Annotated in this window: 191 protein-coding genes and 3 tRNA genes (1 of these 194 cut by a window edge); 87 read left to right on the forward strand and 107 right to left on the reverse strand. The window is 41.4% G+C overall.

Going from position 1 to position 230,686, the window contains the following annotated elements; all coding sequences use genetic code 11:
• Window positions 1-197 precede the first annotated feature (197 nt).
• Window positions 198-458 carry a hypothetical protein gene (locus B9Y69_RS05485; protein ID WP_085472029.1) on the reverse strand — a complete coding sequence of 87 codons (261 nt, stop codon included), beginning with the start codon at window positions 456-458 and terminating at the stop codon, window positions 198-200.
• A gap of 140 nt (window positions 459-598) precedes the next feature.
• On the opposite strand from B9Y69_RS05485, the gene B9Y69_RS05490 reads away from it, so the two are divergent.
• Window positions 599-1,132, forward strand: a complete 534-nt coding sequence (locus tag B9Y69_RS05490; protein ID WP_144036514.1) for a hypothetical protein — start codon at window positions 599-601, stop codon at window positions 1,130-1,132.
• Here the strand turns inward: B9Y69_RS05490 and tamL are convergent.
• Window positions 1,129-3,480, reverse strand: a complete 2,352-nt coding sequence (tamL, locus tag B9Y69_RS05495) for a translocation and assembly module lipoprotein TamL (protein WP_085472031.1) — start codon at window positions 3,478-3,480, stop codon at window positions 1,129-1,131. The two genes, B9Y69_RS05490 and tamL, sit on opposite strands and share 4 nt — an antisense overlap.
• 8 nt (window positions 3,481-3,488) lie before the next feature.
• Here tamL and B9Y69_RS05500 point away from each other — a divergent pair, with 8 nt between their 5' ends.
• From B9Y69_RS05500 to B9Y69_RS05510, 3 genes are read left to right on the forward strand one after another with little or no spacing between them, the layout of a single operon-like run.
• On the forward strand, window positions 3,489-4,244 hold the full coding sequence (locus tag B9Y69_RS05500) for a TrmH family RNA methyltransferase (protein WP_085472032.1): 756 nt from the start codon (window positions 3,489-3,491) through the stop codon (window positions 4,242-4,244).
• Complete coding sequence (locus B9Y69_RS05505; protein ID WP_085472033.1) at window positions 4,244-5,419, forward strand: MFS transporter; 1,176 nt, start codon at window positions 4,244-4,246, stop codon at window positions 5,417-5,419. The genes B9Y69_RS05500 and B9Y69_RS05505 overlap by 1 nt, the downstream gene beginning before the upstream one ends.
• 30 nt (window positions 5,420-5,449) lie before the next feature.
• Window positions 5,450-6,742 carry an AI-2E family transporter gene (locus tag B9Y69_RS05510; RefSeq protein WP_085472034.1) on the forward strand — a complete coding sequence of 431 codons (1,293 nt, stop codon included), beginning with the start codon at window positions 5,450-5,452 and terminating at the stop codon, window positions 6,740-6,742.
• 7 nt (window positions 6,743-6,749) lie between these two features.
• Here B9Y69_RS05510 and B9Y69_RS05515 read toward each other — a convergent pair whose 3' ends face one another.
• Window positions 6,750-7,319 (reverse strand): hypothetical protein, encoded by a 570-nt coding sequence (locus B9Y69_RS05515; protein WP_085472035.1) that lies wholly within the window; start codon window positions 7,317-7,319, stop codon window positions 6,750-6,752.
• Complete coding sequence (gene holA / locus B9Y69_RS05520) at window positions 7,319-8,329, reverse strand: DNA polymerase III subunit delta (RefSeq protein WP_085472036.1); 1,011 nt, start codon at window positions 8,327-8,329, stop codon at window positions 7,319-7,321. The genes B9Y69_RS05515 and holA overlap by 1 nt, the downstream gene beginning before the upstream one ends.
• Before the next feature lie 126 nt (window positions 8,330-8,455).
• Between holA and B9Y69_RS05525 the strand changes: the two genes are divergently transcribed.
• From B9Y69_RS05525 to B9Y69_RS05550, 6 genes are all read left to right on the forward strand, one after another.
• The gene (locus tag B9Y69_RS05525) at window positions 8,456-8,965 is read left to right on the forward strand and encodes a CCDC90 family protein (protein ID WP_085472037.1); all 510 of its coding nucleotides are present in this window, start codon (window positions 8,456-8,458) and stop codon (window positions 8,963-8,965) included.
• A 115-nt stretch (window positions 8,966-9,080) separates the two neighbouring features.
• On the forward strand, window positions 9,081-9,545 hold the full coding sequence (locus B9Y69_RS05530) for a type I restriction enzyme HsdR N-terminal domain-containing protein (protein WP_085472038.1): 465 nt from the start codon (window positions 9,081-9,083) through the stop codon (window positions 9,543-9,545).
• 72 nt (window positions 9,546-9,617) lie between these two features.
• Window positions 9,618-10,316 carry an ATP-dependent Clp endopeptidase proteolytic subunit ClpP gene (gene clpP / locus B9Y69_RS05535; RefSeq protein WP_085472039.1) on the forward strand — a complete coding sequence of 233 codons (699 nt, stop codon included), beginning with the start codon at window positions 9,618-9,620 and terminating at the stop codon, window positions 10,314-10,316.
• 3 nt (window positions 10,317-10,319) lie between these two features.
• On the forward strand, window positions 10,320-11,570 hold the full coding sequence (gene clpX / locus B9Y69_RS05540; RefSeq protein WP_085472040.1) for an ATP-dependent Clp protease ATP-binding subunit ClpX: 1,251 nt from the start codon (window positions 10,320-10,322) through the stop codon (window positions 11,568-11,570).
• Between the two features lie 59 nt (window positions 11,571-11,629).
• On the forward strand, window positions 11,630-12,445 hold the full coding sequence (locus B9Y69_RS05545) for an AMP nucleosidase (RefSeq protein WP_085472041.1): 816 nt from the start codon (window positions 11,630-11,632) through the stop codon (window positions 12,443-12,445).
• Between the two features lie 66 nt (window positions 12,446-12,511).
• Window positions 12,512-13,876, forward strand: a complete 1,365-nt coding sequence (locus B9Y69_RS05550; protein WP_085472042.1) for a pyridoxal-phosphate dependent enzyme — start codon at window positions 12,512-12,514, stop codon at window positions 13,874-13,876.
• A gap of 48 nt (window positions 13,877-13,924) precedes the next feature.
• On the opposite strand, the gene B9Y69_RS05555 is transcribed toward B9Y69_RS05550, so the two are convergent.
• The 3 genes from B9Y69_RS05555 to carA form a co-directional block, all read right to left on the reverse strand.
• Window positions 13,925-14,227: an FtsB family cell division protein gene (locus tag B9Y69_RS05555; RefSeq protein ID WP_085472043.1), complete on the reverse strand. Its 303-nt coding sequence runs from the start codon at window positions 14,225-14,227 to the stop codon at window positions 13,925-13,927.
• A 106-nt stretch (window positions 14,228-14,333) separates the two neighbouring features.
• Window positions 14,334-15,629, reverse strand: a complete 1,296-nt coding sequence (eno, locus tag B9Y69_RS05560) for a phosphopyruvate hydratase (protein WP_085472044.1) — start codon at window positions 15,627-15,629, stop codon at window positions 14,334-14,336.
• Between the two features lie 127 nt (window positions 15,630-15,756).
• Window positions 15,757-16,857: a glutamine-hydrolyzing carbamoyl-phosphate synthase small subunit gene (gene carA / locus B9Y69_RS05565; RefSeq protein ID WP_085472045.1), complete on the reverse strand. Its 1,101-nt coding sequence runs from the start codon at window positions 16,855-16,857 to the stop codon at window positions 15,757-15,759.
• 482 nt (window positions 16,858-17,339) lie between these two features.
• On the opposite strand from carA, the gene B9Y69_RS05570 reads away from it, so the two are divergent.
• Together B9Y69_RS05570 and B9Y69_RS05575 are read left to right on the forward strand one after the other, a co-directional pair.
• Window positions 17,340-18,257 (forward strand): hypothetical protein, encoded by a 918-nt coding sequence (locus B9Y69_RS05570; protein WP_085472046.1) that lies wholly within the window; start codon window positions 17,340-17,342, stop codon window positions 18,255-18,257.
• A gap of 4 nt (window positions 18,258-18,261) precedes the next feature.
• Window positions 18,262-22,338, forward strand: coding sequence for a hypothetical protein (locus B9Y69_RS05575; RefSeq protein ID WP_085472047.1), 4,077 nt, complete (start codon window positions 18,262-18,264; stop codon window positions 22,336-22,338).
• A 201-nt stretch (window positions 22,339-22,539) separates the two neighbouring features.
• Here the strand turns inward: B9Y69_RS05575 and B9Y69_RS05580 are convergent, their stop codons facing one another.
• A complete protein-coding gene (locus B9Y69_RS05580) occupies window positions 22,540-22,983 on the reverse strand; it encodes a VOC family protein (RefSeq protein WP_085472048.1) in 444 nt (147 codons plus the stop codon).
• A 353-nt stretch (window positions 22,984-23,336) separates the two neighbouring features.
• On the opposite strand from B9Y69_RS05580, the gene B9Y69_RS05585 reads away from it, so the two are divergent.
• A tRNA-Pro gene (locus B9Y69_RS05585) sits at window positions 23,337-23,410 on the forward strand.
• 192 nt (window positions 23,411-23,602) lie between these two features.
• Here B9Y69_RS05585 and B9Y69_RS05590 read toward each other — a convergent pair.
• Together B9Y69_RS05590 and B9Y69_RS05595 are read right to left on the reverse strand one after the other, a co-directional pair.
• Complete coding sequence (locus tag B9Y69_RS05590) at window positions 23,603-23,767, reverse strand: PTS sugar transporter subunit IIBC (RefSeq protein ID WP_085472049.1); 165 nt, start codon at window positions 23,765-23,767, stop codon at window positions 23,603-23,605.
• Window positions 23,768-23,772: 5 nt separating this feature from the next.
• Complete coding sequence (locus B9Y69_RS05595) at window positions 23,773-25,242, reverse strand: recombinase family protein (RefSeq protein WP_200811757.1); 1,470 nt, start codon at window positions 25,240-25,242, stop codon at window positions 23,773-23,775.
• Between the two features lie 273 nt (window positions 25,243-25,515).
• Between B9Y69_RS05595 and B9Y69_RS05600 the strand changes: the two genes are divergently transcribed.
• Complete coding sequence (locus B9Y69_RS05600; protein WP_159451820.1) at window positions 25,516-27,282, forward strand: hypothetical protein; 1,767 nt, start codon at window positions 25,516-25,518, stop codon at window positions 27,280-27,282.
• Between the two features lie 27 nt (window positions 27,283-27,309).
• On the opposite strand, the gene B9Y69_RS05605 is transcribed toward B9Y69_RS05600, so the two are convergent.
• Both B9Y69_RS05605 and B9Y69_RS05610 read right to left on the reverse strand, forming a co-directional pair.
• The gene (locus tag B9Y69_RS05605) at window positions 27,310-28,959 is read right to left on the reverse strand and encodes a DUF4209 domain-containing protein (RefSeq protein ID WP_085472051.1); all 1,650 of its coding nucleotides are present in this window, start codon (window positions 28,957-28,959) and stop codon (window positions 27,310-27,312) included.
• Window positions 28,960-28,966: 7 nt separating this feature from the next.
• A complete protein-coding gene (locus B9Y69_RS05610) occupies window positions 28,967-29,296 on the reverse strand; it encodes a hypothetical protein (RefSeq protein ID WP_085472052.1) in 330 nt (109 codons plus the stop codon).
• A 457-nt stretch (window positions 29,297-29,753) separates the two neighbouring features.
• Here B9Y69_RS05610 and B9Y69_RS05615 point away from each other — a divergent pair, with 457 nt between their 5' ends.
• The 4 genes from B9Y69_RS05615 (at window position 29,754) to B9Y69_RS05630 (ending at window position 37,413) form a co-directional block, all read left to right on the forward strand.
• Entirely contained in the window at window positions 29,754-32,978 is a 3,225-nt protein-coding gene (locus tag B9Y69_RS05615; RefSeq protein WP_085472053.1) for a hypothetical protein, read from the forward strand.
• Between the two features lie 69 nt (window positions 32,979-33,047).
• On the forward strand, window positions 33,048-34,967 hold the full coding sequence (locus B9Y69_RS05620; RefSeq protein ID WP_085472054.1) for an AAA family ATPase: 1,920 nt from the start codon (window positions 33,048-33,050) through the stop codon (window positions 34,965-34,967).
• A complete protein-coding gene (locus B9Y69_RS05625; protein ID WP_085472055.1) occupies window positions 34,964-36,145 on the forward strand; it encodes an HNH endonuclease in 1,182 nt (393 codons plus the stop codon). Before B9Y69_RS05620 ends, B9Y69_RS05625 begins: the two co-directional genes overlap by 4 nt.
• Window positions 36,146-36,444: 299 nt before the next feature.
• Window positions 36,445-37,413 (forward strand): TraB/GumN family protein, encoded by a 969-nt coding sequence (locus B9Y69_RS05630; protein ID WP_234991113.1) that lies wholly within the window; start codon window positions 36,445-36,447, stop codon window positions 37,411-37,413.
• 81 nt (window positions 37,414-37,494) lie between these two features.
• Here B9Y69_RS05630 and pdxR read toward each other — a convergent pair whose 3' ends face one another.
• The 7 genes from pdxR to glyA form a co-directional block, all read right to left on the reverse strand.
• Complete coding sequence (gene pdxR, locus B9Y69_RS05635) at window positions 37,495-38,922, reverse strand: MocR-like pyridoxine biosynthesis transcription factor PdxR (protein ID WP_085472056.1); 1,428 nt, start codon at window positions 38,920-38,922, stop codon at window positions 37,495-37,497.
• Window positions 38,923-39,026: 104 nt separating this feature from the next.
• Window positions 39,027-39,872 (reverse strand): Cof-type HAD-IIB family hydrolase, encoded by an 846-nt coding sequence (locus B9Y69_RS05640; RefSeq protein WP_144036515.1) that lies wholly within the window; start codon window positions 39,870-39,872, stop codon window positions 39,027-39,029.
• A 13-nt stretch (window positions 39,873-39,885) separates the two neighbouring features.
• Window positions 39,886-41,172 (reverse strand): glutamate-1-semialdehyde 2,1-aminomutase, encoded by a 1,287-nt coding sequence (gene hemL, locus B9Y69_RS05645; protein ID WP_085472058.1) that lies wholly within the window; start codon window positions 41,170-41,172, stop codon window positions 39,886-39,888.
• A 2-nt stretch (window positions 41,173-41,174) separates the two neighbouring features.
• Window positions 41,175-41,603, reverse strand: coding sequence for a nucleoside triphosphate pyrophosphohydrolase family protein (locus tag B9Y69_RS05650; RefSeq protein ID WP_134430856.1), 429 nt, complete (start codon window positions 41,601-41,603; stop codon window positions 41,175-41,177).
• A 1-nt stretch (window position 41,604) separates the two neighbouring features.
• Window positions 41,605-42,705: a 3-phosphoserine/phosphohydroxythreonine transaminase gene (gene serC / locus B9Y69_RS05655; RefSeq protein ID WP_085472060.1), complete on the reverse strand. Its 1,101-nt coding sequence runs from the start codon at window positions 42,703-42,705 to the stop codon at window positions 41,605-41,607.
• Window positions 42,695-43,966 (reverse strand): benzoate/H(+) symporter BenE family transporter, encoded by a 1,272-nt coding sequence (locus B9Y69_RS05660; RefSeq protein ID WP_085472061.1) that lies wholly within the window; start codon window positions 43,964-43,966, stop codon window positions 42,695-42,697. The genes serC and B9Y69_RS05660 overlap by 11 nt, the downstream gene beginning before the upstream one ends.
• Window positions 43,967-44,004: 38 nt before the next feature.
• On the reverse strand, window positions 44,005-45,285 hold the full coding sequence (gene glyA, locus B9Y69_RS05665; RefSeq protein WP_085472062.1) for a serine hydroxymethyltransferase: 1,281 nt from the start codon (window positions 45,283-45,285) through the stop codon (window positions 44,005-44,007).
• 258 nt (window positions 45,286-45,543) lie between these two features.
• Here glyA and B9Y69_RS05670 point away from each other — a divergent pair, with 258 nt between their 5' ends.
• From B9Y69_RS05670 to B9Y69_RS05720, 10 genes are all read left to right on the forward strand, one after another.
• Entirely contained in the window at window positions 45,544-46,524 is a 981-nt protein-coding gene (locus tag B9Y69_RS05670; protein ID WP_085472063.1) for a deoxyhypusine synthase family protein, read from the forward strand.
• A 21-nt stretch (window positions 46,525-46,545) separates the two neighbouring features.
• Window positions 46,546-48,696 carry a cbb3-type cytochrome c oxidase subunit I gene (locus tag B9Y69_RS05675; RefSeq protein WP_085472064.1) on the forward strand — a complete coding sequence of 717 codons (2,151 nt, stop codon included), beginning with the start codon at window positions 46,546-46,548 and terminating at the stop codon, window positions 48,694-48,696.
• A gap of 12 nt (window positions 48,697-48,708) precedes the next feature.
• Complete coding sequence (locus B9Y69_RS05680; RefSeq protein ID WP_085472065.1) at window positions 48,709-49,713, forward strand: cytochrome c; 1,005 nt, start codon at window positions 48,709-48,711, stop codon at window positions 49,711-49,713.
• A complete protein-coding gene (locus B9Y69_RS05685; protein ID WP_085472066.1) occupies window positions 49,710-49,979 on the forward strand; it encodes a hypothetical protein in 270 nt (89 codons plus the stop codon). Before B9Y69_RS05680 ends, B9Y69_RS05685 begins: the two co-directional genes overlap by 4 nt.
• On the forward strand, window positions 49,972-50,376 hold the full coding sequence (locus B9Y69_RS05690) for a cytochrome C (RefSeq protein WP_085472067.1): 405 nt from the start codon (window positions 49,972-49,974) through the stop codon (window positions 50,374-50,376). The genes B9Y69_RS05685 and B9Y69_RS05690 overlap by 8 nt, the downstream gene beginning before the upstream one ends.
• A 74-nt stretch (window positions 50,377-50,450) precedes the next feature.
• Window positions 50,451-51,188 carry a type 1 glutamine amidotransferase gene (locus B9Y69_RS05695; RefSeq protein WP_085472068.1) on the forward strand — a complete coding sequence of 246 codons (738 nt, stop codon included), beginning with the start codon at window positions 50,451-50,453 and terminating at the stop codon, window positions 51,186-51,188.
• Window positions 51,189-51,198: 10 nt separating this feature from the next.
• On the forward strand, window positions 51,199-52,335 hold the full coding sequence (locus tag B9Y69_RS05700) for an aspartate aminotransferase family protein (RefSeq protein WP_085472069.1): 1,137 nt from the start codon (window positions 51,199-51,201) through the stop codon (window positions 52,333-52,335).
• A gap of 494 nt (window positions 52,336-52,829) precedes the next feature.
• Window positions 52,830-53,447: a MarR family winged helix-turn-helix transcriptional regulator gene (locus B9Y69_RS05710; RefSeq protein ID WP_085472488.1), complete on the forward strand. Its 618-nt coding sequence runs from the start codon at window positions 52,830-52,832 to the stop codon at window positions 53,445-53,447.
• A gap of 152 nt (window positions 53,448-53,599) precedes the next feature.
• Window positions 53,600-53,670, forward strand: a tRNA-Cys gene (locus tag B9Y69_RS05715).
• A gap of 83 nt (window positions 53,671-53,753) precedes the next feature.
• Window positions 53,754-54,413 (forward strand): phosphatidylserine decarboxylase family protein, encoded by a 660-nt coding sequence (locus tag B9Y69_RS05720; protein ID WP_085472071.1) that lies wholly within the window; start codon window positions 53,754-53,756, stop codon window positions 54,411-54,413.
• Between the two features lie 313 nt (window positions 54,414-54,726).
• On the opposite strand, the gene B9Y69_RS05725 is transcribed toward B9Y69_RS05720, so the two are convergent.
• Genes B9Y69_RS05725 through B9Y69_RS05735 form a run of 3 tightly spaced genes read right to left on the reverse strand, consistent with a single transcriptional unit; the run spans window position 54,727 to window position 58,164 of the window.
• Complete coding sequence (locus B9Y69_RS05725) at window positions 54,727-55,761, reverse strand: DUF6630 family protein (RefSeq protein ID WP_085472072.1); 1,035 nt, start codon at window positions 55,759-55,761, stop codon at window positions 54,727-54,729.
• A 46-nt stretch (window positions 55,762-55,807) separates the two neighbouring features.
• Window positions 55,808-57,253 carry an FAD-dependent oxidoreductase gene (locus B9Y69_RS05730; protein WP_085472073.1) on the reverse strand — a complete coding sequence of 482 codons (1,446 nt, stop codon included), beginning with the start codon at window positions 57,251-57,253 and terminating at the stop codon, window positions 55,808-55,810.
• Between the two features lie 47 nt (window positions 57,254-57,300).
• On the reverse strand, window positions 57,301-58,164 hold the full coding sequence (locus B9Y69_RS05735; RefSeq protein ID WP_085472074.1) for a hypothetical protein: 864 nt from the start codon (window positions 58,162-58,164) through the stop codon (window positions 57,301-57,303).
• 213 nt (window positions 58,165-58,377) lie between these two features.
• Between B9Y69_RS05735 and rplS the strand changes: the two genes are divergently transcribed.
• The 15 genes from rplS (at window position 58,378) to B9Y69_RS05810 (ending at window position 73,296) form a co-directional block, all read left to right on the forward strand.
• Window positions 58,378-58,725 carry a 50S ribosomal protein L19 gene (gene rplS / locus B9Y69_RS05740; protein ID WP_085472075.1) on the forward strand — a complete coding sequence of 116 codons (348 nt, stop codon included), beginning with the start codon at window positions 58,378-58,380 and terminating at the stop codon, window positions 58,723-58,725.
• A gap of 138 nt (window positions 58,726-58,863) precedes the next feature.
• Window positions 58,864-59,961 carry a carbohydrate-binding family 9-like protein gene (locus B9Y69_RS05745; RefSeq protein WP_085472076.1) on the forward strand — a complete coding sequence of 366 codons (1,098 nt, stop codon included), beginning with the start codon at window positions 58,864-58,866 and terminating at the stop codon, window positions 59,959-59,961.
• Complete coding sequence (locus tag B9Y69_RS05750) at window positions 59,951-61,033, forward strand: family 10 glycosylhydrolase (protein WP_085472077.1); 1,083 nt, start codon at window positions 59,951-59,953, stop codon at window positions 61,031-61,033. The genes B9Y69_RS05745 and B9Y69_RS05750 overlap by 11 nt, the downstream gene beginning before the upstream one ends.
• 223 nt (window positions 61,034-61,256) lie before the next feature.
• Window positions 61,257-62,867, forward strand: coding sequence for a CTP synthase (locus B9Y69_RS05755; RefSeq protein WP_085472078.1), 1,611 nt, complete (start codon window positions 61,257-61,259; stop codon window positions 62,865-62,867).
• 36 nt (window positions 62,868-62,903) lie between these two features.
• Window positions 62,904-64,727: a membrane protein insertase YidC gene (gene yidC / locus B9Y69_RS05760; RefSeq protein ID WP_085472079.1), complete on the forward strand. Its 1,824-nt coding sequence runs from the start codon at window positions 62,904-62,906 to the stop codon at window positions 64,725-64,727.
• Between the two features lie 328 nt (window positions 64,728-65,055).
• Window positions 65,056-65,277 (forward strand): hypothetical protein, encoded by a 222-nt coding sequence (locus B9Y69_RS05765; protein WP_085472080.1) that lies wholly within the window; start codon window positions 65,056-65,058, stop codon window positions 65,275-65,277.
• A 123-nt stretch (window positions 65,278-65,400) separates the two neighbouring features.
• Window positions 65,401-66,750, forward strand: coding sequence for an adenylosuccinate lyase (gene purB, locus B9Y69_RS05770; RefSeq protein ID WP_085472081.1), 1,350 nt, complete (start codon window positions 65,401-65,403; stop codon window positions 66,748-66,750).
• 146 nt (window positions 66,751-66,896) lie between these two features.
• The gene (locus B9Y69_RS05775; RefSeq protein WP_085472082.1) at window positions 66,897-67,451 is read left to right on the forward strand and encodes a NifU family protein; all 555 of its coding nucleotides are present in this window, start codon (window positions 66,897-66,899) and stop codon (window positions 67,449-67,451) included.
• Between the two features lie 136 nt (window positions 67,452-67,587).
• Entirely contained in the window at window positions 67,588-68,436 is an 849-nt protein-coding gene (locus tag B9Y69_RS05780) for a transketolase (RefSeq protein ID WP_085472083.1), read from the forward strand.
• Between the two features lie 21 nt (window positions 68,437-68,457).
• Window positions 68,458-69,411, forward strand: a complete 954-nt coding sequence (locus tag B9Y69_RS05785) for a transketolase family protein (RefSeq protein WP_085472084.1) — start codon at window positions 68,458-68,460, stop codon at window positions 69,409-69,411.
• 14 nt (window positions 69,412-69,425) lie between these two features.
• The gene (locus B9Y69_RS05790) at window positions 69,426-69,971 is read left to right on the forward strand and encodes an RNA polymerase sigma factor (protein ID WP_085472085.1); all 546 of its coding nucleotides are present in this window, start codon (window positions 69,426-69,428) and stop codon (window positions 69,969-69,971) included.
• Between the two features lie 35 nt (window positions 69,972-70,006).
• Window positions 70,007-70,828, forward strand: a complete 822-nt coding sequence (locus B9Y69_RS05795; protein ID WP_085472086.1) for a hypothetical protein — start codon at window positions 70,007-70,009, stop codon at window positions 70,826-70,828.
• A complete protein-coding gene (locus B9Y69_RS05800; protein WP_085472087.1) occupies window positions 70,828-71,253 on the forward strand; it encodes a hypothetical protein in 426 nt (141 codons plus the stop codon). Before B9Y69_RS05795 ends, B9Y69_RS05800 begins: the two co-directional genes overlap by 1 nt.
• A gap of 67 nt (window positions 71,254-71,320) precedes the next feature.
• Window positions 71,321-72,508: an aspartate aminotransferase family protein gene (locus B9Y69_RS05805; RefSeq protein WP_085472088.1), complete on the forward strand. Its 1,188-nt coding sequence runs from the start codon at window positions 71,321-71,323 to the stop codon at window positions 72,506-72,508.
• Between the two features lie 38 nt (window positions 72,509-72,546).
• Window positions 72,547-73,296, forward strand: coding sequence for an SGNH/GDSL hydrolase family protein (locus tag B9Y69_RS05810; RefSeq protein WP_085472089.1), 750 nt, complete (start codon window positions 72,547-72,549; stop codon window positions 73,294-73,296).
• Window positions 73,297-73,438: 142 nt separating this feature from the next.
• Here B9Y69_RS05810 and B9Y69_RS05815 read toward each other — a convergent pair whose 3' ends face one another.
• Both B9Y69_RS05815 and B9Y69_RS05820 read right to left on the reverse strand, forming a co-directional pair.
• Complete coding sequence (locus B9Y69_RS05815; protein ID WP_085472090.1) at window positions 73,439-74,623, reverse strand: class I SAM-dependent rRNA methyltransferase; 1,185 nt, start codon at window positions 74,621-74,623, stop codon at window positions 73,439-73,441.
• 241 nt (window positions 74,624-74,864) lie between these two features.
• Window positions 74,865-74,946, reverse strand: a tRNA-Leu gene (locus tag B9Y69_RS05820).
• A gap of 245 nt (window positions 74,947-75,191) precedes the next feature.
• Here B9Y69_RS05820 and B9Y69_RS05825 point away from each other — a divergent pair.
• Window positions 75,192-75,407, forward strand: coding sequence for a hypothetical protein (locus B9Y69_RS05825; protein WP_134430804.1), 216 nt, complete (start codon window positions 75,192-75,194; stop codon window positions 75,405-75,407).
• Window positions 75,401-75,781: a type II toxin-antitoxin system VapC family toxin gene (locus B9Y69_RS05830; RefSeq protein WP_085472092.1), complete on the forward strand. Its 381-nt coding sequence runs from the start codon at window positions 75,401-75,403 to the stop codon at window positions 75,779-75,781. Before B9Y69_RS05825 ends, B9Y69_RS05830 begins: the two co-directional genes overlap by 7 nt.
• A 22-nt stretch (window positions 75,782-75,803) precedes the next feature.
• Here B9Y69_RS05830 and map read toward each other — a convergent pair whose 3' ends face one another.
• Complete coding sequence (gene map / locus B9Y69_RS05835) at window positions 75,804-76,565, reverse strand: type I methionyl aminopeptidase (protein ID WP_085472093.1); 762 nt, start codon at window positions 76,563-76,565, stop codon at window positions 75,804-75,806.
• Window positions 76,566-76,675: 110 nt separating this feature from the next.
• Here map and B9Y69_RS05840 point away from each other — a divergent pair, with 110 nt between their 5' ends.
• Window positions 76,676-77,500, forward strand: a complete 825-nt coding sequence (locus B9Y69_RS05840) for an AraC family transcriptional regulator (RefSeq protein ID WP_085472094.1) — start codon at window positions 76,676-76,678, stop codon at window positions 77,498-77,500.
• 85 nt (window positions 77,501-77,585) lie between these two features.
• On the opposite strand, the gene B9Y69_RS05845 is transcribed toward B9Y69_RS05840, so the two are convergent.
• From B9Y69_RS05845 to alaS, 4 genes are all read right to left on the reverse strand, one after another.
• Complete coding sequence (locus B9Y69_RS05845; protein WP_085472095.1) at window positions 77,586-79,625, reverse strand: heavy metal translocating P-type ATPase; 2,040 nt, start codon at window positions 79,623-79,625, stop codon at window positions 77,586-77,588.
• A gap of 217 nt (window positions 79,626-79,842) precedes the next feature.
• A complete protein-coding gene (locus B9Y69_RS05850) occupies window positions 79,843-80,532 on the reverse strand; it encodes a response regulator transcription factor (RefSeq protein WP_085472096.1) in 690 nt (229 codons plus the stop codon).
• Between the two features lie 95 nt (window positions 80,533-80,627).
• Window positions 80,628-81,725 (reverse strand): TlpA disulfide reductase family protein, encoded by a 1,098-nt coding sequence (locus tag B9Y69_RS05855; protein ID WP_085472097.1) that lies wholly within the window; start codon window positions 81,723-81,725, stop codon window positions 80,628-80,630.
• A gap of 13 nt (window positions 81,726-81,738) precedes the next feature.
• Window positions 81,739-84,351 (reverse strand): alanine--tRNA ligase, encoded by a 2,613-nt coding sequence (alaS, locus tag B9Y69_RS05860; RefSeq protein WP_085472098.1) that lies wholly within the window; start codon window positions 84,349-84,351, stop codon window positions 81,739-81,741.
• Between the two features lie 225 nt (window positions 84,352-84,576).
• On the opposite strand from alaS, the gene B9Y69_RS05865 reads away from it, so the two are divergent.
• The 4 genes from B9Y69_RS05865 to B9Y69_RS05880 all read left to right on the forward strand — a co-directional run bounded on the left by B9Y69_RS05865 (window position 84,577) and on the right by B9Y69_RS05880 (window position 89,791).
• A complete protein-coding gene (locus tag B9Y69_RS05865) occupies window positions 84,577-85,422 on the forward strand; it encodes a universal stress protein (RefSeq protein ID WP_085472099.1) in 846 nt (281 codons plus the stop codon).
• A gap of 14 nt (window positions 85,423-85,436) precedes the next feature.
• Window positions 85,437-86,303, forward strand: coding sequence for a universal stress protein (locus B9Y69_RS05870; RefSeq protein ID WP_085472100.1), 867 nt, complete (start codon window positions 85,437-85,439; stop codon window positions 86,301-86,303).
• A gap of 152 nt (window positions 86,304-86,455) precedes the next feature.
• Window positions 86,456-87,772, forward strand: coding sequence for an OmpA family protein (locus B9Y69_RS05875; RefSeq protein ID WP_085472101.1), 1,317 nt, complete (start codon window positions 86,456-86,458; stop codon window positions 87,770-87,772).
• 198 nt (window positions 87,773-87,970) lie between these two features.
• Window positions 87,971-89,791 carry a DEAD/DEAH box helicase gene (locus tag B9Y69_RS05880; RefSeq protein WP_085472102.1) on the forward strand — a complete coding sequence of 607 codons (1,821 nt, stop codon included), beginning with the start codon at window positions 87,971-87,973 and terminating at the stop codon, window positions 89,789-89,791.
• Between the two features lie 54 nt (window positions 89,792-89,845).
• On the opposite strand, the gene B9Y69_RS05885 is transcribed toward B9Y69_RS05880, so the two are convergent.
• The 6 genes from B9Y69_RS05885 to B9Y69_RS05910 all read right to left on the reverse strand — a co-directional run bounded on the left by B9Y69_RS05885 (window position 89,846) and on the right by B9Y69_RS05910 (window position 98,164).
• Complete coding sequence (locus tag B9Y69_RS05885; protein ID WP_085472103.1) at window positions 89,846-90,445, reverse strand: HPP family protein; 600 nt, start codon at window positions 90,443-90,445, stop codon at window positions 89,846-89,848.
• Between the two features lie 4 nt (window positions 90,446-90,449).
• Window positions 90,450-91,223, reverse strand: a complete 774-nt coding sequence (gene rlmB, locus B9Y69_RS05890) for a 23S rRNA (guanosine(2251)-2'-O)-methyltransferase RlmB (protein ID WP_085472104.1) — start codon at window positions 91,221-91,223, stop codon at window positions 90,450-90,452.
• Between the two features lie 198 nt (window positions 91,224-91,421).
• The gene (locus B9Y69_RS05895) at window positions 91,422-93,209 is read right to left on the reverse strand and encodes a DNA polymerase III subunit gamma/tau (RefSeq protein WP_085472105.1); all 1,788 of its coding nucleotides are present in this window, start codon (window positions 93,207-93,209) and stop codon (window positions 91,422-91,424) included.
• Between the two features lie 100 nt (window positions 93,210-93,309).
• Window positions 93,310-94,032 (reverse strand): MIP family channel protein, encoded by a 723-nt coding sequence (locus tag B9Y69_RS05900; RefSeq protein WP_085472106.1) that lies wholly within the window; start codon window positions 94,030-94,032, stop codon window positions 93,310-93,312.
• Between the two features lie 141 nt (window positions 94,033-94,173).
• Window positions 94,174-95,340, reverse strand: coding sequence for a hypothetical protein (locus B9Y69_RS05905; protein WP_085472107.1), 1,167 nt, complete (start codon window positions 95,338-95,340; stop codon window positions 94,174-94,176).
• Between the two features lie 97 nt (window positions 95,341-95,437).
• The gene (locus tag B9Y69_RS05910; RefSeq protein ID WP_085472108.1) at window positions 95,438-98,164 is read right to left on the reverse strand and encodes a TonB-dependent receptor; all 2,727 of its coding nucleotides are present in this window, start codon (window positions 98,162-98,164) and stop codon (window positions 95,438-95,440) included.
• 221 nt (window positions 98,165-98,385) lie between these two features.
• On the opposite strand from B9Y69_RS05910, the gene B9Y69_RS05915 reads away from it, so the two are divergent.
• The 3 genes from B9Y69_RS05915 to B9Y69_RS05930 are packed head-to-tail and all read left to right on the forward strand — an operon-like array spanning window position 98,386 to window position 101,086.
• A complete protein-coding gene (locus B9Y69_RS05915; protein ID WP_144036516.1) occupies window positions 98,386-99,024 on the forward strand; it encodes an ABC transporter ATP-binding protein in 639 nt (212 codons plus the stop codon).
• Between the two features lie 3 nt (window positions 99,025-99,027).
• Window positions 99,028-100,581, forward strand: coding sequence for an ABC transporter permease (locus B9Y69_RS19305; RefSeq protein ID WP_234991114.1), 1,554 nt, complete (start codon window positions 99,028-99,030; stop codon window positions 100,579-100,581).
• Window positions 100,582-100,603: 22 nt separating this feature from the next.
• Window positions 100,604-101,086, forward strand: coding sequence for a hypothetical protein (locus B9Y69_RS05930; protein ID WP_085472109.1), 483 nt, complete (start codon window positions 100,604-100,606; stop codon window positions 101,084-101,086).
• Window position 101,087: 1 nt separating this feature from the next.
• On the opposite strand, the gene B9Y69_RS05935 is transcribed toward B9Y69_RS05930, so the two are convergent.
• From B9Y69_RS05935 to B9Y69_RS05990, 12 genes are all read right to left on the reverse strand, one after another.
• The gene (locus B9Y69_RS05935) at window positions 101,088-101,858 is read right to left on the reverse strand and encodes a DUF3050 domain-containing protein (RefSeq protein ID WP_085472110.1); all 771 of its coding nucleotides are present in this window, start codon (window positions 101,856-101,858) and stop codon (window positions 101,088-101,090) included.
• Window positions 101,859-101,907: 49 nt separating this feature from the next.
• Complete coding sequence (locus B9Y69_RS05940; protein ID WP_134430782.1) at window positions 101,908-102,651, reverse strand: LytR/AlgR family response regulator transcription factor; 744 nt, start codon at window positions 102,649-102,651, stop codon at window positions 101,908-101,910.
• A 203-nt stretch (window positions 102,652-102,854) separates the two neighbouring features.
• Window positions 102,855-103,334, reverse strand: a complete 480-nt coding sequence (locus B9Y69_RS05945) for a hypothetical protein (RefSeq protein WP_085472112.1) — start codon at window positions 103,332-103,334, stop codon at window positions 102,855-102,857.
• 114 nt (window positions 103,335-103,448) lie between these two features.
• Complete coding sequence (locus tag B9Y69_RS05950; protein WP_085472113.1) at window positions 103,449-104,165, reverse strand: 16S rRNA (uracil(1498)-N(3))-methyltransferase; 717 nt, start codon at window positions 104,163-104,165, stop codon at window positions 103,449-103,451.
• Window positions 104,166-104,179: 14 nt separating this feature from the next.
• Entirely contained in the window at window positions 104,180-105,490 is a 1,311-nt protein-coding gene (locus B9Y69_RS05955) for a hemolysin family protein (protein WP_085472114.1), read from the reverse strand.
• 10 nt (window positions 105,491-105,500) lie between these two features.
• The gene (locus B9Y69_RS05960; RefSeq protein WP_085472115.1) at window positions 105,501-106,043 is read right to left on the reverse strand and encodes an inorganic diphosphatase; all 543 of its coding nucleotides are present in this window, start codon (window positions 106,041-106,043) and stop codon (window positions 105,501-105,503) included.
• The gene (locus B9Y69_RS05965; RefSeq protein WP_085472116.1) at window positions 106,036-106,695 is read right to left on the reverse strand and encodes a DedA family protein; all 660 of its coding nucleotides are present in this window, start codon (window positions 106,693-106,695) and stop codon (window positions 106,036-106,038) included. Before B9Y69_RS05965 ends, B9Y69_RS05960 begins: the two co-directional genes overlap by 8 nt.
• A gap of 63 nt (window positions 106,696-106,758) precedes the next feature.
• Entirely contained in the window at window positions 106,759-107,178 is a 420-nt protein-coding gene (locus tag B9Y69_RS05970) for an HIT family protein (protein WP_085472117.1), read from the reverse strand.
• 184 nt (window positions 107,179-107,362) lie between these two features.
• Window positions 107,363-107,836 (reverse strand): transcription elongation factor GreA, encoded by a 474-nt coding sequence (greA, locus tag B9Y69_RS05975; RefSeq protein WP_085472118.1) that lies wholly within the window; start codon window positions 107,834-107,836, stop codon window positions 107,363-107,365.
• A gap of 197 nt (window positions 107,837-108,033) precedes the next feature.
• Window positions 108,034-108,729, reverse strand: coding sequence for a response regulator transcription factor (locus tag B9Y69_RS05980; RefSeq protein ID WP_085472119.1), 696 nt, complete (start codon window positions 108,727-108,729; stop codon window positions 108,034-108,036).
• 5 nt (window positions 108,730-108,734) lie between these two features.
• A complete protein-coding gene (locus B9Y69_RS05985; protein WP_134430770.1) occupies window positions 108,735-110,408 on the reverse strand; it encodes a sensor histidine kinase in 1,674 nt (557 codons plus the stop codon).
• Between the two features lie 2 nt (window positions 110,409-110,410).
• On the reverse strand, window positions 110,411-112,264 hold the full coding sequence (locus tag B9Y69_RS05990; protein ID WP_234991115.1) for a S9 family peptidase: 1,854 nt from the start codon (window positions 112,262-112,264) through the stop codon (window positions 110,411-110,413).
• A gap of 316 nt (window positions 112,265-112,580) precedes the next feature.
• Here B9Y69_RS05990 and B9Y69_RS05995 point away from each other — a divergent pair, with 316 nt between their 5' ends.
• A complete protein-coding gene (locus B9Y69_RS05995; RefSeq protein ID WP_085472122.1) occupies window positions 112,581-112,871 on the forward strand; it encodes a DUF4286 family protein in 291 nt (96 codons plus the stop codon).
• Here B9Y69_RS05995 and B9Y69_RS06000 read toward each other — a convergent pair.
• From B9Y69_RS06000 to B9Y69_RS06030, 7 genes are all read right to left on the reverse strand, one after another.
• Entirely contained in the window at window positions 112,868-113,269 is a 402-nt protein-coding gene (locus B9Y69_RS06000; RefSeq protein WP_085472123.1) for a DUF983 domain-containing protein, read from the reverse strand. The genes B9Y69_RS05995 and B9Y69_RS06000 overlap by 4 nt on opposite strands.
• A 5-nt stretch (window positions 113,270-113,274) precedes the next feature.
• The gene (locus B9Y69_RS06005) at window positions 113,275-113,547 is read right to left on the reverse strand and encodes a hypothetical protein (protein WP_085472124.1); all 273 of its coding nucleotides are present in this window, start codon (window positions 113,545-113,547) and stop codon (window positions 113,275-113,277) included.
• 35 nt (window positions 113,548-113,582) lie between these two features.
• Window positions 113,583-114,269 carry an RluA family pseudouridine synthase gene (locus tag B9Y69_RS06010; protein ID WP_085472125.1) on the reverse strand — a complete coding sequence of 229 codons (687 nt, stop codon included), beginning with the start codon at window positions 114,267-114,269 and terminating at the stop codon, window positions 113,583-113,585.
• A 12-nt stretch (window positions 114,270-114,281) separates the two neighbouring features.
• Window positions 114,282-115,271, reverse strand: coding sequence for an MlaD family protein (locus B9Y69_RS06015; protein ID WP_085472126.1), 990 nt, complete (start codon window positions 115,269-115,271; stop codon window positions 114,282-114,284).
• A 6-nt stretch (window positions 115,272-115,277) separates the two neighbouring features.
• Window positions 115,278-116,051, reverse strand: a complete 774-nt coding sequence (locus B9Y69_RS06020) for an ABC transporter ATP-binding protein (protein WP_085472127.1) — start codon at window positions 116,049-116,051, stop codon at window positions 115,278-115,280.
• A 6-nt stretch (window positions 116,052-116,057) separates the two neighbouring features.
• Window positions 116,058-116,816 (reverse strand): MlaE family ABC transporter permease, encoded by a 759-nt coding sequence (locus B9Y69_RS06025; RefSeq protein ID WP_085472128.1) that lies wholly within the window; start codon window positions 116,814-116,816, stop codon window positions 116,058-116,060.
• 203 nt (window positions 116,817-117,019) lie between these two features.
• Window positions 117,020-118,030: a D-alanine--D-alanine ligase gene (locus B9Y69_RS06030; protein WP_085472129.1), complete on the reverse strand. Its 1,011-nt coding sequence runs from the start codon at window positions 118,028-118,030 to the stop codon at window positions 117,020-117,022.
• Window positions 118,031-118,235: 205 nt separating this feature from the next.
• Between B9Y69_RS06030 and B9Y69_RS06035 the strand changes: the two genes are divergently transcribed.
• The 7 genes from B9Y69_RS06035 to B9Y69_RS06065 all read left to right on the forward strand — a co-directional run bounded on the left by B9Y69_RS06035 (window position 118,236) and on the right by B9Y69_RS06065 (window position 125,081).
• A complete protein-coding gene (locus B9Y69_RS06035) occupies window positions 118,236-118,991 on the forward strand; it encodes a PASTA domain-containing protein (RefSeq protein ID WP_085472130.1) in 756 nt (251 codons plus the stop codon).
• Between the two features lie 16 nt (window positions 118,992-119,007).
• Window positions 119,008-120,051, forward strand: coding sequence for an endolytic transglycosylase MltG (mltG, locus tag B9Y69_RS06040; RefSeq protein WP_085472131.1), 1,044 nt, complete (start codon window positions 119,008-119,010; stop codon window positions 120,049-120,051).
• 66 nt (window positions 120,052-120,117) lie between these two features.
• Window positions 120,118-120,525 (forward strand): acyl-CoA thioesterase, encoded by a 408-nt coding sequence (locus tag B9Y69_RS06045; protein WP_085472132.1) that lies wholly within the window; start codon window positions 120,118-120,120, stop codon window positions 120,523-120,525.
• A gap of 3 nt (window positions 120,526-120,528) precedes the next feature.
• Window positions 120,529-121,512: a YihY/virulence factor BrkB family protein gene (locus tag B9Y69_RS06050; protein ID WP_085472133.1), complete on the forward strand. Its 984-nt coding sequence runs from the start codon at window positions 120,529-120,531 to the stop codon at window positions 121,510-121,512.
• A gap of 94 nt (window positions 121,513-121,606) precedes the next feature.
• Window positions 121,607-123,541 carry a 30S ribosomal protein S1 gene (gene rpsA, locus B9Y69_RS06055; protein ID WP_085472134.1) on the forward strand — a complete coding sequence of 645 codons (1,935 nt, stop codon included), beginning with the start codon at window positions 121,607-121,609 and terminating at the stop codon, window positions 123,539-123,541.
• A 152-nt stretch (window positions 123,542-123,693) separates the two neighbouring features.
• Window positions 123,694-124,509 (forward strand): metallophosphoesterase family protein, encoded by an 816-nt coding sequence (locus B9Y69_RS06060; RefSeq protein WP_159451821.1) that lies wholly within the window; start codon window positions 123,694-123,696, stop codon window positions 124,507-124,509.
• The gene (locus tag B9Y69_RS06065; RefSeq protein WP_085472136.1) at window positions 124,509-125,081 is read left to right on the forward strand and encodes a hypothetical protein; all 573 of its coding nucleotides are present in this window, start codon (window positions 124,509-124,511) and stop codon (window positions 125,079-125,081) included. Before B9Y69_RS06060 ends, B9Y69_RS06065 begins: the two co-directional genes overlap by 1 nt.
• Window positions 125,082-125,097: 16 nt before the next feature.
• Here B9Y69_RS06065 and B9Y69_RS06070 read toward each other — a convergent pair whose 3' ends face one another.
• Window positions 125,098-125,979, reverse strand: a complete 882-nt coding sequence (locus tag B9Y69_RS06070; protein ID WP_085472137.1) for a pirin family protein — start codon at window positions 125,977-125,979, stop codon at window positions 125,098-125,100.
• Window positions 125,980-126,069: 90 nt separating this feature from the next.
• Window positions 126,070-128,028 (reverse strand): DNA topoisomerase (ATP-hydrolyzing) subunit B, encoded by a 1,959-nt coding sequence (gene gyrB / locus B9Y69_RS06075; protein WP_085472491.1) that lies wholly within the window; start codon window positions 128,026-128,028, stop codon window positions 126,070-126,072.
• A 198-nt stretch (window positions 128,029-128,226) separates the two neighbouring features.
• On the opposite strand from gyrB, the gene B9Y69_RS06080 reads away from it, so the two are divergent.
• Both B9Y69_RS06080 and B9Y69_RS06085 read left to right on the forward strand, forming a co-directional pair.
• On the forward strand, window positions 128,227-128,850 hold the full coding sequence (locus B9Y69_RS06080) for an OmpH/Skp family outer membrane protein (protein ID WP_085472492.1): 624 nt from the start codon (window positions 128,227-128,229) through the stop codon (window positions 128,848-128,850).
• A 346-nt stretch (window positions 128,851-129,196) separates the two neighbouring features.
• A complete protein-coding gene (locus B9Y69_RS06085) occupies window positions 129,197-130,099 on the forward strand; it encodes a CorA family divalent cation transporter (protein ID WP_085472138.1) in 903 nt (300 codons plus the stop codon).
• 10 nt (window positions 130,100-130,109) lie between these two features.
• Here the strand turns inward: B9Y69_RS06085 and tsaB are convergent, their stop codons facing one another.
• From tsaB to mscL, 5 genes are all read right to left on the reverse strand, one after another.
• Window positions 130,110-130,799, reverse strand: coding sequence for a tRNA (adenosine(37)-N6)-threonylcarbamoyltransferase complex dimerization subunit type 1 TsaB (gene tsaB, locus B9Y69_RS06090; RefSeq protein ID WP_085472139.1), 690 nt, complete (start codon window positions 130,797-130,799; stop codon window positions 130,110-130,112).
• A 9-nt stretch (window positions 130,800-130,808) separates the two neighbouring features.
• Window positions 130,809-131,063: a membrane protein insertion efficiency factor YidD gene (yidD, locus tag B9Y69_RS06095; RefSeq protein WP_085472140.1), complete on the reverse strand. Its 255-nt coding sequence runs from the start codon at window positions 131,061-131,063 to the stop codon at window positions 130,809-130,811.
• Complete coding sequence (locus B9Y69_RS06100) at window positions 131,026-131,433, reverse strand: ribonuclease P protein component (protein WP_085472141.1); 408 nt, start codon at window positions 131,431-131,433, stop codon at window positions 131,026-131,028. Before B9Y69_RS06100 ends, yidD begins: the two co-directional genes overlap by 38 nt.
• 52 nt (window positions 131,434-131,485) lie before the next feature.
• A complete protein-coding gene (rpmH, locus tag B9Y69_RS06105) occupies window positions 131,486-131,644 on the reverse strand; it encodes a 50S ribosomal protein L34 (RefSeq protein ID WP_075991291.1) in 159 nt (52 codons plus the stop codon).
• A gap of 119 nt (window positions 131,645-131,763) precedes the next feature.
• Entirely contained in the window at window positions 131,764-132,171 is a 408-nt protein-coding gene (gene mscL / locus B9Y69_RS06110) for a large-conductance mechanosensitive channel protein MscL (protein WP_085472142.1), read from the reverse strand.
• A 205-nt stretch (window positions 132,172-132,376) separates the two neighbouring features.
• Here mscL and B9Y69_RS06115 point away from each other — a divergent pair, with 205 nt between their 5' ends.
• The gene (locus B9Y69_RS06115; RefSeq protein WP_085472143.1) at window positions 132,377-133,024 is read left to right on the forward strand and encodes a response regulator transcription factor; all 648 of its coding nucleotides are present in this window, start codon (window positions 132,377-132,379) and stop codon (window positions 133,022-133,024) included.
• A 31-nt stretch (window positions 133,025-133,055) separates the two neighbouring features.
• Here the strand turns inward: B9Y69_RS06115 and B9Y69_RS06120 are convergent, their stop codons facing one another.
• The 14 genes from B9Y69_RS06120 to mraZ all read right to left on the reverse strand — a co-directional run bounded on the left by B9Y69_RS06120 (window position 133,056) and on the right by mraZ (window position 150,071).
• On the reverse strand, window positions 133,056-134,195 hold the full coding sequence (locus tag B9Y69_RS06120; protein WP_085472144.1) for a sugar phosphate isomerase/epimerase family protein: 1,140 nt from the start codon (window positions 134,193-134,195) through the stop codon (window positions 133,056-133,058).
• Window positions 134,196-134,310: 115 nt separating this feature from the next.
• Window positions 134,311-136,017: a cell division protein FtsZ gene (ftsZ, locus tag B9Y69_RS06125; protein WP_085472145.1), complete on the reverse strand. Its 1,707-nt coding sequence runs from the start codon at window positions 136,015-136,017 to the stop codon at window positions 134,311-134,313.
• Between the two features lie 138 nt (window positions 136,018-136,155).
• Window positions 136,156-137,523, reverse strand: a complete 1,368-nt coding sequence (gene ftsA / locus B9Y69_RS06130) for a cell division protein FtsA (RefSeq protein ID WP_085472146.1) — start codon at window positions 137,521-137,523, stop codon at window positions 136,156-136,158.
• A 40-nt stretch (window positions 137,524-137,563) separates the two neighbouring features.
• The gene (locus tag B9Y69_RS06135) at window positions 137,564-138,385 is read right to left on the reverse strand and encodes a cell division protein FtsQ/DivIB (RefSeq protein ID WP_085472147.1); all 822 of its coding nucleotides are present in this window, start codon (window positions 138,383-138,385) and stop codon (window positions 137,564-137,566) included.
• A complete protein-coding gene (gene murC / locus B9Y69_RS06140) occupies window positions 138,378-139,736 on the reverse strand; it encodes a UDP-N-acetylmuramate--L-alanine ligase (protein WP_085472493.1) in 1,359 nt (452 codons plus the stop codon). The genes B9Y69_RS06135 and murC overlap by 8 nt, the downstream gene beginning before the upstream one ends.
• 2 nt (window positions 139,737-139,738) lie before the next feature.
• Window positions 139,739-140,836 carry an undecaprenyldiphospho-muramoylpentapeptide beta-N-acetylglucosaminyltransferase gene (gene murG / locus B9Y69_RS06145; RefSeq protein ID WP_085472148.1) on the reverse strand — a complete coding sequence of 366 codons (1,098 nt, stop codon included), beginning with the start codon at window positions 140,834-140,836 and terminating at the stop codon, window positions 139,739-139,741.
• 1 nt (window position 140,837) lies between these two features.
• Window positions 140,838-142,034, reverse strand: coding sequence for an FtsW/RodA/SpoVE family cell cycle protein (locus tag B9Y69_RS06150; protein ID WP_200811758.1), 1,197 nt, complete (start codon window positions 142,032-142,034; stop codon window positions 140,838-140,840).
• 14 nt (window positions 142,035-142,048) lie between these two features.
• Window positions 142,049-143,425 (reverse strand): UDP-N-acetylmuramoyl-L-alanine--D-glutamate ligase, encoded by a 1,377-nt coding sequence (gene murD / locus B9Y69_RS06155; protein ID WP_085472149.1) that lies wholly within the window; start codon window positions 143,423-143,425, stop codon window positions 142,049-142,051.
• 1 nt (window position 143,426) lies between these two features.
• A complete protein-coding gene (mraY, locus tag B9Y69_RS06160; RefSeq protein ID WP_085472150.1) occupies window positions 143,427-144,671 on the reverse strand; it encodes a phospho-N-acetylmuramoyl-pentapeptide-transferase in 1,245 nt (414 codons plus the stop codon).
• Between the two features lie 7 nt (window positions 144,672-144,678).
• Entirely contained in the window at window positions 144,679-146,133 is a 1,455-nt protein-coding gene (locus B9Y69_RS06165) for a UDP-N-acetylmuramoyl-L-alanyl-D-glutamate--2,6-diaminopimelate ligase (protein WP_085472151.1), read from the reverse strand.
• 4 nt (window positions 146,134-146,137) lie between these two features.
• The gene (locus B9Y69_RS06170; protein ID WP_085472152.1) at window positions 146,138-148,258 is read right to left on the reverse strand and encodes a penicillin-binding protein; all 2,121 of its coding nucleotides are present in this window, start codon (window positions 148,256-148,258) and stop codon (window positions 146,138-146,140) included.
• 12 nt (window positions 148,259-148,270) lie between these two features.
• Entirely contained in the window at window positions 148,271-148,678 is a 408-nt protein-coding gene (locus B9Y69_RS06175; protein ID WP_085472153.1) for an FtsL-like putative cell division protein, read from the reverse strand.
• 12 nt (window positions 148,679-148,690) lie between these two features.
• Entirely contained in the window at window positions 148,691-149,605 is a 915-nt protein-coding gene (gene rsmH / locus B9Y69_RS06180) for a 16S rRNA (cytosine(1402)-N(4))-methyltransferase RsmH (RefSeq protein WP_085472154.1), read from the reverse strand.
• Window positions 149,598-150,071 (reverse strand): division/cell wall cluster transcriptional repressor MraZ, encoded by a 474-nt coding sequence (gene mraZ, locus B9Y69_RS06185; protein WP_085472155.1) that lies wholly within the window; start codon window positions 150,069-150,071, stop codon window positions 149,598-149,600. Before mraZ ends, rsmH begins: the two co-directional genes overlap by 8 nt.
• A 343-nt stretch (window positions 150,072-150,414) precedes the next feature.
• On the opposite strand from mraZ, the gene B9Y69_RS06190 reads away from it, so the two are divergent.
• The 5 genes from B9Y69_RS06190 to B9Y69_RS06210 all read left to right on the forward strand — a co-directional run bounded on the left by B9Y69_RS06190 (window position 150,415) and on the right by B9Y69_RS06210 (window position 156,150).
• The gene (locus B9Y69_RS06190; protein WP_159451822.1) at window positions 150,415-150,909 is read left to right on the forward strand and encodes a SixA phosphatase family protein; all 495 of its coding nucleotides are present in this window, start codon (window positions 150,415-150,417) and stop codon (window positions 150,907-150,909) included.
• A 39-nt stretch (window positions 150,910-150,948) separates the two neighbouring features.
• The gene (locus B9Y69_RS06195; RefSeq protein ID WP_085472157.1) at window positions 150,949-152,976 is read left to right on the forward strand and encodes a thioredoxin domain-containing protein; all 2,028 of its coding nucleotides are present in this window, start codon (window positions 150,949-150,951) and stop codon (window positions 152,974-152,976) included.
• A 5-nt stretch (window positions 152,977-152,981) separates the two neighbouring features.
• Window positions 152,982-153,482 carry an FKBP-type peptidyl-prolyl cis-trans isomerase gene (locus B9Y69_RS06200; protein WP_085472158.1) on the forward strand — a complete coding sequence of 167 codons (501 nt, stop codon included), beginning with the start codon at window positions 152,982-152,984 and terminating at the stop codon, window positions 153,480-153,482.
• Window positions 153,483-153,841: 359 nt separating this feature from the next.
• Entirely contained in the window at window positions 153,842-154,840 is a 999-nt protein-coding gene (locus B9Y69_RS06205; protein WP_085472159.1) for a beta-ketoacyl-ACP synthase III, read from the forward strand.
• 413 nt (window positions 154,841-155,253) lie between these two features.
• The gene (locus tag B9Y69_RS06210) at window positions 155,254-156,150 is read left to right on the forward strand and encodes a serine hydrolase (RefSeq protein WP_085472160.1); all 897 of its coding nucleotides are present in this window, start codon (window positions 155,254-155,256) and stop codon (window positions 156,148-156,150) included.
• A gap of 8 nt (window positions 156,151-156,158) precedes the next feature.
• On the opposite strand, the gene B9Y69_RS06215 is transcribed toward B9Y69_RS06210, so the two are convergent.
• From B9Y69_RS06215 to B9Y69_RS06245, 7 genes are all read right to left on the reverse strand, one after another.
• Window positions 156,159-156,785, reverse strand: a complete 627-nt coding sequence (locus tag B9Y69_RS06215) for a Crp/Fnr family transcriptional regulator (protein ID WP_085472161.1) — start codon at window positions 156,783-156,785, stop codon at window positions 156,159-156,161.
• Between the two features lie 6 nt (window positions 156,786-156,791).
• The gene (locus B9Y69_RS06220; RefSeq protein ID WP_085472162.1) at window positions 156,792-158,174 is read right to left on the reverse strand and encodes an MBL fold metallo-hydrolase; all 1,383 of its coding nucleotides are present in this window, start codon (window positions 158,172-158,174) and stop codon (window positions 156,792-156,794) included.
• Window positions 158,175-158,235: 61 nt separating this feature from the next.
• Entirely contained in the window at window positions 158,236-159,021 is a 786-nt protein-coding gene (locus tag B9Y69_RS06225) for a sulfite exporter TauE/SafE family protein (RefSeq protein WP_085472163.1), read from the reverse strand.
• A gap of 74 nt (window positions 159,022-159,095) precedes the next feature.
• The gene (locus tag B9Y69_RS06230; protein ID WP_085472164.1) at window positions 159,096-159,509 is read right to left on the reverse strand and encodes a DUF6691 family protein; all 414 of its coding nucleotides are present in this window, start codon (window positions 159,507-159,509) and stop codon (window positions 159,096-159,098) included.
• A gap of 4 nt (window positions 159,510-159,513) precedes the next feature.
• Complete coding sequence (locus tag B9Y69_RS06235) at window positions 159,514-160,062, reverse strand: YeeE/YedE family protein (protein ID WP_085472165.1); 549 nt, start codon at window positions 160,060-160,062, stop codon at window positions 159,514-159,516.
• 116 nt (window positions 160,063-160,178) lie between these two features.
• Window positions 160,179-160,808: a response regulator gene (locus tag B9Y69_RS06240; protein WP_085472166.1), complete on the reverse strand. Its 630-nt coding sequence runs from the start codon at window positions 160,806-160,808 to the stop codon at window positions 160,179-160,181.
• Window positions 160,801-162,789 (reverse strand): tetratricopeptide repeat-containing sensor histidine kinase, encoded by a 1,989-nt coding sequence (locus tag B9Y69_RS06245; RefSeq protein WP_085472495.1) that lies wholly within the window; start codon window positions 162,787-162,789, stop codon window positions 160,801-160,803. Before B9Y69_RS06245 ends, B9Y69_RS06240 begins: the two co-directional genes overlap by 8 nt.
• A 172-nt stretch (window positions 162,790-162,961) precedes the next feature.
• On the opposite strand from B9Y69_RS06245, the gene B9Y69_RS06250 reads away from it, so the two are divergent.
• From B9Y69_RS06250 to B9Y69_RS06295, 10 genes are all read left to right on the forward strand, one after another.
• Entirely contained in the window at window positions 162,962-163,417 is a 456-nt protein-coding gene (locus tag B9Y69_RS06250; RefSeq protein ID WP_085472167.1) for a hypothetical protein, read from the forward strand.
• 467 nt (window positions 163,418-163,884) lie between these two features.
• Window positions 163,885-164,772, forward strand: coding sequence for an alkaline phosphatase family protein (locus tag B9Y69_RS06255; protein WP_085472168.1), 888 nt, complete (start codon window positions 163,885-163,887; stop codon window positions 164,770-164,772).
• Window positions 164,773-164,892: 120 nt separating this feature from the next.
• Window positions 164,893-166,284, forward strand: coding sequence for a DUF5690 family protein (locus tag B9Y69_RS06260; protein WP_234991117.1), 1,392 nt, complete (start codon window positions 164,893-164,895; stop codon window positions 166,282-166,284).
• A gap of 2 nt (window positions 166,285-166,286) precedes the next feature.
• On the forward strand, window positions 166,287-167,441 hold the full coding sequence (locus B9Y69_RS06265; RefSeq protein WP_085472170.1) for a TIGR03364 family FAD-dependent oxidoreductase: 1,155 nt from the start codon (window positions 166,287-166,289) through the stop codon (window positions 167,439-167,441).
• A gap of 186 nt (window positions 167,442-167,627) precedes the next feature.
• The gene (locus B9Y69_RS06270; protein WP_085472496.1) at window positions 167,628-168,173 is read left to right on the forward strand and encodes an RNA polymerase sigma factor; all 546 of its coding nucleotides are present in this window, start codon (window positions 167,628-167,630) and stop codon (window positions 168,171-168,173) included.
• Window positions 168,174-168,241: 68 nt separating this feature from the next.
• Window positions 168,242-169,357, forward strand: a complete 1,116-nt coding sequence (locus B9Y69_RS06275) for a FecR family protein (RefSeq protein WP_085472171.1) — start codon at window positions 168,242-168,244, stop codon at window positions 169,355-169,357.
• 166 nt (window positions 169,358-169,523) lie between these two features.
• Window positions 169,524-172,967, forward strand: a complete 3,444-nt coding sequence (locus tag B9Y69_RS06280; protein WP_085472172.1) for a TonB-dependent receptor — start codon at window positions 169,524-169,526, stop codon at window positions 172,965-172,967.
• Window positions 172,968-172,978: 11 nt separating this feature from the next.
• Window positions 172,979-174,796 carry a RagB/SusD family nutrient uptake outer membrane protein gene (locus B9Y69_RS06285; protein WP_085472173.1) on the forward strand — a complete coding sequence of 606 codons (1,818 nt, stop codon included), beginning with the start codon at window positions 172,979-172,981 and terminating at the stop codon, window positions 174,794-174,796.
• A gap of 126 nt (window positions 174,797-174,922) precedes the next feature.
• Window positions 174,923-177,277, forward strand: coding sequence for an outer membrane protein assembly factor BamB family protein (locus tag B9Y69_RS06290; RefSeq protein WP_085472174.1), 2,355 nt, complete (start codon window positions 174,923-174,925; stop codon window positions 177,275-177,277).
• Between the two features lie 59 nt (window positions 177,278-177,336).
• Window positions 177,337-178,332 (forward strand): metallophosphoesterase family protein, encoded by a 996-nt coding sequence (locus tag B9Y69_RS06295; RefSeq protein WP_085472175.1) that lies wholly within the window; start codon window positions 177,337-177,339, stop codon window positions 178,330-178,332.
• Between the two features lie 103 nt (window positions 178,333-178,435).
• Here B9Y69_RS06295 and B9Y69_RS06300 read toward each other — a convergent pair whose 3' ends face one another.
• The 4 genes from B9Y69_RS06300 to B9Y69_RS06315 all read right to left on the reverse strand — a co-directional run bounded on the left by B9Y69_RS06300 (window position 178,436) and on the right by B9Y69_RS06315 (window position 186,063).
• Window positions 178,436-179,926: an arylsulfatase gene (locus B9Y69_RS06300; RefSeq protein ID WP_085472176.1), complete on the reverse strand. Its 1,491-nt coding sequence runs from the start codon at window positions 179,924-179,926 to the stop codon at window positions 178,436-178,438.
• A gap of 65 nt (window positions 179,927-179,991) precedes the next feature.
• Complete coding sequence (locus tag B9Y69_RS06305) at window positions 179,992-181,773, reverse strand: RagB/SusD family nutrient uptake outer membrane protein (protein WP_085472177.1); 1,782 nt, start codon at window positions 181,771-181,773, stop codon at window positions 179,992-179,994.
• A 21-nt stretch (window positions 181,774-181,794) separates the two neighbouring features.
• Window positions 181,795-185,034, reverse strand: coding sequence for a SusC/RagA family TonB-linked outer membrane protein (locus B9Y69_RS06310; protein ID WP_085472178.1), 3,240 nt, complete (start codon window positions 185,032-185,034; stop codon window positions 181,795-181,797).
• 195 nt (window positions 185,035-185,229) lie between these two features.
• Window positions 185,230-186,063, reverse strand: a complete 834-nt coding sequence (locus tag B9Y69_RS06315; protein ID WP_085472179.1) for a glycoside hydrolase family 16 protein — start codon at window positions 186,061-186,063, stop codon at window positions 185,230-185,232.
• Window positions 186,064-186,354: 291 nt separating this feature from the next.
• Here B9Y69_RS06315 and B9Y69_RS06320 point away from each other — a divergent pair, with 291 nt between their 5' ends.
• Window positions 186,355-187,515, forward strand: coding sequence for an aspartyl protease family protein (locus B9Y69_RS06320; protein WP_085472180.1), 1,161 nt, complete (start codon window positions 186,355-186,357; stop codon window positions 187,513-187,515).
• Window positions 187,516-187,531: 16 nt separating this feature from the next.
• On the opposite strand, the gene B9Y69_RS06325 is transcribed toward B9Y69_RS06320, so the two are convergent.
• The 8 genes from B9Y69_RS06325 to B9Y69_RS06360 form a co-directional block, all read right to left on the reverse strand.
• Entirely contained in the window at window positions 187,532-188,371 is an 840-nt protein-coding gene (locus B9Y69_RS06325) for a hypothetical protein (protein WP_144036518.1), read from the reverse strand.
• Between the two features lie 69 nt (window positions 188,372-188,440).
• Window positions 188,441-189,442 carry a DUF4302 domain-containing protein gene (locus tag B9Y69_RS06330; protein WP_144036519.1) on the reverse strand — a complete coding sequence of 334 codons (1,002 nt, stop codon included), beginning with the start codon at window positions 189,440-189,442 and terminating at the stop codon, window positions 188,441-188,443.
• Between the two features lie 11 nt (window positions 189,443-189,453).
• Complete coding sequence (locus B9Y69_RS06335; protein ID WP_085472183.1) at window positions 189,454-190,338, reverse strand: putative zinc-binding metallopeptidase; 885 nt, start codon at window positions 190,336-190,338, stop codon at window positions 189,454-189,456.
• Window positions 190,339-190,341: 3 nt separating this feature from the next.
• Window positions 190,342-191,796 (reverse strand): RagB/SusD family nutrient uptake outer membrane protein, encoded by a 1,455-nt coding sequence (locus B9Y69_RS06340; protein WP_085472184.1) that lies wholly within the window; start codon window positions 191,794-191,796, stop codon window positions 190,342-190,344.
• An 11-nt stretch (window positions 191,797-191,807) separates the two neighbouring features.
• The gene (locus tag B9Y69_RS06345; RefSeq protein WP_234991118.1) at window positions 191,808-195,356 is read right to left on the reverse strand and encodes a SusC/RagA family TonB-linked outer membrane protein; all 3,549 of its coding nucleotides are present in this window, start codon (window positions 195,354-195,356) and stop codon (window positions 191,808-191,810) included.
• A gap of 258 nt (window positions 195,357-195,614) precedes the next feature.
• A complete protein-coding gene (locus tag B9Y69_RS06350; protein WP_085472186.1) occupies window positions 195,615-196,793 on the reverse strand; it encodes a FecR family protein in 1,179 nt (392 codons plus the stop codon).
• Window positions 196,794-196,884: 91 nt separating this feature from the next.
• Window positions 196,885-197,478, reverse strand: a complete 594-nt coding sequence (locus tag B9Y69_RS06355) for an RNA polymerase sigma factor (protein ID WP_159451823.1) — start codon at window positions 197,476-197,478, stop codon at window positions 196,885-196,887.
• Between the two features lie 120 nt (window positions 197,479-197,598).
• A complete protein-coding gene (locus B9Y69_RS06360; protein ID WP_085472188.1) occupies window positions 197,599-198,003 on the reverse strand; it encodes a DUF1801 domain-containing protein in 405 nt (134 codons plus the stop codon).
• 97 nt (window positions 198,004-198,100) lie between these two features.
• Here B9Y69_RS06360 and B9Y69_RS06365 point away from each other — a divergent pair, with 97 nt between their 5' ends.
• Window positions 198,101-198,694: a pentapeptide repeat-containing protein gene (locus tag B9Y69_RS06365; protein ID WP_085472189.1), complete on the forward strand. Its 594-nt coding sequence runs from the start codon at window positions 198,101-198,103 to the stop codon at window positions 198,692-198,694.
• 24 nt (window positions 198,695-198,718) lie between these two features.
• On the opposite strand, the gene B9Y69_RS06370 is transcribed toward B9Y69_RS06365, so the two are convergent.
• The gene (locus B9Y69_RS06370; protein WP_085472190.1) at window positions 198,719-199,858 is read right to left on the reverse strand and encodes a cytochrome-c peroxidase; all 1,140 of its coding nucleotides are present in this window, start codon (window positions 199,856-199,858) and stop codon (window positions 198,719-198,721) included.
• 136 nt (window positions 199,859-199,994) lie between these two features.
• Here B9Y69_RS06370 and B9Y69_RS06375 point away from each other — a divergent pair, with 136 nt between their 5' ends.
• The 3 genes from B9Y69_RS06375 to B9Y69_RS06385 are packed head-to-tail and all read left to right on the forward strand — an operon-like array spanning window position 199,995 to window position 205,638.
• The gene (locus B9Y69_RS06375; RefSeq protein ID WP_085472191.1) at window positions 199,995-202,712 is read left to right on the forward strand and encodes a TonB-dependent receptor; all 2,718 of its coding nucleotides are present in this window, start codon (window positions 199,995-199,997) and stop codon (window positions 202,710-202,712) included.
• A 5-nt stretch (window positions 202,713-202,717) separates the two neighbouring features.
• Window positions 202,718-204,085, forward strand: coding sequence for a DUF4876 domain-containing protein (locus tag B9Y69_RS06380; protein WP_085472192.1), 1,368 nt, complete (start codon window positions 202,718-202,720; stop codon window positions 204,083-204,085).
• Window positions 204,085-205,638 carry a DUF6850 family outer membrane beta-barrel protein gene (locus tag B9Y69_RS06385; RefSeq protein WP_085472193.1) on the forward strand — a complete coding sequence of 518 codons (1,554 nt, stop codon included), beginning with the start codon at window positions 204,085-204,087 and terminating at the stop codon, window positions 205,636-205,638. The genes B9Y69_RS06380 and B9Y69_RS06385 overlap by 1 nt, the downstream gene beginning before the upstream one ends.
• Before the next feature lie 44 nt (window positions 205,639-205,682).
• Here the strand turns inward: B9Y69_RS06385 and B9Y69_RS06390 are convergent, their stop codons facing one another.
• On the reverse strand, window positions 205,683-206,807 hold the full coding sequence (locus B9Y69_RS06390; RefSeq protein ID WP_085472194.1) for a lipid II:glycine glycyltransferase FemX: 1,125 nt from the start codon (window positions 206,805-206,807) through the stop codon (window positions 205,683-205,685).
• Window positions 206,808-207,006: 199 nt separating this feature from the next.
• Here B9Y69_RS06390 and B9Y69_RS06395 point away from each other — a divergent pair, with 199 nt between their 5' ends.
• On the forward strand, window positions 207,007-207,966 hold the full coding sequence (locus B9Y69_RS06395) for a glycoside hydrolase family 43 protein (protein WP_085472195.1): 960 nt from the start codon (window positions 207,007-207,009) through the stop codon (window positions 207,964-207,966).
• Window positions 207,967-208,081: 115 nt separating this feature from the next.
• Here the strand turns inward: B9Y69_RS06395 and B9Y69_RS06400 are convergent, their stop codons facing one another.
• The 11 genes from B9Y69_RS06400 to B9Y69_RS06450 form a co-directional block, all read right to left on the reverse strand.
• Window positions 208,082-208,783 (reverse strand): basic secretory family protein, encoded by a 702-nt coding sequence (locus B9Y69_RS06400; RefSeq protein ID WP_234991119.1) that lies wholly within the window; start codon window positions 208,781-208,783, stop codon window positions 208,082-208,084.
• Between the two features lie 8 nt (window positions 208,784-208,791).
• The gene (locus B9Y69_RS06405) at window positions 208,792-211,131 is read right to left on the reverse strand and encodes a GH92 family glycosyl hydrolase (protein ID WP_394365779.1); all 2,340 of its coding nucleotides are present in this window, start codon (window positions 211,129-211,131) and stop codon (window positions 208,792-208,794) included.
• A 96-nt stretch (window positions 211,132-211,227) separates the two neighbouring features.
• Window positions 211,228-213,036: a RagB/SusD family nutrient uptake outer membrane protein gene (locus B9Y69_RS06410; RefSeq protein ID WP_085472196.1), complete on the reverse strand. Its 1,809-nt coding sequence runs from the start codon at window positions 213,034-213,036 to the stop codon at window positions 211,228-211,230.
• 27 nt (window positions 213,037-213,063) lie between these two features.
• Entirely contained in the window at window positions 213,064-216,153 is a 3,090-nt protein-coding gene (locus B9Y69_RS06415; protein ID WP_085472197.1) for a SusC/RagA family TonB-linked outer membrane protein, read from the reverse strand.
• A gap of 16 nt (window positions 216,154-216,169) precedes the next feature.
• Complete coding sequence (locus B9Y69_RS06420) at window positions 216,170-216,736, reverse strand: ATP/GTP-binding protein (protein WP_234991120.1); 567 nt, start codon at window positions 216,734-216,736, stop codon at window positions 216,170-216,172.
• Window positions 216,737-216,833: 97 nt separating this feature from the next.
• Entirely contained in the window at window positions 216,834-217,520 is a 687-nt protein-coding gene (locus tag B9Y69_RS06425) for a response regulator transcription factor (protein WP_085472198.1), read from the reverse strand.
• A 16-nt stretch (window positions 217,521-217,536) separates the two neighbouring features.
• A complete protein-coding gene (locus tag B9Y69_RS06430; RefSeq protein ID WP_085472199.1) occupies window positions 217,537-218,949 on the reverse strand; it encodes a sensor histidine kinase in 1,413 nt (470 codons plus the stop codon).
• A 79-nt stretch (window positions 218,950-219,028) separates the two neighbouring features.
• Entirely contained in the window at window positions 219,029-220,681 is a 1,653-nt protein-coding gene (locus tag B9Y69_RS06435; RefSeq protein ID WP_085472200.1) for a DUF6377 domain-containing protein, read from the reverse strand.
• Window positions 220,682-220,821: 140 nt separating this feature from the next.
• Window positions 220,822-222,858 (reverse strand): glycoside hydrolase family 16, encoded by a 2,037-nt coding sequence (locus tag B9Y69_RS06440; protein WP_085472201.1) that lies wholly within the window; start codon window positions 222,856-222,858, stop codon window positions 220,822-220,824.
• Window positions 222,859-222,888: 30 nt separating this feature from the next.
• Window positions 222,889-224,091, reverse strand: coding sequence for an alginate lyase family protein (locus B9Y69_RS06445; protein WP_085472202.1), 1,203 nt, complete (start codon window positions 224,089-224,091; stop codon window positions 222,889-222,891).
• Window positions 224,092-224,107: 16 nt separating this feature from the next.
• Complete coding sequence (locus B9Y69_RS06450; RefSeq protein ID WP_085472203.1) at window positions 224,108-225,613, reverse strand: glycoside hydrolase family 30 protein; 1,506 nt, start codon at window positions 225,611-225,613, stop codon at window positions 224,108-224,110.
• Window positions 225,614-226,341: 728 nt separating this feature from the next.
• On the opposite strand from B9Y69_RS06450, the gene B9Y69_RS06455 reads away from it, so the two are divergent.
• Together B9Y69_RS06455 and B9Y69_RS06460 are read left to right on the forward strand one after the other, a co-directional pair.
• Entirely contained in the window at window positions 226,342-229,566 is a 3,225-nt protein-coding gene (locus B9Y69_RS06455; RefSeq protein ID WP_085472204.1) for a SusC/RagA family TonB-linked outer membrane protein, read from the forward strand.
• Between the two features lie 13 nt (window positions 229,567-229,579).
• Window positions 229,580-230,686, forward strand: partial view of a RagB/SusD family nutrient uptake outer membrane protein gene (locus B9Y69_RS06460; protein ID WP_085472205.1) — the 5' portion only. It continues 945 nt past the right edge of the window; 1,107 of the gene's 2,052 nt are visible here — the first part of the coding sequence; the start codon lies at window positions 229,580-229,582; its stop codon lies off the right edge, out of view.

Here is a 230,686-nt window from a genome sequence, read left to right on the forward strand (position 1 = left end):
TACTATCACACCACGTCATTCCGAACGAGGTACGAGGAGGAATCTATGAATAATACCTTTTATACTTGACATGGGGTAAATAAAAGTAAAGTCTTCAGATGTCTCCTAACGTCGACATGACGGCCTGAAAGAAAAATGTCACAAAAAAAGCCTTAAGAAAACTCTTAAGGCTTTTACATATTTTTAAAGACGTATGATTAGTCTCTGTTTTTTCCAAAACCTAAAATTCCGAAAACCACTTTAAATGCAATAACTGATGCTACGATCATCAAAACATTTGCAATTAAAGAGAACAAGAATGTCATCTGATTCAATGCAGGAATCACATCAGGTACAAATCTGATAAAAACACCTACCAAACCAATAACGATAGCAACAGTCAATGTTTGATAATACTCCGTACGATTCGCGTTGTTATCTGTCTTTTTTGCGGGTCTTTGCGACGCTGTATTTGTCATATCCGTTTTTTCTTTAATTTACTGACTACAAATCTACAAAACATTACCCAATAGTCAGAAATAAATTTATTATTTAAGGCTGCCTCTCGCCCAAGCAAGAAAACTATTTTTAGTATACTTGCAGGAGAATAACGCATATTGTGAAAAAAATATTTTCTTCTTTATTGATTATACTGACAACCTTGTGCCTGGCACAGGCCAAACCGCAGTATATCACAAATTTTACGGTTAAAGAAAACCTAACGCAGAATGGTAAACTGGCAATCATTGCAGTAGACAGCCTGGACAAACCCATGGAAAATATCAATGGCACTTTTGTGTTCAACCTAAACGGATTTCAACAAGAACTCGCTTTTCATGATGGGGTTGCCGTCGTGAAGCATCCCTTGGAATCGTCGACTTTTGTTTTCTTTAAACACAAAAACCAGGAAAAATCGGTTGGCAAACTCTATTACATCTACAAATCTGACACCGGCCTAAAACCGGTAAAGATTTATGGTATGCTTCTCCTATTGATACCCGCTATTATCTTATTGATCGCCTATAGCTTTAAACGTTTTCTATCGACATTCGTGATCTTAGCCATCTTATATTTCTATTTCAGTTATTCAAAAGGGCTCGATCTTTCGAAAATATTAGAAAGCACCTTTATGACGATAAAAAACCTGATCTAAAACGGCAGTCCCACACTAAAGTTATATTGCACAAAGCTGTAGCGATCGGGTTTATGGGTTTCATTAAAGGCGCGTTTAAATGCCTTTGCATCAAATATCTCTGTAATCACCCATTGCTTGCTTCCCTGAAACTGGGGATCTTTCAACTTCAGACCGGTATCAAGACGAATAACAAAATAGTCCATATCGAGGCGAAGTCCGATTCCTGTCCCTAATGCAATTTGTGACAAGAACTTATCCGCTCTAAACTCACCGCCTTTAACCGATTCATTCTCCTTTAATCGCCAAATATTACCGGCGTCAATAAAAGTGGCTCCGTTCAGTTTGGCACCTAAGAAGTTGTTCACCAAACGGAAGCGATATTCTGCATTAGCTTCAAGTTTAAGCTCCCCTAATTGATCCAGATTTCTCAGATTTAATCGTAAATTTTCAGGTACATCCTCTCGATTATAATTTCCAGGTCCCAACGTACGTGCCTGCCAAGCACGAATACCATTAATCCCACCTGCGAAAAAGCTCTTTTCAAAAATCAACAAACTGGAGTTGTTTCCATAAGGCACAGCAATTCCAGAATTAAACCGCAACACCAATTGTCTGTTTCCTCCAAAATATTTGTACCATCGATAATCGACTTCCGTCTTTGCATATTGTAAATAGGGCACATTAAAAAGTAAACGCTCCCCGTCGTCATTCCTGGAGAAATTAAAAAGATTACTCGCAACATTCAACAGATTTCCACTCGTCTCGATACTTCCTCTAAAGTAATTGAAATCCTCTTTCTTTAGTAATTTAGCTGCATTCCGGGTATACACATACTGCGCACCTAAACCAAAATAGGCTCTATTATTACTTTGTACATACAGAAGGTACCCCTCTTCTTTTAATTTCTCCGCAAAATCATCATTTAGACGCCCTAACCGATACTCTAAAGAGATCGGTGTCAAGCTGTGCTGCGACTTGGCCGAACTATGCCAGATATAATTCAGGTTATTGACTAAATAACGATTGGAGTAGGTTTGATCTTGTTGAAAAATCTGTAAGTTGGTCGAATAAGTGGTCCGTGGTAAACCATAAGTTCCCACGCTAGATGTTTCGAAAGGCGTCATCAGGCGCGGCACAACCAGGTTAACCCCGACCTGAAAATCCGTATTAAAAATTTTATCCTTTAGGCTCCCGCCCAATCGTGGGTCGAACAAGAGACCATAACGCATCTTCACCTCCAATTGTTCCGCTCCCCCAAAAACATTACGATGCGAGAATGTATTCCCGACATTAAACCCACTCATTCCCGAACTAAAAGTAAACTCCCCCTCCACTTGATTCGCCATCACCGGTCGCGGGGTCAAACTATACTGTACATTAAGCTTATTCGAGTCCACCTTCTCATAGGTTATCTTTACATTCCTAAACCCATTCATTTCATATAGGCGATCATAGGACATGTTCTCTTTCGTCATATTGTAACGATCCCCAGGTCGAAGGTATACATAGCGAGAGATAGGCTTCAGCTTAAATCGACCTGTCTGATCCTCAAAGGTTAGTTGCAGCTTCTCATCCTCATATTTTTTAGGCTTACGGTTACTCATAGATTCCGCCGGTTGCAGAACCCGAACTGCTACTTTATTAATATAGTAAACTTTATGGTCCACAGAATCACTGGGGCTTTGCACTTCAAAAAGCAAATTCGCACGCTGCGCCTGCACCAATGTATCCACTCCCACCCGCATATACTGCCGCAAGTAATCAAAATAACCATTTTCCTTCAGCCTATCGTAGAGCTGCTCTCTTTCATCCAACAGATCGGATACATCAAAACGTTTCCCTGACTTCACTTTAGAAAAAGGTCGCACCTTATCGACATAAATGGCTTCAATCTCTGTATTAGGCACCTGATGTTTCACATCTTGCACAAAAAAAGGAGGCCCTAGAGTTACCATGAAATGTACTTTTGCTTTCTTTCCCTGAAGTTTAACAGAGGGGTCGACCTGTGCATTAAAGTATCCCTTTGTTTGCAGATAACGCATCATCTGTTTGGCAGAAAAATCCACAAGAGATGAATCCAAAATATGAGGAGCCTCCCCTACATTACGGATCTTGTCCTTTTTATACTTTCCTTTTTTGGTATTAAAAAAATTGTACACCCATAGGTTTAAGCGGGAATTGGGTTTTATTTCGTTCGAAATATAAGCGCCGACTTGTTCATTGAATTCGGCAGGAACGCCCTCCATATCAACAGCCGTGACCAACGCTTGATCTTCTTCCAAATATTTTGCAGACCTACAGGATGCAAAAAATACAGACAAAAGCGTTATACTTGCATAAACAAAAAAACTATATTTCTTAATCATTGAGTGCAATGTTATCAAAAGCGCAAATCAGTTTAATAACGTCTTTGCAGCATAAAAAATTTCGCAAACAACATGGTTTATTCATTGTAGAGGGAATCAAATCTGTTCAGGAGTTTATTACCTCATCCTATCAAGTACAAACGATCTATGCTACTGCGGAAGCCTTAACAAAAATGGGCAATTTACCGCAAAATCTCAAATGTATCGACGTTTCGGAGCGCGATTTCAGTAAGATAACAGGTTTAACATCCCCGCAAGGCGTATTGGCTTTGGTACAAATACCGGACAACAACCAGATCGATGAAGCCTCCCTAAAGAAGCAACACTGTCTTGTTTTGGATGATGTCCAAGATCCAGGAAACCTCGGCACCATAATCCGTACCGCAGAATGGTTTGGCATCAGTGAAATCATCTGCTCCATCGGCACAGTCGATGCCTACAACCCCAAAGTCGTTCAAGCCACCATGGGGTCTTTATCTCGAGTACGCATATATTACACCGAGCTGATTCCTTTTGTCGAACGTATGGAGATGCCTACCTTTGGCGCCCTCTTGGATGGTTCATCGATCTATGATACCGACTTTGGTCAGGCAGGGTTAATTATTATGGGGAACGAAGGTAATGGTATCAGCCAGGCCTTACAGGCCAAAATAGACAGCGCCGTTACCATTCCACGTTTGGGGCATGCCGAATCGTTGAACGTCGCGGTAGCAACCACTGTATTCTGTGCTGAACTTGCCCGAAGAAAGCTTATTTTGAAATAATGATCGAAGAAAACAAATCCATATATACGGTTCCTTTTGCTTTACTCTGTTTAAGCTCGCTTCTTTTTTCGGCGAGTTTCAACATGATCATTCCGGAACTTCCCAACTACTTAAGCAAATTGGGAGGAGCGGAACATAAAGGGTTGATCATTGCGTTATTCACGCTGACCGCAGGTATCTCCCGTCCTTTCAGCGGAAAACTAACAGATAGATGGGGGCGCGTGCCCGTAATGGCCGTAGGCTCCATCGTATGTTTTATATGCGGTTTTCTATATCCTGTCATAAGCTCGGTTGCGGGCTTTTTTTTATTGCGTTTGATACACGGATTTTCTACTGGTTTTAAACCGACGGCCACCTCTGCATACGTGGCAGACATCATCCCACAGAACCGCTGGGGCGAAGCGCTCGGCATGCACGGGTTATGCTTCAGTATTGGTGGAGCGGTCGGTCCGGCGGTCGGTAGTTTTATCGCCAATAATTATGGTATCGATCCGATGTTTTATTGCTCTTCGATTTTTGCGCTACTCTCCATTGTCATTGTGATGAACATGAAGGAAACCTTAAAGAACAAAGAACGATTCAACCTCGGAATGCTCCGCATCCAACGTAATGAGATTATTGAATGGCGTGTAATTCCTGCCGGCATCGTGACCCTACTCTCTTATTCGGCATATGGCGTGATCCTCACACTGATCCCAGATTGGAGTGAACATCTTGGGATAAGCAATAAAGGGCTTTTCTTTACGGCTTATACCTTATCATCCATTGGTATCCGCTTTGTTTCAGGAAAAGTTGCTGACCGCTACGGCCGTATTCGGGTCATGTTGGTGGGTGTCGCTATTTTATCGATATCCGCTTTCCTTCTCGGTTACAACCACTCCGTGGAAGGCATGATCATCGGTGCCATTGTCTATGGTATCGGAGGTGGTATCCTATCGCCAGCAGTCAACGCATGGACCATCGACTTAAGTCTTCCTCAACATCGGGGAAAAGCGATGGCGACCATGTATATTGCACTCGAAGTAGGGATCGGTGGCGGCGCATTAATTGCCGGTTATCTTTATCGCGATGAAATCAGCCGTATCCCGAATTTGTTTATCGCCAATAGCATCATTATTTTACTTGCTTTTTTTTATATCTTGTACTGGCAGTCAAAAAACAAAAAAACAGTTTAAACGTTATTCAATAAAAACCTAAAAAGTTTTATGAGCGAAAACAACAAGAGATTCCCGTATTCTTTAGACTTAGCTTCGAGCTTAACCGCTATGGCATTGATCATAGGCTTTATGTATGTTACACAAAGTCTATTGCTCCCCTTGCTATTCTCCATTCTTATATCAATCTCGCTCTTTCCCTTAGCTCAATTCTTTGAACGACTTCGATTAGGAAAAGCATTTGCATCTATTCTCGCGGTTATTGTGGCTATTGCGGTCATCTCTTCCATTGGTTGGTTTATCGTACATCAAAGTATTATTATCGGCCAAGATGCTTCGTCGATAACAGAAAAAGTATTATCCGTATTAGAGCGGGCACAGGTCTGGATTGAAGAAACATTCGGCATCCAGCGCAGTCAGGTAGCCGAACACTTGCGCGAGCAGGGAAACAAACTGTTGGCCAATGCCGGGAGCATGGCAACAGCCACCTTCGGTTCTATTGGCAATATCCTAGCGGGAGCGATCCTCGTACCGCTGTTCAGCTTTTTTCTACTTTACTACCGCGACTTCTTTCGCGAGTTTTTTTTCAAAGCTTTTAAAAGTGTACCGCAAGCAAAAGTTGATGATACACTGAATAAGATATACCAAGTTGTACAAAGTTATCTTTTAGGACTGGTAATGGTCATGGGAATTGTGGCCGTTCTAAATACGATCGGATTGATGATGATGGGAATAGATTACGCGTGGTTCTTTGGCTCTCTTGCGGCCTTGCTGATGCTTCTGCCTTATATCGGAATTGCGATCGGCTCCATCCTTCCCGCTTTATTTGCACTGGCCGTAAAAGATAATGCGCTTTATGCCGTTGGGGTTATTGCCTGGTTTCAGGTCGTCCAGTTTTTAGAAGGAAACGTGATCACGCCCAACATTGTAGGCAGTAAAGTTAGCATAAACCCACTCATGGCCATGATTGCTATGCTTCTAGGTGGTATGCTTTTCGGGATCGCCGGGTTGGTTATCGCCTTGCCTTTAACAGCTACAATCAAAGTTATCTTTGATGCGGTCCCATCCATGCAGGCCTTTGGTTTTCTGATTGGAGAACCCGAGAAGGAACATCTGAAGCGGAACTCGACACAAGAACTAATGATGAAATGGGGGATTGTGCGTAAGCCGAAAACAACGTCAAAAATAGAAATTGACGTCAATATCGATACAACCATTGCGCCCGAAACAATTCATGTAAATTATAAAGAAATTAACGAATCCGAAGAGAATCCCTATACAAATATTACACCAGCAGATAAACCGCAAGAAGATCAAACGACCGGCGAGAATAATGCAAAATAGATGCGGGTTATTTTAGCATAATACCAACCGAAAGAGCGATATGTTGGTGTTGAAAATCTTTTTGATAGAAATTTTTAGTCAACTGTTGATAACCATACATCAGCGATGCGGTAAAATCAACCCCACGTGGATTATCCCACAGGTAGAAAAAGCCTCCTTTAAAGAGAAAACCTTTGTCATACCGCTGGCCGATCGCTGGAGCATACCCTGCATTGGCTAATACACCAATTTTAGAATCTCCTTGCCCAACTTCACCAAAGGGCAAACGACCGTCTACAAAAATAGGGAACACACTGTAATCGTACTTCATGGTCAGTTGATCAGCCGCATGGGGATCATTTGTGCGATAATCTCCTTTAAAGATTTCATTGCCTATACCCAATCCAAGATAGGCTCGTTCCTGAAAGTTTTTACCAAAGATAAAGTGCCCAGTAAAGCCACTAAAAGCGCCTTTATACCCCTCATTGGCAAAGCCGAGATTACCACCAACCTGTAATACACTATATGAAATCTGTGCTTTCGAAGCATTCAAAAAAAATAAACTGAAAGCGATAAATAGGCTAATTCGTGCTGACATTAATTCAAAATTTTAAATATTAGTTCCCGTAAGAGGTCTCCATTATCTGTAAACGGCCCAACGAGGTAACCTTTAGATTTTAGATCATACTCACTCAAAAATCGGATAATATCAAATGTTTTACGGCGATTGAAATTCCGGGCCGCCAACTCGTACTCCTTCACAAAAAAAGAATGAACCCCCAGCTCCTTGGAAGCCCCTTGTGGAGATTTATCAGGCAGATAGTGATACTTTAATACTTTCGTAAAGTAGGTGCCTAAATTCCCCAGCACAAGCGGTAGCGGATTAGACTTCGGGTTCGCAGCAAAATAATCGACAATCTGGATGGCCTTCGTCGCATTGCGTTTAGCTAAAGCCGACTGCAATTCAAAAACATTGAAATCTTTACTGATACCTATATTTTGCGCCACATGTGTGGTCTGGATCTCTTGTTCTTTACTCACATTGAGCACTAACTTTTCAATCTCATTCGCAATTTTCGAAAGGTCTGTCCCTAAATAATCAGCCATCATCGCCGCGGCCTGCGGGTGTATCGTTCGTCCTAAATCACGAAACTGATCTAGCACCCACTCGCCCACCTTATTCTCATACAACTTGGCCGACTCCACCACAGTACCAACCTTCTCAATTGCTTTGTACAGCTTCTTACGTTTATCAAACTTGCCGTATTTATACGCTAATACCAAGATGGTCGTCGGTGTCAAATGCTCCACGTATTTGAGCAAAAGTTCCTCTTCCGTCTTCCACTTTAGATCTTGCGCTTCTTTGATCACGATGACTTGGTAGTCGCTCATCATAGGGTAACGCTTAGCAGCATTTACCACATTTACGAGCGTGGTATCTTTTCCGTAAAGCACGGTTTGGTCAAAACCCTTCTGGGCATCTGTGAGCACCGTATGCTCCAACTGATCGCTTACCAAATCAATATAATAAGACTCCTCTCCATGTAGAAGATAGATCGGGCTAAACTTTCTTTTTTTGATGTCGGAAATTATCGCGTTGACTTGCATACCCTGCGAAAATACACATTTTTTTGCTTTGGCTTACCATTGATTTTCTAGTTTACAAAAACCGGATTTAACAAAATAAAATTACGGTACAACTTATTTTTACAAAATTTTTAGTAAATTGACAGAATGAAAAAGAGCACTTTATCAGCGATCGAGGCTTTTCAACGTACCATGTCCAAAGACGATACACATTGTGTTGTAAACTATATTGAGGAGGTTAATGAATCGGAAGTAACACGCGTCGTAGAACGTAAAATTAAGCATTTAGCAACCAAGGAGAATCTAGCGCAGTACAGCGCGCAAACAAAAGATGACCTGATGCGTTTGGAGTTAAGTACCCAAAAAGGTATGGTTAGCCTGAAATCCGAGTTAAGCGAAGAAATGAAAGAGCTGCGAGCAGAACTGAAGGATGATATGCAGATGTTAAGAGCAGAGTTAAAAGATGACATAAACCTTTTAAGGGCAGAGCAAAACGACAACGTCAATAAGCAAAGTATAGATCTGAAAGAAGAAATCAGCAATCTCCGGGTAGATATCTACAAACAATCCGTTATGATGCTCAAGTGGTCACTTGTCTTTTGGGCTTCCCAGCTGGCATTCATTTATGCTTTTTTATACTTTTTCTTGAATAGATAGCTCAATTCAAGTCACCCTTTTTCTTCACAAGTTTCGAAAAATAAACGCATTCCCCCTATCCCATCGTCCCAGGACAGACATTTTGGAAAAAGAACAAAAAAGCGTATTTTTGTTTATGTTTGAGCCTATCCCGTTGAACTTACCCCCGTATCCTTCGAAAATAACCAAGAAACAAGACAAACTTTATATTTTCGATGCTTTACGCAAAAAGGAGCTGGTTCTTACACCGGAAGAATGGGTTCGTCAACATTGGATAAACTATCTCCACATACATAAGAAATATCCTAAAGCACTGATGCAATCCGAGGGCGGGTTAGTTTTAAACACGTTACAAAAGCGGAGTGATTTATTGATTTTCAACACTAGCGGAGAAAAGATCCTTTTGGCAGAGTTTAAGGCTCCGACTGTCAAAATAACAGAAAAAGTCTTTCAACAGGTTGCAAATTACAACAGTATCCACAAAATTCCGTTACTTTTGGTAAGTAATGGAATTGAGCACCATTATTGTAAGATAGATTTTAGCACCAACAGTTTCGAATTTTTGGCGGAATTACCAGATTATGAAATTGTAAACGGTTAAAGTTTCTTTTGCAGCAGAGAAATATAATTTTATATTAGTATATCGAAACAACTAAATAGAAAAACAAAGAATATGAACATAGATAAAAACGAATTTAGAAAGTATGCTATTCAGCATCATCGAATAGGTAGTCAACATGTTGACAGCTTTATTGGACGTGTTCAGAAAAATATGCCAACAAACTTAACGCCTTACATTATCGAAGAGCGTCAGATGAATGTTGCGCAGATGGATGTGTTTTCACGTTTGATGATGGATCGTATTATTTTCCTAGGCGATGGCATCAACGATCAAGTGGCAAACATTGTTCAAGCACAGTTATTATTTTTGCAATCGACGGATGCACAGCGTGATATCCAGATTTATATCAACTCTCCAGGTGGTAGCGTTTATGCCGGATTGGGGATTTACGATACCATGCAGTATATATCACCAGATGTAGCGACAATCTGTACCGGTATGGCGGCCTCCATGGGTGCTGTATTATTGGTTGCCGGAGCAAAAGGAAAAAGAGCGGCATTGAAACATTCACGTGTAATGATTCATCAACCATCAGGTGGTGCGCAAGGCGTAGCAGCCGATATGGAGATCAACCTTCGTGAGATGCTTAAATTGAAAGAAGAGTTATACACCATCATCGCCGAGCATTCAGGCCAGAGCTACGAATGGGTAGAAAAGTCATCTGACCGTGACTACTGGATGAAAGCTGCCGAAGCAAAAGAATTTGGCATGATCGACGAGGTCTTGGTGGCCAAAAAAGAAACAAAATAATCGATGAGTAAAACGAATAATAGAGATATCCGTTGTTCATTCTGTGGCATTAGCAAGAATGACGCCCAAATGCTTATTGCGGGCGACGGAGCTCACATCTGTGATCGTTGTGTTACGCAGGCTGGAGAAATCCTGACTGAGGAGCTGAAGCAGCGCAAAAACAAGACGTTACAAACTACGCTCGAACTGATTCGTCCAATGGAAATTAAAGAACATTTGGATCAATACGTTATTGGGCAAGATGATGCGAAGAAGGTGATTGCCGTATCGGTATATAACCATTACAAAAGACTAAATCAAAAGGTCGATAAAGACGATATCGAAATCGAAAAATCGAACCTTATTGTCGTTGGAGAAACAGGAACGGGGAAAACATTGCTCGCTAAAACAGTAGCGAAAATATTGAACGTTCCTTTCTGTATAGTAGATGCTACCGTACTTACCGAAGCGGGATATGTAGGTGAAGATGTGGAAAGCATCTTGACACGTCTTTTGCAGGCTGCGGATTACGACGTAGCATCGGCAGAACGTGGTATTATCTATATTGATGAAATCGATAAAATCGCCCGTAAGAGCGACAACCCATCGATCACTAGAGATGTGTCCGGAGAAGGTGTACAACAAGCCTTACTGAAAATCCTTGAGGGTACAAATGTGAACGTTCCACCACAGGGAGGACGTAAACATCCAGATCAAAAAATGATCTCTGTAAACACGAGTAACATCTTGTTTATCTGTGGAGGAGCTTTTGATGGTATCCAAAAGAAGATTTCCAACCGTCTACGCACACAAACTGTAGGGTATAAAATGAAAGAGGAAGAGGAAGACATCGATCTAACGAACCTCTATAAATACATTACGCCGCAAGATTTAAAGAACTTCGGATTAATCCCCGAATTGATTGGTCGTTTGCCGGTGTTGACGTACCTTAACCCGTTGGATAAAGAAACATTATTGAGTATCTTGACAGAGCCTAAAAATGCGTTGATCAAGCAATACCATAAGCTGTTTCAATACGAAGGTATTGAGCTTGTTTTCGAACCAGCAGTGTACGATTTCATTGTAGACAAGGCGTGGGAATTTAAACTTGGTGCACGCGGATTGCGTAGTATCTGTGAAGCGATTATGCTGGATGCTATGTTTGAAACGCCGAGCACCAAAGAAAAAGACAATCAGAAGACGTTGCATATAACCTTGGAATATGCCAAGCAAAAAATTGCAAAATCTGATATTAAAAAATTGAAAGTCGCTTAATTTAAAATCCCTCACCAAAATGAGGGATTTTTTATAGGCACCAACTTAAAACAAAGCATATGAGAAAAAAGCAGATCGAAGATAGCCCGATTACTCCGGGCTTGAAATCAAAGAAAGACATTGTAAACAACTGGTTGCCAAGATACACAGGCTGTCCGCTTGAAGAATTTGAGCCTTATATCTTGCTTACCAATTTCTCCAAGTATGTAAAAATGTTCTCGGAGATGCATAACAATGCACACATCTATGGCGAGGACAAAGCCATGCAGGCTTGCTCCGCTGGCGGCATCACGATTATCAACTTTGGTATCGGAAGCCCGATGGCGGCAACCATTATGGATCTCTTATCCGCCATCAACCCAAAGGCGGTTTTATTTTTGGGAAAAACCGGCGGACTCAAAAAGAAAATCCCTGTTGGTGAGTTGATCTTACCCATTGCCGCTATTCGCGGAGAGGGAACTTCCAACGACTACTTCCCGCCTGAGGTACCCTCCCTACCGGCCTTTGCCTTGCAAAAAGCGATATCCACCACCATACGCGACTATCAGCGTGATTATTGGACCGGAACCGTGTACACCACCAACAGACGGGTTTGGGAACACGATAAAGCCTTTAAGAAATACTTGAAAACTATTCGTGCGATGGCTGTCGATATGGAAACAGCAACCATCTTTAGTGTGGGCTTTGCGAACAAAATTCCAACCGGCGCCCTATTGTTGGTTTCTGATCAACCGATGGTGCCCGAAGGTGTAAAAACAGCAGAAAGCGACCTTACCGTAACCGCCAAGTATGTAGAAACACACCTAAACATTGGTATTGATGCCTTGAAGCAACTTATTAACAACGGACTTACCGTAAAACACTTGAAATTTTAAAGCAACTGTGTAATAGTGACACAATAATTTTAAAATACTATTTTTGTAGAAACAAACAAAAACAGCATGTGGTATAATAATATCTTGGAAACCATAGGAAACACACCTTTGGTCAAGCTAAATGCGGTCACCAAAGGCCTTAAAGGCACTGTTCTAGCAAAAATAGAAACCACCAACCCCGGAAACTCAATTAAGGATCGTATGGCGATCCAAATGATTGAAGATGCGGAGACGGCGGGACTGCTAAAACCTGGCGGCACCATTATCGAAGGTACATCAGGAAATACAGGAATGGGGCTTGCTATGGCCGCTGTCGTTAAAGGCTACAAGTGTATTTTTACCACAACGGATAAGCAATCGAAAGAAAAAGTCGATGCACTTCGTGCTTTTGGTGCGGAAGTAATTGTGTGTCCTACAAACGTGGAACCTGAAGATCCACGCTCGTATTACTCAGTATCTAGTAGACTTCAAAAGGAAGTGCCCAATGCATGGAAAGCAAATCAATACGACAACCCATCCAATGCCAAGGCACACTATCAACAGACAGGGCCTGAAATCTGGGAACAGACGGACGGAAAAATCACCCACCTGGTGGTTGGTGTAGGTACAGGAGGTACCATATCTGGAACTGCAAAATATCTACGCGAAAAGAACCCAAACATCAAGGTCTGGGGAATTGACACGTATGGTTCTGTTTTTAAAAAATATAAAGAAACCGGCATCTTTGATAAGAATGAGATCTACCCCTACATCACGGAAGGGATAGGTGAAGATTTCTTACCCGAGAATGTGGATTTTAATGTGATTGATCTCTTTGAAAAAGTCACGGATAAAGATGCCGCTTTAATGACACGAGATCTAGCGCGTAAGGAAGGAATCTTTGCGGGAAATTCGGCGGGAGCAGCTGTTGCCGGGTTGATGCAATTGGGCGAATCCCTTCAACCTGATGACGTTGTTGTCGTGATTTTCCATGACCATGGCTCCCGTTACATGGGTAAAATGTACAACGAAGACTGGTTGCGCGAACGTGGTTTCTTAGAGGATGAGAAGCTAACCGCAAAGACAATCTTGAAGAAACGTGGCAATCAAGAAATTGTTACCGCCGATGTGAACCAAACGGTCCTGGAGACGTTCAACATGATGAAGACCTTGAATATCTCTCAGATTCCTGTAACCCAACAAGGGATGGTAATCGGTAAACTGACAGAATCGGATATCTTAACTGCGTTGTTAGAAAATCCTTCACTTAAGTCGTCAACGGTAGAGTCCATTGCTACAAAATCTTTCCCTTTTGTAGATATCAATACCTCAATCGATAAAATATCATCGTTGATAAATAAAGACTCACAAGCTGTTTTAGTAGAAGATAGCTACGGACGTATAAATATAATTACACAGTACGATATTATCAATGCGATATCAGAAGCATAAAAAAGAGCGGTATTTTTACAAATACCGCTCTTTTTAATTCCTTACATCTTATTCCTCTGTCGGTTCAATTTCTTTTACGACAAATATATCTTCATTATCCTTTTTCATTTTGTACCGCTCCCGCGCTATCCGTTGAATCTCACTCGGATTATGCTGCGCATCTTTGATTGATTTCTCCATCCGTTCAATCTCCGATTCATAAAAGGTTTTCTCATTTTCCAACTTCCCTTTCTCCTGTTGGTATGCATACTGCGTACCGAAATCATAGCGATCAAAGAAACACATCCATACCAAAAAAGCCAAACCGGCTAAAAAATACTTGTTACGGATAACTGTTAGAAACCTTTCCATGCACCAAACTTAGACAAATTTATATAGATATGCAAAAATGAAAACATACAAAAAAGGAGCTGATCGTACAATCAGCTCCCTTCATATAAAGAATCAAAAGATCTTCTTACTTAATAGCAAACTTAAAGTTCTTGCCGATAAAGCGCGCATTGCTTCCCAACTCTTCTTCGATACGAAGTAATTGGTTGTATTTAGCCATACGATCTGAACGAGAAGCCGAACCAGTTTTGATTTGACCACAGTTCAACGCTACAGCAAGATCCGCAATGGTAGCATCTTCTGTTTCACCTGAACGGTGAGACATCACGGATGTATAACCCGAGTTCTGCGCCAATGTCACTGCATTGATTGTTTCTGTTAATGAACCGATTTGGTTTACTTTAACAAGAATTGAATTTGCAGTGTCCGTATCGATACCTTGTTGCAAACGCTTTGTGTTTGTAACAAATAAATCATCCCCTACAAGTTGTACACGGTCACCAACTTTCTCCGTTAATGTTTTCCATCCTGCCCAGTCGTCTTCACCCATACCATCTTCGATAGAGATAATAGGATATTTCACGCTCAATTCAGCGAGGTAAGAAGCTTGCTCTTCACTTGTACGAACAGCGCCTTTATCGCCTTCAAATTTCGCGTAGTTGTATTTTCCGTCTTTGTAGAATTCTGATGCCGCACAGTCTAACGCCAAACAAATATCAGAACCCGGTTTGTAACCTGCTGTTTCAATAGCTTTAAGAACCGTCTCGATTGCATCTTCGGTACCATCGAATGTAGGCGCAAAACCACCTTCATCACCTACGGCTGTAGATAAACCACGGTCGTGCAAAATTTTCTTTAATGTATGGAATACTTCTGTTCCCCAACGCAATGCTTCAGAGAATGAAGGCGCACCAACAGGCATAATCATAAACTCTTGGAATGCAATAGGCGCATCAGAGTGAGATCCACCGTTGATGATATTCATCATTGGAATAGGTAATGTATTTGCATTTACACCACCAATGTAACGGTATAATGGTTGATGAGATTCTTGCGCAGCCGCTTTCGCAACCGCCAAGGAAACACCAAGAATAGCATTCGCGCCTAAAGCACCTTTATTCTCTGTTCCATCAAGATCGATCATAATTTTGTCAATCGTGTTTTGTTCAAAAACATCAACACCACGCAACGCCTCAGCAATCTTAGTATTTACATTTTCAACCGCTTTCAAAACGCCTTTACCCAAGTATTTTGTTTTATCGCCATCGCGTAACTCTACAGCCTCATGAACACCTGTAGAAGCACCAGAAGGTACAGCAGCACGACCAACAAAACCATTTTGTGTAGTAACATCTACTTCAATTGTAGGGTTACCGCGCGAATCAAGGATCTGACGCGCATGAACATCAATTATTAAACTCATCTTTATATTATTGTCTTTATAAATTTCGGCTTAGTGTATTACGAACACTAAGATACTGATTTATGTTAGTAAAATCAAACTTAACAAAAAAAAGCTAAACCCTACAGTTTAGCCTTTTCTAAATTTTTTATTGCTTTATCATGGCAACGAAATCATCAAACAAATAGCGTGAATCGTGCGGTCCTGGAGAAGACTCTGGGTGATACTGTACCGAAAATGCTTTCTGTCCTTTTACGCGAATACCTTCGATCGACTGATCGTTCAAGTTCACGTGTGTGATTTCCACTTTGTCCGACTTTTCGATATCTTCCGCAACCACACCAAAACCATGGTTTTGTGATGTAATCTCGCAACGGTTAGCAATAATGTTTTTTACCGGGTGATTAATTCCACGGTGACCATTATGCATCTTCTGTGTACGGATATCATTTGCTAACGCTAAAATCTGATGCCCTAAACAGATACCGAACATAGGTTTTTCTGCGGCTAAAATTTCTTTTACTGTGGTGATTGCATATTCCATTGCTGAAGGATCGCCAGGCCCGTTTGAGATGAAATATCCATCCGGATTCCACGCTTCCATCTCTTGGAACGTTGTTTTTGCCGGGAATACCTTAGCATATACCTGACGCGCATCAAAATTACGCAAGATGTTCTTTTTGATACCCAAATCAAGAACCGCAATACGCGTAGGCGCTGATTCTTCCCCATAATAATAAGGCTCTTTTGTCGATACAAAAGAAGAAAGCTCCAACCCATCCATCGAAGGCACTTCCGCTAATTTCGCTTTCAAAGACGCTACATCAAGGTTCTCTGAAGAAATAATAGCGTTCATGGCTCCTTTACTGCGGATATGGCGAACCAAAGAACGGGTATCAATATCTGAAATACCAACTAAGTTCTCTTCTTCAAAATACGACTGAATAGACGTATCGGCCATTTGGCGACTATAATTGATATTATAGTTCTTACATACTAGGCCAGCAATCTGAATCGATGCTGATTCCGTATCATCCTCATCAATACCATAGTTACCGATGTGCGCATTGGTGGTTACCATAATTTGCCCATAGTAAGAAGGATCAGTAAAGATTTCCTGATAACCTGTCGTACCTGTATTGAAACAGATCTCACCTGTCGTCGTTCCAATTTTCCCTGCCGCTTTACCGTGGTAAACTGTTCCGTCTTCAAGCACCAAAATAGCTGGTAATTTACTGTAGTTGGTCATTCTTTTTATAACTATATTTATTACAATTCGTTTTTCAATGAGATACAAAAAAAGCCCAAACGGGCTAAACATCAATTAAATATAAGTCTGTCCAATGAAACCATTGGTTTTTTTCGACGATGCGATGAGATATGTGACCTCATTTTTCACTGGGGGACAAAGATAAGTAAATATTTAACATTTGAAAAGAGAAAAACACTTTTTTAACAAATATAACGAAAGCCTTCCATTGCCTCGCCTTGGTTTTCTACCATCTACCGGAGAAATGCCTTTCGATCTCTTCTAACCGCATCGCAGATCGACTATCTCCCACGAGTTTGCCCCCTTGCATGAATACTGTAAATCCGACTTAAGCCTACATTTCGTCCCCCATCGGATCACATTGTCTTTTTGTGTTAACAATCAGGCTTTTTCTGGCGCACTTGACCGCATAATAATCATTCCTTTGCGCTCAATTTTTAAACTATTAACGCACTAGAACCATGACTAAATCTTACTCCCTCAGTATTTTACTGTACTTTCTCACGTTAGGCGTAGCGTCCGCACAGGTCAAAATCGATGACAATATATCGACCATCGAACGTATACCCAATAGCAATGCTCTCCTTGATTTAAGCAGCGTTCGACGCGGATTATTATTTCCTCGTTTATCATTAACCAGCACGACCAATCCCGCCCCGCTCAGTCAACACGAACGTGGCATGGTGGTCTATAACTTAGCCAACCAGGGAGACATCACCCCAGGCATATATTACAACAATGGAATCAATTGGCTCAAAGTACCAGAGCGAAACGGAAATGACATCACGTACAATGAAGAAACAAATATTCTCCGTTTCATCACCGAGGACAATGAAGCGGTGTCGGTGGACCTAAAAGCGATAAATGCGTTCACAACGAGCAATGGCGTAAAGAAAAACAAGAATGATATTCAACTTGGCGGCCCGCTAACAGGCCCTACAAGCATCACGACATCCGCTTCGAACACCTTTGCCCTGGAAGGCTTGATAAAAGATTATCATGCAACCCAAGAAAGTATTGTTGTTATGAACGAATCTAACGTCTTGAAAAAAGCCAGCGCTGTAGCCCCCTTGTTTTTCTATTGTCCCTCGGTTGTCTTGCCACTAAGTGGCAACCTCAACGGTAACGGTCAACTTGAGGTTAATCTTTACGAAATTTACAAAAGTCAGTTCGGTTCGCCATTAGTCAGTAGCAATCCTAGCGAGTCCCTTCCTAGTTATCTTGCCCAAGAATTGGCTTATTTCATCACCTATTATGACACGTCTTTATTCGAGAACGTAAGCATTACACCATCAGGCATACTTGCCTATACTATTAAAACAGGCGCTTCGGTTACCGAGGATAGCTACATGAATATTGTATTTAAAGTTATAAAATAAGGACATGAAGAAACTACAGCATATCCTATTCTATGCCATTGGCCTATTCCTTCTATTCCTCAGCACGAATGCCATAGCACAACAAACTATGTATTGGGTAGGCGGGACTGGAAACTGGGATGATCTACGCCACTGGTCTTACCAATCAGGAAGCCAAGGGGCGATCCAGCCATCCTCGATTCCTAATGCAAATACCCATGTTATCATTGATGCCAACTCAGGCTTTAATGGTGCGACAAACAAATCCATCAACACGAAAGCGGCGGTACATATTAAATCGTTAACCTTCAAGCCGGATCTAAACAGCAACAACTCACCGTATATCTATGGACAGAACAATATCACGGTGTACGGCAATGTGACGTTGCAACCCTATGTTACACTTCGATCGGAGATTTTAAATATCTTTTTACAGATTAATCCCTCCAATACAGAGGTTGCGACATTAACAAGCAACGGCGCCGTACTGGAAATGGAATTTGCAAAGATCGGTGCTGGAAAACTAATCGTAGCCGACAACTTCAACAATCAAAATGAACGTTTTTTCCGCACAATGTTACAGGAAGGTCATTTTGAGTACCACGGCGACACACTTAAAACAGACGTCCTCTATATCGAAGGACAGACGAAGGTCGATATGCCAGTACTAACCACCCTACTTTTAAACAGCCGCTACCTGAATGAAGGAGCCTCAAATTATAGCTCTTTTGTCCTCAAGGGAACTCCAACACTTTCTTTCCCTCAACTAGAAACGATTCATAGTAATACCACAAACGGTTACCTTGATTTTAGGAACGATGCGGTCCTCAACCTAAACCTACCCGCACTAAAATATATGAGAATCGGTGGTATCCTCGGAAACTTTACGGGGCCCTACACCTTAACCGTTCCTGATAACTCAACCATACATCTAACCCACGAGGGTTGGCAATTTCACGGCGTTGTTGCCCCCAGTAAATTCACGTTGAATTTAAGTCATCCCTCAAAGACCAGCGGAGAGCAAACACTTTTAAATTGTTCAAATACACAGACAAGATTTCACAATATTAATATTGAAACACAAGGATTTACAGCAGGAATCAGTGCATATCTCCTGACTATTGACAGCCTTAATTTTATCAAAACAAATGGAAACTTACTCACCAACACAACCATAGGAAGTCTTTCATTAGCACCAAGAAGAACCTTTACGATATCCAACAATTCTAATGGCTCCTCTTTCTATATGCTATACTTTTCAGGACTAGGTGACTGGACCTTATCTGACGACCTAAAAACTATAATAAATGGATCCATTTATTTTTTAGGCGGAACGCTCAACAGCAACAAAAAAGACATATATATTGGTGCAAATTTCTACAGTATTGCACCCTATAACTCTCCCGTTAATGCGATGGGGAAATGGGACTTGAACATCACCGATTCTAAAATAAGTATTTATCAGACCTGGGAATACAGCACCAAAGGTGCCCTGCAGGCGGCAAGATCCACATTAGAATTTCGCCTCACAGGTAGCATTACCTCTTCCCCAAACCACAGCTACCATGATGTCATTCTTGTACCCAGCACCTATTCCAGTCCGTCGCTCAGTATCAGTGGCGGGGCCAACACAAGCTTCTCCGATATTCTTGTATACGGAAACGACGTGAGTATAATCGCCAACATTAACGCAAAAAGTCTACGGTTGATTAGTGAGAAGAAAGGTGCAACGATTTCATTTAGAAATAACGTCGATATAGGCATTTTAGAAGTCCCCGCAAATGGTATTCTCCGCATGCAAGTCAATCTGCAGCTGCTAATCCGCGATCAACTGATTACGCATACAGCAGATTGCAGTGGTAGTATGGAGATGTACGCGACACAGGCAAACAGTACCATCGTTTCACCAGAAGGTACGTTTTTCAAATTCCGCGCACTAAAAGATATCTTTGTCCCCAATGTAATCATGACAGGTGTACAGGCCGATATATCCACGGGAGTATCCTACAACGCAACTGGCACAATCGTGAGAGACGTAAAAAACTGGCAATTTATTGACAAAGAGCCTAAGGACTTATACTGGATCGGCGCGGCAGACAATCAATGGTTCAATCCAAATAATTGGACGACAAACAGCGATGGAACTCCTTCTGGCGGTTGCTTGCCTACTCGTACCGACAATGTCCGATTTAATAGCTTTTCCAACCGTTATTTACCCATTGTCACTGAAGGTGCAATAGCCTCCATCAATAATCCTATTGCGGATGAAGATTGTCCCGAAAATTTAGAAATTCAACATAAGAGTGGAACATCGCTGTACATTTATGGAGATCGAATAGAAATGGGTCGAGGTATGTTTATCCAAAGCGTAGCTCTAAATAGCGCAACCAGTGCGGCCATAATCATCAACCGTAGTTCAGCCAAACAAACATCTGGTGTTGGCGCCTTAAATATAAACACGCCAACAACGACATGGATCTTCCGCGGCAATATGCGTATACAGAGCAACTATGCACAAAGTTCGGCAAAAGAAGTAATCTTCGATATGGATACTTTTACAGGGAGCAGCTGGTTTACAATCTACGCAGGAACGTTAAACATAAGCAACCTTAAATTTGCTGCGAGTAGCTTTAATTTTTACGGAGGTAACGTTATCGCTTCCAATTCGAAGGTGACACTTGCTACAGACTTTAACAGTGCGAATGCTATAAAAAATCTGAACATAGAAAATAGTGAATGGAATGTTGGTCATTGGAATTATTTGACTGGAACCAGCCTAAAAGCCGAAGGAAGTCGTATTTTTTGTCGCGGAAATTTTTTTGGCACGAGCGGCCATCAATACTACTACGTCGAAACAACCGCCGGTGTTCTAAGCAATGATCTTCAAATTCAAGGCGATCTTTCTTTTCATGAAATTCGACTGAATCATAGCCGTCGATTCACCGGTAATGTGACAACAGGCACCTTATTTCTGGCTCCCCGCGCATTAACCCTGACCTTACAAGAAAACACAACGTTAACCGTTACCGAGGATCTTTCACTCAGTGAAACTCCCTGTAACCTCAATATTATTACCTCTCGCCTATCCAGTACGGGGTCAACGATAAAATATGCGAATCCAAATGGTCACAATCGATTTGACTTTGTCAGTATTGGCGGAATACAGGCCAGTGAAGCGCCTCTCTTATTTCAGGTCAATTCGGGAGATGCCGGGAACAACAATCAAAATGTAATCTTTCTAGCGGGGACACCTGGCCTTATCGGATTAGGAGAAGATCTTCCTTGCGCCGTAATAAACCCGCAGGTAAGTAGCTCCTACCTCCTATCGGCTGAACAATTCTTCGGCGGAAATCTTTCCCAATATAAATGGTACAAAAAAAACAATAAAGGTGTTTTCGTATTGCTGAACACAGCCCCTAGCGCTGTCGCGATCGACGCACGCGCATACGGCCTAGATGGCGAATACAAAGTGGAGATTATTTATGATGCAACAGTTCCTGCCAATCAACAATGTACGGCGGAAGATTTTATCACCGTTTCCTACACCCCTGAATTAGTACACTTGCCTGGAGGAATAGTAGACCTTTCTTTCTGTAGTACGAACAGTCCTACAGTCTCGGACCTCCGTGTCGATCAGCAAACTTTGGATTATATTACTGCGACCGGGGCCACACTTTCCTGGCACAGCAGTATCAATGGCCAGGAGTCGTTAAACGTAAATACCCCCTTGGAAACAGGTACGTACTACGCAGCATTGACCTCCCTCAACAAGTGTGAGAGCGCGGAACGAACTAAAGTAACGGTCACATTTTACGAGATGCCAGTTGCCATAGCTGGTCCAAGCCAACGCAAGTATAAACAGAAGACCTTCTTGATGGCTGCAACCGCAGCTGTTGCAGGCACAGCTTACTGGGAAGTGATCAGCGGAGAGGTCGAAATGAATAACACCACGCAGCATAATGCAACAGTTACCCTAACAAACGGAGGCAAAGCAGCTTTGCGTTGGGTAATTGATAACGGAGGTTGTATATCCAGCGATATCGTCTATTTGGAATCATATGAAAATGCACCACGGGTAAACCCCAATATACGCGCTCGATAATCCACAAATAAGTGGACACTTAATTAAGGGGATGCAAAAAATATTTTTGCATCCCTTACTATTTGCGGATCACACCTTATAATATTTCTTGAATAGATTTTTAGGATATCCAACAAATACATTACCCTATGAAATGGGGAATCTACTGTTTGTTATCTTCCATAAATCAACTTTCATCTAATTTCTCGCTTATTACAACGACTATCGCGCAATCCACTCCGCATAGGAAACCACGCCTCGCTCGGGTTGTGGGTTACCATCTAAGATGGAAATAAATTCAAGTTGGTTTCCGTCGGGGTCATTAAAATAAATTGCTAAAGCTGGCATCCATGCAAAAACCATAGGCTTCGAGGTGCCATCTTTCAGGAAGTTATACGGTTTCAGCGCACGCTGTGTTAGATACTGTTCCGAAAAATTAAGAATATTTTCTTTGGTGCTTCGAAAAGCAAAATGTCTCGGTTGCAGATTTTCTTTATTTTCCCACAACCCCAACATATAGTCTTTCCCTTCACCTACCCACAAAAATACAATAGGCCTGGTCTCATCGCGATGTGCAAACCGCAAGCCCAGCACTTCGGTATAAAACTTCGTTGCTGCTTCTAAATCACTTACCTGAATATGTGTCTCATAAAGTCCTTCTATCATTCCGTCTTACTTTATTTTTTCAATGTCTAGCACGATCCTGTCCCAAGAAATTCGCTAATGGAAACAAAATAAGGGTTACTCTGTAAAATTTAGTCGCTCTTTTGTCAATTAATACCAAAATTTTCAAATCTGAATAACTCCCATCTCCACGTTAAAAAACAAATAAACCTTCTGCAATCGGAACTAAAGCGGCAATACGACTCATAATATGGGTCTACCTTTCATCAGATAAATCTTTCTGAAAAATATATTTCACATATAACGAGCTCATTACCTCAAATAAGTAAAAAAAGTATTGACAACGATAAAAAATGCTTTATATTTGCATCACACAAAAACAAAGGATACCTTTTCGGGGTGTAGCGTAGCCCGGTATCGCGCCACATTTGGGATGTGGAGGTCGTAGGTTCGAATCCTGCCACCCCGACTTAAGGAGAAAGTAGTTAACTACTTTCTCCTTTTTTTATGGCAATAAAAATCTGTGACACAGACTGTTGCGACCCTGTCATTTATAGTTCGAATTTTAGATTCAAAATTTGCGTGAACTTTAGCCTTGAATCTTCTGAAAAACTGTCGCTGCCTTCTGTTTAGAGTGTTTTTCAAGCAGTTCGATATCCTCTTAAGGTTCTGATGTTTCCACTTTCTTTGGCTCTTTGTGATTCTTTGATATTAGATAGAGAAAGTCTAATATTAAAGTAGCTTGGTCTTCGTCAACATGGATACCATTTTGTGTCAATATATCAATTGCCTGTTTGATAGAAACCCTTTTGTCTATAAAGTTCATCTTTATTATTTTAATATCTGTTTTTTTGTTAATAATATTTTTGATAATGCGCTGTTTAGTCCCAGTGTCATGTTGCCTGTTTTGAAATCGACCTTGAGCGGCGGGATCAGATTGACAAGATGCTTTTTGTCGGATAAATCCAAGCTTGAAAAACCTTGGAAAATATTTAAAAATGATTTTGGTCCTATTTGGCTTTGTCGGTCAATGCTTTCTAATTTTCTATTAATATCCATCAATTCCCTTCGCAGGCATTTGGCATTAGCTTCAAACTCCCTTTTTAAATTACTGTAATCATCAGGTTTCAGAGCGCCGACTACGAACAGCTTCCGGGCTTGAGACATAATTGATTCCTGTTCGTTTAGTTTTCTTACCGCAAGATTTCTGTGCTGTACATGTACCGTTTTGCGGGTATTCGTATTCCAATCTTCTAAGATGAGACCAAAAAGATCAGATACTTTATCTGAAAGTATTAACCGCTGAAGTTCGTGTTGGTAACAATCATTGAGTAAGGTAGCATTAATCCTCGTTTTGCATCTTCCATGACAATGATAGTACGGATATCTCTTCGTTGAACCTCTGGAAAAGCTTCCGCTGAGCTTTCTTTTACAATAGGGACATTCCAGGACTCCTCGCAAAAAGAATGTGGTTTTTAGCAATTCGTCTTTGGCATTAACTTTCCTCTTTGTTGTGATAATGCGCTGAACCTCGTAAAATAGTGCTTCGGATATTATCGGGTCATGTGTTCCCTTTACAAGATCACATTCTCCGGAATTGAGTTTTACGGGAATGAGGCCACAGTAAATGGGACTGCGTATAAGCCTAAAGAAATATGACCTTGAACATATCAATCCCTTATCATGAGCCATATTCCGAACTTCCTCAATTTTATGGATGTTCTTGGCAAGTTGTTGGAAGACCCATCTTAAAATATTTGCTTCTGGTTGCTTCAGGGCGATAATTTTCTTTCCTTCTATTGTTGTTACATTGATATAGCCTAAAGGTGCCTTGTTTGGATACCTGCCCATCAATTTTGCCCGGCGGATACCGGCTGCCGTATTCAAAGCTCTTCTGCTGTTTTCGGCTTCCGGTACGGATAGGTAAACGGCAAGCATGACCGTACTTTCAGGTACCGAAAGATCCAAAGGCTGATCAATGGCCATTGCTGTTGTCCTGTATTTCCGAAGTAGACCAAGCATCTCATAAGCATATTCAATGTTCCGGCTAAATCGATCCCATTTAATGAAAAGTATATGTCTGTCTTCTTTTGATGACTTGTTTTTGATGACTGTCATCAACTTTTTCCATTCAGGCCGATTGAAGGTCTTGGCCGAGAAATCTTCACGATAAATACCTTTGACTTTGATATTGTTGTACTCACAATATTTCAATAAGCGATCCTCTTGTTCTGGCAAGGAGTACCCTTTTCTTTTTTGCTCATCCGTACTTACACGGATATATAGATAAGCTGTTTTCATATAAATAATGTATTTGTTGATTTTCAGTTTTTTAACAAAGATTGTTGGGACATTAATAAAGAAACGCCGTTGTTAAGCTTACACATTTTTAATCCTTTTCTCTATCGAAAATTCATATAGTTCAGAATCGCAAAAAAATGAAGTTTACTTACTCGAAAAGATTTAATAAATCTATTAGCTTATAGTCAAAAATCTCTAAGCTATTAAGTAAATAGGTGTTAATAAAATGAGAGCTTGCACTAGATTGATATGCCTAACTTTGTAATAATGAATATGAAAGAACTAACAAAAGACAGAGCAACAGCGATTGCGAATGAGCTCAAATCCATTATAAGAAAATATGATCACCGGAGTTTCACAGCTCATATTGCTTATCTGGCCAATCATCACGTTCGACAAGCTACGGGGCAGATTAACCTCCGCTCACCCGTTCGTCAGCTGATGTATCTTGTTAGTCTTTATCATGCCACCGAAATTGGGGGAAAAGAGCTTTATGCAGCAGGAACTAAAGATCACAGAACTATCATTCGTTTGTTGAACGAAATAGAAAAAGGATATGGCTATGAATCTGAGCGTCTAAAAAAAGGTGGGATGTCTCAGGAAGAAATTAACCGTATGCTCATTACAAAGGGAACATTTCTTAATTATTACCTTAACGCCACTCTGTCATATGTAGAGCAGGATATAGAAAGGATCAAACGAACCTTTCAACACCATCAAGAACATATTCTGTCAGAAACAGCACTTTCTCTAAACGATTATATCAATTTTTATATTTTGCTTACTACTATGGAAATCGAACGGTCAAAGCGCTATCAGGCAGATGATGATTCTGTGCTAAGGTCATTAAAGTCTGGAAAAAGCTTCACCTCACTTTCTGAACATCAGAAAATGCATCTTCTGGACCTTACAGATAAGAAGGTGTTTGATATGGCCATTCCTATGGCTGAACTTTACAAAGTTGCGGATACGGAGAAGGCTAAGCTTTTCATGGCCTACTTTACATTGTTGAGGAACGAGAATGTAGACTATCTATATTACACCGATGAATGCCCATATCTGCGCAGGCCTATCTTAGTCATGGATGGTGAAAGCATATTGATGATCTATTCTAAGCAATTGATTAATGCCATCTACGAGTTCCTTTATGATATATGCAATCATGCCAATGCCCCAGGAAGAAAGATTTCCGAGAGGCGAGATCTGTATCTGGAAGAAAAGACAACAGAGGTCTTTCGGGATTTTTTTGGTCCAGATGCAGAATTCAACCGCTCCTATTATGTAAATAATAATGAAAAGGACCTATTGATATTACATAATAGGACTGCTTATGTTATCGAATGCAAGGCACACAGACAACGAACGCCGCTTCGAGATCCGGTAAGAGCTTATGATCGTATCAAGGATGATTTTCAAAAATCAATAGGGAGTGGTTATTCGCAGGCGAGTGAAGTTGAAACACTATTTCTTAGCAATGATTTATTCACATTGAAAAACAAATCAAAAAAAATCATAGCAACGATTGATGCTGCAGACTTTGATGAGGTCTTCACCATTGTAGTCACTCAGGAGCGCCTTGGGCAAATACAATGTGATCTGGGGCTTTTGTTGCAATTGCCACAGGATCGTCCGTATCCCTGGGCAGTATGCATAAATGATTTGGAAAGCTTTTTAATAACCCTTAAGCGAAAAGATAATCATATTCAAGGCTTTACCGAATTCCTGCTCTCTAGGGAACTACTGCATGAACGGTTAATTTGCTATGACGAGTTGGAGCTTTGTGCCTATTTTTTATTTGATAATGAAGAGTTTACTAGGAACTGCTCAAAGGAAGGTGTCTTTTTTTCCCAGCCTGACATGAACAATTTTTTTGATTTGTTCTACTATAAAGGTTTTGGCTTCAAGGATGAACTCAATCTTTCCGAAAAGTTGAAACGACATAATATTTATGAGGAGTCCGTCACAACTTTTCACAAACTCCGTCCAGCAGATCGAATCAGAGAATATATACAGGCTAGAGCAGAAGGAGGAAATGAATGAGGGGATCTGCGAAGTTTTTTCAAAAAGCTATTGTTTTATTCCTGGAAAAATCAACTTGGTTTGTAAGATCATTTTTAAACAGAGCCACCAGGTATATTGCCCATACTTATGAACGAGGGTAGTTTCCATTAATCCATGCAGTAATTCATTCCGAAAATTAGCATTATTATTATCAACAAGAAAACTGTTCAGTTCCTCGATGATATCCTCAGTAGCCAGAGGACGGATTTTTGTGATTAAACCTCCCAAAAGATTTTCCAAGTGAAACCTTTTGTCGTAAGTAGTGACAATGATATCGTTTGTAACCGCTAAATGCCTGAGGCTGTTTTCCAATTGAGGAATAAGCAAGTGGGCAGCGGTAACAAAATCGTTCTGAAAACCTGCTGTAAGTCCTAAACAATAGTCATGCATCCTGTCTTCAGGAACAAAAGGACTTTTTGTGTCAATTAAAAGTTGCATCACCATTGCTTTATTCATATCAATATATCCGTCCAGTGTACCTTTGATGAAATAAATATAGGCCATCAGTTTTTCCCGCATATAAGTCCGGGCATTACCGGCATAACTATCGGTAATATCCTGAGCAGCCACCTGTGCACCTTTTTTTGTGACTTTAACCTGTTCAGAAAGAAAGCGTTCCAGCCCCATTGAGGATTCCTTATCACGTTGCGCAATTTCCTCAACAGCAACTTTTGAAATCAGCGGAAGATTTACCAGAGTATGGTAAGCCAGATTGGAGCTTTGCAGATTCAAATTCAGGACGTTTTTATGAATGGCATCTATATCAATTTCTGGTATCATTCGCACACCGCTTGCCTGCAATGTCCGAAAAATCTCCAGTTGAAACCTTACAACTTTTCTTTCAAGCCTATCTTTTAATTTCTGGCATCCACCTGCAGATGCGATTAATTTGAACCCCTTTAAATAGACCGCAGATATTGTAGGGTAGAAAGTATTGGGCTGCATTTCTGATACGTCTTGATCTCCTTCTGCTTCGTAATTTTCTGCCATTCTTATATTGCACTGATTTTTGTCTAACATACCAATGAGCTGCAATGACCTTATGCAAAATCTTGCAGACCGAAAATCTTTGGTTGAAAGGAAGTGCTTTATTTTTTCTTCAAGGAATTGACTAAACTCGGTTTGGCATCTGTTCTCTCCATAAACGAAGATTAATTCTATTAAAATAAGCTGTTGAAAGTAGGCTGAAGTACAGGTAAATAGTTGCTCTTTTACCTGATCTAATATTTCTTCGAGTTGATCTTTGAAAAATGCCTTTGCGTATTTGACCAGCGCAATGGCACGGACTAGGTAATTTACCTCTTTGGTCGCTGAATAGACATGCATATAGGCTTCATGGGCGGAATTGATATAAGCTTTGATGTTCTTTTTATTCAGGGTTAACATCACGTCAAACCATCTGGCTAAAACTTCTTTATTTTCAACACCTCGAATGAGAGCTGCATCATTAAACAGCTGAACTTCATTTTCAGTAAAATATGCTTTCAACTCCTTCTCTTCACAATGTAATAAATCAACTTTGAGAAGTTTCAAAATGATCTTTAATATTTCCTGATGTTCGGGCTGATCATATTGTTGTTTCCAAAGCAATTGCCTTAAATCAAAACCATAGATGTTATCCTCAACTAATAATCTAGAATCAGCAAAATTTCCCATGTAGTGCTTATTTTTGATTATTTAGGAACATCTCAACACGGAATAACTCGTCTTGTACATCTTGCTTAAAGTTGCGGATGTAATCCGAGTATTCAGAGGGTGCACCTTTTACGGGCCTTCTCCGTCTGGCAACCCTGTAACTTTCGGCCTGTTTCCAGCCGGTTTGCTCTAAATTGTGCCGATAATTCCCCATTACATATTCAGCAGTTTTACCGCCTTCCAGATGGTATTCCTCTTTCCTCAATGTCTCTAGCTCGCTGAAATACCTTTCATCTCTACTGTAGCTTTCAATCTTTGCCAGCGTTTTTTTAAGTCTTTCTAATTTTTCTTCTGTCATTATAGTTGCGTTTAATTTATATAAAGATATGAATTCGCGACGATAGTATTTGAAAGAGGAGCTGGCTTTGAATAAGCCCAGATCATTAATTGTCAAGGTTTTTCTGAATTCATCAAATTATATTCAAGGAAATAGGATTCTTTGAAAATTAATGTCAGTACGTTATTGAGCAATGCATAGTTAGAGCATGTTATCTTGGAGAGTAGAAAGGCAAACAGAACACTTTGCTGTGGTTGATACAGTACCATAATATGGAAATAGAAATTCTGTACCCTAAACTTCTTTAGAGAGGACGGAAAGCCCGAGATGCGAGGAGAGTTCCTAAAATAATCTTATGCTTAATCCAACGTTGAGCGGCAAATGTTTTTGGTTAGACCGCAAAATCATAATGCCGGTTAAGTAAGTCTTTTTATGTATTTTTATGACAATAAAAATATTGATTAAAGTAGCTTGATTAATGGATAAAAATAGTTTTCCAACACCTTCTCAATTCTATCGAAAGCAACGACCAGAATACTTTTCAGATTCTAAAACTATAGCTAAAGTTGTACTTCCAAAGGAGCAGTTAGATTTCATTCTTTCGCAAATTTCAACAAATCAAAAACATGATAATTTTGAAACGCTCTGTACCAAACTTGCTGAAAAATTGATTATTCCCAACTTAATTCCTCAAGTAGGGCCAACGGGCGGAGGAGATGGAAAGACAGATTCAGAGACTTATCCAGTATCAAGTTTTATTTCGGATCGCTGGTTTGTCGGTGAAAACAAATGGAACGAGAATGAGAACTGGGCTTTCGCAATTAGTGCCAAATCAGAATGGAAATCAAAAGTTAAATCCGATGTAAAGAAGATTATTGACACTAAGCGTGGTTATACTAAAATATTCTTTTTTTCCAATCAGAAAATATCAAGTAAAAATAAAAAGGATGTTCAAGACGGGGTCAAGAGGGATTACGGAATCGAATTAGTCATTTTGGATGCCGAATGGATATTGGAAAAGGTATATGGCGACAACCTGTTGAATATAGTCATCGAAACTTTAAATCTATCAATTGAATATTTACAAGAAGTTGTCTTAGGTCCATGGGATATCGAACGTAAAGCACAAATCAATGCGCTTGAAGAACGGATAAACAGTGCTGACCGACTAATGGAAGTGGATTTTGAATTGATAGAAGGTTGTTTGGAGAGCGCTATTCTCTCCAGAATGCTGGAACGGCCTAAAACTGAAGTTTTAGGTAGGTTCTCTCGAGCTTTAAAATTTTGTGAAAAGGTAAAGAATAAACCACAGGAAATTAGAGTTCGCTACCAATTGGCTTGGACACTCATAAATTGGTATGATGAATATAGTGATTTTTACAAAGAATATATTCAGATCAAACAGTTGGTTGCTGAAGAACCAAATCTATTGAGTATCGAACATTATTTTACCTTATCAAATATCCTAAGGACAATTTCTACACTTGAAGATATTGATGAGATGGTAAAAATAGATTATGAACTCGAGGAGCGTAATTTGAAATCCGTTTTACAGGCATGTGCTTCTGATTCAAGAAAGCCTGCAACCGGATTGCTTTCAAAATTTTACTTGTCTTTTATAGAGATTTTTAATTCAGAAATGAATGAAGAAGAGGTATCCCCAAACCTTGTTCGATTAAAAGAATATGTTGAGGTGAGTAGCGCCTACATTGATTTGCCTTTTTCCCAAATAAGGGAAACAATTCAAATGTTCGGAGAGATGTTGCCCGATGATTCAGACTATGATAGATTAATTGATTCTTTGGCAGAAGTCGAAGCTATAAGGGTTTCTGAGCTATCTTCCGGGCAGATGTACCTAAAAAGGGGAGTAACAAAGCTTGAGAACAATAATGCCCGTGAAAGCTTAATTTATTTTGGAAAGGCTTTTCGGAAGCTTGCTAAACCAGAATCCCAAGACGAGTTTTATTTCTGTTTAATGTTATTGAGCGAAGCATATACCAAATTAGATTTGCATTGGGCTTCGTATAATTCCCTTATTGCAGCGCTGAGCATATACACTAAAATATGGTATAATACAGGCAATTTAAATCCGAGATTTATTACTTGTGTTGAAGAGCTGTTGAAGAACCAAATTATTATCGGGCGTATTCCGATCATAATGTGTTGGTACGAACTTTATAACGTCGTTAAGGGATATTCACAAAATATTGATGGGACGACAGATGAACTTTCCGCTGGAAATCTGACCGATGCATGTCTATCCGTGAGATTATTGAATTTACCTTTTGATTTATTGGACCGATATACAACACTTCCAAGTGTTTTGGAAAGAAACCAGCTTTGGCTAAGTAATGATGCCTTATTATATATGCTGGGGCATGAAGATGCTATTGAACTAGACCCATCTAAAGTTCCATTGGTCAGGGAAGGTTTTCCTCACTATTTTAATAAATGGGCAAATCAACCTTTCAAACAGCAGATTGCTTATAATACGGATTTGATGTCTGAAAGCGTTACGAACTTGAAAACACATTTACTTGGAACCATTATCTCAGTTTTTGTGCCATCAGATACTTCTTTCTTAAAATTGGGGGAAACTATACTAGCCTACTTTGAATCCTATTTAGCGACGGCTTTTAATGATGTTTTTCCATTTACAGAATGTATTACGATTAACATATCCAGCTCAGAAGAGCTTACTGACTCGTTTGAGGTTTCAGGAACATCTAGTATAATTAAAGTAGTTATCAAAGTATCTTCTTTCTTTCCCAATAGAAAATTTGAAGATTTGATAAGAATTCTTTCTCCGGAAGTAATCGGTAAAAATTTTGCTATTCAGGATTATAAGGAGTTTTTTCAGAAGTTATATGAGAAGGATGAAGTAAATGAAAGACTATCCACTATTTTTCAGCATGATATCTTTTTGGATAATATATTGACAAATAGCCCTAAATTTTTTCAGAAAGATTGGATTTCAGAACGTACCAAGGAATATCCGAAGGTCAGGACGGTAAATCCCATCATCATAGATGAGGAAGTGAATACAGAGCATGATGATGAGGAAAGGGAAAATAAATTTGACAACGCCACTCACAGAACTATCAAGGCAGAAACTGTTATAAATTCGACTCTATGGGATAAGGCTACTTGGAGGGGGGTTGGCTTTTTCGCATTAGACATTCTACCACTTGGAATCTTCTTGGGATTTGAAAATGTAGAAGCTGCCAAGGAAATTTTTGAAGAGTGGATTACCATATTTGGCAAAGAGGATAAAAGTGATACTATTATGGTGTCAGTTATCAAAGGTATTGATAAGAACAACCCTTATTGGTATAAGGTCTTAATTTCAAAAAAAATGGATGAAGAACTTATGAAAAAAGGTCATCTTCTTTCCATTTCTTCACGCTTTCGTGTAATGGAAGCTGAAAATGATATAAATTTGAGGAATTTAACAGAAACATATAAAAAACACGGAAAATACCTTTTAGTGCCAGCGTTCTTAGACGATAGTTATCAACCCAAACCTTTTTTTAATCTAGGAATTTTAAAATCAGAATTAAAAATTATAAATGCTTGGGAGGTGGGACTTCATGATATTGAGAGAACAGCTATTACTGATGACGATGATCCAATCATACCCTCAGACCAACCCAACGCACCAATATTAGAAGTTCTTAAATTTAAGAGAAACAGACGTAAATAGTATTTTTTTAAATGATCAAATTTGACTCATCAGTTTGCACTACTTAAATATTAAATTAAAGTATTGAAAATGGAAATAAGATATATTTGGATAGCTGAATACCGCTCTATTATTGAAAATTTAAATGTGAATTTTCACCATAAGGGTGAACATTCCTTTAATTATTCTAATGGGACATTAGAATTAGTTAATAATATCCCAAGTGCTCTATCTTTTGGTGATAAGATAAAGGGCATTACAGCCATTGCTGGTAAAAACGGTAGTGGGAAAAGCAGTATTTGTGAAGTAATTCTAAACGCTGCCGCTACATATGTGAATGGCGGCTGGGGCTGGAATCACAAGTTTGAAGGAATTGTTTGTTACGGTAAAAGGATTTTTTATTCCAATGGAATTCAATTAAACAACGAGGATCAGCTAAAGCAAAATGGTTATGAACTAAAAGCGTTTGATGAGTCACCATTTGAAAAATTACCTGTAGATTGGCGACATGAATTCCACAAAGGAAGCTTTATTTATTATAGTAACGTCTTAGACTGGCGAAGTGATATTGACCTGACCAACTTAATAAATATTTCTACGCAGTATCTGCTTGGCAATGACTACAGGACTGGTACCTCAAAAGTGCCGAATTTTAGAAGACGTGATAATGTGCCGGATGTTTTGAATTCTTACTATAATGGACAAGGATATCGTAATACGAAGTTTTATCTTCAATTTTCTGAAATAATTCCTGGTGGTGCACCAACTGTTTTAATGCTGAAAAGCAACTATTCTGAACTCAATAAGTTTTTAAATTTCAGATCAATTGGAGAATATGAACAGTATAAATCCTTTGATAGTTTGGAACGTGACATAATAGCAGGGATTCAAAATTTTGACGGACCAATAAAACCTGGTCAAAATAGTATTGAAACAAACGTTGCTATGGCTAAAGAAGGTATGATGAACCTTTATCGGTTTAATCTTTTAATGGTCCAAGCGATAAATCAACAGCAATTTCCAGATATTGACCGGGCTACTAATTTTGCTTTAGGCATTACCGATGATTTTGACCTTTTTGCTAATCCGGAGGATGCAAAGTTGCTAATAGAAACACATCAGCAATTAGTTGCCAATGGTAATATTGCAGAAGTTTTCTCTCCATATTATTTACATGATCAATATCCTGATTTTAACTGGAAGTTTTTTATCATTGAGCATTTATGGATAGATAATACCGATGAAAATCGATCTTTATTAAAGCTATTTATGTCTCTGGAAGATAGTATATTACGTTATGATCAACCATACGTTAAACGTATTTCCGACTATTCACTTCATCCATGGACAAGCACAGGGGAAAGTTCGTACTATCTGTTTTTTTCAAGATTATATGATACCATAACTAGACTGGACATTGGTCATGACGACAGAACTGATCTTGTATTATTTATCGATGAAGGAGAGGTTGGATTTCACCCAGCATGGAAAAAGAAATACCTGAAATGGGTTATTGACTTTTTGAACGGACCTTATAACAAATATAACTTCCAAATTATTTTAACTACTCACAGTCCTTATATTTTGTCTGATTTATCGTCTGATCATACCATTTTGCTAAAGAGAGATGATGGGAATAAAACGGAGATTGTTCCATCAAAAGATTATAGAACATTTGGTGCTAATATAAATGAATTACTGGCAGATGCGTTCTTTTTAACAGACGGACAAATTGGTGAGTTTGCCAAGCATGAGATACAGAAAGTAATTAATAATCTAAACCAATGGCGTCAAATAAAAGATCAACTTCCTGCCGGACAAAATTTAGTAATAGAAGCCGGCCAAAAAGATAAATGCAGAGGAATTATTGATTTAATCGGAGATGTAATCGTTAGAAATAAGTTGGTTGAAATGTATATGGAGTTATTTGAGGAAGAAGGGATTGTTGATAACGAGATCTCTTTTTTGGAGTCCCGCTTAAAGCAATTAAAGGAAAGGAAACAAAGATGATATCATTGAAAGAGTCTAATCCGGATATTATAAATATTTCTAAAAAGCATTTCACTTATGTTAAGCCATATGTAAATAGTATGATCCTGTTCTACCTAGATCTTTTTAAACTCTTACCTACATTTTATGGCAAAAAAATAACAGATAAAAAAGTAATAGAGCAAATCCTGGCTATTAAACGAAAATATAGTATGGGACATTACAAGCGTTTGTTAAAATATCTATTGAAAGCAAAGACCCCATTGAAAAACGATGGTCATTTAAAATCATTTAAATTTACTAAAGACTTAAAGATAGCTGCTACGAAAAACGCCGATATAATTAAGGCTTTGAGTAGTTTATTGATACACTACGAAGAAATACTAAGTTTTGAAATTAATGGTAATGAGCCGCTAAAAGTTACGAAGTATCAATTATGGAAAAAGGAATACGAACCGATCCAATTTCTGTTAAACGGAATTTTTGATTATGAGGACTGGTTTCTAAATTTGGACACCTCAGAAATATGGGGACCTTATCAGCTGGCAAATACCTTAAATATTAGATCTTGTCCTTATTGTAATAGATCATATACACTTTCATTAACCGATTCTGAAGGTGTTAAAAAAGGACGGCCAGATTTTGATCACTTTCTCCCAAAAAGTTTGCACCCACTTTTGGCTTTATCTTTTTTCAATTTAGTTCCATCATGTAAAATGTGTAATGGCCCCAGTATAAAGTCTGGCAAACCTGTTGACTATGACACTCATTTAAACCCCTATGAGGATAATAAAAAACATGCGCTTATGAGGTTCACTTACTATCCTAATACTTATGAAGCATCAATAGGAATGACTGAAGATGTTGAGGTCGAATTAAAGTATGCAGGCGATGTAAATGACAAAGAATTAAAGAAAAAGGTAGAGGGTAATATATCTCTTTTTTATTTGGCGGAAACCTATCAACAGCACAGAGATATTGTTCAAGAAATTATTCGAAAAAGAACTATTTCAAATGATCGTTACATAGAGGAGTTGCAAAATACATATAGCCATTTTAATTTAACAATAGATGAAGCATATCGTTATGCTTTTGGCAATTATTACAAGGAAGAGGAGTTCCATAAGCGACCAACTGCCAAACTTACAAAAGATATAGCAATTGAAATGGGAGCGCTTATTAAAATTGAAAAATCTTAGACCTACTCTTTATTATAATAGCAAAATAGTTGGGAGTGCTATTCAATGTCAGTCTATGTTATTACTTTATCTGATAGAAAGTCATAACATAGACTGACTTTTCATTCGTTAACATCTATTTTAATCTTTAATGCGATTTTTTTATTTAACAAATCTGTTTTAAAAACGGAAAATGTCATCGTCTTCGGAGACCAATTTCCTTAGATCTTCTAAAAAATGGTTCGAAAATTGTCCCGACAAGACGACAAAAAAGCTCTAACGAAAGTTAGGGCTTTTTTCGTTTAAGGGGTTGGCAAGCGATGAGAACCGAGGTTCGATCCAAAGGAGGCTCAGGTCCTAGCGCGGGACGTGGGCGGCTGAGCCAATCCTGCCACCCCGACGAAAAAGCGGTAACGAAAGTTAGGGCTTTGCCTTTCACCTCTCATGCGCGATCACTATATTCGCTTATTATGAAGACACTCTCCGCCATCCTATTTGTATTGCTTTTTCAGACGACTTTTACTTTTAGTCAACAGAAAACCGAAATATACATCATTGGCAATATCCACGATAGCGTACCAAACTATCATCCGCAAATCCTGTTTAATATTCTAGACAAGGTGAAACCAGATATAATCCTACATGAGGTCGATAGCAAAGGAATGGAGGAATACATAAAAGAGGCAAACCCAAAGGGGAATGAGATCAAAGCGAGTAATCAGTATGTTCAGAAATACCCAAACACCAAACGACTACCTTTTGATTTTGAAGGCAGAAACCAGTACAGAAAGGATCTAGGTATGGTGCCCACAGATAATTTAACATTCCGACTAATCGACAAACTGTACAAGGAAGAGAAATTAAGCCCTACGGAGTCTAAAATTTATGAAGAATTCTCTCAGCTAACTAATCGGCTGATGAAAATTGCAGAAGGCCCCCCTGAACAATTCAACAACAGTAAAACAGATAAAATTGCAAAGGAAAGGCAAACCGCTCAATATCACCGTGGCTTATTGAAAATCGTTAACCAACGAACAGAGTTCAAAGAAAATTATGTAACAAAGCCCAATCAAGAAACAATCAGCTACCAAGATGGCTATGCCCTGATGTGCGATTTTTGGGACACACGAAACAAAACCATGGCGAAGAACATATTCGATATCGCCAATACACATAAAGGACAAACAATCGTGGTGCTCACAGGATTTCTCCATCGCTATTACCTGATCGAACAGCTAAAGAAATTGAACAAGGGCAGTTATACGATTAAAGAGTTTTACCAATTGTAACCACCCTCCTTTTGGCAGACCTAATTTTAAGTAAAACGCTATCAATCCACTGCCCCCCCTTTCTATAATACTAAAACAACATTAAGAAAGACAATTCGCTAAAACCTTAATACCAAACCTAAGTTCATCACGTGTCAGCGCGCCAAAGCCAATTCGTATACCGCCCGACTCATTATAAATCCCATAGCGAGCCGGTGTAAAAAGTTTCACGCTATTCGTTTCAAGCTTATGGCTCAACTCCTCCCAATTTACCACTCCTGAAGGCACCAACCAAAAAGCAAGTCCTCCACTTGGCGTTGCATACGTCACCTTTTCCCGCAGATATTCCTCAATAAGATCTTCCACAAAATCCCGTTTATCACGATAATAAGAAGACACTTTCCTAAGATGTCTTTTTATAGTACCATCATTAATCAACTGTAAAACGGCCTGTTCCATAATACCATCCCCCTGCACGTCAATCAGTTTACGAAGAGCTCCTATTTTCTTCACTAAATCATTATCGTTAGCAGCTAAATATCCGATACGCAATGCGGGAGCCACCACTTTACTCATCGTACCGATATACACATACTTACGAAGCTCAGCCAAACTAGATAATGGCAATAAGGGACGAGAATCATAATGAAACTCATTGTCATAATCATCTTCAATAATCGTAAAACCATAAACATTGGATAGCCGAACTAACTCAACTCTTCGCTTAAGCGTCATTGTTACGGTCGTTGGATACTGGTGATGTGGTGTCGTATAGAGCGCTTTAATCTGCACGCCATTTTCTAAATGATTCCGCAACTCATCCACAACAAGACCGTCAGAATCTACCGGAATGTGCAACAGTGCGGCACCAGCATTCTCAAACACCCGCCAAGCATCAGTATAACCGGGGTATTCAACCGCGACAAGATCCCCTTTATCAAGCAGGCATTGACTAACTAAGTACATCGCCATTTGGCTACCTCTAGTAATACAAATCATATGTCTATTCACCTGCATTCCACGCACGTGATTTAACTTCTGAACAATCGCCCGAATAAAGTCGGGATGTCCGAACTCACTCGCATACCCCATAAGATGCCAGCGTGCTTCTCGATTAAAAATTTCACGGTAAGCACGTGCCAGCTCGACCACTGGTGCTATTTTTGTATCCGGATAACCATCATCAAAATTTGTCCGATATTTTTTTGGAGCATCCTTATTTTCTGCAACATCTTCCAATACTTTCGTAGAAGATCTAGAGAATCTAGGCAAGGAATAAGAAACGAATGTACCTATCCGTTCTTTAGAAACGATCCACTCCTCGTTCACTAAAACAACGAGAGCTTCCACAATGGTATTGCGGTTGACCTTAAACATCCGCGCTAAAGTCCGACTACCAGGCAATGCATCACCTGCTTGCAAGCGGCCGGCATAGATTTCGGCAATGATCACATCTGCGATTTGAAGATACACAGCCTTTTTTTCAGCTGAATAATCAAAATGAATTTCAATATTCCACGGTCTCAACATCTCACCTATTACTTTGAATACACACAATATTAGCTTGGTAATTTATTATGACAACACAAACATAACAGCTCATAACACACTGTCTGTATTACAGTTAATTAAATTCAACCTAGTCCAGAAAACTCATCCGCTATAATTTTTGGAGAAATTAAACCAAACTGAATCAAGGCGTTTAAAACACCATCTTCATCAACAGAACCCGTTACATATTTAGTTTGATCTTTAATCCATTGTGCCGCATTCCCCATAGCAACACCATACTCAACAAACAATAACATCTTCAAATCATTCCCTCCATCACCAAATGCAACCGTTTTTTGTCGGTCGATACCATAATAGTCCAGCATTACTTGAACACCCGAGGCTTTGTTGAATTCCATATTATTTACATCCGCAAATAACTCATGCCACCTTGTAAATTCACAGTTTGGCATGACTTGCTCAGCAAGTTCCTTCTCTTCTTCAGCATCAATGTACAACGTAATCTGAAGGACATCTTCATCTAAAATTTCCTCCAGCGGCACTTCTATTGGAAATGCAACATTTGTATGCACAAAGTGAAACTTAACTTTATCATTTAAATTATACGCAAACATTCCCGCCTCCGTCGTGTAGGCAAAAGCAAATGGGCCATTCCCCGCCTTCAAATAATCAACAAGCTGTTGAATGTCTCTTTTAGGTACCATACCATGTGACAACACTATCCCATTCGCATCCATACAACATGCACCATTCGAACTGATAAACCCATCAAAAGGAAAATCTACCACCTCCCTGATCTGATTTATCGAGCGCCCGCTGGCAGCAAAGACGAATACGCCATTTTTCCGTAGTTCATATAACGCGTTAATTACTAAAGGTGAAATAGTATGCGTCTTGAAACTCAATAATGTTCCATCTATATCAAAAAAAGCAGCTTTAATCATTTCATTCGTATATAATAAATCCAATAATTATCAACGTTTAAAACTGACGAATCGTCAAATCAACGGCCTCCAACGTGCGGTCGAGATCATTAAAAGACAAAGCATCAGAGAGAAACCATGTTTCATAAGAAGATGGAGGTAGATAAATACCGTTTTTCAACATTCCGTTAAAAAAACGCGTGAACATATCATTTGCTGCAGCATGAGCGGTTTCAAAATTCGTAATCTTACCTCTGCAAAAGAAAATAGAGCACATCGACCCCGCTCTATTGATCGTAAAATCAATATTATACTTTCTAAACAAGGCGGTCATTCCATCTTCAAGATATTGACCTTTCCTCTCCAATCTTTCGTAAACAGTCCCATCTTCCGTTATTGCCCGCAACATTTCATACCCCGCAGCCATGGCTAATGGATTACCAGACAGCGTGCCAGCTTGATAAACCGCCCCTACGGGAGCCAGTTCATTCATTATGTCACTTTTAGCAGCAAATGCGCCAACAGGCAAGCCTCCCCCTACAATCTTCCCAAACACCACGATATCCGCTAACACTTTAAAATACTCTTGCGCTCCTCCCTTAGCCAATCGAAACCCAGTCATCACTTCATCAAAAATGAGCAAAGCCTCATAATGCGTACAAATATTCCTCAACCCCTTAAGAAATCCGTTATCAGGCGGAACACATCCCATATTTCCAGCCACAGGTTCTACTATAACCGCTGCTATTTCGCCTTTAAATTTCCGAAAGAGCGAACGCACGCTCTCCAAATCGTTATAGGAAGCCAATAGCGTGTCGACAGTTGCGCTTTCCGTAACGCCAGCACTTGACGCGATACCTAAAGTCGAAAGCCCACTTCCTCCAGCAATTAAGAATCCGTCGGCATGACCGTGGTAGCATCCCGCAAATTTTATGATTTTACGCTTTCCAACGTATCCCCTGGCCAATCTCACGGCACTCATGGCAGCTTCTGTGCCAGAATTCACAAAGCGTATCTTCTCAATACCGGGAACCATGGATACCGCTAACTGAGCAATTTGGCTTTCCATAGTCGTCGGTGCGCCAAAAGAGGTGCCCAGTTTAGCTTTATCGATTATTGCCTGAATCACCGGAGGGAATGCATGTCCATATAACATCGGTCCCCATGAGTTCACATAATCAATATATTCATTTCCATCTTCATCATATAGATATGCTCCTTTCCCCCGTTTGATAAAAACAGGAACCCCATCGACATTTTTAAACGCCCTTACCGGCGAATTTACTCCACCTGGAATATAACACTGGGCATGACGAAATAACTCAGAACTTCTTGTATAGTGCATGTTTAGTATAATTTACCGTGTAACCTAGGACGACCTCTGTTGTACATGAGCTTCGTCCATATATGTTGTTCAATATCAATCTCCATTGCACCAGCAAGATCAAACAAGCGAATCATGGCATCCGTTATTTCATCCTCAAAAGTATCTTTTACGAGATCTAAAAAGATTTGAGAAACTAAACGATAATGGTGGTCCACACCAAATTCTTCCAAACAATATCCCGCTCGTTCCAAAGCCTGCTCAAATTCTTCAAATTTTACATGTCTTCCTTTTCGATCCGCCTCCAACGCTTCGCCGAGTTCGCTGGTAATCAACATAAGGGCCTCCCCGATATTCAGCTCTTTATCCCAAAAACCCTTTTTTTGGTTATCTTCAAATATTCTTCGAGCTAATTGATTTAACCCAGGTATGACTATTTCTTTATTTTCCATCTTATCCTCCATGCATTGCTGAATAACGAATTTCGTGCTCCTTTTGCGTGCTAAACTCCCGCATCGCGGAGACCAACACTTCAACATCCTGTAAGGTAACGGCATTGTAAAGAGACACCCTAAAACCACCAGTACTACGATGCCCTTCAATTCCGATTATGTAACGGTCACGCGAAAAATTTAAAAACTCTTGCTCCAAACCAGCCGTAACCATTGTGAAAGTAACATTCATCCGAGATCGATCTTCCGTCCTAGCAGTTCCTACAAAAAGAGGATTATCATCAATCTCTCGGTATAAAAGCGCAGCCTTAGCGTTATTCTCCAATTCGATTGCTGCCACCCCTCCCTTCCTTGTCAACCAACGAAAATTAAGCATAGCGACATAAATAGCATACACAGCTGGTGTATTGTACATAGACTTGTTCTCAATATGCAGCCTATAATCAAAAATGAACGGGATAACACGCTTTACATGTCCGAGTATTCCTTTCTTAATTATTACGATTGTAAGCCCTGCCGGACCCGCATTTTTCTGCGCACCTGCATAAATCAAGTTATATTTTGAAACATCAATCCGACGACTGAAGATATCTGAAGACATATCACAAACCAATGGAACGGTAACCTCAGGGGTAAAAGAAAAAGCGGTTCCGTAAATTGTGTTGTTCGAGGTATAGTGGAAATAGGCAACATTCGAAGACACCTTAAAATCCCGAGGAAGAAAATTATAGTTGGCATTGATCGAGCTTCCGACCACGACCACCTCCCCAAACCTCTTTGCTTCTTGGATTGCCTTGTTGGCCCACACGCCTGTATCTAAATAAGCCGCAAAACCATCCGGCGGAAGCAAGTTCATAGGCACCATCGCAAATTGCGTGCTAGCTCCTCCTTGTAGAAAAATTATATCATGTGTTTCAGGTACCTCCAAAAGGTCTCTCACCAATGATTCCGCTTCGTCGACTACATCCATAAAGTACTGACTTCTATGTGATATTTCCAGAATAGAAAGTCCTGTATTATTAAAATTCGTAATCGCTTTAGAGGCCTCTTCAAGAACCTCTTTTGCAAGTTTGCCTGGTCCAGCACCAAAGTTATACTTCATCTTTTTTTCTTAAATATTTAACATTATTTTTTAGGGAAATCGACTTTGTAGCAACTAGAGGTTGTTCCTGATGGACCGTTTTAATCCGAAATTTCACATGGATAATGGTGTAGGTCAATAAACCAGCCACCAAGCCCCAGAAAGCACCTCCAATCCCGAACAAACTGACATTTGCAGCAGATACGAGAAACGTTATCAATGCCGCCTCCCGAGTAGATGCATCCTCCATCGCATTAGAAATACTGCCCGCAATAGTTCCTAATAGAGCTAAACCCGCCAAAAGGGCAATAAATGAGGAAGGAAATGCCATAAAGAGCGCAACAAAAGTTACACCGAAAATGCCCACCAAGGTATAAAGAACGCCACATATAATTCCGGCTACAAATCTTTTTTTTGGGTTTTCATGCGTATCCTTACCCGTCGCTATTGCCGCTGTTATCGCTGCGACATTAAAGGGTGAAGATCCAAAAAAACCGAAAATCAAAGACCCCAAACCGGTGGCTGTAAGAATCGGATTTGCACTGATATTATATCCGTCATTTCGCAAAACCAGCATGCCTGGCATATATTGACCCGTTAGGGTAACGATAAACAAAGGTAGTGCAACGCTTAACAAAGAGTTTAGTGAGAAAGAAGGACTCGTATAGACAGGAACTGCCAAGCTCCATTCAATTGCGCTAAAAGAGATCTTATCACTCACAATCAAAAAACCGAGACCAATAACCAACACCCCTAATATCGCATATCGGGAAGTAAACCTTTTTAGGAAAATGAAGGAGCCAAATAGCAAACAGACCAACACGGGATCCACTTGTATCTCCTTAAAAGCATTGATACCAAATGGGAAAAGTATCCCTGCCAACAGACCGGCAGCAACGCCTTTGGGAATAAGTTTAATCAAGCGATTAAACATACCTGATAAACCAAGCAACAGAAATGCAGCTCCCGAAATCAGATAAGCACCAATCGCATCGCTATAGGGTATACCATCCAGCGCCGTAATCAGAAAAGCCGCACCGGGAGTCGACCAAGCGGTAATAATGGGCATCTTATATTTTATACTCAACCATAGTCCACTTAGTCCCGTACCGACAGAAACAGCCCATACCCATGAGGTCGTTAGCTCCGGACTAAGTCCCGCTACTTTTGCTGCTTGAAAGACTAAGATAAAAGTCCCCCCATAATTAACAATAACGGATACAAAGCCTGCAATCAACAGACTGGGAAAGTCACTACTTTTAAGTTTATTATCTTGATTCATTAGGCAATAGATTAGATTTTCTCAATAGATAACGGTTATTAAAGCACAAACAACGGACGATCCATCATCATTTCAGCGACTTCCTTTTTCACCTTTGCGTGCAATATCGTATTCCCCTTATCACGCAATACGGTATCGACAAAGTCCACTATCGTTTCCATATCCGACTCCACCAATCCTCGGGTCGTCACGGCTGCTGTTCCAACACGAATGCCAGAGGTGAGTGCTGACGGAAGTGTATCAAACGGGACCATATTTTTATTAACCGTAATCCCGGCTTGTTCCAAAAGATCCTGCGCCTCCTTACCGGAAAGATTTTTATCACGAATATCGATTAACGATAAATGATTATCCGTACCACCAGAAACAACCTTATAGCCACGCGAATTGAAGGCCGCAGCCATCTTTCGGCTGTTACGCTGTATCTGCTTGACGTAACTGGTGTATTCGTCTGTCAAAATTTCACCAAATGCTACCGCCTTGGCCGCAATGATATGCATCAGTGGACCACCTTGGATCCCTGGGAAAACAACACTATCGAGCACACTTGACATCATTCTTAGAGATCCATTCGCACTCTTATACCCTAGCGGATTTTCAAAATCCTTACCCATCAAAATCACACCTCCTCGCGGTCCGCGCAACGTTTTATGCGTAGTGGTCGTAACGATATGACAATACGGAATTGGATCACTCAACAGCCCCTTTGCAATCAATCCCGCGGGATGCGCTATATCGGCCAACAATATTGCGTTCATTTTATCGGCAATCTCCCTAAATCGTTTATAGTCGATATCTCTGGAATAAGCACTTGCACCAGCAATGATCAGACGGGGTTTTTCTTGAAAAGCCTTGAGCTCAATAGCATCATAATCCAACAGTCCCGAATCACGATTAACGCCGTAAAATGAAGGAGTATATAGCTTGCCCGAAAAATTAACCGAAGATCCATGGGTAAGGTGTCCACCATGCGTCAGATCAAAGCCTAATATTTTATCCCCCGGTTGTAAACAAGCCGAGAACACCGCTGTATTCGCCTGCGAGCCAGAGTGCGGTTGAACATTGGCATACTCAGCTCCAAAAATTTCCTTGGCTCTAGACTGTGCAATGTTTTCCACCAAGTCAACAAACTCACACCCTCCGTAGTAACGCCGGCCTGGATACCCTTCCGCATACTTGTTGGTTAAGATAGATCCCGCCGCAGCCAAGACATCTTCACTCACAAAATTTTCAGAAGCGATGAGCTCCAGACATTCACGTTGTCTCTTTGACTCTCGATTTATTATTTCAAATAGGATATTATTGTTATTTCTCGTCATATCTGAACTGGTTTATTTTATTTACACCACAAAACTATAGGGAAGCTGTATCATTTAACTGGTTCAGTTTGTTTATTCTAGATAGTCCAGCTAAAATTGGTAAACCTTCTATTTGGACCAGTATCATTTACCACAACTGAACCACTACACCCATCCAGTCATTACCTAGCTTTGTCCCGAGATCAGGTATAAATGTTCAAGAGAAAAACGATTATACCTTAACATTAATAATAGTTGGATGACTGAGTGCTAAAAGAAATGAATAATACAAAAGGACCTATCGGGCAGTTCATGGAACGCCATTTTTTACACTTCAATGCGGCTTCACTTATGGATGCAGCCAAAGGCTATGAGGCACATTTAGCCAATGGTGGAAAGATGATGATTACGCTGGCAGGAGCTATGAGTACAGCAGAGCTTGGCATATCCTTGGCAGAAATGATTCGTAAGGACAAAGTAGCTATTATCAGTTGTACCGGTGCAAACATCGAAGAAGACATTATGAACCTGGTTGCACATAGCCATTACAAGCGTATACCTCACTACCGCGACCTCAGTCCGCGGGACGAAGGACAGCTATTACAACAGCACTACAATAGGGTAACCGATACCTGCATACCAGAAGAGGAGGCGTTTAGACGTATCCAAAAACATTTATTCGAAATATGGAGAAAGGCAGACCAATCCGGCGAGCGGTACTTTCCCCATGAATACATGTATGCCCTCATAAACAATGGCGTACTATTACCTTATTATGAGATAAATCCCGACCATTCCTGGGTGGTCGCAGCCGCAGAAAAAAACTTACCCATTGTCGTCCCTGGTTGGGAGGATAGCACAATGGGAAACATATTCGCTTCTTATGTCATGAAGGCTGAACTGGATGTACAGATTGTAAAAAATGGAATCGAATACATGATTTATCTCGCGGATTGGTTTAGAGAAAATAGTGCCGAAGCTGAAATGGGCTTTTTCCAAATTGGCGGAGGTATCGCGGGAGATTTTCCTATTTGTGTGGTACCTATGCTGTATCAGGATATGAAGATGGAATATATCCATTGCTGGAGTTACTTTTGTCAAATATCAGATGCCGTCACCTCTTATGGCTCATACTCCGGCGCTAGCCCCAATGAAAAAATAACCTGGGGGAAACTCGACCTGAACACCCATAAATATACCATCGAATCCGACGCAACTATTGTCGCACCACTCGTATTTGCCTGGGTTTTACAACAATAATATATTTTAAAGTCTACCCATATGAAACACATCAGATTAATATTACTCTTACTTCTTTCTGGACCTGCTGTATTGGTAAACGCGCAAGATATGCTTCCTTATACGACACGTTTAGACTTAACATCTTTAATTATAGGTTTTATTTTGGTTAACATTTTACTCTTGTTAATGATGACTATGACCTTCAAGAAACAGGTAGATAGTTTTATCTCTTTCTATAAAAAACAGCATGGATCTACTCCAAATACCGAACGGTTCAAAACGAATGTCAAGAACCTGACAAGTAAACAAATTACTGAACTAATAAAGTTTAAAAATGAAGTTAAGAAAAACAAAAAGTTACTTCTACTTTGCTTTATTCCGATACCGATCAGCCTACCCAACATTGTTGCAGCGCAAAAAGCACCAGTTGCTTCGCAGAATGCAACCAGCAATTCTATATGGGAACAGGGGCCTGTAATTATCACCATTATCCTCCTGCTATTAGTCCTTTTGACGACCGCTATCGTGTTAATTATTAAAGTCAAGTGGAGTATAAATAGTAAAAAAAACAAACTCAAGCAAAAAGAAGCAATCGATCTAGCCGACTACTTAAAAAGTGTGCCCGATCGTTCGCTCCGCACGATTAAAAATCAAAAGGAATCTCTAGACTATTCCTTGACGCACCATGAATTAAGCGGAACCTTACCTACGGCGGATAAACGCGGCTTACTTCATATTCGTCCAGAGGCTGGATTACCCATAGTGTCCGCAAAGAAGAAAATGCGTTCGGATCATACGATCGATCCTGCCCTCTCTAAAGTCATACAATGGTACTTCATAAGTGCAACCTTTTGGTTACTATTTGGCACCACCGTCGGTGAATATTTGGGTATAAAATTCGTAGCTCCGGACGTAGATAGCCTCAGTTGGCTAAACTTTGGAAGACTTCGGCCGGTACATACCAATGCAGTTTTTTGGGGGTGGTCCTCGCTTGGGATGCTTGGGCTTGGATACTATATTGTTCCTCGCGTCAGTAACAGCCCTCTCGCAAATATAAAATGGGCTTGGTACGCTCTACATTGTATTAATCTCTCCATTACGCTAGGTTCTATCACTCTGATGATGGGAATCAACAACGGTGGTGGCGAATACCGGGAATATATTTGGCCTATTATGTTAATCTTCGGAATTGGCCTTGCGCTGACACTATCCAATTATTTCATCACAGTGGCTCGCCGCAAAACAACAGAAATATACATTTCCAATTGGTATATCGTATCTGCTTTATCTTTTTTTACGATAGTTGGACTAGTTGGTTACTTGCCACAGTGGCAGAAAGGACTAGGCGAAACCATTGTTCAAGGTTACTATATGCATCAAGCGGTGGGTATGTGGTTTATGTTATTTACACTTGGTATTGTTTATTACTTTTTGCCTCAGCAACTAAATAAACCGATATATTCTTACAGCCTAGGGATTCTTGCCTTTTGGGCGCAAATAGTCTTTTATACCTTGATCGGTACGCACCACTTCGTGTTCAGCGCTATTCCCTGGTGGCTACAGACCGTCGCTATTGTAGCGAGTGTAGGTATGGTAATTCCCGTTATCGCGGGAACCACCAATTTTTTAATGACCTTCAAAGGGGCGTGGTATAAACTACGCGATAGCTATACCCTCCCGTTCTTCCTAGTAGGTATCATTTTTTACTTCACCGGGTCTATGCAAGGTACGGCTGAAGCCTTCCGTTATGCCAACCTGATTTGGCATTTCACCGACTTTACTGTGGCACATTCGCACATGACGATGTATGGAATCATCACTTTTTTATTATGGGCAGGTATCTACTCTCTGATTCCACAACTCACGGGACGCGAAGCACCGCAACTAACTATTGGAATCCACTTTTGGTTGGCTTTGATTGGATTACTTCTATATTCTATACCCTTGATGTATGGCGGAAGTCTACGTGGATTATCTTGGATCGCAGGCGAGCCTTTTGTAGATAGCGTGAGTCTGATGCTTCCCTACTGGCTCTGGCGGGCTATCGGTGGCACACTGATGTGGCTCTCACACCTCGTCTTTGCCTTTAATATGTACAAAATGATAGCTCGCCCCCTGCCTTCCCTTGCGATCGAACAGACGGCTATTGATTTACTCATGAAAACAGATAACAAAATGCACGATAACTAATACTTCAACAATATGGAATTCTTTGACAATCATAAGAAACTATTTGGTGTAGCTACATTACTCTTCTCGGTCTTAACCTTGTTTGTTGCCATTTTTCCTGCTATCAGCAATCAGCGCTACATCAAACCACTTCCAGATGCTCCCACTTTAACGGAGGCCGCTGCACGTGGAAAAGCACTATATATTTCAAATGGATGTGTTGCTTGCCATAGTCAACAGGTACGAAATATTGAGATGGATAAATCTTGGGGTACTAGGGCTTCATTAGCGGCAGATTACGCAGGAAATACCCGTACCGATTTTTGGCGTAATACAGCCACCTTGATGGGTACAGCACGGATTGGACCCGATTTAACGGATATCGGAAATAGACAACCTAGCCTCGAATGGAATCTGGTTCATTTATTCAACCCGAGAATCGTTGTGCCTGAATCCATTATGCCCGCGTACCCTTGGTTATTTAAAATAACCAAGGAGGTAACCGAAACCGATTTTGTCGTAAACATACCAGATGAAGGCCTTATCAGTAACACACAAAAAGTCGTAGCAACACAAGACGCCTTAGATCTAGTGGCCTATTTACAATCGCTAAAACAAACGCCCCTTCCTGATGGAACAGCATTGCCCAAATTCTTACTTGAAAAGACCGAGACCAATGATGCCGCAGTCAAAACATCCACTGCCGAAGGGAAGGCGTTATATGTAGCTCACTGCCAAGCCTGTCATCAGGCCAATGGAAAAGGATTACCGGGTGCCTTTCCGCCTTTGAAAGGTAGTGGTGTCGTGACCGGTCAAAATCTAACCCTGTATGTGGATATTATCATGAACGGATACGATGCTCGTCCAGAATATGGAGCAATGTCTGCCATTGGAGCCAATCTGGGATGGACTGAAAAAGAGGTTGCAGCCATTATAAACTATGAGCGTACGAGCTGGGGCAATGCTGCACCAGAAGTAACAACGACGGAAATAAAAAAGATACTGGATTTTTTAAAGGATAAAACGAAACAACAATGAAACACACCTTAGTCTTACTGGTCGCAATGTGTTATGCATTCACCACACTTTCATGCCCCGTTTGTGAACGCAATCAACCGAAACTATTCCGAGGCTTGGTTCATGGAGCTGGTCCGGATAGTCAATGGGACTACATCATTATAGTGGTAACGACAATCATCGTGTTGGTCACCCTTTATTTTTCAGTCAAATGGTTGATTCAGCCAGGAGAAGGCGCTAACGGGCATATCAAAAGACGGATATTCAAAAATTTTCAAGATGAATAATCAAAGTAAAGTCATCATTTTCATTGATGATCAATTAGAACCAATAGCACATATTCACACACCTACGGTCTTCGATCTAGATACGCATAAGCTTACCGATGGTCCGCATGTTCTCAAAATCGTGAGCAAAGATCCAAGTGGCAAAGAAGGCATCCGGAAGATCCCTTTTACGGTACGTAACGGTCCCGCTATCGTGGTGGAGGGGATTAAGGAGAACGATATGGTTGACGGCATATTACCCATTATGGTCAATGCCTATGGTAAGGGAGACCAGCAATCATTCCTCATATCGGGGAGCGAAACACCGCAGAGCATCCCATCGTGGGTTTGGGTTATTATTATCTGCTTTATCGGCTGGGCTATGTACTATCTCCTCCGATATCTTCCGCATCCTTGATTTTTTCACAACGCACGATACATCACTCTATTTAAGCACAACATACGCTCAATCATATATAAACAAAGAAAAAGATGAAAATACATTACTTACAACATGTGCCTTATGAAGGTTTAGGTTTTATCGAAACCTGGCTCCATATCAATAAACACGACGTATCTGGCACTCATTTTTTTGATCCCGACCATCAATTACCCGAGGTAGCCGAACTGGATGCCTTAATAATTTTAGGTGGACCGATGAACGTAAATGAGGAAGAAGCATACCCTTGGTTACAGGTGGAGAAACAATTTATCCAAGAATGCATCAAATCCGGAAAAAAGGTATTCGGTATTTGCCTCGGTGCGCAACTGATTGCTACAGCATTAGGAGCTTCGGTCAGCCGAGCCACTAGTAAAGAGATTGGATGGTTTAGGGTCGTTCCAACCAAAGAAAGTCAACAACTAATCTGGTTTTACGAATTATTCAAGAAAAAACCCGTTGTATTCCATTGGCACTACGATCGTTTTGATACGCCAGAAAATGCGGTAGACATGCTTTATTCTCCAGCAAACTTAAACCAAGCTTTCTATCTTAACGAAAACGTCATGGCAATCCAATTCCATCTGGAAATAACCAACGATTGCCTAGAACAATTTTTGATCCACGGAGCCAGTGACCTAGACACTAGATATTACGTACAAACAGCCGAAGAAGTAAGACGAGGTAGAGTTAATATTGGAAATTGCCATACTATTCTAAGTGTAATATTGGACAGGTGGCTCCAAGCCGAAAAAAAGAAATCAAAGAACAAGCAAGTACAACTGTCTTAAAGAAAAAAACATGAATACTTTCGACGTATTTAATAAACTACCGCTGCAAATCGTAAAGGGAAAAGGTTCACATGTATGGGATCTACATAATCATAAATATCTCGATCTCTATGGTGGTCATGCCGTTATTTCTGTAGGACACAGCCATCCACACTATATAGCGACAATAAAAAAACAACTGGAACAGGTTGCTTTTTATTCCAATAGCATCGAGATGCCGTTGCAAGATACAATTGCTCAGAAGCTGGGTATCTTGTCAGGACTAGAAAATTATCAGTTTTTTTTATGTAATTCGGGTGCCGAAGCCAATGAAAATGCCTTAAAACTCGCTTCATTTCACAATGGCCGTAAAAAGACAATTTGCTTTACGGGTGGATTTCATGGTCGTACATCCCTTTCGGTCGCTACGACCGACAATGCCTATATTAAGGCACCGATTAATGAGACTGCCAATGTGATCCAACTACCATTTAACGATTGTGTTGCGTTACAGAATCTTTTCTCGGAAATGGGAGAACAGATATCTTCAGTTATCGTGGAGGGAATACAAGGTGTAGGTGGAATAATTCCCGCTACGCCCGAATTTTTAAGCACGATTCGAAACTGCTGTACTCAATACGGCGCTATTTATATTGCAGATGCCATCCAGTGTGGCTATGGTCGAACAGGTCAATTTTTTTCGCATGATATTGCTGGAGTGAAGGCCGACATATATACTATGGCGAAAGGAATTGCCAATGGCTTCCCCGTTGGGGCTTTGGCTATAACCGACTTCATAAAACCGAGCAAGGGACTACTGGGCACCACTTTTGGCGGAAGCTACCTGGCCTGTGCAGCCACATTCGCCGTACTTCAAATTTTTGAACAAGAAAGTTTAGTCTTTAGAGCAAAACAAACAGGTGAATATTTAATTGGTGAGCTCTCAAAAATGGATAAAGTCGTTGCCGTTAGAGGGCGGGGTTTAATGATTGGTATTGAATTACCAAAAGAATTGTCTTATATCCGTACACAGCTTATGGAGATCGACCGGATCTTGACTGGGGAAGCTGGTCCGCAGATTATACGGGTACTCCCCGCACTAAACCTTTCCTTTAACGATGCCACCTTCTTTCTAGAAACCTTGCATACACGTCTATCTCAAGCCTGAAAGCAATCGCGGAAAAACCTTGTACAAAGGCAGAGCATGCTAGTCCAGTTTTTAAAATGACTGGGAAACCAGTAAAACTTTCAGTTGGAAAGTTTTTTTAGTTAGACATCCTAACTATATTTGAAGTAGGTTAAATAAATAGAAGTCAAACAAAAACTTTTAAGAAATGTCAAAATCAATTTTTTATCACGCAGGTTGCCCCGTATGCGTTAGTGCGGAGCATGAGATTATTAACTTAATCGGAGCAGACAATGTAGAAGTCGTACATCTTGGCGAGGTGCGTAATCGAATCGAGGAGGCAGAGAGAGCAGGAGTAAATTCGGTTCCGGCTTTAGTCACCACCACTGGTAATGTCTTGCACATTAATTTTGGGGCCTCCCTTGCGGATGTAAAGGGCTAAGAATTGCTCCACAAAGTTAGGTTAACTATCTTTGTGGAGTATTTTCGCACTTTCCGCGTTAATGTACGGAAAGCGGCACCAAACTATAATATCTATGATAGATAAATCCGATTTTCTAGAGGAGAACGACGGGCATGAAATAGAGGCCAAAATTATAGCATCTCTCGAGCGGATATCCCAATCTTTTCGTGTCTTGTTATGGAAAGAAAGTGTAGAATTTGGCTTAAGCCCAATCCAAATACAGGTGCTGATTTTCCTGCTGAACCACAGTGAAGAACGAAGAAAGGTAAGTCTACTAGCCCAAGAATTCGACCTGAGTAAGGCAACGATTAGCGACACCATCAAAATACTGGCGCAAAAGGAATTAATCACGAAAGAATACGGTGGTAGCGACACCCGAAGTTACACTATCGATTTATCTAAAAAAGGACGTGATATCGCGCTCCAAACATCTTCCTTTACTCGGGAGATAAGAAAGCCTATAGATAAGTTGGGCGCTCACGATAAAGAACAACTATTATTAAATTTACTTGATATTATCGCACATCTGAATCAAGCTGGAATTATTTCCATACAACGCATGTGTTCAACCTGCTCATACTACAGCACAACGGAAGACCAAATCCCGCACTTTTGTAAATTATTAAACAAACCACTTCATGTAGGGGATCTAAAAATAGATTGCTCCGATTATCAACAGGTTACCCTTTAGTATAAATTATTAAGCTCGAAGTTCCTCTTCCCTACCTGGCCCACCTGTATTCTATAAACTGAACCACTAAAACAAACCACCCTCTATGTATCTTTGTTGTGTTATCAAGAAAAAGGTATTGCAAACATCTTGATAGCATAACAACATAAAAAGGTCGGATGGCTGAGTGGTTAGGCGAGAGTACGCAATGCTCTTTACAGTGGTTCAAATCCATTTCCGACCTCACGTATTTCAAGCAAAAAGAGAAATCACGTTAGGCTTCGAGTAGCGTGATTTTATAGAAGGAATATCTTTAACCACTACAACATGACCATACACAAAGAAGGCACGCCAATCATTGTTACATCTATCGTAATCCTGAGTCTACTGAACCTCCTTCTATACTTATTCACATCAGACCTATGGGTATTAAAGCTAATATTGGCTACTCTAAGTTTAACGATATTCCTGATAATTCTCCAGTTTTTCCGAAAGCCTAACCGCATCCCAGTTACATTGGAAAAATCTATAATTGCTCCATGCGACGGTACTGTCGTGGTTATTGAAGAAGTCCACGAGAGCGAATATTTTAATGAGCCTCGCTTGCAGATCAGTATTTTTATGTCCCCCTTTAATGTTCACGTTAATTGGACTCCCGTAGCTGGCGTCGTACAGTACTTTCAATATCACCCTGGCACACACCTAGTGGCCTGGCATCCAAAATCTAGTGAAAAAAATGAACGCACAACCACCGTGATACGTATGAACACAGGAATGGATGTTCTCTTCCGTCAAGTTGCTGGAGCGCTCGCCCGAAGGGTATGCTGGTATATTACTCCCGGTCAAAAGGTCTCGCAAGGTGCTGAGATGGGGTTCATAAAGTTTGGCTCTCGAATGGATGTTTTTTTACCTTTAAACTCTGATGTCCATGTTAAGTTAGGTGACAAAACAAAGGGAACATTTACAGTACTGGCTCAACTACTGTAAATGTTCCATAGACACAATTCGATCCATATTAAGTTTATTATCATTTTTTTCAAGTATAAAGAAAGGAAAAGAACAATAATATTGGCTCATATATTTAAAAAATCACAACGGTTTACGCAGTGTGTATATCTATTTTGCAACCCAGCTAGGGCAAAATGATCATTTACACAAACGAGAATAAAGCTGTAATAATCTTCTTTAGATAAATTGGTTCAGACTGCCACATCGCTACACTTCTTGCAGTGACGTGGCGCTGTCTTTTCAGATAGCGCCATTTTATACCTGTCAGCACACCGGTAAGACTACCGTGGCACTATCGAAACATATTAAAATCTCTAAAATCTTTCGGAATAGGAATCACCTTTACAGGCGTACAATTTTCCAAAAAAGCAATGATTCTCGTTATATCCTCTTCAGGATGAAGAATCATAAACAAAGAATAGTCAATACCAAAATCCAGCAATCGTGCTGTCAAGCCAAATTGATTGAAAGCCTCCTCAAATCCCATAAGAACCCCTTCATGTGTAATAAATTTCCTGTTCTTAAATAACCCAGAATTCGGAAGGGTTAAGCAAATATTAAATCTTTTTTCTATATAACCCTCCATCCGTGTCCGAAACATATCGACTAAAGTTCGACATTCCAAGCGGAGTATAAACGGAATCTCCCTTTTCTCTAATTCGTAAGAAAGTCCATCGATACCCGAAATAAGATCCCTATACGACGTACGCTCCACCAGGGATTCAATAATAGTATAATCCTCTTTGCGCGACAAGACCCAAACCATATCGATCAATAGCTTTTTAACGCCCTCCTCCATTTCGTCGATCCCTACTACAGGCTCATACTTCTCCCAATCCTGTGTAAAGACGATCTTCTCTACCCCATCTCCGATCTTTTCCAAATGGGATACACAAACCACATACATATCGGCCTTACAAACAAAAAACCAACACTGATCGATTTCATTACGGATCATACCTAAACGAAAGCCTTGCGTGCTTAAAGCTTCATCATATTTCTTCAGCACATTGTCATAAGAAATATGGTAACTGATTGGAAATTGTTGGCTTTGAGGGATAATCACCTCCATATCGAAATTCCGTTTCACCAAATAGCGTATACTACCTTCTAAATCAGCAATATCCGCCTTCCAGTCAAGTACAGCAACAAATGGTATATCAGCATCGTCACTACGATAAATTAACTCTTCAAGGATATCGAACGGCTTAGATGACGGAGGAAACCCAGCTAAAGTCGTTTCTAACCAAGCCAAATAGCGCGGATTCAGAACCAAACGACAGAATTCCTGTATCGCATCCCTCCCTATCTCATCTTTGCTTATCATCAGCCTAATATTTGTAAATTATAAATTCCAAAGTCAGATCAAGAGATTACTTTTTCTTCAAACACCGTCCTCGAGGCTCATCCCCCACATGCAATACCGTCTCCGAATGGAGAAACTGCGCAGCAGCAGCCGAGTCTTTCACCTTCACCGAACTACGTTCCAACATCTCCGACTCAAACTCTGTCAACACCGCATCCCGCAACCCCTGCTCTCGCCAATGCGGAGAGCGACATCCACGCGCAATCCCCCGCGCCAGTGCCAACGCATCCAGCAACGCTTGATTTGCCCCCTGCCCTTTGAAAGGGCTCATCGGATGTGCCGCATCTCCAATCAATGTTACATTTCCCGCATCCTTTAATAATTCCGCACCCAGCAAGGCACGATCATAAACAGGGTAACCCGAAATCAATGTTTCTGCAGTTCTTCCCACGATCTGTGGAATAGGATCATGCCACTGTGTTATACGACACGCTTCCTCCTTCAAAGCCCTTGGCCCTTGCGCACTTAATGCCAAAGCTGCTTCCTCGGTTATGGGAAAACTCAGTTGCCACATCACCGAATCGTGCGTATACGGCATAACATAAATACGCTCCTTACCATTCGCCGTCTGAAATACTGTTGCTGAATCCAGCAATGGACTCCCTAGATCTGTAAGCTCTTGCAACGGACAAATTCCCAATATCACCATACAATCCAGGTAACGCAAAGGAGTCACCCCATCCCCGATCAACTTCTTGCGCACCACACTTCGGATCCCATCAGCTCCCACCACGAGGTCTGCTTTCGTCTGTTTTATTTCTCCAGAAACGTTAAAAGTCAACAAAACACCGCCGCCTTGTCTCTCCTCAAAATCCAATAACTGATGGCCCCACTGCACCCGATCATCGCCCTCAAGTTGACCCATTATAGCCTGACGTAAAGACTGGCGTGCAATATGTATATTAGAACGTTTAGTGTAATCATTATCTTTTAACGGCACCCATTTCCGCATCCCCCACTCTCCCAATACTTCTCCTTCTACGGTATGCACCAGATGGCGTGTAGAATTTACGCCACCTTCCAAATCAAAAATCCCCAAGCCTTTTATGGCTTTGCTAGCCTGTTGTAACGTCAATCCATAACCTTGCGATCGCATATTAAAATCCGCATCGCGCTCATACAGAGTAAAAGGAATGCCCCGTTGTAAACATGCGACAGCCAAAGCCATCCCTCCGATGCCTCCACCAATAATAGCAACATGCGGATAGTTTTCATTGCCTAACAAAGGATCATCCACAGCAGAAACCAAAGCCAAGCCCGAGCCATCACAGCTTGGGCATACAAAAAGATGCCCTTTCGGGCGCACCGGAGGATTCCCCACAGCCCCCTTTTTTTCAAACGCATCTAATGTCGCCTGATACTGGAGGCGTACTTTATTGGGGAGCCTCCGCCTTCTTTTCCCTTCGCCCTTACAGGCCGGACAAACCGTCCACTCATTGATGCTATTTTCCAATATGATTACTCCCTATTAATTCCTAATAAATATGACCTGTACAGCTACTACTTCAGCTCAAATGGCGCAGCATCGATATATTTGCTGGGACGGATATAGGCTGTTTTCCGATCCGCATCGAAAATCCAGTTAAAGCGCTTCAACAAGTCAGCCCCAAAAAAACTAAAAGGCTGCGTTTTAAGATTCCCAACAAAAAAACCAACGGACATATTCTGGAGCGACGTCTCTCCTATTTTCATCTGCCCCAAAGACGCTTGCTTCGTGGTAACGCTCGCGCCGGCTGAGTTTTTCAATGTTTTCTCTGACTTCACCAATAATTTATTGTCAAGGTGCTGCTCCGCCGAAAAAGTATCATCGTAGAGCAATCCACCCGAATAACCCGACTGAAGGAAAAAAGAATGCTGCAACGAAGAATCTCCAATAAAACTGGTCACATCAACAAACAACGCTTCTCCCCGAATATGTACAGGAATTGATTGATAGCCCTCCAATACGGGCAACTGATCGTACACCACAAATTGACTGTTGTCATAATCGATCATAAAAACCTTTCCAGCAAATAGCCCGGTACCGATTTTACCATCCGACCCCGGCCCGGAGAGCTCGTTATCAAAAAAGGTAATATCATTCTTTTTCAATCCCGCTATTTGCACGGTATTCCCCGCACTTACTCCCTGATGAAAAGACAATGTTTTAGCCGGACGGGTGCGTTGTGGCGAGAGAGAGGCATCCTTCATCGCCACCTGAAACATCAAATGCAAACTATCTGTATCATTTACGACAGCTTTGACTAGCATATTATTATGATCCGACAGCGTAAATGGAATCACCGTTTGACCGAAAACGCTTGCCCCACTGATTCCTAGCGAAGCAAGTAATAAAGTCAACATATAAAAATAAACAGACCGCATAGCTTTAATGTTTAATCAACACATCAAAAATAGAGAAAATGAAAACAAGTAAAAAAATTAAATGAACCATCGATTATTTTTACTACCTTTGCACGCACTATAGAAAACTAGTTCACTTTTTTTCAATAGTAGTTTTGTATTTTAAAGAAAAAAAACGTAATATTGCAATCCGATTTTTACAGGATATAAATCGTTTAATAATTACTCAAAATCATGGATTTAGTAAAATTTGTAGAAGAACAAGCGGTAGTAAAAAATGAAGTTCCCGCTTTCAAAGCTGGAGATACCATCAGCGTTCATTATAAAATTCGCGAAGGAAATAAAGAGCGTGTTCAGGTGTACCAAGGTGTTGTTATTCAATTAAACAGCGAAGGTGTTAACGCTACTTTTACCGTTCGTAAAATTTCTAACGGTATCGGTGTTGAACGTATTTTCCCTGTAAATTCACCTAACATTGACAAAATCGAGGTTAACAGCGTAGGTAAAGTACGTCGTGCGAAGTTATTCTACTTGCGCGGTCTTACTGGTAAAGCAGCTCGTATCAAATCGAAACGCATCTAATTACCTTAGATTACTTCAAAAAAATAAAAAAAAGACCTTCGAGGTCTTTTTTTTATTTCCGCCCGCCCCAACTTGTTCACAACATTTATGTTACAATAGGATTTATCCGGCATTAATCCTTATTTTCAAGCTGTAACAATGAAAAGAACAACACTAGTACTCAGCCTTTTTACTATCGCCACACCTGTTGCAGCGCAATCCAATCTACAGGAATATCAGCGCATGCAGAGTCCGATAAAAAATTACGCTGTCCCGAAAACCACAGCCCCCATACACATTGATGGAAAAGCAACGGAAGACGCTTGGGAACATGCTGCCTGGAGTGATGAATTTATAGACATCGAAGGGCACAGCAAACAACACCCTGCTTATCAAACAAAAGTCAAGATGCTCTGGGACGAGGACAACCTATATGTATACGCGCTCCTCGAAGAACCTCACGTATGGGGCGATCTCACCAAACAGGATGACATCATCTATCACAACAACGATTTTGAGATTTTTCTTAAGCCCTACGAAAGACATCCCTTTTATTACGAGATCGAAGTAAATGCGCTCAATACCATTATGGATTTGATGATGCCAAAGCCATATCGATTGGGCGGCGAAGCAATTATGCACTGGAATGTCAATCAACTGCAAAGTGCCGTCCATGTAGAAGGGAGCTTGAACAAACCACAAGATCAAGATAAATACTGGGCTGTAGAAATGGCTATCCCTTTTCGAGCATTACAGACATATGGTAAACGATCCACACCTGCCATTAACGACTTCTGGCGCATCAATTTCTCACGTGTACAGTGGCAGCATGAGATAAAAAACGGCACCTACACACGCAAAAAGAAAGACGGTAAAACAATACCCGAAGACAATTGGGTATGGTCACCTATTGGTATTGTAAATATGCACTATCCGGAACGCTGGGGCTACCTCCACTTTGTCGATAAACAGACAACCGAAGTATCGTACCCACGCTCTTACCACGTGGAACAGGAGGCTTGGAACATTTTTTATTTACAACAGTTATTCAAAAAAGAAAAAAAGGCATTTGCGCACAACCTAGAAACATTGCAAAAGAACTTCCCCAAAGCTTCGTTGAGGAACGACAGCTTACAGCACCTTTTTTTTGTAGACGATGCTAAATCCTTTTATAGAGTGCAAATCAAGGACACAAACCACCATATCACTGCTACTATAGATAGTAATGGTAATTATACAATACATTATGAACAGTAGAAGAAACTTTATCAAGGCTGCCGGGATGGGACTAGCAGCCATGCAGCTATCCCCGCGTGTAGCCACCGCGCTTCCGTCGAATGCTGAAGCACCGTTACTTTTTGATTTTTGGTTATGGGCCAGACCCAAAGAAAATGAGACCGATGCAGTCTTAAAAAACAGATACAAGAGTTACCGTGACGCAGGTGTTCGTGGAATCTTTTTTGAAGATTACCAGAAACGTCATTTTCAACTGGCGAAGGAGTACGGTTTAGAAACCCACCGATGGATGTGGACTATGAACCGAGGTGAAAAAGAACTATTGGAAAAACACCCCGAATATTATGCTGTCAGCCGCTCAGGAAAATCATGTGCCACCAATCCCCCTTATGTAGGATACTACCGATTCCTTTGTCCATCGCACCCCGATGTGCCAAAATATTTGGAAGACAAAGCGCGAGAACAACTGCAAAAGGAGGATGTAGACGGTCTACATCTCGATTATATCCGCTATCCGGACGTCGTACTTCCTATCAACCTATGGCAAAACTACAACTTAGATCAATCCACCGAACTCGCCGATTACGACTTTTGTTACAGTCCATTCAGCAAAGCTCCCTTTTTAAAAGAAACCGGCATCGATATAGACACCGTTGAACGTCCTGAACAAAGTCTCTCTTGGCGTTCTTTCCGATACCGCCAGATTACAAAAGTGGTCAACAGAATTTGTGAGGCCGCCAAAGATTATAAAAAACCCGTTACTGCCGCCGTCTTTCCAACGCCAGATTTGGCACGCCGTATTGTGCGCCAAGATTGGGCCAACTGGAACCTATCGGGTGTGTTCCCGATGATATACCATGGCTTCTATAAAGAACCGGTACAATGGATCGGAACAGCTGTATCCGAAGGTGTACAAGCGCTACATGGCAAGTTCCCGCTATATGCCGGCTTGTATTTACCAGACTTCAAAAACCTAGCCGAGCTAAAACAGGGTATCGTGCTCGCAAAAGATAATGGAGCAGCAGGGATCTCCCTTTTCGGCGAAAGCGATTTCGATCAACCGACCATCGAGCTGTTACGCTCGATACGCTAAACATATTCGACATAAAAAACATGAAGGCGGTCGACAAAAAAAAGCCCGGCCGCCCTACTTATCCTACTAAAATCCCCCTTGTCCACCTCGACGTTTCATAGTAGTGCAACATTTCGTTTTAATTTCGATTAATCCCGAAAAAACATTACCTTTGTATCCCGTACATGAAGTAGATAAACGGCCTTCTTTTAGGTGCATTTATTACTGAAATCCCATTATTGCTATGAGTAAATATATCTTTGTTACGGGCGGCGTAACCTCGTCGTTAGGAAAGGGCATTATTGCAGCATCTCTTGCCAAACTCCTACAAGCTCGCGGTTTTAAAGTTACCATCCAAAAATTTGACCCTTACATCAATATCGATCCAGGGACACTGAACCCGTATGAACATGGGGAATGCTATGTTACAGAAGACGGTGCAGAAACAGATTTGGATCTAGGTCACTATGAGCGTTTCTTAAATGTTCCTACTTCGCAAGCCAACAACGTAACAACAGGTAGAATCTATCAACATGTTATCCAACAAGAACGTGCAGGGGCTTATTTAGGTAAGACCGTTCAAGTCGTTCCACATATCACAGACGAAATTAAACGTCGCATGCAATTGCTCGGACAAACGGGCGAGTACGATATTGTTATTACCGAACTAGGTGGTACAGTGGGCGATATTGAATCACTTCCTTTTATAGAGGCGGTACGTCAGCTTCGTTGGGAACTAGGAAACAGTGATTCCTTGGTTATCCACTTAACATTGGTGCCTTACCTAGCTGCTGCAGGTGAGCTTAAAACCAAACCGACACAACACTCCGTAAAAACATTATTGGAATATGGTATTCAACCGGATATTTTGGTTTGTCGTACCGAACATAAGTTAACGCAAGAGATTCGCAAGAAACTTGCGCAGTTCTGTAATGTAAATATCAATGCGGTTGTAGAATCTATTGATGCGCCAACCATTTACGATGTGCCATTGAATATGCTGAAAGAGCAGTTGGATAAAACAGCATTGGCGAAACTAAAACTCTCTACTAAACAAGAGCCCGATCTAGAAAGCTGGAAAGTTTTCCTTGGTAAACTTAAAAACCCAACCGGTGAAGTTAATATTGGTCTAGTGGGTAAATATGTGGAGCTTCCGGATGCCTATAAATCTATCGTAGAAGCATTTATTCACGCGGGATCAGTAAATGAGACGCGTGTTAAAGTGAAATATATCGCAGCAGAAAGCGTAACAGCAGAAAATGTCACTGAAAAATTAAAAGATCTCGATGGGGTGTTGGTAGCTCCTGGTTTTGGCGAACGCGGATTAGAAGGAAAATTGGCTGCCATTAAATTTGTACGTGAAAATCAAATTCCTTTCTTCGGTATCTGTTTGGGTATGCAATGTGCTGTTATTGAGTTTGGCCGCAATGTCTTAGGACTACAAGGAGCAAACAGCTTTGAGATGGACGAAAACACACCACATCCAGTCATTAACTTGATGGAGGAACAAAAGAATATCACCAATATGGGTGGAACAATGCGTCTAGGAGCTTATGACTGTGATATTAAAAAAGGAAGCAAAGCGTTCGGTATCTACGGTAAATCAAAAATATCGGAAAGACACAGACACCGCTACGAATTTAATAATGCCTATTTAAAACAATACGAAGAAGCAGGTATGATTGCCTCTGGAATTAATCCAAAAACAGGATTGGTGGAAATTGTAGAACTAAAAAACCACCCTTTCTTTGTTGCGGGTCAATTTCACCCAGAATTAAAGTCAACCGTTGCAAATCCTCACCCACTTTTTGTTAGCTTTGTAGCCGCTTCTTTGGCAAACAAAAAACATAAGTAGTAAAAAGTGGAGTACAAGAAAACTAAAAAATAAAAAATGGATAGAAATACCCTTATTGGATTAGTGCTGATCTTCGGGATTCTTGCCGGTTCATTTTATCTAATGAAACCTTCGGAGCAAGAGTTAAAACAAGAACAGAAGTTACAAGATTCATTAAAGAATGTTCGCACTGGCGTAGAACCATTGTCGGACTCACTAAAATCAAACACAACTGCCGTAATCGATTCAGCAGCTTTGTTAAGTAAACCATTCGGCAATGCACGTTTAGGACAAGAGCAAATTGTAACCTTAGAAAACGAGTTTATCATTGCAAAGATCAGTTCTAAAGGTGGACGTGTAAAGTCGGTCGAACTGAAAAACGAAACAAATTACGATGGTACGCCATTAATGATTTTTGAAGGTGAAAACAATAAATTTGGTTTTGCATTCAAAGCAAATGGTGAAAACGTAAACACAAATGACCTAAACTTCACACCACTTTCGGGCAATGTATCGGTACAAGACGAAGATACAAAAGCCGTGGGGTTCCGTCTGAGCTATAGCGAAAATCAGTACATCGAATATACCTACTCCATTAAAGGTAAAGATTACAACCTCGGTCTTGACGTAAAGACTGTCGGTATCCAAAACCTAATGGACGTAAAGACAAGCTCCCTCGTATTAAACTGGGAAACGACGTTGCTACAAAAAGAATTCAATGCGAAATCAGAGCGTGAAAAATCTACTATCTTTTTCAAAAATGCAGCAGGTAGTGTCGATCACCTTTCTGAAACAGGAGACGACAAAGAAGAACTGGACGAGAAACTTAATTGGGTTGCCTTTAAGCAACATTTCTTCTCTACAGTACTATCTAGCAAGCAGCCATTAAGTAATGCAAAACTAGCGGTTAACTTTGGCACGCAGGATCATGTAGTAAAACACTATACAGCTACCGCAGATGTAGAGTTCTCTTCTCAAAAGGACAACAACTATAACTTTAGCTTTTTCTTCGGTCCAAACAAATACAAGGTCTTAAAAGCGCAAGGCGATGATTTCCAAAAAATCATTAATATGGGTTGGGGACCAATGGGATGGATCAACAAATTTATTACGGTACCTATCTTCGACTTCTTAGATGGCTTTAGCTTAAGCTATGGTATCATTATCTTGATTTTAACCATCTTCCTGAAAGGTATTTTGTTCCCACTTACGTTCAAATCGTACCAGTCGATGGCAAAAATGCGTGTTTTAAAGCCGCAAATTGATGAAATCAAGGAAAAGGTAGGTGAAGATAACCCGATGCTATTGCAACAAGAAACAATGAAACTCTACAAACAAGCGGGTGTAAACCCACTCGGAGGATGTTTACCATTGTTATTGCAAATGCCATTCACATTAGCCTTCTTCTTCTTCTTCCCGAATTTATTCGAGTTGCGCGGAGAAAGCTTCCTATGGGTAAAAGATCTATCGACCTACGATACGCCGATTACCTTCGCTCCTATTTTCGGTATCAGCCATATCTCATTGATGTGCGTGCTGATGACCCTAACAACGTTGCTTACGACCTGGTACAATAACGCTACTTCAGGCGCTGCCAACAACCAGATGAAATATATCGGTTACATCATGCCGCTTGTATTCTTCTTTGTGTTGAACAGCTTCCCTGCTGGTCTGAACTACTACTACTTCTTGGCAGCGGTATTAACATTCTTAACTCAGGTTATTATTCGTCAATTTGTAGATGATGACAAAATCTTGGCTAAGATTGAGAACAACAAAAAGAATCCAAAAGAGACGACGAAAAAGAAATCTTCCTTCCAACAAAAGATGGAAGACATGATGCGCCAACAACAGGCCAATCAACAAAATAAAAACAAGTAACCTTATAGAAAGACCCGACAAAAAATCGGGTCTTTTTTTTGCAATATCTGGGACCTGAAGCCGCGCTAATGCATCCTTAACGGCTATTTATACGGTAGAATCCCAAAAGTTTTTTGTTTTGAAAATATTTTTTCACAAAAATGTTGCAATTCGACAAAACAGTATTATATTTGCGCCGGCTTTAAGGAATTAAAGAAACTAAATGCGTGAAAATCAGGATATTTTAGTTTATTTATTTTTTTCTTTAAAAGTTGGGTTACCTTTCGAGGTTACCGGTATAAAAGGATAATAAACAAATTTGTTTCAATTAAAATAGAAAATTAAAAAGATGAAAAATTTATTCAAATTCGGATTTTTAGGATTAGCTTTAACTATCGCTTTCGCTTCATGTGGTGGCGCAGAAACTAAAACTGAAGCTGCTGCTGATTCAGTTGCTACTGCAGTTGAAGGTGCTGTTGATTCAGTTGCTGCTGTTGCAGATTCTACAGTAGGTGCTGTAGCTGATTCAGCTAAAGCTGCTGTTGATTCAGTTGCTAAAAACGTTCAGTAATCCGAATATTATTTAACGATTTTGCGAAAGCCTGTACCTTGCGGTACGGGCTTTCGTGTTTTATATACGTTTATCCTCTAGATTTTCTTACTTTTGCACTATCAATAAAAATTATTCATCATCATGAACTTATCAGCACTGACTGCAGTAACCCCTATCGACGGAAGATATCACAATGCAACAAACGAATTGTCCAATTTCTTCTCCGAATTCGCTTTAATAAAGTACCGTGTATTAGTCGAAGTAGAATACTTCATTGCACTGAGCGAATCGGGCATACCACAGTTAGCACACTTTGATGGCTCATTAAATGAGAAACTACGTAATATCTACAAAAACTTCTCTTTGGAAGATGCACAATGGATAAAAGATACAGAAAAGGTAACCAACCATGATGTAAAGGCTGTTGAGTACTTCTTAAAAAATGAATTCGAAAAATTAGGCCTGCACGACTCTTTAGAGTTTATCCACTTCGGATTAACATCGCAGGATATAAACAATACGGCAATCCCCTACTCCTGGAAAGAAGCGATCAACCAATCGTACCTACCAAGTATCGAGGAATTGCTGAATGAATTAAAATCCTTGTCCACAGCTTGGACGGAGATTCCAATGCTGGCTCGTACACACGGACAGCCTGCTTCACCAACGCGCTTAGGAAAAGAAATCTACGTTTTTATTGAACGTATCGAAAAACAATTAAACGCATTGCAACAAGTACCCTATTCAGCCAAATTTGGAGGAGCTACTGGGAACTTCAATGCACATTACGTGGCTTACCCTAAAAACGACTGGGTTGCATTCGGAAATAAATTTGTGAATGAATCCTTGGGCTTATCTCGCTCACAAACCACAACGCAAATCGAACACTACGATAATTTTGCGGCGAGCTGCGACGCCTTCAAACGTATTAACAATATCCTGATCGATTTATGCCGTGATATCTGGACATATATTTCCATGGATTATTTCAAACAAAAGATCACCGCTGGACAGATTGGTTCTTCGGCCATGCCACACAAGGTAAACCCGATTGACTTTGAAAATGCAGAAGGAAACCTGGGAATAGCTAACGCAATCTTTGAACACTTGGCAGCGAAATTACCAATCTCGAGATTACAGCGCGACTTAACGGACTCTACCGTATTACGTAATATTGGTGTCCCATTTGCGCATACATTGATCGCTATAAAATCGACTCTACGTGGCTTGCGCAAGTTGATCTTAAACGAATCTGCTTTACAAAAAGATTTAGAAAATAACTGGGCCGTAGTAGCCGAAGCTATCCAAACGATCTTGCGCCGTGAAGGATACCCTAAGCCATACGAAGCATTAAAAGACTTAACAAGAACAAACACGACCGTAACGCAAGAAACTATCGCTGTCTTTGTAGACGGGTTAAATGTTTCGGATGAAATCAAAGCAGAGATCAAACAAATATCGCCGAGCAACTACACCGGTGTAAACGCGTAAGCTTTGACGAATAGATGACGAGCAATAGTACACTTTTCGTGTATATTTGTCGTCTAGAAGTAGACCGTACAGCAAACAAAAAGAGACAATTAAGTCGAATGCTCAACGTTCTCTTTGTATATTAACAACAGATATTACAGCAAAATATGGCAACTATTAACGTATATACAGAAACAACACCGAACCCTTCAACCATGAAGTTCCTTGTTAACAAATTGTTGATAAACGGCAGTTTGGATTACCCAACCAAGGAAAAAGCACAAGAATCTGAATTCGCAAGAGAGCTTTTCAAGTTCAATTTTGTGAATGGGGTCTTCTTTGCGAGCAACTTCGTTACGGTTACCAAGACCGATGAAACGGATTGGTCCGACATTGAACCGCTCTTAAAAGATTTCGTTAAAGGTGCCGTAGAATCTGAATTAGCGGTTAAACCAGTAGAGCACGACGAGGATGTTGCATTCGAAGGAACGGAAACAGAAATCAAAATACAACAGGTATTACATGATTACGTACGTCCAGCAGTAGAGCAAGATGGCGGTGCTATTGCATACAAATCTTTTGAAAACGGTATTGTAACGGTAGAGCTACGCGGTTCATGCAGTGGATGCCCGTCTTCTACCATCACCCTTAAAGCAGGCATTGAAGGCTTGCTAAAACGTATGGTACCTGAGGTAGAAGAGGTTGTTGCTGAAGCCATGTAAGGAAACCCAAAAACATACAAAATATCAGAGAGCCGCAACGAAAATGTTGCGGCTCTTTTTTATTCAATTTTATCCCCCCTACTCTGTTAAAAATCATTAACTTTACCTCCAAAATAATAGAAACATTATATTTAAAATGAGTGCAGATATAAACAAACTTGAACAGATTGCATCACAAGTAAGACGTGATATCGTACGTATGGTACACGCTTGCCAATCTGGTCACCCTGGTGGTTCATTAGGTTGTACGGATTATTTCGTAGCCTTGTATTTTCATGCGATGAAGCACGATCCTTCTTTCAACATGGATGGTATCGGCGAAGATTTATTCTTCCTTTCTAATGGTCACATTTCACCTGTTTTCTACAGTACTTTAGCTAGAGCGGGTTACTTTCCGGTGAGCGAGCTTGCGACATTCAGAAAGATCAACTCTCGTCTTCAAGGTCACCCGACAACACACGAACACCTTCCGGGAATCCGTGTCGCTTCAGGTTCTTTAGGCCAAGGCCTTTCGGTAGCGCTTGGTGCTGCTCAAGCAAAAAAACTAAACAACGACAACAGCTTGGTTTATGTTTTAATGGGCGATGGCGAGTTGCAAGAAGGACAGGTATGGGAAGCAGCAATGTATGCACCTCATAATAAAATGGATAATATTATTGCCGCTGTAGACTACAACAGAGCGCAGATCGATGGTTCCACCGACCAAGTTTTATCATTGGGCGACTTACGCGCTAAATGGGAAGCTTTTGGCTGGGAAGTATTGGATGTCCTGAAAGGAAATGACATGGCTTCTGTCGTGGAAGGAATTGACACAGCGAAATCCCTAACCGGTAAAGGCAAACCTATTATCATCTTACTACATACGGAGATGGGTAATGGTGTAGACTTCATGATGGGTTCACATAAATGGCACGGTGTTGCACCAAATGATGAACAATTAGAGACAGCATTGAACCAGTTACCAAGAACGTTGGGCGATTATTAAAATAGATTTTAGATTAAGAAAATGAAAAAGTATACATATACGGAGTCAAAAGATACACGCTCAGGTTTCGGTGCGGGTTTATTGGAAGCCGGAAAACAAAACGAAAATGTTGTCGCTTTATGTGCGGACTTAATTGGTTCGTTAAAGATGAACGACTTTATCAATGCTTTTCCGGAGCGTTTTTTCCAAATTGGTATTGCTGAAGCCAACATGATGGGTATTGCTGCTGGTCTTACCATTGGTGGTAAAATTCCTTTCACTGGAACATTTGCGAACTTCTCAACAGGTCGTGTTTACGATCAGATCCGTCAGTCTATCGCTTATTCAGATAAGAACGTAAAGATCTGTGCTTCGCATGCTGGCTTAACGTTAGGTGAAGACGGTGCGACACACCAAATCTTAGAAGATATCGGTTTGATGAAAATGCTTCCAGGCATGACGGTAATCAACCCTTGTGATTTCAACCAAACCAAAGCAGCAACTATTGCTTTGGCAAACCACGAAGGTCCAGCGTACCTACGCTTTGGCCGTCCGGTTGTTCCTAACTTCACGCCTGCCGATCAGAAGTTTGAAATCGGTAAAGCAGTCATGTTAAATGAAGGTACAGATGTAACCATCATTGCAACAGGTCATTTAGTATGGGAAGCGATCCAAGCGGGTGAAGAGCTGGAAAAACTAGGTATCAATGCCGAAGTAATAAATATCCATACCATCAAACCTTTGGACGAAGAAGCTGTTTTAAAATCAGTGACAAAAACGGGATGTGTAGTAACGGCAGAAGAGCATAACCGTTTAGGCGGATTGGGTGATAGCGTAGCACAATTGTTAGCGACTAAACTTCCAGCTCCACAAGAGTTTGTTGCGGTTAATGACAGCTTCGGTGAGTCAGGTACACCAGCACAATTGATGGAGAAATACGGCTTAAATGCAACATCTATCGTAGCTGCTGCTCGCAAAGTAATCACTAGAAAATAATTTTTTTTGCGCAAATGGAAGACGCCTTAATCATATCAAAATTTGCTGATGAGCAAACACGCGAAGAGGCATTCGGCTATTTACTAAAAAAATATCAACAAAAAATATACTGGCACGTCCGTCGCATGGTTATTGACCATGACGACGCCGACGATGTCGTTCAGGATGTGTTTATCAAGGTGTGGAGAAACCTCGGGAAATTCCGGGAAGATTCACAACTATACACGTGGTTATATCGTATTGCGACCAACGAGTGTATCACCTTTCTGAACAAGAAAAAACAAAAGCAGAACGTGTCGTTGGATGACGACAGTTCTGCTTATCTTGCTGACACCCTAACGGAAGGCAGCTATTTTAACGGCGATGCAGCGCAAATGAAACTGCAACAAGCACTACTAACCTTACCTGAAAAACAACGATTGGTCTTCAATATGAAATATTTTGAAGATCTGAAGTACGAAGAGATTTCAGATATTCTAGGGACCAGTGTCGGAGCTTTGAAAGCATCTTATCATCTTGCTGTCAAAAAAATAGAGAACTTTTTTGTTACACACGATTAAACCTTTACGGGTTTCGGGCATCTATATAAGATACTATGAAAGAGAACAACACATATCATGATGACATGGAAGATCTAAATCTTCCTGATGTAATGCGTGTGAATCCTTTCGCTGTTCCTCTAGAATACTTCGCTGATTTATCCCAAAAGATCAATAGTCAAGTACAACTAGAGAAACTGCGCGATGGGGCAGCTTCTTCTTTCACGGTTCCCGAAAACTACTTTCAAAACCTAGAGCAACAAATCCTGTCCACAGTAAAGCTTGACAAACAAATTGGGTCTCACACATCGGATGGCTTTAGTGTCCCTGAAGATTATTTCGACACCCTTTCTGCCAGCATACGTGTACAAGTCAAATTCGACAACTTACTTCCTGCGGAGTCCTTTACCGTTCCTACAGGGTATTTTGACGAGCTTGAAAACAACATCCATGGCCAGGTACGAGAAGCTGCTTTACGGGATCGTGTCCAAGAAACAGGGTTTTCGATGCCGAACGGTTATCTTGAAAACTTAACAAAAGAAATAAAGGCCAAAACCAGTGCACCACAGGTAACAACACCTGTGCGTCGTTTGAATTTTCAGAAATGGGTTCAATATGCTGCGGCAGCCTGTGTCGCAACGGTACTCGGTGTAACCTCGTACCAAGCCATTGTTACGGAAGATCCGCAGACAGTAGCTGCACAAGCGCCTTTACAGCAAGTATCCGATGCGGAGATATTGAACTATCTCGCATATTCAATGGACAGTAATGACCTTATGTATGTTATGAAATCTATCTATCAACCAAAAGATGAAGAAGAAATTGGCAAAAATGTAGATAAGGATGATATAGAAGACTATTTAAAATACATGTTGTAATGTGGAGTATTAAGTATTTATTGACAATAATTTGTGCAGGTTTCCTTTCTTTACAAGCGGTGCATGCACAGTCACCGAATTCAAAGAGATTTGCCGCTATTGAAAACGAGAAAATAGCTTACATCACGAAAGAAATGAACCTAAGCCAAGCAGAGGCGCAAAAATTCTTTCCGATCTACAATCAGTATAATAAAGAGATGTGGGAAATTAAATCGGCAAGAAGAGAGGGAGCCGCTGCCCCGAGGGGAGTGAACTCATTAGCTGCAGGACGAAGAGACGTTATTTCATATGATTCGCAAGAAGTAGACCTCAAGAAACAATATCGAAAACGCTTCGCCGATGTAATCGGTCAGTCCCGAGCTTCGCAATTCTTCGAGATAGAACAAAATTTCACTGAAATTCTCATCAAGAGAATACAAAAGTAATTACAGGGGTTGTTTTCAACCCCTTTTTATTTTTCTATACGTAACTTTGTACCTTTCCAGTACGATCATGATAAGCAATAGAGAATTATTCTTACAGAATACAGCACAAACATCCAATTCACCGCGATTGTTTGAAATTGTTAAAGCCGAGGGCGTTTACCTATATGGCCCGAAAGGCGAGAAATATATGGACTTGGTATCTGGTTTTAATGTAAGCAACATTGGCCATCGCCATCCTAAAGTAATAGCCGCGATTCAGGAACAACTAGAACGCTATCTACATGTAACTGTGTATGGTGAATTTGTTCAAGCACCACAGGTTCAGTTTGCTACCAACCTTTTGGCAACCCTACCAGATAACTTTCAATCGGTTTATTTAACGAACAGTGGCGCAGAGGCGGTGGAAGGATCCATGAAGATTGCTAAAAAGTTCACGGGACGCCGACAGATTATCGCCGCAAACCATGCCTACCACGGCAGTACGCAAGGTGCCTTAAGCCTTATTGGCAACAAGGCTTATCACGAAGCGTATGCCCCGCTCCTGCCGGAAATAGATTTCATCGACTTCAATGATGAAGCTGCATTAGCTTCAATTACCACCGATACAGCAGCCGTAATCGTCGAAGCGATACAAGGTGAGGCTGGTGTCCGCGTTCCTAGCGCGTCTTATATGCAAGCGTTACGCGCGCGTTGTGATGAAACGGGCACGCTCTTAATATTTGACGAAATCCAAACGGGCTTCGGGCGCACAGGAAAGATGTTTGCATTCGAGCATTTTGGAATCGTACCCGATATCCTGATGTTAGCTAAAGGTATTGGTGGTGGTATGCCATTGGGTGCCTTTGTCGCACGCAAGGAGATTATGGATGTCATTAAGGATAATCCAATGCTGGGCCATATCACAACATTTGGAGGACATCCTGTCAGCTGCGCTGCAGCACAAGCTTCCTTACAGGTAATTCAAGAAGAGAAGCTCCTAGAAACGGTACAAGAGAAAGCTGATCTTTTCCGATCTCTGCTGCAGACCCCAAAGATTAAGGAAATTCGTGGTCTCGGCTTGATGATGTGCCTACAGTTGGAAACATTTGATCAAGTATATGCCGTAAGTTCATACTGCGCCGAACAAGGGCTGATGATCGACTGGTACTTACATTGTGAAACAGCACTCCGCGTCGCACCGCCTCTAACGATATCGATCGCCGAAATTCAAGACGCTTGTAAAATAATCAATGAAGCGATTGAAAAGTTCTGTTAAAAAGGTTACTTTTATTTCTTCATAAACCTACTTAAACCATGGAAACTAGAAGAAATTTTATAACCAAAGGACTCCTCACCCTCGGTGGTGCCGCATTGGCCCCTGGCTTGGTACGGGCATCCGACACGAATGCACTGGCACCTAAGATCAGTATCCAGAAAGATGATATTATTCTATTTCAGGGGGACTCTATTACCGATGCAGGCCGTAACCGTGAACAATTAAATCCAAATACGGCAAATGGCTTTGGAAGTGGCTACGCCATGATTGCTGCAGGAACGCTGCTCAATAAATTTGCTGATAAGAACATCAAAGTCTATAACCGAGGTATTAGCGGCAATCGTGTACCAGACTTACAAGAACGTTGGCAACGCGACACGATTGACTTACAACCCACCGTCTTAAGTATTATGATTGGTGTAAATGACTTCTGGCGCACAAAAGACAAAGGTGCAATAAACACACCAGCATTATATAAGGGACAATACCAACAGCTTTTAGAGGGTACGCTATCGAAGCTCCCTCATGTACGGCTGATTATAGCGGAACCGTTTGGTGTCAAAAATGTAAAATATGTAACAGACGATTGGTATCCTGATTTCTTGGGTTATCAACAAGCGGCGAAAGAGGTTGCAAAAGAATTTAATGCGGTATTTCTACCGTATCAGCAGGTATTCGATCAAGCCGGAAAACGAGGTGCTGGAGATATCTGGACCACGGACGGCGTGCATACAACCATGGCAGGCGCCAACCTAATGGCTCAAGCTTGGCTCGACCTTGTTAAATAGGGGTTAAGAAGTTAATTAATCCTTATTTCGACGTCATTGCGAACCTGAGGGACGAAGGGGGGGCAATCTTGACTAGATAGATAAACAAAAACTGCCCCGTCACTTCTCACTTGACGGGGCAGTTCCTTTTAATAGGCAATCGCTACACTACGCGGACCAACAAACCTTTCAAGTACTCCCCTTCTGGAAAGGAAGCACGAACAGGATGGTCTTCCGGTTGCGTGAACTGACGTATATATTGAATTTCTTTGCCAGCATCCAAGGCTGCCCAAGCAATAACTTGTTTAAAGGTTTCGATATCCATCGCGCCCGAGCAAGAGAATGTAGCCAACAGACCACCGCTCTCTAAGAGCATCAATCCTCTTCTATTTAAGTCTTTATATGCTCTTGAAGCTTTATCAAGCGCGGATCGGGATGGCGCATATTTTGGCGGGTCTAATACGATAACATCAAATTTCTCCCCTTCTTCTCCCAGCTGACGTAAATATTTATTTACATCCGATTGAACAGCCTTATATGTGTTGGTATCAAAGCTATTAACTTCAACATTCCTTTTTAATGTTTCAATCGCTAATGCCGAGCTATCCACAGCAACGACAGAAGCAGCACCTGCCCGTAAAGCATTTAATGTAAAACCTCCGGAATAGCTAAAACAGTCCAATACTCGCTTTCCTTTCACATACTGTGCCGTCAAGGCTCTATTCTCACGTTGATCGCAATAAAAGCCAGACTTCTGTCCTTCCACAATATTGATCTGATATTGGATACCGTTCTCAATAACATCCACAAACTCAGGTGGTACTTCGCCGTAGGCAACACCATTTGTATCCTGCAGACCTTCATGCTCACGCGATTTCAGATCACTGCGTTCATAGATTCCACGTGGTTTCAAGAGCGTTGCCAATTCGTCTACAATCCATTCCTTGACACGCTCTACAGCAGCAGCATGTACCTGGATAGAGATAAAATCGGCATACTTATCAGCTATAAGTCCGGGGATAAAATCGGCTTCAGCAAAGATAAGCCGACACGTATCGTTTGATTCATTCAATAGGTGTTTCCGCTGTGCCACAGCCCGACGAACGCGATCGCGCCACCAACTCTCATCAATATGCTTATCGGGATGCCATTCCAACAAACGTACCGCGACGCGAGACAGTCCACTGTAAACGCCATATGCAATAAATTCATTATCGATATTAAATACTTCTACAACTTCACCGTTGGTAGGCGAACCTTGAATATGCTTGATTGCACCCGAAAACACCCATGGGTGCAGTTGCCAGGCGGCTTTGTCTTTTCCTTTGTGCAGGATAATTTTATTCATCGATGCAAAAATAAAGCATAGCTCGGAAAAATCGATTTATTTTTTTTCCTTTCGTTGTTACAGGGGCAGATAGCAGACCAAGAAATATGGAGGAACAGGAGCAAATTTCCCTTAAAAGATCATTATATTCTTATTCAAAAGGGACTACGAAGGATCCCATAATAAGTCTATGTGCACGTTGTCCTCTTGTTGAGGCAAGGACAATAAAAAAAGCCTCTTACTTTCGTAAAGAGGCTTTTAGTACCCAGCGCCGGAGTCGAACCGGCACATCCGAAGATATTGGTGTTTGAGACCAACGCGTCTACCAATTCCGCCAGCTGGGCAAGCTGTTTCTTTTGATAACGATGCAAATATAGGGCTTGTTTCAGTTTTTCCAAAACATATTTGTAATGTTTTTACAAAGTTGCTGGTTTTTAGCGTATTTATTTTTCAGCAGGCCTCTTTTTCTGCTGTGAGAAGCACTTTTTAATTAAAATTCCATCTCCTTAAACCCCATTCGCGACGGTCAAGATTATAGGCTCTCCGGCAGTAAGCAGCATATACGAAAATAATTCGTAACTTCATGATTATGGATAAGTTAATACTAAACATACCAAAGAAGAAAAGCACACTCATAAAAAAATTCTTAAATGATCAAGGTATATCCTATTCTAAAGAAGATGAATTCAACAGCAATAAGTATAAACAAAAACTCAAGAAAATCAGCACTTGGTCTAAGCAAGATTTGGAGATTCTAAAAAAAGTGAGTGGAACAATTACTGGTATAAAGATACCAAAATGGTAATTGACACGAGCCTATTCATAGAACATCTTCGAATCTCCAATAAAACAGCTTCTACATTATACCGTATTTCAAATACACAGCAACTTTTTATTTCTTCTGTTTCTCTGTACGAGCTTTACATGGGAGCCACAACTAAAGAGAAACAAAATGATCTTAAACTTTTGACTGAGGATCTCCCTGTACTCTCATTCTCAAAAGAAATCGCTTTAAAAGCTGCTGAGATTTATCACAAACTAAGGCGCAGTAATGAAATGATTGAATTTAGAGATATTTTTATTGCAGCAACCTGCGTTGTCTACAAAATCCCCATTGCAACACTCAACAAAAAGCATTTCACTAGAATACCACATCTTAAAATCGTTAGCGATATCTAACCCTGACAAATAATCAAAACTGCTAAATCCCATTCGCGACGGTCAAGATTATAGGCTCTCCGGCAGTAACCAACAAGGTATGCTCGTGCTGCGCCACAAAACCGCCCTTATTACCACTGAACCCCCATCCGTCCGCTGACGTTTTCGTCAAAGTCGATACCGTAGAAATAAACGTCTCGATCGCCACCACGGAATCTTTGCGAAAGCGGCGTTTCCGATCATCACGGTCGTAATAGTTCATAATAGCGTCGGGCTCCTCATGCAAGCTACGCCCTACACCATGCCCACCTAAATCACGGATAACGGTGTAACCCGCCTGCTTAGCTCCCTTTTCAATCCGCCCTCCGAGATCACATATAAGCATCCCGCCTCGAATCTGTCCAATAGCGTCTAACAATATACTTCTGGAAGTATCCACCAAATGTTGTAGGCCTTGCGTATCATCACCCACAATAAACGAACACCCGTTATCCGCCCAGAAGCCATTCAACTCTGCTGATACATCGATATTGATAATATCTCCATTCTTAAGCTTCACCTGATCCGAAGGAATCCCATGCGCAAACTCACCATTAACGCTGATACAAGTAAAGCCTGGAAAGCCATACGTTTCGAACGGTGCGGACTTTGCACCATACGCCAGCAACAACTGCTTCCCATAATCATCGATTTCTTTCGTTGACCTACCGACCTCCGTATAGTCCCGCATCTGCCTTAATGTATGCGCAACAGCCTCACTCACCTGCCGCATGCCCAACAGCTCCGCTTCTGTTTTAATAATCATGTCATTATCCTCCTATATAACAAAGCTAAGCTTATTTAAAAGAGGTACATAGTAAATATTAGACAGCGGGTAAACATCCCTTTCGTCGACAATTGTCGTACCTTTGTGTCATGCCCATTAACTATCTGCAAAAAATACAACAAGCGGAATTTAACGATACAGGATACCGAATCAGTCCATCACCAGAACTGACCTCCATCATCGAGGGCTTTTATGTGTTCAAAAAAGAAGCAGTACAACAACGACACCTCATTTTCAATGATGGTTTCCCAGCGATTGTATTTCTCCCAAAATACCGAGATACGGCATCTGTAATTGCAGCAAACAGCACAACGCACATTCAAGGAGCCTGGGTTAATGGGGGAGCCATTAAAAACACATATGTCGAATACAACCATATCGACCAACTCTTTATTGTACGCTTTCACCCCAAAGCCTTTTACCAGTTGTTTACGATCAATACACAATATTTTCGGCACCAGGCAGTCGTCCCCTTTGAACACCTCGCACAGAAGAATGGTTTCGCGGTACAAGACTTTTTCACGTGCAACACGATAAAAGAAAAAACCATCTTTATCGAAAACCATATCAGACACGTCGTAAAGGAGCCACAAAGCCAGGATGAGTTACGAGCAACATTAATGTATATGCAACGGGCACAGGGAACAGATACGGTCTCGACCCTCATCAGAAATACTGGCGTAAATTATAAATGGCTCGAGCGCTTCTTTATAAAGAACATAGGGCTTCTACCAAAAGAATACATCCAAATGCACCGGTTCCTAGAAGCCCACCGCATATTGACTAGCTCCGGTACGCCCAACCTGATGAATGTAGCTGTTTCAACCGGGTACTACGATGCCAACCATTTCCTCAAAGACTTCAAACTATATACCGGAAAGACCCCCTTGGCATATCACCGATTGTATATGTAGGAAACCACAAACGTAACCTATCTCCTATATAAAAAATCCCCCAAGGACAGATTGTCCTCGGGGGATTTTAATGACAAGTCTGTCGTTAGAATTTCATCCGTTGAATACGTACAGCATTTAAGATTGCTAATAGTGCAACCCCGACATCCGCAAAAACCGCCTCCCACATGGTTGCCAGACCACCGGCACCCAAGACCAAAACAATCGCCTTTACAACGAATGCCATGGTAATATTTTGCCAAACAATCTGTTTCGTACGTTTACCAATATTGATGGCTACAGGTATCCGACTTGGCTTATCATCTTGAATCACCACATCGGCCGTCTCTATCGTGGCGTCACTTCCTAGACCACCCATCGCAATCCCCACATCACTTAAAGCCACCACAGGCGCATCGTTTACGCCATCGCCGACGAAAGCAACTTTAGCCCCATCAGCCACTTTAATATCTTTAAAATAAGCTACCTTATCCTCGGGTAAAAGATCACCATAAGCATTATCAATCTCCAGCTGATCCGCTACATATTTTACCACCGTGCTCTTATCCCCACTCAACATGGTGGTCTGGACGCCCAAATCATGAAGTCGTTTAATCGTCTGTGCAGCGTCTTCTTTAATTTTATCAGCAATGGTTAAGTAACCTTGAAATAAACCATCATACGCCACCGCAATAGTCGTGTAAACAATAGAATTAGGGTCAACATCATAAGAAATATCAAACTTGTCCAGTAGTTTAAAATTCCCGACCAAGAGCTCCTTGTTCGCCACCAAGCCACGTAAACCGCGTCCCGCAACTTCTTCCACGCCAGAGACAACCACTTTCTCGCCCTCTTCACCTACATACTGATGAATTGCAGTCGCCACAGGGTGCGTACTGTACGATTCTATCGCGTCCACGTACCGCATCAGCGTTGCCTGGTCCATATGATTTTTGAAATGGATCTCCTGTACGGCAAATACACCCTCGGTCATAGTACCCGTCTTATCCATGACCACATGTTTAACACTCGCAAGCACATCGAGGAAATTACTTCCCTTCACCAGTACACCATTCTTACTGGCCGCCCCAATACCACCAAAATAACCTAGCGGAATAGAAATAACCAGCGCACACGGACAAGAGATCACCAGAAAGATCAAACCTCGGTACAACCAATCACGGAATTCATAATCCTGCACAAAAAGAGCGGGTAATAATGCGATCGCAATCGCCAGAAACACCACGATCGGTGTATATATATTCGCAAACTTAGAAATAAAAAGTTCGGTTGGCGCTTTCTGCGCAGTCGCATCCTCGACCAACTTTAGGATTTTACTCAGTTTACTATCTTCGTAAGCCGCTGTCACACGCACCTCAGACGCCGTATTCAGATTGATCATGCCCGCCAATACAGCCTCTCCTTCCTTCTTCGTGTCCGGCTTACTTTCTCCAGTCAACGCAGCCGTATTAAAAGAAGCTGAACTACTGATGAGTACGCCATCCAATGCTAATTTCTCACCCGGTTTAAGCAGGATGACATCATCAATGGTAACCTCCTCCGCTTTTATTACTTTCGTCGCTGCCCCTACACGGATAGTCGCTTCGTCCGGACGTTGATCTAAAAGCGCTTTAATATTGGCTTTTGCACGCGAAACGGAAAGGGTCTGAAAATTCTCTCCTACAGCATAGAAAAGCATGACAGCTACCGCCTCTGGGTACTCTGCAATGGCAAAGGCCCCTAGCGTCGCAATCCCCATCAAGAAAAATTCAGAGAAAAAGTTGCCTCTCAAGATACTTGTATAGGCATCCTTCAAGACGGGGAGACCCACCGGGACATAAGCAAGTACATACCAAATAAAACGAACCCATCCCGCAAACCAGTCCGGTTTTACCCAATGGTCTAATGCCAAAGCAGTCAATAATAAAACTAAACTGATGATCGCTGGTGTAAACAGTTTGACCAAACCGCCCTCAAGCTCATGGCTGTGGTCGTGATCATGGTCGTGCCCAGCGTGACTTTCGGCTTTTTTCTTCTTCGTTTTCGTATCCTTTATCAAATGACCTGCTCCGGCATTCATATATACTTTCTCGGTCTGACCACAGATTGCACAGGCGCCATTTTTCATTTCGTGTTGATGCTCCATAGACTAATTTATTTGCATAATATTAACAAACAACAAGTTAACATGTTCTTTACAATTTAACCTTTATTATCCTAAAAACCGAATTTTAGGAAGAAAATCACATCAAACCAATGTCAAAGATCATCAGTATCTCGTTCTGTCAAAACGCACAGGACAAAAAAATCCCCGACCAAATTGATCAGGGATACATGCAATAATTTCTTTGTATTGTTCTATACTAGTTCAGCTCAAATTTGTAGCCTACACCTTTAACGGTAAACACATAATTCTCACCAATTTTTTCACGTAACTTACGAATGTGTACATCAATCGTGCGGTTAGTAACAACGACAGAATCTTCCCATATCGCTTTAAGGATCTGCTCCCGCGTAAACACTTTATTTGGCTTAGATGCTAAAAGATAAAGCAACTCAAACTCTTTTTTAGCAAGGACGATCTTCTCCGTTCCACGATAAACCAAAAAGGAATCCCGATCGATAACCAAGTCCATGATATCCAGCTTATCACTACTCTCCACCACCGTCTCGCTCGCATTTCTACGTAAAATAGCGTTAATACGACTCATCAATGCGCGGGGCTTAATAGGTTTGGCGATATAGTCATCCGCCCCTACATTAAAACCAGCTATTTCAGAATATTCCTCACTACGAGCCGTCAAAAAGACCATAAAGGTATGCTTAAACTCAGGCATTGATCGCATTAAGCGGCAAGCCTCAATACCATCCATGCCAGGCATCATAACATCCAAAATGATTAAATCCGGATTTACCTGTTTAGCGATCTCAATACCTTCTTTGCCATTATGAGCCTGATAGACCTGATATCCTTCTTTTGTTAAATTGTAGGAGATCAAATCAACGATATCACGTTCATCATCTACCACTAGTATTTTCTGTTTGGCACTCATACTTGTTTTTTTGCTAAATTATGTACTAAATGGTAAATCAAAGTTAATGTAGTGTTATCATATTGTTAAGTGTTAACAATAGATAAACATAAATATTAACGCAAAGTTTGTTCTAAAAATCTTTCCAATTCCTTTCCTCGAAGGTTTTTAGCAATAATAATCCCATCCGGATCCAACAAGTAAGATGTAGGGATCGCTTTTATCTTATAGTCTACCACAAGTGCTGAGCTCCAAGCTTGTAAGTCAGAGACCTGTGGCCATGTCAAACCATCGTCCTTAATAGCACGCATCCAGCTTCCTGGATTATTATCCAGGGAAACCCCCAGAACAGTAAACCCTTTATCCTTATACGTATTGTATTGTTTTACAAGGTTCGGATTTTCTTGTCGACACGGAGCACACCAAGAAGCCCAAAAGTCAACCAACACATATTTACCTTTGAAATCCGCAAGCTTCACCGGTTTATTATCTGGTGTAAAGGAATCAAATGCTGGAGCCGGTTGCCCTATCGCTAAGCGCTTTAACTTAGCTGCCTCTTCCTTAAATTGAGATACATACCTATTTTCTGTAAACTGATCTTTAATCTCCTCCGCATAGGCTAAGATTTCACGTTCTGCCACTTCGGGATCCAACGTACTGATGGCATAGAAGCCCGCTAGATTCTTATGCTTGCTCGCAAAATCAACGGCTTGCGTCGTATATTGAGCAAGCTTCGCTTTAAACTCCGTCAAGTAAGCAAAACGTAAACTTTCGATTTCCTCAGAGCTTTTATCTGCCGTCGCCTTCGCAAAAGCAGACTGTAGCGAATCTTGCACAAACTCCTGTCTCCGCTTGTATGGCGCAAAACCTTGTAATGCCGATGATAACGCAGACCCTTCCACGCTATAATTCTCCGGGCTATGCATATCCGCAACAAATTTCAGCTCCTCGCCCGGTGTCAGGATGATCGGATACTTATTATTGCCAACAGCTAGCGAAAGTAATCTAGGTTGTGTAGCCTCTCGTTCAAACTTAAATTTATTGCCGTCGGCCAGAAAAACAGAATCGAGCTTACGATCCCCTTCGTAAAAGGCGACAACCTTTACATTTCCCGGGTTTTCAATATGCCCAGAAACATGAATAACATCCTTATTTGAACAACTCACGAAAGCCATAGCTCCGAGCACACTTAAACAACCTAAAATCTTTCTCATATCATTCGTTATCTTAATTCAAGAAATCCTTTGCCCGCGCAATTGCTTTAGACAGGCCAGCACTCAACTTTCCACCAGCCGTAGCAAAAAACGGCTGACCGCCCCCGCCACCTTGAATATCTTTTGCCAAATCCTTTACAATAGTTCCAGCATTCCATCCCTTTTCTTTCGCCAAATCATCCGAAATGGTAACCGTCAAACTTGGCTTACCGTCAAAATCAGCACCCAATACGATAAACACATTATCCATCGCACCTTTCAATGCATACGCGAGTGTCTTCACCGCATCTGCATTTGGCAGATCGACTTGCATCGCCAAGAAATTAACACCGTTTATTACTTCGAACTTCGTTTCCAAGTCGCTCTTCAGCGCCAAAGAACGTTCTTTGATTGCGTTCTCAATCTCTTTACGAAGCTCACTGTTATCTTCAATCAATTTGCCTACCGAAGCAACAAAATCCTTCGGATTATTCATCAGCTCACGCATTTTATCAACCAGCTCAAACTGTTCCCGAATCACGGCATACGCTTGTGTACCAGTAATTGCTTCGATACGACGTACCCCCGCTGCAACAGCCGACTCGCTGATAATCTTGAAAAATCCAATCTGACCTGTAGAACGCACGTGTGTTCCGCCACACAATTCCTTCGAGAAGGCATCCTCAAAAGTGATCACCCGAACATAGTCGCCATACTTCTCACCAAATAATGCGGTAACACCTGAATCTATCGCTTGCTGATACGGAACCATACGCTCCTCTTTCAAGCTGATATTCTCACGGATTTTTTGGTTGACAATATCCTCAATCTGTTTAATCTCCTCGTAACTGATTTTCGCAAAATGCGAGACATCAAAACGTAAGATATTAGGCGATACCAAAGAACCTTTTTGGTTAACATGGTCACCTAAAACCTGTTTCAATGCAGCATGCAACAAGTGGGTTGCAGAGTGGTTATTCTCGGTATCTACACGCTTCGTCTTATCAACGATAGCCTGAAAATCCCCTGTAAGTACCGGTGGCAATTGATTTACAAAATGTACAATCAATCCATTTTCTTTTTTTGTATCGATAATATGCACCTTCTCATTTGCTTCAGAGATCAACAGACCGGAATCCCCAACCTGACCACCGCCCTCCGCATAAAATGGCGTAACAGACAGCACCAACTGATATTGATCTTTTCCTTTAGCCGATACTTTTCTATATTTTAAAATCTGCGTTGTTGCTTCCAAATAATCGTAGCCAACGAAAGTCGACTCGTCATCATCCTGCACCACAACCCAGTCGCCCGTATCAATAGCAGTCGCTGCACGGGAGCGTTCCTTCTGTTGTTGCAAAGCGATATTAAATCCTTCCATATCCACTTGAAGCCCTTTCTCACGCGATAAAAGCTCCGTTAAATCGATTGGGAATCCATACGTATCAAACAATTCAAAAGCAAATTCACCATCTACACTTGTATGTTCTGCAGCATAGTTTTCAAAACGCTGGATACCGGTAGTTAAGGTACGTAAAAAAGACACTTCCTCTTCCAGTACAACCTTTTGTACAAAACTCACTTGTTGGATCAATTCATCAAACACGCCTTCAAACTGTGCCGCCAACAAAGGCACCAACTCGTTGATAAATGGAGATTTAAAATCTAAGAAAGTATACGCATAACGAACTGCCCGACGAAGGATACGACGAATAACGTACCCAGCCTTATTATTAGATGGTAATTGGCCATCCGCAATCGCAAAACTTACAGCGCGAATGTGATCCGATAATACGCGCATCGCAATATCAGTTTTTTCATCAGTACCATAGGCAATACCGCTACGTTCTGCGATAAACTGAATGATAGGTTGAAAAACATCCGTATCGTAGTTTGATGTTTTCCCTTGAATACAACGTACAAGGCGCTCAAAGCCCATCCCCGTATCCACATGCTTAGCAGGTAGTGATTCTAAACTACCATTCTTCAGGCGATTGAACTGCATAAATACCAAGTTCCAGATCTCAATAACCTGTGGGTGGTCTGCATTAACTAGCTCCTGCCCTTTCACTTGCGCACGCTCTTCGTCGCTACGCATATCGAAATGAATTTCTGAACAAGGCCCACACGGTCCCGTCTCCCCCATTTCCCAGAAGTTGTCCTTTTTATTACCCAACAGAATACGGTCCTCTGCAATAAGCGCCTTCCAAAAGTCATATGCTTCCATATCACGATCTAAGCGCTCACTTGCATCACCTTCAAAAATGGTAACATACAACCGATCTTTATCCAACTTGTAAACTTCGGTCAACAATTCCCAAGCCCAAGCAATCGCTTCTTTCTTGAAATAATCACCGAACGACCAGTTCCCCAACATCTCGAACAAGGTATGGTGATAGGTATCGATCCCCACCTCTTCCAAGTCATTGTGTTTCCCAGATACACGCAGACAGCGCTGTGTATCGGCTACGCGTGGGTACTTGGCTTGTGCTTCGCCTAAAAACAATTCCTTAAACTGGTTCATCCCGGCATTGGTGAACATCAAAGTAGGATCGTTCTTAACAACAACAGGCGCCGATGGCACAATCTGATGCCCCTTACTCTTGAAAAATGCTAAAAAAGCTTCGCGTATTTCTTTACTGGTCATGGAATTCTATGCTATTTTTTTGATGGGCAAAGTTACTCAAAAATGCTTGGTCTTACAATGTGTTGCGCTCAATATTAAGGAGTAGACGCTATTCTGACAAAATGTTAACCAAACAAGGCGCCAATACCATGAAATTTTCGTAATTTTCGGTGGAAAAATATCTTCGTTATAAAGACACATAAACAGGTATCTCTTACGACGTAAGAAGCACTCATATTCAAAGACATGAAGAAACTTTTAGTACCCACCGATTTTTCAAACAATGCTTATCATGCCGCCGATTATGCTGCCCAACTAGCAGTAAAACAGCAATACGGGGTTCATATCTTACACTGCTACACGGCGCTGTCTTCCGGTTTTTCGGACACGGAAAACATCGATGAAGACAGTCACACCCTCAAGGCGGATATCACCATGAAAGAATGGGTCGAAAAACTTCAAAATGCCTACCCGACACTGGCCATATCCTACAGTAATGAAAGGGGGCTGCTAGAGGAAGTTATCCCACAACAAGCCGAACAGGGACATTATGAAGCTATTGTTATGGGCACCACGGGCGCATCCGTAGACAAAAATATCTTCTGGGGAAGCAATACGGCCCTAATTATTGGAAAATCAAATATTCCGGTGATTGCGATCCCGAACATAGCCATAACCACAAATAGTGATAAAGTAGGCTTGTTAACAAACTTCAAACCTGATGAATTGTTAACCTTACAAGAGTTCTTACAGTTATATAATAAGACCATAGATCTGGAATTAATCCATATCTATGATGAACATGAGGATGTAGATGAAGTCAAAGCGAAACTAGACGCTTGGATTTTTAACATTCGTAAGTTCAACCATATCGAAAAAATCGGATATGTAATCTCGCCAACCGTAAAAGATGATCGAGATCTGGACACCATCCCCGAGGTTATCGCGAAACTGGTGGAAGTTGCGAAAATAGAAACTATCCTTGTTTCCAAGAGTCGGAAATCGTTCTTTCAAAGACTTTTCACACCTTCTATATCGAAAGCAATGGCGTTGGATCTTCAAACCCCAGCCTTTTTTAGTAAAACTATTTAATAACACAATTCAACATGAGAAAAATATTAGTTCCAGTAGACTTTTCCGAATACTCTCAGGTAGCGGTAGAATATGCATGTCAGATCATTGAAAGTAATCCCGAACACCATGAACTAGACTTGGCGCATGTGTTCACGATGCGCTCAAATATGTTTGTGAATAGAGAGGTTAACCCCGAATTGGTCGACCCCCAAGTGGAAATCGCTAAGAAAAGCATGAAAAAACTGATCGAAGTAATCGAGATCAAATATCCAACAGTCGTTTGCCATGAAATCTTTAAGGACGGAAACCTCTACGAAGAAATCAGTAAAGTGACAGCTGCGTTTAACTACGACGCCGTCATTATGGGAACTAAAGGATCTTCTGGTCTCGAATCTGTATTCCTTGGAAGCAACACATATGATGTAATCTTGAACTCCAAAACCCCGGTGCTCGCAGTACCTAAAGAAATAACGGTATTCAAAAAAGAACGCATTGGTTTATTATGCAATTTCAAACCTGCAGAATTTGAGGCGTTGGAACAAGCGATCAACTTACTGGGCAATAATTTTGAACTGGTACTTATCCATGTAAACAAGAATGACGAGACCATCGCTGTTATCGATGAGCGCTTCCAAGCTTGGATCGAACAGATTATAGCAAAGACCGGAATTACAAACATCTCTTATACGGTAAAATCACAAGTGCTCTACAACCGGACCGCAGAGAACCTATCGCATGCCATAGACAATGTAATCATCGATGAGCAAATAGACATCCTTCTCGTCACGAAGAGCAGAAAGAGCATTTTCCGTAAATTAGTGGAAGAAAACATCGTAAGGAAGCTTGCTTATGAATCTACTATCCCGAAATTTTTCGCCAAAGTACACGCAACAAGTTAACGTAAAGGTGAAACAAGCGCTGCGAATGAAGAAAATTTCATTATTTAAAACGATAATTTTGTAAAATGTAAACTTTTTTCTACATCTTTATTTTAATAATTACAGCGTGTAACGTTTTATATTATAACTTTGCATAAAAAAAATAAACAAGTATGAAAAACCTTAAAAATTTAACTTTCTTACTCGCAGCTGGTTTGATTTCAGCTGGTGCGCAAGCACAAACTAAATCAACAATAGAGGGTACTACGCCACTAGGTAGCAGTTCAGAATATCGTACGTGGTCTATTGGTGTAAACGGAGGTATCCTGAACCAAACGAACTTGTTTAACTTTGCACGCAGAGGCAATACGGACATGGATAACAACGCTGGGTACAGCGTGTATGTTAAAAAACAAATCTCACCTTCTTTCGGTATTAAAGCACAATACTTAGGTGGTAAAGTAGGTGGAAAAAATGCGGTATTAGGAACAGGTTTTGAAACAAAAATCCCGTACTCCGTAGCTTTATCTGGAGAGTACACGCTAGCCAACGTAAACTGGAGATTTTTCAACAGCGTAATGAAGCCTTATGCGGCATTAGGTTTAGGTGTAATGAACTCTGAAGCAACGCTTATCGATGGTAACACACAAACTAAACAGGACAAAATCACGAAAATGTATGTTCCTGCTGACATCGGTTTGAAATTCGCGATCGCTAAAGGTGTAAACTTTGACTTAGGCTACCAATTAAACTTTGTTAACAAAAACTTTGACGGTGTTGTTAATGGCGTGTTCCAACCTGATGTATTCACATACATCCACGCAGGTGTTGAATTCGCTTTAGGATCGACTGCCAAACCATTCTTAGGAAACAGTAACCCTGTCGCTACCTTACTAGCAGACAACGCAGCGAAATACGACGCCATTAAAGCAGAGCGTGATGCACTAAAAGCAGCAAACAATGCATTGACAGCGAGATTAGACAAATGGGATAGTGACTTGAAAGATGATGATGGTGACGGTGTTCCAAATAAATTTGACAAATGTCCGAACACCCCTTCAGGCACTAAAGTAGATGGCTCAGGCTGTCCACTTCCTGAGATTAAACACGAGACAACTGTTATCGAAAAAATCATCACCGAAGAAGATAAGAAAGTCGTTGACGAAGCCATCAAAAACTTAGAGTTTGAATTGAGCAAATCAACAATCCGTGAGAAATCATACGCTTCTTTGGATCGTGTTGCAGCGATCTTGATTGAGAAAAACTTTAGCTTGAAACTAGCAGGCCACACAGATAACACAGGTTCAATGCAATTGAATATGCGTCTATCGAAAGAAAGAGCCGAGGCAGTAAAAGCTTACTTAGTATCTAAAGGAGCTAATCCTTCACGTATCGAAGCGACTGGTTACGGACCAACACAGCCTATTGCAACAAATGCAACAGCAGAAGGCCGTCAGGCTAACCGTCGTGTGGAGTTTACTTTGTACTAGACTAACCCACATTATAAAGTTAAAGAACCTCCCTCGGGAGGTTTTTTTTATGGCCTAAAATATCCAAGCCACATAACAGTAAGTCAATGATTCGCTACAAACCTTAAAGTTCTGTTTGCAAAATGATTATAATAATTAAATAATTTTCCTTATCTTTGCACCGCCTTAGGCAATAGTGCCTATTGTATATTTTATTTCATGAACCCATTTTTAGAATTGGGAATCCGTCATGAAGTTGTTAATGCCATCACTGAGATTGGTTTTGAAAAACCATCTCCTATTCAGGAAAAAGCCATTCCTGTTTTATTGACTGGTAACGACGATTTTGTCGGATTAGCCCAAACCGGCACAGGAAAGACAGCGGCATTTGGTCTTCCACTATTAGAGTTAATTGACTTTTCTCAAAAACATCCTCAAGCGTTAGTGCTTTGCCCTACCCGTGAGCTATGTTTACAAATCGCAAAAGACATTGAAAAATTTGCTAAGTTCATCGATAACGTTAACGTTGTTGCGGTGTATGGTGGTGCAAATATTTCAGATCAATTGCGTCAAATCCGTCGTGGTGTACAGATTGTTGTTGCTACACCGGGACGTATGCTTGACATCATCGGCAGAAATGCCATTGACTTCTCCAATGTAAAATACGTTGTATTGGATGAGGCTGATGAGATGTTGAACATGGGTTTCCAAGAAGATATCAACAATATCCTTTCGGAAACACCAGACACTAAGAAAACATGGTTATTTTCAGCAACCATGCCTAGAGAGGTTCGTCGTATAGCACAAAACTATATGTCTAACCCATTCGAGTTAACCGTAGGTACAAAAAATACGGGTAACGCAAACATTGAGCACCATTATTATTTAATCAAGGCTAAAGATAAATATGCGGCGTTCAAACGTATTGTAGATTTCTATCCAGAAATCTTCGGTATCGTGTTCTGTCGTACAAAGATCGAAACACAAGAAATTGCTGAAGCGCTTGTTAGAGATGGTTATAATGCAGATTCACTGCATGGTGACCTTTCACAACAACAACGTGATAAAGTAATGAAACGTTACCGTGACCGTAGTTTACAGTTGCTTATCGCAACGGATGTAGCTGCACGTGGTATCGACGTTAATGACGTAACTCACGTTATTAACTTCTCTTTACCGGATGAAGTAGAGAACTATACGCACCGTTCAGGACGTACAGCTCGTGCGGGTAAAACAGGTATCTCTTTATCGTTAGTAAACGTTAAAGAATTGAGTAAAATCCGTCACATCGAAAAAATTATCGGTAAATCTTTTGAGAAAAAAGAAGTTCCTCAAGGTACAGAAGTATGTGAAAAACAACTTTTCGCCCTTGTAGACAAAGTACACAATGTAGATATCAACGAAGAGCAAATTGCACCATTCTTACCAAAGATTATGGAAAGTATGGAAGATTTGTCTAAAGAAGATATCATCAAACGCTTTGCTTCATTGGAATTCAACCGTTTCTTGGAATATTACCAAAATGCGCCTGACTTAAATATCGAAGCCCGTGAAGGTGCCGGTAGAGAAAGAGGTGATCGCGATGACCGCAGAAGTCGCCAAGGATCTAAAGGTTATACCCGTTTGTTCATGAACTTAGGTTCTGTCGATGAATTTAGCCGTGGAGATATGCTTGGTTTCATCTGTAACACAGCGAAGATCTCTGGCAAATCAATTGGTAAGATCGACCTTAAAGGTGTTTTCACGTTCTTTGAAGTGGAAGATGCAGAAGTTAACCGTGTATTTGATGGCTTTAAAGACATCGATTTCAACGGTCGTCAAGTACGTATCGAAGTATCTGGAGAAGGTGGTGGCCGTTCCGAAGGTGGACGTGGCGGTAGACCTCGTGGTGGAGACCGTGGCCCACGTAGTGGTGGCGGTGATCGCAGAGATCGCAACCGTGGAGAACGTTCAGGTGGTGGTAGCCGTGGAGGCGAACGTCGCGAAGGCGGCTTCAGAGACTTCTCTGGCAAACGCCAAGGATCTAGATCTAAATATTAGTTTTCCAATAGTATATTAAGTAAAAAGGACCGTTACATTGTAACGGTCCTTTTTTTATATCCTACGCTTTAGTTTCAATTGCCTACGCCTAGAACGTCTCAAGCGCGAACTTTTGACTGGATAATGGCGCTTTGGTGTAATATTATTAAACAACAGAGCCACCAAAAGTAAGATAACAGTTCCCGATAAGACCGGACTTAATACATACCAATATCCTAACGATGCTATTTTTGTACCGCCAGTGACAGCAATCAGCGCTGTCGCTCCTCCAGGCGGGTGTAACGTCCGCGTCACTTGCATACAAACGATGGACGATGCCACAGCAAGAGGCGCAGTCAACCAAATGATATCGGGCAACAACAGTCCAACAGTCACCCCAACGATAGCCGATACCACATGCCCACCAATAAGGTTACGCGGTTGCGCCAAAGGACTCTGTATCGCTCCGTAGACCAAAACGGATGAAGCGCCAAAAGAACCGATTAAAAATACATTTTCCAATTGAGGTAAACTAAACGACTGGATAAATGCAATAATAAAAATACCCACAAAGGCACCTAGGAATGACCAAAAGTGCTCTTGTGGGTCTACAAGCGTTTCTTTATAAAAGACATAACGATAAACACGTAATTGTCTTTTTATATGTTTCTTCAATTTTTTACTTTTTACGTTGACGCACCGCTTCGTAGATTACTACACCTGCCGAAACTGATACGTTTAATGAACCGATAGTTCCTGTCATTGGAATCTTAGCCAATTTATCTGAAATACGAATCAACTCATCCGAAACACCAACGTCTTCCGCTCCCATGATGACACAAGTCGGAACCGTATAGTCTACATCATAAATTGAATCGTCTGTTTTTTCCGTACTCACAACCAGCTGTACACCTGACTCGATTAGGAAGCGCCCCGTCTTGCCCAAAGCATCTTGACGACATACCGGAATCTTATATAACGCACCTGCGGAGGTTTTAATCGCATCCGGATTGATTTCCGCTGACCCGCGCTTCGGTACAATAATCGCATGCACACCCGCACACTCCGCGGTACGCGCAATCGCACCCATATTACGCACATCCGTAACGCCATCCAACATCAGCAGTAAAGGTGTTTCCCCCTTTTCGTAAATAGTTGGCAATAGATCTTCAATATTATGGTAGGTAATCGGTGAAATCACACCAATCACACCTTGATGATTTTTGCGTGTTATACGATTCAACTTCTCAATAGGTACCTGTTGGAAACTGATGTTATGTTCTTTTAGGAGCGCCTTAAGTTCTAAAAACAGGCTACCACTTAACCCACGCTGCACAAACAGAGATTCAATCTCTTTTCCGCTATCTATTGCTTCAATAACAGCACGGATACCGAATACCATTTGATTTGTCTCTCTTTTATCGTCGCGCTCACGGCGTTGGAAATTTTGCATTTTCTTTAATTTTATTTTTGCGGATAAATAGCACATTTACCCTTATTATTCGTTTCTACCCTACTTTCTCGACAAGCAGGTTCACCTACCTTCTTCCTGCAATTAACCGTATGATAGCATCTACAAATCTTGCATCTCTACCGTTCGATCTCTTGCACCACAATTTCAACATGCAAAGATAGGAAAAAAGTTAAGTGTCTAGCTCAAACCTAGATTAAACGCTTTACGCAAAGTTTCCAACGCAGGATTCTTTGCAAGCATTGCCTGATATTTTTCTTGTGAGGTATAAGGTTTACGCGATTTGGTAACCTCGACTTGTACACCTTGGATGTCTAATGCAAAATTAGAAAGTTCTGGACGTAGGTAATTCAAAAGATCGATCTTCCCTAACTTAAGCTCATCCATCTGAACACCATTCTCTACATCAACTTCAATCAATGTGCCATTCAAACGTGGTGTATTCGCCGTCATAATGGTGTAGAGCGTAATCTTACTGGTCTGCTTCAAGGTGTCCGCAAAAGCGTTCCATTTTGATAGAAAAGCATTCAACGTCACTTCGCGATACTCACTCCCTTCTACCAGGTCGATCTCCGTCTCCTCTTCGGTAATTTTATCTTCAAAAATCGTGTTTAGATTAGGAACGACAACGGATGACTCAATTTTTCCCCATCCTTTTTTTGCGACAGGCTTCTCCGCTACCGGTGTGGTCGTTGCAATCGGAGGCGCCGACTTAATAGCCGGACTTTCAATAAACGAAGCGGTCGCAGGACGTGGAGCCGGAATCGCTGCTGCGGATACCGTCGGCTTCGCTACAGGTTGCTGCTCAGGGAGTTTTTTTTTTACCTCTGTCGCCCCATTTGGCACAAAGCTCCCCTGTTTACTCAGCGCTATTGCCGAAGCAATGTGGCACATCTTCAATAAGGCAAGCTCCACTTGTAAACGTTGGTTTTTGCTGCTCTTATAATTTATCTCACATTGATTGGCTATATTCAATGCCGAAAGCAATAGACCCGAGCTTAGTGCTTGTGCCTGCTCCAGATATTTCTTCTTAATGGTATCACTAACCTCTAACAACTTCAATGTTGCCGGTTCTTTCGCCACAAGCAAGTTGCGAAGATGCGTCGATAGTCCGCCGATAAAGTGGCCACCGTCAAAACCGCTGTTCAACACCTTATCAAAAATCAATAAGGTCTGTGCCGCATCTTCCCGGACAATGCAATCCAACAATTGAAAATAATAATCGTAATCTAAGATGTTGAGATTGTCAATTACGGATTGATAAGTAATCTGCTTATTGGAAAAGCTGACGATTTGGTCAAACATGGACAAAGCATCACGCAAACCGCCATCCGCCTTTTGTGCAATAATATGCAGCCCGTCATTCTCATACGTAATCCCTTCCTTATTGGCAATTGATGCTAAGTGATTCGCCATATCTTCCACCCGAATCCGGTTAAAGTCAAAAATTTGACAGCGGGAAAGGATTGTTGGCAATATCTTATGCTTCTCTGTCGTCGCCAAGATAAAAATGGCATAGGAAGGAGGTTCCTCTAATGTCTTTAAGAAAGCATTAAAAGCGGCCTGTGAGAGCATGTGCACCTCATCGATAATATAGATTTTATATTTACCGGTTTGTGGTGGGATGCGTACTTGCTCAATGAGGCTCCGAATATCGTCCACTGAATTATTAGAGGCCGCATCGAGTTCATGGATACTAAATGAATTACCGTTTTGAAAAGAACGACAGCTATCACATTCGCCACAAGCTTCCACCTGCTCGGAAATGCGTTCGCAATTTATTGTTTTCGCTAAAATACGTGCACAAGTAGTCTTTCCCACCCCACGCGGTCCACAAAATAAAAAAGCTTGCGCTAATTGATTGTTATGAATTGCGTTCTTTAGGGTTCCCGTAATATGCTGCTGCCCCACGACAGAGTCGAAGGTTACTGGGCGATACTTCCTGGCCGAAACAATAAAATTATCCATTGCACGAAGATAAGGAATTTGGAAAGTAAAAAAAACAGTCCCTGGAAAATGATTATTTTCCAGGGACTGTTTTACTATTAAATAGTGGTGTGCTTTCTATTTAATTCGCGCCTTTAGGTTCAATTGCATTCCAAACAAAAGCTGCGACTACCGCACCTACGATTGGAGCAACCAAGAACAACCATAACTGCGATAAAGCTTGTCCTCCAGCTAATAAAGCAGGGCCAAATGAACGCGCAGGGTTAACCGATGTTCCAGTAACCGGAATAGCCACCAAGTGAATCAGAAGCAAAGTGAAACCAATAGCCAAACCTGCCATCGTACTGTTTCCAACTTTAGATGTAGTCGCAAGGATAACGAAAAGGAACACGAAAGTCAATACAGCCTCAATTAAGAAAGCCGCCGCAGTTCCGTACTCATTTTGGTAACCTTTACCCCAACCATTAGAGCCATACGCCCATTCACCAGCTGTAAAACCAGCCAGTTGGCCACCCAGAATTGTCTGCAACACAAAAGCACCGAGAAGCGCGCCCAGCAGTTGTGCCAAGATATACAATCCCGCGTCTTTAGCAGACATCCGTCCTGCTGCCAAAACCCCAATCGTTACCGCTGGGTTGATGTGACACCCAGAGATACCGCCAATAGCATAAGCAAATACAACAACGGACAAACCAAAAGCAACAGAGATTCCCAATAACCCTAGCCCTGATAAGCCGCCTGCTGTATCCACGCCAGCAACCGCAGCGGCGCCACAGCCGAAAAGAACAAGTCCAAATGTACCGATCAATTCAGCAACAAATTTTGAAGAAGATTTAATTTCCATACGAAATATTTAATAATTGACTAATAACCTAATCGAATTTAACACTTTTTCAATTATTTTTCGTTAGTCAATAATAAAAAAAGAAAAAAAAAGAGACGTTTAAATTAAACGTCTCCTTATTACTACTATTAAATTCTCAGCTTATAAACCAACAGTCCATCCTTTTGCCCACTCTGGCGTAGCAGTTCCGGCACCAGCACCAGTAGCATTTGCATTTTCTGTAAACACTTTAGTCACATCTACAGCTGCACCCGCTGTTGTAGATCCTTTAGCTTTTGTTGTTACGTTATCAAATTTCACATTCGTAGCTTTCATTTGACCTGCACTCACAAACGCGACACTTTCATCGTGTTGAACATCAAAACCTACATCCCAATTGCTCAAGACAACATTATCAAAGGTACCATTTGTTCCGAAACGCAATTTGATCGCTTGTGGTTCAGCTCCTTGTTTACCGAGACCAATAAGTGTCAAGTTTTTAATTGTTGGGTTCGAAACAGGTGTCAATTTAAGATTCGTTGAGTTGTTATCCGCTTCAATGCCTCTATTTCCTCTTCCTAAACCTTCCTTACCATACCAGTTTTCATTCGTACCATTCCAACCTTCAGTCCAGTCAAATTGATCATCTTCACTTGAAGTAGATACTAAGTATTTTGTATTAACCGTACCACCGAACCATTCAAATCCATCATCAGAACCTTCGTGAACCTGTACATACTCGATTGTTGTACCGCTACCTACGCCGAAAAGAGAAAGTCCGTTGAATTCTTTTTCCGATGTATATGAATAACCTGAATACTCGATACGTAAGTACTTAATGCTACCAGAATTGTCATTAGCAACTGTTCCACCGTATGTTAAGGTTGCAACTTCTGAACTCGCAGTAGCACCTCTATTAATTGGTGCTTTACCACAAATTACAACACCACCCCATGCACCAGGTTTTTTCTCTGCTGCCGTAATAACTACTGGCTTCGCGCTTGTTCCTTCAACGAAAATCTGTCCGCCTTGTGCAACGGCTATATAACGAATTTCCTCTCCCGATTTAAACGTTGTTGCCTCTACGATTACACCAGCCTTAATGGTCAATTTTCCACCGTTAGCCACAACAAGCGATCCGGTCAACTTGTACGTGCCGGATTCTAAAATCAGATGCTCACCCGCTTTAACTTCACCTTTTAAATTGTTGCGATCAATAGTTTCAGGTGGAACTTCAACTGGATCTTTATCACTACATGATGTTGTGAATACCACAGCAGAAGAAGATAATGCTGCTAGAAGTAAAAGAGTAGAAATTGATTTTTTCATTTTTTTCGATTTAATCTTTTTGTTCAATTTTAATCAAAGGAATAGAATTACTATATCTATATGATTAACAGTTTATTAAATTATTGTTAACTGACTTTTATAATTGATATTTTAACGAAAGACTGAAATTTGCACCACGTTTGTACGAAAGAACCTTTACTGGAACCGCATCCTCTTGCCATCTTTGAAACTCTGGATTTAAGATATTTCTCGCACTCAAGTCTAAACCAATACGCTTCGACAGTTTGCTCTTCAATACAAAATCCATCGTTCCCAATCCGCGATCCACTTGATCTCCCAATCCATTAACACCAATCGCAAATAGTTTATCAGAATAATAGTTGTACAGCAATGTTGCGGTGATACTACGCTCGTTCGTAAATTTCTTTAAGTAAGATAAATCCGCATTGATCAACACATCAGATGCACCGGTGAAGCCAGCTTTATCTTTTACATCGAGGTTATACAAACCATTGGTCTCGCGGTTAACCTTAACAGCATCGAGATTTTGCGTTGTACGCATCAATGCGGTATTGAACCCAAAGGATAACTTATCTTGTTCTTCATTGAAGGTCAAAAGGTCTTTTTTCAACTCCAACTCCACACCATACACATACCCTTTATCGCCCGTATTGATGTAAGAAATATCATTAGTCGCAGAGCTGATCGTAATCTCGTTAATTGGATTTTTAATGTATTTACCAAAAGCCGTTACCGAAAGCAATTCCGATGATTTCGGGAAGAACTCCCACTTCAAATCCACATTGTAATTATCAGAAGGGTACAAATATGGATTTCCTTTATACACAACGTTGATCTCTTCATAAGGAAACAAAGCACGTTCTTTAAACTGTGGTAAAGTATATGTTTTACTTGCTCCCAAACGAAGGTTTTGTTTATCGTTCAGCGTATACTTTAAATTTAAACTTGGAAGCACACCATTCTTTTTGAAGGTATTATTGCCTCCTGCAGGAAGTTCTATACTGTAATAATCCACATATTGACGGATATTTTCATAACGCATACCCAATACCGCGTTTAGCTTCTCTGTTAGTTTATAATCTAAACTCGCATATCCAGAATAGATATCCTGTTCCCCATTATAAGTTTGATAACCATTCCCGGAAAATGATTCTAAATCATAATACACCCCAAAATTTTGCTGATTAAGAAATAGATCTAGATTTTTTGGATCAACCGCTACATTTCTATAGTCCGGACGGATATCAAAATTCAACTGAATGGCTTTAAAAGCGCGTTCTTTGCGACGACCATCTATCCCCACAGTTAATTTTCCTCTGTCGTTATCACCAATTTTATACGTCGCGGCAATGTTACCTGCAATTTCATTTTCAGTTAGCAGGTAAGTATAACGGTGATTGTCAGCCGCGTTGTTTCGAACAAAAGTCCACTCTCCATTTGAAGATTTTAATGTACTCTGCATACGGTCAGGCATATCTCCATTTACACGATTATAGGCAAGTCCCCACTGTAGGTCAATCTTTTGATTCAATTTATGAGTTCCCAACAACTGATTAATTATTAATTGCGTTTGTTCGTATGTTCCGCGCTGAATTAGACCGTTGTAATCTTCGGCCTTATCGACAATATATCCTGAAAAATTATCGCGGTATTGATCCGAAGAATTAACAAACAAAAAGTTATACGTTAATTTGTTATCGTTGTTGATTTGGTAATTGGTGTTTAACATGGCTGTAGTAGCCGTATTGTAACTTACTCGTTGTTGGTTCAACGCTTTTAATGGCGCTCCCTGTGCACTAAAATTACTATTCACCCCTTCACGATAACCATATCCATTGGCAAAGTTGGCCATAGCGAAAAAACTTAAACGACCATTCTCCCCTACACGGTACGCATCCCCCGCTTTCAGGCCAAAGTTTATCGGCGTCATCGACTTCTTGGTATCGACCCAACTGTTTTGGAAATGATAACTTCCAGTTGCATCCGCAGGAACCTTATAATTGGAAAATCCCCAGTAATTAGGCCCTTGCTGCATATACAGATTGCTGGTATTGCCTAATACATTTGTATTCACGGAACTACCTACTGATACTTCAAACATACGGTCACCTTTATAATCTTTCGATGCAATATCAATACTTGCTCCACCAAAATCACCATTCAAGCGCGAATGGTGTAGCTTATCCACACCTACATAATCCACCACATCCGTACTAAACATATCCAATCCAATATTCTTCAAATTTGGATTATTCGAAGGGATAGGCAGTCCATTCAACGAAGTAGAAATGTAACGGTCTCCGAGTCCGCGTACATATAATTGCGTGTTTGTCTCTTGCTTTGAGACACCCGACATCTTTGTTAATGCCGCTGCGGCATCTGTAATCCCCTTCCGAGATAACTCTTCTGCCCCTATCTTTTCAACAGAAAGGGACGATAATCTACGCTCCTCTAAAAGCGCGATTTCACTAGCCCGCTCTCTGCGTCTAGTAACCACAACCTCTTCTAAAGTAGAGCTTGCATTAATTAGAGAAACCGGCACAAAAGCCCAATCGGCAGTCTGGAGGTTAAAACGGGTAGAATCGGCTTTATACCCCACGAACGTACACACAATCGTGTATTCATTTGCTTTGGTCGGTAGATTGATGGAAAATTCTCCCTTTTCATTGGTTGATGCCGCATAAGTTGTGTTAGCAACTTTGATACTTACACCAGGAATGGGCTGAAAAGTCTCCAAGTCAAGGACTTTTCCTTTAACCCCAAATTGTTGTGCTTTAGTAATCGAAACCTGTGTTAAAAGCACCGAAATTAATACCGCAACATAATAGTTTAGCTTGTTCATAGCGTGTTAAAATTATGTTGCAATATTATGAGCTAAGTATTAGCTGAATATTAACGATGAATTACCATTACATCAGGTAAATATTAAAAAATTGTTAACGCCTCAGGGGTGCATTGGCCGCAAGGAACTTATGTATTTTTTTCGTTAAAAAACAAGGCTACATCGCTATTATTCGGACTTCTATAGAATTGTTCGTAATTTGCAACATAATCGCATTACGTATGGTTGAAACAGTATTAGCATCGAAAGATTTAAGTTTTCAGTATCCGGGAGCACCGACATTATCGTTTCCGGATATGACGATCTCTAAGCATCAGCATAGCCTGTTATTGGGAAACTCAGGCACCGGAAAGACCACACTCTTACACCTTTTAAGCGGACTTTCCGATCCACACCATGGCACCGTAAGTCTGCTTGGTCAAAATCTCTTCGCACTATCCAGCTCTTCACGTGATGCTTTCCGCTCGCAAAACTTGGGATTCATTTTCCAGGAAGCACATCTCTTACGGAACCTAACGGTGCTCGAAAATATCAAACTCGCCCAATCTTTAGCGAAGAAACGGATAGATAAAGATCATATCGTGCAATTGTTAACGACACTACAACTGGGGGATAAAATCAACAGCTTACCGCATCAACTTAGCCGCGGACAAAAACAGCGTGTGGCGATTGCACGTGCCGTAATAAACAGTCCGGCACTACTTCTTGCCGATGAACCAACAGCGTCCCTGGACGACACAAACACCCAACTAGTTTTAGATTTACTGTTCCAAATCGCAGACCAGCATGGTTCCACACTCCTCATTGCGACACACGACAAACGTATAAAAGATCATTTCACTAACGCCTATCAACTGTAACACATGAATAATCTACAACTTGTCTGGAGAAACATCCGACAGCAATTTGGTTCCACTTTGCTGAGCATCTTGTTAACCGCTTTTGGAGTAGCTATACTATGTGTCATCTACATTACGAGCGATAGCCTGGAAAAACAATTAACCAACAACAGTAAAAATATTGATCTTGTTGTGGGGGCCAAAGGTAGCCCATTACAACTTATTCTAAGTTCACTCTACCATATCGATAATCCAACCGGAAACATCGCACTTAGTGAGGCGCGGAAGCTTGCTACGAACCCATTCATCGAACTGGCTGTTCCAATTTCTCTTGGAGATAATTTCAAAGGACACCGCTTGATTGGTACGGAGATATCCTATTTTCAGCTATACGATCTCAAACTTGCACAAGGTATGGTGTGGAAGAAAGCCTTTGAAGCTGTTATCGGTGCCGATGTTGCCCGTAAACGAGGATTAAAGGTGGGCGATAGTTTTCACACAGCGCACGGACTTTCTGCCGATGGCCATGTACACGATGAGCATCCTTTCCGTGTGGTCGGGGTATTAAATAAATCGAATTCTGTCGTAGACAACCTTATTCTTTGCAATCTGGAAAGCGTTTGGGATGTTCACGGTATTGCACATGAAGACCATAATCATGATGACCACGACCATGACCATGATGGCCACGATCACGATCATGATCATGATCATGCACATACGGAAACAAATGTAAAACAGGAAGTGGCAGCAGCGGTAACGACGCCTGTTGCGCAGGATAGCAATCAAGCTGTCGCAAATAAACCTGTTAATGCACATAATCACGACAGTGAAGGCCACGATGATCATGACCATGCACACGACAGTACCGCTACGACAACCGCGGAAGAATCATCACCTGGCGCGGCGCGTCAAGCCATGATGGAAGCGCGAAATGCACAACAGCAGGAAAATCTTATTGCGCCCGCACAGGAAGCACAAGCGGCCGATGAAACCTTGGTTAAAAATATTGGTGACGATATGATTGAGGATCGTGGAGAAGAAGTTACTGCATTATTAATAAAGTACAGCTCCCCGGCAGCAATTGGCGTCATCCCGCGTTTGGTGAACCAATCTACGGATATGCAAGCCGCTTCTCCAGCTATTGAAAGTACACGGTTATTCTCCCTTTTAGGTGTTGGCTTGGACTCACTCACGGCACTGGCTTTCATCATTATGCTTATCGCTGGTTTAAGCGTCTTTATAAGCTTGTACAATGCGTTAAAAGACCGCAAGTATGATTTGGCTATTATGCGCTCTTTAGGCGCCTCCAAGGGAAAACTGTTTAGCCTTGTTATTCTTGAAGGTTTTATTATTACCCTTCTAGGGGGAATCATTGGACTCTTGTTAGGCCATATTGCCTTATACCTAATCAATCAACAAACGAGCGAAAGCGCGGATTTTATCGAAGCATTGGTCATCAATGAAAAAGAATTTTTACTGGTCGCTGTAGCCTGTGCTATTGGTATTTTTGCCGCACTTATACCGGCAATCAAAGCATACAAAACCTCTATTTCAACGATCTTAGCAGATAAATAACAAAGTATACAACAAACAAGACATGAAAAAAAATATAATATCGCTCTTTATACTTTTCCTTTCGATTGGCTTTGCACAAGCACAGATTGGTCGTTTTCCGGATGCCAATGTTCCAGATCACACACCTATGATGAACAAAACTTGGGAAGCCATTGATAAGATGATGTACAAAGTAACGTACGAAGGAAATAAAAAGGTATATACACCGAGCTATCCTCCCGTATTAAAGGCATTAGAGAATAAGGTGGTAGAACTACCGGGATACCTTGTTCCTTTGAACAGTGGCCGTACGCATACAACTTTTATGATTTCCGTTCTACCGGTGATGCAATGTATGTTTTGTGGATCGAATGGAATCCCACCCATGGTTGAGGTATTTATGAAAAATGGTTCGGTCAAATTCACCGAAGAACCTATCAAAGTGAAAGGTCGAATGAAATTTAATCCCGAACCATTAAAAGGGAATGCTGAAATTCAGATTATCGATGCTGTGTTGGTAAAATAAATTATTTACCCAGCGAATCCAGGATAGCATCCCATAAGGCTATTCTTTTTTGAAGAGCTTGTTTGGAAACCGTGGTCATCTCCTTCCATTTTTGATCATCATCGCCCGCAAGCTCTTCAATCATTTTCATGGCCAACGGACCATGCTCGTCTCCATCCAATTCGATATGCCGCTGGAAATAATAGATAAAATGTTGCAGATCTACGTCGGGAAAGCGTTGTTGTATTTCCGTTAAGATGGAGCTGAACATATCCGGAATTAAATCCTCTCGCCCAAAGGTAAAAGCAGCCGCTATTTCATGTGGTCTACCGTTCGATACCGTCTCAAATGTAAAAGCTAAAAAGTCTTTAATCCGTGGATCAAGCTCCGATTGCGCGATGCTATCCATGATAGCCTGACGCTCCTTTACATCTTTCAAAAATACAGTGACAGGTATTGTATCGGCTTCCATGCGCTCCATCGCATCCAAATACATTTCAAAGTGACTGAGGCGACGCCCATCGATGTATTCATCGGATTCTTCAGCCAGCACAATCTCGTTAATCAGATACCGAGTTGTTGGGTATTCGCTGGCAAACCAAGGAATTGTTGTACAGGTTAATTGTATTTGTAATGCTTTAAGAAGCGACATAAAGTCCCAAACCGCATAAACATGTCCTTCTGTAAATTTACGAAGGTCTGCTATGGTCTGAATTTGTGCATATAAGGGGTGTTGCAGTAATATATCCCGTTCTTCTTTTATAGCTTCGTTAATGATGCTGATTCTATTCATACGGCAAAAATACGTGCTTCCATTCAATTGGCGATCACGCTAAATAATTTTATGGCAAATTAATGAGATTACCGGACCAGTGCCTAATTTGTTTGATTCCCATTCGTGCGTAAAGTTGAGCACGATATTGCATACCGATATTAATCTCTTTATGATTTTTTAAAACAACTTTGACCGCGTTCATGCTAACAATATGATCCATGTTAACAATAAAGGATCGGTGGACCCGCACAAAAGTGCGCCATGAAAGCTGCTCTTCTATATCTTTCATCTTACCCAACAGAATGTGTGGAGCCATGCCAGTCACGGTGTATATTCGCGCATAGTCTCCCCATGCTTCCACATAAAGGATTTCATGTATCACAATAAAAACTGTGTGACCTCTATCCTTATATTTAAAGTACTTCATCCCCCCATCTATCTGCCGATAAAACATTGCACGCTGAACTTTAATGACGGCCTTTAAGAGACGGTCTCTGCTTAGCATTGATTTCAAAATAAAGTCAATAACATCTAGCTCAAACCCTTCGGTCGCATATTCGGGATATGACGTAATAAAAATGACAAGTGGTGGCCTCTCTAATGATTTAAGAAATGAAATACCATCCATTCCCGACATCTGTATACCTGAAATAATTAAGTCCACCTCCCTAGATGTAACTAGTTCTAATGCGTGATCGGTGCATGGGAAAGATCCGAGAACTCGAAAAACATCAATATCTGAAACGAGCGATTCAACGTGTAGTCTAGCAACAGGATCATCATCGATTAAGACTGTTTTTATTATGTGCATAAGTAACGCGTACAGATCAACACTGGGTAAGGGACTATCGATAGCATACCTATCCCCGCATAAATTGGTTCGTTTTCGTATTTCTTTTAAAAAAGAAGTAGCGTATAGTAAACCTAATAAAAAAACATCACCAAAACAAATATAATTCTGCTTTAGCAATGTTTTTCAATCAATAATTTTAAAACACACCTTGCAAGTGCGTGCTAGAATCTAAATCTAAGACCTGCCTGAAATGTCGCTACATCAACAAATTCACTTTGGCTTGTAGAGAATTTTGGTGCATAGATGGCAAACACTCCTATTGGAGTTTTAGGAACATGGTAGTCAAAACCGCCCTGCGGCACAAGTGAAAATGGTCGTTTTTCAACTGCAGAGGACTGTCGACTAAAAAAGTCAAGTGTCAGCTCCCCGCCGACAATAAAGAATAAGCCATCAGTAAGAATAGGAAAACCATATAAATACCCGAGTCCTATAGCCCAATCATTTCCATCTGAGAAACTAAAGTTAGTTTGAATCTGATGCTGTCCGCTAAGACTCAACTTATATTGTACTCCGTAATACGTCGCGATTGCCATCCCTGATTCGAAGTTAGGCGCAATATACACCGAAACTGCATGTCGCTGCTGTCCTTTAACAAGCGTGATAACGAACAGAAAAAAAATAATAGTCAGTAGTTGTTTCATCTCATGATTTTAAGATCATGCGTAAATATATACTTGTTTAAGAAACAGCACGTTTCTTTTCGATGAAACGAAGATTAACTAAGATGAAATCCAATAAAGAGGCAAAAATGTAGGTTATCCCCGATTCAGAAGTGAAAACTCAACGCAGCTTACTAGAGCAGCTGTTTCCGTACGCAGGCGACTATCACCAAGGCTCACGGGAGCAAAACCTTGCGTCAAGGCATCATTGATCTCCGTCGAAGAAAAATCCCCCTCCGGTCCAATTAAAATCAGATAAGAGCCTTTAGGCTGACAAACATCAGCGACATACCGTTTCTCACCTTCTGCACAGTGAGCAATCAGTTTAGTCTGATCCAGACCAGCCTGTTGTTTTAAAAACTGTGTAAATGTAATCGCAGGGTTTATCTTTGGGAGATAAGCCTTCAACGATTGCTTCATAGCCGAAGCAACAACCTTATTCAGACGATCCACTTTAACCTCCTTACGTTCGGAATGCTCCGAGATAATCGGTGTGATCTCTTGAATACCAATCTCTGTAGCCTTCTCCAAAAACCATTCGATACGATCGATATTCTTCGTTGGCGCTACAGCGATATGTAAATGATAAGAAGATTTTTGAAAATCAACTTCAACCCTATTAATCTGTAAGGTTGTACGCTTAGGATGTGGATCAATAATTTCAGCATCATACCAACCACCAACACCATCGACCAGCACCACCGCATCACCCTGTTGCAAACGCAACACACGGATAGCGTGCTTACTTTCCTCTTCGCTAAGCAAGAACTGTTTATGGTGAGGGGCAATATCAGCCGTATAAAATAAATGCATCCAACTATAGCTTATTAGTCGTTATCATCGTTCGGTGTTTCCACCAAATCCAATTTCACGAATTCGATATTCTGTTGGGTCTTTTTAATGATCGTGAATGAGTATCCCTCTACAATCATGCGTTCACCCACATCCGGGATTTTCTCAAAGTAATGGCTCACCAATCCCGCCATAGTATCATAGTCTGAGCTTTCAGGCAATTCTAACGGTAAATATCCGTTAACATCATGCACACTCGCTCCAGCATCTACCATATATTCCGTTTCCGAAATACGCTCTACAACTGGTGTTTCCTCATCATACTCATCCTGGATCTCTCCGACCAACTCTTCCACAATATCTTCCAAGGTAACCATCCCCGCTGTTCCACCAAACTCATCCAAGACAATAGCGATCTGGATACGCTTCAGCTGAAACTCCGTCATCAGGTCATTGATTTTCTTGGTCTCCGGAATGAAATAAGGCTTCCGCATAATATTCTTAAGCACAACCTCTTTTCCTTTCACGATGATCGGGAGAATATCTTTGGTATGTACAATACCAACAATCTGGTCAATATTATCATCGTAGATCGGCAGGCGCGAATACCCCTCTTCCGTCACGGTATTGATAAAATCTTCAGCGGTATCGTTCACCTCGATCGCAATAATCTTCGTACGGGGCACCATGATATTCTTAACGATACGTTCATTGAAATCAAACACATTTTTGATAAGCTCGTGCTCTGCGGTGTTTAGCGCACCACTTTCCTTTCCTTTTTCAAGAAGGTATTGAAGTTCTTCCGAGGAGTGGTTAGACTCATGTCCATGCACTTCAATTCCAACCAAACGAAGCAAGAAATTGGCAAAACCATTCAAGACCCAAATGATCGGTTTAAACAGAAAATAGAAAAACTGCAACGGAGCTGCAATACGCATGGTGGTAGCTACCGGTCTATGGATTGCAATAGACTTAGGCGCCAATTCACCGAAAACGATGTGCAAGAATGTGATGATACTGAAGGCCAGAACGTGACCTAAATTTTTGGCTAACGGCCCGGTGAGTTCCACATTAAAAAGACCAAAAAATTGATTGACAATTTCAGTCATTACGGCTTCTCCGACCCAACCCAGGGCAAGAGAAGCTAATGTTATACCTAATTGCGTTGCCGCAAGATAGCCATCAAGATGTTCTGTGATATTCTTCGCCATTTTGGCGACTTTACTTCCAGACTTAGCTTGTAGTTCTATTTGCGAGGCGCGTACTTTGACAATAGCAAATTCCGCCGCCACGAAAAAACCATTAGCTAACACTAGAAAGAATGTCCAGAATAAATCGAGAGCCATGCGTTATCGCTTACTTATTTGTGAACTCTTTGTTGTACAATTCAATACTTTCTAACAAAATCTGTTGTGCCTTTTCACGACCTTGAATTCCTTCTACCACAACATTTTTCTTCTCTAGCGCTTTGTAGCTTTCAAAAAACTGAACAATCTCCTTCATCACGTGAGGCGCTAATTGTTCAATATCATTGATATAGTTATAGATAGGGTCATTTTTAGCAACAGCGATAAGTTTATCATCCTGCTCACCACCATCAACCATATTCATAACACCAATAATTTTTGCTTCGACCAAAGTCATCGGTAAAATATCAACAGAACAAATCACCAAAATGTCCAATGGATCGTTATCGTCACAGTACGTCTGTGGAATAAATCCATAGTTAGCCGGATACACAACAGAAGAACTCAAAACACGATCTAATAACAATAGGCCTGTTTCTTTGTCGAGTTCATACTTTCCTTTAGAACCGTTTGTAATTTCAATAATTGCATTTACCGAATTTGGCACATCACTTCCAGGAGATATCTGGTGCCAAGGATTTTGTTTACTCATTAATATTAGTACTGTTTGTTTGTTTTCTTGTTTTTAACCAACGTTTTAATAGGGCTATCGCTATTGGCAAAAACGCAATAACAATAAGTCCTACGATAATATATTCTACGTAATTAATGATTGCAGGAAACTTAACCCCCAAAAAGTAACCCGTCAATGTCAGTAAGCTAACCCATAAAAGAGCACCTAAGACATTGTAAATGACAAACTTCCTGAAATTTAGCTTTACAACTCCCGCAAATATCGGTGCAAATGTACGAATAATAGGCACAAAACGTCCTATGATTAAAGCTGTTCCACCATATTTCTGATAAAACTCCTCTGCCATCACAACATATTTACGTTTAAACAACAAGGAGTCTTGCCGTTTAAAGAGCATGGGGCCCGTTCGATACCCAAACCAATATCCTGTAAAGTTACCCAATATCCCGGCCCCCAATATACCAAAGTACATGGTGACAATATCAACATCGATTTTCCCTAAAGCACAAAAAAGCCCCGCTAAAAACAATAAATAATCTCCCGGCAAAAAGAAGCCAAAAAACAATCCAGTTTCAGCAAAGACGATCAATATAACAATATAAAATCCGCCATGGCTTAACAAATGTGCTGGATCCATTAACTGTTGGAACGATACCCACAAATCTTGCATATCCAATAATTATTAATTTGTAAAGCCCAACTTAGCAACATGCATACGTCTCATCTGCTCTATTTAAATTGTTGTGGGATTAGTTACGTCCGAAATTGCTGAACGAATATCTTCTGCAATTTGCGTCATTTCTTCCGCAGGAATGCTCAGCTTGGGGCGAGCAAAATTCATATCACTTACTTCATTAATAGGGATCAAATGGATGTGCGCATGTGCAACTTCCAGACCCACAACAGCGATTCCAACCTTTCGGCAGTCAAATACTCGCTTTATTCCCTGTGCTACAATTTTCGCAAAGACCCACATCCCCATATAATCTTCATCGTTTATATCAAAAATGTAATCTGTTTCTTGCTTAGGAATGACCAAAACATGCCCCCGCGTTAACGGGCTAACATCTAAAAATGCTAAATAGTCATTGCTCTCTGCTACCTTAAAGGATGGAATTTCACCGGACACTATCTTTGAAAAAACTGTTGACATAGCTTATCTATTTAAGAAATCAAACAAACTTAGATAAATTTACTTTTTTTAACAAATGTTTCTCCAATTCCGTGCCGTGTTTAGCGCATAGAAAAACGGTTGCCAAAAAATGACAACCGTTACAAATACGTTGTATCTAAAATTATGTACGGTTATGGCAAAACCGCACATAACCAACTAAAAACTATCTAGATATCTCTAAGATTTCAAATTCCATAACACCTGCTGGAGCTTCGATTTGCGCTACTTCACCAACCGACTTGCCCAACAAACCTTGTGCAATCGGAGACTTAACAGAAATCTTACCTGTTTTCAAGTCCGCCTCTGTCTCCGAAACCAACTGGTAGGTCATCACAGCATTGTTCTTTTTGTTCTTGATCTTCACATAAGATAACGCCAAAACTTTGGAGGTATCAAGTGTCGATTCATCGATCAATCGCGCGCTTGCTAAAACTTCTTCCAACTTGGCGATTTTAGTCTCATGCAACCCTTGCGCTTCTTTTGCAGCATCATACTCTGCATTTTCTGACAAATCCCCTTTATCGCGAGCTTCAGCAATAGCTTTTGCAATATTTGCTCTTCCTTCTGTTTTTAGATAATGCAATTCTTGTTTAAGCTTATCTAATCCCTCTTGTGTGTAATAAGTTACTTCTGCCATATTTATATTACTTTATTTTCAAAATTTAAAACGTAGCCGTACCCACTGATGATAGAGCGTATAAAAGGGCTTATCATCATTACGTACAAAGACCACTAAAAAACAAAAAAAAGACAAGACCATACTGCCCTTCATCAGGACAACATGGTCTTGCACGTTGCTTGCTAAATTAACAATCAACTTTTATATAAACAAATTTATTCCTCTTCGGTATCAATAAATTTATATCCCAATCCCCGGACTGTCTGTAAAAAATGTGGTTTATCCGGGTTTGTTTCAATTTTCTTACGTAAACGTACCGCATGCATATCCAATGTTCGCGTATTCACGTTCGAGCTATACCCCCAAACAACTTCCATCAGCTCCTCCCGCGTTATCTCCTTTCCAACATTCTGAAGAAAATAAAGAAGAATTCTATTTTCCAATATCGTTAACTCAATTTTCTTTCCATCTCGGATTAACGAGTGAATATTGGGATGGTGCTCAGTCCCCCCAAAAGTATATACATCATTACTCTTCGGCAGAAAAAAGCGCACCTTGTTCTCGATCATCGCAACCAGAACGTCCATATTAAATGGCTTGGTGATGTAATCCGTTACCCCATAGCTGTAGGCGTCAATTTTATCTATATCTTGCGATTTAGCGGTCATCATGATAATGATATTTTCGAAACCCGCCTTCCGCACTGATTCACATACCGCAATTCCTTCTTTTCCGGGCAGCATCCAATCCAACAACACAACATCTGGTTTATCCGCTAAAATCAGTGCCTCCGCCTCCAATCCGTTTCCAGCTTGAATAACGGTATACCCCTCGGTCTGCAAGCGGTGCGTTACCAAGAACCTTAGGTTCTCGTCGTCTTCAACAACTGCAATGGTGATGTCTTTACTCATAATAGTTATATCTTTTTTGGACCCAGTGGTAAAAATAACGTAAATGTTGTCCCTTCATTCAGCACACTATCTACCTTTATCTCCCCACCCATAAAATCAACAATTTCTTTACAGAATGCTAGTCCCAAACCAATACTCCCCTGTTGATTGAATTGATTCTTTACTCTATAAAATTTCTTAAAAATACTATTAAATTCCTTTTTATTGATACCTATTCCACGATCTTTAAATTTAATAACAAAATTCTTTTTATTTTGTTGCATTTCGATACGTAGATATTTACGCTGTGGCTCTGAATATTTATACGCATTATCGATTAAATTCTGAAACACACTCAACAATAACGTTGTATCTACGACCATATCATTTTGGACATCGATTGTATAGCTAAAGTTTAAATCGGGATATTTAAGTTTAACCGCTTCAAAAATTGGCGCACAGAATTCTTCCACACCGACTTGCTCCTTATTGGGCTTAATAGATTTATTTTCTATTTGCGCAAATGAGAGCAGTTTATTCATTAAGCTATTCAACTTATCGGCTTCCTGGTCCAATATCTTCCCATACATCTTCTGTTCCGTAGCCGATAAATTCTCCGCGCTCTGGATATTGTTTCCAGCTATTTTTATCACACTGACTGGAGTCTTAAACTCGTGCGTTAGGTTATTGATAAAATCATATTGCAACTGGAACAGCTTACTGTTAATAATTACATTTCGGTAAATAAGATACGCAATAAGTAGCAGAATGATATACACTAAAGAAATACCAAGACTCACAGGTAAAAATCGCCGATTGATTTCCTTATTGATAAACCGTTCGGAACTCACAAACTGAAGTTTATAATCGGATAGTGCTCCCGGCAACGACAGTTCCGTTTCAAGATGAAAATGTTGGTCACTGACATTGCCTGAAACGATAGGCACCACGGTGATGTGCTCATATAAATTGGGCAATACATTTTTAACCTTGATTCGATTCGGATTAATAATAAACATAAACAAATCCTGATCATAAGACATCACAGGGACATCGAAGATGGACATCATTCGCTTATACGTCAACATATCCGTAATCCGCGGGATATTCATATAAGAAACCTTACCCGCACTCATCGCGTAAAACACTTTATAGATATCATTGTCAGACATCTTCGTGGAATCATTAACACGATCTAAAAAACCGACAAATTTCAACACCATATTGTTGAAATCTTCCGTATACAAACGCGTATCACTACTACTCTTCCGTTGTGAGACCAACCGGTTTTTATGATCTAAACCAAAGGAGATAATATTTTTGGGATACACCATAAGATGGTTATACTTAATCCCGAGCTCCACCGAATCTGAATTTGTTACGGTGAGATCGTAGAAAAGTATCTGTTCCACAAAAGGATTCTTACGCAAAACATCATTCGCATAACCCGATGCTTTAACCGAATCCAAAAAACCTTGATAATACGAGATCTCTGGTATCTTTTCATTAAAAAACTCGTTAAAAGCAAGTACCGACTGATCAAAAACCTCAACTTTTCGGTTATTAAACTCACCTTCGATCAGGTTTACAATCATCTTACGTGCAAAAACCATAGACACCACAAACAATACGGTAACCAGCACCATAAAGGCGACCAACAAATGGAAAATCTTGCGATATTTTAGTTGATTATAAGCCACGATTATTTCAGATATTCCCGTAAGAACAGTTCTACTTCTTGGTAATAATTAATAATATTTTCCTCGTTTCTAAAGCGACGACCTTCTTCCTCTCGGTAAATATACTTCACCGGAACATTATTATTCTTTAAACGTTGTACAAATTGATTTGCATCGGTCAGTGAGCTGTAGCTATCCTTTCCTCCCTGTGCAAATAGAACTGGTATTTTAACCTTGTCCGCGTGAAATACAGGAGATATCGCCTTAAACATATCATACTCCTTGGTTGGGTTACCAATAATGTTATAAAATAACTTAACGTATTGTTGCTGATGCGGCGGGATTTCCTTTAGATAGGTAAACAAATTGGTATACCCCGATAGCGAGATAGCACACTTATAGAAAGACGAATTATATGTCGCACCATGGAGTGCCGAATACCCACCAAAGCCAGTACCCATAATCGCCACCTTATTCTTATCCACAACGCCTTGGTGGATCAGCCACGTAACACCGTCGATAATATCCGATTGTATCTTTCCGCCCCATTCTTTAAATCCGGCTGCCCAGAACTTCTTACCATAGCCGGCTGACCCTCTATAATTAGGTTGAAATACCAAGTATCCTCGGTTTGCCAGAAACTGTACCTCTGCATCAAAGTCTATACTTTCACGGCGATAGGGACCATCGTGTACCAAAACCACCACCGGTAGATCCGTTGTTACATTCGAAGCCGGGTAAGTTAAATAACCGTGCAGCGTCAAACCATCTCTACTCTGAAAAGAAATCGCTTTTTTAGGCAACAACTCCACTTTACTCAGCTTGGGATTCACATCAGACAGAAGGGTGGCCTCATTTTCCAACACATCGTAATGATAAATACCTCCGGCATTGATATCCGTATAAATGCGAACAATCCAGTGTAATTGTTCTCTGTCCGAATCTATAATATCGATAGATTGTCCCTTAAATTTACTGGATAGCTTATTAAAATGTTCTTCAAAAGTTTTATCAAAAAAATGCTTTTCACTTTTATCGATGGTATATTCGCTATACACCAATTCCTGCTGATGAAAAGAATAACCAGAAGCATCCAAATCGACCTTCTCATTGCTATAAAGAACATTTTCTTCACGTCCCGTTGCGGTATTATATTCTACCAATGCCAGCTTATCTCGGTTATAGTTCGATAGCGCATAAATATTAGTTGAGGAATTTTTTACATAACCCAACGGCTGAATCAAAGTTTGGTAATCGGTAATAGCCACTTGCCTGAACGGCTCACTCTCATTGGCCCGATAAAGCATGCTTTCCTGTACGCTATCACTGGTTATAGCCAACCGTACTTTGCCATCTGGTGCCGCAAACCAAGTGGAAATATTACCTGGATTTTGTGTCACCAACACCGGTTCAGCACCATTTAAATATATTCTGTAGAGATCAAACACCGTCGAGTCACGGCTATTCATGCTCGCCAACAGATAATCACTCTTCTCCTTTTGTGGATTTAGCCAACGGAGTTTTGCTTTACGCGTAGGCAATAACTTATGCATTTCCTCGGTTTCAACGGAAATACCAAAGATACGCAAACTATCGTTCATCGACTGCGCATTGGAAAATACGATCGTAGAATCCGAAGCCCAAAAGAAATACTGCACATTGATATCGGATTGATACGTCAACTGTTTCGATTTACGCTTATCCTCCAAATCCAATACAAAGATATTTTTACAATGATCATCGATACCGAGGTAAGCGATTTTTTTACCATCAGGCGAAATCCGGAAGTTCGTTTTTTCTGGTTTTACGAAGAAATCCTCTATGGGGATTAATTTCCCATCTCCTTGCTTTTTTCCACATGAAACGATAACGCACATGATACATCCGATAAAAAAGCAAAAAGAAAGTCTAAACATATATAATCTCATTGTTCTCCCAAAGATTGTCAAAATTTAATGATTTTTAACATATGCAACCTTATTTTTACAGGCCGAGCGTTACACGTAGTCTATTTATAATCGCTTACCGATCTGATATTTCAATTCCTTCTCCGCCTATATTATAACCATACATCCGTATAAAACAGCCTTACCGGAGAGCAAATCGAGGTAGAAGTAAACATAGTAGTGTAATAATCGCGACCGAACGAAGCTCCTGTTCACTTCTTTTGTATAGATTTTACTAATTTCGCGTATGATTTTATATAATGTCTCCCTTATTATTGAAGACAGCGACCACGACATGTTGCTCGACTGGTTGAAAAGCACGTTACGTCAAAACCGTTACGAAGCAAAATTTCTTAAAATGTTGGACAGTCCGCATGATGGTTCAACGTACTGTATTCAAATTGTAGCACAAAACGAAGATATGATTAACAGCTTTCAGCTGGAAATACTGCAACAGCTACAAGAACAGATCGCAATACGCCACAAAGACAAAGCTTTTATCTTTGACAGCCGTATGCAATATTTGACACTCGATTAATTGTTCTCCCCTGCTTGTTCATCCTGATAAGCAGGGTTATAGCGCACCTTCGGCGTTAAGTAATGAAGTAATACTAAACGCGAATAACGCAGGTTGAACGGTGCAAAAATAAAGATAGCCGCAAAAAGAACAACAACATATAACCACGGCGATTCACTATGTGTTAACATGGCTGTTCCTAAGCCCAACGTTACAACCTCCGCAACCGAAAAGGCATAACTCACATACATTGCCGCATAAAAATAACCCGGCTCAATCTCGAACTTTAAACCACAATGTGGGCAGTGCTCATACATATGTTGCTTACGAAGTCCATAAACGGGGCCATCAAACATTTTGCCCACCCGACAGCGCGGACATTTCGACTGCAATACAGCTGTAATTCTCGAAATCGCCATGAGTTTTATTTTTCGAAAGGAGATACCTGTTTTGCGGAATGATTTTTTCTGTATTTTTTATACCACAAAATACCTATTCCAACAGCAATAAGGTAGGGAATCGCCAATAGAAACAGAATTCCGTCATTCAGACCCTTCCCTTGTGTATTACCATTTGTAGCACTATTTTCAGCATTTAATGAACACATAGCACATTGTGCAGAAACTTCAGTCACGAAGAACACACTCACCAAAACGGTCATACAGACCGCAATAACAAAAAGATACTTCGATTTCATATCACAAAGGTACTTATTTTTGTATAGAGTACGCCTTACAACAACACATTAAACTTTTCCCAAAAGCCATCATGTGGAAGCTCGGCAACGATCGTCATCTTTTCATCCTTTACCGGATGGTTAAAGGTCAGCGACCTGGAATGTAAACAAATGGAACGGCGTAAACTTCCTCGTGGATAACCGTATTTATTATCTCCCACAATAGGGCATTCCATATACGCAAGTTGGCAACGGATTTGGTGCGTGCGCCCTGTCAATGGAGTTACCTTCAACAAATAGTAACCATCCAGCTCTCCCACAACCTCATAATCGAGCTGCGCAAAACTACCGCCTTTCACTTCCCGATCATAAGCTTTAGTTATCATCTTCTTGCGATCCCGCAAAAGCCAATTCTTTAAGGTATCGGCCTGCTTAGGTGGACGGTTACGAACAACGGCCAAATAGCTTTTAGATACGTCCCGATCATGAAACATCCGGTTCATCCGGTCTAATGCTTTACTCGTCTTCGCAAAAAGAATCATGCCGCTCACCGGACGGTCTAATCGATGAATTACACCGAGAAATGCCGCATTCGGTTTATTATATTTTTCCGCCAGATACTCTTTCACCATATCTTCCAGCGACTTATCCCCTGTCGTATCTTCTTGAACAATATCACCTGCCCGCTTATTGATTGCAATCAGGTGGTTGTCCTCGTATATGACGTCCTTGTCTGTTATCATTAATCGTCCCTTCTAGTTAACAGCTTTCAGCGCCTTCTCTTGTTCTTTTAGCTGTTTCTTAAAGTAACCTCGGAACAAGAAATTGCTCTGCAATGCCTTCATATTTTCATCCAGCTTCGCCGTACTTGCGTTTAAGTTATTCAAGATCGCTTTGATTTCGACTGCTGTTGCCGGGTCATTTAACAAGACCCCAACCGCGTTGTCTTTATCATTCAACCGTTTCGAGGTTTCATTCAAATTAGACATCAAAGCCGTTGCGGTCTGCGTCACACCTTGTAGTTGTGCAGCCGACTGACGTAGGCTAGCAAATACCTCCGTATCTGTCGTTAAATCGTGAATTAACCCTTGGTTTCCATTCAGCTTGGTCATCAATGCGGCTAAGTTGGCCGTAGCTTTATTTGCATCGCTCATTACTTTATTTAATGAGCCAACAGATCCTTTTAAAGATTCTGCAATAGTAGAATCCGTCAACAACGCGCCAACCGTACCTTTTCCCTCCACCATTTGCTTGGAAAGAATAGCAAAGTTCTTCGTAATCTCGACCAAATTCTCATTGTTGGCCTGTAGCGTTGCAAACATCGCCTCCGTATCCGTACCATTCACCGACTTAATCACGTCGCCGTCCTTAATCGGAGGTACACGATCCGTCCCCCCAACCAAACTCACGATCGCATTACCGATAAGACCATCGGAACCCAGTTTCGCGTTCACATCTTCACGAATAAATTCGCTAGACTTCTCTTCGATATGCATAACGACTTTAACATCGTCGATACTTTGGAATGTAATCTCTTTAATGATTCCGACTTTAACACCGGAAAACCATACATTATTTCCAACTTTTAAGCCCTTAACGTCCTTAAAAAAAGTAGTTATCACGAGGTTTTTACTAAACTTATTCTGTTGTGTCCCCAAAACCAAAATTCCGGCAACAAGAATTATTAAACCTACTAAAACAAATAACCCGACCGTAAGCGTACGCTTTCTTTCGCTTGTACCCATATGTATTTAAACAATAAAATTATAGTCATAAAATGGTCTGACCCGTTCGTCATCCGTATCAAAAATCTCGGCAAAAGAGCCTTGTCGTTCAAATTTACCATCCAACAACATCACCATACGATCCCCGATCATCTTCGCACAAGCCAAATCATGTGTGATAATAATCGAAGAAGTATTATAACGCTCCTGTACTTCATTAATCAACGAGTTAATATCTAAGCAAGTAATCGGATCCAATCCTGCTGTAGGCTCATCATACAACATAATATCTGGTCGTAAGATCAATGTCCGCGCAATACCAATTCGTTTCCGTTGCCCACCAGATAATTCAGACGGCATCTGGTTTATGGCACGCGACAGTCCCACGCCCTCCAACACCTCTTCCACTTCTCGATCAATCTCTGCACGCGATAGATTACGTTTATTACGGACCAATGGAAACTCTAGATTCTCACGCACCGTCATACTATCATACAAAGCACTATTCTGAAAAGAAAAACCGATGCGCTGTCTTAATGCCCTTAGCTCCTTATCTGTCAAACGGTTTACCACCTCACCGAGAACTGTAATATCTCCACGATCCGGATTCAATAACCCCGAAATAAGCTTAATTAAAACAGATTTACCCGTTCCGGAACGTCCCAAAACAACTAAATTTTCCCGATTATACAGTTTAAGATCCACATCTCTTAAAACGTGTAAATCACCAAATGATTTACTCACTTTATCAACATGGATAACAACATCATCGTAATTTATATTTGCCTTACTCTTTTCCATACGACCTTAACCTACTAATGAAAGTATCTGAACAATCAGTAACTCCTCTATAAAAACCAAGAACATCGAAGCCACTACCGCTGCGTTAGCAGCTTTCCCGACCCCTTCAGTACCCTTGGACGAATAATAACCGATGTATGAACTCGTAAAACCAATGGTAAACCCAAACACGACAGCGCGCAACACCATCGCAAATATATCTTTCGCCGCAATAGCCTCGAATACTTGTGTAAAGAAGGCCAAGAAACTTAAATCATCTTTACCAGCAATACTCAGGTAACCACCCAATAAACCAATACCTGCAACATAAAAACACAATACAGGAATCATCGTGGTCGTCGCCAAAATACGCGTAGAAACCAAAAACTTAGTCGGATTGGTTCCCGATACTTCCATCGCATCAATTTGCTCTGTCACGTTCATCGAGCTTAACTCCGCACCAATCTGTGACCCCACCTTACCGGAACCGATAAGCGCCGTTACCAACGGGGCCAAAGCACGAACAATAGCAATGGAAATCAACTTAGGCAACCACGAGGTCGCACCAAATTCCTCCAAGGAAGGTCGCGATTGTTTGGTAAAAACAAAACCTACAATAAAACCAGTTAAACTAATCAACGGAAATGACTTCCATCCTATTTCATAACACTGCCGGATAATTTCCTTAAACTCATAGGGCGGAGATACCACTTCTCTCAAGAAACGCATCATAAAGCGATGGATTCTTGCAAACTCGAGCAGTAGATTTTCTATTTTACGTTTCATTTATATTATGTAGGTAATCCTAAACACGCTTAACTCTTACTTTCCATCCTGCTAACCTAAGGATGCGCATGACCGCAATAGTTCCAGAGGATTATCGAACCTTTAATCGATAGGCGTCCATGTCCTTTGGCTGTTCGGATAGCGACCATTTTGCCGGTTCCGAGTGCCACTTCGCAGAGAAATAATCGAGCAAAGGTACAAAACTAGTCAGTATTGACCAAAGCAGCTTCTATAAGTTCTGTGTAAAAAGCAGTTTCTTTCATTCCGAAAGCACGTACTTGCTGCGGAATAAAGCTTTGCGCCGTTTGTCCAGGAATGGTGTTTATCTCAATAAAATAAAAATTGTCTGTCCCATTCTCCAGGAAAAAATCAACACGAACCATGCCTTTACAGTTTAAGCGAACAAAGATCTCCCGAATAATGCGTCCAGCCCGTTCCTGCTGCTCCACCGTCAGATCAGCTGGTGTAATTTCTTCCGTCAGTCCCGGTGTATATTTTGCTTCAAAATCGAAAAACTCACGTGTTGTCTTCACTTCGGTAGCAGGAAGCACAACGAGTTCGCCCTGCGCATTCCGGAAAATACCTTGGGAAAATTCACGGCCCGTTACAAACTCTTCCACCAACACCTCTTGCCCCGTTCCTTCCGCATCATAGGCTTTATCCAGCGCTTCCTGTAGCGCGTCAATCGTTTTAACTTTCGTCATTCCAATACTACTCCCACCAGCATTTGGTTTTACGAAATAGGGTAATTTCAAGGCATCAGTCACCATACCATAAGCTTGGGCACGCTGGCTCTCAAACAGTAAAACCGACTTCGCAGCATACATCTCAGGCACTCCTGTCAAAACCGCCTTCGTATACCCTTTATTCATGGTCAGCGCCGAGGTGAGTGCATTGCATGAGGTATACCGCAAACCGATCATATCAAAATAACCTTGTAAACGACCATCCTCACCCGGTGTTCCATGTAGAATAATGAACGCGACATCAAATGTCACTTTTTGTCCATTCTGCACAAACGAAAAATCACTTCGGTCAATCGTAAAGGTTTTTCCTTCCGCATCCAGATAATACCAATCTTCTACCGTGATATGTACAGGATAAACGTCATAGCGCGCTGTATCCATCTGTGATTGTACAAAGGCGGCACTTTTTAAAGAAACCTCTGCCTCGCCGGTGTAACCTCCGGTAATTAATGCTACTTTTGTTTTCATCTATTGTTTTTTCAATGACTGATGAGAGCGTAATGTGAATGATAATAGACACCTAGGCATACTCATTTACATCTCGGTTTCATAAATTATATTAAACGAAGACAAATATAATTTGCGTTACACGGAAAAACGAATATTTTTGCTTTATAAAAAACAGATGCGTGCTTCGTTTCGCTTTTGTTTAATAACTATAACTTTTGAATAGATGTCAAAAATACTTTCGTATCTTAAGACCAGTACCTTTAGGAAGAATTTTGTTACAATCCTAGGCGTTACCATCCTTTTATTTCTATTTCTATATTTTGGACTAAAAGTATACACTAAACATGGTGATGCCATTGAAGTTCCAATCGTAAAAGGGATGCAAATTGAGCAAGCCATAGCCACATTAGAAGATGCCGGCTTAGAATACTCCTTGGACTCGGTTTATCAAATGGATATGAAGCCAGGTCTTGTTATTGAGCAGGATCCAGAAGCACGTGCCCACGTAAAAACAGGAAGAACCATCTACCTTACCTTTATTACTCAAGTATCACCCGAGGTTCCATTCCCGAATATTATTGATAAAACATTGATCGAAGCGACTGCGATTTTAAAGAACCAATCCTTAAAAATTGCGGACACGGTTTATGTATCTGATATTGCACGGGATGTTGTTCTGGATGTCAAATTCGGTGGTCAACCGTTAAAAAGTGGCCGTCTAATCGCTAAGGGTTCCAAAGTCACCTTGGTTTTAGGAAATGGTAAAGGTGAAAACGAAGTGGAAATGCCAAACCTTTTAGGCCTATCTTTATCCGAAGCAAGATTTGCACTAAGCGGTGCAGGCTTAAGTTTGGGCGGTGTTACTTATACTGGAACGATACAGGATTCCCTGGCAGCAAAAGTAATCAGCCAACTGCCCGATACATCAACCAAAGTAATTAGTATTGGTTCCCCTATTCATTTAACACTGTCTAACTAATACAGTCTCTAAACAAATGGTAGATCAGCAAAAAAGAATCCCAAAGTGGTTGAAAATAGGTGCCGCCATAGTGGCACTACTCATCGTGGTTATCGGTTGGAAAGCCTACCAGACATTTCTGGGTCCCAATATAACAGGAGACCAAAAGTATGTATTCATTCATACAGGAGATACTTACGACAAGGTCCTTAAAAAATTGGAAGGACAACACATCGTAAAAGATATCAAAAGCTTTGACCTCGTTGCCAAAGCAATGAAGTACCCGACTTTAGTAAAGCCAGGGCGTTATAAGTTGACGGAAGGAATGTCGAACCGCCAATTAATTGGCAACTTACGAGGCGGGTACCAAGAAGCCGTGAAATTTAGATTTGAAAACATCCGCCTAAAAGAGAATTTTGCGGCACTATTGGGTAAAAATTTCGAATCCGATTCGACTACATTCATCCACCTTTTGAATAATGAAAAGCTGGCCAACTCCTACGGATTTACAAAGGATAATTTCTTTACGATGTTTATTCCAAACACCTACGAAATCTATTGGAATACAGAACCAGAGAAAATCATAGCGAGGTTTCACGAGGAATATCAACGTTTTTGGAACGCTGACCGTAAACAGAAAGCAACAGCCTTAAATTTAACCCCACAAGAAGTTAGTGTATTGGCTTCAATCGTTAAAGGAGAAGCGCTTCATAGGGACGAGATGCCCGCAATCGCTGGCCTGTACCTAAACAGATTGCGGAAAGGAATACTGTTACAAGCAGATCCGACCGTAATTTTTGCCAACAATGATTTTACCATTCGTCGTGTCTTAAATAAGCACCTCACGATAGACAATCCATACAACACATACCGTTTCAAAGGCCTGCCTCCGGGACCGATCATGCTTCCAAGCATAACATCGATCGACGCGGTCCTGAATTACAAGAAACACGAGTACATCTATATGTGTGCGAAAGACGATTTCTCCGGTTATCATAATTTTGCGGTAACACAAGCAGAGCATCTCGTAAATGCACGTAAATTCCAACAGGCGCTCGACGCCAGGAACATCAAGAAATAGCAAATAAAATTGCCCTCTTGTCGAGGGCAATTTTATTTTCCGACTTTTACTGTTTAACTTCCCGTTATGTTTACACACGAAACCCAAATACGAATACGATACGCGGAGACAGACCAAATGGGTTATGTTTATTATGGAAATTATGCCTCTTTTTACGAGGTCGCTCGGACAGAAATGTTACGAAGTACCGGCTTCTCCTATAAAGAGCTGGAAGAAATGGGAGTCATGATGCCTGTCATGGATCTGACCTGTAAGTACTACCAACCGGCACGCTACGACGACCTCATTACAATACGCACCACCATAAAGGAAAGACCCCTAGTACGACTAATGTTCGAATATGAGATATTCAATGAACAAGGTACCTTGCTCAACACGGGAAGTACGCAGCTGGTATTTGTAGATATGAAAAAAAATCGCCCTTGCAAAGCACCTCAGATTTTTCAAGATAAGATGGACGCCTTTTTTGGGTAACGAATGCAGAAAAAATTACACGACACCCTCCTCCAATTTAAATACTATGATCGATTTATAGAATGGACCAAGGTTACTGTTGTGCCTGGATTCGGCTCGTTACCGCTATACACCGTTTTCAGTTTTTTCTTCCAAGAAATATCGCGGGATTCCATTGTTAACAAAGCCTCCTCCCTGGCCTACAATTTTATGTTAGCGCTATTCCCGGGTATACTTTTTCTATTTACACTAATCCCCTATATCCCGATTAATAATTTTCAGCAGAAGTTACTCGACCTGTTGCAAGTAGCGCTCCCACACAATGCGTATGACTTTTTACAGACGACGCTGGAGGATATTATCAAAAACCAAAACTCAGGACTCCTCTCTATCGGTTTCTTGCTAGCGACCTTTTTTGCCACAAACGGGATGACGACACTGATGTTTGCCTTTAACAAGGCAGCCCTGGCAAAGGAAAAACGATCTTGGTTAAAAAAGCGAGGAACTGCTTTGGCCCTCTCTTTCGGAATAGTCCTCGCATTGGTTATCGGCATAACAATATTTACCGTTACCGGCTTTGTCATTAACTACTTAAAAACACATATTGATTATGATTTAGCCTGGTTTTGGCGTTTCATAATTGGTCTATCCCGTTGGGTAGTCCTATTCAGCATCTACTTTTTTACCGTCAGTATGCTCTATAAATTTGCGCCCAGTGATTCTAAAAAATGGAAATTTTTAAATGCTGGAGCCAGCTTAGCCACCATATTGGCTATCTTGACCTTCACAGGCTTCACGTTCTACATCAATAACTTTGGAGCCTATAATAAACTATACGGCTCCATTGGAACCTTGATCGTCGTTATGATCTGGATGTATCTTAATTCCTTGATCTTATTAATTGGTTTTGAGCTCAATGCAGCTATTGCGCTCTCCAAACAAAGTGTTAAGATTGTGAAACCCCGGACATACAATGCATTCAAACAAGAAAACACCCCGAAAGATTAGTCAAATATTTTTTTTCCACTTAATCTCTTGTATATAAAAGTTTTTCGTATTTTTGCAGTCCCTACAATGTGGGGAAAAGGAGATTAATTAATTAATGGCAAAAAAACAAGAAGCAGAAAAAGAGTTAGCGGCGAAAAACGCAGAGCTACAAGGTGCTGACACTAAAGTAGTGAAAGACACTGAACAAATTGAATCTGAAGCAGATTCAAACCTGATCGACCAGATCAAATCAAACGCATGGAGTACTCCAGAAGGTGACTTTGATTGGGATCTTGATGAAAAAGCTTTCGGTAGCTACAGCGATGCTGAGCGTACCAAATTAGAAGAGCAATACGCAGGTACTTTCAACCAAATCAACCAAGGTGAAATTATCGAAGGTGTTGTTGTTTCTATCAACAACAAAGATGTTGTTTTGAACGTTGGTTTTAAATCAGACGGTCTTGTAGCATTATCTGAGTTCCGTGACTTACCTGACTTAAAAGTTGGTGATACAGTTGACGTATTTGTAGAATCACAAGAAGATGCAAACGGTCAATTGATTTTATCACGCAAACGTGCTAAAACACAAAAATCTTGGGAAACAATCAATGCGGCTTTAGAGAATGACACAATCATCGATGGTTTTGTTAAATCTCGTACTAAAGGTGGTTTGATCGTTGACATCAAAGGTGTAGAAGCTTTCTTACCTGGATCTCAAATCGATATCAAACCAATCCGTGATTACGATATCTATGTAGGTAAAACTATGGAATTCAAAGTGGTAAAAATTAACCACGAATTCAAAAACGTAGTAGTTTCTCACAAAGTATTGATCGAGGACGATTTAGAAAACCAAAAATCAGAAATCGTTTCGAAACTAGAGAAAGGTCAAGTATTAGAAGGTACGGTTAAAAATATTACTGACTTCGGTGTGTTCATCGATTTAGGTGGTGTTGATGGTCTACTTCACATTACGGATATCTCTTGGGGTCGTATCGAGCATCCAAAAGAAGTATTAGCGTTAGATCAAACGATCAACGTGGTAGTTTTGGATTTCGACGACGAGAAAAAACGTATCGCTTTAGGTTTAAAACAATTATCAGAGCACCCTTGGGAATCTTTAAGCCAAGATCTAGTAGTTGGTTCTAAAGTTAAAGGTAAAATCGTAACAGTTGCTGATTACGGTGCTTTCTTAGAAATCATCCCTGGAGTTGAAGGTTTAATCCACGTTTCTGAAATGTCTTGGTCACAAAACTTACGTTCTCCACAAGAGTTCTTAAAAGTTGGTGATGAGATCGAAGCTGAAGTATTAACTTTAGATCGCGAAGAGCGTAAAATGAGTTTAGGTATCAAACAATTGACTCCTGACCCTTGGAAAAACATCACAGAGCGTTACCCAGTAGGTTCTAAACAAAATGCTGTTGTTAAAAACATGACTAACTTCGGTGTTTTCGTTGAACTAGAAGACGGTATCGATGGATTGATCCACATCTCTGACTTATCTTGGTCTAAGAAAATCAACCACCCTAACGAATTCACTAAAGTTGGTGAAAGCTTAGACGTAGTTGTATTAGAACTTGACGAAGAAAACCGCAAACTTTCTTTAGGTCACAAACAACTAGAAGAAAACCCTTGGGATACATTCGAAACCATCTTCACAGAAGGTTCAGTACACGAAGGAACAGTAATCAAAGTTGGTGACAAAGGTGATATCGTAGCTTTACAATACGGTGTTGAAGGCTTCTGCCCGAACAAACACTCTGTAAAAGAAGACGGTTCTCCATTGAAAGTTGACGAAGTTGCTGAATTCAAAATCATCGAGTTCAACAAAGAGAACAAGCGTTTGGTTATCTCTCACTCACGTATCTGGGAAGACCAAAAAGCAGAAGCTCGTATCGAAGAGTTCAATGCACGTAAAAAAGAAGCCAAAGCAGCTAACTCTGCTGTGAAAAAAGTAAAAGACTCTGTGGAGAAATCTACTTTAGGTGACTTAGATGTATTAGCTCAATTGAAAGAGCAAATGGAAGGTGACGAAAAAAAATCTAAATAAGTAGATTTTCTCACATACATTAAATCCCCAACCATACCGGTTGGGGATTTTTTTTGTCATAAAAAACAAACTGACCTTTTGATTACATTAGTCAGTTAATAAATTTTTAACATTGCATGTCTTTAGCGCGTAAACAATAAAGTATGTATGTAATGAAACGATATTCAGGCTTCCTCCTCTTATTTCTTATTGTCTTTTTAACAATATCCTGCAAACGAAATTTCCAATATTCTGTCCTCGAAGTACGGCCATTGGCCAAAAACCTAAATGCCAAAGCACTCGAACAGATCCGACAATTACCCCAGAAAGATACATTCAGCTTTCTAGTCATTTCCGACACACAGATTGCCTACGATGAGCTACAACGCTTCGTCAAGCATGCAAACAAACTAGATGACCGGGATCAGATCGCCTTCGTTTTGCACGGCGGCGATTTTACGGACTATGGAGCCAATTTCGAATACAACCTATACTACGATGACATCAAAAAACTAAAGCTCCCTGTGGTCGGGGTAATAGGCAACCACGACATGCTCGGAAACGGCCGAGAGATCTACGCACAAATGTTCGGCCCGGAAAACTTTTCATTTATATATGGCAAAAACAAATTCATTTTCTTCAATTCCAACTCACGGGAAGTTGCCTTTGATGGTTCCGTACCAGACCTAGGTTGGATTGAAAAAGAAATAAAGAACACAACAGCTGATGTCGAAAACTTATTCTTCATATCGCACGTAGCTCCCTTTGTTTATGATTTTGACCAAACCAAAACAGAAGATTTAGCTCGGATGTTATCCAGCAGCACGAAGTCACGTCTCTCCATACACGGACATACGCATAGTTATCAGCTGGAAAAACCATTCGAAGATCAATTCCCCTACCTAACTGTACCAACGCTGCAAAAGCGATCCTACGTTAAAATAACTGTCCAGGGACAGACAATCACGCATCAACAAATTAATTACTAATGAAGATCCTGACGCTATTTTTAAGCACGCTACTTTCCATATTACACGTATCTGCACAAACCAAAGACAGCACATTCCTCTATAAAATAATGCCGCACAATGTAAAAATTCAACATGCGGGTAATATTGGTATGTTCTCCGTCGGCTTCGGTTACCAGTCGCCCAATAAGAAATGGAAAGGGGATTTCATGTATGGTATCGTACCGCCAAAATATGCCGACAAGGCGATTCATTCCATAACATTAAAGGGGAAATTTGCGCCAATCAATAAAACCTATACACCCGATGTATCAGTCAATTGGCTGAATACAGGCTTATGGGTGAGCCGTGCATTAGGCAGCAAATACTTCAGAGGATTGCCAGACTATTACGATGATGGTTATTATTACTTCTCTACAGCAATGCATATTGGCGTATTTGTAGGAAGCGAAGTAAAATATAAAAAAATAGGCTTTTATTACGAGGTGGGCACCACAGAGAAACACATCATTAATTATGTAAAAAACACCGGATCGATACAGCTGAACGCTATTTTCAATATCGGTATGGGCTTGGTTTATCATTTGAAATAAACCAAACCCAAGTTTTTTATTTTAAGCGACTCTCTGGCAGAGGCACATAGCCATCATCATTGATCACTTTAGGGAAAGCGTGGTTGCGCCAATCCTCTTTTGCTTTCTCAATGGTCTCCTTACTCGTGGCCACAAAATTCCAGGAGATATACCGTTCTTCCGGAAAAGGGGTTCCACCAAAGATATACACCGAGGTGTTAGGCTTCATCGTGAAGGTACATAAGCTCGCGTCCTTCGTAATCAAAATCTGCTTAGGCCCATATTCATGCGTTTGATTAACAACGGCACCTTCCAGAATATACAGACCACTTTCTCCAAAAAGCTCACTGCCGATATCGACAACACGTTCCTCTGTTGTTTTAAGTTCCAACATATACAGCGGCGAATAAACAGGTACACCCGAACGCTTTCCAAAGATTTCACCTGCTATTAGGCGATAACTAACACCATCCTCTGTCCAGTGCGGAATATCCTTTTCTTCGATATGGTAAAACTCTGGCTCCATAAACTCCAACTCCTTCGGCAAAGCTACCCATATCTGTAAGCCATGCATAAATTTATCCTTTTGTCGCAAACGTTCCGGCGTACGCTCGGAGTGTGTTACCCCTTTTCCTGCCGTCATCCAGTTTACCGCTCCAGGCTGGATTTCAATCTCAGTGCCTATACTATCACGATGCATCATAGCACCATCAAAGAGATACGTCAACGTCGACAATCCAATATGCGGATGGGGGCCAATATCAATATTCTGATGATCGGCCAGGCACGCCGGTCCCATATGGTCAATAAAAACAAAAGGTCCAATTGAACGCTTTTGTCGAAAAGGCAACAATCTACCGACTAGGAAATTTCCAATATCCGCAGCCGTTTCTTCATGTATAAAATCAATATTCGACATAAAAATCCATTTACTAAATACCACAAGTTACTAATAAAAAAACCAATCTTTTGGGGATTGGTTTTTTATATTGTTATAAAACGGTCAAAACTAGACGTCAATTTTAGCGTAACGTGCATTGCGTTCGATAAACTCACGACGTGGCGCTACCTCATCGCCCATCAACATAGAGAAGATACGATCACACTCTGCTGCGTTCTGGATGGTCACCTGACGTAAGGTACGGTGCTCCGGATCCATAGTCGTCTGCCATAACTGCTCGGCGTTCATCTCTCCAAGACCTTTATAGCGCTGCACATGTACAGAGTCTTCTTTACCCGCACCTTTCAATCGTTGGATTGCTGCAATGCGTTGATCCTCATTCCATGCATACTCAAACTCTCTACCCTTCTTCACCATATATAACGGTGGGGTTGCGATGTATACATAACCACGCTCAATAAGCTCCTTCATGTAGCGGAAATAGAATGTCAGAATAAGGGTCGCAATGTGCGATCCATCGACATCGGCATCCGTCATGATTACAATCTTGTGGTAACGTAATTTATCTAGATTAAGCGCTTTGGAATCTTCTGCCGTCCCTACACTTACACCAAGCGCAGTAAACATATTTTTGATCTCTTCATTTTCGTAGATCTTATGCTCCATCGCTTTCTCAACGTTTAAGATCTTACCTCGAAGCGGCATAATCGCTTGGAAGCGGCGGTCACGACCTTGCTTAGCCGTTCCTCCCGCGGAATCCCCCTCGACGAAGAATATCTCACATTTTTCTGGATCATTGTCAGAACAGTCAGCTAGCTTACCAGGTAATCCTGAACCGCCCATTACTGTTTTACGCTGCACCAATTCACGAGCTTTACGAGCTGCTGCACGAGCCTGCGCCGCAATAACAACTTTCTGTACAATCGCTTTTGCTTCACGCGGATTCTCTTCCAGGTATACACCCAAAATCTCACCTACAGCAACGTCGACAGCTCCCATAACCTCATTATTACCTAATTTGGTTTTCGTCTGTCCTTCAAACTGTGGCTCCGCAACTTTCACAGAGATTACAGCCGTCAATCCTTCACGAAAGTCATCACCGGTAATATCTACTTTTAAGTTTTTCAATAACCCCGATTTGTCGGCATAGGCTTTAAGCGTACGCGTCAAACCACGACGGAAACCAGCAACGTGCGTTCCGCCTTCAATGGTATTGATATTGTTCACATAAGAGTGCACATTCTCTGCGTATGTATCGTTGTACTGCAACGCTAACTCCACAGGGATACCTTGCTTGATACCTTCTACATAAATTGGCTCAGGAATAAGGGAATGTCTTGTGCCGTCCAAGAACTTTACAAACTCTTGAAGACCACCTTCTGAGTAAAACTCATCCGATTTCTTCGTTCCATCTTCCAATAGCTCACGCTCATCAGTCAACGTCAGGCGCACTCCTTTATTCAAGAAAGCAAGCTCACGTAAACGATTTGCTAAGGTATCGTAATTGTATACCGTAGTCATGGTAAAGATCTCCGGATCCGGACGGAAGGTTACAATCGTACCCGTGATATCACTCGTTCCGATCTCCTTCACATCATATTGCGGTTTACCTTTTTCGTACTCCTGTTGGAATATTTTTCCTTCACGGTGCACGACAGCAGACAAGTGTGTGGAAAGTGCGTTCACACAGGATACCCCCACACCATGCAGACCACCAGACACCTTATAGGTGTCTTTATCAAATTTACCACCGGCATGGAGAATTGTCATAACCAATTCCAACGCCGATTTGTTTTCTTTCTTATTAATTCCGGTCGGAATACCCCTTCCGTTATCTTTTACAGAGACCGAATTATCTTCATGAATCGTCACAAAGATATCCGTACAATATCCTGCTACGGCCTCATCAATAGAGTTATCAACAACCTCGTATACCAAGTGGTGCAAGCCTTTGATACCTGTATCACCAATATACATGGAAGGTCTTTTACGTACTGCTTCTAGCCCCTCTAAAACCTGGATATTATCCGCTGAATACGTTGATGGATTTTTCTTTTCTTCGCTCATGTAATTAAAATAAAATGAGTACTGTTTAACATTCAAATATACGAAATTTTTAGCTAAAAACCCAATATTTAGCACCTAAAATAGCAACGACCTCGCCACTAAAAAAAGGAGCAAAAACACAAGAATTATCATGGGAAATGCAGAAAATTCAATTTATTTATATTAGGTTTGTTTCTTTAAATGGAAAAACTAAAAACAATGAATAAACTATTTACAACCTTATCAAAAGTATCCTTGGGAGTTATGGTGACTTTAAGTGTCGTTGCCTGTAACCAAAATGCAAAAACGGGCGCTAACAATGCGAGCGACTCAACAGTTTCCCCATCTTCTACGACTGCCAAAGAAGAAAAGATTGTATACATCAATTCGGACTCATTGTCTGAAAAATATGTTTATTTCAAAGATATCAGAGCTAAACTAGAGGGCAAGGTAAAGAAAGCACAAAGCGACTTACAAGCTAAAGGGCAAGCGTTCCAACGCGAAGTGGCAGAATACCAACAAAAAGCAGGCTCTATGAGTGCTTCTGAGCGTCAGGCAACAGAAGAGAAATTAGCACGCAAACAAGATGAACTAGGTCGCTTGGATCAAAATGCATCTGCATCGATCCAACAAGATGAATCGGCCGAATTCAACAACGTATACAACGCGATTACGGAGTACTTGAAGAAACATGCAAAAGAAAATGGTTACACGTTGGTATTAACATACTCGAAAACAAACCCAACGGTATTGTATGCTGATTCTAAATTAGACATCACAAATGATGTGATTGACGCGCTAAACAAAGAGTACAGCAGCAAAAAACCAGCAGAAAAGAAATAATAACGACACGTATCGTTCTATAAAAAGGAGGCTCTTAGGAAGCCTCCTTTTTTATTGCCGTAACGCTAGCGCGAGCCTGCCTGCGATAGGCAGGTTTTCAACTCGTGCTCTTTGTAATCTAGGACACGAGCTACAAGCTCACGCCAGCAGTAGATAAACTCGCGCCAGCGGTAGGTAAAATCGTACCAGCGATAAGCCTTGAGCCTACGGTAGGATATCACACGAAGCTTGTCGAAGTGTTACCGGAGGCGCAACGCAAGACCTTATCCCTTTGGATCTCGCTTAATTTATTTGCTTTTATAGCAATTGATTAATACCTTGTCCTATAATTTTCGGAACAAGTTCTATGGTAAAAACAATTTTAGACAAGACAATCACACCTTTCTACTGGATCGATGTTGTTAATCCAACACACGCAGAAATGGATGAGCTGAAGGTGCGATTCAAACTGAATGAGGCTTCTATAAACGATTGTTTTCAGACCGGTCAGTTACCTAAAATTGAAGAATTTGACAACTACTATTTCCTAATAATTCGCTCAATTCCAGCTGAATTCGACGATTTTGCAGACACCCTTACCGAGATAACAGAACGTATATCTGTATTCTTTAGCGAAAAATTTGTCATTACTGTCCACCGTACAGAAGTTCATTACCTAAAAAAAATAGAGGAACACTTCTCGCCAACAAAGCTAAACTCAAGCAAACTCTTTATTAATCACCTGACCTCGGAAGCGCTCAAAACATTCGAAAGTTTAGTAATAGATAAACTGAACAACCAATTAGACCGCTATGAAGAGGTCGTCTTTATGCAAAGACGAAAGAAAGATTTCTTACAACAGCTATACTACATCAAACGACAGGTAGACCACGTTCGAATTATCTTGACACTGTATAAGGACATTGTTGATTTCTTTCATCTTTCGGCCTTCAAAAATGTCTACACCCAGGACCTTAAAGATTTATATGGCCGTTCTGCTGCGCTTTATCGTAATATATCAGAAAATACAGCGCAACTGCTCAACATCTATTTCAACATTGAATCCAACCACACAAACGACATTATGCGAACCTTAACGATTATATCGGTTTTCTTTATGCCGTTAACTTTCATCGTGGGGGTCTACGGCATGAACTTTACCCATATGCCCGAATTGGAATGGTACTACGGCTACCCAGCTATTATGATTACCATGGCGCTTTTAGCCTTGATTATCTTCTATTGGTTTAAGCGAAAAAACTGGCTTTAATGCGACGCAACTATATCCTTTTTTTAGGGGTCGATGCAATAAAATCTTTTAAATAAAAAGGCTCGAAATATATTAAGTCTTCGAATTCTTGCTGGAGGAATTTAGTATAGGAAAGCGTGGACAGATATTCCGCTGAATTTTGAAAACCTGTTGATACAGTAACCGAAGGCACCGCTTGAAATAGCCCCTCAAACTTATCGGCCCCTGTTCCGAAGAGCACAACCTGCCCCATTTCTACAAAAGAAGTTTCATCTATAATTTGCGCCGACGTTGGTGTTTTTAACACGCCTTGATCATCATAGATCGCCATATATACCTCCATCCGACGGGCGTCAATCATCGGCACCACAACAGTCCCGCTATCCACACCATTTTGCGCTAAAAATCCGGCAGCCATGGCATCCAATGTATTCAATGCCAACAACGGAATATCCAAAGCATAACACAAACCCTTTGCCGTAGAAACACCGATCCGAAGTCCGGTATATGATCCAGGTCCCATACTCACTGCGATAGCACCGAGGTCGGCCATCGTAATCCCTGCTTTTTGCAGTACTTGCTCAATAAATAGCGTAAGGTGACTAGCGTGCATATTAGCTTCTTCACCTTGAACAGCACTGATTGTCGCACCGTTTTTACTAATAGCGACAGCACAAGTCGGTGTCGCAGTTTCTATTTGCAGAATGTAAATATCTTTCATGTAACAAAATTACGGGACAGGATCATGTCCATGTCCACCCCAAGGGTTGCAACTAAGAATTCGACGAATAGCAAGCCATCCCCCTTTAAAAGGGCCATACTTTATAATTGCTTCCTTACCATATTGTGAGCATGTTGGCGTATAGCGACAATTTGCCCCTAAAAAAGGAGAAATAAAAAGTTGATAAAACCGAATGATTAATAGAAACAACCACTTAAGCGGTTGCTTAATCAGGTTTTCCCAAATAGCTGTTAGTAATTTCATCCTTTAATTTAGTGATTGTGAGCCCCATCCGTTCATACATATATGCATACGGAAGCTGCTCTTTTCCGACATACTGAAAAGCAACAAGCAAATTTAAGGAATGTTCTTGGAGAAACAAGTAGAGTTCCTCTTTTTGCAAACGAAAGGCTTCACGCATACGCCTTTTAACGGCATTACGATCTACAGCACGCTTGAACCGTCTCTTCGAAACAGAAAGGATACTCTGGGCAGGGGAAACATGGTCTTCCGAAGGTTTAGGTTGGAAGACGATACGATAGGGATATAAAACAAAAGAAAAACTATTATGGAAAAGATCATCAATTAACCTTTTACTGCATAATCGTTCTTCTTTTGTGAATGTTTTACCCATAATGACTTTTCGCCAGCTAACTTGCTCGGAAATTAGTCAACGGTAAACAATATTAACCTTTGTGACGGTACTCGTCAGACACAGTTAGGCGTTTTCTACCTTTAGCTCTACGAGAAGCCAATACTCTTCTTCCGTTAGCTGAACTCATACGCTCTCTAAAGCCGTGTTTATTTCTTCTTTTTCTTTGCGAAGGCTGAAATGTTCTTTTCATGACGCTATTATGCTTATTTTAATATTTTTTACTCAGTGAATCCCTCAACAAGGGAACGCAAAAGTACAGTTAATTTAGAACTTACACAAGTATTCTTTTAAAATATCTAGGTTTTAAACCTATTTATTTTTCAAAAGATCCCTAATCTCGGTCAACAACAACTCTTCTTTGGTTGGTGCCGGGTCAGCTGCTGGTGCAGGTTCCTCTGCTCGTTTCAGACTATTTAAACCTTTAATAACGATAAAAATACAGAAAGCAATAATCGTAAACTGAACGATAACATTAATGAAATTTCCGTAACGAATCGCTACTTCACTCGTGTTGGTTGCGGCGTTCGCCTCGGTAATAACATACTTAAAGTTAGAAAAATCTACCTTACCAATGACGATACCAATAGCAGGCATAACAAGATCATCAACCAAGGAAGTCACAATCTTACCAAATGCTCCACCAATTACAACACCGACTGCCAAGTCGATTACATTGCCGCGCATGGCGAACTCTTTAAATTCTTTTAAAAATCCCATAGTATAAGATTAAACGTTATCGATATACAAACTTATACAAAGTTGTTTTTATATGCAATAATTATTGCGTTGTAGATAAAAAACGCACAGTCAAATTATCGGCATTAAATCTTAAATAGTTTAATTGTTAGTTTTTTTACTAAATTTGTTACATGCGTGAAAATGTTAACTACATCTACTCTAAACCCGTTAATCTCGACTAGAAATGAAGAAAATATTAATTGCAGATGACCACAGTATTGTACGATTAGGCGCTTCGGTAATTATTAAGGAAAATTTCCCTACAGCTGAAGTTCATCAAGCACAAACCTACCCAGAGGTATACAATCTCTTGGGCAAGGAGGCTTTTGACCTCATCCTGTTAGACATTAATATGCCTGGAGGAAATAACATTAAAGTGATCAAGGAGATCTTGGACGTACAACCAAACATCAAAATTCTAGTCTTTTCTTCGTACGATGAGTCGCTTTACGCATTGCGCTACATCACAGCTGGAGCATGCGGATATTTGAATAAAAACACAGCGATGAGTGAGCTAAATAATGCCATCTCGAGCATCATGACGCGGGGCAAATATATGTCAGAACACGTTAAAGAATTATACATCCAAAAGCTTACGTCGACAAAATCTTCATTTAACGAAAATAATCCGTTAAACAAACTCTCAAACAGAGAGGTAGATGTCGCTAAGCACCTCATTAAAGGGCTTGGTATTTTAGATGTAGCAACCCTCATGGAACTCAGCTCTTCTACAGTAAGCACCTATAAAAGTAGAATATTTGAAAAGCTCAATGTAAGCAACATCCCGGAACTTATCGAGCTATATAAGTTACACGCAAAAGAGCTTGGTTAATACCAAGCTCTTTTTTTATAAACAATCACTATTATAACTTATCGATTGTAATCTCAGGCACTTCTTTATAAGTAGGCACAATCAACTCCTTCCCTTTCTTATACTGATACCCATGTGCCGCATCCAGATCCCATAAAAGGGGAGACAAGAAACCTATACAATTCTTAAAACCTTGATTGATGGCGTGCATATTTTGGGTATCCTTAGAATTCTTTGCTTCGTTTTCAATCTCAAACGGTCCGCCAAAGCCACGTCTATGTAGCGCCCCAACAAACGCATTCCAGTCCATGTTATCCGTTCCACCAAAACCAGGCAACATCGCTTCGTAGTGATGTCTATCCCAATCGTGCTGCGGAATATCCACACCAGCCTTCTGCGCAAGATCTGCACTTACGTGCTGCATCGGATACATTCCACCCCAATCCACGCGCGCTTTAGTCTGTAAATTCCGTGTCGTTTTCACATGCACTCGTTTTAACCGGTCGATATCCATAGCTTCAATAACATCAACAGGGTTGGTATTCTGCCAAATATCATGCGATGGGTCATAGATCTCGCCGTGCGCTTTGCTCGGAATAAGCGCATACATCAACTTACGGGCCGCCAGGACAGCGGGAAGGTTATTGTATGTCGAAGAAAAACGCGAGGAGCGCCAACCTTCCATCGGGCAGTTCTCATAAACAATCGTTACACCTAAGCTTTCCGCATACTTCACAATCGGCTCAAACACTCTTTTATATTCCTCTAGATTCCGTTCAAAGCCATCAATCTGGTTTCCCAATTCATGGTTGTAACCTACAAAAGTTCCAACTTTGACATCATTGGCATCACCGCCTAATAGACTCGCAATACGAATGAGGCGTAAAAGGTGATTTTGATTTTTGATGCGCTCCGCAGGATCCCCTCCGATCATATTTTCAAATGCCCCCAAGGACAATTGAAGTCCTGCGGTATTAAATTTTTCTAGTATCTGTTTAGCTTGCTCTCCCCCGAAACCTTCGTAAGCCAGATGGGTTGCTGTATGATCCTCACGCGTTCCATCCTTACGGAATACACATAAGTCTACACCTTGCGCACCAACAGCCACAGAAGTGCTAATTAAGTCGTCCAGCGATAATTTATCATAAGCAGAGCTCATCACCCATATTGGGTTATTTAGTTTAGTTGACATATATTAGGAGTTATTTCAACCGTAAATATAACAAAACCACCAAGAAATACCCAATATGCCTGTGAACAAAAAAAGATGGCTTGCGGCCATCTCTTCTTGTTAAATAGGATAAAATTTAATCTACATTATCGTGTAGAAAAGAATTATTAGGTCTGATTTCAGTCTCACCGTCATCAAAAGACAAAGTAAAACGTGAAACCTGCGACTGTGAAGAATGTGGAACATCCTCCAACGATTTTTGTCTTCTTTTGTAAGCTGGTTCATTTTCCAACTCTTGTAATCCATTGCTCGATTTCAACTTCATACTAAGTTCCTTCAAGCGTAAGATACGCTCTTTGGTCTTCAACAACTGATCTTCAAAATCTACCTCACGCTCAGGAGCAATCTCTCTTGCTGTCGATTCTTTTGCAAAGAAAGACTCCTCTTGTGGAGCAGGTGCTGGCTGTGCAGCAGGTTGCTGTGGTGTATTATTTTCGTAAGCATCAAAAACTGTAGGTAGCTTAAACTCAAACACCGAAGGTGATGTTCTCAATTCGAAACCGGAATGATCTTCCTTTGTCTCTTCTACTTCAGGCTCTTGTGGCTCTAAGGTATGTCTAATAATTTGAGGCTCTTCAGCAGCACGTACGGCAGCATGAATAGGCTTCGGAGACGTAAACAAATCTATTGGCGGCACGCTAGGCGTTGTCGCAGGTGCTGTAACCTGAACTGGCGTCACAAAAGATTGCATGGTAGGCGCAGCTTCGGGCTGTCCAACAAATTGATTCTGTGCTACAGGTTTCACAAATTGATTAACAGAAGACTCCGGAACTAAAGGAAGAGCAATTTTCTCCTTTTCCTTTTCTTTCACGCGCTCTTCTGCAGTCTGAAACCCCGTTGCAATAATCGTAACAGACAATTCATCTTCCAATTTCTCGTCGATACAGTTACCCCAGATAAGATCCGCAGAAAGACCAGCCTTCTCTTGGATATAATCCGTCACAATAGCAACCTCGTCCATCGTTACTTCTTTCTTACCGGAAGTAATATTTAAAAGGATGTAACGCGCTCCCTCAATTTCGTTATCTTTTAATAAGGGTGATGCCAAGGCGCCAGTAACCGCTTCGATAGCACGATTTTCACCGATTGCCGTAGCGTTACCCATTATAGCGACACCACTATCATTCATTACGGTACGAACATCTTTAAAATCGACGTTCACGTAGCCCGGAATAGTAATAATCTCTGCAATACCTTTTGCCGCAGTTGTCAATATATCATCTGCCTTAGCAAAGGCTGCCGTCATCGTCAGGTTACCAAAGATCTCACGTAATCTATCGTTGGAAATCACAAGATATGAATCCACATATTTACGCAACTCTTCTAAACCTTCTTCCGCTTGAGAACGACGTCTCTTGCCCTCGAATGTGAAAGGAGTAGTAATTATAGCTACCGTTAGAATACCTAACTCTTTCGCTGCTTTCGCTAATACCGGACTCGCTCCAGTACCTGTACCACCACCCATTCCGGCTGTGATAAAAAGCATCTTCGTATTGGTACCAAGCATACGCTTAATATCTTCAATACTCTCGATAGCGGAGTTTTCGCCTACATCAGGATCCGCACCCGCACCCATACCTTCTGTCAGACTTACCCCCAACTGTACCTTGTTCGGAATCGGGCTTAACTCTAACGCCTGCGCATCTGTATTGCAAACGATAAAATCCACACCGCTGATCCCCTGCATGTACATGTGGTTAACGGCATTTCCGCCGCCACCACCAACCCCAATAACCTTGATTATTGATGATTGCTCCTTTAACATTTCAAATTGAATCGACATAAAATATCCTATTTAGCTCATGCTGAACCACTCACAAATCCGTCTTTGGTTCAACAATTCAAATGTAATAATACCAAAATCTCAACAACAGTTTTCCACATTTGTTAAATTGTGGAAAACTCAGTTTTTGTTGAAAACTTATCGCTTTCCAATAAAGCTGTCATCGTCAATACCTGTATCATCCTTGATGAAATCAGATAAGATTTTCGTGAACCAGCTCTCTTTTTTATCCTTCTCTTTTACGATTTTCGCTACCTTCTCTTCTTCTGGCTTTCTTTTGGAAACCTTCTCTTCTTGTGTCGCCTCATCGTCTTCCATAGTTTGCACACCTTTGATCAATAAACCAATGGATGTCGCATACATCGGGCTCTTTAATTCTTCCAAAGCCTGCTTATTTAGCATCTCTGTTTTCGCCAAGTACTCATTCGGGTAACCAATACGACAATCGATGCCCGTAATATATTCAACCAATTGCACCAAATGCTTTAACTGCGCACCACCACCAGTAATAACGATACCAGCAATCAACTTATCTTCGTATCCCGAAGATTTGATTTCGTAGTAAACGTGCTCAATAATCTCTTCCATCCGCGCTTGAATAATGTACGCTAGATTTTTAACCGAGATCTCTTTCGATTCACGACCACGGATACCCGGAACACAGATAACTTCATTATCCTTGTTCTCGTCAGCCAGAGCCGAACCATAACGCACCTTAAGTTGTTCCGCTTGGTTGCGTAACACAGAGCACCCTTGTTTAATATCCTCAGTAACAATATTACCTCCCAAAGGAATCACAGCAGTATGACGAATTATTCCTTCATGAAAGATAGCAACATCAGTAGTACCACCACCAATATCAACCAATACAACACCAGCAGTTTTTTCCTCTTCATCCAACACAGCTTCAGATGATGCTAGAGGTTCCAAGACTAAGGAAGATACTTCCAAGTCGGCATTATCAACACAACGTTTAATATTACGGATATCCGTTACACGGCCCGAAATAATATGGAAGTTAGCTTCCACACGACGACCTGCCATCCCGATAGGCTCTTTAATCCCCGGCTCATTGTCGATCGTAAACTCTTGCGGCAAAACATGGATAATCTCTTCTCCCGGAGGCAAGACCAACTTATACATATCCGAAATAAGTTGTTCCACATCTACGCGTCCAACCTCATCGTCGTCTCTTTTTGTTAAGATGCCACGATGTTGAATGCTTTTGATGTGCTGACCTGCAATCCCTACATTGACCACTTTAATATCAACGTTCGATTGTGATTCGGCAATAGAAACAGCCTCGCGGATACTGCTCACTGTCTTCTGGATGTTAGCGACCACACCACGGTTCACACCGGATGACTCTGCTTTACCCACGCCCAAAAGCTCAATTTTGTTTGTACCACTACGACGCCCAACTGTCACACAAATCTTGGTTGTACCGATATCCAAACCAACTATGATTGGATTCTCTTTTTCGTTTTCTGCTGATCTTGGTTTCATACGCTGTAATTTGTTGCTGTATTATTATACTGTGTTACTACTAATTCATTTTTGTTTGTAAGCTATCAAGTCGCCATGTACCTTTACGCTCACATATAATCTGGTCTGCATATTTCACATTTATCCGCTCATAAGCATCGGTGCCAACACGCGGTAAAATGTTTTTATAAAAGACCTCTATTCGACTTAACTTCCCCTCTAAATTCTCCGCATTGCCCAACACTAATTGTTGCGTGCCAACACGAGGAACAATTTCAATATCACGCTGCTCATTCACATAGAGCTGCACAATTTGATTCCCCCAGAGTTCATCGTTTTTCACATAATCTACAATAGAAACCAGGTCTTTCACCACCTGTGTTTGAATCGTATCCAATGCTTTTTTATATCCTTCGGCAATATTTCCATTTGCGACCAAAACATGCGGTACATATTTCAATGTAACCGGTATTTTCGCACCTTTTGTATCAATATAATACTCTTGACCATGTCTATTGATCACCCGAAGCACCACTTCTCGTTGCTCAACAGCCACCTGCAAAACCCCATCCATATCCATAAATATTTCTGCGGAAGCAACGTAAGGCAGTTGCGACAATGCTTTTTCAATCCGCTCTACAGGGATATCTTTTAACGGACGACCTACCACACGGCCGAACTGCGATTTAATCAACGTCGAAATATCATGCTGATCAATGAAAGTTTCCTTACCCTCGACCATAACTTTCATGGAAGAACAAACTTGCGTTGCGTCTTTCTTGTTCACCAAACCCATCAACATGCCTACCCCCACTACAGCGACAAGACCCAGACAAGCATAGCCTACAATTTTCCACGGTATGTTACGAATCGTTTTAAGCATGCCCCAACACTATTTCTTTTAAAGGTTTTACCATGCGATCAATATCTCCTGCTCCAACCGTAACGATCAGCTCCGGCTGTGTTTCTTTCACCACCGATAAGAGCTCTTGCGGAGTCACAACGCGCTTGTCCGCCAATTCAATCTTATCTAATAACCAAGCAGAGGTAACTCCCTCAATAGGTAACTCACGTGCTGGATAGATATCCATTAAATAAAGTGTATCAGCCATACCCAATACTTCGGCAAAGCCATCCACAAAATCACGCGTGCGACTGAACAAATGCGGCTGAAAAACCACGGTTAATTTCTTTGATGGATACAACTTACGCATCGAACTCAAAAAAGCTCTCAGTTCTTCCGGATGGTGCGCATAATCATCAATATAAACCCGTCCTTCCTCCCGTACGATATATTCAAAACGACGCTTCACACCATGAAAAGAGGTCAGTGCCCGACGAATTTTATCCGACGCAATACCCAATAATTTTGCAACGGTTATAGCAGCTACGGCATTTTCTACATTATGCAATCCAGGTATTCCCAAATGAATATCTTCCAATTGTAAGTCTGCCGACACATAATCGAAATAAAACTCACCATCAGTAACACGGATATTTTGTGCATATGCATCGCATACCGACTCATTTGCATAAGTGATCGTTCCGGTAAATGGCAATCCTTTCTTCACAATAGACGTCCCCCCATCAACCACGCGATCCAAAAAGAGCTCAAAAGATTCGATCAGATGACGCTCATCACCATAAATATCCAAGTGATCTGCGTCTGCAGAAGTCACCACAGCGATATTCGGATGCAAGGTCAAAAAAGAACGATCGTATTCATCTGCCTCAACAACGACTACATTATTATCACCATACAATACATTCGTGTTGTAGTTGGCACTTATTCCACCCAAAAAGGCCGAACAATCATACCCCGAATCTTTCAATACATGCGCAATCATGGTGGAAGTAGTTGTCTTACCATGCGTACCCGCCACCCCGATGGTGAATCGGCTCGCACTGATAATCCCCAATACCTCCGAACGCTTGTACAAATGACAACCTTGCTCCAACAAGAAATTCTTCAAAGTCAAATCCTTCGGAATCGCAGGCGTAAAAATCAACAACGTCTCTTCCGATGGCACCCTGAATTCAGGCGATAAATTAGATACATCATCGACGTAGGTCACCGGAATACCCTCCGCAACCAAGGTCTGGGTAAGTTCCGTTTCTGTTTTATCATAACCTTGCACATCACAGCCTAAATGCTTGAAATAACGAGCAAGCCCACTCATCCCAATCCCACCAATTCCTAGTAGATAAACACGCTTTATATGATCTAAATTCATCATCACTTTATTAATTTCAATACTTCCTTGGCGATTACCATATCGGCATCCAATCGTGCAAGTTGTTTTATATTATTTCCTAACTCCGAGCAACGCTTCTCATCCCCCATCAAAGCAATCACGACCTCCATGAGTTCCGTTTCTGCTTGTCGATCTGCAACCAAAACAGCAGCATTTTTTTCGACTAATGCATTTGCATTTTTTGTCTGGTGGTCCTCCGCAACATTTGGAGAAGGAACCAAAACGACAGGCTTTCCGACAACACATAATTCAGAAATCGTCCCAGCCCCGGCACGTGATACCACAATATCTGCCGCCGCATAAGCATAATCCATACGCTGCAAAAATGGCATCAATTTAATTGTAGCGGGCAACGATGATCCAACAGTCGCCTCCAATGCTTCATAGTAATAAGAGCCACATTGCCATATCACCTGAATATCCTTCTCTTTCAATAGCTCGACAGCTGCTTTCACACATTTATTTAATGTGCCCGCACCCAAACTTCCACCAGTCACCAAGATCGTTTTCTTACCTTCCGCTAACCCATAAAAGGCTAGTGCTTCCGCCCGCTTTCCATCGATCTCCACAGATTCTCGACGAATCGGGTTCCCCGTAAGAATCACTTTGTCGCCCGGAAAGAACTTATCCATCCCCGCATAAGCCACACATATCTTCTGTGCTTTTTTGGCTAATTTTTTATTCGTCACACCGGCGTATGAGTTCTGCTCCTGAATCAATGTCGGCAAACCCACCATATTGGCCATCATTAAAAGAGGGCCCGAAGCATAACCACCAACACCAACCGCCACATCCGCATTAAACTCTTTAATCACGCTACGCGCTTTCAAGAGGCTTTTTATCATTTTGAAAGGCAACAACACGTTCTTCCATAAGGATTGACGATTGATCCCCTGAATATCTAAACCCACAATCTTGTAACCCGCAGCCGGCACCCGCTCCATCTCCATCCGACCATTTGCACCAACAAACAGAATCTCCACCTCAGGCTGTAGCCGCTTGAGTGCATTTGCGATTGCAATTGCAGGGAAGATATGCCCTCCCGTTCCGCCTCCACTGATGATGATTTTCTGTGCCATATTAAATTGTTCCTACGACTACTTTTCGTGGTTTTGGAATTTCACTTAATTCCTCTTTATCTTTTAACTCTTCAATATTCCGACTAACACTCAGGATAATCCCTAGTGCGACGCTGGTAAACAAAATAGATGTTCCTCCCATACTGACCAACGGCAACGGAACCCCCGTTACGGGACCCAAACCAACCGCTACCGCCATATTGGCCAGTGCTTGTATGGTTAAGCTAAACCCTAAGCCGGCTGCCAAAAAAGCACCAAACGCACGCGGGCTCAAAGTCACGATACGAATACATCGATACATCAATGCCAAATACAAGGACAACAAAATTGCGCCACCTATCGTCCCATACTCTTCCACAATAATTGCGAAAATAAAATCCGAATAAGGGTGTGGCAGCAAATTCCGCCCTACACTGTTTCCTGCACCTTTACCAAAGAACTCACCCGAAGCGATCGTCATCTTCGCCAGATTGGCTTGATAATTTTTATCCTCTTGAAAAGGAACTTTTCCGCTATGTACCTCCTCCGTTGCAAAGTAACCTTTGATCCGACTGAAGTATGTCGCGCGACGTGGACCGATCGAAATAACCAATAGCCCCAACAATGCCACGCCCAACGAAACCGTTGCAATCTGTTTGAACGATACACGTCCGATCAACAGCAATAATACGCTCGTACCAAAAAGCATTACCGCCGTAGAAAGGTTCGCCCAAGCAATCAAGACAAAGACCAAACAAACCGCCCCCATAATAGGAAGGAATGATTTTTTGATGTCCTTAATATCTTCTTGCTTACGCGAAAGCATCCGCGCCAAGAAGGTAATCAACGCCAGCTTCGCCAAATCCGATGTCTGGAACGTTTGATTGATTACTGGAATGGTTACCCAACGTGATGCCTCATTCACCGAACTACCGAATATCAAGGTATAAAGCAGTAGCGGAATAGTGATAAGCATCAACAACTTGGATATGCCGGCATAATACCGATAATCCAATTTGTGAGATAAATACATCAACCCCAGACCAACAGCCACAATGGAGAAGTGCTTGAACAAATACAGCTCTGTACCTTTTCCTTCTTTATAGGCAAGTGTACCCACAGAACTGTATACGGCAAGCAAAGACCAGCCAGACAGGACTATCACGATAATCCATATCCACTTGTCTCCCTTGAGTTTGTTAAAAATCTGATCGATCATGTTTTACCCTTTCTTTATAGTGCCATTACAGCCTCTTTAAATTTATCACCACGCTCTTCGTAGTTTTTAAACCAGTCAAAACTTGCGCATGCTGGAGACAACAAAACAGTATCGCCTTTTGTCGCCAAATGCGATGCGATCTCTACCGCATCCTGCATCGAAGAACTGTTTACGATAACATCCGTATCGTCTTCAAAAGATTCGTGGATACGTACGTTATCTTTACCGATACATACAATCGCCTTAACCTTGCTCTTCACCAAATCACGTAACATTTCGTAATCATTACCTTTATCAACCCCGCCCATAATCAAAACGATATCTGGGCTAAAGCTCTCTAAGGCATACCATACGGAGTTTACATTAGTCGCTTTCGAGTCATTAATGTAATTGACTCCACCAATGAGTGCCACATGCTCCAAACGATGTGAAATATTCACATAGGACTCCATACTCTCTTTCATCGTCTGATTACGTAGCTCTTGCGCTTTCGCCATCAGTCCTGACGCCATGTTGTTAAAAACATTGTGTTTCCCTTGCAATGACAACTCTTCGATATTCATGGTAAATGATTCTTTATGATTTGGTACGTTAATTACTATATTATTTTGTTCGTCAAGGAATGCCCCGGAGGCCACCACCTGTTCTTGTGTAAATGGCAAATGAATCGCCTTCGTTGGATGAAGCGGCAAGCCCTTCATTGTTTCTTCATCATCCAGACAATAGATAAAATAGTCGGCTGCCGTCTGGTTCTGCACGATCCGGAACTTCGATGCGACATAATTTTCTAACTTATAGTCGTATCGATCCAAATGATCGGGTGTGATATTCAACAACACGGCAACATCAGCTCTGAAATGATACATATCATCCAACATAAAGCTAGAGATCTCCAATACGTATACATCAAAAGAGGCACGCGCTACTTGCAACGCGAAGCTTTTTCCAATGTTTCCAGCCAATCCCACATTTACGCCGCCATGTTTAAACATCTCGTACGTAAGCATGGTCGTGGTCGACTTTCCGTTCGACCCCGTGATGCAGAATAATTTCGCATCGGTATACTGAGCGGCAAATTCAATTTCCGAAATCACCGGAATACCCGCTTTGCGGAGCTCTTGAATTAAAGGTACATGCTCTGGAATACCAGGGCTTTTCACAACCAAGCTAGCTGTCATAATGCGCGCGACAGAATGGTCTAGCTCTTCAAAAGCAATCCCCTCCTGCACCAGTACTTCTTTATAGCTATCTGCAATTGCTCCTTTATCAGAAACAAAAACATCAAAGCCTTTATCCTTACCTAAGATAGCAGCACCAACACCGCTTTCTCCGGCACCCAAAACAACCAGGAAACCTGACTGTGGATAATATGTATGTGCGATGTTGGGCATGTTATCTAACTTTTAAGGTTACTATTGTCAAAATTGCTAATATGATAGACACGATAAAGAAACGCATAACGATCTTTGCCTCGTGGTATCCTTTCTTTTGGTAATGGTGATGCAAAGGCGACATCAAAAAGATACGTCTTCCCTCACCGTATTTTTTCTTGGTATATTTAAAGTAAGAAACCTGTAAAATAACAGACAAGCTCTCCAATAGAAACACACCACATAGAATCGGAATAAGCAACTCTTTACGAATTAAGATCGCAAATGCCGCAATAATACCGCCGATAGTCAAACTCCCCGTATCCCCCATAAACACTTGTGCCGGATATGCATTGTACCACAAAAAGCCCGTACATGCACCAACAAATGCCCCGGCAAAGATTACGAGCTCACCCGAATTCGGGATATACATGATATTCAGGTAATCAGAAAAAATCACGTTCCCGGACACATACGCCAAAATCGCCAAGATAATACCGATAATAGCCGAAGTACCTGTTGCCAAACCATCGATACCATCGGTTATATTGGCCCCGTTGGACACCGCAGTAACGATAAACACTACCACGATTAAGAAAACTAGAAACGTAACGAGATTACTGTTCAATCCGAACATGCTCAATACTTTGGCATAATCGAATTCATTGTTCTTATAAAAAGGAATGTTCGTCTTTGTAGATTTTACATTCTCTGCATAATACCGTTCCCCAGTTTGTGTATCCGTCATGATCTCAACCGCTTTTGTAGAGGTCGGATTTTTCACCTCCTGGCGTACCACAATATCAGGATGCGCATACATCGTAATAGCGATCAACGTACCTAATCCCACCTGACCAATAACTTTAAAACGACCCGCTAGACCTTCTTTATTTTTACGAAAAACCTTGATATAATCATCTAAGAAACCAATTGCGCCCATCCAAACGGTAGTAATGATCATGATGATTACATAAATGTTATCCAGCTTAGCAAGCAAAAGTGTCGGTATCAAAATACCGGCAATAATAATCAGACCACCCATGGTTGGTGTTCCTGCTTTTTGCTTTTCTCCCTCTAGACCCAAGTCACGAATAGTTTCACCAACCTGCTTGTTGTGCAAGGCACGAATCAAGCGCCCACCGTATACGGTAGTAATAATCAACGAAACAATAACAGCGATAGCCGTACGGAAGGAAATGTACTGAAACAACCCTGCCCCAGGAATATGCATATGCTCTTGTAACCAAGTAAATAGATAGTATAACATCTCTTTATTATTGTTCGTTAAAAGTTTCCTCTAAGATTTCACGATCATCAAAATGATGACGTACGCCTTGTATTTCTTGATATTTCTCGTGCCCTTTGCCAGCCACCAGCACGATATCGCCCGGTTGTGCCAAATGGCACGCCGCACGGATTGCCTCTTTACGTTCGGCGATAGTAAATACATTTTTACGATCCCTACTATCCACACCAGCTTCCATATCCTTTATAATAGCTAATGGATCTTCTGTCCGTGGGTTATCCGACGTAATAATCACTTTATCACTTAACTTAACGGCCACAGCTGCCATCTCTGGACGTTTGGTCTTATCACGATCACCGCCACAGCCTAGCACCGTTATAATCTGCTGCCCCGCTGAACGTAAGTCACGAATGGTCTCCAACACATTTTCAACCGCATCCGGTGTGTGCGCATAGTCTACAATGCCAACAATACCGGATTGTGAACGGACGGTTTCAAAACGACCTTCAGCCCCCGCGATCTCACTCATTGCCGTCAACACTTTCACCGTCTCTTGCTCCAACAAGATAGCTGCACCATATACCGCTAATAAATTGTAAGCATTGAATCCACCGACCAATTTCACCCAAACCTCATGGCCATCAATATGCAGTAACATGCCGTCAAAGTGACTCTCCACAACCTTGGCTTTAAAATCAGCCATCGTCTTTAATCCGTATGTCTTTTTGTGCGCAAATGTATTTTGCAACATCACGTTCCCATTGCGATCGTCCGCATTGGTTAACGCAAAGGCATAGCGATCTAAATCATCAAAAAACTTCTTCTTCGCTTTGATATAGTTATCAAAAGTGCCGTGGAAGTCCAAGTGATCATGCGTAATATTGGTGAAAATTCCACCCGCAAAACGTAATCCGGCGATGCGCTGCTGCACCACTGCATGTGAGCTCACCTCCATGAAACAATAATCACATCCCTCCTCAACCATCTCGCGCAATAGCTTATTCAGCGCAATGGGATCTGGTGTGGTATGTGTTGCCGGAATTATACGATCACCTATTTTATTCTCCACCGTCGAAATCAATCCAACCTGGTAGCCTAAATTGTCAAACAAGTTAAACAACAGCGTCGCTACGGTAGTCTTACCATTCGTACCCGTTACCCCCACCAGCTTCAACTCTTTGGAGGGATCACCGTAAAAATTAGTAGCCAATAGCCCTAATACATACGAAGAGTCATCAACCAAAGCATAAGTAACAGCTTCATTAAGCTGCTCCGGGAGCTCCTCTACAACAAGTACCGTCGCACCCAAACCTATTGCTTTCTCGATATAAAGATGGCCATCCGTATGAACCCCGCGCACCGCAACAAACAAACTATTGCTCGCTACAATACGAGAATCGAAACAGATGGATTCTACCGTTACTTCTAACGGACCTTCCAACTGCTTCACCGGAATCGCATGTAATAACTCTTTCAGCTTCATAACCCTAGTTTAAAACTAAATTTATCGGTGTACCGACTTTTAAATTCATTCCTGCCAGTAAGGACTGATTAACTACACGACCTTTTCCACTGACCCTTGTTTTGAACCCCGCATTTTCCATCGTGAAAATCGCATCCGTTAACCCCATGCCCATTACATTTGGCACTACTCCTTCTTTAATCTGCGTCTCTATAAAGGGCACAGGTTTATCCGACGTATCTCTTCTCTGCAACAAACTGTTCAAATTCGTCGGTGTAAAACCCAATGCATTATACACTTTCGTCGATGCCTCTTTGGATCCGGACAATGTGGTCGGAACCTTCGTCCCTGCAGTATTAACTTTGCGAGCTGCCAAGGTCCCATGAAGCGTCATATCATTCGCATACACCATATCAGCTAGCTCCTTGAATACCGGCCCAGCAATCGCACCACCATAATATCCTTTACGTGGGTTTCTAATCACCACAATAATAGAATACTTCGGGTTTTCTGCTGGGAAATATCCAGCAAAAGAAGACTGATAGCGACGTTGCCCATACCCACGAGCACCGTCATTCATCTGCGCCGTACCCGTTTTCCCTGCCGAACTATACAACGGAGAACTCAATCGTTTACCTGTTCCTTCCGTCATTACCCCTTCCAACATTTTCTTCGCTTTACTGATTGCTTCCGAAGACGCTATCTGCTTATTCACCACGCGTGCTTCAAATTTTTGCACCGTATTCCCTAAATGACGAATCTCTTTCACAAAAAGAGGAGCAATCATTTTACCATCATTGGCTACCGCATTATAAAGAGACAACGTTTGTAGCGGCGTCAAACGAAGCTCATACCCGTATGCCATTTGCACTAAGGACAATTTGCTCCAGGTTTTACTTTCTGGTGTTTTCACCCACGGATTAACTTCTCCAGGAATCTGCAATCCTAACGGCTGCGCAAGACCAAACTGATGTAGTTTGCTCGTATACTTCGCAGGCTGACTACCGTAATGTGTATTGACCAACTTAGCGATAGCCACATTCGACGACTCTTCAAAAGCTTCCAAAACAGTCAGCACCGATTTCTTAGGTGCATGTGAATCTTTGATCGTATGGGCCGGCACCTTATATGTTCCATTGCCAATATCTACAGAAGAAGAAAGATCTACATATTTATCATCCAAAAGAGCAAGGTAACTTGCCAATTTAAAGGTAGATCCTGGATCGGCCCCTTGAGCTATCGCATAATTATACTTCTCTCTGAACACCCCTTCCGAATCACGCGTAAAGTTTGCTATCGCTCTCACCTCACCTGTTTTCACCTCCATCAAAATCACACACCCATTATCAGCATCACTGGCGATAAGCTGCTTTTCCAAAGCACGTTGCGCCATATCTTGCATATTTACATCCAGCGTAGAGATAATATCAGATCCGTCAACAGGAGCCACTTCGACCTCTCTATTTACCGGAACCCAAAAACCACCAGCTATACGCTGCATAATCTGCGAACCACTGCGCCCATCGATATACGAACCATACGCCCCTTCAAGCCCTACACGCACCGTATCCCCCTTTGTATTTTTGTAACCAATTGTCCGTGCAGCCAAATTCGTAAACGGAAGAATCCGTTTATTCTCACGGATCGCAACCAAACTACTCGAATACCTTTTCTTACCTTCTTTAAAAACTTTAAACAAAGGAAACTTCTTCAGCTCCTTGAGCTCCTGATGGTTCACATCACGTTTGATCAACGTATACCGTTGCTTTTTTTGTCGTGCACCTTTCAACATCGCAAGATATTGACGGGCCGATTTATCCTTAAAAAAAGACGCCAGAGAAACCGCCAGAGAATCTACTTTGGAGTTAAAAACATCATTCGCCTCTTCCGGAATAGACATCGCATCAAAACGTAACTCATATTCCGGAACCGAAGTAGCCAACAGACTACCATCATTCGAATAAATATTCCCCCTAGCTGCCTCTATAACGCGCTCCCGGATCGTTAAACTATCAACCATTGCACGCCACTCTCCACCATCCACATACTGTAAGTGCAACAGCTTCCCGAAAACCAAAAGCGCACCAAACACCATAAGCCCGAACGCTAGGTACACTCGCATAAGTATAGATTTCCTAATATTCATAATCGTATGGTGTTACTTTTTCTTTTTTACCACTTCAATTTTTATAGGCGGTTCCGTGCGCTCTTTCAAGCCCAAAGTATCCGCCCGCTTGGCGATCTCCGTCTGCGTCGTCATTTTCATCAAATCAGCAGACAGCGATTTATAATCCCAGCTCAATTCTTTTACGTCACGCCCTAATCGGTCAATAGCCCGCACCGTTCGTTCTGCCAAATGTCGATTGGAGATGTATAACAACCCCAAAAAGATAACAAAGGCCGCAAACGGCAGGTTTCTAGCCACCAAATAGCTAGAAAGTTTTTTTGTTGAGAACACAGACTGCAGGAAATCACGTGTTTCCTCCACCTTCTCCTCAACAGATTCATTCATTTTCTGCTGAACCTCTTCACTTAGCTCTTGATCCTTAATTTTATTCTTCGTCATCCCGAACAAAAATTAAGCAAGTCGTTCCGCAACACGCAGCTTCGCACTACGTGATCTATTATTTAATGCCAATTCCGCCTCACTCGCCGTAATAGCCTTACGACTGATCACGTGGAACGGTTTTATTTCATTTCCAAAAAAATCCTTCTCCACCTCACCTTTAAACTTCCCTTTCTGCATAAAATTCTTAACCAAGCGATCCTCCAATGAATGATACGACATAATCACCAATCGCCCACCCGGCTTTAATACCGAAATCGTCTGGCTCAAGAAATCTTGCAACGCTTCCAACTCCTGGTTCACCTCGATACGAAGCGCCTGAAAAACCTGTGCATGATACTTATGCTCCTTGCCACGAGGCACCAACTTCTTAATCGCATCCTTCAACCCCTCCACCGTTTCGATCGGTGTGGTCAACCGGGCCGTAACAACAGTCTTCGCCAAAGAACGTGCATTTTGAATCTCACCATACATACCGAAAATCCGATGCAAATCTTCCTCCGCGTATGTATTCAATATTTTCTTTGCATCCAGATCCGAAACCTGATCCATACGCATATCTAAATCCGCTTCAAAACGGATAGAAAAACCACGCTCTGCGGAATCAAACTGATGCGAAGAAACCCCAAGGTCACCCAAAATCGCATCCACCTCCTTTATTCCCAACAGACGTAGATTATTTTTCAAAAACCTAAAATTCTGATGAACCAGCGTAAACCGTGGATCATCTAAAGCATTTTTAACCGCATCAGGATCCTGATCAAAGGCAATCAACCGACCATTTTCACCTAATCTCTTTAAGATTTCGCGCGAATGACCACCACCCCCAAAAGTCACATCAACATACACACCATCAGGCTTGATATCCATCGCCTGCATGCATTCTTCCAGCATTACTGGAACATGATATACCGCTTCATTACTCATCATCACCTCCTTTATCTTCCCAGAAACCCATCACATCTTCTGCTAAATCAGCAAAATCTTCAGTCGAAACAGCATTCATCTGTTCTTCATATTTTGCTTTAGACCAAACTTCAATTTTCTCCAAGTTGCACGCCAACACTAAATCAGATCCCACCTCCGCATACTCCAACAAACTCTTAGGTAACAAAACACGACCCGCCGAATCCAATGTTAACTCTGTTGCACCATTCATAAAACGACGCACAAACTCCCTGTTTTTTACCTGAAACTGATTTAAACGAGACAACTGCTTCAAGATCTTGTTCCACTCCCCACGTGTATAGATAACTAAGTTTTTTTCGAAACCACGATTCACAACAAGCCCCTCACGCTCTACATCAGGCAGTTGCCTTTTGAGCGCAGCAGGAACCACCATTCTTCCTTTGGTGTCCATCTTGCATTCGTATTCTCCAATTAAAAAACCCATTAGTCTATTCGCCTAATTAAAATCTTATGTAAAAGTATACACTTTCTCCCACTTCCCCCCACTATGCTCCACAAAAAAGTTTTCCACAGCACGATAATCGATAAATGAATATTTCACCAATACGAGAAAAAACCTGTTCAAAACACGTTAAAGTGTGTTTATCGATGAAAAAGAATAAAAAATAAGATCAATTAATTTATTTCATAAATACCTAAAAAAGATGTCGAAGCATAGCAACCTCGTAACACAATCGATTCAAATCACTTGTTTTTCAATAAAAATCCACAAAAGTGGGGGAAAGTGGAGCAAAAAACTATATTTACAGATATTGGTTATTCTATCTATGAAAACACTATACATTATACGCCATGCGAAAGCCGAACATCAACAGCTTGGACAGACCGACTTTGATCGAAGTTTAACTTTTTTAGGCACAGAGCAAGCGCAAGCCAGCGCACGAATTTTGGAACGGGAATTAGCTCCTTATCCAACAACCGCAACACGTATCATAACATCAGATGCACCACGCGCACTTCAAACAGCTGAAATATTTTGTGAAACGCTAAATATCCCACCTTCCGCCTTGCAGCAGGAGCCTCGAATTTATGAAGCACACTACCTACAGATATTAAAGGTCATTAATGATGTATCAGCAAATTATGATCAAGTCCTTTTATTCGGACATAACCCTGGACTCTCAGATCTCATTACCTATGTAACGAATAGCCCCGTTAGTCTTCGTACTTCCGAAATCGGCTGCCTTACATTAGATGAAGGAACGGATTTTAGCACCTTATCTGCAAACACCGCAAGCCTGAAAAGTGTCATAGGACGCTAAGCAACCTCGTTTAGGCATTATTCTGTATCTTCGTATGATATGGCAAACAAATTAGCACAGGAATCTTCTCCCTATTTACAGCAACATGCATCAAATCCGGTCCATTGGATGCCTTGGGGAGAAGAAGCATTAGCGAAAGCAAAGCAGGAAAACAAACTTATCATCATAAGTGTTGGTTATTCGGCATGTCACTGGTGCCACGTCATGGAACGTGAAAGCTTCGAAAATGATGCGATCGCCAAAACCATGAACGAATTTTACGTTTCTATTAAGGTTGACCGCGAGGAACGTCCGGATATTGACCAGATCTATATGATTGCCGTACAGCTGATGACCAATGCCGGCGGGTGGCCCCTCAATTGTATATGTCTCCCAGACGGGCGCCCCATCTACGGTGGCACCTACTTCAAACCCAAGGATTGGCAGAATATTTTACTGCAAATAGCACGAATGTGGGAGGAAACACCAGAAGTAGCACTGGATTATGCGGATCGATTGACGGCAGGCATACGAAAAGCGGAACGACTTCCTATCCGCCCTGTCCCCGAGACATATACAAAAACAGATTTACACGATATTATTACCCCTTGGAAAGCGCAGTTCGACACGAACGAAGGAGGCTACGATCGCGCACCCAAATTTCCGCTACCCAATAACTGGTTGTTTTTTTTACGATACGGTGCACTTGCAGGTGATACCCCCATTACCGATCATGTTCATTTCACCTTAGAGAAAATTGCCAATGGCGGAATCTATGATCATATAGGAGGCGGTTTTGCCCGCTACAGTGTCGATGACAGATGGCATGTTCCGCATTTTGAAAAAATGCTGTACGACAACGGGCAGTTAATTTCACTCTATAGTGAGGCTTATCAACAAAAACCTAACCCAAAATACAAACGTGTAGTAGCCGAGACAATAGCATGGGCACAACGCGAAATGCTCGCCGAAAATAACGGTTTCTATGCAGCACTTGATGCGGACAGCGAAGGCGTGGAAGGAAAGTTCTATACCTTTCAACACGAAGAACTAAAACAAGTCCTGGGAAAGGACGCCCCACTTTTTATACCGTATTTCAACATAACCGAAGGCGGAAATTGGCAGGAAGAACAGACTAATGTGTTAAACTGTGATATGGATGCGGACGCCTTGGCACTTTCATCTGGGTTCTCCGAGACAGAATGGGAAGATTACCTGAGGGACACCAAAAAGAAAGTACTTAATTATCGTGAAAACCGTATCAGACCGGGGCTCGACAACAAACAGCTTACCACGTGGAACGCTCTGATGGTACAAGGACTAACTGATGCCTACCGGGTCTTCAATGAACCTGCCTACCTGGAACAAGCACTAAAAACCGCACATTTCATAAAAGAATATGCACAAGCGGATGACAGGCTATTACACCAACCGGCGGATAGTAACCGTAAAATTCTAGCCTTTCTCGATGATTACGCTTTTACAGCGCAAGCTTTTATTGCCCTATATGAAGCGACATTTGATGAATCGTGGCTACACCAAGCCGACAAACTCGCAACACAGGCCGTTGCGACCTTTTATGACAGCGAACAACAAGCGTTTTTCTATACCGCAGCCGATGCCGAACAGCTCATTGCCCGTAAAAGTGAAATTATGGATAATGTCATTCCATCCTCCTCCTCGACCATCGTACGCGTACTATACAGATTGGGCGAAATGCTAGATAAACCAGATTTCACCACTTTAGGTGATCAAGTGTTTGCAAATGTATTCCCGCATATCAAACAATACGGCTCCGCCTACTCCAATTGGGGTATTCAATTGCTTGAACATATATATGGTGTAAATGAAATTGCACTCACCGGTGAACAAGCCCTAGACTGGCGCACAGAAGTCGATAAACACTATATACCTAATAAAATTACAATGGGTGGCACAAAAAGTGAACTTCCTTTGCTCAAGGATAAAGGAGGTTTCGATGCAAAAGCATACCTTTGTAGAAACAAAACATGCAGTCTGCCACTAGGTTCGGTTGCAGAGATTATTGAATTAATAAACAATAACCGGGATAATACCCGAGTAAACTAAGTAAAATGGCAATAGAAAACAACAATGTAGTTACGTTAAATTACAAACTCCATACCGTTGAAGAGAACGGTGAAAGAACTTTCGTTGAAGAAACAACAAGCGAAAACCCGTTAACATTCCTTTACGGCGTAGGTATGATGTTACCTAAATTCGAGGAGAATATCGTTGGTCTTAATGTAGGAGAAAAAGGTTCATTCACCTTAGCAGCAAATGATGCTTATGGAGAAATCGATGAGCGCGCTTTTGCACAGTTGCCAGCCGATATGTTCAACGAAACAGGTCTTCCTCCAGTAGGAGAAGTTATTCCTTTACAAGATAACCAAGGAAACCAATTCCGTGCTGTTGTCGTAGAGGTAAGCCCTGAAGTTGTTGTTGCTGACTTAAACCACCCTATGGCTGGTAAAACATTAAGTTTCGAAGTAGAAATCCTTGCTGTTCGCCCAGCTACTGAAGAAGAATTGGCACATGGCCACTCTCATGGTGTAGATGGTGACGAAGCGCACTAAGTAATTATATATTACATCACACGAAGCGTCATTGCGGTTTTAGGCGTAAATTCACGCCAACCGCAATGACGTTTTTTTTGTTAGCATCAATACCTCCTCCCTGTTCGCCGGATGCTGCACGCGCAAAATTTAATTCCAAAAAAAACTATTTTTCTAACCTATTTATACATACACCCCACCTAATATAGAATTTTGTATAAATTCAGTAATGATTTTGTCACAATAATTGCGATAGTTATCCACAGAATCACAAATAATCGTATTTTTGCAGCTTGAAATTGAGCCTTTGTAAAGTCTATACTACAGAATAAAATCAAAAGTAGTCTGCATTACAAGGATATATTTGATGACCATATTATATGAGTGATAGTTTACCAAACAAAGTATTTGCGGCGATTACAGCAATTGGAGGATATATTCCACAAAATAAACGCACAAACTTTGACTTAGAACAAGTCTGTGATACTTCGGACGAATGGATTGTAAAACGTACAGGTATTAAAGAACGCCGCATACTGGAAGAAGAGTTAGCAACTTCGGATATGGCGGTTCGTGCAATCCAAGATCTAGCTACGCAGTTTGGCAAGAATATACATGACGTGGATGCCCTTCTCGTCGCAACTTCAACACCTGACATGCCTATGCCGGCAACAGCAAATATAATTGCGGAGAAATTAGGGTTGAACAATGTTTGGGCTTTTGATATGAACGCAGCTTGTTCTGGCTTTTTATATGCCTTGGACATGGGGGCTTCCTTAGTAGAAACACGCCGCTATAAAAATGTACTTATCGTAGGTGCAGATAATATTAGCACCTATGTTGATATGCAGGACCGTTCCACTAATATCTTATTTGGAGATGGGGCAGGTGTCGTATGGTTAGAACCTTCCGAAGAGGGCGGTGTAATCGATGCGTACTTGCAGAGCAATGGTTCTGGACGTGCATTCTTGAATATCGAAGCAGGTGGTTCTTTATATCCAGTCGATGAAAACACCCCGCTCACAGACAAAAGATACTTAAAGCAGGACGGAAAAACAGTATTCAAACATGCCGTACAATCAATGAGCGATGCTTGTATGAATGTATTGCAACGTAATAACTTGACAATCGACGATGTAAACTGGCTTGTCCCACATCAGGCAAACCAACGCATTATTGATGCGGTAGGACGTTCTATCAATATCGCAGAAGGAAAGACATTAAGCAATATCGAGTATTTGGGAAATACCATTGCAGCCACGATCCCACTTTGTATATGGGAAAATCTAAAACAAATAAAAACCGGTGACCTGGTTATGCTTACAGCTTTTGGCGCAGGTTTCTCCTGGGGAGCCAGTCTCTTTAGATGGATGATATAGGGCAGTTTGTCCGACTAAAATAAATAGAGAAGCTTTGGTAGTAGTGCCAAAGCTTTTTTGTTGCCACGCTGAGCCATGTCATTCTGAGCCTCTCGAAGGACGATCGAAGGATTCTTCTCTATGCCGGAGGGGCATCTTTTTTTTTACCTTAAAAAAGAAACAAAACCGAACGCAGTGAGCTCATCAACTTGTTGATAAAACTCGTCGCTAGGAATTTTTGCAAGGAATGGGCAGTGCAAAGGCTAGTTGCTATAGATTGCAAATATTCCGCAGGCGACAGTTAGCGGTTAAAGAGAGTTAGAAGCTATACCGTAGTTACAACAAGATATCGTCATCTCGACACAGGAGAGATCTAGAGAAAGGCTTTTTATGAAACTTTTCTTACTTTAGCCCTGCACTATTTAAACAAACCCATGAAAATCACAACCACCCTACTTTTATGCCTTTTTAGCTCACTTGTATGGGCACAAAAAACAGACAAAAAACTAGAAGAACGCCTAAAAAAGGAAACGGAAAATTTCCAAGGCGATATCGGTATATATGTACAACATTTTAAGAAAAACACCACGGTTAACATCCTAGCAGATACTATTTTTCCAACCGCCAGTATTGTCAAAGTACCCATACTGGTAGGTGTTTTCAACAAAATAAATGAAGGGAGTTTAACGCTACGTCAGCCCTTCCGATACGACGCTAAACGTGTGTATGGCGGTTCTGGTTTAATGCAGTTCTATAAGGATAGCGCAGAAACAGAACTATCCATTATGATTTCACTGATGTTGACCTATAGTGACAATGTAACGTCCATATGGAACCAGGAACTGGCCGGTGGTGGCGTCGAGATTAATCGTATAATGGATCAATTAGGATTGGTAAACACCAAAGTAAATTCGAGAACCACGGGGCGAGAACAACTGTGGCGCAAATATGGCTGGGGACAGACCACACCCCAAGAAATTGCCTCACTGATGCACCTTATCCGCAGCGGCAAAGTATTTAACCCGCAGCTTTCCGACAAGATGTACCGTTATTTGAAAAATCAATTCTACAATGAGCGATCGCTTTCCCAGATACCAGCAGAAATTGCAACAGCGTCCAAAACAGGATCCGTCGATGATGCACGAGGAGAAGTGGTGTATGTACATGCGCCTTCGGGCGACTATGTCTTTTCGGTATTAACGAAAAACAATAAAGATCAAAGCTGGACTGACGAAAATGAGGCGGAAAAAATTACGCGAAAAATAGCCAGCATCATCTGGAACTATTACGAGCCAAAACATCCCTATACCGCATATCCACCCATAAAATAGTAGCCAAACTAAACCAGCACTCTTATTTCATTACGAAGGAGAACGATCTTATGTTCGTTCTCCAATTTTTTTAAAAGCCGTGACACCACAACGCGTGATGTGTTAAGCTCCGTCGCAATCTGCTGATGTGTCAACGTTAAAATACGATCGTCTAACAATTTCGCTTTCTCCACCAAATAACTCTCAATACGTTCTTCCATATTCGAAAAGGCTAAACTATCCACGGCCTGCAACATCTCATTCATCCGCTCAGCATAGCTATTCATAATAAAGTTGCGCCAAGATGCATACTTCGAAAGCCAAGTATTAAGATACATATTGGGCACCATAGCCACGGTACTTTCCGTTTCCGCCAAGGCACGGATTTCGCTTTTCTTATCCCCCACACAACAGGCAATAGACATCGTACAAGTTTCCCCTTTCTCAAGGTAATACAACAACAATTCACCTTCTGTCTCATCCAGCCGCATAATCTTTATCGCACCTTGCAGCAATAAGGGCATCATTTTAACATATTGACCAAAATCCACAATCACATCACCTTCCTGAAACACCTTTAGTGTGGCAACCTGGTCGATCTCCTCGATCAAAGCAGGCTCTAGCAGCCCAGCAAATGTTTTATGGATTAAGCTCATATCTCCCTAGACGGTAACAGTTGGTTTCCCTTGCGCTTTCCAGTCTAAGAAACTACCTGCGTAATTAAGAAGATGCTCAAAGCCTTGTTTCTCCAAATAAGAATAAGCAATCGTTGCACGGTCTCCCGATTGACACTGAATAATAAGGTGCTTATTCCGTAAATCACTTAAATCAGTCTTTGGCAAGTAACCGATAAAACGATGAACAGCTCCCGGAATATGTGACGCTTGATACTCACTAAGCGAGCGAATATCTAAAAGCATATATCCTTCCTTATCCTTTAATTCTTCAACCGCCTGGGCATCCACTACATGGGTCTTTACCAAATCAACGCCTGAGAGATCCGTCACATACCCTTCGATATTATCCATACCAATACGCATTAACTTACGTGTTATCTCTTCTTTCTCTTCTTCCGTAGCAATGATCACCAGCCGTTGATCGTAAGTCAACATCCAGCCCGCCCAATTCGCAAGGGCATTATTATGCTGAATATTAATTGAGCCTTTTATATGGCCATCAGCGAACTTCGTTTTATGACGGGCATCAACTAATGTTAATCCACCAGCACGCAAAACATCGGCAATCGCTATTGTAGGGTGATCAGGAACTTCAACTAATAAAGGGCGATCTACCTTATTCAATCTCTTCATCATCCCAAAATAAGTCGGCGCTTCGGGCTGATCACGCAATAAATAATCTTTAAAACCTTCGTAGTCATCTCCAAATTGGAATGCCCAATTTCGGATTTTCTCGTACCCAACGGTACTACTTGGCACAGCTCCAAGAGCTTTCCCACAGGCCGAACCGGCACCATGGCCGGGCCATACCTGCACATAATCAGGCAGTGCAACAAACTTCTTCAGCGACTCGAACATCTGTTGAGCACCGATTTCTTTTGTCCCCATAATTCCAGCAGCTTCCTCCAAAAGATCAGGTCTACCAATATCTCCGACGAACACAAAATCACCCGTAAAGATCATCACCGGTTCGTCTGAAGCGGGATGGTCGCGCAGCAGGAAACTGATACTCTCGGGCGTATGCCCTGGAGTATGCATCACTTCTAGACTCAAATTACCAACCCGCAAACGGTCCCCATCACGCAGCCCTTCATGTGCAAACTCGTACTGCCAATTTTCACCGCCCTCGTCCGAGAGGTACATCTGTGCACCGGTTACCTCGGCTAGTTCCCGAGTGCCGGACAGAAAATCGGCATGGATATGCGTTTCGGCAACATGGGTAATACGCATATTATTGCGCTTTGCTATTTCCAAATAGGTATCAATATCCCTTTTTGCATCAATCACAATAGCTACATTTTTTGCTTGGCAACCGATAAAATAACTTCCTTGCGCCAATGTCTTATCGTATACTTGTTGAAAGAACATATTGTATTTTTTTTAATTAAACATCAAATTCATAAAACCACGGATTCTCTTTTCTACACCCCTACACAAGAACGACCTCACGAAGAATAATATAAATCCCCATTACTAATATCAAATAACCAAACATCCGTTTCAAATGCTGTCCTTTAATCCGGTGCGAAAGGGCGAATCCTATAAATATACCAATAACAGCGCAGGTAGTATACCCTAAAATTAATGGCCAGTCGAAATCCACAAATTTCTCCGCATCTCCTATCACACCAAAGAGGGAATTGATCGTGATGATCACTAAAGAAGTCGATACCGCTCTTTTTATTGGCATGCCATAAAAATTAACCAATGCCGGAATGATCAAAAAACCGCCCCCAGCTCCAACTGTACCTGTAACAAGCCCCACCAATAACCCTTGAGAGATAACTTGCCACAAAGGAATACGTGCGGAGGCATCAAGGTGCGACTCCTGCTCCTTGATCATCGTCCAAGAAGAAGCTAACATCACAATGGCAAACAAAACCATCAACAACACACCTTGTTCCACCTCGATCCCAGCAATCACAATAACATCCGGCACCAACGGTAAAAGAAATAACCGTGTAACAAAAACCATCAACAATGAAGGAATTCCGAAGGTTACGATTTTATTCAGATCAACTTCCTTTGCCATAACGCCGCGAACCGAACCGACGAACGAGGTGATACCAATTGCAAAAAGAGAATATGTCGTTGCCATAATCGGGTCTACTCCCATCACATACACCAGTATTGGCACCGTTAAAATTGTACCGCCACTTCCGACCAACCCTAAGGTCGCTCCCACTACAATTGCCAATAAAAAACCAATTAACATACAGTCAATTTAAAGAGTAAACTCATCGCTGAGAAGGTTATTAAACGATTCACCAAAATTAAGATTTCGCCCAATTAATGCGGCAACTTATCTTTTAGCATCCCATACAGGTAAGTCCCCGCCAAAGCAAAAATGGCGACAACTAGCATCGGGAAGACACCTGCACCAATAAGCACGAACACCGGCCCAGGACATGCACCAACCAAGGCCCAGCCCATCCCGAAGAAAATCCCGCCGATAAGATACCGCGGAATAGTCTTGCTTTTCGGCTTAATCGTAATCACCTGTCCGTCTATATCTTTCGCACCGCTACGCTTCATCCATTGGATACCGATGACACCAATCAACAACGCCGTGGCAATAAAGCCATACATGTGTATAGATTGAAAATTAAACATCTCGTAAATACGAAACCATGAAGCAGCTTCGGCTTTATACATCGCCATCCCGAACAGTACGCCTAAAAGTATATATATCAATCGTTTCATTATACTAGAATATTAAGGGAAAGAATAAGTGAACCATCAACAGACCACCAATAAAAAAACCAATCACAGCCACTAAAGAAGGCCACTGTAGCTCACTCAGTCCAGTAATAGCGTGGCCAGAGGTACATCCGCCGGCATAGCGCGTACCAAAACCTATCAATAACCCGCCGATCGCCCACAAAAGTATATTATGCCAACTCCACGAGCCAAACAACTCCGTGGGTGCATAAGCCTCCCCCGCACTCATAAACCCTTGTTCATGAAGCTGTGCGATCGTCGTCTCTGCCAATTGTGGGGCCGTCCCGTTCGACAAAAACTGAACCGAAACAAAACCACCAATTACAGCGCCCAAGAGAAAAAGAAGATTCCATTGTTGTGCACGCCAGTCAAAGCGAAAAAAATCACAGGATTTACCAGCACCCAAGGCCGCACACATCGTCCTGAAATTAGACGAAAATCCAAAAGTTTTACCCAGCCATATCAATGCGATCATCACAAATGCGACAAGCGCCCCTCCCACATACCAAGGCCACGGATTCATTAACCATTCCATAGTCATATAATTTTTCTGTACACTACAAAGATGCTGTATTAAATAACAACTTTCTGTTACTTATGTTACACAACGACAAAAAGTAGGTCAAAAAATAAGCCCTATCACAGTAACTTCTAGAGAAGATTAAGTTCCATCGCTGTTTTCACAAGCTCTATCATGTTTTTGGCCTGAAACTTCTGCAAGAGATTACGACGATGTGTCTCCACCGTAATAACCGAAATAAACAGCATAGCAGCAATATCTGCCGAAGTATTCCCTGCTGCAATAGCTTTTAAAATTTCCTGTTCCCGCTTGGTTAGTCGCGGAACACCAGAAACAAGGGTCGGTTGTGTCAGTAATATTTCCTGCACCTCCTTGCTCAAACTAAGTTCACCAGATAAACTTTGATCCACACAACGAACAATCTCCTGCGCGTCAGCATTTTTTAATATATAACCATTTCCACCGTTCTGAAGAAACTGAAATATAATACTCCGCTCCACCTGATTGCTAATACCGATAACAATAGTTTCCGGTGACATTTTCTTTACTTTCTTACAATAATCCAGTCCACTACCATCACCTAAAACAATATCTAACAAAACAACATCCACATGTTTCTCCTCCAGGAAGTGTAATAAATCACCTCCTTTAGTAAAGGTAAAAGTGTGTATATGCGCATTTTCGCTCCACAAGGACTTTAACCCCTCCAGTATCATGGGATGATCATCAACAATAGCAAGGTTTACTGGTTGTTCAGACATTACATTCTACAGTTACCGTCGTACCAGCATTTCTTTTGGAAGAAACAACTAAACGCCCATTAATAAGTCGTGCTCGGTTTTTCATATTTCTGATTCCCAACCCATAATTTACTGCATCCTCATCAAACCCTATACCATTATCCTCGATCGTAAGCGATAAATCCTGATTATGTTGACTGACCTGTACAATTACATGATTTGCCTGTGCATATTTAATCACATTGCTCAAGCTTTCCTGCGCAATTCGATAAAATGCAAGTTGCGTTTGGAACGGAATATCATCTTGCACATCGTACGCTTCAAACTGTATATGGAGCGCCTTGTTGGTCATCAATTCCGCAAGCTCCCTGAGCGCCATGGTCAAGCCTAGATTTCGTAAGGTCTCGGGCATAAGATTCCGAGAGATACGTCGCATTTCGGCGATCGTCAAATCCAGTTTCTCTATTATTTTCTTAGGATCCTGCACCGCACTAGACCGGTCCAGATCGCGAGAGATAGCCATTCGGATACTGGCCAACATCCCGCCCATACTATCATGCAGGTCCTGTGCTAATCGCTGTCTTTCCTGTTCCTCTCCCTGCAACACCGCTTCCACAGCTTCCAATTTTCGATCATGTGCAATTTGCGTCAATTGTTGCTCATGATTAATCTGAATTTGCCTATTTAATTTTTTCTGATTACGGTAATAGAAATAGATCAACACCGAAATTATAACCAATAAAAGTACCGCGATCGCAAGAATACTGATACGTAAATTTTTATTTTTTGCCGCCAACGCAGCGCCGGCCTTTTCCAATTCTAAAGCATCAATCTTACTCTGCTTCTCCACCGACTGATGTTGCACCTCCAGTTCATTCATCTTTTCCACCAAGTTCACTTGTTGCAAGCTGTCACTTAGCGCTGCCGACTTAGTGAGCCATTGGTAAGCTTCCGGAAATTTTCCCATCGCCTCATTTACCTTCGCCAATTGTGTATACACAATCTTACGATTCACAGACTCCCGAATCAGTACCTTTTCCTGCAAAAGATCTTCCAACACACTTTTAGCCTTCGGATAATTTTGTTGCATTAAATAGATATTATAAATCCGAAACTTAAGGATTTGTAAAAGTTGTGCCTGATTTTTTGTCCGGGCGATATTGACACCCTTATCGAGAGCTGCTAAAGCTTTCGGAAAATCCTGTATCGTCGTGTAATACATCCCTTCCTGATAATAGAAATTACTATACTGCGATGAGGTAGGAAAAGCACGAATCAAGGCCTCCGCTTTATCCAAATAGATTTTTGCATGTTTACTATCCGGTTTATAACAATAATTACTAACTAAATTGCAATACGTAATAAAATGTACCGTTCCTTCCGTGGAAAGCTTAGCCAAAGTAGCCAAGGCATCATCATGCTGCTCTTGTGCCTTATCAAATTGACCGACAGACATAAAGGTCAGTCCCAGCTGCGTATAGTAATACGCTAACATCTCCTCGTCAACACCTTCCTTTACAAGCGGAATACAATGTTTCGTCAACATCTCGACCAAAATATCATACCCTTTGCTTGCTGTTTGCAGATACCCAATTTGATACCAACTCGCAGCCAACATCCTCTTACTATGCGCATCAGTTTTCTTTTTCAATAATTCGACGCTTTTTTCAAAACATACAATAGCCGCTCGCTTCGTTCCGTACGTAGCTTCGTAAAGACCTTGGTAATACATGAAATCTGCAGAAAAACCAGCATACGACTTCTTCAACGATTGCGCCTTCGTTAACGCGTCTTTAGCTTGCGTACTATCCTTCGTGACCCAATATCCAGCCAGTAGAAGGTAATTTGCCGCACGTATACTATCAGGCTCCTCCGCATCAATCTTATCGTGAAGCGTGCGCAAATAGCCCGACTCATCTAATGGGAATAGTTGTTGTGCTTTGCCGGATGATAAAGAAGTAAGAATAAAGGTGAAAACCAAGTAAAAATATGTACGCATCATGACGGCTTTGTATAGGTATGTAAAACCTGCAAATATCAAAAAAAATACCGTAACAACTTTTAAGAAATCCAAAAACCATGGTAAACCATTAGAAAAAAATCATGGTTTACGTTGATTGTCTCCACTGAATAATCTATGGAAATTTGCTCCGGTACTGAAAACAATAGAATCCATGAAAAAAATAAATGTAAAACTTTCGATGTTAGCAATCTGTGCATTAATTGGCACAGCAACTATTACAACATCTTGTAGCAGCGATGACGATAACAATGTCGAATTACAAACAGGGAATCTCGATGCCATGGTAGGAAGCTTCAAAGGTAAGATCACAGCTTATCAAACATTACCAGGAACAACTGAACGGGAATTTTTTGATGCGACAATCGTCGTTACAAAAGTAGGAGGTGATAAAATCAAAGTAACCGCCAAAGCCGGTGAAATCTATTCATCCATTACCGAAAAAACAATTGCGGCCATGTTACTCCCAGGCAGCAAAAATATTGCAAGTGCGACAGGTGATACTAACGGAACTTTCGTCTTCAATGGCGAAACAAAATCACTTAACTTAATCACGAACAAACAAGCCGCAGCTGATATCACATTCACATTCGAAGGAAATAAACAATAAATAGAACCATCGATCGGTAAAAATTTATAAAAAGCGTTGCTTTCCGCAAAGGATATAGCAACGTTTTTTTATTCCCCTACCTACGAAGCCCCTCCTACGCCAGATAAATACCACGCAAACGTTTGGCTAATATTTCCTACATCCCTGCAAACAAGTCCACCCCTAATACCCCCCTTTTATCGTATAATAGTAGCAACAACTTGTTTAGTTTAGCGAACATCCGTTTTATACAAAAAATCGTCAAACGATACGTACCATAGCCATTACCCCATAATTATCCCCAAATTCCTCCCCAGTCAAATAGCATTAAACCCACTCCAAAAAACAACAGATATACTTATGCTAAACAAAAAGCAATTATTACTAAACTAATTTTTCACTACTTTTTGCCATTCAAAAGTAGTTACTCTATTTATTAGATTTGCCCCTGAACCAACGTATCAATTACGAAAATAAATTCTAAAAATATGAGAAAGCTAATCTTTTCAGCGCTTATTTTAATTGGATTTTATATGTCCACATCTGCGCAAAGCAAAAAAATCAAACACGTTGTATTAGTAGGTTTCGATGGTTTTGGTGCCTATGCAATCCCGAAAGCCGAAATGCCAGAGTTACGAAAAATGATGGAACAAGGCAGCTACAATCTACATGTACGCACGGTCCTCCCCTCCTCCAGCGCTGTAAACTGGGCATCGATGCTTATGGGGGCAAGTCCTACCATGCATGGATATACTGAATGGGGAAGCCAAACACCTGAAATACCATCGCTAACCACAACAAAGAATGGTATGTTTCCATCCATTTTCAACGCAATTGCAGACAAATATCCTAAAGCTAAAACAGCCGTAGTCCACAGCTGGCCTGGCATTGGCTATTTAATAGACAAAAAAGTGGTGCAACACGTGTATAACATGCAAGATAACGAAGAGAACACTTTAAAAAAGGCCATTGAAATTATTAAGCAAGATAAACCGATGTTAACCTTCATTCACTTCGATCAACCTGATGGTGTCGGACATGGAGCAGGCCATGACACACCCGCATACTACGCGGAGCTTAAAAATGTGGATAAACGCATTGGAGATCTACGCAAGGCTGTAAAAGAAGCGGGCATGGAGCAAGAAACAATTTTTATCGTTACAGCGGATCATGGTGGTATTGAAAAAGGACATGGTGGCAAAACAATAGCAGAAGTAGAAGTACCCTTCATCGCAATCGGCCCTGGAGTACCAGCAGGAAACCAAGTGACACAACCCATGGTTATCTATGATATCGCAGCAACAATAACATGGTTATTGGGTGCCGATCAGCAAGAGGCCTGGCGCGGAAAAGCAATCAAGTCTTTTCAGAAATAATACACGTTTTCACTCATTTTGCGGCAAATTTATTATTTTTAATAAAACTACACTTAATGAGTAAAAGTTTATAAATACTTAACACAAAGTTGGCGTACAGTTAATCCTTCAACAATACTTTTGATAACAGATAAAAACATTTCTGTTCAAGAGTTTGATATGGATTTCACACAACGGTTAAAACAACGCCTTCTTAAAATGGATGAAAAGCAAGTAGCTATACTACTGGCTATCACTGCTTTTTTATGTTACACGAGTATGTATGCCTTTCGAAAATCTTTCACAGCCTCAACATACAGTAACGAATCCATCTTCGGAATCGACTACAAAGTATGTTTAATTATTTGCCAGATGCTCGGTTATTTGTGCGCTAAGTTTTATGGTATCAAATTTATTGCTGAAAGTAAAAATCAGAATAAAGGACGATACCTGGCCATTCTTATCACTATTTCATGGATAGGTTTATTAGGCTTTGCCGTTTTACCAAATCCGTGGAACGCACTCCTACTACTTGTGAATGGATTCCCATTAGGAATGGTCTGGGGCTTAGTGTTTAGCTATTTAGAAGGTCGACGTTATACCGAGATCATGGGAGCGGTGATGTCAGTAAGTTTAATTTTTGCATCGGGTTTCATTAAAACAGTAGGACGATGGATGATTGCATCAACGCATGTAAACGAATACTGGATGCCATTCCTCACGGGCTTGATTTTCTTTCTTCCTTTCATGGCTTGTGTGTGGGTCTTAGAAAACAGCCCACCCCCGACAGCCCGCGATAAGGCCATGCGCACCGAACGCGTAGCCATGAACGGCACCATGCGAAAACAATTCTTTAAAACATTTATGCCAGGAATAGTAATGACCATAGTTATCTACACCATGCTTACCATGTTACGTGATGTACGCGATAATTTTGAAGTCGAAATATGGCATAAAGTTACCCATGGTGAACATTGGATTTTTGCACAAGTAGATACATTCATTGCCCTCACCGTCCTATGGGTCATCGGCAGTTTGATTCGGGTAAAAGACAACTTAAAAGCGTTCAAGATGATACATGGGTTAATTATCTGCGGGTTTCTCCTTGCCGGAGTTTCAACCTATCTCTTTTCGATAGAACGTATCGGTGGACTCTCCTGGATGGTACTCGTTGGTCTGGGGCTCTACTTAGCTTACATACCATACAATGCGATTTTCTTCGAAAGAATGATTGCGACCTATGGTATAAAAAGCAACATCGGCTTTGTTATGTATTTGGCCGATTCGTTCGGCTACTTAGGTAGCTTCCTCATCTTACTAAACAAGGAGCTCTTGCCAAACACTGTAGTATGGAGCAACTATTTCACCAAGCTTGTCTATATCGCTTCGATTGTTGGTAGTGTTTTAGCGCTTTTATCATGGGTTTATTTTGTCCGTAAAAAAGCCGCACTGCACAAACAAAATATAACAACAGAAAGTCCATCATGGTGCCCGGCGCAAGAGGTACAAAACAAATTAAACACAACAGTATAGATATGAACACGAATACATACGATTTGATTATTATTGGAGGTGGGATTTTAGGAACATTCCATGCTTACCACGCCCTAAAAAGAGGATACAAAGTATTACAGGTAGAAAAAGACAACTTTCCGGTAGGATCAACCGTTCGAAATTTCGGTCAGGTTGTACCATCCGGCATGGCAGGGAAATGGTTTGACTATGGCGTACGAGGCTTAGAAATATACGCAGATATTCAGCAAAAGATGGATATCTCCATACGTCAAAATGGTAGTATTTATATCGCATCAGATAAGGATGAAACCCAAATTCTACACGAACTTGCAGCACACTACAACACAAAAGGTTATAAGCAAGAACTTTGGTCGAAAACACAGGTTTTAGCAAAATACCCTAGCCTGCAAAGCGATTACGTGAAAGAGGCCTTATTCTTTCCACAAGAGCTCAGTGTAGAACCCGAGTTTATGATCCAGCGCTTGCATCAATATCTCACAACAACCTTCCCACAATACACCTTAAAGTATAACACAACCGTTATTGGGTGCGAAGAAAAGGGAGATACCGTTATCATTACAGATAGTAATCTGAACACCTACACCGGTATGAAAGTCGTGATATGTAATGGCTATGAGTTTAAACTTTTGTACCGATCACTCTTCAACGACAGTGGTCTCGAAATCAGCAAACTACAGATGATGCGCACCAAACCGCTACCCCATCTGGAATTACCAGGAAACATCCTGACAGGCTTAACAATTCGCCGATATGAAAGCTTTGAAGAAAACTGCCCAACCTACCATACAGCGTCTCTTCCAGAACATTACGAAGAGCTCAAAGCACTAGGCATCCATATTCTCTTCAAACAAGCGCCCGATGGCAGCATCATTATTGGGGACTCTCATGAATATGCGGCTGGTAATCGCTTGGATGATCTCGGGTTTTCAATCTCTGCACATATCAATACCATAATGATCAAAGAAGCACAACGTATTGTTCCCATCGCCGAAAGTGATATGGCTTCCTCCTGGGCAGGATTTTACGCACAACACGAAGATCATATATTAGAAGTTGATGTCACCGATAAAATACACGTACGAACGGGTATTGGCGGCAAAGGCATGACAGCGAGTGCTGGTTATGCAGAAAACAGTATACAATCGTTGTGCTAAACAACGCTAACATAACGTAGACGTTGTTACGATGAATTACGAATAACGTCTACTTTAACCATATAGCACCGAAACGCAATCGTTTGTGTGAAAATATTTTAGGATTTTCAATGTTTTTAATACTAACTTAATATCACAATTATAAATTTGAAGCAATCCTAGAGAAAACATTCTTAGAGTTCAGTGATGACGAATTTAAACGATGTACAATTATTAGCATTGGTAAAGGAGGACAATAGACAGGCGTTTTCCATAGTGGTAGATCGCTACTCGGCTATTCTCTATCGTTTTGTGCGCAAAAGAATAACAAGTAATGAGGATGCCCAGGACATTATCCAAGAGGTATTCGCCTCCCTTTGGAATCGTCGTTTACACATTGAAATCACAGAAAGCCTATACCCCTATCTCTTCAAGGCCGCTAAATACGAAACCATCGATCATCTCATAAAACAGCAAAAAGAAATTACACGCTTATCAACCCTTTTTGCTCCCCCACATAACGCCACACTATGTGCAGATAATCTAGAAGATACCTTATTAGCGAAAGAACTCGCCCAACTAATAGATTATGAGGTCGATAAAATGCCTCAAACGATGAAAAGTGCCTTTACTATGAGTCGTAAAGATGCTAAATCGATAAAGGAAATCGCCAGAGAGCTGGCTCTCTCCGAACAAACCGTGAAAAATAACATCACCTTAGCGGTTAGCCGATTGCGCCTAAAATTCAAATAAATTATAGGCCTCAAAAAAAATATTTTTTTTTCGGTACCTCCCCCTGCTTTCGTCGGTTATAGATAGGTATGAAAGATCAGGAGCAATCAAATCAAGCAAGAGAATTACTACAGAAGTATCTGGATGGCACGGCTACAGAAGAAGAGTCTGCGCAGGTTTTGCGTTGGTTTTATTCATTCGAGAATACCCCACTTGATACCCATACAGAATTAGATGAGTTCGCATTAAATAAAAAAATGAATGCACAACTCCAGGAACGGCTTTTTACCGGTGAAACTATTTCTCTACGCAAAAAACGTTGGAAAAAACCGTTACTTGTTGCAGCCACCCTACTATGCTGTTCCGCCATAGCCTTATCGATCTTTATATATCGCCAGTACCAAGAACAAGAGCATCATACCACACTCGCACGTATGATCGATGCGACTTCACCAGCCTATACCAATGATATTATGCCGGGTGGTCACTATGCGAAATTAACATATGCTGACGGAAAAGAGCACATTTCTCGAGACTCCACTTTTGTGGAGCATCACCCCAAGGGCGGAAATACAAGTCAACAACAGGTTCTCGTCGAAGTTCCCAAGGCAGGTACATTTCAACTTTTATTAGAAGATGGCACCAAAGTTTGGCTAAATGCGTCAACGCACCTTTCCTACCCGGATAAATTTGCGAACAATAATAGAACCATTCAGCTGGATGGAGAGGCATATTTTGAAGTAGCTAAAGATCCAAAGAGACCTTTCCGCATTCAATCGAATGGTACCATCATAGAAGTGCTCGGAACCAGCTTCAATGTACAAGCTTATAATGAAAAAGTATCCGCAGCATTGGTTGAAGGCAGTGTCAAAATTAAGAAAGGAAATCACGAGAACCTTTTAATTCCGGGGCAACAAGCAGAAGTAAACGGAGAAGAAATCTTGATAACGGAGATTGATGTAGCCAAAAGCACCGCTTGGCAACGTGGTGAGTTTTATTTTGATGGGACAAATTTTGATGAAATTATCCAGCAGGTTGGACGTTGGTATGACGTCGAATTCGAGAACAACACTTCATTGCAGACCGCTTCCTCTTTTAAAGGGACAATTAATCGGAAAGCACCCCTATCCAGCGTGCTAGACATTCTAAAAATAGCCACCGGCAAATCTTTTACCATTCACGGTAGAAAAGTACGTATTACCTAAAACTAATTATTAACTGTAAAAAAGAAAAGATATGAAATAAAGACAGACGTTACCGCGAGAGTCTACTAACAGAAAAGGGGATGTTGACGCATCCCCGTTAGTTCAAAGGCTCATCTTACAACTGATCAATAATTGAAACAATTACACCCTTAAACAATTCAAAGGTATGAATTTTTTTTCTCCATTTTTTAGGCAGGAGAAAGATAAGCCATCGGCCTATCCACCTGTCTATAGAATCCTATGCATCATGAAGTTTACGCTCTTATTGCTGCTCGGTTTTACCGTAGGCGCCCATGCTTCAGGAACTGCACAAACGGTTAATCTGAACATGAAAAATGCAAAATTGGAAAATGTGCTAGAGGAGATTGCTAGACAAACAAAACTCCGATTTTTTTACGACCAAAAAATAGTAAAGCACCTCCGTCCTATCAATGTCTCCCTGAACAACAACCCTGTGGGACAGGCACTAGACAAAGCTTTAAAAGGACAGAACCTCGTATTCCAAATTTTGGATGGCACGATTGTGATTTCCGAAAGAAAGCGTACCGATATGGAGGTCAGTGGAACTGTGCGTGACTCTGCAAATACACTATCCGGTGTTACTGTGCACGTGGAAGGTCAGGCCGGTTTATCTACTAAAACAGATGCGAACGGCCGCTATACACTTCGTGTACCTGAAAATGCAGTTCTGATATTCCGTTACATGGGGTATCGTATAGAACGTATTCCCGTAAATCAACAACGGATCATCAATGTTACCCTCCATGCCGAGGAATCTAAATTGGATGAGGTCGTAGTCGTGGGTTACGGTACCCAGAAAAGAATTAATCTCTCTGGAGCGGTAGATCAAATCGACCAACGTTTTCTAGAAAGCCGTCCCATCACCAATGTCGGAACAGGACTTCAAGGCGCTATGGCCAACTTAAACATAACACCGACAAGCGGACAAGCGACCAATGCGCCAGGCATCAACGTGCGTGGTTTTACGTCACTTTCCGGAGGTGGTCCGCTGATCGTTATCGATGGTGTTCCTGCTACCAATGAAGAGTTGAACCGTATGAACCCAATGGATATTTCGAGCGTAACGGTCTTGAAGGATGCCGCCTCGGCAGCCATATACGGGAGTAGAGCCGCTTTTGGTGTCGTGTTGGTAACAACGAAAAAAGGAACGACAGAAGAGGTCAGCATTGCCGCTAATTCCTTAGTAGCACTAAAGACGATTACCCGCACTGTGGATATAGTAGACGACCCCTACACCGTAATGAATTACCGTAATATCATGTCCGCACCGTGGTACAACCTATACGATGAGAAAATGCTGGCATACGGAAAACAATTGAGTGAAGACCCAAGTTTACCGCGCGTAATTGTAGACCCACAAAACCCGAATAAATATATCTACCTCGGTTCTACCGATTGGTTTGGAGAGGTCTACAAAAAAATTCAACCCGCTTATACCAATAACATCAGCTTCGGACAAAAGACGGATCGTGCTTCGTACTACGTTTCGGGAGAATACTACCGCCAGAACGGGATGTTGAAAATAAGTCCGGACACCTACGATCGTTTTAATTTTAGAATCAAAGGGGATTATAAACTGACAAACTGGTTTACCCTAACCACCAATACATCGTATACCAACGATAAATACGATCAACCGACTGCTATTGATCAGGGTTATTTATACTGGCACAATGTGAACAGACAAGCGAGTCTTAACATGATCTACAATCCGGATGGTAGCTATACGCAGGAAGGTGCCGCCATGTTTGGTGCGGTTGCTGAAGGCGGACGAAGCATCAAAAGAATCGGTGATCTGCAGTTGAACTTTGGTGGAAAAATTGACCTCTTAAAAGATGTATGGACCTTAAATGCCGATGCGACATTCCGTCGTACGGGAGCAAACGTATACCGTTTTGATTTTCCCCTCGAATATAGTACAGGACCTGGCGTAACCAACAAACAGACCTTTAATTCCTTCGCAACCAATCGCAGTGAACAAACGCGCTACAATGTGTACAACATCTATTCGCAATTCCAAAAAACGATCAACGACCATTACTTCTCGGTCATGGCTGGTTTCAACCAAGAGGAACGCATCTACGAAAGTTTCAACGCTTCGCGGGATATGTTAATATCAAATTCACTTCCAACCATTCAGCTTGGCACGGGGGAAACACCAACTGTCGGCGCTTACAACTATGACTGGGCCGTACGTGGTGCTTTTGCGCGTTTGAATTATATATACAAGGATAAATATATCATTGAATCCAACCTCCGATACGATGGAACCTCTCGCTTTCCAAAAGAAGATCGCTTTGCCTTCAATCCATCGGTTTCTGGAGCTTGGGTAGTATCCAATGAAAACTTTTTTACGCCCCTAAAACCAATTTTCAGCAATGCGAAACTTCGTGCTTCCTACGGGTCTTTAGCAAATCAGGACTTACGCGAGAACTATTATCCATATATTGCTACGATGCCTAAGGGTACCGGTATGGTTCTAGACGGTAAACGTCCGCCAATCGTTACTAGTCCGGGCTTAGTTTCCTCCTCATTGACATGGGAAACGATTACCTCAACGAACTTTGGTACTGATCTAGGCTTCTTTGCAAACAAGCTTACCGTCAGTGGAGATATATACTGGCGCTACACCAAAGATATGTTAACCGCCGGCAAGACTTTGCCGATAACACTTGGAACCTCCGTTCCGGTCGAAAATGGAGCCGATTTGAAAACCCGCGGTTGGGAGCTTACCTTAGGTTATAACGACGAGTTTCAAGTAGCTGCAAAACCATTGCAGTTCTCCGCACGATTTAACCTGTCCGATAGCCGCGCCTTTATTGAGAAATTCGATAATCCGAAAAACAACTTGAGCAACTATTACGTAGGTCAAGAAATAGGCCAAATATGGGGGCTGACCACCTTGGGCTTTTTCCAAACGGCAGACGAGATAAAAAACCATGCCGACCAAACCGCCATTACATCCTATCCAGGGACACGCGGATTAGAACCCGGCGACCTTAAATTTGCAGACCTCAATGGCGATGGTAAAGTGAATGCTGGCGATTGGACGCTGGAAAACCCAGGGGACTACAAAGTAATTGGTAATACTGCACAGCGCTATAACTTTGGTTTAGACTTAAGTTCTGCTTGGAACGGGTTCGATTTGCGCGTTTTCTTGCAAGGAGTAGGCCGTCGGAACTATTACCCAGGTGGTGGCGACCATTATTTCTGGGGAATTTATGCGCAACCGTGGGCGAGCTTAACCCAATTTAATATGGATCACTGGACACCGGATAACCCGAACGCATACCTCCCTAGACCGAAGTCTTATGTAGCCGAAGAGAGTGGTGTTGAGCTAGCCGCACCGCAAACCAAATACCTACAGAACGCGGGGTATTTGCGTGTGAAAAATATTACACTGGGATACAGCCTACCAAAAAGTTTAACCAACAGATGGGGAATGGATCGTATCCGTGTATTTGTAAGCGGTGAAAACCTTATGGAGTTCACCAGTTTAATGAAATATCTTGATCCAGAGATTGTGGGCGACCGAACAGCCTATCCGTTCCAACGTACCTACTCTATGGGATTCAATTTTAACTTTTAACCGTCCGTATTATGACTACATATTTAAAAGTCGTTATCCAAAAAATTGCCATCATAGCATTTCTGGGTTTAGCCATGGGCTGTAACGACGATTTCATGAATCGAGTACCCAGTACTTCTATTTCTTCCGAGAATTTCTTTAATACCACGTCGGACCTAAAAACATACACCGACGGATTCTATGGGATGTTATCCTCCCCTATTTTTGATAACGGTTCCGACAATATCGCACACCACAACTCCGGCAGCACGATCGACCAGATGATGCGTGGTGGTATCACCCCACAAAATGCAGCTGTCTGGAGCTGGACGACATTACGTAACATCAACTTTTTCCTTGAAAATGCGCGTCGCGTTACCGGAGGTCCGACCGAAATTGATCACTATATCGGTGTGGCTCGCTTCTTTAGGGCTCGCTTCTACATAGATAAGTTGAGGCAGTACAACGATGTTCCATGGTACAGTAATTCATTAAAAACGGCCGATACTGAGCTCCTACATAAGAAACAAGACCCACGCACATTGGTGGTAGATTCGATTATGGCTGATCTAGAATATGCGGTAAAAACAGTCAAAACAACCGGTCACAAATCTACGATCACAAAATGGGCCGCTCTCGCACAATTGGCACAATTTACACTCTATGAAGGGACCTACCGCAAATATCATACGTATCTTGGACTCGAAAGTACGGCCAATAAATTTCTTGAAAGGGCAGTAAGCGCTTCCGAAGAGATCATGAAAAGTGGTGGCTTTTCCATCAGCAAAACCGGAGGCGTAAACCGAGCTTATCGGGAGCTCTTTATCAGCGAAAATCTACAAGCAAACACGGAGTCCATTCTCTTTATCGACTACGATAAAAACCTGAATGCACGAAGAAACACACACACTGTTTTAGATTATGAGTGGGCACTAAGCCAGTCTCTCATGGAAAACTACCTGATGCTTGATGGCTCTCGATTTACAGAACAACCAAACTACAAAAACAAAAATATTGACCAGGTTTTTGAAAACAGAGATCCTCGTTTGGCACAAACCTTTATGAAACCAGGCTTTAAAGCTGTAAATGCGGAAAATCCGCACCGCTTAAAGCCAACCTTAGGCGGATACAACCAGATTAAATTCTATCCCGAAGTGAGTGAAATGATCAGCTGGGAAGCATCCTTTACCGATGCTTTTGTTTTCCGCTATGCAGAAATACTTCTCATTTTCGCAGAAGCAAAAGCTGAACTAGGCATATTGACAGACCAAGCAGACCTCGATCGCTCCATCAACCTGCTACGCGACCGCGTAGGCATGCCTAAGATGGTGCTAGCAACAATACAAGGAAATGTAGATCCCGCACTCAGTACATATTACACCAACGTAAAGGGAGGCAACCTGGGAACAATTCTCGAAATACGACGAGAACGACGCGTTGAATTAGCCTGTGAAGGTAACCGTCAACTCGATATCTTCCGTTGGGAGTTAGGCGAAAGACTCGCAGACCAACAACAAGGCATGTATGTCAAAGAACTTGGACCAATGGATGTCACCGGAGATGGAAAAGTAGATATCGCCATTCTTGCCTCTCCGACAGAACTAGGCCCCATCGCAAGTTTACCAGAAGACGTGAAGAAGGACCTCACACTGTATTACTTAAAAGATAAAAATGGCACCAATGCTAACTTTTATCTCGAGAACGGCACATCAGGTCATATCATGTTTACAGTGGCTCGTGACAACAAGAAAACATTTGTTAAACCGAGACACTACTACTACCCAATTGCACACAGCCAAATGGTGTTAAATGGTAGCAACCTAGTACAAACCCTAGGTTGGGATAAATAAAAAACAAACCTAGAATAAGGTTGCCTATTCGATAAGGAAATTGTTACAGTTTGGACATTAAAAACACACTTTGTCCCTGAAAACAAGCCGTATCTTTAGGCAACCTTACTCCTATCTTAATTTAATATGCGACATTTTTTTCTTCTTGCTTTTACGATAGCTACACTACCTGCGCTGGCGCAACGATCGGGAAAGGTATTTCACGATACCAATCAAAACAATATGCAAGAGACCGCCGAACTAGGGCTTTTCAATACCGTCGTATCCGATGGTTACCATGTTGTTTTGACAAAAAAGGACGGTACATTTACGCTCCCCGAAAACCCAGACGCTCGATTTATATCGGTAACAATGCCTACGGGCTATAAAGCCGTCAAACGCCATTATATACCTATCAACAGCAAAGAAGACTATCAATTCGCCTTGACAAAAGACGACTCACAAAACCCAGATGTGCTCCGTTTTATACAGGTAACCGATACAGAAACATCGTTGTATGGACCTTGGATAGACAATGTACGTAATTATGCAAAAGCACAAAATGTATCTGTCTTGATGCATACTGGTGATATTTGCTATGAACCAGGCATGCGTTTTCATGCGAACCAGATAACGAGCGACTTGATGGGCTTATCCACGTACTATGCTGTCGGAAATCATGATTTGGTGAAAGGGGAATATGGAGAAAAACTTTTTGAAGATCTATTTGGCCCTACCTATTATTCCTTTGATGCAGGGCCGGCCCATTTCGTAGTTACCCCAATGCCGGGAGGAGATTACAAACCGAGTTACACCGTAGATCAAGTAATTCGTTGGTTGCAAAAAGACCTCGCCTTAAAAGATCCAAAAAAACCATTGATCTTCATTAATCATGACTTCTTTTCCGCCACAGATTTCGTCCTTAAAGGAGAAAAAGAAAGTATTGACCTCAAACAATATAACTTGAAGGCTTGGCTATATGGACATTGGCACAACAATTATGTCTTCCAACAATCGGGTGTATACGTGGTCTGTAGTGGCGCACCAAACAAAGGAGGTATAGATAACTCAGCAGGTCAGTTTCTGGTGGTCGACATCGACCATCAAGGCGTTAAAAACATCAAACCGGTGTATACCAACATACGCAGCCATGTTGAATTGATGCCCGTGCTACCGACTACTAATGGCATCCTCTCATTGGATATTGTCGTCTATGATAGTGAGCGGACCATTCAAGGTGTAGCAGCCGACCTTTATGATAATGCAGGCAACCATATTGCAGCGGTGCCTCTTTCCTCCGATGGAGGTTGGCACTGGCAGGCAGAATTTAACGATGCAAAAAGAAAGGCAACCGCCCTCACGGTGAGCGTGACCTATAATAACGGTACGCAAGACATACGCCAGATGGATCTCGTAACATCAAGAGGCAAATCAAACGATATGTTGCAACCTCTATGGCGCAAAACAATAGGTGGCAACATCTGGAAAACAAGCCCCTTAATCGTGAACGACAAGCTATTTATCGGCACCATGGATGACGGTTTAGGTGTGCAAAATAAGCTTTTAGCTCTGGAGGCCGCAACTGGAAATACAATCTGGAAATATCCAACAACCAACTCCATCAAGCATGTACTTCAGCACCACAATGGCATTTTGTTGGCGACCGATGTCACAGGTAAAGTATATGCCCTAGACACAAATACTGGAGCAACCAACTGGATGAATAGCCGCCCTAAGACAGGTATCCCCACCTTTGTAAGCGGTCCTACGATAGATAAGGAAATCTACTATACCGGATTGGGAAGAAACCTAAAAGCATTGCATATTCCTTCGGGAAATGTGCTGTGGCAGGCCAAGGAACCAGGTGGTGGCGAAGCGACCGCAGCCGCATTACGGCTTTCGGATGGTGTTATTTATGCCGGTATTAATTGGAATGCTCTTTTTGCGTACAAACAAGAAACGGGAGAGCTTTTATGGAAGCGGGATCAAGATGGTTTACGTTTTCGTAGCGGAGGCGTCACAGTAAACCAAGACACGTTGTATACCGCTGGATTAAATGGTTTGTTTAAATTAAATCCGAAAACCGGAGAGACCTATGCAAAGTCCATAAAGACAGATGATTTTAAAGTAATGGCCGATCCCCTTGTTATGGGAGATCTCCTTATTATGCCAACCTCCAGCGGGGGCGTTAAAGCGTTCAGTAGATCCAATCTAGAAGAAAAATGGCATTTCACAACCGGTGAAGCTTTGGTATATACAGCGCCTTACAGCACGCCAGACCAGCGTAAAACGGTCGCAACCGTAGAATCGGGTATAGTTGAACACAAAGGAAAACTATTCTTCGGTGCTTCTGATGGTTACTTTTATGTCTTAGATAAAACGGGGAAACTTATCCAAAAAATAAACATGGGTGCTCCGATCTTTGCCGAACCAACTATCGTTGGAGATAAGGTTTATATCGCGGACTTTTCAGGGACCGTTTCTTGTTTTAAACTACGATAAAATGTACTACAAGGTGGGGGGATCACGAAGAAATCAACAAAATAATAACCAATAAGATAATGATTGACCGTAAAAAATTTATTCAACTTGGGGCTGCTGGCCTGGGCGCACTGTTAGCCACCTCAAGTCGAGCAGCAGTACTTGCGACATCCGCTCCACAAACGCAACAAGGCACCGTTCGCTTTGCCGTTATCAGCGATCTACACTTTGATTTAATGCACGATGCAGGAGTGCGAGCGGAACAGTTTATAGCACAAATGAATAAGGAAAAACCAAACTTTATCCTTCAATTGGGTGATTTTTGTATGCCTAAACCGGAGAACCAAAAACTCCTGGATATTTGGAAAAAGTTCAATGGTTCTTCTTACCATACCCTGGGGAACCATGATACCGATGGTGGCTTTACCAAAGCACAGACTATAGATTTCTGGGGGATGCAGGCACCATATTACTCCTTTGATCGCGAAGGCTTTCATTTTGTTGTTCTCGATGGAAATGAAAAAAGTCGATCCACCAATATCCCAGGATATCCGCGAACCATCGAAAAGGAACAATTAGACTGGCTCCGGAAAGACCTGGAGACGACAAAACTGCCAACGGTTATTTCCTGTCACCAAGGATTGGATAATACAGAAGGAGGGCTGTCTAACGGAATGCAGGTACGCTTTCTTTTCGAACAGATTAATAAAGAAGCTGGATTCAAAAAAGTTATTTTAGTACTCTCTGGTCACCATCACCTCAACTATCATAACGAAATTAACGGAATCCATTATGTTCAGATTAATAGCTCTTCCTATTATTGGGTCGATGAAAGCTTTCGAAACGATGCTTTTGGAGAAGATTTCTACAAAGATCATAAATGGCTACGTCATACGCTGATTTATGAAAAACCACTCTGGGCAACAATCGCTATAGATAGTAAAAAACGTACGATTCAAATCGAGGGTACCGAAACCAAGTTACTGGGAAAAGATTTAAAAGAAACTGGTATCGATCTGCATAAGGATATCTACCCGATAAGTACGGCCATCGACTCCCGACGATTGAAATATTAATGGGTTGGTCTCGAGATATCTTTTTGCTAGTCAATCAACATGTAAAGCGGCGACCAGTACAAACAAAAAGGGAACGTCTGTCCGCGACGCTCCCTTTTTACATTTAAAATTTAGGATTAATAAATTCCCATTCCTTAATATGTGCGTGTTGATGTTCCCGTCGCACAATTTCGTCGAACTGACGCGCCAATACAGTTTGCTCCAAGAACCGATCCTGACTTTCCTTAGGATCTGTCTCCAGATCATAGATCTGCCACGGACTGTTTACATAGCCACGTGCACGGACATCCACTTTAACACCTTTCCAACGCCCCATCCGTATCGCAATTTGCCCCCCATTCTCCGGGTATTCAAAATAAATATAAGGTCGTTGGGGTCTGTCCGACTGGCCAAGCAGTACCGGCAAGATAGAAACACCATCCGTTTTAATATCCCGAATGTTCAAAATATCCGCAAAGGTCGCCATCATATCATATTGTACAGAAACAAAATCACTGACTACACCTTGAGGGATTTGCTTCGGCCAACGCGCAATAAAAGGAACTCGAATTCCGCCCTCATAAACTTCTGTCTTCGTCCCGCGTAGACCGCCGGTCAAATTAAAATAGCCAAGGTTAACACCGCCATTAAAAGTGGATCCGTTATCGCTCGAAAATAATACAATCGTATTATCATCCAGCCCCAGCTCTTTCAGCTTGGCCAAAATAAGACCGACCTGATCATCCAGATAGGTAATCATGGCCGCATAAGTGGACAAGGGATACTTCGATGGGTTATACCCTTGATTGCCTAAGTAAGGTTTCTCCCCAGGAAACTTTCCGATGTATTTTTCTACATACGATTTAGGGGCTTGCAGCGCCACATGTGGAATAGTATATGGCAGATAAAGAAAGAAAGGGTGCTCTTTATTCCGAGCAATAAAGTTCAGCGCCTTTCCAGTCATCTTTTCCGGAGCATATTCCTTGCCCGAAAACGTATCAAATACCGCATCAACGGCAGCCTCGGGTTTTACCTGCTGATGTACGAACACATAAGGGTTTGCCAAACTATCCCACTTCCCGTTCTCCCATAAATGCGTGGGGTAATAGTTATGGGCTTGCTTCTGGTCCAAATAACCATAGGCGTAATCAAACCCTTGTTTCTGCGGATCACCAGTCGTAAAATGCATACCTAAACCCCATTTCCCTACTATTCCCGTAGTATACCCGTGCTCTTTCAGCATTTTTGGGAGGGTAAAGATTCCTTCCGGCAGCGGCATCTGTCCGCCTTCTTTATCATCCGGGAAACCGCCCATCTCGTAATTTCCTCGAATGTAAGAATGTCCACCATGTTTCCCTGTAAGCAACATGGCACGTGCTGGCGCGCAAACCGGAGTCGAGGTATAATGCTGCGTAAACCGAATTCCTTCGTTCGCCATTTGGTCCAAATGTGGCGTTTGGATCAACTTTTGTCCATACGCGCCAAGCTCACCATACCCCATATCATCAGCATAGATATAAATGATATTAGGTTTCTTGTGCGGCTGTGCGACGAGGTTTATCGCTCCTAACAGAACCAGCAGCAACAGCGCGATCTTCTTAAAAATTTGATACATGCATGTAGGATATTATGGATACAGGGTGGGATAAATATACACCCCAACCTGTACCTATTTTTCTATTATTTCCAACCCGGATTTTGTTTAATCTTCGGGTTCAAAGTCAGTTGATCAACCGGTATCGGACTTAAGTAGTCGCGATCCTTATTAAACTGAAAACCATTTTTAAGGCCGCCCACATTTTGATAGAAATCAATATAACCTTTATCATCTATCGGAAGGTTCTTAGCTGCTTTAGCAGTGTTTTCTGGCACGCCAGGCACTTCCCACTGCTGTCGTTTCGCACCTTTCTGGCGCTTTCCAATGATCTTTTCATCCATCGCGGCCCAACGGTAAAGATCATCAGCGCGATAACCCTCAGCCGCCAACTCCACACGACGCTCCCTGCGGATTTCATTGAGAATAGGGCTAAGATCCTTAAATTCTTGATTTGGATCCGCCGTAACAGCACCTAACATTAGCTTGGGCATTCCCACACGCTTACGAAATAAATTGACCGTTTTGTCCAGATCATCTTGGCTCAACAAACCCAATTCGGCACGCGCTTCCGCATAGATAAGCAAGCCTTCAGCAAAACGAAAGATAATCTGTCCCGTTGTCCCCTGATCTTGCTGCTGGTTGTAATCCGGATTATGCCCCTTATACACCTGATATCCTGTAATAGATTTATTCTCATTAGCCACCTCAAAAGTAGGATACATAAAGAGAGCCGGAGCCAATCCGTTCGGCCTATTGTTGGTCACGACATGCTCACCGTCATTCACATACATAGTTTGTCTAAGTCGCGGATCCCGATCTGTAACCACATCCTGCAACGTAGCATCCCCTTTATAAAGACTACTCACTCCGATAGGCAAACCATCTTTGCAAAGGTATGCATCGACCAAATCTTTGGACAAACCGCGACCAGCCCCTGTATTGGTATATCGGTGCCACCGGTGTCCCAAACCTAAATTGATATTGAATGCTCGCCACAACATAATTTCATTGTTCCCGGTATAGTCCACTTTATTGAATAATTTCCAATATCCATAAGGATCATCCCCTAGATCATGAAGCCCATAACCGCCTGATGTGGTCAACAACGCACCACTTACGGCCGCGGCCTTTTCCAAATATTTACGACCATCGGAACCTGAAACGCCAAAAACTGTCCCTCGATGATACTTTTCCCACGTACCTTCAAACAGCGCTATACGCGACAAAAACAACATCGCTATTTCCTTTGTAATACGAGAAGGCTGTGCCTGTGCTTTTGTTGGAAGGTAGCTCACCGCCAAATCCAAATCCTGAAGAATAGAGTCCACAATCTGGTTCCGCGGCAACCGCTCATTGTACACCTCTGGAGAACTGGTCTCCAATGGCTTGGATACCCACGGCAAATCGCCAAAGGACTTAAGCTTTGAGAAGTAGAAATATGCCCGAAAGAAAAGAGCTTCCCCAACATAGGTTTTCACATTATCAAACGGTTCCGTTACTTTCGTATAGTTCGCCATAAAGTAATTCATATTGCGCAACATACTCCAATCGTCATAAGCCCCGTATCCACCTCCACTCCCTGGAATAACACGTTCGCCATTCATCGCCGAATTGTAGGTCACATAAATCATATTGTCACTACCATCCGCATCTAAGCCGTAGATTCCAATACTACCCCATCCATTATAATTGGGAAGTAAATTGTTGTAAAAATTATTCGCGTAGAGTTTCAGGTCATTTGATGTTTTCCAATAGTCAGCATCACTGATATTGGTTTCGGGGGTACGGTCAAGAAAATCTTTTTGACAGCCCGTAAAAATCACGGAAAATAACGCGACAAGGCTATATAAATGAATCTGTTTCATCTTAGTTTTTATCAAAGTATATTAAAAGGAAAAATTAACGCCCGCTGCATAAGTACGCTGTAGCGGATAGATCTTCGAATCACTGATGGACAATTCCGGATCCATCGTCTTAATTAAATCTGTTATCGTGAAGACATTGTCGATACTCACATAAAAACGAACCTTCCCAAAACCTATCCGTTCAAGCATTTGCTTTGGTAAACTGTAGCCCACCTGAAGATTTTTCAATCGGAGGTAAGAAGCATTCTGTAAATAACGTGTTTGTGCCACCGTATTTTTCCCATTTTGCCCCGTTAAATAAAATTTCGGGAAGTATCCATCAGGATTCTCGGCCGACCATCTATCCTGATGCACATCAAAAGGTGAACTTTGCCACTCATCACCTACAATACCCCAGAAATAATTGGATCCAATCCAAGCATCCCGCTTCGCGATTCCTTGAATAAAGAAAGAAAGGTCAAAACCTTTGTAAGCCGCATCTCCAGTAAAACCGTATGCATAACGCGGCGTACTATTTCCGATAACGCGTCTATCACCCGGATTCGAAAGAGTACCCGTACCAAAATCAATTTCTCCATTGCCATTGAGGTCAACATAACGCACATCCCCTGGCGTCCAGGTTTCGCCCGATATCTTCACCTGCTTCGGTGCAGCAGCCACCTCTTCCGCACTCTGGAAGAGACCATAGGTCTCATACCCCCAGATATCGTTCATCACCTGTCCCTCGTACCACGTATTTGTCAGACCTGCAGGATTTGGATACCGCGTAACTTTACCTTTATAGTCACTTAAATTAGCGCGTACTCCATACGATACCTCACCTACTTTATCGCGCCATCCAATACTCAACTCCATGCCACGTGTTTCCATACCAGCGTTGTTCTTCCGTGGTGGCGTAGCGCCCAATAACCCCGGAAGAGCCTCAGCAGGACCCGCAAAATCATCGGCTTTTCTGATATACCAATCAAATGTAGTGGTCAACTTGTTTTGGAAGAAGTTCACCTCAGCCCCCATATTTAATGAAGTCGTGGTAACCCAAGTTAAATCTGGATAGATTAAACCGGGAGGCGCCACAGTAGCCTGTTGATTGCCTCCAAACAGCCAATTTGAAGAGGTCGGTCGTGTCGTCTGTAGACTCGGATAAAAGGGGTACCATTGCGGTGAATCTGGCGTATCCAGGAACCCCTGGTCACCCAATGATCCATAAGATGCTCTTAACTTAAAAGTCGAAACAACAGGTTTAACCGCTTCGAAAAAAGCTTCTTTATCCACATTCCATCCAACCGATACTCCCGGATAGAATTTCCAACGGACATCCGATAAGAATCGAGATGTACCATCATAACGTCCGTTAAATTCAAACACATATTTTTCCTTGTAATTATAATTGAAACGTCCAAAAAAACCATCCGATGCCAAACGTCTCACTTGATCGCTTACCGTCGCTGCTACACCGTATGTTAAACTCAATGCAGGAACATTATCTGAATACAGTTGATTGTTACTTGCTGCATAATACTGGTAGGAGTTCAAATCGCGAACATAACCTCCCATCACCGAGAAGAAGTGATCGTCAACCTGTTTATCATACTTTGTAAACGCATTGATAATATGATGCTCTACTCGATAATTTGACCGGCTAAAACCATTAGGAAATGTCCCGCCGATCTGCGCCTGCGAACCATCAGGTCGTACCGTGAAAAGCGTCTTTGTATGCGAATTCAGATCTTGAAATGTTCCGTCAAACGTGTAGTTCGTCGTAGCTGTCCATCCCGGTGCTAATCGAAAAACAAATTCACCTGTCAGCAACGCTTTGTCAACCGTCGTACGGCGACGCCCACCATCTTTATGCAACAAAACGTCACTCGGATCAGAGTAGTTACCATCAGGATTAAACAATGCTACAGTCGGCCATTTACGCGCGATCTGGTGCATATAGTTTCCTCCAGTTTTTCCGCTATACGTATTCGGGCCATCCTCTAGCTCCTTGGAGAAACTACCACGCAAGCTAAAATCAAGCATTTTCGAGATGATAGTTGTGATATTTGTACGTACATTGAATCGTTTATAATCGTCAGAACCAAACTTATACATCCCATTCCGATCATTATAGCCGAGCCCTATAAAGTACTTCGTATGATCAGACCCTCCCGAAACATTCACATTATGCTGCTGACTGAAGGATAGATCTTTGAAATACACCTTAAACCAGTCGTTATTGGCATTACTCTCCCCCCAAGCGAGATACTCATTTGCCCCCGGCAACGTGCTGGCTATTGTCTCCGTTTTCAGCGATCCATCCAGATACGATTTAATCCGGCCCAACGCATCCTCACTAAAAATGGGACTTCTACCGCCATTCTTGGCCGCCTCATTGTAAAGCGTCGCAAAATCTAACGAATTCATCATTTTCGGTAGGTTGATCGGTTCAGCCCAACTCAAATTGTTGTTGTAAGAGATTACGGGCTTCGCCCCTTTCTTGCCTTGTTTCGTTGTGATTAAGATAACGCCATAAGGTGCACTGGAACCATAGATAGCCGAAGAAGCCGCATCCTTCAACACAGAAATACTCTCAATATCATCTGCATTAATTGTATTTATATCTCCCCCTTGGATACCGTCGATGACGATCAAAGGAGACGCCGTGGTACCCAAGCCAGTAAAGCCGCGCACGTTAATACTTTGTGTCGCACCTGGAGCCCCTCCTCCCGTTCCGGTTTGGATATTTAATCCCGGTAATTGCCCTTGTAATGCCTGGCTCACGCGAGAGATCGATCTATTTTGTAATGCCTCACCACCAATTTGTGAAACGGCCCCCGTTACAAGCGATTTATTTTGCTTGCCATACCCCACGACAACCACTTCGTCTAGGTTCTCGGCATTGCTCTTCAATATGACCTTTACCGCACCACCAACAACCTGAATGTGTTGACGAACATAGCCGACAGATGTAACAACAAGCATATCGCCCTTTGACGCTTTAATGGTGAATCTACCGCTCGCATCCGTGCTTTCGCCTATAGTCTTTCCTTGAATGCTAACAGTAGCCCCAACAATAGGTAAGCCGGCCTCGTCCGTAACAATACCCTGTATAAGATCCTGCGCATAAAAAGCCAATCTTGCTGAAGTGCTCGTCCACTCCGCGGTCGCTAGCGCAAACTTATCTAGGTTTTTAGAAGTAGCATAGCTCGAATCCAGTGCTAATAAACAAGACGCCCCAATAAGGAGCCCATGTTTTGATAGGTTTATAATTTTACTCATTTAGACTTTGGTTTAACAATCTGTGTTTAGTCTGTTTAGTTGTCAAATAGGTCTAAAATCTGGTTTAAATTGATTACGCTATCTTATGGTATAATACGATCCTCCTTTCATTGTCCTTAATTAAGTGTTAGGGTGATGCCCATACAATAGAAATATTATGAAAAAGCTAAAACGATTTAAAAAAATGAAAAAAAATTATTGGTACACTTTTACCCAATCGACAACCATCTCTACCGGTAACTGTTCTTTCTGCACTTTACCAACCCAACTTCCACCCAATTGCTGATCGATCAACAGGTAAAACGGTTGGTCATATGGCCACTGGGAAGGATCAACACCTTTCATCCGCGGATACGTAAATGTATCTTTACCATTAAGCTGAAAAACAATCTTGTCGGGATACCAACTAATACCGTATACATTAAATACACCGGCATCCACAGAAGCCGTACCGTGATGTGGAGGGTTTTTCTTTTCACCCAGGTCTAAGGTGTAGTAAGAATGTGTGGTCTGATAGATAATGTTATCGAAGTTTAGATGCTCCATAATATCAATCTCGCCATTCCGCGGATACTTACCATATTTATCGAGTTCAGCGAGCATCCACATCGCAGGCCATGCACCTTGTGCGCTACCTAATTTGGCCTTAATCTCCACACGCCCATATTGAAACGCAAATTTTCCTTTACTCCATATACCACCGGTTAAAAAGGGGCGTTTATCGTAGGTCGTATCCGGATTATTAATCCCTAAAAGATACAGCTTGCCATGCTCCATCCGGAAGCACCGATCGTCTTGGCTCATATGTCGATTCCAGTCTGCCGTCCCTGCCGGAATACGACTCCATTTTGTGGTGTCCAGTTTTGTTCCGTTAAAATCTTCACTCCAAATCAGCTTCCACGCTTTGTTTTCCCGACCTTCTTGCTGTATATAGATATGAGCCGGCAGATGGTTAGCGAGTCGCTTGTTCGTATGGCACGCAATGGCACTTAGTCCGAGAAGCATAATGATCCAGCGTTTGTTTTTCATTATTCGTTGGTATAAAAAAATGGAGATAGGCTGTCTCGATAAAAAGCTGGCCGATCTATAATTGATTCTTTGGTATGTTAGGCTCGAATATATTCACAAATGAGAATGATTACAAATGCAACAAGTATGCAATCGTTTGGCTAAACAATAAGCTAAAACGCTTAAGCAAAATAACATAAGGATATGCACCTTACCCACAACGCAAGTCAGTAAAATGGCGCGTACTTCGGTCTGAACAAACAAAACCACTGACCTATTTGTCCTAACACCTACGAACAACAAAAAAACGATATGCGAGCATTGTTACTCCTTTCCTTTTTGATGCTACTTACGAACTGTAACACAACATCAAAAATTTTTGATTCGGGTCAGGCTGAATTAAAAAACAATATAGAAACTATAGAACTGGACTACATTAGTGATATGCCCTTTGTAAAAGTAAATATCCAAGGTAAAACGTATAATTTCCTATTCGATACAGGTGCCCCCACAGTCATCTCTTCACAGATTTTTCAAGACCTTGGACTAAAGAAAAAAGCACAAGGCAAGGTAACAGATTCGCAGAAAAATAGTAAACAGCAAATTTTCACCCTGATTCCGGAGATGCATGTCGGCGCTATTACATTTCACGATATTGGTGCCATAGTTCTCGATTTTGAAAGTCCCGAATTTAAGTGTCTCCAAATGGATGGTATATTAGGAGCCAACCAGATGGCTAAACTTTTTTGGCGCATCGACTACAGCAAGAGGACAGCAGAAGCCACTAAAACACGAACTAGCTTTATGCCCGATCGATACCAATATGAGCTCCCCTTCACAACCAAGGACACCAAAACTCCGGTCATAGCAACAGAGCTGTTTAACAGAAAACTTGGTTTTACGTTTGACACAGGGTACTCCGGATTTCTATCGACGATAAGACCGACTGACTTGGATCAATACGATTATATCAGCTATAAAGGCAGCAAATCTGTCGGCGCCTTTGGTACTTCTAAACAAGATATTTTTTATCAGATTAAAGCTGATGATTTTAAAATTCATCGGGATACTTTTCGCAACATCATCGTTGAAACGGGAGCCTCGAACCTTATTGGAAATAAATTTCTTAAGAATTTTGTATTTATACTCGACTGGTGGGGAAACAAAGTGTATTTAGATGCAATAGGAACCGATCTTAGGCCTTCTCTTAAAACATATGGCTTTAGTTACCGATTCTATGAGAATCATCCCATTATATCTTCCGTTGTGGAAAACAGCGATTCTCCATTGCAAATTGGAGATATTATACTTCAGATTAATAACCGAAGTTTTGAAAACTTAAACGAAGAGGCTAGTTGTAAGTATATGCTACATCGAATTGAAAATGATACAGATTCCATTCACATAAAAGTAAAGCGTAACAACGAAGTGTCAAATTTTGTCTTGCATAGACAAGAATATTTCAAATTTTAGATCTCGTCTTTCAAAACTAAACTCCGGCGGGGTGATATTGTTTATAAACCATATTATAGTATTTGCTTTTCCGGGCATCCCCAGACATCCCATTGAATACACCTCTAAACTTATCAAAATCACGATGATTGTACAGTTGATAGAACAAAAAAAACATAGATACTTGACTATCTTCGTTAGATTTGATTTTTTTAATTAGAGCGGCATCTAAAATATCATCTTTCTGATAATTACGTTCTAGGTCGTTAACCAACAAATAACTTTCGCGTGCTTTTTCTAGGTTTGTGGCTTTAACATTGTTATAATAAACTTGTCGAACACTATCAATATGATCTTTCTTCCGACTGAAAAAAGAACTATAAAGTGCCCAATACTCATCGGCTAAATCACAAGCCTTACAGTTCAGGTTTTTAAATGCAATAACTTCCGCTCCACTGGACTCAATTTCTTCCTGCGTGACATCGTTTACTACGGATATTTTATAGAGTGAATCGGTCCTATCTTGAAGAAAAATAGGTTTCGTGAGCTCAAAATAATCTGCATCTTCTTCCTTATTAAACTGTTTGCTATGAAAAATACGATGTGAAATAAGTGTTTTGGGCCATGAAAAAACCGCAATATACATATCATCATCTATAGACGGAATGTAAAGGGTATCTCCAATTTTATAGGTGCTATTATGATATACCTCTTCCCCCGTAATAATATGATGTACACGAACACTGCAACTATCGACAGGCAGATTATCAAGGACCAACACCAGGCTTTTTGTCTTCAACAACTTACTATCCGGTGCTTGACATTGAAGAAGGCCCCCGGTAATAAAAAGCCCTATAAACATAAAAAGTATCCGCATACTACTATATATTAAAGGAAGGCCCGATGAGTAGCCACCAGACCTTCCAAACAACACTTGAAACAAAGACTACAGTAAGTTATTGTAAAAAGCTTTTACGATAACTTTACCATTTTTATCATACGCCTCGAACTCCATCTTAACGTTATTACCTGTTCTCGTTTGATTTTTCAATATCAAATAATGAGTCTTAATTCGCTGTCCTAATGCGATAACTGCCTGGTTCGTACCCGTATTATAGGGGATCGGAAACATCGATATTGTATTATGTCCCATCGTAACAGTTGTATTCACATTATTTGTTACTCCACCGGTCACAATAAAATAGTTCGAGGGTTTAAAACCTCCTGTCCCGATATTATAACCGATAGAAAAAGGATCTCTAATTCTATAAACGGTAGGATCCGCCCAACTCCAAAAACGCCATTGTACCGTTTCACTGGTATTAGTTTTCAGATTTTCTAACTTCATCTCTCCAACCACACTGTTTACATTTTGTGTAAACTGTGTAGAGGTCCAATCAAAGACGATAGGGTCATCTGCCCAGGTCCATGAATCCGGACGCTTAAACATTTTATAAATTACACCTCCTTCTTTATCATAGACCTTTCCACTCCGATAACACTGAATAGAAACCGTGTCCGCAGATACACCTATGATATTATACATATGATCCGTTATATCAGAAGCCTGAACCCCCACTCTATATAATGTTGACATAATCGAACCGGTGCTAAATATAAGTTGAGGCGCCCCTGTTCCTTTTGTAGTATTAAAATACGATTCTGTATCTGCAGTCACACCGTAGATCGTCTTCACATAAACACGGTTTGCTGCTGTATCGAAGCGAAGAACAATAGGAGTATAAACATCTGCCCCTAATCCTGTCTTTGCCATCATAACCCATCCCTTTTCAGAAGATGCCAACACCCGTCTAGCCTCTTGCGCTACCTTATCCATACGATCAGTATTTTCGTCGAAATAGGAATTCGTGATATTATCCTTCTCACAAGAGACGAAAAAAGTACTAACTCCGACAAGCAGCATTAACCAATATATTATTTTTTTCATCGTCAATAATTTTAGTAATTCACTTTATTCACAACCGAATCCACGACAACATGTAAATCATGTAGATTCACACCCATAGTCTGGTACATCTGATGTACCATCTTGTACTTTGTTTCTAGATCACGGTTGCGGCTGATGTATGTTCTAATCGTACTTTGCGGAAACTTAACCATATACTCCACGGATGTTGCAAAATCTTCCTCCGGAGCATAACCACCATAGGGCTTAAAGAATCCATCGGCTTGTGCTTCTGCATCGGTACGCGGCCTTCCTGTTGCTGGGTTTGTAAAATAGCCCGCCAGCCCATAATACTTGCCTTGTGACACGCGATCATACAAGTAACCACGACCGTACTTATGATCGATTTGGTGGGCGTGCTCATGAAAAAGTGTTACAATATGGTCATACAACCAGGCTTTAGACGTAGAGTAGTTATTTACGCCACCCATACCCAAACGATAAAACTGACCGTTCATACCCGCGCCTGCCGCCGTTCCTGTTGTCGTCGGATCGTTAAAGTGAACAAAACCACCCGCTAGAATAAACTCAATCGGCGTTTCTCCTGCAAAAAATTTCGGAAATTTTTCCTTTAATGGCTTCAACCATATTTTACTAAGCATAGTCCGTGTATAAGGCAATGCTTTATCATATTGCGGCGGCATAAAGAATGTCGTGCCGGCTATGATACGGGGAGTATATTCGTATATAATTTCCACACCATAAGCCTTCTGGATAGAGTCACACAAATAATCTAACTCATTCCATTTCGATTTCGGTTTAGGTTCTCTCTTAGAAAAATAGTCCGTACTCTCATCTATTTCTCCAAGTGGATAATTGTCCTTCTGACAAGCGGTAAGAAAGACAATGGATAATAAGATATAAAAAAGCTTCTTCATAATCTATCTTGGATTTAATTGATTCTCTAACAATGGATTTCCGACACGCGCTTGAATCGGAATTTGTATGGCCGTGCGCTTATCATTCGCTTTCAGGATGGTTGCCGTCTTAGGGTCCGTCCGAATCATGCGGTGCTCTACTTCGATACCCAAGCGTTTGATATCATACCAACGATAGCCCTGTCCCAATAATTCCAACTTACGTTCACGTAGTACCGCTGTCAAAGCATCAGCCGGATTACCCGGAGTCGTTAATGGTCTGTAATTTGCCGCCGTAAAACGTTCCTTACGTATCGCCTCGATATCAGCCATGGCTTTGGTTATGTCAGGGCTTGATTTACGGAGGTTTGCTTCGGCTCTGTTAAGTAACACTTCCTCCATCGTAAAACAATCATAACGAGATTGAGCCGCATTCGGATTGTTGGGTTGATTGGCATATTTTACAACCAATGCCACACTATCGATTACCGTTCCGCCAGAACTAAACATATGTGTTCTTAGATCTTGAGAAGGTGTCGTGTAAAAGATATTGTGCGCGATATAAAAACCGCCTAGACGATAACCAAAAGGACGACAAAGGAAAAGATTGGTCTGATTCACCAACAACAAACTTGGATGTTGCGTAGGGCTCATAATCTCTTGCGCCCAAAACGTTTCCATAGTGGTCGCTTTACGTGTCACATCCTCACTCATCTTACGCACGATAACGCCACGTTCACCAACCACTAAATCGGCATATCGTGCAGCTTCATCCCATTTTCCTTTATACAGGTTCAAGCGCGACATAAATGCATGGGCACTGGCAAGAGAGAAACGATAAGGCGTCCGTGGAACAAAAGCTTCACCCTTCTTCATTAACGCCAAACCCTCTTCCATATCCTTATCGATCTGATCATAAACCTCCTTTACCGTCGCTCTATCATATAAGTTTCTATTTCCCTTAGGTACTTCAAGGACTAAAGGCACCCCCAAATTTGTTGCATTCTCAGCCTCATTATAATGTAAACTGAACAAGTTCACCAAACTAAAATAGTTGTAAGCTCTCAAAATCAAGGCTTCCGCACGTAATGCATCCTTTTGTCCTTGACTGCCCGTTGCCTTTTCCAATTGCTCCAAAGCCAGGTTGGCGTCGTATACTTTCCGATAATAATGTGTATACGCATGCGTGGGTGTAGCCGTCGTGATTGCATCCGAAAACTCATCCTCCCAACGATAAATCGGTAGATAGGTCGCACCATTACTCGCTTGCATAGTTGATGCGTAATGATGTAGATTGTCCGTCATAATCTCGGTAAACACATCCGCACGTACAGGATAAGCATTAGCAAGTAAAAGGTTGACATCCTCCACATCGTTAATCTCGACCCGGTTGTCATAAGGTGCATCTAAAAATTTATCACAGGAACTTGTCATTCCCAGTATGGCAGTCATCACCACCATATATAGTATCTTTTTCATATAATCTCCTCCTAAAAGCCTAACAATAAACGTAAACTAAATGAGCGTGGATTCGGCAATGACGTACCGCCGCTTAAGTATAGATCTGGGTCTACACCGCGTAAGCGTCCACTTGCCCAGTAATACAGATTGTTAGCCGATAACATGACGCGTGCATTTTTAACAGTTGGCACCCTTCTGTTCAAGAATTGTCCAATATCATAAGCAAGCAAAACCTCGCTTAAACGAAGATTACTCGCATCGGCCGCTCTAAAATCACTTCTGTTATAAGCCGTCTCATCCATATTACTTTGGGTACCTACATGGATACGTTGAATCGTGCTCATCAAGCCCGGTATATTCGTATATTTCTCGTCTCCAATCGTTTGCCACCTATAGTTCAAGTCTCCAGATTTAGAACCAGAATCATCATAAGCTCGTTGGTAAATAGGTTGTGTAAATACCTTATGTCCGTAGGAATAGGTTAAGAAAACACGAAACTCTAACCCTTTATATTGAAACGAGTTTGCAATAGATCCCGTTCCTAAAGGTTGGCGACTACCTAAATACGTGATCAACGACCGATCCCGTGACGCCAAAGCAATCCCTTGGGTTTCTCCTTTATCGCTATTGAATAATGGTCTCCCCTCCGTACTCAATCTCGAATAGTTAAAACCAAACAACCCTTCCAACGGATAGTCAGTTATAGGGTAACCGTTCGGATTCGTAATCCGTGATAATTGAGCCGATTGCGCTTCGCCATCGATCAGCTTGTTCTTTACATAACCGTAGATCAATGTTACATCCCACTTGAAGTCTTCTTTGTTTAAAAGGTTACGGTATCCTAAAGTAATATCAACCCCATTGTTTCGCATCGTACCAAAATTGATTCGCTTAGAAACATATCCATCCTCTTGTGCAATATCAAATGGTACAACAAGATCCTTGTTCCGACGGGTATAGTATTCCGCCGTTAACGTTAATCTATTAAAAAGGGATAAATCAAAAGCGAAATTGGTCGTGTAATCTTTCTCCCACGCGAGGTTGTACAACTCAGGATCTAACACGTTGATACCTTTACTACTGTTAACAGGATCTAAACGAACCATATTGATGTAATTGGCATTGAGCATTGGCGAGGTTTCAAAACTATTCCCACGTAAGGCATGGCTCACACGAAATTTCAAGTAGTCGATCTTACCACTGCTATTTAAGTTCTCAAAGAAAGCTTCCTTATGCGCATTCCAGGCAAAACCAAGGCCGTAGTTTGGTAAAAATTTAGAACGTTGCATCCGTCCAAACATGTTACTCCCGTCTTGACGTCCACTTACATCAAAATTGTACTTATCTTTAAATGAATACTGAATATTTCCATAAAAACCTACGGATCTCCGATCTTGAAAGGTTTCTATGTAAGTACGGTCATCTCTATTCACCGCGTAAATCATTGCTAGTGCAGAAGGAGCCGCAACCTTTCCTCCGTAGTACATATAGCCATATGCTTTAGAGTAGTCACGGTCCACATATGTTTTCTCAATCTCTACCCCAGCCATAACACTCAAATTATGGTCTCCAAAGCGCTCCGTAAAAGACAATTGATTTCGAGCACTCCAAAAAGACTGCATTGTATTCCACAGATAACGATAACCTCCCTCCGGTAAAATACTTTCTCTATAAGCGTATGGATCCCGTGGATCTTGATACAACAAAGCGTTTTGAGTACGCAAAACATCATTATAATCAACACGGTACGCATTGGCCATATTCGAACGTTCTGTTACAATATGGCTTACTTTACTTTGGTTTCTCCGGATAGCAAACGTACCATCGTAACGTAAGTTCTTCAGTATCCGATAGGTTGGACGTAAAATTAAACGAACCTCTTGCGCTTTTATGTCGTTGAAATTCTCTTTCAGCTCCTCTACAATATTAAAAGGCGTTAAGTTCTCCAGGTAGTAATTATAAGAGCCGTCCGCTTTGTATGGATACATGGCGCGACTCGTCTGCATGGCATACAAAAACGGGTTGATCTCAAATTCGCGTGTCACCTCAAAATAATTACTTGAAGCCAGCGTTTTTGACTCATTCGTACCCGGTGTTTTTTGATCTCTAGCACTCCAATTTAGGTTAACGTCTAAGTCAATTTTAGGCGTAATATTAAACACTGTGCGAGCATCTGTGGTATAGCGCTTCGTGCCAAAACCAATCGACTGTCCATTATCATCGGCAAAACTACCCGACACATAATACGTGTGTTTATCACCCCCTCCAGAAAACGAAAGACTGTGTTCTTGGATCAAATTATTACGGAACAGAACATCAAACCAATTTGTATTTGCTTTTGCGGACCTATTCAATTCATCGTAAGCCTGGTCTAACGTATAGTTTCGCAATGCGAGTTGGCGGTAGGCTTCCGTAAATGCACCAGTATAGGTTGGCCAGTTCGCATTTGAAAGATAACCGCGGTCATACATTTCCTTATACAACTGCATCTCTTGTGCTGAGTTCATCAAGTTGAAAGAACCAATACTAGGCTTTAAACCCACAGACAAGGCGGTACTAAGATTAACACTCTTCGAATTGTAAGCCCCCTTTTTGGTGGTAATCGAGATAACACCATTCGCCGCCCGCGTTCCATACAGTGCCGATGCAGCTCCATCCTTTAAGATCTGGATATCCTCGATATCTTGCGCATTCAAGCCGGCAATTGCAGAACCCAGTACCGAAGCAGGATCTCCGCTATACAACTGGTTGACAGCAACATTTGCTGGGGAAGTGATCGGCACTCCGTTAACTACATAAAGTGGCTCCTGATTCGCACTGATTGAAGAGTTACCCCGGATACGGATTTTTGGTGTTGCACCAAACGTTCCCGATGTATTTTGCACGGATACACCCGCCGCAGCACCCTGAAGCATGCGTGACACGTCCAAAGCTCCAGATCGGTCAATGTTTTTCTTATCCACTTGACTGACAGAACCTGTAAATTTACTCTTATCAATCTTCTGGAAGCCCGTGACAACAACTTCATCTATATTTTTATCTTCAATAGCTAATCTGACCGTCATATTATTCGCCGCAGGTTTATCGACAGAAATATATCCGATAGAACTAAAGCGCAAGGCTCCATTAGGGTTGGTCATACGAATAGAGAAATGACCACCCTCACCAGAATTCGTTGTATTGGTCGTCCCAACTTCGACAATGGTGACACCCGCAAGTCCCTTTCCCCCATCGCCCAAAACGCGACCGGAAATGCTCTGCTGAACCACCTCTTCTTCATCTTTCGGTTCGGGATTAATCGTGATAATCCGATCCGACACAATATAGTTGAAAGGTTGTTTAGAAAAAACTTCATCCAAAACCTTCGCTAAAGGTACATTGTAAGCTTCGATAGAGACAGGACGGGCGTTTTTTAAATAGTTGGAATTAATTAAAAAGCTATACCCTGTTTGTTTTTTTAGCTCATTAAGGACGACCTCAAGTCGTTGGCTTTTAAAGTTAACTTTTACATTTTGGCCAAAGCTATTCGCAGAGACTTGGACCAAAAAAGACACCATGAGCAGTATGGTTAGTTTCATTGCTAGTAGGATTTGGTGGTTGACCAAAAGCCGAGTCTTCAATTTGTACCTATGTAAATAGACATGGAGAAGACCCCAAAACTTCTTTTTATTCATAATTACTAGTTAAGTGCAAAAATGGCGATAGAAGGTAAGTCTATCAGATTCACTATATTTGCACTGGTTAGAAAAATTTTTTATTACCGTAACGAATTTTGAAACCCTATAGCTGGGGGTGCTCCAACACCTCCAGTTTTTTGTTTCATAGTTAAATTATGTTTAGTTTTTTGTCACTAAAACCCTCCTTTCTTCAATTGTAAATTTATAGTTTGTATTCATTTCAAGAACTTTTAATAGCGCAGATAATTTAACCTTTCGAGAAACTGTTCCTGAGAGATGTACGTCTTCCAGGTTATTATCCGCAAAGACAACCTGCACATTATACCAGCTTTCAATTTCTTGTAAAATCTCATAAAAAGTACTATGATCGAAGGTAAACTCTTCATTCTTCCAGGCTACTTTCTGCGTCGGATTAAGAGACGAAATCTTAACCTCGTTCGTTACCACGGCTTGTTCTCCAGGTTTAAGAAAATAAGCCTTACCACCGGTTAGAATTTTAACACGCCCTTCCACCAGGGTTGTTCGTGCATAATCCGCTCGAGATACTACATTAAAAGATGTCCCTAAAACTTCAACGATCTGTTTCTCCATATGAACTTCAAAAGGTTTGGTCGCATCGTGCGCCACAGAGAAAAAGGCTTCTCCCTCTAGATATACTTCCCTCTTTTTTGCCGTAAAAGCAGACGGATAACGGAGCGTCGCTCCTGCATTGAGTTCCACTACCGTACTATCATCCAAACGCACCTTCATTATCCCGCCTTTAGGCGTGCTCACAGTCAAATAAATAGGCTCATTTTGCGTTGAATCTTGGTAGGTTAACGCACCATTTTCATCTTTATAGATTTGCATTCCGTCTTTGCTGTAAACAAGACCGACGGCCGAAGAATCAATACGTACCACTTCCCCATTTTCCAAGGTTACCGTAGCCATCGGACTGGCTGGATCCACATCATACACACCCCGTGAAGAAGATGTCGTTTCATCCTTATTCAAAATTTGACTCCAATACCAAGCTGCCCCAACAAGCAAAACACAAACGGCAGCCGCTATACGGAGCCATGGAGTAAACCAGACTGTCTTACCTGAAACCGCTGCTACATGATTGGGACTTCCTTCGATACGCTCAATTTCGTGCAGTACTTTCGCCAACACTTGATTGGCAGACTCCTCCGATAAGTGAGCCCGAACGGATATGGGCGTTTCTATCTCAGCAAGTATTCGCTCAAAGTCTTCATCAGACACATCTTCCAATAACTCCATAAGCTTGTACAGCTCCTCTTCCCTAATGGTGCCTTCAAAATAATGCAGAAGTAATTCTTTCAGGTATATATAATTCATAATTTGGCAGCAGACACAAACCTTTTTATGTCTTTTACTACTATTATTACGAATGAAAAAGAGGAACTCACTAGTTTATTTTGAAAAAAAATCAAATTTCTTTCAAAATCCACCATAGAAGGATAATTTTTAGCTCTTTGTGATATTTAGCCGTGAACTGGCGCAGCGTTTTAGTTGCAGCAACAAGATGATTACTGATGGTGGATGTAGAAATATTGAGTAATTTACTAACCTCATCATAGGATTTACCTTCCAGCTTACACAAGCGAAAAGTCAGCTTTTGCTGTGGGGGGAGTTGTTCAATAGCTTCTTCTAGTATACTCCAGTCTTCACGACGTACATATTGATCTTCCATAGACTCAGATATGAGATCATGCTCCGTAAACAGGGTGTTAAAAATTGCATTACTCCCTGTATTGCGGCGAATAAGGTCGATAGCCATCGAATCGGCCATCCGATAAAGATAATGCTCAAAATTTCGTTCTGTATCTATGCTTTCTCGCCCAATCCATAGTTTTACAAAAACCGCCTGCAACACCTCTTTTGCATCCTCTGTGTCTTTGAGAATATAAACCAATCGACGGTAAATTAAGGCTGAACACTCCCGATAAATAAACTCGAAAGCTTCTTTGTCTCCCTCCGTAAAAAGGGATAAGACCGATCTATTAATTTTACCCGTGCCCACTATTCATATTAGGTTAACATAAAGTAAATGTAATCTATTGTCAGAGTATTTCCAAAAATAAAGGTTAAACGCATTACTTCAGAAACACAAAAAACAACCAAACAGAGCACACACACATACTTATATCTTCACCAACACGCCCTTTCGCTTCACGATATTCTTGTAGTCCCACTGTATCGTGCGCGACTTTTCAAGCCATCGCCTCAGATCAGCGACATCGATATCCGCCATCGTTCGATAAAAAATAGAAGCATCCTTAAACTTCGTTCCGCGAACAACTAACTTTTCTTCATCGAAGTCTGCACCACTCCAAAACATCAAACGCATCCCCTTCTTTTGCTTGCTATACCCCACAATAGGGTTGCCTTCTAGGAACCAAACAGGATGCGCATGCCATACCTTATTTTCGGCTTCCTGCAGTCCGCTACAGATCTCTTCCATCAAGTGGTTCGCCATCTCTTGGTCCGCGGGTTGCAACAACGCATTGTATTGCAAAACGTCCGCTGCATAAGTTATCTTTTTCATACTGGTAGCATGTTAACGTACTATTGCTACATATAAAAATAAGAAACTTTAGTACCTTTACAAGAGCCTGACAACAACGAACAAGCGCCACAAGAACATGGAAGAAACCGTATTTCATGAGGACAAAACGTTCTCTAATATCAATTATGCTGAAACAAAATTACGTGATCGCGAGTTTGTACACTGTACATTTTTAAACTGTAACTTCCATAAAAGCGACCTAAGCGATAATAGTTTTGAAGATTGTGTATTTCAGAACTGTAACTTCTCCATGACGATATTGAATGGTGCGGGTATGCGAGATGTAACCTTTATAGAGTGCAAAGTATTGGGAGTAGACTTTACCAAATGTAACAAATACATGTTTTCATTTTCCTTTACAAACAGTTTTTTGGACTACTCCGTTTTCTATGGCCGGAAACTTAAAAACACAAAGTTCGTAGGCTGTACACTGAAAGAAGTAGACTTTAGCGAAACAGATTTATCAGGATCCCTATTTGATAACTGTGACCTTACGGATGCACGTTTCTTAAACACCAATTTGGAAAAAGCCGATTTCCGTACCGCACGTAATTTCACCATATTCCCCGAAGCCAACAAAATGAAGAAAGCCAAATTCTCCGTCCTTAACTTAAGTGGATTGCTTTCTCATTATAATTTGGATATTGACAACGATATTTCTATAAGTTAATTATAAACTAGAAAAGGGATTTTCCTATCGTGGAAGTTTTTCCGGTCGATGCATCCGATACTTAGTAGCCGTAATCGCCTCTAAAAAAGCCTTGAGGTCTTGGATTTCATCCTTGCTCAGATTTAATTTCCGCATTAGCGGATCAGTAACAGGATACAAAGGATCACTCTCTTTCTCTCCTGGTTTTGGAGAATTCATTTGCATCCCACTGTTATACATATTTAACAGACCTGTCATATCCCAAAACAGACCATTATGCATCCAAGGATCTGTATTCATAACATCACGCAAAGAGGGGGTTCTGAATTTACCTACATCATCCGCTTTTTTTGTCACTTCATATCGACCAAGATCTTGATACTTACGCTTGTAATATGTTAATCCGATATTGTGGAAAGCCTCGTCTGTAAAAAATTCCCCGTGATGACAGTTCATACAACGTGCTTTTGTACGAAAAAGATGCAACCCTCGAATTTCGTCATCGCGCAAAATTTTATAATTCCCATCCACAAATTCATCAAATCTACTACGCCGGCTGGTCAATGTCCGTTGAAAGGCAGCCAATGCACGCATCACTTCGGGCATAGAATATTCTACCTCACCAAAAGCTGCGGCAAATAATTCATTATATGCCGGTATCGCTTTAAGCTTTGGAATCAACTTTGTTAAATCCATATTCATCTCGTGATGCGCTTCAATAGGGCCCAGAGCCTGCTCTTCCAACGAACCCGCACGACCATCCCAGAAAAAGGACTTCCGTGCATACACATTCAATAACGATGGTGTATTCCGCGTCCCTTCCAAATGATCATTACCCACAGGGACCGTAAGCTTATCAGCCCATGAAGTTTGTGGATTATGACAGCTGCTGCAGGAGATTTGATTTGAACCAGATAAAATCGGATCAAAAAACAAAAATTTCCCCAGCTTAACATCAGGTTGCTCCATCAACGTAAAGTAACTGGTATCTACCTTCGGTAATGATTTAAATTCGGTCCAATGTACGCCCGAATCGATCACAGGCCGCGGCCATTCAGTAATCGGTTTGCTATACAGTTGACGAACCGAATCTGTAAGATCACTAATACGCTGATACGCCCTGTTACTGAAGGACAGTAAACAAACGACAGTCAAAATCAGAACAAATATTACTCCTTTTCTCATCCAAGTGAACTTTGCTGGCAAAAATAACCCATTATTTAGAATAATTAAAAATAATGTTTTAAATATTAGGACGGATTAGTACTTTTGCCTTATTATTTAGACTTGGTTTAAATAAGAACACAAACATTATTACCCTATGACTGAATTTCGGCACGTAATTGCCATACTTCTGCTCTTATCTAGCAACCTATTGCATGCACAACAATCAAGAACAATCCAGGTGAAAGGTGTAGTTCTCGATGGGCAATCGACACCCATTCAGTTGGCCAGCGTTATTTGCCAGGAAACGTCAAGTTCCACGCTAACAGATAATAAGGGAAACTTTACACTAACGGTCCCAGATGATTTGGATGAGGTAACATTAAAGGTATCCTATGTAGGGATGAAATCTGTACAGCTATCAGTGAAGACAAAAAAACAGAACCATCTCGTCTTCAAAATGGAAAGCAACAGCCTAACACTTAAAGAGATCACTGTAAACTCGACCTATGCCACGAACAAGAATTCCATCTCCTCCATCGAATTTAACGAAGAAGCCATTGAGCGCGTACAGGCATTCAGTTTAATGGATGTTCTTAATACACTGCCGGGAAAACAAATGACTCCGCCAAACATCAATGCGCCGCAGACGTTAACACTACGAAATACACTGGGAGGCCAGTACGATTTAAATAATTCCTTAGGTATTCCTATTATCGTGGACGGCGTCACTCTATCTAATGATGCGAACATGCAATCCCGTCCTGTCGGACAGCGCGGAATTGGTGGCTCTGCTCTTCCCGCCGTGACCAGTGGCAATACAGCAGACGTCCCATTTCGGGGTATTGACCTGCGAGAAATTCCCGTTGAGTCCATTGAACGCATAGAAGTGATCCAGGGCGTGGCCTCTGCCGAATATAGCGAACTCACTGATGGAGCAATCATCATTGAACGAAAAGCGGGAAAATCACCCTTACAATTTACCACCAATATCAATGGCGGATCCACCAACTTTTCGCTGAACAAAGGTTTTAACTTACCAAAAAAATGGGGAGGAATTACGACGGATTTGAACTATGCCCTTTCCAATTCAAATCCTCGGGACAAGGTCCAGGAATACAAGCGATATGGTGCTTCGATACGTTGGAATACCATACAGTATAAACGCGTCCGCAATAAATTAAGCCTCGACTTTAACACCCGTGTGGATGATGCCAAGCAAGACCCGGACGATGCCTCTGAACGAAAATATTATTCGAAAGCAAAAAATTTCCGTGTCTCAAACAATACGTTTATCCGCTTGGACTCGAAAATCATTAATGATATTAACCTAACCTTATCTTATGCCGAAGGAACACAAGAGAGCTTTGCGCAATGGTTGCTGAACCAGCCATACAAAGGCTACACCGCAAAAGATACAACAGGTATCTATGAAGGGATACTACTTAATGGTCAATATTTAGCCGTGGAGGAAATTATAGGAAATCCTATATCCATGAGTGGGAACCTGAAGTTTAGTAGTCGTTTCAAATTCGGAAATACACGTCATAATCTATCCTATGGCTTAAACTCCAGCTACGCCAATAATGGTGGTAAGGGAATTATTTCAGATCCAGACCGACCTCGTTTTGTTGACTTTAATAGTCAAAATATTCGACCTTATTCTTTTGAACAAACTCCTTCCATGGTTAATTCAGGCTTATATTTCACCGATAATGTAACCTATAAGATTGCTGGAAAGCAGGTTCATTCTAATTTAGGTGTGCGTCTTGATTCTCAAAATGGTTCCCTCGCTGTACAACCTCGATTGAGCACGCAAGTAATTCTTAACAAACAATGGAATATTGCAGCAGCCTATGGTATTTCCACAAAATCTCCAACGTTGGCTCACAGATACCCACCCCCATCATGGATTGATGTGCCCCTTATTTTAGTCGTAAACAGCAAAGCGTCTCTATATCTAGTATATACAGAACGCTTTGAAACAGCAAACAGAGACCTAAAACCTAGTAAATCAACACAAGCAGAATTTACCGTCAATTACCGGAACTCGTTTTTGAGTTCGCGCGTGAATGCTTATTTCAAAGACAATCGTGATGGCTTCAATTCCCTTAAACAGTTTGTAAATTTTACCTTGCCAAATTACAGTTATTCATATGACCCGACCTTAAACAAGATCGTATATGCAGAAAATGGCACGCATACCGTTTATCGGGATCGAGGTTACTTGAAGGTCCAAAATGCACTCAACTCTTATACTTACGGCGTAGACTGGAGTGTGTCTTTGAATAAAATTAACGCTATAAACACCAGCGTATCCACAAGCAGTTCCTTTATCTTATCGGAGCAGAACAATGATTATTATGACATTATTAACCTTGAAAACCCCGTAAACATTAGTGGTGAAAATATATGGTATGCACTCCACACCCCACTCTCCAACAATAAAAGATACGTATTTACAAGCAAACTTAATACGACGACGCATATTCCAAAATTAGGTTTTGTTATTATGACGAATACCGATCTTTTTTGGATGAATAAACAGAAAACAAAATATACAGAAGATTTCCAGTCAGCGCTTGGTTATTTAGATAAAGACATGCGTCCCGTTTTCTTTACCGGTAGTGAGCGATACGGCATCCCGCCACGCAATGTACGGAGTACAAGTACGGATCAACGAATTATTTATGCAAACTTCTCAGTATCTGTTGCTAAGGAGATCAGCAAACGTATCCGTATCGCTGTTACAACCTATAATACATGGAATTTACACCCACAATCATCATATACAAATCCAGATACTGGTGCTGAAACTATTACAACATATAACAGCCCATTGAGTATAACTGGAGGAATATCTTTAAAACTCTAAACAAAATGAAAACGCAAATTAAATTATTTCTACTCTCTATCTTTATTCTGGGGTTAAGTAGCTGTAAAAAAGATATAGAAGAAGCACGCCCCATAAATGTGCAGATCCAACTGGCGGTCGATGAGTCTGAAGTCTGGTTTAATGTTCCTTTCGACAAGGCGGAAATAACCATGACAAACAAGGCCAACAACAGCAACTATAAATTACAGGCCGATGAAAAAGGAAAGATAGCATTACAAAACATTGTTCCCGGAAATTACAACATCAATGTGTCCCTAGAAATTACAGCGGAAGAATACACCAAATTAACAGGTACATACCGAGAAAATAGTTTCTTTTTGAACTATTCGCTTACGGATCAAAATTTGTTCAATGACCAAGAGATCAAGATCAACCTCATCAATAGTGAACCGGTAGGTGGTTTTGTGATCAAGCAAATCTACTATGCGGGGTCACATACGACAAGAGCTGCGAATATACGTGATCAGTTCGTAGAAATCTACAACAATTCAGCGGATGTGCTCTATGCAGACAGCCTTCTTTTGGTACTTGCCTACGGAAAAACAAATAAAAACACAGATCAGTATTCGTTAACCAATAATCAGTATGACTGGAGTAAATCCATCGGTATGGAAGCAATTACGGGCAATGCCAATGAAGACTATATTTATGCAAAAGCAATCTTTATGATTCCCAGTGACGGAACAGGAAAAAAATACCCCGTTGAGCCAGGAAAGAGTATCATAATTGCACAAACTGCCGTCAACCATGCCGGATCCTACTTAAATAACTCCGGTACCTCTGTAGGGGCATTAGACCCTCATTTAACCGTTGACCTTTCCAAAGCTGATTTTGAAGTATGGCTATACCCGTATGAACAAAAAATACAACCAGGACGTACCATGTTTGCTTCTGATGTAGACAACCCTGATGTTACCGACATGACAACATTCTTTGCAACCGGCATGCGCGATATGGTACTAACACCACAAGCGAGAGAATCGTATGTGTTAGTGAAAGTAGACCATACAGTTAATATTGAGCAGCTTCCCAAGTTTGCAATCCCAAGCGTAAGAACAGTCTCTTCCTCCACAACCGTTTATCCACAAATACCAGGTAAGTATATAGTAGATGCAGTTGAAGTAGAAGAGCCAACACCGTCGGATCGGGTGCCTCGCCGTCTTCCACAACGATTTGATGCCGGAGCAATTGCGGTACCTGGCGGACAGTATACCAGCCAATCGGTCGTCCGTAAAACGCAAAAAATCGTCAATGGACGACGTATCCTTAAGGACACCAACAACTCAACTAATGATTTTGGGTTCCTCGAAAAGTCGAACCCATATAAAGATAACAGCTCCTTCATAGACTAATGATTGCACGACTTTGTTTAATAACATCACTGATCATTTCTGTTTCGGCCTTTGGTCAAAACAGAAATGATTCTGTATACTTCTATTTGCAAGATAGAATTTATGCACAAAGCATGGTCTTATCTCCAACTCTTGCGCAAGTTAAGGGACTTTCGAATTATGGCAGCCTACAGCTTGATTATAACATGGAAAGAGGAGGTTTTCGCCAAGCACAACAAGCATACACCAAAAGAAAACCTAGTTTTATCGCCGAAGGGGTAAACGAGTTAGGACGATTCCGAATAGGTGGAGTCTTTGAATTTAACAACTCTTTTGAAGATAGCTTAGCAAACGGTCAAAAGAATGACCTCGAGAACCTATCGACCTTTTACCCTTATGCGAATAAAAGTGGCGCATATAGTCGCCAAAACTATAGTATCGCAACCTCGATATCCTACAAAATATGGCCATTTTTAGTGCCTTTCGTAAACCTTGATTACATCAAACATTGGAGCGCAGGAACAGATGACCCGCGTTTGAAGTCGGATCGATTCATCGTCAAAGTACGCCCCGGAGTAAGCCTTAACGTAAAGGAACATGCAGTGTCTGTCTATGGACTATGGGGCTACGCGGATGAACAGGTTTCCATTCAATACAAAAATCAAAACTTTAAGGACAACTTACTCAATCCAGACCGTATATATTATATGAACTATGGATATGGAAGTTCTATTGTAAAAGACACCTCTAATGTCTATAAATACGATAGCTACAAAGGAGTAGGAATACAATATGCCGGTTTGTTCCGGAACTGGAAGATTACAGGACAAGGGGAATATGAATATTACCACAACACAAATCAACCTGTCTCAAAGGCTTCCCAACGATATATTGGGCCGATAGGTGTTTTTGACCTGTTCACTTATTCGGGAAAGATTACCGTTCAGAGCTTTAACCATAGTGACAGACAACACCTGGGCATACTCTCCCTCGTTAAAAACGATGGCGAGGACAGCAACTTAAAAACCACAGGAAGTTTACGTCGCTCAAACTATAAGGTAAACAATCAGTTGATAACCGCTAAGTATTACTTCCTATGGGACAAGACACGGACTTATAGCAAAGAGTTTGGTATTGAATTCGCACAAAAGGAAGAAAACCATAGGGATATATTACAAGCGGTACAACTATACCATAAAAATACAGAAGTATCTATCCTGCACAATGCCTATATCCGAAATAAACAAGGTGGCGTGCACGAGTTCACGATAAATCCATACTATAGCTTCCCTAATAAAACAACCTTAAGTTACAACCCCTATTCCATGACGGAGTTTATCAAGAATGTCGTTTTCACCGATTACTACTATCATAAAACTTCGTATTGGGGTATACGCTTGAAGGGAGAATATCGGCAGGAATTATTTCAAAATAGCTTTTCTTTTTATGTCCAAGCGGACTATCAAAAAGCGAAGGACAGAGCGGCTGAAGAAGGAATCAATCCTACATTTTTACCTAATGGAGATCGGTTGAGGATGCACGCTGGAATACGGATGTTCTTAAGTCGAAAATAAACACCCTAAACAAAAAGCTTACGCTGCAGCGTAAGCCTTTTGCGTTAACTCAAATGGTAGCTTTGGTTTTTAAACTCCATCGAGATATAATACTGGTATTTATCTTTATTTAATGGATAATCCCAACACCCCATTCGGTGATACATACTTCCACCAAATCCCGTTTTGAAACGATACAGTCCATACATAGGGTGCGAGGGATCCGCCTTAGGCGCCACACCAAAAAAATCATACTCCGTACACCCTTTCTCCTTCGCCAATTCCATAGCACGCCACTGCAACGCATAGGTCGCCATATAGTTTCTATTTTCGGTAGCCGACGCGCCATAAAGATAGGTGCCGCGATTTGCAGAAACCACTAAAAACATGGCTGCTAAAGGAACATCGTCCACCTCCGCCACAAGCAGATAAACATCGGCCGGAGATAAGGTATCATTTGCACGTGCGGTAAGTACAATTCTAAAATAACTGATATCGTGTAAAAAGAAATTATTACGCTGTGCCGTCTGCCGATATAATTCGTACCAAATTTCCAAACTTTCCAATCCCAGTGAACGAACCTTCACCCCTTTCCGTTTAGAAAGATTGATGTTGTAGCGTGTCTTAGGCTTCATCTCCCCCAACAATAGATCGTGATTTTTTTTCAGATCCATGAAAATAGTGTTCGAAGGTAGAATATCGGTATTCGCTTTCTTTAGGTTCCAGTTCTCGGTACTGAAATTGAACCGAATCTCTTGTATCTTCCGATCAGGCACACCGATCCAATTGCCATGCAGATCATAACAATCTTCATCTTTAGCCCATAGTGATTCCCAGGAAAGATCATAGCGTATCATGATACAATTACTCGGTAAAAAAGAACGTAAGCTCTCTGAAAGCTGCTCCAAGAAATAACCTTGATTTTCGGCCGAAGGCTCAATTTCAGGCCCGTAAGGCACATAAGCAATACAGTGTTCCTGATCTATGTTCTGAATCAGAATCAATAAATCACCCACGAAATACGTATTATCCTCACTATCAGAAAAGAGGTCTGATTTTTTTACCTTAAAATTGTATGCTTTAGACTCTACGCCCTGCATCTTCTTTACCTCAGACCAATACGAAGTCTGTTGGATAATGGATGTCCGAAATACTTCCTTGATTTCTTTATCCTCTACATCAGCAATCATGATTTTCTACTATTCTAGTTATAAGGCATACATGTTCTCAAAAAACTATAATCAGATCCAATTTTAATGCCCAAAAACCACAAAGATACCTAAATCATTTGACAAAGGCCTGAAGCCATGTCACGAATATGTTAAAAAGCTAATACACAAATTGCTAAAAGGTTTTTGTATATTTAAAACACACCTAAACAAAACACAAATGAATAAACTAAAAAATTATGTATTACTGGCGTTGATGGCTAGCTTTGGTGGGGCATCCGCACAGCAAAATCCAGTCATAAAAGGTTGGTATGCCGATCCAGAAGGCATTATTTACAACAATAAATATTGGTTGTTCCCTACGTACTCTGCCCCTTATGAAAAACAGGTATTCTTTGACGCTTTTTCTTCCAAAGATATGGCAAGCTGGACGAAACATGCGCGGGTGCTGGACACGGCCGCCATTAAATGGGCAAAAGAGGCAATGTGGGCCCCTAGTGTTATCGAAAAGGAAGGAAAGTACTATCTTTTTTTTAGTGCCAATGATGTCCATGAAGGAGAGGTTGGCGGGATTGGGGTTTCCGTCGCAGATCGACCAGAAGGTCCCTACAAAGATCTAATTGGAAAGCCGCTAATCAACCAAATTATAAACGGCGCCCAACCCATAGATCAATTTGTATTTAAGGATAAGGACAATTCATATTACATGTTTTACGGGGGCTGGCGTCACTGCAATGTTGTGCGGTTAAATGCAGACTTCACCGATATTGTCCCTTTTGCAGATGGTTCCCTCTACAAAGAAGTAACACCAGAAGCTTATGTTGAAGGTCCTTTTATGTTTATTCGTAATAACAAGTATTATTTTATGTGGTCTGAAGGCGGTTGGGGTGGCCCCCATTACAAGGTAGCCTACGCAATCAGTGACAGCCCATTGGGGCCGTTTCGGCGGATAGGCACCGTGCTAGAGCAAGACGAACTTGTCGCAACCGGCGCGGGCCATCATTCGGTAATCCAAGTGCCCAACCAAGACAAATACTTTATAGTATACCACCGCAGGCCCTTGGGAAAAACAGGTGCTAATGAGCGCGAAACCTGTATCGACAGCATGACTTTTGATCAAAATGGTCATATTAATCCAATAAAGATGACATTCTCGGGTGTCACCCATGTACTGGATTAACCACAAAACAGGGGTCAAAAAGACCCCTGATTCAAACTAACAAAAACAACGACAAACCGGTGTTGCTTACCTTGAGGTGGTACCAGTCTATGATCCCACCATATCTACTTTTAAACTAAATTGCCGGATTTTTTGCATACCGCATCCATAACTCATCAACTGTAGACCCCGTTTCTCTTTTCCAAAAATCATCGGAATATGTCTTAGTACGCATGGCTAAGTCAAGTTTTTGAATAACCCCTTTTCTTACTTTTGTCTCCATCCAGTAAAAAAAACGTGCCGTAATACGATAAGCATCCGTATACTGCTGTGTCTCCTTAAAATCTGGCAATCGCCAATTTGCGCCTGCATTGTCTACACCATCCACAAAACGTACATAATCTGCGATCCCTTCTGTAATCCACCAAGGTCCCGAACCATTTGGATAACCCTGCACAATATGCATCACCTCATGCGTCACCACATCGATGTCCCCCGGATTCTTAGCAAACCACTTCGGACTGTAACGGACGATTCCACCGGCCGTGGCAGCAACCCCATCATAATCAGGATCGATGACGAACGTCACCGAGCGTCGGCTCTTTTTATTATACTTTTTCACCAGCTTGGGGTAGTTCAAAAAGTAGGTATCGATCAAACGTTGTTTTAATCGAGTATCAAAACCTTTCTCCTTGTTGATCCAAATTAAGGTAAACCCTTTTTTGTGCATGGTATCCACCTCTACCGCAACTTGAGCATCGTCACGTGCATGTTCCCAGTTCTGCGCACTACTGTTAAGGCATATCAGTACAAGCATACCTAATAAAACTACTTTCATTCTTTTCATCATTTTTTACCTTTTTTAGTTTCTTGAAGTTCACTCGTCATCGAGTACGGGACACTACTGTTATCGACTCCACGTTTCTTGTTCGGTACAACGCCCATATCAAAAACAAGCGACCCTCCCTGATGCAAAGCGTGGTGCCCCACCCAATTTTTGTCGTGGTTCTTACCGTTAAACATTAATTTTTGCACATATACATTATCTTTTCCTCCATTTCGAGCATCGATGGTTAGTTTTTTACCATTCTCAAACAACAAAGTTGCTTTATCAAACAATGGTGCACCCAAAACATATTCGTCCGTAGCTGGGCAAACGGGATAAAAGCCTAACGCAGAAAAGACATACCAGGCTGATGTTTGCCCATTATCCTCATCCCCGCAGTAACCATCTGGCGTGGCTTGATACATCCGATCGAGAACCTGACGCACCCAATATTGTGCCTTCCATGGCTCACCCGCATAATTATATAAATAAATCATGTGCTGGATAGGTTGGTTACCATGCGCATATTGTCCCATATTCGCAATTTGCATCTCGCGAATCTCGTGAATCGTTCCGCCATAATAAGAGTCATCAAATAAAGGAGGTTGATTAAATACACTATCCAGCATATGGACAAACGTATGCTTTCCTCCCATCAAATCAATTAACCCCTGAACATCATGAAAAACACTCCAAGAGTAATGCCAACTGTTACCCTCGGTAAAAGCATCCCCCCATTTCAGCGGATTAAAAGGAGACTGGAAACGGCCATCTTTATTTTTTCCACGCATCAAGTTGGTGGATGGATCAAAGAGGTGCCTATAATTCTGGGCACGTTTAGCATAAAGATCAATCTCCTCTTTGGGTCGATTCAATGCTTTGGCTAACTGATAAATAGCAAAATCATCATAAGCATACTCCAAGGTTCGAGCGGCATTCTCATTGATACCCACATCATAAGGAACATAGCCTAGATCATTATAATATTGCACCCCCTTACGGCCAACTGCAGTCATTGGTCCCTCGTTGTTGGCACCATGCAGCAGGCCCTGGTACAAGGTTTGGATATCGTAACCTCGAGCCCCTTTTAAATAGGCTTCGGACACCACAGAAGCGGAATTATTACCGATCATAATATCGGCATAGCCCGGGCTGCTCCACTCCGGCAAGAATCCACCTTCCAAATACGCATTCAGCAAGCCCTCTTGCATTTCGGTATTAATCGAAGGATACATCAGGTTAAGAAATGGGTACAACGCCCGAAAGGTATCCCAAAACCCCGTGCCACCAAAAAGGTAACCCGGAAGGACCTTACCATTATAAGGACTGTAGTGTACCACCTCCCCGGCTTTGTTTATCTCGTACAACTTGTTAGGAAAAAACAACGTGCGGTACAACGTAGAATAAAAGGTTCGTAACTGATCGATATCCTTTCCCTCGACAGACAACCGTCCAAGTTTTTCGTTCCAACTGTTCCGGCCATCCTGCATTACTTGGGCAAAACTCTTCGTGTCGACTTCTTTCAAGTTCTGTAAGGCCTGATCAGCGCTTATAAAAGACGACGCCACGCGCACCTCAATAGGCCGTGCTTTGTCTTTTACTTTAAATCCTAAGATAGCGCCGGTTTGCCCCGCCGTTGACTTACGCTGTCCAACCAATCGGTTATCACCCTCCAACGTAGAATAGTTATCAAATGGTTGGTCGAAGACCAGAACAAAATAGTTTCGAAAATTGGGCAACTTACCTCTCGAATAGCGCGAAGAATAGCCTATCACCATATTTTTTTCAGGAATAATCTCTACCTCCGAGCCTCTATCAAAAGCATCCAACACAATAAAGGCACTATCTGTCGGGCTAAACGTAAAGCGATGTATGGCTGCTCGCTCTGTTGGGGTTACCTCTGCGGTGACATCGTGATCCGCTAAATATACCGAGTAATAATACGGTTTGGCAACCTCTGATTTATGCGAGAACCAGCTCGCTCTTTTTTCTTGATCAAAGACCCCCGTACCGCTCACCGGCATAAGCGAGAACTGACCGTAATCATTCATCCAGGGCGAAGGCTGATGCGTTTGCTTTATCCCTCTTATTTTATCGGCCGTATAGACGTACTGCCAACCATCCCCATTTTTACCGGTTTGGGGGGTCCACATATTCATGCCCCAAGGAAGCCCCACGGCAGGATAGGTATTCCCATTGGATAAAGACACTTTGGAAAGCGTGCCCATCAAAGGGTTTACCAGGTCTACAGGATCAATACTTTTGCCATTGAGCTTTTGTCCGAACGCCTGACAACATACAAGGGAACAAAGCCCCAAAAAAAGTAGTTCGCGTAAATAATAGTGTTTAATCATCATCATATAAAGTTTCATCTAAATAGATAGAAGAACCAAAGACGGGATCAGCTGTAGCTCACGCCTTTGGTTCTATATCGATTCCATCCTTAGGCAGTTTTTCTACCAACCTGGATTTTGAATCATTTTTTCGTTCCGAAGGACTTCCGTGTTAGGTATGGGGAATAAGTAATCGCGATCTTTATTGAACACCCGGTTTTCAATCAGCGTTCGCTTAAAGAAGTTATCCCCGTCAGCGCTTAGATTCATGCCATACACGGCACCATGGTGTGTCTGCTCTGCAATTTTCCACCTTCGCGTATCGAAGAATCGGACATTCTCAAAAGCAAGCTCAATCTGCCGTTCGCGCCGTATAGCTTCACGCATAGCCTCCTGATTACTGGGAACAGGGATGTTCGCGCTACCATACACCGGTATACCGGCACGCTCTCGAATCAGATTTACATACTTGAGAATATCAGCATCCCCGGGTTGTCCTTCATTCAAGGCCTCGGCATAATTCAAGTACACATTGGCGAGCCGCAACAAAAGAGCCCCTCTATTGTTGCCATTTGCACCCACATTCTTACGTACCGTATATCCCGTAGGCGTCACATCAGATGTACTTTGCGATCGCCCCGAGTTTCCACTATAATTAAATAGAGACAGCACAACCGTACTACTATTGGATTGATTTAACCAATAACTTCCACTATAGGTGATCCCCACATAAAACCGAGGCTCTCGATTCACATACATATTAAAGGTCGTACGCCCTGCTACATCGTAAGGTGCTTGATAGTTCGAAAAACCTTGCTCACTATAACCGGAGTTAGCATCATTTATCGGCAGACCATTGGCCATCAAGTAAGCATCGACCATGAATTGCGTAGCCCCCAACGCACCTCCCCCCTGCGCCCCCGAAGGAAAGCCAACATGCTTGGGCGTACGATCGTACTGGGTATTATTTTCGCTGACAGAACGGGCAAAAATCCATTCCTTGTTCCAATCAGCAGTCATTACATTGCGGCACGACAAATAGGCTGCTCGAAAAGGATTGGCGTCCGTCACTTTATACAGATCGTAATATCTCGGCACAAACTCATCAATAAATTCTTTTGCTGCTGTAGCCGCAAGTCGCCATTTATTGGGATCGTTTACACTGGCGTACAAGGCTGTTCCGTCAACGTTCTTCAAATTTGCATAAGCTGTATTTCCATTAAATAATGGACTGGCAGCTAATAGCAACGCTTCCGCTTTATACCCCTTCGCCACGCCTTTTGTTAGCCGTCCATATTCCTCACTGATCGGTTCATATGGCAGATCCTGATATGCTTTATCCAATTCTGAAACAATAAAGGTGATACAATCGTCAAAAGGTGTACGTGGAAGCTTAAGCTCCGCAATAGGCGCATTAAGATCCAAATAGCTTTCCCCAAGGATAGGAACAGCACCGAAACTGCGTACCAAATAGAAATAATACAGGGCACGAAGTGCACGTGCCTCCGCCTTGTAAGTTTTACGCATCACATCTGTAACCTCGTATGCATTGGATTGGTCGATATTTTCAATAAAATATGATGCATTACGAATCCCTCGGTAATAATTATTCCAAAAATTTTGGATGGTTCCATCCGTACGGCTCCAAACACCAGCCGTCATGTTGTTTGCATAGTTAAAATCCCAGGTATATTTAGCTTCATCCGAAGCCGCAGTCCAGGGACCCGAATTTTGGGTCACGACAAAACGCTGCCTCAACTCATTCGGCACGGTGCTGTAAATATTCGCCAAGAACTTATCCGTGTTCGCTTTCGATTTGAATATATCATCGATCGTTAATACATCGTCAGGCACCTGATCCAGGTAATTTTTACAACTATTTAATGAAGACATCACCAGAAGTCCACATAATATCCATATCGCTTTTTTCATTTTTTCAGTATTAATCAATAACAGCAATTAAAGAGTAGCTTGAAGGCCAAGTGTAACGGTTCTTACATTCGGGTAGCGAGATCCATTTCCCGTATTTAGCTCTGGATCCCATAACTTAAACTTACTCCAATACAACAGGTTAACCCCTTGAATATAGACACGTGCATTTCGAACACCGAGCTTCCCGAAAAGGTCTTTATTGAAGTTATAGCCTAGATCAACTGTTTTAAGTCTCAAGAAATCGATGTCCTTAACCCACCAGGTAGAAGCCACCGAATTATTTTTGTTAGCCGCATTTCCATATGCCAACCGCGGATAAAAAGGGTTCGGATCTGGGTTTTCTTCCGTCCATCTGCTTTCCGCAATAGCGTATAAATTACTACGCTCAGCACCCGTGCTATTATTAAACGGAATAATACCATCACCCGAAATAAGACGTTCGGCGCCTGAGGTTCCTTGAAAGAATGCGCCAACATAGAAACGTTTGTAGGTGACATTAAAGCCGAAACCGAAAATCGAATTAGGAAGATCTCCATTTCCGATGCGTGTAATATCATTCGCATCGATAATACCGTCTCCATTTAAATCTCTATACTTAATATCACCCACACGAGGACTACCGATTGCAGATTGATTTGGTCGTTGATCGATCTCTGCCTGCGATTGGAATAAACCTTCCGCAACATATCCGAAATAAGACAAGTAATTGACGCCTCTACGCTCCATATAGTCAAAAGGCTGTTTTGGTTGATCATTTTCAATCACCTTATCTTTATTGTATGTATAAGTGGCACGTAAATCCAGTGTGATGTTTCCGATTGGAAACGGTGCCAGCTCTATCGTCCCGTCAATTCCTTTGTTTTCAATGATGCCTAAATTCCCCCATGGTGAGTTATTTAACCCCACATAGCCCGGAAGGGACTCTCGCTGCAAGAAAACACCACTTCTTTTTTCTTTAAAAAAGTCTACGTTAACAGATAACTTCGATCTCAGGGTATTAAACTCAATACCCAAGTTTTGCTTATGGGATTCTGCCCACTGTACATTCGATCCATAATCAGATATTGCTGTTCCGCCGTACCCAATGTTACTCGTTCCGTTACCAAACGTATAGCCAGTACTTCCTGTGTTTACCAACGTTAGGTACCCAAACCGACGCCCTCCATTTCCGCCATCGCCAACAATACCATTGGAATATCGTAATTTAAAGTAATCCACCACAGGCAACAATGGCTTGAAGAACGGCTCATTAGAAAGCACCCACCCCACCCCAAATGAAGGGAAGAATCCATATTTAAGACCTGGCGCAAAGTTCTCTGAACCATTGTAACCAAAATTACCTTCTACAAAATAACGCTCACCATACGAATAGGTAAGTCGACCCGCTATACCACGACTTCGATAAGGCAACGAAGACGTTACGCTCGTTGCAAAGGCTTCCGTGCGTTCCCGCTGGTTATACAAAAGCATCGCCGAAAGTTGGTGATCAGAAGCAATCGTCGTACTATAATTTAGCGATGCCTCCGTGTAGAACTGCCGGCGTGCATTATTATCTTTCGAAAAACCTAAATCATCACTGCCCGAAGAAATCAGATTTAAAATAGGATTCCCTTGATCATCATATGGAAACAACCTATTGATCAAGTAGGTACTCCGTGTACGTGTCCTATTTATCGTATGCGAATTCCAGATATCAAAAGAATATAAAGCGGAGAAATTCAATCCTTTCACCCAGAATCCCAGATCTTGAGTCAAACGAGCATTTGACATCACTTGGTTCGAGAAAATATTCTGAAACCCTGTCTGGGTAACCTGTCCGTACGGATTGGGCTGTGCCCCCGCCGAACTAACCCCCGGAACAAAATTGCCAGGATACATCACCGGATAAAGCACAGGGTTAGTTTGCATCACACTGGCGAAAGCATCTTGTGGATTTACACCCGGATAGTTGATATTTCCGATATATCCCTGTATACCGAGATCAAACTTCGTGGTCTTCGTCCAATTCATGGATACATTAGAAGTAAAGTTATAGCGCTTAAACCGAGTAGAAGCATCATAACTCTGAAGAGCATCGGTACGCAACAAGCTTTCTTCATCGTAATATGCGCCAGAGACATAGTAAGTAGCGAAGTCTGAACCACCACGCGCACTAAAATTAGCCCGTTTATTACCGGATGTTTTCCGGAATAACTCCTCCATCCAATCTACATTCGGATATAGGTAAGGATCCGTACCCAGAATTGTATTGTTAATATAATTGTTGGAGTACTCCTTGTCCAGACCAGAAGCTAAACGCGCCTCATTCCGTAGCATCATATAGCTAATGCCATCGGTGAGCTCAGGACGTTTTGTGAAACTGGTAATCCCTTGGTTGTAGTTAAACATAAGAGCTGGCTTGCCTACATTTCCCTTTTTTGTTGTAATCAAGATAACGCCATTTGCTCCAGCCACACCATAAACAGCTGTTGCTGCGGCATCCTTCAGAATTGAAAAAGACGAAATATCCTCCGGGTCAAAACTATTGATATCCCTATCCTGCACCCCATCAACCACGATCAGAGGTCCCGCATTATTGCCTGAGCGGTTAAAAGTCGCAATTCCTCGAATCCATAGGTCCGCTCCATCGGATCCCGGCAAACCGGTCCGTTGTACACCGACTAATCCCGCAATACGACCTGCCAAAGCGGCACTTAAATTAGCTACCGGAGTTTTCAAATCTTCAACTTTAACGGTCGACTGGGCACCCACCACACTAATTTTTTTCTGTTGACCAAAACCGATAACAACCACTTCATTAATACTGTTGTTATCGGCTTTTAGCACAATATTTAGATTAATCGAATTCGCGATTACAGTTTGATATTCTTCATATCCCACGAATTTAAATAGCAACGTATCCCCTCTGTTGGCTTTGATATCAAAATTCCCTTGTTCATTGGTCGCTGTTGCTACCTGAGTTCTTTTATTCAGTACTGTGACCCCTGTTATCGGTTGGCTCATCTCATCTTTTACAACCCCGATGACACTGATTTGCGCATTCTCCTGAGCCTTGATATGGTTTATATTCGTAGCACTAACAAATAATATAAACCACGTTAATAGTTTAAAGTTCATAATTCAATTGGTTAAGTTATTGGACTTGAGGATCATTGATTAAACGGAGTTCCGCCATCTGGAACAAACCTGTTCCACCACTGATAGCTTTTACGTTGAAACGATAATACTTGTACTTCTCTTTATTCGAGGTATCGAAACGCACTTTCTGATTCCGAGCGGAAAAAACATACCCTTCCTTTTTATCAATCACCGTCCAGGCTTGCATATCATTAGAGCCTACGAGTTCCCAATCTTTAGGATCACGAGCAGGAGCATCGTCGGCAGAAGCAACGATATAACTAGTCACCGCAATGCCCCCCGGGAAAGCGAGTTGGATATAAAGATCATTTTGATAGGGGTTGATCAGAAACTTGGTGCTATAGTCATTATCAACAACTTTCAGCGACCCTTCTTTTGCCGTATTACCCCCCGAATTTTCCCGGTTTACGGATAATACACCATAAGAAGTGATATCCATCTCAGGGTCCTTTTCTGTAGGCAGAAGCGGATATTCTCTTTTTTCGCTCTTCTCACAACTCCCCAGCGTGAGTAGAAAAAGGGGGACGAGCCACCTTGATTTTTTGGTAAAGAATCTGTTCATAAAAATAGGTCTATTAAATTAACTAAAACGAATTAGTTACTAATTTAAATAGACCCCGAACAAAAAGTTGTTAACCAGATGTTAATGACAATTAAAACTAGTCCGTAGCGGCTGTCTTCAGAACAAAACCGACCTTAAAGACTGTGTTTAAAGTGAGGTAGGAAGAAAATTGCAATTGTTTGCGCATGCGCGCGATATAAACATCAAGGCTACGTCCTAAGAAATAATCATTCTCCCCCCACACATCCAGTAGGATTTCTTCCCGTTTAAGTACAGTATTCGGATGGGTTAAAAAGTACTTCCACAGATCATATTCCCGGGAGGTCAACGTTAACCGATGTCCACGGTCAAAACTAACTTCCATCAATGCCATATCCAAGCGCACATCAGCAACACTCAAACTGGTTGTGTCAGCAGCGGCGGCTCTATTTAATATATTATGGATACGCCAAGACAACTCTTCCACATCAAAAGGTTTCGTGATATAATCATCGCCTCCGAGCTGCAAACCCTTCAGTTTACTTTCCCGGGTATTCCTTGCTGTTAAAAACAAAAAACGTTGATCTGGAAAGCGATCCAAAAAGGACGAAACAAGATCAAATCCGTCGGCATCTGGCATTTGGATATCCACCACTAAAAGATCGAATTTCTGGTTATCAAAAAAATGAACAGCTGAACGTCCATCCATAGCATGGGCAACATTAAAACCAGAGGATTCTAAAAACATTTGCGTCTGCTTTCCTAAATCAAGATCATCCTCGATCAAAAGAATTGTACCTTTCATAACTTACAGCATTTAGTTAATTAACTGGAATAGCAATACTTATGACCGTTCCTTTTTGTACTGCCGATTCTATTTTTATCTTCCAATCATGAAGATCTAAGAGTTTTCGCACGTAAAATAACCCCAATCCCAACCCACCATTCTTCTTCCCCGCTTTACCCTGATAAAATTGATCGAAAATCTTAGACTCCTCTTCTTTAGGGATTCCATCTCCGTTATCCCGAAACCGAAGAACAAGTCTATCACCTTCGATCTGAGAGTCAACATGAATATTTTTCACCGGACTGCTGTTGTGTTTTATACCGTTCTGGATAATATTAGATACAGCGGTCGTAAAAAGGAAAGGGTCGTACCGAACAAAACTGTTCGTCTCTAAGCTACCTGTCTGAATACAAACATCCGCTTCGTGGGCATATTTTAGTTTAAGATCCTTCAACAGAATATACACATCTTCCTCGACAAGCCGCCATTCTTTCTTCGTTTGGCTCAAGTTAAACACACTGGTATGAATAGCCTGGTCAATCAGCTTATTTAATCGCTCAGATTGCCTTTCAATTACTTTAAAACCATCGGAAAACTTGTCATTCCCCGTTGTAGCGTTTAATTCACGTTGTAAATTTTTTACACAGACCTTAATGGTAGAAATGGGTGTTTTAAACTCATGCGTAATACTATTTACAAAATCGGTTGACATCTCTGTCAATTTCTTTTGTTTTGCCCAATGGTGTATAGTAAAATAAAACACGAAGATCATAACCAATATACAGATGCCCGAAAGAGCCAGTAAAGGAAGAATAGCCACAAATGTCGCCCAGGTCAGGCTTTCCCGATTGGCATAGAATGTAAATTCAACTCGATTTGAAAAAGCGGTCGGAGAAGATACCGTGAAAGCACTAACAAGATTAGACTCTTTGATAAGAGTAGACGATCCTGAAATTAGTACGTCATGTCCATAAGGATTGGCGCTAGAGGCCAGATCGTGATACACTTGCCCATCAAAAGTCGTCGATAAAGAATTCAAAACTAATGCATAACGAATCGGAATCGAATCGAGATTTATTTCTTTCTGAATAGCTTGTAAGACAGAGTCAATATTGCTTTTCCCCCTTAAGTCTTGCACGATACTTTCATATATGCTATCGGCAGTCATGACAAATGCATCTTCATTACGATGAAAAACCACAGCCAGTTCTCCTACTTTGTCTTTATTGAGATAATTATCAATGATGGCCTGGCCTCCAGGAAACAATTTATCGTTTATTATGGATCGATTGTACGCTTGTTTAATCTCCCCCATTTTTACACGAAAAAGCTCATTGCGCTTGGCTTCGTACACACCAGAGATAAGTTTATATTGAAGACCTAACAATATGAGAAAACATACGGAGACTACAATTTTTAATAATCTAGTGGGCGTTAATAATTTCATGGTTTAGCGTAGCAAAGTAGCTAGATCAAACTTAGATAAAATAGTTTTCTGGAACAAATTATTGTTTCAACGTCCACATTTACATGAAAGCACCAATCTTCTTAACCCTATATTCAAAATCTTCCCGAGAGACCCGCGATTTGTTTTTCATCTTGGTCCGGTAGTTATAAATTGTATTTACGGAGTAACCCAAGAAATTTGCAATCTTTGAACTATCACTAATTCCTAATCGGATAAGGGCAAAAATTCGAAGCTCCGTATTCAAGCCTTCGTCACGCTTTAGTGAAATCTGCTCCTCTTCAAGCAATAGTGCATTAAACTGTATCAAAAAATCGGGGAAAATAGTAATAAACATGGTATCAAAATTAACAAACAACTCCCGCAACTCTTCCTCTCTCAAAGAAGTGCTTCTCGTTATCTTGTACAATTCCTCATATTGCTTATCCTGGACCTTTTTATATACCATCTTTCGGTAGTTGTCCAACTTCACGATGTATTTAGAACATTCGTCTAAGAAATAGGCGATGTATTCTTCTTTAATATGGTTCGCCTCAGCGACTTCATTATTCCGTTTCGTAAGCTCCATATTCATATCGTGCAGCCGTGCATTAAAAGATTCTAACTCTTCATTAATCTCCTTCAATTTCTGACTAAATACCTGACCTTTTCGCATATGCTTATACACATACAAAACAGAAATCACCAACAATATGGATAAAACACACAGCACACCCAGCAAGATTTGCAACTCCCTGTTCTTCCGATCATTCCTCAGCTGATACGCCTTATCAATTATCGTTTGAATCTTTAGGATCTCAGCACTTCGTATTCGCGTATTATAATCCTTTGCATTTTCTAATGAAAAACGGATATACTGATATGCTCGGTTTACATCGCCTTCATGCATAAGCAGGTCTGCCAACAAGGAAATAGAGGCATTGTCTTTAATCGCTAGCTGTATATCCGATAAGGCAGACAATGCCAAATATTGTTTTTCCTTCGCTACATCCTGCATTTTTCGATAAATCAACGACCGATGAAAAGTCACCAAGGCATAAACAGGCGTATTCGGCTTCGCCAGCTTAAGGCGCTGATCATTAACAGCCAACGCACCCTGGTAGTCATTCGTTAACCGTAAAGCCTTCTCCTCCACCCTCAAATATTCTTCCGACCCGGGTTCGGCCAACCTTTTCAAGGCATCATTATGTACATTCGCCATTTCCCAGTAGCGATGCCTTTCTCTCGTATTCTGACTATACTGTCCCAAACCCAAGTAAAGCTCTCTCCCGGAAGCGTGGTACGCCAACAATTCCTGGCTATCCAATGCATCGACAGGAATAGATGCCAGAAGATCCGATGCTTCCTTATACATACCTAACCGAGCAAAAAGAAAAGAAGAAGCAATACGTACGTCATTCCCTTTCTTTTCATCCGATAAGGTGTTAGCAATATCCAAATTTAGATGGAGGTAATAAATTGCTGAATCAGAAATGTAATTTTTGTATTCGTTAAACAGGGTATCGTTGATTGCGTACTCTTCTAAAGCAGCACCCCGCAGCGCTTTTTTTCGCGCTTTTAGATTTTCTATTTTTCTCTCCTTCAAATCGATGTAAACATCCTTATGTTTTATTTCGTCATCGATCTTGGACAGCAAGACACGGAGATCGCTTTGCGCTACAGCGCCAACAAAATAGAACAACACAAGTGTTACTGTTAATAGGTTTTTTTTCATTGGTTAGTCACTAAAACATCATCTCCTCACCAGCACCACTTTTGCACAAAGATTATTGTTTACGGGGCCTATTGGACTTAAGTGACTAAATATAGTAATTTCACTAAAATAACTATATTTTACCAAGGGTTATTTTCCGATCACTCCATCACAGGAAAATCAACAACGTAAGTACGATTATCGCGCCAGGTGTCATACGTACTTTTTTGCGTCTCATTAATCACAAATTTAAAACCTCTATAACGTCCATTAGACAAACTGTTATTGCAGATATTTTTTAATACTACACCCCTCTTTTCCGGCACTTCAACCGAACTGTGAATCATAATTTCATGGATCAAAACATCATAAATACCAAATGCATAAGCTTCATGGTGATCCACCTCCTCAGCAACTTTATAAGCAGCATAGCCATTCTTTTTACCACCCTCACTGCGATAAGCCGATTGATTCGGTGCATCATATGGACTTTCGCACTGAAAAAAATAAGTACGACCATATTCCCCATTCCATAACGTTTGATAGCCTTGGAAATGTTCGTTAAACAAGGCATAAATAGTCACGTAATCCCCATTTACCACTAATCCATTTTTTGCGGTGTTTATGTACCAACCCACGCTGCCTTTCACGCCATGGTCCGCCCGCCAGATCCAAAAGTGGTCCCCAATAATATCATTACTATGCAACAAGACCGTTTCTTCCACATGAACTTCACCTTCCCTAAATCCACCTACACGAAAAAACAAATCCGCTAATAGGGTTGGATTTTCGGCATGCCGATCTGCCGTCTTCTCCGTTCCCACCTGTAGCAAACTTTGCGAACTATAATGGGCATCAAACATCAATGAAGCAACGGTTACACCATCCACATCAGCAACCGTAATCGCTGTCGTTCCATTTTCTTTACCGGGAATCAACGTCGCAAGCCCCAAGCCCAGAACAATGGTATTCGGACGAGTCACCTGTAAGCTCTCCGACAGCTCATACATACCCGGTGTAAATAATAGGTGCTTACCACGTGCTAACTGCCCATTGATCTCAACAGCATCAACCCCAGGCTTAACCACATAAAAATCATCTAAAACATCAATAACCTCCCCTTCCCCCATGTCTCCGGCGGCATACGACACACCGATATGATTACGTTTTAATGCAGGTCGGAAAACCTTGTAACGCTGGTCTTGATCAAAAAAGAGAAACGGTTTTTCCCGAATAATAGGTGTATGTGGTAACACCGTAACATTCCCTCCTTTGTCCCAATTATTCGTATAACTAGCCTGATCCACAGAAGGACCAAACTCAACCCCTTGAAAACAATAATTGTACTTGATTTCTTCGAAATTCCCACGCCCCTTGCCGAGGTATGAATTTCGAGTATACCATTGTTGCTGATTCTTTGAGCCAGCAGCACTCTCGAAGTAACAATCCGCGGTATATCCACCACTTACCCAACCATTTCCCCATTGATTTCGAACAACACGCGTGGAGTAAATACGTCGTAAAGGAGCCGCTTGCGATACCGCCCATTTAAATGTCTCCTCTTCTACATACGTTTCTGGACCAATGACAGACAAATTTTCCGCTGATCGCCAAAAGGTACAAGTACCATTCCCATCAGCTAAATGTGGAGGGGTATGTATATTGGATAGTTGCACATCATACGGCGTATGCCCTAGTCCAGCGATCTGGACATAAAAGGGAACCTTCAATAATCCTGATGCCCGATAGTCACCCTTTTTAAAGAAAATACCATAACGATTCGGGCTAAATTCCTTGCCAAACATACGTTCATGCAACGCATTTACCTCTTCTCCTATTTTTGAAGGATCATCAGACGCACTGTAGATAAATGTATTTGCCCCAAAAAGCTCGATCTCCAACCCTAAAAGTACAACCAAACGATCATCCACACATATCTGATAATAATAGTTATATGGATTTTCCACGACCTTATTATCCGTGAAAATGGACTTTGTTGTCTTCCCAATCGTTTTGTAATGTCCAAACCTGCTCGAGGCTCGTTTAATCGTATAAGTTTTCGACTTGTTTACACCGTCAAGAGATCGACTAAAGTCTAATACAATCTTCCCATCTTTCAATGAAACGTCCCGCTGTTGTGCATACCCTAATAGCAGGGAAACAATAAAAAAAAGCGATAAAACAATCTTTTGTAGCATATATACAGATACTATTTGAAATTTATTCCTTTAAAAACTTTCACCATACAGGAGTCTCCACCTATCCGTCTCATTATGTTTCGCGTATTTCTGCGCAATTTCTTGATACCGATGCCGAGTAGGGGCTAGTTCGAAAATTCGGAACATCGTATGACACACATCTTGCTGCTTCGCTTCCCATCCGCTAATCTGTTGATAGGGCCAGCTACTCGCATTTTTCCCAATAAAGGATGCTAAATAATCCATTGCCCCATAAATAGACCTCCCATCCACGGATTTTTCATCCAACAGATTCACGCCTAACTTTTGCGCCGTAGCACAAACATCCACCATATGGCTCAAATTATACCAGGAGTAATGGTAAGCTAAGGTGCGCCACAACTCATTGGGCTGCTTCCCATCCGGCTCTATCTGTGCAAAGATCCGCTTCGTCGGAAAGTCACGGATAATACGTCGTGCCCCATCCTCATCGCCTGAAAAAAGCAAGTACGTTATCAATTGTGCATCGTACGCTGTTGCGTGGTTATTCTTGGCATTATTTTCTTTCTTCCCCTGCTCACTCACTTGCAACCAATGCACAAAGTCGCTAAACCATTTTTTCAGTTCCACTTCATCGGCCTCGCTATAGTGTGCCGAAGTACGTAAAAGAGGAATACTGTTCAACATCCCAACAAAAGAATAGCTATCAATAAGCCCCTCTGGCCTTCCTTTTGAATCATCCCTCCCCGGAATAAACTGTGAATATTCCAGATTAGGATTCATTTTTGTATCGCTATTCAAAAACCATATCTTCAATAAATCGAATGCTTTCTCCGCATATTTTTCGGACCCGCTATAAAAGAAAGCCAGCGACAACGTACTTACGGCATTACACATATTGCCTAGTGTGTTTCGATCATAATGGTTCAGCTCGGGGTTTGATTCCCCATCTTTGAATACATACGGTAACCCATTTGACGTGCTGGGGTTTCGCCACCAGTAACGACTTAAGCTGACGTAGTCATGCTTATCCCCACTAGGTGCTATACCCTTCTTGTATACAACGGAATACGAACCTTTCCGCACCTCCTCCTCGGCTTGCACAATTAATGCCCGGTACGCAGGAGCATAAAACGGCGATTTTTTCTTTTGTTTAATACTTTCCATGTTCTCTTTCTGCCAAAGCCACTGTGCTTCCACACCGGTTGAGACACATAGAAAAACCAAAATAAACACACAATATTTAGTACGCATCCGCTTTCTATCTTAATTAACCTTTCCATAAATAAGAAACAACAGATTTTGCCGGTACGGTATAAGAAAAGCGCGTTGCTTTATCAACCACCGAAATAGTCCGAGCCTCCTTGCTTTTATTCAGCAAAACGAGCGCAATCGAACCGTCCTTATTTTCAAAACCCGTATACACCAACTCCTCGTCCCCCATACCAGTACTACCGATCCGTACAGCTCCAGGTTTAACAACCACCGAAAGATGACTAATAACATAGTAGTGCGAGTTTTTGGTAATTGTTTTATAATCTTTTCGATCGATATCAACCGCCCCGTAACAGGTTTTACAACCTCCTTCTCGCCATGGCCCACGATCAGAATCCAGCATTAAATTCCAAACCATCACGCCCGCACACCAATTATTGACCGTTCCTAGACCAACCTCTTCCATATCCTCGATCAAGCGTTTATCAAAATCTCGACCATGGTTCCATGTTCCGATCGATGTCTCCGTAAAAAGAAGCTGCTTATCAGGTCGACGATCATGAACCCGCAAAAGCTCCTGTCTATTGCCGCCATAATTATGATAAGCTGCACCTGTTATATACTGAGCCGCTGCATCATCTTCATAAATATGCAAAGGGTAACCTTGCTGGTCCGCCATATTATCGTAGTTATAGTTATGATCGAAGGCAAATATTTTCGTACGAAGTCCTGTCTTTTTTAACTGAGGCCCTAATGCTGATTTTATAAAATCCCGTTGCTCCAACCACCCCATAAATAGCGATGCCGAATTACGTCTATTTAAGGGTTCATTCTGTGGGGTAATAGCAAAAATATCAATCCCTTCTTGTTGAAAAGCTTCAATCCATCGCACAAAATAGATCGCATAATCCTGATAATATTTGGGATTAAGGTGGCCACTCGTCCAAGAATGGAAAGGGTTTAGGTCAGTAAGGTTATCGACTTTCATCCATTGAGGACTTGTCCATGGTGAGCCTAAGATTTTTATCGTAGGGTTGATGGCAAGAATTTCCTTTAGCACAGGTATCACGTATTGGAGCTCTTCCTCTTGCAACGCAAAATTCTCGATCCCTTCTGCATCGCAACACGTATATTCACTGAGCGAGAAATCAGAACACCCGATAGCGATACGAATATAACTATGCCCATATCCTGCAACAGGATCAAAAGTCTCCCTCAAAAACTGGGTGCGCGACTTCTTATCCATCTTTAACAAATTATAACATGTCGATCCAGTCACTGCAGCACCAAAGCCATCCATTTCCTGAAATCGTGTATTCCGATCAAGATGGATTGTCGTCCTACTGCTTAAGGAGTTTGCTTTAAAGGTTACTCGTTTTAGTTCATGCGATCTCGTATTTGTTGTTACATAAGCTTCCACCTCTCCTTTACCTAATCCATCAACCGCAAAAACCGGATGATAAATAGACAATAAAAAGGTGAATAGAATCGAAAGACCGATTAGATACGGGCGTACAATAAGGTGACAACACAATAGATTGTAGAAATTTAGAATTCTCATAAAAGGTTTAGATTATACTATTCTCGGGCAAGTATTTTTTTTGCAGCCCACTTGATTACAAATTTATTCTTTCAAACAGTTCAAAAAATCCAAAGGATTAAAAAATGAGATTTCCACTTACCGAACAAAACCATAAACTACTAAAAAACAACATGTTAAAAATAAAAGATCGCAGTGAAAAAGTAGTTAATTTATAACCAATTCCATAAAAAGAGGGTATTTATCCATCCTCATGACGCCCTGGTAAATTTCGATTTTTTACTTAAAAAGAACCCTTACATCCACTTTTTCAACGAGCACACAAAAACATAAATTACTCATAACAAGACGATTAAGCAAAAACAACAGTCCCACACATCTCACTTTTGAATGCCCCCCCTATTATTTAGAGCCCTTTACTAATAGATTTGTCCTGTTACAATTGTATTCCGCGACCATGGCCATGCAGAAACAAACGAACCAGTAAAACCAAACTTATAAATCAAAATCTAATCATGATGTAACAATTACACACGAAGTCTCGGGTAGTTGTATCGTATTTAACGACACATAACGCCCCAACAAGGATGCATTTGGAAGTGCTTCCCTCTAAAATCACAAAACAAAAAAACCTGCTAACCAACTTATCGCTATCATGAGAATTAAAAAAATCACGTCCGTTAGCTCCTCGGATTATGAGGTGTCGAAAAGAAGATCAAACTATCTGGAACAAGCAGTAAACTGAAATTATGAAAACAAAAAAAACAGCAAAAAAAATGTTTACACGAAATTCGCTCGTTTGGAAACTACTATTTCTATTCTTGCTTTCGGGAATATCATTTGGTTTATCTGCCCAGGAAGTAAAAGTATCGGGGTTGGTTACCGATGCCAAAGGGAACCCTGTAACAGGCGTAACCGTATCCATCAAGAATCAGACAAATCACCAAACCAACACCAGCTCCTCGGGGCAATACAGCATACAGGCATCCCCTGGGGATATCCTGACATTCACCTATATTGGTTACCAAACAGAAGAACGCCCCCTAAAAGCAAATGAAAATATCGTCAATATCCGATTGACAGAGAGCGCTGCAGATCTTGACGAGGTCGTCGTAGTGGGGTATGGTCAGCAAAAAAAGACAAGTGTCGTTTCTTCCATCAGTACAATTTCTGCTAAAGAACTCGCGGTAACAGGCCGCGGATTATCCAATTCATTAGCCGGCAAATTACCGGGTATTATCGCCATACAACCATCCGGTGAGCCCGGATACGACGACTCCAACTTCTGGATACGAGGTATGAGCTCCTTTGCTGGTGGAACAAGCCCACTCATTATCATCGATGGAATACCACGAAGCAAAGCCGATATGAGCAATATTCCAGTTGAAGATATCGAAAGTTTCTCGGTACTTAAGGATGCCGCGGCAACAGCTGTATTCGGTGCCGAAGGGGCTAACGGCGTAGTGATTGTCACAACAAAACGAGGAATGCCGCAAAAGACGATGATATCGACCGATCTACAGCATGCGATTCGTACCCCATTACGCTTGCCAAAATCACTGGACTCTTACCAGACATTAAAACTATACAATGAAGCTACATGGAATGAAAAGGGAAACCCGACGTCCGGCTGGTTACCAACCTATGATGATAATACCTTAGAAAAATATCGCACGAACATTGATCCCGATCTTTATCCGAACACCGATTGGTTAGATCTTTTAAAACCCAATACAAATGTTTCGCGATACACCGTTAATTTCCGCGGTGGAGGTGATCGCGTACGCTTCTTTACATCGGGCGCTTATTATACCGAAGATGGTTTATACAAAAGTAATACCGTCGAAAACTACAACGCCAATCTAAAATACGAACGGTTTAACCTCCGCTCAAATATTGATATGGACTTGACCAATACCACAAAGATGTCGGTAGATCTTGCTGGTTATTTTGTAAAACAAAATGCGCCAATCGCCACCGCCGACCAGTTGTGGAGCATTATTACCCTCTCTCCCCGCTATCTTTTTCCGATGATGTATTCCGATGGTACGTTTTCCGAACACCCAATGTATTCGGCAGGAAATGTCGGAACCGGTGAACGAGCAAACCCATACAATATGCTAAACAATATGGGATACAGCCGCAATCAAGAAGTAACGTTACAATCCAAGGTTAACCTCGTGCAACAGCTCGATGTGCTGACCAAAGGATTATCATGGCGAGGTGCGGTGGGCTTTGACAACCTTTCACAGGGGCGAACAAACAGAACGAAAGAAGCACGCTCTTACTACGCGAACTCCCGCGATGACAATGGCAACCTAATCTTTGGTCAGATTCGAGGGGGAGCGGCTTTATCGAACCCCGCATCTGCAGGAAGTTCGGGAGAACGAAACATATACCTGGAAACCGCGCTCGATTATAAACGAACAATCAACCTCCATGATGTAACAGGTTTACTATTATACAATCAAAAAGAACGTCAATATCAAAATAGAACGGACGGCCTCGATATGCTTCCTTTTCGTAAACAAAGTCTCGTAGCTCGCGGAACATATGGTTTCGACAACCGCTATCTCTTGGAAGCCAGTATGGGGATGACAGGTAGCGAAAACTTTGCAGAAGGAAACCGTTGGGGAATTTTTCCTTCCGTAGGTGCAGCCTGGTGGGTAAGCAACGAAAAATTCTGGGAGCCCATCGAAAAGACCGTTAGTAAGCTAAAGTTTCGTGTCTCTTACGGTCGCGTTGGAAACGATATCGTTTCGGCTGACCTAACACGTTTTCCATATCGGGAGAAACTTAATGAAGGAAGTTCGGGCTATAATTACAGTTGGACCGGGGGAGCAGGTGTAGGCAACAGTGGCCAAGGATCAGGTAGTCCCGGAGCGGGGATAATAGAAAATGACTATTACACACCGACCTTGAAGTGGGAAGAAGAGGACAAATTTAATACCGGGATCGACATTGGTCTCTTTGGTAACCGAATCGACGCAACGATCGACTTTTTTTACAATCAACGGAAAGATATATTAATACGCCGTAACACCGTACCTACGGCCGCTGGTTTACGCGTTAATCCCGTACAGAATTTTGGCCGCACGAACAACCGAGGCTTCGATTTTAACGTGACAGGAACACAAAAAATCAATCAGGTAAATTTGGGTGTACGCGTTAATTACACCTACTCTAAAAACAAAATTATGGAGTACGATGAAATTACACCATCGTTCCCGTACCAATCTTACACCGGCCAGCGTATAGGACAACCGTTTATGTATATATCTCAGGGCTTATATACGCCAGATGATTTTATCATCACACGCAATGGTAATGGGGGCGAAACCTACCAGTTAAAACCAGATCTTCCAGATCCACGCTTTGCTGTCGCTCCCGGTGATATAAAATACCTGGATCTCAATGGAGACGGCATCATAGACAACTACGATCAAACGTATAATAACGGGTACTTTTCCGCAAGTGCACCGGGAATCGTTTATGGATTCGGATTAACAGCAGACTGGAAAGGATTTACAGCCGGCATCTTTTTCCAGGGAGCGGGTCAGTTTTCGACCAATCTCTTAGGAAAAACAGAGAATTTCTTCCCCTTCCAACGTTCCATTACCGATGCTGCACTTCGCGAAGAAGCAACAAATCGCTGGACACACCTAGACCCATACAATCAGGATGTTCTTTTCCCAAGACTTAGCACCGCAAACAATGGCAACAATACACGCACCAGTACCTGGTGGTATCGCGATGCCTCCTATATACGTTTGAAAAATATAGAATTGGGATATACCGTAAAGTCTGACTGGGTGAAAAAGATGCATATAAATGCAGTGCGCCTATATCTGCAAGGAGAAAACTTACACACCTGGGACAAAGTAAAGTTCTGGGATCCTGAAGTAACAGCACGCTCTGGGTCACGCTACCCGATCAGTTCGACATGGACTTTTGGTTTGAACGCAACATTTTAACACGATTTAAACGATGAAAATTTTCAATAAAATTCTTTTATGTACAGTGGTCGCCACAACGGCCTTGTCCGTATCCTGTAAAAAATACTTAGACGTATCCTCTGAATTAGCGGATAACCTAACGATAGAGGGGGTCTTTGAGAACGCAGATTATACAAAACGTTGGCATGCAAACACGTTTAACTGTATCATCGAGTATTCCAAAAATGCCTCAAGCGCAGATGCTATGAGTAACCCATGGTCAGCTATATCAGGTGAGTTGGTCAGTAACTTTGCACGAAACATTATGGTTTCCGGTTACACCGCGGGAAGCGCGGGGCACCACCGCTGGGCAACCCAATACCAGTATATCCGACAAGCGACCATCTTCTTACAACGGGCCAAAGCTATTTCGGGCACCGGAAACACAGCACTCCCGCAAGATGAAGTAGATCGCATGAAAGATGAATCACGTTTTCTTCTTGCCTATGCCTATTTCACGTTATTGGAGTTATACGGCCCGGTCCCTTTAATAACCGAGCTTGCCGATGCGGAAAACCAAAATATTGATTATGCAAGAGCACCTATGGATGATGTAATCAATTATATCGACGGTCTTTTGGCCGCCGTTATTACATCCAAAAATTTACCGGCAACCATCAAAAGCGAAAGCACCGTTACCCCATACAACACCGGGGAAATGGTACGCCCTACACTCTTAACCGCTTATGCCTTGCGCGCCAAATTATGGACTTATGCCGCCTCAAAGCTTTTTAACGGAGGTTTCACGGAAAGTTTATCCATTGCCAATAAAGATGGAGCACGCCTCTTTCCAGACTACAATCCTGAGAAATGGCAAACAGCAAAACAACGTCTGGAAGAATTTCTAGCGTATGCACATGGTTTAGGCCATAAATTACATGTGGAGTACAACACAGGAGGAACAGTGATCAACCCACATGAGTCCGTCTATCAGGTATTCCAAAAATACAATGACGAAATTATTTGGGCGACGGCATATAACAACTACAGTGATCCAAATGCGCAAGAACGACGTTCAAATCCAGTAGATCTATACGCCAGTCCGACCAATTTTGCAAATATTGGAGTCTCCCAAGAAACGGTAGATGCCTTTTTTATG

Origin of the sequence: Sphingobacterium psychroaquaticum, assembly GCF_900177625.1 — a bacterium.
GTDB lineage: Bacteria > Bacteroidota > Bacteroidia > Sphingobacteriales > Sphingobacteriaceae > Sphingobacterium > Sphingobacterium psychroaquaticum.

Excerpts from the sequence above, each read along its gene's own strand:
- B9Y69_RS05485 (WP_085472029.1), bottom strand. The coding sequence starts at position 458 with ATGACAAATACAGCGTCGCAAAGACCCGCAAAAAAGACAGATAACAAC.
- tamL (WP_085472031.1), bottom strand. The coding sequence starts at position 3,480 with ATGATTAAGAAATATAGTTTTTTTGTTTATGCAAGTATAACGCTTTTG.
- B9Y69_RS05500 (WP_085472032.1), top strand. The coding sequence starts at position 3,489 with ATGTTATCAAAAGCGCAAATCAGTTTAATAACGTCTTTGCAGCATAAA.
- B9Y69_RS05505 (WP_085472033.1), top strand. The coding sequence starts at position 4,244 with ATGATCGAAGAAAACAAATCCATATATACGGTTCCTTTTGCTTTACTC.
- B9Y69_RS05510 (WP_085472034.1), top strand. The coding sequence starts at position 5,450 with ATGAGCGAAAACAACAAGAGATTCCCGTATTCTTTAGACTTAGCTTCG.
- B9Y69_RS05515 (WP_085472035.1), bottom strand. The coding sequence starts at position 7,319 with ATGTCAGCACGAATTAGCCTATTTATCGCTTTCAGTTTATTTTTTTTG.
- holA (WP_085472036.1), bottom strand. The coding sequence starts at position 8,329 with ATGCAAGTCAACGCGATAATTTCCGACATCAAAAAAAGAAAGTTTAGC.
- B9Y69_RS05525 (WP_085472037.1), top strand. The coding sequence starts at position 8,456 with ATGAAAAAGAGCACTTTATCAGCGATCGAGGCTTTTCAACGTACCATG.
- B9Y69_RS05530 (WP_085472038.1), top strand. The coding sequence starts at position 9,081 with ATGTTTGAGCCTATCCCGTTGAACTTACCCCCGTATCCTTCGAAAATA.
- clpP (WP_085472039.1), top strand. The coding sequence starts at position 9,618 with ATGAACATAGATAAAAACGAATTTAGAAAGTATGCTATTCAGCATCAT.
- clpX (WP_085472040.1), top strand. The coding sequence starts at position 10,320 with ATGAGTAAAACGAATAATAGAGATATCCGTTGTTCATTCTGTGGCATT.
- B9Y69_RS05545 (WP_085472041.1), top strand. The coding sequence starts at position 11,630 with ATGAGAAAAAAGCAGATCGAAGATAGCCCGATTACTCCGGGCTTGAAA.
- B9Y69_RS05550 (WP_085472042.1), top strand. The coding sequence starts at position 12,512 with ATGTGGTATAATAATATCTTGGAAACCATAGGAAACACACCTTTGGTC.
- B9Y69_RS05555 (WP_085472043.1), bottom strand. The coding sequence starts at position 14,227 with ATGGAAAGGTTTCTAACAGTTATCCGTAACAAGTATTTTTTAGCCGGT.
- eno (WP_085472044.1), bottom strand. The coding sequence starts at position 15,629 with ATGAGTTTAATAATTGATGTTCATGCGCGTCAGATCCTTGATTCGCGC.
- carA (WP_085472045.1), bottom strand. The coding sequence starts at position 16,857 with ATGACCAACTACAGTAAATTACCAGCTATTTTGGTGCTTGAAGACGGA.
- B9Y69_RS05570 (WP_085472046.1), top strand. The coding sequence starts at position 17,340 with ATGACTAAATCTTACTCCCTCAGTATTTTACTGTACTTTCTCACGTTA.
- B9Y69_RS05575 (WP_085472047.1), top strand. The coding sequence starts at position 18,262 with ATGAAGAAACTACAGCATATCCTATTCTATGCCATTGGCCTATTCCTT.
- B9Y69_RS05580 (WP_085472048.1), bottom strand. The coding sequence starts at position 22,983 with ATGATAGAAGGACTTTATGAGACACATATTCAGGTAAGTGATTTAGAA.
- B9Y69_RS05590 (WP_085472049.1), bottom strand. The coding sequence starts at position 23,767 with ATGAACTTTATAGACAAAAGGGTTTCTATCAAACAGGCAATTGATATA.
- B9Y69_RS05595 (WP_200811757.1), bottom strand. The coding sequence starts at position 25,242 with ATGAAAACAGCTTATCTATATATCCGTGTAAGTACGGATGAGCAAAAA.
- B9Y69_RS05600 (WP_159451820.1), top strand. The coding sequence starts at position 25,516 with ATGAAAGAACTAACAAAAGACAGAGCAACAGCGATTGCGAATGAGCTC.
- B9Y69_RS05605 (WP_085472051.1), bottom strand. The coding sequence starts at position 28,959 with ATGGGAAATTTTGCTGATTCTAGATTATTAGTTGAGGATAACATCTAT.
- B9Y69_RS05610 (WP_085472052.1), bottom strand. The coding sequence starts at position 29,296 with ATGACAGAAGAAAAATTAGAAAGACTTAAAAAAACGCTGGCAAAGATT.
- B9Y69_RS05615 (WP_085472053.1), top strand. The coding sequence starts at position 29,754 with ATGGATAAAAATAGTTTTCCAACACCTTCTCAATTCTATCGAAAGCAA.
- B9Y69_RS05620 (WP_085472054.1), top strand. The coding sequence starts at position 33,048 with ATGGAAATAAGATATATTTGGATAGCTGAATACCGCTCTATTATTGAA.
- B9Y69_RS05625 (WP_085472055.1), top strand. The coding sequence starts at position 34,964 with ATGATATCATTGAAAGAGTCTAATCCGGATATTATAAATATTTCTAAA.
- B9Y69_RS05630 (WP_234991113.1), top strand. The coding sequence starts at position 36,445 with ATGAGAACCGAGGTTCGATCCAAAGGAGGCTCAGGTCCTAGCGCGGGA.
- pdxR (WP_085472056.1), bottom strand. The coding sequence starts at position 38,922 with ATGTTGAGACCGTGGAATATTGAAATTCATTTTGATTATTCAGCTGAA.
- hemL (WP_085472058.1), bottom strand. The coding sequence starts at position 41,172 with ATGCACTATACAAGAAGTTCTGAGTTATTTCGTCATGCCCAGTGTTAT.
- B9Y69_RS05650 (WP_134430856.1), bottom strand. The coding sequence starts at position 41,603 with ATGGAAAATAAAGAAATAGTCATACCTGGGTTAAATCAATTAGCTCGA.
- serC (WP_085472060.1), bottom strand. The coding sequence starts at position 42,705 with ATGAAGTATAACTTTGGTGCTGGACCAGGCAAACTTGCAAAAGAGGTT.
- B9Y69_RS05660 (WP_085472061.1), bottom strand. The coding sequence starts at position 43,966 with ATGAATCAAGATAATAAACTTAAAAGTAGTGACTTTCCCAGTCTGTTG.
- glyA (WP_085472062.1), bottom strand. The coding sequence starts at position 45,285 with ATGACGAGAAATAACAATAATATCCTATTTGAAATAATAAATCGAGAG.
- B9Y69_RS05670 (WP_085472063.1), top strand. The coding sequence starts at position 45,544 with ATGAATAATACAAAAGGACCTATCGGGCAGTTCATGGAACGCCATTTT.
- B9Y69_RS05675 (WP_085472064.1), top strand. The coding sequence starts at position 46,546 with ATGAAACACATCAGATTAATATTACTCTTACTTCTTTCTGGACCTGCT.
- B9Y69_RS05680 (WP_085472065.1), top strand. The coding sequence starts at position 48,709 with ATGGAATTCTTTGACAATCATAAGAAACTATTTGGTGTAGCTACATTA.
- B9Y69_RS05685 (WP_085472066.1), top strand. The coding sequence starts at position 49,710 with ATGAAACACACCTTAGTCTTACTGGTCGCAATGTGTTATGCATTCACC.
- B9Y69_RS05690 (WP_085472067.1), top strand. The coding sequence starts at position 49,972 with ATGAATAATCAAAGTAAAGTCATCATTTTCATTGATGATCAATTAGAA.
- B9Y69_RS05695 (WP_085472068.1), top strand. The coding sequence starts at position 50,451 with ATGAAAATACATTACTTACAACATGTGCCTTATGAAGGTTTAGGTTTT.
- B9Y69_RS05700 (WP_085472069.1), top strand. The coding sequence starts at position 51,199 with ATGAATACTTTCGACGTATTTAATAAACTACCGCTGCAAATCGTAAAG.
- B9Y69_RS05710 (WP_085472488.1), top strand. The coding sequence starts at position 52,830 with ATGATAGATAAATCCGATTTTCTAGAGGAGAACGACGGGCATGAAATA.
- B9Y69_RS05720 (WP_085472071.1), top strand. The coding sequence starts at position 53,754 with ATGACCATACACAAAGAAGGCACGCCAATCATTGTTACATCTATCGTA.
- B9Y69_RS05725 (WP_085472072.1), bottom strand. The coding sequence starts at position 55,761 with ATGATAAGCAAAGATGAGATAGGGAGGGATGCGATACAGGAATTCTGT.
- B9Y69_RS05735 (WP_085472074.1), bottom strand. The coding sequence starts at position 58,164 with ATGCGGTCTGTTTATTTTTATATGTTGACTTTATTACTTGCTTCGCTA.
- rplS (WP_085472075.1), top strand. The coding sequence starts at position 58,378 with ATGGATTTAGTAAAATTTGTAGAAGAACAAGCGGTAGTAAAAAATGAA.
- B9Y69_RS05745 (WP_085472076.1), top strand. The coding sequence starts at position 58,864 with ATGAAAAGAACAACACTAGTACTCAGCCTTTTTACTATCGCCACACCT.
- B9Y69_RS05750 (WP_085472077.1), top strand. The coding sequence starts at position 59,951 with ATGAACAGTAGAAGAAACTTTATCAAGGCTGCCGGGATGGGACTAGCA.
- B9Y69_RS05755 (WP_085472078.1), top strand. The coding sequence starts at position 61,257 with ATGAGTAAATATATCTTTGTTACGGGCGGCGTAACCTCGTCGTTAGGA.
- yidC (WP_085472079.1), top strand. The coding sequence starts at position 62,904 with ATGGATAGAAATACCCTTATTGGATTAGTGCTGATCTTCGGGATTCTT.
- B9Y69_RS05765 (WP_085472080.1), top strand. The coding sequence starts at position 65,056 with ATGAAAAATTTATTCAAATTCGGATTTTTAGGATTAGCTTTAACTATC.
- purB (WP_085472081.1), top strand. The coding sequence starts at position 65,401 with ATGAACTTATCAGCACTGACTGCAGTAACCCCTATCGACGGAAGATAT.
- B9Y69_RS05775 (WP_085472082.1), top strand. The coding sequence starts at position 66,897 with ATGGCAACTATTAACGTATATACAGAAACAACACCGAACCCTTCAACC.
- B9Y69_RS05780 (WP_085472083.1), top strand. The coding sequence starts at position 67,588 with ATGAGTGCAGATATAAACAAACTTGAACAGATTGCATCACAAGTAAGA.
- B9Y69_RS05785 (WP_085472084.1), top strand. The coding sequence starts at position 68,458 with ATGAAAAAGTATACATATACGGAGTCAAAAGATACACGCTCAGGTTTC.
- B9Y69_RS05790 (WP_085472085.1), top strand. The coding sequence starts at position 69,426 with ATGGAAGACGCCTTAATCATATCAAAATTTGCTGATGAGCAAACACGC.
- B9Y69_RS05795 (WP_085472086.1), top strand. The coding sequence starts at position 70,007 with ATGAAAGAGAACAACACATATCATGATGACATGGAAGATCTAAATCTT.
- B9Y69_RS05800 (WP_085472087.1), top strand. The coding sequence starts at position 70,828 with ATGTGGAGTATTAAGTATTTATTGACAATAATTTGTGCAGGTTTCCTT.
- B9Y69_RS05805 (WP_085472088.1), top strand. The coding sequence starts at position 71,321 with ATGATAAGCAATAGAGAATTATTCTTACAGAATACAGCACAAACATCC.
- B9Y69_RS05810 (WP_085472089.1), top strand. The coding sequence starts at position 72,547 with ATGGAAACTAGAAGAAATTTTATAACCAAAGGACTCCTCACCCTCGGT.
- B9Y69_RS05815 (WP_085472090.1), bottom strand. The coding sequence starts at position 74,623 with ATGAATAAAATTATCCTGCACAAAGGAAAAGACAAAGCCGCCTGGCAA.
- B9Y69_RS05825 (WP_134430804.1), top strand. The coding sequence starts at position 75,192 with ATGGATAAGTTAATACTAAACATACCAAAGAAGAAAAGCACACTCATA.
- B9Y69_RS05830 (WP_085472092.1), top strand. The coding sequence starts at position 75,401 with ATGGTAATTGACACGAGCCTATTCATAGAACATCTTCGAATCTCCAAT.
- map (WP_085472093.1), bottom strand. The coding sequence starts at position 76,565 with ATGATTATTAAAACAGAAGCGGAGCTGTTGGGCATGCGGCAGGTGAGT.
- B9Y69_RS05840 (WP_085472094.1), top strand. The coding sequence starts at position 76,676 with ATGCCCATTAACTATCTGCAAAAAATACAACAAGCGGAATTTAACGAT.
- B9Y69_RS05845 (WP_085472095.1), bottom strand. The coding sequence starts at position 79,625 with ATGGAGCATCAACACGAAATGAAAAATGGCGCCTGTGCAATCTGTGGT.
- B9Y69_RS05850 (WP_085472096.1), bottom strand. The coding sequence starts at position 80,532 with ATGAGTGCCAAACAGAAAATACTAGTGGTAGATGATGAACGTGATATC.
- B9Y69_RS05855 (WP_085472097.1), bottom strand. The coding sequence starts at position 81,725 with ATGAGAAAGATTTTAGGTTGTTTAAGTGTGCTCGGAGCTATGGCTTTC.
- alaS (WP_085472098.1), bottom strand. The coding sequence starts at position 84,351 with ATGACCAGTAAAGAAATACGCGAAGCTTTTTTAGCATTTTTCAAGAGT.
- B9Y69_RS05865 (WP_085472099.1), top strand. The coding sequence starts at position 84,577 with ATGAAGAAACTTTTAGTACCCACCGATTTTTCAAACAATGCTTATCAT.
- B9Y69_RS05870 (WP_085472100.1), top strand. The coding sequence starts at position 85,437 with ATGAGAAAAATATTAGTTCCAGTAGACTTTTCCGAATACTCTCAGGTA.
- B9Y69_RS05875 (WP_085472101.1), top strand. The coding sequence starts at position 86,456 with ATGAAAAACCTTAAAAATTTAACTTTCTTACTCGCAGCTGGTTTGATT.
- B9Y69_RS05880 (WP_085472102.1), top strand. The coding sequence starts at position 87,971 with ATGAACCCATTTTTAGAATTGGGAATCCGTCATGAAGTTGTTAATGCC.
- rlmB (WP_085472104.1), bottom strand. The coding sequence starts at position 91,223 with ATGCAAAATTTCCAACGCCGTGAGCGCGACGATAAAAGAGAGACAAAT.
- B9Y69_RS05895 (WP_085472105.1), bottom strand. The coding sequence starts at position 93,209 with ATGGATAATTTTATTGTTTCGGCCAGGAAGTATCGCCCAGTAACCTTC.
- B9Y69_RS05900 (WP_085472106.1), bottom strand. The coding sequence starts at position 94,032 with ATGGAAATTAAATCTTCTTCAAAATTTGTTGCTGAATTGATCGGTACA.
- B9Y69_RS05905 (WP_085472107.1), bottom strand. The coding sequence starts at position 95,340 with ATGAAAAAATCAATTTCTACTCTTTTACTTCTAGCAGCATTATCTTCT.
- B9Y69_RS05910 (WP_085472108.1), bottom strand. The coding sequence starts at position 98,164 with ATGAACAAGCTAAACTATTATGTTGCGGTATTAATTTCGGTGCTTTTA.
- B9Y69_RS05915 (WP_144036516.1), top strand. The coding sequence starts at position 98,386 with ATGGTTGAAACAGTATTAGCATCGAAAGATTTAAGTTTTCAGTATCCG.
- B9Y69_RS19305 (WP_234991114.1), top strand. The coding sequence starts at position 99,028 with ATGAATAATCTACAACTTGTCTGGAGAAACATCCGACAGCAATTTGGT.
- B9Y69_RS05930 (WP_085472109.1), top strand. The coding sequence starts at position 100,604 with ATGAAAAAAAATATAATATCGCTCTTTATACTTTTCCTTTCGATTGGC.
- B9Y69_RS05935 (WP_085472110.1), bottom strand. The coding sequence starts at position 101,858 with ATGAATAGAATCAGCATCATTAACGAAGCTATAAAAGAAGAACGGGAT.
- B9Y69_RS05940 (WP_134430782.1), bottom strand. The coding sequence starts at position 102,651 with ATGCACATAATAAAAACAGTCTTAATCGATGATGATCCTGTTGCTAGA.
- B9Y69_RS05945 (WP_085472112.1), bottom strand. The coding sequence starts at position 103,334 with ATGAAACAACTACTGACTATTATTTTTTTTCTGTTCGTTATCACGCTT.
- B9Y69_RS05950 (WP_085472113.1), bottom strand. The coding sequence starts at position 104,165 with ATGCATTTATTTTATACGGCTGATATTGCCCCTCACCATAAACAGTTC.
- B9Y69_RS05955 (WP_085472114.1), bottom strand. The coding sequence starts at position 105,490 with ATGGCTCTCGATTTATTCTGGACATTCTTTCTAGTGTTAGCTAATGGT.
- B9Y69_RS05960 (WP_085472115.1), bottom strand. The coding sequence starts at position 106,043 with ATGAGTAAACAAAATCCTTGGCACCAGATATCTCCTGGAAGTGATGTG.
- B9Y69_RS05965 (WP_085472116.1), bottom strand. The coding sequence starts at position 106,695 with ATGCAAGATTTGTGGGTATCGTTCCAACAGTTAATGGATCCAGCACAT.
- B9Y69_RS05970 (WP_085472117.1), bottom strand. The coding sequence starts at position 107,178 with ATGTCAACAGTTTTTTCAAAGATAGTGTCCGGTGAAATTCCATCCTTT.
- greA (WP_085472118.1), bottom strand. The coding sequence starts at position 107,836 with ATGGCAGAAGTAACTTATTACACACAAGAGGGATTAGATAAGCTTAAA.
- B9Y69_RS05980 (WP_085472119.1), bottom strand. The coding sequence starts at position 108,729 with ATGAGTAAAGACATCACCATTGCAGTTGTTGAAGACGACGAGAACCTA.
- B9Y69_RS05990 (WP_234991115.1), bottom strand. The coding sequence starts at position 112,264 with ATGTGCGTTATCGTTTCATGTGGAAAAAAGCAAGGAGATGGGAAATTA.
- B9Y69_RS05995 (WP_085472122.1), top strand. The coding sequence starts at position 112,581 with ATGATTTTATATAATGTCTCCCTTATTATTGAAGACAGCGACCACGAC.
- B9Y69_RS06000 (WP_085472123.1), bottom strand. The coding sequence starts at position 113,269 with ATGGCGATTTCGAGAATTACAGCTGTATTGCAGTCGAAATGTCCGCGC.
- B9Y69_RS06005 (WP_085472124.1), bottom strand. The coding sequence starts at position 113,547 with ATGAAATCGAAGTATCTTTTTGTTATTGCGGTCTGTATGACCGTTTTG.
- B9Y69_RS06010 (WP_085472125.1), bottom strand. The coding sequence starts at position 114,269 with ATGATAACAGACAAGGACGTCATATACGAGGACAACCACCTGATTGCA.
- B9Y69_RS06015 (WP_085472126.1), bottom strand. The coding sequence starts at position 115,271 with ATGGGTACAAGCGAAAGAAAGCGTACGCTTACGGTCGGGTTATTTGTT.
- B9Y69_RS06020 (WP_085472127.1), bottom strand. The coding sequence starts at position 116,051 with ATGGAAAAGAGTAAGGCAAATATAAATTACGATGATGTTGTTATCCAT.
- B9Y69_RS06025 (WP_085472128.1), bottom strand. The coding sequence starts at position 116,816 with ATGAAACGTAAAATAGAAAATCTACTGCTCGAGTTTGCAAGAATCCAT.
- B9Y69_RS06030 (WP_085472129.1), bottom strand. The coding sequence starts at position 118,030 with ATGAAAACAAAAGTAGCATTAATTACCGGAGGTTACACCGGCGAGGCA.
- B9Y69_RS06035 (WP_085472130.1), top strand. The coding sequence starts at position 118,236 with ATGTCAAAAATACTTTCGTATCTTAAGACCAGTACCTTTAGGAAGAAT.
- mltG (WP_085472131.1), top strand. The coding sequence starts at position 119,008 with ATGGTAGATCAGCAAAAAAGAATCCCAAAGTGGTTGAAAATAGGTGCC.
- B9Y69_RS06045 (WP_085472132.1), top strand. The coding sequence starts at position 120,118 with ATGTTTACACACGAAACCCAAATACGAATACGATACGCGGAGACAGAC.
- B9Y69_RS06050 (WP_085472133.1), top strand. The coding sequence starts at position 120,529 with ATGCAGAAAAAATTACACGACACCCTCCTCCAATTTAAATACTATGAT.
- rpsA (WP_085472134.1), top strand. The coding sequence starts at position 121,607 with ATGGCAAAAAAACAAGAAGCAGAAAAAGAGTTAGCGGCGAAAAACGCA.
- B9Y69_RS06060 (WP_159451821.1), top strand. The coding sequence starts at position 123,694 with ATGAAACGATATTCAGGCTTCCTCCTCTTATTTCTTATTGTCTTTTTA.
- B9Y69_RS06065 (WP_085472136.1), top strand. The coding sequence starts at position 124,509 with ATGAAGATCCTGACGCTATTTTTAAGCACGCTACTTTCCATATTACAC.
- B9Y69_RS06070 (WP_085472137.1), bottom strand. The coding sequence starts at position 125,979 with ATGTCGAATATTGATTTTATACATGAAGAAACGGCTGCGGATATTGGA.
- gyrB (WP_085472491.1), bottom strand. The coding sequence starts at position 128,028 with ATGAGCGAAGAAAAGAAAAATCCATCAACGTATTCAGCGGATAATATC.
- B9Y69_RS06080 (WP_085472492.1), top strand. The coding sequence starts at position 128,227 with ATGAATAAACTATTTACAACCTTATCAAAAGTATCCTTGGGAGTTATG.
- B9Y69_RS06085 (WP_085472138.1), top strand. The coding sequence starts at position 129,197 with ATGGTAAAAACAATTTTAGACAAGACAATCACACCTTTCTACTGGATC.
- tsaB (WP_085472139.1), bottom strand. The coding sequence starts at position 130,799 with ATGAAAGATATTTACATTCTGCAAATAGAAACTGCGACACCGACTTGT.
- yidD (WP_085472140.1), bottom strand. The coding sequence starts at position 131,063 with ATGAAATTACTAACAGCTATTTGGGAAAACCTGATTAAGCAACCGCTT.
- B9Y69_RS06100 (WP_085472141.1), bottom strand. The coding sequence starts at position 131,433 with ATGGGTAAAACATTCACAAAAGAAGAACGATTATGCAGTAAAAGGTTA.
- rpmH (WP_075991291.1), bottom strand. The coding sequence starts at position 131,644 with ATGAAAAGAACATTTCAGCCTTCGCAAAGAAAAAGAAGAAATAAACAC.
- mscL (WP_085472142.1), bottom strand. The coding sequence starts at position 132,171 with ATGGGATTTTTAAAAGAATTTAAAGAGTTCGCCATGCGCGGCAATGTA.
- B9Y69_RS06115 (WP_085472143.1), top strand. The coding sequence starts at position 132,377 with ATGAAGAAAATATTAATTGCAGATGACCACAGTATTGTACGATTAGGC.
- B9Y69_RS06120 (WP_085472144.1), bottom strand. The coding sequence starts at position 134,195 with ATGTCAACTAAACTAAATAACCCAATATGGGTGATGAGCTCTGCTTAT.
- ftsZ (WP_085472145.1), bottom strand. The coding sequence starts at position 136,017 with ATGTCGATTCAATTTGAAATGTTAAAGGAGCAATCATCAATAATCAAG.
- ftsA (WP_085472146.1), bottom strand. The coding sequence starts at position 137,523 with ATGAAACCAAGATCAGCAGAAAACGAAAAAGAGAATCCAATCATAGTT.
- B9Y69_RS06135 (WP_085472147.1), bottom strand. The coding sequence starts at position 138,385 with ATGCTTAAAACGATTCGTAACATACCGTGGAAAATTGTAGGCTATGCT.
- murC (WP_085472493.1), bottom strand. The coding sequence starts at position 139,736 with ATGAATTTAGATCATATAAAGCGTGTTTATCTACTAGGAATTGGTGGG.
- murG (WP_085472148.1), bottom strand. The coding sequence starts at position 140,836 with ATGGCACAGAAAATCATCATCAGTGGAGGCGGAACGGGAGGGCATATC.
- B9Y69_RS06150 (WP_200811758.1), bottom strand. The coding sequence starts at position 142,034 with ATGATCGATCAGATTTTTAACAAACTCAAGGGAGACAAGTGGATATGG.
- murD (WP_085472149.1), bottom strand. The coding sequence starts at position 143,425 with ATGCCCAACATCGCACATACATATTATCCACAGTCAGGTTTCCTGGTT.
- mraY (WP_085472150.1), bottom strand. The coding sequence starts at position 144,671 with ATGTTATACTATCTATTTACTTGGTTACAAGAGCATATGCATATTCCT.
- B9Y69_RS06165 (WP_085472151.1), bottom strand. The coding sequence starts at position 146,133 with ATGAAGCTGAAAGAGTTATTACATGCGATTCCGGTGAAGCAGTTGGAA.
- B9Y69_RS06170 (WP_085472152.1), bottom strand. The coding sequence starts at position 148,258 with ATGAATATTAGGAAATCTATACTTATGCGAGTGTACCTAGCGTTCGGG.
- B9Y69_RS06175 (WP_085472153.1), bottom strand. The coding sequence starts at position 148,678 with ATGACGAAGAATAAAATTAAGGATCAAGAGCTAAGTGAAGAGGTTCAG.
- rsmH (WP_085472154.1), bottom strand. The coding sequence starts at position 149,605 with ATGAGTAATGAAGCGGTATATCATGTTCCAGTAATGCTGGAAGAATGC.
- mraZ (WP_085472155.1), bottom strand. The coding sequence starts at position 150,071 with ATGGGTTTTTTAATTGGAGAATACGAATGCAAGATGGACACCAAAGGA.
- B9Y69_RS06190 (WP_159451822.1), top strand. The coding sequence starts at position 150,415 with ATGAAAACACTATACATTATACGCCATGCGAAAGCCGAACATCAACAG.
- B9Y69_RS06195 (WP_085472157.1), top strand. The coding sequence starts at position 150,949 with ATGGCAAACAAATTAGCACAGGAATCTTCTCCCTATTTACAGCAACAT.
- B9Y69_RS06200 (WP_085472158.1), top strand. The coding sequence starts at position 152,982 with ATGGCAATAGAAAACAACAATGTAGTTACGTTAAATTACAAACTCCAT.
- B9Y69_RS06205 (WP_085472159.1), top strand. The coding sequence starts at position 153,842 with ATGAGTGATAGTTTACCAAACAAAGTATTTGCGGCGATTACAGCAATT.
- B9Y69_RS06210 (WP_085472160.1), top strand. The coding sequence starts at position 155,254 with ATGAAAATCACAACCACCCTACTTTTATGCCTTTTTAGCTCACTTGTA.
- B9Y69_RS06215 (WP_085472161.1), bottom strand. The coding sequence starts at position 156,785 with ATGAGCTTAATCCATAAAACATTTGCTGGGCTGCTAGAGCCTGCTTTG.
- B9Y69_RS06220 (WP_085472162.1), bottom strand. The coding sequence starts at position 158,174 with ATGTTCTTTCAACAAGTATACGATAAGACATTGGCGCAAGGAAGTTAT.
- B9Y69_RS06225 (WP_085472163.1), bottom strand. The coding sequence starts at position 159,021 with ATGTTAATTGGTTTTTTATTGGCAATTGTAGTGGGAGCGACCTTAGGG.
- B9Y69_RS06230 (WP_085472164.1), bottom strand. The coding sequence starts at position 159,509 with ATGAAACGATTGATATATATACTTTTAGGCGTACTGTTCGGGATGGCG.
- B9Y69_RS06235 (WP_085472165.1), bottom strand. The coding sequence starts at position 160,062 with ATGGAATGGTTAATGAATCCGTGGCCTTGGTATGTGGGAGGGGCGCTT.
- B9Y69_RS06240 (WP_085472166.1), bottom strand. The coding sequence starts at position 160,808 with ATGTCTGAACAACCAGTAAACCTTGCTATTGTTGATGATCATCCCATG.
- B9Y69_RS06245 (WP_085472495.1), bottom strand. The coding sequence starts at position 162,789 with ATGATGCGTACATATTTTTACTTGGTTTTCACCTTTATTCTTACTTCT.
- B9Y69_RS06250 (WP_085472167.1), top strand. The coding sequence starts at position 162,962 with ATGAAAAAAATAAATGTAAAACTTTCGATGTTAGCAATCTGTGCATTA.
- B9Y69_RS06255 (WP_085472168.1), top strand. The coding sequence starts at position 163,885 with ATGAGAAAGCTAATCTTTTCAGCGCTTATTTTAATTGGATTTTATATG.
- B9Y69_RS06265 (WP_085472170.1), top strand. The coding sequence starts at position 166,287 with ATGAACACGAATACATACGATTTGATTATTATTGGAGGTGGGATTTTA.
- B9Y69_RS06270 (WP_085472496.1), top strand. The coding sequence starts at position 167,628 with ATGACGAATTTAAACGATGTACAATTATTAGCATTGGTAAAGGAGGAC.
- B9Y69_RS06275 (WP_085472171.1), top strand. The coding sequence starts at position 168,242 with ATGAAAGATCAGGAGCAATCAAATCAAGCAAGAGAATTACTACAGAAG.
- B9Y69_RS06280 (WP_085472172.1), top strand. The coding sequence starts at position 169,524 with ATGAATTTTTTTTCTCCATTTTTTAGGCAGGAGAAAGATAAGCCATCG.
- B9Y69_RS06285 (WP_085472173.1), top strand. The coding sequence starts at position 172,979 with ATGACTACATATTTAAAAGTCGTTATCCAAAAAATTGCCATCATAGCA.
- B9Y69_RS06290 (WP_085472174.1), top strand. The coding sequence starts at position 174,923 with ATGCGACATTTTTTTCTTCTTGCTTTTACGATAGCTACACTACCTGCG.
- B9Y69_RS06295 (WP_085472175.1), top strand. The coding sequence starts at position 177,337 with ATGATTGACCGTAAAAAATTTATTCAACTTGGGGCTGCTGGCCTGGGC.
- B9Y69_RS06300 (WP_085472176.1), bottom strand. The coding sequence starts at position 179,926 with ATGTATCAAATTTTTAAGAAGATCGCGCTGTTGCTGCTGGTTCTGTTA.
- B9Y69_RS06305 (WP_085472177.1), bottom strand. The coding sequence starts at position 181,773 with ATGAAACAGATTCATTTATATAGCCTTGTCGCGTTATTTTCCGTGATT.
- B9Y69_RS06310 (WP_085472178.1), bottom strand. The coding sequence starts at position 185,034 with ATGAGTAAAATTATAAACCTATCAAAACATGGGCTCCTTATTGGGGCG.
- B9Y69_RS06315 (WP_085472179.1), bottom strand. The coding sequence starts at position 186,063 with ATGAAAAACAAACGCTGGATCATTATGCTTCTCGGACTAAGTGCCATT.
- B9Y69_RS06320 (WP_085472180.1), top strand. The coding sequence starts at position 186,355 with ATGCGAGCATTGTTACTCCTTTCCTTTTTGATGCTACTTACGAACTGT.
- B9Y69_RS06325 (WP_144036518.1), bottom strand. The coding sequence starts at position 188,371 with ATGCGGATACTTTTTATGTTTATAGGGCTTTTTATTACCGGGGGCCTT.
- B9Y69_RS06330 (WP_144036519.1), bottom strand. The coding sequence starts at position 189,442 with ATGAAAAAAATAATATATTGGTTAATGCTGCTTGTCGGAGTTAGTACT.
- B9Y69_RS06335 (WP_085472183.1), bottom strand. The coding sequence starts at position 190,338 with ATGAAGAAGCTTTTTTATATCTTATTATCCATTGTCTTTCTTACCGCT.
- B9Y69_RS06340 (WP_085472184.1), bottom strand. The coding sequence starts at position 191,796 with ATGAAAAAGATACTATATATGGTGGTGATGACTGCCATACTGGGAATG.
- B9Y69_RS06345 (WP_234991118.1), bottom strand. The coding sequence starts at position 195,356 with ATGAAACTAACCATACTGCTCATGGTGTCTTTTTTGGTCCAAGTCTCT.
- B9Y69_RS06350 (WP_085472186.1), bottom strand. The coding sequence starts at position 196,793 with ATGAATTATATATACCTGAAAGAATTACTTCTGCATTATTTTGAAGGC.
- B9Y69_RS06360 (WP_085472188.1), bottom strand. The coding sequence starts at position 198,003 with ATGAAAAAGATAACTTATGCAGCGGACGTTTTGCAATACAATGCGTTG.
- B9Y69_RS06365 (WP_085472189.1), top strand. The coding sequence starts at position 198,101 with ATGGAAGAAACCGTATTTCATGAGGACAAAACGTTCTCTAATATCAAT.
- B9Y69_RS06370 (WP_085472190.1), bottom strand. The coding sequence starts at position 199,858 with ATGAGAAAAGGAGTAATATTTGTTCTGATTTTGACTGTCGTTTGTTTA.
- B9Y69_RS06375 (WP_085472191.1), top strand. The coding sequence starts at position 199,995 with ATGACTGAATTTCGGCACGTAATTGCCATACTTCTGCTCTTATCTAGC.
- B9Y69_RS06380 (WP_085472192.1), top strand. The coding sequence starts at position 202,718 with ATGAAAACGCAAATTAAATTATTTCTACTCTCTATCTTTATTCTGGGG.
- B9Y69_RS06385 (WP_085472193.1), top strand. The coding sequence starts at position 204,085 with ATGATTGCACGACTTTGTTTAATAACATCACTGATCATTTCTGTTTCG.
- B9Y69_RS06390 (WP_085472194.1), bottom strand. The coding sequence starts at position 206,807 with ATGATTGCTGATGTAGAGGATAAAGAAATCAAGGAAGTATTTCGGACA.
- B9Y69_RS06395 (WP_085472195.1), top strand. The coding sequence starts at position 207,007 with ATGAATAAACTAAAAAATTATGTATTACTGGCGTTGATGGCTAGCTTT.
- B9Y69_RS06400 (WP_234991119.1), bottom strand. The coding sequence starts at position 208,783 with ATGAAAGTAGTTTTATTAGGTATGCTTGTACTGATATGCCTTAACAGT.
- B9Y69_RS06405 (WP_394365779.1), bottom strand. The coding sequence starts at position 211,131 with ATGATGATGATTAAACACTATTATTTACGCGAACTACTTTTTTTGGGG.
- B9Y69_RS06410 (WP_085472196.1), bottom strand. The coding sequence starts at position 213,036 with ATGAAAAAAGCGATATGGATATTATGTGGACTTCTGGTGATGTCTTCA.
- B9Y69_RS06415 (WP_085472197.1), bottom strand. The coding sequence starts at position 216,153 with ATGAACTTTAAACTATTAACGTGGTTTATATTATTTGTTAGTGCTACG.
- B9Y69_RS06420 (WP_234991120.1), bottom strand. The coding sequence starts at position 216,736 with ATGAACAGATTCTTTACCAAAAAATCAAGGTGGCTCGTCCCCCTTTTT.
- B9Y69_RS06425 (WP_085472198.1), bottom strand. The coding sequence starts at position 217,520 with ATGAAAGGTACAATTCTTTTGATCGAGGATGATCTTGATTTAGGAAAG.
- B9Y69_RS06430 (WP_085472199.1), bottom strand. The coding sequence starts at position 218,949 with ATGAAATTATTAACGCCCACTAGATTATTAAAAATTGTAGTCTCCGTA.
- B9Y69_RS06435 (WP_085472200.1), bottom strand. The coding sequence starts at position 220,681 with ATGAAAAAAAACCTATTAACAGTAACACTTGTGTTGTTCTATTTTGTT.
- B9Y69_RS06440 (WP_085472201.1), bottom strand. The coding sequence starts at position 222,858 with ATGCTACAAAAGATTGTTTTATCGCTTTTTTTTATTGTTTCCCTGCTA.
- B9Y69_RS06445 (WP_085472202.1), bottom strand. The coding sequence starts at position 224,091 with ATGCGTACTAAATATTGTGTGTTTATTTTGGTTTTTCTATGTGTCTCA.
- B9Y69_RS06450 (WP_085472203.1), bottom strand. The coding sequence starts at position 225,613 with ATGAGAATTCTAAATTTCTACAATCTATTGTGTTGTCACCTTATTGTA.
- B9Y69_RS06455 (WP_085472204.1), top strand. The coding sequence starts at position 226,342 with ATGAAAACAAAAAAAACAGCAAAAAAAATGTTTACACGAAATTCGCTC.